This window comes from Saccharomonospora xinjiangensis XJ-54 (assembly GCF_000258175.1).
GTDB classification, from domain to species: domain Bacteria; phylum Actinomycetota; class Actinomycetes; order Mycobacteriales; family Pseudonocardiaceae; genus Saccharomonospora; species Saccharomonospora xinjiangensis.
This window is the reverse complement of sequence record NZ_JH636049.1, coordinates 1,990,549-2,213,379: the sequence shown is the minus strand read 5'-3', so window position 1 is coordinate 2,213,379 and position 222,831 is coordinate 1,990,549. Positions and strand designations below refer to the sequence as shown.

The window sequence follows — 222,831 nt, the reverse complement described above, 5'->3', positions numbered from 1 at the left end:
GGCAGCCTGGCGGATCCGGCCCGCCCGGCCAGCGTCACGACAGGGACGACGGCAGGGACGGAAGCCACCCTTCCGGCACCAAGGACCAGCGAAACGACCAGCGGGAAGGCGAGCGGAAAGACCCGAAGGCGAACCGCGATGCGGCGGCACCCGCCGTCCGCCCGAACGAGTGAGCCCCGGGCGCGAGAGCTGCGGCCGCCCACCCCGGGCGTCTTGCGGACTTCCCGCGACCGCGACGATCACGGTAACGTTGCGGTGACGATCTGCACGGACCGGGCTAGCGGAGGAAGCGATGAACCGGCTTGTCCAGGGATCCGACGGCCGGGAATGGGTCATCCGTGCGCAGATGGAGTGGCGCAAGCCGGCCACGGCCGACGATTTCGAGCACGACGTCGCCGCCAATCAGACTCCCGGCATCGTGATGATGGCCCTCGCTCTGGGGCTCGGCGTCATCCTGCTCGTGTGGATGCCGGAGGACGTCGTGGTGCCGCAGTGGGTTCCCCTCGCGTTGTTGCTGCTGGCGTTGTTCTTCCCGTTGCGCTGGGTATTGCGCAGGCCATGGACTGTGGTGGCCGAGACGGAGGGTGACGCCACGGGCGAGAAGCCGTCGGAGCGGTGGGTCGGCACCGTCATCGGCATGTTCAACGTCAGGGGCGAGGTCATGCGCATCGCCAAGTCCATCCACAAGCACGATCTGCCCGACTTCGACGGGCCCCTCCATCCTGTCGAGTAGCCATGCCCGAGTTGCCCGAGGTCGAAGCGCTCGCGTTCTTCCTGAGGGAGAACGCGGTCGGCCGTGTGGTGACGAGAATCGACGTCGCGTCGCTGACGGTGTTGAAGACCGTTGACCCGCCCCCGACGCAGCTGCACGGCCGGGCGCTGACGGGCGCCGGCCGCCATGGCAAGTACCTCGATCTCGACTGTGAGGGGCTCCACCTCGTTGTCCATCTGGCGAGGGCGGGGTGGTTGCGCTGGTCCGACGCGCTGCCGTCGGCGCCGCCGAGGCCGGGACGCGGTCCCGTCGCACTGAGGGTTCGCCTCTCGGAGACCGCTGCCGATGACACCGCCGCAGACGCTGCCGGTGGAGGAGTAGTCAGGGGCCCGGGGTTCGACCTGACCGAGGCGGGCACGAAGAAGGGCCTCGCGGTGTGGATCGTCCGCGATCCCCCAGAGGTGCCCGGCATAGCGAAACTCGGCCCCGACGCGCTGGACGTCGATCGCGAAGGCTGGGCCCGCATCCTGCACGGCAGCAGCGCGCGGTTGAAGACGGCGCTGGTGGACCAGTCGGTGGTCGCGGGGATCGGCAACGCCTACTCCGACGAGATCCTGCACACCGCGCGGCTCTCGCCGTACGCGACCGCGGGCAAGCTCTCCGGCGAGGCGCTGGACCGGCTCGCCGACGCCGTCAACGATGTCCTCACCAGCGCGGTTGAGCGATCGGTGGGGCAGAAGGCGGCGCGGCTGAAGGGCGAGAAACGTTCCGGACTCCGGGTGCACGGAAGGGCAGGACTGCCGTGTCCCGTTTGCGGTGACACGGTGCGCGAGGTGTCGTTCGCCGACAGGGCGTTCCAGTACTGCCCGACCTGTCAGACGGGCGGGAAGACACTCGCCGACCGGCGGCTCTCCCGGTTGCTGAAGTGATTGCAGCACGTACGTCTACGTCGTGGACGTGCGGTTTCGGGTCTGTTCGATAGCAACGGATAGCTGATCGAATACGTGAGGTGAGGGCTCAGATCTTGCACGTGACGGTGTGAACCCAGAGCATGGACGCTGTGTCAAGTGTGTTGACCACGCATACCGTCGTGGCCTTCGGACTGGGGGCTTGCCTCGTCGGGCTGGTCGCCCTCGGAGTCGTCCTCATCAGACGCCGGAATCCGGGCGGTGCCGTCGATCACGCCGTCCTGGAGGCGGTGCGACTCATGTCGGACTCGCCGCTCGAGTTCCGGCGAGGTCTCGACCAGGACGCTGCCGACCGGATCACGTCCCGGCTGCTGAGGCTGCTGCGGTGTGTCGCGATCGGAATCACCGATCGCGACGGGACGTTGCTGTCGTGGGACGGGGAAGCCAACGACCACTACGTCGATCTCGTCGATCCCGTCGGCACCGCGATCAGGAAGAAGCGGCACGAGGTCGTCTCGCACAACAAGGTGCCGTGCAACCACAGGGGAACCTGCCGGATGCGCACGGCCGTCATCGTCCCGATTCTCATCGAGGACAACACCGAAGCCGTGCTCATCGTCGTGGGCCGCACACGGGGCAGACGCATTGTGCAGATGGCCGAGGCGGTGTCCAAATTCGTCAGGACCCAACTCGAGGCGGCGCGCCTGGAGGAGGCACGGCACGAACTCCAGCAGGCGGAGATCAAGGCTCTGCGGGCGCAGATCTCCCCGCACTTCGTCTACAACGCACTCAACACCATCTCATCGCTGATCCGCACGGACCCTGAGGAAGCGCGGGAGTTGTTGCAGGACTTCGCCGATTTCACGCGGTACTGCTTCAGGGCGGAGGGGACCTACACCACTCTCTCCGACGAGCTGCGCAACATCGATCGCTACCTGACCATCGAGGGCGCCCGCTACGGCAGCAGGCTCAACGTCAGGCTCAAGATCGCGCCGGAGGTGCAGTCTGTTGTGGTGCCGTTCCTGCTGATCCAGCCGCTCGTCGAGAACGCCGTGAAACACGGGATCTCCAAGAAGCCGGGTGGCGGCACGATCACCGTGGTCGCGCAGGACATCGGTACGGAGGCCGAGATCAGCGTCGAGGACGACGGTGTCGGCATGGACCCGGCGCTGTTGGAGGGCATGCGCAATTCACGGAGCAGCGCGCACATCGGCCTCGCGGGCATCAACCATCGAATGCACCAGGTGTACCGCGACCGGTACTCGCTGATGGTGGAGACGGCGGTGGGCGCCGGTATGAAGGTCACCATGCGGGTGCCGAAGTTCGTCAGGGCGGTGCGCCCCGACATGCCGGGCTACGCGGGTGGAGAGCCCGCGGCCCTTCGCAGGGGTCCCGCACAGGCCCGGCCGAGCGCCGCACTCGGTTCCTGATCATCGCTTGGGGCCGCTTCTGCCTGGCGTCGCTTCCGCTCGGCGCTCCCGAGGCACGTTCCGGCAGCCTTTTCCGGCCCGCACTCGCGACCGGTGCATGATCGTCGAACGCCCTCCGCCCCTCGCAACGTCAGTACGCTGGTCTCATGAGCCGCAAGGACACCCTGGTTTCCCGGATTCCCAAGCTCGGCGAGCGGGTCGAGCGCAAGGACGTCGTCTCCGTCGTCAAGCTCCACGGCGTGATCACGCCGCAGGCGTCGCCGCTGGCCGCACGCGGCGTCATCAACCTCGCCACGGTGGAGTCGGCGTTGAAGCGGGCGTTCGCCCCCGAGCGGCTGAAGGCGGTCGCACTCCAGATCAACTCGCCGGGCGGTGCGCCCACCCAGTCCGGCCTTGTCGCGGAGCGCATCCGGCGGCTGGCCGACTCCAAGGGCGTCCCCGTGATCGCGTTCGCCGAGGACGTGGCGGCATCCGGCGGTTACTGGCTGGCGTGCGCGGCCGACGAGATCTACGCACACCGCACGTCGATGGTGGGCTCCATCGGTGTCGTCTCGGGCTCGTTCGGTTTCGCGGGCTTGCTCGAACGTTTCGGCGTCGAGCGCAGGCTCTACACGGCGGGGGAGAACAAGGCGAGGCTCGACCCGTTCAGCCCGGAGAAGCCCGAGGACGTCGAGTGGCTGCGTAAGCTTCATTCCCAGCTGCACGACCTGTTCGTGGAGTGGGTCACGCAGCGCAGGGGTGACCGGCTCCAGGACTCGGAGGACCTGTTCTCGGGAGACGTGTGGCTCGGCGCGAAGGCGCTGGAGCTCGGCCTCGTCGATGGCCTCGGCAATCTCCGGGACGTGATCGAGACGCGGTATCCGGACGCCGAGATCGTGGTGGCCGAACCGAAGAAGCCGCTGCTGGCGAGGCTCGGTGTCGGTTCACCCGCCGCGGCGGTGCTCGACGCGGTGCAACACCGTACGATGTGGTCCCGCTTCGGACTGTGATCGACGCCCTCTACTCTGAGATGAAACGGGTGGCGTTCGATTCGCCCGGCAGCGTAGTGGACATCGACCCTTGCAAGCGGCAGGATGCGTTTCACTGTGAGTGCTCCCCACGACACACCGAAGCTGCTCGTTCTGGCCGTTGACGACGAGCCGCACGGACTTGATCAGCTGAAGCACTGTCTCGAGGCCAACGCCCACGTCGGGCGGGTGCTTCCGGCTGTCGATGCCTCCGAGGCGCTACGGCTCCTCGGCTCCGACGACGACCTCATCAGGGCCCGCAAGCAACGAGGAATGCCGCCCGTGGACGCGGTGTTCGCCGACATCAACATGCCGGGGCTCTCCGGTATGGAGATGTCGCGGGTGTTCGCGTCGCTGAATCCGGCTCCCGTGCTGGTCTTCGTCACGGGACACTCCACGGAGGCCGTCGAGGCGTTCGACCTCGGTGCCGTCGATTACGTGCTCAAGCCAGCGCGGCAGGAACGTATCGACAAGGCCGTGTCGCGGGTCGTGGAGAAGATCGAGGCGGCTTCGGGGCACAGCAGGAAGCCGGAGCCCGACCGAGGGCGCGACGACGAGGTGATCCCCGTCGAACTGGCGGGCACCACCAAACTCATCCCGCGCTCGACGGTGCGGTGGGTGGAGGCGCAGGGCGACTACGCGAGGTTGTTCACCACCGACGGCAGCCACCTCGTGCGCATCCCGCTCGCTCAGCTCGAGGAGCGCTGGGCCAAGGCCGGGTTCGTGCGCATCCACCGGTCGTTCCTCGTCGCGCTGCCGCTCATCACGGAACTGCGCATGGGCCAGGGTGGCTACCAGGTCGTGATCGGCAACGAGGAGAAGGTCCTTCCAGTGAGCCGCAGGCACACCAGGGAGTTGAAGGACAAGCTGGTCGGCTCGTCCAGGCTGGGCTAGCCGGTCATGGCTGACGACGAGGTCTACCGCAGCGTTAGTGGCATCAGGGAGCCGGATCCGACGCTGGGCAAGAAGCCGCGCCCTCTGGAGGTGGAGCGGCCTGCCGTGGCGCTGTCGGCAGGCCCGCCAGCCAACGCCGAGGGCGCCGAGGGCAATGCCAAGCCCCGCAGGAAGAAGGTCGTCCTCGCCGAACCTCGGCGGTCGTCGAGTTCGTCCATGCGGGCGCGGGTGGAGCTCGCCGAGCAGACGAGCTGGGAAAAGCTGCTGGTCAAAGACCTGGTCAAGGTGCAGTTGCGGGCCGGTCTGCTGCTCTTCGGCGTCGTCGTGGTGGCGCTGGGCGCGCTGCCGCTGCTGTTCCACCACCTTCCGCAGCTCGCGACGTGGCGAGTGATCGGGCTACCCGTGCCCTGGATCTTGCTGGGTGTGCTGCCCTTCCCCCTGCTCTTCGGTGTCGGCCTGTGGTACAACCGGCTGGCGGAGCGACACGAACGGGACTTCGTCGCGATGATCGAGAATTGACGCCGTCGGCACGATGTAGCGGGGGAACAGTCCGTGCAGCCGAACCCATGGGCCCTCGCCGCCGTCGTGCTGGTCCTGACGGCGACGTCGTACCTCGGTCATCGACTGTCGCAGTACGCGCGGCCCACCGACGACTTCCTTGTCGCGCGCCGCACGGTGCGGTCGAGGCGGAACGCCTCGGCGATCTCCGGCGAGTACCTTTGCGCCGCTTCCTTCCTCGGCGTTTCGGGATTGGTGCTGAAGGAGGGTGCGGACGCGCTGTGGTATCCCATCGGGTTCACCGTGGGGTTCCTCGCTCTCGGCATCTTCGTGGCCGCTCCGCTTCGCCGCTCGGGCGCGTACACGATCCCCGACTTCCTTGAGGCACGGCTCGGTTCCACCGGCCTTCGGGTGGTCTCGACGGTGTTCGTCGCGGTGCTGGGGCTGGTCTATCTCGTGCCGCAGTTGCAGGGAGCGAGTCTCGCGCTGACGTCGATCGCGCCGGAGGCGGAGACGTGGTGGGGGCCGGCGCTGGTGGCCGCGTTCGTCACGGCCAACGTGTTGTTACGCGGAATGCGGTCGGCGACTCTGGTGCAGGCGTTCTCGCACTGGGTGAAGCTGTTCGCGCTGGCGATTCCCGCATTCGTGCTCAGCATTGTCTTCCTCGGTAGCGGAGGCACGGGAGCCTCGGGCGGGCTCGGTGAGGAGGCGCCGCCGGAGTTCACCGAGGAGACCATGGTCACCGTGGGCACGGACGTCGTCCTGAGGGTCGATGAACCCACGATGGTGCACGAACTGGACGAGGACCCGCCCGGCCCCAGGATGTGGGTTCCCGGCATCGACTATCCGGCGCGCGACGGTGAACGGCTGCTGTTCCCGGCTTCCTCCGCCGTTCCGGTCGTGGTGGACGCCGAGTCGGACAACGCGAGCTGGCTCCAGCCAGCCGAGGACGGCGACGACGTCTGGTGGACCTACTCCGTGATCGTGGCGACTTTCTTCGGCACGATGGGGCTGCCACATGTGCTCGCCCGCTTCTACACCAATCCCGACGGCAGGGCCGCACGCCGCACCACCGTGCAGGTGTTGCTGCTGCTCGGGGTGTTCTACCTCTTTCCCGTGCTGCTCGGGGCGCTGTCGCGGATGTACGTGCCGGAGCTGCTGGTGACGGGGGAGAACGACGCCGCTGTGCTGCGGGTGCCGTCGGCGATGCTGCCGGGTGTGGTGGGCCAGCTCGTGGTCGCGGTGCTCGCGGCTGGCGCGTTCGCCGCGTTCGTGTCCACCTCGTCCGGGCTGGTGGTGAGCGTGTCCGGCATGATCACCAGCGACTTGATGTGGGGTAAGCAGCGGGACTTCATCATCGCGATGGTGGGCCTGTCGGGAGCGGCGGTCGCGGTCGCCGTGGCGTTGCCGCTCGACGACCTCGTCCACACCGTGGGGCTGGCTTTCGCGCTGGCCGCTTCGACGTTCTGCCCGCTGCTGCTGCTCGGCATCTGGTGGCGGCGCCTCACGTGGGTCGGGGCACTGCTCGGCATGCTGGTCGGCGGGATTGGGGCGCTGAGCGCGCTGGCCGGGTACGTGGTGGCCAGAGTGCACGGTGAGGAACCGTCGTGGTTCCTCGCCCAGCCCGCGCTCCTGACCGTGCCTGCCGCGCTGCTCACCACGGTGGTGGTGAGCCTTGCGACGGCCCGCCGTGTCCCCGAGGACGTCGATGTGGTGATGCTCCAGTTGCACGCACCCGACCGGCTCGGGTTCATGCGCGACCCGAGTGGCGCCGACCTGGGTGAGGACGGTGGGCTCGACGGTTTCGCGGGCCGCCACCGAAGGCCGTGACGGCTCACCGGCATCGCACGGCAGCGCATGCGACGATGGAGACGTGAACCACTCCGGCGACATACCCACGATCTCGATCGATGCCCTTCCCTCGGAGGACTACGTGCTGCTCGACGTGAGGGAGCCCGACGAGTGGGCGGCAGGGCACGCGCCTTCGGCCGTTCACATCCCGCTCGGCGAGTTACCTGCGCGGGCAGGCGAGCTGAGTGAACTCGCCGCCGACCGCCCCGTGCATGTCGTCTGCCGCACAGGTGGTCGTTCCGCACGCGCCACGGCCTGGCTGAACGCCGCAGGCGTCGTCGATGCCGTGAACGTGGAGGGTGGCATGAAGACGTGGGAGGCCATGGGGCGTCCGATGGTCTCCGATCGCGCCGACGTGCCTGCCGAGGTGCTGTGAGCCGCGTGTCCGGGAGGTTGGTCGCGTGAATCAGGCGGCACCCGGCTGGGGCCCTGTACCGGGGAACCGGAACGGGCAGCCCCCGCGCGTGCCGGTGCGGTGGGTCGCTTCAGTGCCGGGCAACGCGCTGCCCGGCACTGGTTCGAGGCCGCGCATCCCGTATCAGGGGCCCCCCGCCTACGACGTCCCTCCGCGCTGGGGGTTCCCGCACGTGGTGTGGCGGTGGCCGACGGCCGTGCAGGGCACGAGCGCCGCCGTTCCCGTGCCGTCGCAGCGGCTGCGGCTCATCGCCCGCAACGCGGTGGCGGTGTTGTGGACATTGGTGGCGCTCGCGGCTGTGGCGTCGGGCGCCGAACTCTGGCGCTACGTGCTGCTCGTACTGAGCCGGGACAGCGCGTTGTCGTCCGCCGTCGTGGGCGCGTCCGACGCGCTGGTGCTGACGTTCTCCCTGCTGACGTTCGTGGTGGCGGTGTTCGCGTTCGTCGTGTCCGTGTGGTGGCTTCTCGTCGCGAGGAAAGCCGCGGCCGACGAGGCGGGACAGCATCCGCCCCGTCCGACGTGGCAGGTGCTCGTCGGGCTGCTGGTGCCCGGACTGAATCTGGCGATGGCGGGTTCGATCCTCGCCGAACTCGAACACGCCGCCATCCGCAGGCCCGCCAATCAGCGCCCGAAACCGTCACGGCTCGTGCTGGCGTGGTGGGGAACGTGGATCGCCAACGCGCTGCTGTTGACACTCACTGTGCTGTGGCGTACTCGCGACGGGGTGCAGGCGCAGGTGGACGCCGTGGTGCTCACCGCGTTCTCCGACCTTTCCGCCGTGCTGCTCGCGCTCGCCACCGTGCTCGTCGTCCGCCGCTTCACGCGGCTGCTGGCGCCGATGGACGAGCAGCTCGTCCGCCCGCTGCGGGTGTTGCGGGTTCAGGACGCGCCGGAGCTGCCGCGCAGGGCACGGCCGAGGACAGCGGCGCGCTGAGGAGCGCGGGTCACGCCGTCACGGGCAGCACGCTGAACCCCCGGATCACGAACTCGCCCCTGCGGACGGGCGCGTCCGCCTCCCGGAGTCCGGGAAGGCGCCGGGCGAGCGCGGTGAGCGCCGCCGCGATCTCGATGCGCGCGAGCGGAGCCCCGAGGCAGTAGTGCACGCCCCCACCGAAGCCGAGGTGCGGGTTGGGTGTGCGACCGATGTCGAGGACGTCGGGGTCGGCGAAAACCTCCGGGTCCCTCGCCGCCGCACCGAGCAGCGCGGCGATCTTGTCTCCCTCGGCGATGCGATGCCCGGCGATCTCGACGTCGGTGGTCGCGGTCCGTTCGAACAGTTGCAGCGGCGAGTCGTATCGGATGAGTTCCTCTGTCGCCGTCGGTGCGAGAGCCGGGTCGGCCACCAGCCTGTCCCACTGAGCGCGGTGGGTCAGCAGCGCGTGGACGCCGTTGCCGATCACGTTCACCGTGGCCTCGTGCCCCGCCATGAGCAGCAGCACCGCCGTGGCCACGACCTCGTCGCCCGTGAGGTCGCTCGCGATGAGGTGACTGAGCAGGTCGTCGCCGGGGCGGTCGGCCCTGTGGGCGGCCAGCGCGCGGAGGTAGTCGGCGAACTCGGTCGCCGAGGCCTCCGCCTCCCGCCGCTGCGGTTCGGGCAGCCCGTACTCGTACATTTTGACGATGGCGTTGCTCCAGCCGACCAGCATCGGACCGTCCCGTTCGGGAACACCGAGCAACTCGGTGATCACGGCGACCGGCAGTGGCTGGGCGAGGTGTTCGAGCAGGTCGGCCTGACCTTCGGCGGCGATGTGGTCGGCCAGTTCGGCCACCATGCGGTCGGCGAGCGCCTCCACCGAGGGACGCAAGCGCTCGACGTGTCCCCTGGCGAAAGCGGCCGAGACGAGCCTGCGCAACCGTGTGTGTGCGGGCGGTTCGTTCTCCAGCAGCGAGTTGCGGTGCAGCATGTTGAACGACGCGAACTGCTCCGCCGGTGTGGCGTCCTGCCAGAGCCTGCCCAGCCTGCGATCGCGCAGCACCGCGGAAGCGGCGGCGTGCGAGACGGCGATCGAAAGCCCGAGCCCTTCGTGGTGGTGAACCGCTCCGCGCGAGCGAAGCTCGGCGAATGCCGGGTAAGGGTCGGCGAGGAACTGCGAATCGCGCGGGTCGAACACGAGCCAGAGCCTAGCCCGCGCCACGGCTCATGCCTCGCGAGCCAGCAAGTGGGCTCCTGCCGGACCTGCCTATGTCACCGATGTCCGGGGCTGCGCGGTTGCGCGGATTGCCGATCCCGATCACGGTGGCGATTCGCGGAACTACTCGGGAGAGGTGCCCGTACATGACAACCGAGCACGAGTGGCATAAGCATGCGCGCGAACTCGCCGGCACGATCGTGGCTGACGGGGTGCTCACCGATCCGGCTTGGCGTGCTGCACTGGAGGCGGTACCTCGTCACGTGTTCGTGCCCCGGTTCTCCGTGCAGCGTGCTGACGGTGTGTGGGTGGAGACAACCACCGCCGACGCGGGCTGGTTGCACACGGTCTACAGCGACACGCCACTCGTGACGGCGCTCGCGGAACTGGAGGACGGCCGTCGAGTGCCCCTGTCGTCGTCAACGAAGCCCGGCCTCATGGTGCGCATGCTCGAGGCACTCGATGTGCATGACGGTCACCGGGTGCTCGAGATCGGCACCGGCACGGGCTACAACGCGGGCCTGCTGTCCCATCGTCTCGGCGCTGCTCACGTATTCTCCGTCGAGATCGAGGCCGACCTCGTCGGTCTCGCGCGTGAGCGGCTTGCCGGTCTCGGCCACACACCGACGCTCGTCGCAGGGGACGGGGCCGCCGGATTGCCGAACGCCGCGCCGTACGACCGGATCATCGCGACGTGCTCGGTCTCGATGGTGCCCTCCGCGTGGGCAGCTCAGGTACGCGACGGCGGGCTCGTGCTTGTGGACGTAAAACGCGGTGTGCACGCAGGAAACCTGGTGCTCCTGCGGCGCATCGGTAATCGGCTCGAAGGTCGGTTCCTGCCGAAGTGGGCAGGCTTCATGGCGATGCGCGACGCCACCGGCACGTCATTCGCAGCACCCTCGCTCAGGGTGGACCTCGAATGCGGCAGACGGTCGGTGACCCGGCTCGACCCACGGCCGTGGACGGCTTCGGTTCCGTGGTTTCTGGCTCAGCTGCGGCTTCCCCGGAATATCACGTTCGGCTATCGCGGGGCCGGACCCGAGTGGGCGACCTTCACGGGCGAGGACGGCTCGTGGTGTGCTGTGTCACTCGCGGCCGACGACGAGGGCTTGCGGGAGGTCCGGCAGGGCGGGCCCGTTGCCATCTGGGATCACGTCGAAAGCGTTCACGAGCTCTGGCAGAGATTCGGCAGGCCGGGTTGGGACAGACTCGGCCTCACCGTCCACGACGATGGCCGCCACCGCGTGTGGCTCGACGACCCGGACAGCTCGCAGCAGTGGGTACTGCCTCCGCTGCGCTGACGACTTCGCATCATGCCTCGCGAGCCGTGCGCCACTCCGGGGCGAGCATCGAGTACAGCACCGAATCCCGCCAGGCGCCGTTGGTGTGCACGTGGTCGCGCAGCACGCCTTCCCTGGTGAACCCGACACGCTCGACGAGGGCGAGTCCCGCCCTGTTGTCGGGGCCGACCGCTGCGGTCACCCGGTGCAGCCCGAGCTGCCCGAACGCGAAGTCGAGCACCGTCCGCACCGCGTCCCGCGCGTAGCCTCGGCCCTGGTAGGCGTGGGCGATCGCGTAGACGAGCCTTCCCGAGTGCGGATGGGTCCGCTGCAATCTGGTGATGCCCACGACCTTGTCGCTGCCGGTGGGGTCCACCTGCTCCTGTGGCGTGACGGCGAGGTAGTACTCGGTGCGGGGGCGTCGTCTCGCTTCCTCGACGATCGTGCGGAGGAGTTCCCGCGACTGCTCTTCGCTGCGTGCGGTGAACGAGAGGAAGTGGGTGACGCGGTCGTCCCCGACCAGGCCCCGCACTCCGTCGAGGTCGGCGAGGGTGAACTCGCGCAGCAGGACCGAACGGCCGCTCAGTGCGACCGGTCCCTCAATGTGCCGAGTCGTCACTCACTCAGGCTAAACCGGCGAGCCCGGTGCCGGAAGCCGCCTGCCGGGTCCGCGACGAAGGATCGGCGAGTCGCCGGTGCGCGACCGTGCCGCAGGCCGCGCACCCGACCACCGCCTGTCACCCGGGCGGGATGCACCCGTCACCCCTAGTCTTGATCCGGGTCGAGTAGCGTCGAGCCAACCGAACATCCAGGAGGGCGGCAATGGGCAAGGGCGCACGCAGGAAGGGGCCGGGCAAGGCCGGTAAGCGGAAGGTTCGCGACGTTTTCGTGGCGCGCCCTTTCGAGGGGCTCGCGGCCGAGCCGGAGCTGATCGCGCTGCGCGAATTCGTCCCATCCGCCACGGCGCCGCTGCCCGTGAAGGAGGCCGGCGACCGCACCGTGACACTGGCCTCCGTGCTGCCGGTGGCCGCGGCGGCGATGGTGCGGGGCGAGACCGGCGAGATCCTCATCGGCATGCAGGTGCAGACGCGGTCGTCGGACATCAGCCGCGACCTCGGCCGCGCGCTGCGCTGGGCACTGGACGCCGAGCCGGGTCAGGTGCTCTCGGTGCCCGACACCACCAGCGAACCGCAGCCTGGCGAGAGGTTGCAGGACCTGCTCGACCCGGACGCCGAGTTGGAGGTCGAACTGCACTCCGACTTCGGCTGGTGGCTCGCCGACGACACGCAGGCCACCGGTGAGGTCGCGATGTCGCTCGAACGCGCCAACGCCGCGATCATGCCCACCGAGCGGGTGCGGCAGGGCGCCTACTGGACGCTGGCCGGGTCGAAGGCGCACCTGCGCTGGGTGTGGCCGACCGACGAGAACCGGCTGCTCCAGGCACTCGCCAGGTTGTCGGCGGCCGGTGAACTCTCGCTCGGCGAGGGCTCGCGCTACGCGGGTTCGTTCCGCGCGCACGGACTGCTCGTTCCCGTGTGGGATCTCGACGCCGAGGCTCACGCGCGGGAGTGGGCCGAACCCGCCGAGCAACTCGCGACTCGCCTGGAATCGGCGCTCGCGTCCCTGGACGACAAGCCGCTCGACGCTGCGGAACGCAGGGCCCGCGACGGGCTGATCGGGCGGCAGCTCACCCTGCGCTGACGCCGATGATCCTGCACTTCTGCCCTGCCCGTGACTGGGAGGCGGTGCCGGACGGTGGCTCGTATCGCGCCGCTTCCCTCGACGAGGTGGGGTTCATCCACTGCTCGGACCCCGGCACCGTGCACCTGCCTGCGAACACGCTTGCCTCGGGCAGGAAAGATCTCCTGCTGCTGAGGATCGACCCGGAACTCCTCACCGTGCCCGTCAGGTGGGAGCCCGGCGAGCCCGGCGACGACAACGGTGTGTGGTTCCCCCACGTCTACGGGCCGATCCCCGTATCGGCCGTTGTGGCGGTGGAGCCCTACCTCCCCGGTCCGGACGGTCGGTTCCGTCCTCCGCCCGCGATGCCGGGCGGGTGACGGAGCCCTCCACGGGCAACCTGGTGACTCCCTCGCGCGTGACCACCTCAGGCCGAACACTTGAGGCGTTCACAGCTCTGCGTGAGGGAGGGATTACGGTGACTGCGTTCGTATCCGCAGTGCCCGCGCCTCCTCACGAAAGGGGCGTGGCGGGCATCGTCGGCCACAGGAAGGACACGGTCGTGTCTGGCGACCTCACGGACTTCTCCGAGTTCGTGCAGTCCAGCCTGCCCGGACTCCTGCGTTACGGGCACGCGCTGACAGGCAACCCGCACGACGCGGCCGACCTCGTGCAATCGGTGCTTGAGAAGATCGGGTCGCGCTGGAGTTCGGTGTTGCGCAAGACCGGCGACCCACTCGCCTACGTCCGCAGGTCGATGACCAACGCCCATATCAGCAGGTGGCGGCGCTTCCGGCGGGAGAGTCTCGTTGCCGAGGTTCCCGAGTCGGGCCCTGTGGTCCACACCGATCCCTTCGAGCACGAACCGCTGTGGCGGGCACTACGCGAGCTGCCCCCGAGGCAACGCGCGGTGATCGTGCTGCGGTACTACGAGGGACTCAGCGAGGCCGAGATCGCCGCTGCTCTCGGCGTCAGCCAGGGAACCGTGAAGAGCCAGGCGAGCAAGGCACTCGCCTCACTCCGAGGCAAGTTGCGCCGAGACGAGGGCAGCGAAGGGAGGGAAGTGGTGTGAACACCTCCGGTTCGAAGTCTGAGGGCGGCGACCCCGATGACCACGGCGACCGCGCCGATCTCGGCGACCACGCCAGCCTTGGCAACTCTGGTGACTCCGGCGAGCGCGACGACATGACCACTCGCCACGGCAGCGGCGATATCGATGACCTCGGCGGCATCGATGACATCGACGCGCGCTTGCAGGAGCTGTTCGCCGATTCAAGGCTCGACGTGGCACCCGCGCCCCGCGCCGAGGAGCTGATCGTGGCAGGGGCGCGGCGGCTGCGCAGGCGAAGGGCCGTGCTGGCAGGCGGCGGCACCACGATGGCCGTCGTGGCCGTCACCGCAGCGGCCATCGTGGTCTCCGGCTCTCCACCGTCCGACGAGCCCGGTGAGATCCGGGTCGCTGCCTCACCTGGCTCCCGGCCCGCGTCCGTCTCCGTGTTCGAAACCCCGCAACTGGATCTGCCGACCTACTCCGCGGTCATGGAGAACCCGTCCCCGCCGAGAGCCACCACGCCGCCGGGGCGAATGGAAACCGTGCCCCCCGGCAGCCTCACCTCGCCGAGCACGCCGGCCCACAACGGCAACGTGGTGATCGCCGATGCCGTCCTCCAACCCGACGGCTACCGGGCGCTCAAGCTCGGCATGCCGTACGGCGATGCGGTGGCGACGGACATGCTCATGGTCTCGGGCGAGACCCCGCCGCCCCCGGTGTGCGCCGACTACGAGCTCGTCGAGGGTGACGCCGCGGTGAAGGCGGTGACGATCTCCCGGCAGTACGGGGTCGTCGGCTTCGCCGCCCGCAACGCGGTCACGCCGGAGGGAGCAGGGCCTGGTACACCTGTGGACAGGCTGAAGACGCTCTACCCGAACGGCAAGGCAGAGGACGGAAGCTATGTCGTTGACAACGGCCACGGTCTCTACGAGTTCTCGACGACGGACGGCGCCGTCGTCGCCGTCACGTTGAGGTCGCACACGTCCGACTGCTGAGCCGGCTTCGATGCGGGGAATCCGTGCCGGTGGGCGGCCAGCACGGCGATGAACACCGGCACGAGCAGAACCGCGACACCCAGCGGAAGTTCGGAGGCGTCGAGGAAGCCGAGCAGCACCCCGCCCGCGGCACCTCCTGCGGCCATGGCCCCGTTCCAGACGGTCACCAGCGCGGCTTGAGCCGTGTCCGCGTAAACGCCACCGGCTTTGCCGACGGCGGTCTGGAGCAGCGTCGGCACACCACCCCAGCCGAGGCCCCACAACGCCAGCGCGATGTAGGTGGTCACCACGTCGCCCGATACCAGCGCGAGCGCGGTCGAGGCCACAGCCACCATGATCACGCTCGCGATGGACAGCAGCCGCAGTCGGCGGTCGATGTGGACGCCGACGATCCAGATGCTCACCATCGATGCGATTCCGAACACGAGTAGTGCGACGTCGATGTGCCCCGACATGCCCGCACCCGAGAGGAACGCGGCCACGTAGGTGTAGCCGATGGTGTGCGCGAGCACGAAGACGGTGGTGACCACGAGAACGACCGCGACACCCGGCGTGGCGAGGGTTCGAGCCATCGGGAGCCTGCCGTGTGCGCGGGTCCCCGGCCGGTCGGGCACCACGGCCATGATCCAGGCGATGAGCACGACGGCCACCACGGTGATCGCGCCGAAGGTCAAGCGCCAGCCGAACGCCTCACCGAGGAAGGTCCCCGCCGGAACGCCGAGTGAGAGGGCAGCCGGGATACCGGCCATCACGACGGCGATGGCCCGGCCTTCCTGGCCTTCCGGGGCCAGCCTCCGCGCGTAACCGGCGAGCAGCGCCCACACCAGCCCCGCGGCGATTCCTGCCACGAACCGTGCGCCCATGAGCAGGGGAACGTTGCCCGCTATCGCCGTGACGGTGTTCGCCACAGCGAACCCGGCCGCGCCGATCAGCAGTACCCGCTTGCGCGGCCACCCGGCTGTCAGCGAGCTGAGCGGGATGGCTGACAGTGCGGTGCCGATCGCGTAGACGGTGACGGTCTGGCCTGCCGCCGACTCGGAGATACCGAGATCGCGGCTGATTCCGGGAAGTACACCGGCGGGAAGGGCCTCGGTGAGTACGGTGATGAAGGCTGCCGTCGTCAGCGCGAGAAGAGCGCCGATCGGCAGCCGGTCGGAACGGGGATCGCTTCGCATGGCCGTATGCTGAAACCCTCACATCGATGTGAAGGTCAAGCGCGAGGTCTGTGAAGGCGAGCACATGCGGATCGGGGAACTGGCGGAGCGCACGGGCACACCGCCGAGGCTGCTGCGGTACTACGAGGAGCAGGGTCTGATCAGGGCTTGTCGCCGCCCGAACGGATACCGCGACTACGACGAGGACACCGTCGATCGGGTCGCGCAGATCCGCGGACTGCTGGAAGCCGGACTTCCCACTCGCTTGATCAAAAAAATTCTTCCGTGTCTCGACCAGCCGAGGAATATCTACTTTCCCCGCGCGACACCGGAAACGCTCGCGGAGCTCGAGGGTGAGCGGGAGCGGATGGACAGGCGCATCGAATGCCTCACCAGGAATCGCGACGCTATCTCCGCATACCTTGATCAGGTACGGCGGTGTCGCGACTGAGGTGAGAGCGCCTCGACGGCGGCTGGCGCGCCGTCGAGGCGTCTCGGGGTCACAGCTTCCCGCCCGCGACCGGCGGCATCGTGGAGTCGGTGTCCTCGCCGACCGACTCGCGGAAGAGGAACTGCTCGACGTCGAAGACGTTGCCCTTGGCCATGTCCACCACGTTGAGCAACCGGTTCATCGAGGCGATCTCCTCAACCTGCTCCTTGAGGAACCACTGCACGAACTGCTCGCCCGTGAAGTCGTCCTCGTCCCTCGCTGCCTTCGCGAGCTGCCTGAAGTCGGCCTCGACCCCGCGCTCCTGTTCCAGCGCGAGGACGATCGGCTCCCGGATGTCGGAGAAGTCGTTGCGGACCTCGGGGACGTCCGGGATCTCGACGTGGTGGCCGGTGTCGAGGAGGTACTGCACCAGTGCCATGGCGTGATTCCGCTCTTCCAGCGACTGCTGGTAGAAGTGCTTGGCGAGCTGGGGCAGGTCCTTACCGTCGAACCACACGGCCACCGCGACGTACTGCTGTGCCGCATGGAATTCGTTCCTGATCTGCGCCTGGAGCAGTTCGTAGAACTTCGACCGGGGATTCTTCTTGAGGCTGACCATGCCTCCACCATACGCGGAAAAACCATTCTAGATCCACTCGGTAATGGTGAGGTCAGTCCCATCGGATGCCATCTTGTGAACCAAGGTTTCGCTAATTCAAGAAAGCCTTCGCTTATTGAGACGAGGCTTGCCTAACCATTCGAGGGAACGGTATCCCGCGCGATCGGGCACGACATGCAGCGGGGCCCACCACGGCCGGAACCCAGCTCGGAGCCCGCGATCCGCACCACCTCGATGCCGGCCTCCTCAAGACGTTCGTTCGTCTCGATGTTGCGTTCGTAGCCGATGACGACGCCGGGAGCGAGGGCCAGCGTGTTGTTGCCGTCGTCCCACTGCTCCCGCTCGGCGGTCACCGGATCGAGGCCCGTGTCGATGACGTGCAGCCGGTCGATGCCCATCGCCTCCGCGGCCGCATCGAGGAACGGGGCAGGCCCTCCGACGCGCACGCCCTTCTCGTCGTCGGGGGTGAGCGTGTAGGCGATGAGGGAATCCCTCGCCAGCGGATACATCACCACCGCGTCAGGGCCGACCATCGTGCACACGGTGTCGAGGTGCATGGTGGCGCGGTCCTGGGCGATGGGCACGGCGAGCACCGTGTGCGCGAGGTTGTCGGCGAACACCGACCTCGCGAGCGACTCCGCCCCAGCCGGAGTGGTGCGCTCGCCGACTCCCACCGCGAGGACACCCGGCGCGAGCAGCAGCACGTCACCACCCTCGACAGGGGCGGAGTGCGCGCCGTAAGCGCGGACCGCTCCCCGGAAGCGGGGGTGATAGGCGTACACGAGGTCAACGAGGGCCGTCTCCCGCTTCCGTGCGGGCATCGCCAGCGAGGAGATGGCGACGCGGTCACCGATCCACACCGACGAGTCGCGGGTGAAGAGCAGATTCGGCAGTGGGTCAACCGCGAAGTCGTGCGGGTGGTGCATGCGCCTCACCAGCGACCCGCCTTCGGACACGGGCAACTCCTCGAACGTCATGCCCGACATGAGCACTTCCGCGAGTTCCGCAGGGGTCGAGCCCGAGAGGTGTGACCGCAGCACGTCCGCGAGTTCGGCGCCCAGCCTCCTGCCATCGACGGCCGTGTGGACACCAGCGGCGTGTGCTCTCGGGTCTTCGAGCGCGGACCGCAGCACATCGGCGAGGAGCAGCACCTCCACGCCCCGGCTGCGGAGCACTGTGGCGAAGGCGTCGTGTTCCTCCTGCGCCCGGTCCACCCACGGGATTGAGTCGAAGAGCAGTTGATCGTTGTTGCGCGGCGTGAGCCGCCGGAGTTCGTTGCCGGGGCGGTGTACCAGCACGGTCCGCAGCGGCCCTACCTCGCTCTCGACGCGGGCGATCGGGCGCTCGGACAGGCCGCTGGAGCTGGGTGAAGTCGATTCGGTCACACGGCGAGACTAATCATCCGCATGCCCCTTCGCGGGACACGAAACGACGCGGCGCGGCGTGGTAGTGCCTTCGCGCAGGGACACCGTTCCCCCGCAACGAAGAGAGCGTCCCGAGCGCGGTTCGTTGCGCCACCGGCCGCCGTGCATGGGCAGCGGCAGCAGGCGTCAAGGGCGAGCACGAACGCCTCAGCGCCGTGCCATGGCCCGTCATGTCCCGGTCAGTGGTGTGCGTCAGGTCGGCACCGTCAGCACGGCGGCAGGAGCCATCACGGGGGCTCGGCCGGTCACGCGGCGTCGGGCCGCAGCAGCCTCTCGTCCGTGCCTGCCGGGTGCCCCGGCCCACCGACGGCGGACACGACGTGAGGACGCGGGTTGCGGTCATCGGTGTCCGGCACCGTTGTGAAGATCCAGTTCTGAACACCGCCGCCCATGATCTCGGCATACCGCTCGGCCGCGTCGCGGTTGGCGAAACGGATCTGCTGGTCGTGCACGCGGTGAGTGATCTTGCAAGCCATGGTCCCCTCCTGACCTCGCCTTACGTCTGCTTCGGGCCGGTCTCGCTCTACGGGCCCGGCCACACCATTAGAACATGTGTTCGAACGCTGGGCAACGTCACGGGAGCCACCCGATGTGGTCACGCAGGGCGGCATAGCCGACGAACGCCACCACGTCGAGCAGCAGGTGCGCCGCCACCAGCGGCCACAACCGGCCGGTGCGTTGCCACACCCTGCCGAAGACGACGCCCATCACGACGTTGCCGACGAAGCCGCCGAGCCCCTGATAGAGGTGGTACGACCCGCGCAGCACCGACGACACCAGCAGCGAGACGTTCTCGGAGAGCCCGAGCTGACGAAGGCGGGTGAGCAGGTAGCCGACGACGAGCACCTCCTCCGCGAAGGAGTTGCCGAAGGCCGAAAGGGTCAGCACGAGAGGGCGCCACCACGTCTGGTCCAAAGTGGATGGCTGAACCGCGAGGTTGAACCCGAGTTTCCATGCCGCGAGGTAGAAGGCCAGTCCGGGAATCCCGATCATCGCGGCGAGCGCGAGGGACCACAGTGTGTCGCTGCGGGGCTTCCACCTGTCGAGCCCGATGCGGGAGAGTCCCACTCCCGCCCTCCACAAGAGATAGATGCCGAGCGCGCCCCAGCCGACGAGTTGAACGACACCGAGCAGTTGCTTGAGTAGATCGATGAGCCCGAGCGTCGCCCGGGAGACGTTGATGGCGACGCTCTGCTGCGCGAGCGGTTCCGGACGGAGCAGAGCGTCCAGTAGCGACAACAGACTGCGCACGCCTGAAAGGCCGAGCGTGATGGAGAAGACGAGCACGACCTCCACCACGACCATGCGGCGCTCGCGGGGATCGCCGATGGGCTCGAAGGAAGCCGGAGGAGGCTGCGGGCTGATCCAATCACGCGCACGAGTGGCCACTGTGGCACGTTACATCAATTCGAATTCGCGCAGGTCAAAGGTGGTGTATGGCCGCTGTTTCGTGGTCAGGACCGCCGGTTTCGGCCAATTCGAGACGTCTGGCCACTAGGGTCTTACGGTCCGAAAATCCCCGAAGAAGGAGGCAAGCCTCGTGACGGCGACGTCCGATACTGAGGCCCGCGTGCCGCCTGGTTCGCGACGACCGTGGTACTCCACGATGGCGCCGCGGGTCTTCTGGCCATCGGCAGTGATCATTCTTGCGTTCGTGTCGGCCACCGTCATCGCGCCAGATGCGATGGGCGACGCGATCAGCGGGATACAGGAAGCGGTCATCGGCGCGTTCAGCTGGTACTACATGCTGATCGTCTCGGTGTTCGTGCTCTTCTCGCTGTGGATCGGGTTGAGCCACTACGGCGACATCAAACTCGGCCCCGACGAGGAGGAAGCCGAATTCGGCCTGAAGTCGTGGTTCGCCATGCTCTTCGCCGCGGGCATGGGCATCGGCCTCGTCTTCTGGGGTGTCGCGGAACCGCTCAACCACTTCGCCGGTCTTCCCAACCGCGCGACGGGGATCACCCAGGACGAGGACGGCGCGCAGGGTGCGATGGTGCAGACGTTCCTGCACTGGGGCCTGCACCCGTGGGCGATCTACGTGGTTGTCGGTGTGGCGATCGCCTACGCCGTGCACCGCAAGAAGCGTCCCGTGTCCATTCGCCACGCGCTGGAACCGCTGATCGGCAAGCGGGTCAACGGCTGGCTCGGAGACGTCATCGACATCGCCGCGATCGTCGGAACACTGTTCGGTGTCGCGACGTCCCTCGGCCTCGGGGTCATCCAGATCGGCGCGGGACTCGACTTCCTCGGTGTGGTGTCCGATCCGGGCAACCTGACCTACGTCGTGCTGATCGGCGGCATCACAGCGCTGGCGATCTTCTCGGTCGTCACAGGGGTGAAGCGGGGCATCAAGTGGCTTTCCACCATCAACATGGGGTTGGCCGCCATCCTGCTGCTCGCCGTGCTGGTACTCGGCCCGACGCTGTTCATCTTCAGGGACCTCGTGCAGTCGATCGGTGACTATCTGCAGAACCTCCTGCGGATGAGCTTCAACACCACCGCTTACGAGGGCGCCGACGGCAACGAGTGGCAGGGCTGGTGGACGGCGTTCTACTGGGGCTGGTGGATTTCGTGGGCGCCCTTCGTCGGCGTGTTCATCGCGCGGATCTCGCGGGGTCGCACGGTGCGCGAGTTCGTCGCGGGTGTGCTGCTGGTGCCCACGGCGGTCACGATGCTGTGGTTCACCGTGTTCGGCGGCACCGCGTTGCACAGGGAACTCTTCGGCGACGGCGGGCTAGTCGGCACCGACGAGGCGGGCGCGGCCACCGTTGACACGGAGTCGTCGCTGTTCGGCATGCTCGACGGAATGCCTGCCGGAACGTTGCTCGCGGTGGGCGCCCTCATCCTCATCGTGCTGTTCTTCGTGACGTCGTCGGACTCCGGCTCGCTGGTGGTGGACATGCTGGCCTCCGGGGGTAATCCGGAGCCGCCGAGGTGGAGCCGGGTGTTCTGGGGTCTGCTGGAAGGTGCGGTCGCCATCGCGCTGCTCCTCGCAGGCGGGCTCGACGTGTTGAAGATCGTGGCGATCCTCATCGCGTTGCCGTTCAGCGTCGTGATGATCGGGATGTGCGTGTCGCTCTGGCGGGACTTCCGCGTGGAGCGGAAGGCGATGCTGCGGGCCCAGCGAAGGCTGCAACGTGATCAGCTCACCGAGCACGTGACCAACAGCCTGATCGACGACGGGCTCGTCGAACCGAACGGCAGGACCGACGCCACGAAGGAGAAGAGAGCCACCACGTCGTGACGATCTCCGGCTGAAGAGCCGTGGCGCCTTTCCGGTGACTTTCCGGGGGCGCCACGGCTCTTCTTCGTGGATCTACGATGCGCCGTCCGTGCCGGGTGCCTGCCGTGGCGCGTGGTGGAACGGGCAGCCCGCGAGCTTGCGGAGTTCGACGGCGAGCTGCGGCGGGTTCTCCACCGCACGGGAGAACGCCAGCCGCACGTCGTGGTCGTCACCTTCACCCTCGACGCGCAGGCGCAGGCCGTGACGGTCGAGGCCGAGCGGACGGATCCGACCGTCCCGCAACTCGGTCGGCAGCAGCCGGGAAAGGCGGGAGACGAGGTCGGAGTGCTCGTGTTCGAGGTGGCGCAGCCAGCGGTCCTCGTAGTCGTGCAGGGGGTCGGGAACGGCGGCGTCGAAGGTGACAGGCGAGAGCGAGTGGGTGCCCTCGCTGTCGGCGAGTGTCACCGAGACCGGGGTGAACCGCAGCAGCGAAAGTCCGTGTCCGACGTCGAGCAGCCGCTCGGGTTCGGCGGCGGTCTCCGCCATGGCCACCGCCCGTGCGCGGGTGGCGCGGTGATCGAGTCCGCGAAGCCATCCGGTGAGCCACAGCAGTCCCCTGACACGCTGGCGCAGGGGGAGCGGGGACTCGTCGGTGATCTCCAGCGTGACCGCGAGTTCGGCCGTGGCTTCCCCGTGCAGGCCCGAGGCGAGCGGTGAGCCGGTCGGCAGCACGATGCTGACGTCGTCGCCCGCGTGCAGGTGCCAGAGCAAGGGCGACGTCCGTTCGTCCCTCGCGTCGTGTCCGACGGCGGGGAGCAGGTGCGCGGGACCACCTCGGACGGCGATGGTCTTGGCCCGTTCTGCGGGGCGGGGTGCCGGTGGGCGGCGGGGGACGGGTTGACTCAACGATTCACCTCCTTGGAGCTCCTGACACGTCGGCCTTCGATCGACAGGCGACGTGGCTGTGCTCTTAGGTAAGGCTAACCTTTCGATCTTGTGAGTGGAACGTGGTGTGCGGCACCCGGCTCGATGTGTCCGGGAATCGAACAGTTTTGTTCGTATTCCGTGCGCTACTAGCGTGGGGGACGTGACAAGCGCTGTGGAACTCCCGCCCCCAGGCCCCCGAGGAATCCCACCCCTGCTCGCCCGGCTTGTCGATGACTCGGCGCTGTTCCCTCCCAGTGAGACGACCATGCCCGATGCGCTGGCCGGTTACCTCGATCACAGGTCCGGGGAGCACGCCGGGGTGCAGGGAGTTTTCCTGTGCCCCGCGTCCCGGCTGCCGGAGATGATCACCGAGTTGATCAAAATTCGGCCGAAGGAGCCGCTGCCGCTTTCGCTGATCATCGATACCGGGCTCGGCGGTGTGCCGAAGGCGATCTCCATCGTCGAATCCCGCGAGGAACTGCTGTCGCTGCGCATGGTCGAGATGCCTGCTCCGTCGGACGTCGATGAGGTCTGGCTCGAACGGGTGTCGGAATTCGTTCCCGAGGACGTCATCAGGGTCGTCGAGCCGCGAAGGGGCGTCGGCTGGCTCGACGGGGTCGGCAACGTCATCGAGCACGGGAGCTGGCCGAAGATCCGGTGTGGTGGGCTGTCCAGCGAGAACTTCCCCAGCATCGACGAGGTGGCCGACTTCCTGGCCGTGGTCAGCGGCGCACCGGGAGCGGCGTTCAAAGCCACCAACAGTCTTCACCGCGCCGTCCGGCACACCGACGCCGAAACGGGCTTCGAACACCACGGGTTCCTCAACCTGCTGGTCGCGTCGGGGCGCAGCCTTGCGGGCGGCAACGTGCGTGAGGCGCTGGCGAGCACGGACGGCGAGGCACTCGCCGCCGAGGCGGCGGGACTCAGTGACGAGGCCGCCAAGGCGGTGCGCTCACTGTTCGCCTGCTACGCCTCCGCGACGTTCCACGAGTCGGTGACCGACCTGTCGGGGCTTGGACTGCTGTGACCAGGGAGAGCTCGCAGACACTCGATCGCGGGCTCGCGCTGTTGCAGGCCGTGGCCGACGCCGAGGGCGCCTCGGCCACGGTGACCGACCTCGCCAAGGTCGTCGGCACGAGCAGGGCGGCCGTGTACCGCCTGCTGGTGCCACTGACCGAGCGGGGACTCGTCTGGCGGGAGGGCAGCCGCGTTCGCCTCGGCGCAGGTGTGCTGCGCCTTGGCGAGCAGATGCTGCCCCAGCTTCGGGCCTCGGCACGTCCGGCGCTGCGCACGCTCGCCGACCGCATCGGCGCAACGGCCCACCTCTCGGTGGCCGAGGGTGACCAGGTGCATGTCGTGGCTGTCGCGGAGCCGACGGCGACGACGTTCCATGTCGCGTACCGCCTCGGCAGCAGGCATCCGGTGTCGCGAGGCGCCGTCGGCAAGGCGCTGAGCCTGCGGCCGAAGGGCAGGGGATGGGCTGCCGCGACCGGCGACCCTCAGCCTGGTATTCACGGTGTCGCGGCTCCCGTGCGGGGCATCGCGGGCGTCAGGGCCGCGTTGGGCGTGGTGTCACTGGTGTCGTTGGACAACGCGACGGTCGGCGCGCAGCTTGTCGAGGCCGCGAGTGAACTTGCCGAGGCGTTGCGGGACTGAGCGGGCTCTAACCGAAGATCGCGGTGCCGAAGGCGATCAACGAGAAGGCCGCGAAGATGAAACCGGCGATCCGTTGCAGGAGCCGGGGCCGTAGTTTCGTGCGGATCTTGCGGCCGAGCAGGACAGCGAGCCCCGCCACGGTGACGAGCGCGGCGAAGGAGCCGAGGCCGACGGCGAGCGGCTGCGCGGAGCGGGCGACGAGGCCGGCTGTCGCGAGCTGGGACGCATCACCCCACTCGGCGGCGAACAGGACGCAGAACGACGTCAGCGCGGCGCGCCGGAAACTCACCTCGCCCGCACCGCCGCGCGCGGCGTCGTGGGAGTCGTGGGAGTCGTCGTCTCCTGTGCGGAAGCCCTCACGAAGGAGCATGGCCGCGCCCGCGCCGAAGAGCATGCCGACGATCACGGAGACGAGCTGGTCGGGAAGGAAGGTCAGAACACTGCCGAAACCGACGGCGATCAGTGCCTGCACGGCGAAGGCGGCGGAGACCCCGGAGAGAACGGCTTTCGGACGGAACCGAGTGGTCAGAACGAGGGTGGCGACGAACGTCTTGTCGGGCAGTTCCACGGCCATGACCAGCGCGAATGTGGTCACGAACGCGATGAGTGCGGCAGACACGGCGGTTTTCCACCCCTTTCGTCTTCAACGATAAAGGGTGAACGGTCGAATACCTAGGGAATCGATTTGTCGAATCGCTTCTTTAGGGATGGTGAGAAATTGTTCGCGCCTGGCCTCACAATTTTCTTCGGGCCGCCGTAACCGGAGCACCGTGAGGGCGACCACGGCGAGCGAAGGGCTGCGGAGGCTACGGCCGCTGTCGGCAGGACGTTGGTCCCGACCTCTCCAGGACCACGGGACCTGACGCAAAAGGGCTGGAAGAGCGCAGAGTCGATCTCGTGGAAGTCCTAGACCTCGCGCGTTGGCAGTTCGGTATCACCACCGTCTACCACTTCTTGATGGTGCCGCTCACCATCGGTCTTTCCGTCCTCGTCGCCGGTATGCAGACGGCGTGGGTGCGCACCGGTGACGAGCGTTACTACCGGATGACCCGGTTCTGGGGGAAGCTCCTGCTCGTCAACTTCGCCATGGGCGTGGTGACGGGCATCGTCCAGGAATTTCAGTTCGGGATGAACTGGAGTGCGTACTCGCGCTTCGTCGGTGACGTCTTCGGGGCGCCGCTGGCGATGGAGGGGCTCGTCGCGTTCTTCGTCGAGTCCACGTTCCTCGGGTTGTGGATCTTCGGCTGGGACCGGTTGCCCAAGCGAGTGCACCTCGCGTGTGCGTGGGCGTTCTCGCTGGCCACCGTCGCGTCGGCCTACTTCATCCTCGCGGCCAACTCGTGGATGCAGCACCCTGTCGGCGCCGAGTTCGTTGACGGCAAGCCGACGATGACGTCGATCTGGGCGGTGCTGACGAACTCCACCGCGCTGGCCGCCATCCCGCACACGATCGCGGGCGCGTTCGCGGTCGCCGCGTCGTTCCTCGTCGGCATCGCGTGCTGGCACCTGTGGCGGAAGCGGCGCACGGAAGACGCGGATCGCCCTGTGTGGCGTTCGTCGGTGAAGCTCGGAGCGTGGACGGGCGCCGTGGCGTTCGTCGTGCTCGCCATCACCGGTGACGTCCAAGGCAAGCTGATGTTCGAGCAGCAGCCGATGAAGATGGCGGCAGCGGAGGCGCTGTGCCACACCGAGCAGCCCGCCAGCTTCTCGATCCTGGCCGTGGGCGATGTGGCCGACGCCGACTGCGAGAACGTGAAGACGTTCAACGTTCCCGCCCTGCTGTCGTTCCTGGCGCACGGTGACTTCAGCACCGAGGTGAAGGGCATCGAGCAGTTGGTGGGCGAGTACCAGGAGCGCTACGGCACCAACTACCCCGACGACCCCGCGCTCGGCGAACTCGCGGGCAAGCCCGTCGATTACGTGCCGAGCCTGCCGGTGACGTACTGGGGTTTCCGGATCATGATCGGCTTCGGCGCGTTGAGTGCCGCGATCGGTCTGGCGGCATTGTGGCTGACCAGGGGCGATCGCATCCCGGATTCCCGGTGGTTCCCACGGCTCGCGCTGGCCGGTATCGCGTTGCCGTTCATCGCCAACAGCGCGGGCTGGATCTTCACGGAGATGGGAAGGCAGCCGTTCGTGGTGGTGCCCAACCCGACGGGCGTCGATGGCGTGTGGATGTACACGGCGACGGCGGTGTCGGAGCTGACCACCGGTGAGGTGTGGACGTCGCTGATCGCGCTCACCTCGGTCTATGCGGTGCTCGCCGCCGTCGAGGTGTTCCTGATCGTGCGCTACGTGCGCGGAGGAGTGGAGGCCGCGTTGCCTCCTGGTGACGGCCCCCGTGGTCCTGGCGGTCCTGACGACCCTGACGGCCCTGACGGCAAGCGCGGTTCGGGCGACGCACTCGCCTTCGCGTACTGAGGTGGAAGGGACAGCAGGCATGACACCCGCCCAAGATCAAGTTTTCCACGGCCGACAATGCCGCCGACCTGGGATTTGTGGACAACTTCTCTGGCTGTCCACAGGCTGTGGATCAATTGTTTCACGTGAAATGCTGATCTTCAGGGAAGAGGTTCTCTGATGGACCTGCCCACGCTCTGGTTCTGCATCATCGCCCTGTTCTGGCTTGGCTACCTCTTCCTCGAAGGCTTCGACTTCGGAGTCGGGATGCTGCTGCCGGTTCTCGGCCGTGACGACACCGAACGCCGAGTCATGATCAACACGATCGGGCCGGTCTGGGACGGCAACGAGGTGTGGCTGATCGTCGCGGGTGGCGCCACCTTCGCGGCGTTCCCCGCCTGGTACGCGAGCCTCTTCTCCGCCGCCTACCTGCCGTTGCTCCTCCTGTTGCTCGCGCTGATCGGCAGGGGCGTGGCCTTCGAGTACCGGGGCAAGGTGGACTCGCGTCGCTGGCGCGCTGTCTGGGACACCGTGATCGTGATCGGCTCATGGATTCCGCCGCTGGGCGTCGGGCTCGTCCTGACCACGACGGTGCTGGGGCTGCCGCTCGACGCAGACGGCAACAGGGTCGGTTCGGTGTTGGAGGCCGTCAGCTGGGAAACGGTGCTCGGCGGGGTGGCTGTCGCGGCGTTCTCGCTGGTCCACGGTGCGGTGTTCCTTTCGCTGAAGACCGAGGGCGAACTGCGTCATCGTGCCCGCGCGTTCGCCGTCCGGTTCGCGCCGCTGGCGTTGCTTCCCGTGCTCGCGCTCCTGTTGCTGGTGCAGTGGGAGGAGGGCCTCACGTGGACGTTGGTCCCGATGCTGGTCGTTCCCGTCGCGGGTGTGGTGGCGTTGTGGCGGCTGCTGCTCGGAAGGGAGGGGCAGGCGTTCGCCGCGCTGGGAGTCGTGATCACGGCGGCGGTGGTGGCGCTGTTCGGCTCGCTTTACCCCGACGTTCTGCCGTCCACACTGGACGCGGCGAACTCGCTCACCGTCGAGAACGCCTCGTCGAGCCCGTACACGTTGAAGATCATGAGCTGGGTCGGTCTTTTCGGCGCGCCCGCCGTGCTGGTCTACCAGGGCTGGACGTACTGGGTGTTCCGCAAGCGCATCGGCATCCACCACATCCCGAAGGCACACGCACCCCGATGAACGCGCTCACCCACGGTCCCCTTACCGCCACGGTGTCCTCGACAGGGCAGTCCGAAGAGGACACCGCGTGGGTGAGCCGTGGCCCGCTCGGCGCGCTGCCCGCCCTTTCGTCGGCGGCGCGCCGAGCGCTGGCCTTCTCGGCAGTGCTGGCGCTGCTCAACGCCGCAGCGCTCGTGGCGCAGGCATTCCTGCTCGCGTCGGTCCTCGCCGACCTCGTGGCAGGCGAGGTCACCGGACACGAGAAAGTCGTGGCCGCTCTCGCTGGGTCGGTGGTCCTGCGGGCTGTGCTCGGCTGGGCGATGCGGGTCGTGGCGGCCCGTGCGGCGGCGGGAGCCAAGGAGGAACTGCGGGCCAGGGTTGTGGACCATGCGCTGCGGCTGGGGCCGGAGTGGATCGAGAAGCGAGGCGCGGGCGAACTCACCTCGCTCACCACGAAGGGCCTCGACGCCCTCGACGCCTACTTCACGGAGTACCTTCCCGCGCTGGTCACGGCCGCCGTCGTGCCGTTCGCGGCAGGACTCGCCGTGCTGGTGGCCGACTGGCCCTCCGCCGTGCTCATCGTGGTGACGCTGCCGTTGCTCCCCCTGTTCGCCGTGTTGATCGGCAAGCAGACGGCCGAGCGCGTCGAGCAGGCCACGGACGCTGTTCACCGCATGTCAGGCCACCTGCTTGAACTGGTGCGCGCGCTGCCTGTGCTCACCGCCTTCCGCAGGGCGGAGGCGCAGGCCGACGCCGTGCGCAGGGTGAGTGACGGCCACCGCAGGACCACGCTCGCGACGTTGCGGCTGGCGTTCGCGTCGGCGTTCGCGCTGGAGCTCGCGGCCACGCTGTCGGTGGCGCTGGTGGCCGTGGTGATCGGCGTGCGGCTCGTGTCGGGAGACCTCTCGCTCGCCGTCGGCCTCGGCGTTCTGATTCTCGCGCCGGAGTGTTACCAGCCGTTGCGGTCGGTCGGCTCGGCCTTCCACGCCAGTCAGGACGGGGTCGAAGCGGTCCGCAAGGTGGCAGGCGTGTTGTCCGTCGAGCCTCCGCGACACGGTGTGCGAGAGCCGGGGCAAGGCGCCGTCCGGGTTGACGCGCTGCGAGTGCGGCGCCGGGGCGGCTTCGCGCCGGACGGTGAGACGTTCACGGTGCGGCCCGGAGAGCGGGTGCGGCTGGCAGGGCGCAGCGGCACGGGTAAGACCACGACGCTATCGGTGTTGCTCGGGTTCGTGACGCCCGACTCGGGGTCGGTGACGGTGGATGGGGTGCCACTGAGCGAACTCGATATGTCGATGTGGCGAGATGTCGTCGCGTGGGTTCCGCAGTCACCGGCGTTCGCCGGGGGCACCGTGCGGGCCGAATTGGCGTTGACCGGCGCCGACGCCCCCGAGATCGACGCGATGCTGGCGCGGCTGGACCTCACGGGGCTGGCCGAACGGCCGGTGCACAGGTTGTCGGTGGGGCAGCGCCAGCGCGTCGCCGTGGCGAGGGCACTTCTGCGGCTCTGGCACGGCGCGTGGCTGCTGCTGCTCGACGAGCCGACCGCGCACCTCGACAGGGCCAGCGCCGAGTTGGTGTGGCTGGCCGTGCGCGAGGCACAGGACGCCGGTGCGGCCGTGGTGATCGCAGCGCATGCCAGGGGCGGCATCGAGGCACCGAGCAGGAACGCGGCCGAGGAACGGAGTGTCGGCACGAAGGCCCGCCCAGCGGCTCGGACGGCTGCCCGGCCGGTTCCGCTGCGGGAGCTTGGGGACCGCAGGCTCGTTCGCGGCGTGGCTCTCGGCGCGGCGGCGTTGCTGGCAGGCATCGCGCTCACGGCGACGTCGGGCTGGCTCATCGCCAAGGCGTCGCAGCAACCGCCGATTCTCACGCTGACCGTGGCCGTCGTCGGTGTGCGCACGTTCGGCCTCGCCCGCGCGGCACTCCGCTATGTCGAGCGCCTCGTGACCCACGACGGAGCCTTCCGGGTCGCCGCGCGGCTCCGGGAGAGATTGTGGCGGTCGCTCGTGCGCCTCGGCCCCGCGCGGGTGCGGTCGCGGCACGGCGAGGACCTCGCCAAGCTCGTCGATGACGTGGACACGGTGCGAGATCTGCTGCCGAGGGCGGTGACGCCTCCGGTCGTCGCCGGGCTGGTGGTCGCAGGGGCGATCGCGGTGCAGACGGCCGTCCTGCCTTCGGCGGGGCTGGCGCTGGCCGGTGCCGTCGTGGTGGCTGCCGTGGTCGCCCCCGCCCTGGCTGTGTTGCTCGACAGGCGTGCCACGGCCACGTTGTCGGAAGGGCGGCGGGACGTCGCCGCGCGCGTGCTGTCGTTGTTCGACGGTGCCGCCGAACTCATCGCCTTCGGCGCGCACGTCGAGCGCAGGGCCCGGCTGGCGGAGCGCGACGCGCAGCTCGCCGCGCTCGCGCGGCGGCAGGCGTGGGGTGCGGGCGCGGCCGACGCGGTGGTCACCGCGGCGACGGGACTCGCCGCCGTGACCGGTGTGGTGTTCGCCGCTCGCGCGATCGCGGAGGGGACGCTCGACCCCGTGCTCGCGCCGGTGCTCGCGCTCGTGCCGCTCGCGCTGGCCGAGGCACTGTCGATGCTGCCGCCCGCCGCTCAGCACTGGGCCGCCCTTCGCAGGGCGAGGATGCGGCTTTCGGCCATGCTCGACACGGCACAGGACCAGCCGCGACAGCTGGGAACCGTGACCCGGGTGAAGGACGGTGCCGTTCGACTGTCCGCAGTGGACGTCCGCTGGCCGGGTGGTTCCGGACCCGCCCTGCGAGGGGCGGATCTCGACATACCGGCCGGTGCGCGGGTGGCCGTCGTCGGCCCTTCGGGCGCGGGCAAGTCGTCGCTGCTGGCGACCGTGCTGGGGTTTCTCCGCCCTGAACGCGGTGCCGCCGTGCTCCCCGACCGGGTGGCGTGGGCGCCGCAGGAGCCGCAACTCGTGTCCACGACCGTCGCGGAGAACCTGCGCCTCGCCGACCCGCACGCCTCCGACGCGCGACTGCGGGAGGTTCTGCGCATCGCGTGCCTCGCCGACCTGCCTCTCGACGTCGTGCTCGGTGACGCCGGACGCGGGCTGTCCGGCGGGCAGGCGCACAGGGTGGCGCTCGCCCGCGCGGTACTGGCAGCGCAGGACGCGGACGTGGTGCTGCTCGACGAGCCCACCGCGCACCTCGACGAGGCCACAGCCGATGCGGTGCTGGCCAATCTGCGCACCGCGCTGGACGGCCGGACGGTGTTCCACGTGACTCACCGGCCCGAGGAGGCCGCCGACGCCGATATCGTGGTGGAGGTCACCGGCGGCAGGGTGGAAGTCGTGCGGGGCACATTCGCCGGTGCCCGCACCGCGATGAGGGCGGGTGAGCGGAGATAAACTGGGCACTGCTCATGGAACCGACCCTGGCAGCGCGCGCACTCGCCGCGGCGACCGAGATCACGGCGTCGGCGTTGTCCGACGTCGATCCGGAAACGGTGCTGGCCACGGTCGTGCGGCATGCCGTCGAACTCACCGACGCCGACCTCGGGCTCGTGATGGTGCGCTCCGACGACGGCAGCGTCACCGTCGAAGCCGCACACGGTGCGGACCGTCAGGACGTGCTCGGACTCGTGCTGCCTGCCGAGTCGGCGGCTGGCAGGGTGGCGGCAGGTGGCGAGACCGTGGTGACCGACGACGTCACGAGTGACCCCCGCACCTCGCGTTTCGTGCCGGAGGTCTTGCAGTCGTTCGGGCCGTTCGCCGCCGCGTCGTTCGGCCAGGGCGGCCGGTTACTCGGCTCGCTCACCGTCTACCGCGACAAGGGTTCGCTGGGGTTCTCGCCGGGGACGGTGGAGCTGTTGACGGCGTTCGCGGGGCAGGCCGGGGTGGTGCTCGCGCTCGCCGAAGGTGCCAACGCCCGCCACCGGCTTTCGCTGTACGAGGAGCGCGAACGCATCGCGCGTGAGCTGCACGACGTCATCGTGCAGCGCCTCTACGCGGCGGGCATGCAGCTCGACCGGGTGCGCAGGAGGATGCGGTGGCGGTTCGCGCAGGCGGACGGTGCCCGCCTCGGCGAGGCGATCGATCAGCTCGACGCCACCATCGAGGAGATCAGGGGCACGGTGAGGGAACTGCGCACCACCGAGCTGGAGCCGAGCGAACCCGCCGTCGCCGAGACCGACCTCGCGGAGTCGGCGAGGGGCGAGGTGCGCATCGCGGGCGAGTTGCTCGGCTACCCGCCGATTCTCGAACTGTCCGGTGAGCTGGCGGACATCCCGGCCGAGCGTGCCGACCACATCCGTGCGGCCCTGCGCGAAGCTCTGTCCAATGTGGTCCGCCATTCCGGGGCGAGCGAGACGCGCGTCACGCTACATCGCGACGACGGTGGTGTGCGGCTGAGGGTCAGGGACAACGGCTGCGGGGTCCCGCGTGACGTCGCCAAACGCGGGCTGAGGCACCTGGCCGAAAGGGCCGAGGCGGCGGGAGGCACGTTCACGATCAATTCGTCGCCCAGCATGGGCACGCTGGTCGCGTTCGACCTCCCCTTGAAGTCTGAAGAGGACTGACGTCAGTCCTTCCTGCCTCCGTACCTCGCGACCCACGCGGCGGCCTGCGTCCTGCGTTGCATGCCGAGCTTGGCCAGCAGCGAGGTGACGTAGTTCTTCACGGTCTTCTCCGCGAGGAAGAGCCGCTCGGCGATCTCCCTGTTGGAGAGGCCCTGGCCGATGAGTTCGAGCACGCTGCGCTCGCGGTCGCTGAGTTTCGCGAGTGGGTCTGGTCGCGCGGGGTTGCGCATTTTGTCGAGCAGCCGGGCGGTGGTGAGCGGGTCGAGCAGCGACCGCCCCGCCGCGACCTCGCGCACCGCGTTGACGACGTCCTGCCCGCGTACTTGCTTGAGCAGGTAGCCCGACGCGCCTGCCATGATGGCGCCGACCATGGCTTCCTCGTCGTCGAAGGCGGTGAGCACGAGGCAGCGGGGAGCGCCGGGCCGTGACCGCAGCTCGCGGCACAGCTCGATGCCGTCGGTCTCCCTCTCGCCGAGCCGCACGTCCACGACGGCGACGTCGGGCTCGACGTGCATGGCGACGGCCAAAGCCTCGTCGGCACTGCCTGCCTCGGCGACCACCTCGATGTCGGGCTCGTCGCTCAGCAGTTCCTTCAGCCCGCGACGAACGACCTCGTGGTCATCGACGAGGAGCACCTCGATCGCCATGACGTCGAGCCTAGCCGTGCGATGCGAGGCCGGAATAACCACACGGCTCGCACTCGTTGTTGTGATCGTGGACACATATGGGGATCTCAAAGCTCGGAATCGTGGACGGATCGAACGGGGTGCCAAACGTGTGCGCGCCGTGTTCGCCGGCGAGGTGGTGGCTGACACGACACGGCCACTGCTCGTGTGGGAGGTGCCGTACTTCCCGACCTACTACCTCCCTCGGGAGGACGTCAGAACGGACCTTTTCGTGCCGACGGGCCGGACACGGAGGTCGCGGCAGCGGGGCGTCGGCACGGTCTCGCACCTGCGGGTCGGGGACAAGGAGGCCGTCGATGCCGTCACCGAGTATCCGGACTCGGAGGTCGAGATCCTGCGCGACCACGTCCGGCTCGCCTGGAGCGCCATGGACACGTGGTTCGAGGAGGACGAGGAGGTCTACACGCACCCGAGGGACCCGTATGTGCGGGTCGATGTGCTGGCCAGCTCCCGGCATGTCCGGGTGGTCGTGGACGGCGTCACGGTGGCCGAAACGCGCTCGCCGCGGCTGCTGTTCGAGACGAACCTCCCGGTGCGCTACTACCTGCCCAAGATCGATGTGCGGCTCGACCTGCTCGAACCGAGCGACACGATCACCCACTGCCCCTACAAGGGACAGGCGGAGTACTGGTCGGTGAGGGTGAACGGCAAGCTCGTCGAGGACCTGGTGTGGACCTACCGCGCACCGCTGCGGGAGAGCGAACCCATCGCGGGCTACGTCGCCTTCCCGCAGGAACGCGCGGAGGTGTACGTGGACGGCGTGCTGGACCGAGGGTGACTGCTCGTCTCCAGTGGCAACCTCACCCAGCCAGGAGTTTCCGAGAACGTCGAGGCAGGACTGCTCGTACGAGGTGGTGCCGCGCCCCAGAAGGTGGCGGAGCATCTCGACAAACTCCGGGCGGCCGGGTCGGCAACCGTCCGCCCGGAGGAGCGCTTCCAAGAGGCCGAGGCGAAGCGTCCGGGTGTGCTCACCTGCCAGTGGATTCCGGCGGACCGAACGCTGTGGCGGGTGAACCGTTATCTTGACGTTCTCGCGGCCCGCCGCGAACTGCTCGCGGAGGCTGCGCAGTCGTTCCCGGACGATCTCCGGTCCGGTTCCTCGGCAGGTGCGGCAGCAGCGCTGCGGCCGTTCACCGTTGAGTCGGAGGAGGCCGACGACGCCCGCGCCGTTCTGGTGAAGGAGCTCGCGAGGGTCTCCTCCACCACCGTGACCATGACACCGCGCTCGACAGCCGAGGCGAGCGCGGAACGGATGCCGACATGGGGCCGGGCGGAGTACGTCATCAACGTCAGTTCCCTGTCTGCTTCCGCGATCACCTCGTGCGCCACGACTCCCCACTCATCGTGGGGCATTCATCGTGAGGCTCCCGCCCGGTGCTCCCCCCCCCCCGGGGTGTGGGCTGATGTCGGGGGCAACGGACCGGCCCCTGACGATCTCGGGCATCGGGCCAGCGTGCCCGCAGGGGTACTCGCTGACCGTGTGGCGATCAGGGGCCGTTTTCGTGAAGTAGTTGCTGCTCGAAGTAGTCCGCCCAGCTCAGCCACTTGTGGTGTTCAAATAGCGGCTTACTGATCTGCACTTCACAAATTGAGTACTCGGAATACTTGTATCCCGGGGTTATGGGCGTTACTGTGGGCACACACGGTCAGCGACCGTTACTGGTGGGAGTTCGCGGGAGCCGATCCGCGCTGGGGAATTCGTCGCGGCTCTCGGCGAGCAAAGCAATGCCCCGGGCGGCATGCCGAAGCAGAGGCTGTCCCGGGGCGTACACGGACAGGCTAGCACATCTGGTGTGCGCGCCTGAAGCACGTGAATGGGGGACATCATGGACGAGATGCCGGACTGGGTTCACGACTTCGTGTCGCCGCCCAGATTCAAGCCTTACCTCAAGGCCGCGAGTGGTGATGTGGCTACGGCAGTTCGGCTGTACTGGTGGAACATCGAGGTCTCGAGCGCCTTCTACCCGTCCTTGCATTTCCTGGAGGTGGCTCTGCGCAACGCCATGCACCGGCAGTTGGCCGGCACCTTCGCGCGGGATGACTGGTGGGAGACGGCGTCCTTGCTCAAGGTCAGCCTGAGCAAGGTCTACGCTGCTCGCGCGAAGCTGACCGAACGTGGCCGACCGCCGAAGCCGCTGACGGCCGACGACGTGATGGCTCAGCTGTCTCTCGGCTTCTGGACTTCGCTCACCAGCAAGCGGCATGACCAAATTCTGTGGGTGCCCTGCCTGCACCGGGCGTTTCCTCACTACCGAGGCGCGCGGGAGCGACTGCATCGTGAACTCGACACGGTGCGGTTGTTCCGTAACCGGATCATGCACCACGAGCCGATCTTCCATCGTGACCTCGGCGCCGACCGCCGGACCATCCTGCGTCTGTTGGGCTACCTTTCGCCCCGCCTGCTGGAGCAGTTGACGCCGTACGACAGGGTCGAGGCGGTGCTGGAGCAACGTCCGGTGTTCCGGCCGGACCCGGGGGAGGGAGATCGGTGACCGAGGAAGCCCACTGGGTGTCGCTCAAAGACATCGCAGGTCGTGCCGGCGTCAGCGCCAGCGCCGTCAGCAACTGGCGCGCCCGGAACCGTGATTTCCCGGCATCGCACATCGTTGCTGGTCAGGAGACGTTCGACGCACGCGAGGTCGCCCGGTGGTTGAGCAAGCGGCGGATTCCGAAAAACCGGCTCGAACCCGTGGAGGCGCCGGGCACCAGCTACGGTGACCGTTTCCTGCGCGCCGCCGCTCCGGCGGCCACGCAGGAGGCCCCCGCGTGGCCCCGGGATGAGCCACAGGAGCCTTGGGAGAAGAAGCTGTGGGAGGCGGCGGCGGTTCTGCGAGGCGCTTATGACCACGCCACGTCGCTGGAGCTGCTGCTCGCCCTCGTCTACATCAAGGCCGTCAAAAAGGACGTGTGGCGGTCGATGCTCGCAGCCCGGGATTCGCGAGGTGTCAGCGATGTGCTGTCCGACGTGAAGTTGGCCGAGAACGGTGACAGGCTGCCGCTTCCGATCCTTCGCGCAGCAGACCACACGTCTGATTCTCTGCTGGTCAGGGTGGTGAAACTCGTTGACGAGATAGACCTGGGAGAATCTGTGGGCCCGGAGTCGGTCGCCGCGAAGGTCTGTGACAGCCTTCTTGACCACCTCGGCCGTGCCATGGGCAGGAGGGGTGGCCGATTCACGCCACCGGAGGTCACCCGGCTCCTCGCTGAGGTGCTTCGTCCACAGCCATCGGACACGGTCTACGATCCGTTTTGCGGATCAGGTGAGTTGTTGACTGCCGCAGCGGCTCGCTCCAACCCCCGGATCTTTGGGCAGACCCTGCACAAATGGTCCCACGGGATCACCGCGATCAACCTGAGCCTCCACGGGGTTGAGGCCGATCTCAACTTCGGTAACGCACTTCAGGCGGACAAGTACGAGCACCGCCGGTTCGGTCGTATCGTGGCGAATCCGCCGTTCAATCTCAGTGATTACCTTGCTCCTGGAGACTCTCGAAGCTGGTTGTTCGGTGAGCCTCCTGAAAACAATGCCAACTTCGCGTGGCTCCAGTACGCGGTGGCCAAACTGGAGCCCGGCGGTCGGGCGGTGATGATCATGCCTGTTGGTACGGCGTCCAGTCAGAATCAGCGGGAGTCCACCATCCGCAAGCGGATGGTGGAAGCGGGAGTCGTCGAGTGCGTCATCGCATTGCCGCCGCAGCTGTTCCGGTTCACCAAGATCCCGACGATGGTGTGGGTACTGGGGGACGTCGAACCCGCCCGAGGTCCGGCGGAGATACTGTTCATCGACGCGAGGGACGCGGGTCAGGTGATCGAGCGGTCCAGGCGGCAGCTCACCCCGGACGATGTCGAGCGCATCGTGACCGAGTACCAAACCTGGCGGGACCGGCGAGGACTCGGACAGTACAAGGGAGTGGACGGATTCTCCCGCGCCGTTTCTCCTGGGGAGATCAAGGAGAACAAGTATGTCCTCACGCCCGCCCGCTATGTGCGTTCGTCCGCCAAGCAGCCGAACGCTGCGAGGACAGCCGAAAGACTCGCAGTCCTGCGTGGAGAGCTGGACAAGCTCAACGCGCAAGCCGTGCAGGTGCGGGCCGCGCTGAGCGCACGGCTGGCCCACCTCGAAAGCGGGCAGCGGCCGAGCGGCGAGGGGCGAGAAGCCTTGCTGGGCGAGGTGTGTGACGTGCTGCTCGGGCCCGGCACCGTGCGCAGGAGGGGCGACGAGTCGTCCGGGACGCCGTTGGTCTTGCCACGCAACCTCCGGGATAACCGGATCACGTCCGACAACTTGGACGTCGTGCCGCCGGACACGGCGAAGGAGCTGTTCCGGTACCGACTTCGCGTGGGCGACGTCGTCAGCGTGCGTGCCGGAACGCTCGGCAAGTACGGGCGAGTCGGCGAGAAGCAGGCCGACTGGTTGCTCGGACCCGGTTGTGCGCGGTTCCGGCCGGACCCGGAGGTAGTGGACCCCGACTACCTGGTCCACTACCTGAGCAGCGCGCAAGCCCGCCGCTGGATCGCGGAGAACGCGACAGGCTCGGCGATCAAGCACGTCAACTCGGCGACGTTGCGGAGGATGCCGGTCTGGCTGCCTCCCCTGCCGGTGCAGCGCGAGATCGCCGAGGCCCTGCGGCCGTTCGAGGAGGCGGAAACCGTTCACGGCCGGATCAGCGCCACGGCCAAGGAACTCCGGGAACTACTGGTACCGGGGCTGATTTTTCCCGGCGACACTCGGTGAGCTCGGTTCGTCACCAGCCATCGCAGAGGCGGTGCGCAAGGCCACCGTTGTTCCTTCGCCAGGTAAGAGCCTGGCGAGCTGCCCGTATGAACCAGCGGTCATACGTTGTGGCCGTCGTCACCAGGGCCTGCTGTGACGAGGCGTCGCGGTGCCCGGCAAACGCACCCGGGTCGCCCGCGACGCCTTGGTCTCAGCGCGACGGTTTCGCTTCGTCAGCCTCACTCACGGTTGCCCAGCGTTCGCCGGATGACTTCGGAGCCACGTTCGACGAAGTCGGTGATCGGTGCGGCCAGCGGGCCGGGGAGAACGTCGGTGTGCCAGACGAACCTTGTCCGGCCGTCCTCGGTCCGCACCGCCTGCATCCAGGCGTTGTGGTGGGACGGGTGGAGGTCGCCGCCGACGACCGTGTACGCGATCCGCCTGTGCTCGGCGTCCAGATCGACGAGACGTTCGGCGACCACGGTGCCGTCGGCGAACGTCACCGTGCGGGTGTCCGCGCACAGCCGCGTGTCGGTGACGAAGCCGGGGGCGAGTCGCCGGTGCACCGCGCCGAAGTCCCGCAGCACCTCCCAGACCACCTCGGGGTCGGCGTCGAGGACGAATTCCTTGTGAATGGAGGCCATGGCGTGCTCCTGTTCAGGCCTTGGCGATGCAGAACGGGTGGCCTTCCGGGTCGAGGAGAACAGTCCACTCCTCCTGGCCCGGCTGGAACGGGGGTTTGGTCGCCCCGAGCGAGAGCAGCCGTTCGGTCGCGGCATCGACGTCGGCGACCGCGAGGTCGAGGTGCGCGTGCGCGCGGTCTTCGGGCCACCGAAGGCTCTCGTAGCCGTCGATCCGCTGGAAGGCGAGCTGGATCGGGCCGTCTCCCACACCGGCGGAGTCGGCGTCGCTGTGGGTGATCTCCCAGCCGGTGAGGTCACGGTAGAACTGGGCCAGCACCTTCGGGGCTGCGCAGTCGATGGTGATCGTTGTGAGTCGTGCGTGGACGGTCATGTCGTTGTCTCCCAGCACTGAATTGCTTACCCTGCAAGCTTTCCTCGCGGGAGCCTTCCGGTCTTGAAGATTCTTGCGGGCCGTTTTCGTCGGACGTGCCGCGTAGGGTCACATGCGTGCTGACCACCAAGACGCTCGCCGCGCGGGAGGGATTCGCCGTCACCTCGGCTGCCTGTGGTGGCGGCCGTGCCAGGTGGTCCGAGGTGGAAGCGCACGGCGAGTATCGCCTCGTGCTGGTCCGGCGAGGCAGGTTCCGGCGAAGCGCAGCAGGCACGGAGGCCGATCTCGATCCCACGCTGGGCTACCTGGCCGCGCCGGGAGAGGAGGAACGGTTCGCACACCCGGCCGGCGGCGATGTCTGCACGTCGGTGACGTTCTTACCTTCGCTCTGGGAGGCGCGCCCCCGCGCGCGAGTGGTGTACGTCGATGCCCGGGTCGATCTGGCACATCGCAGGGTGCTGGCCTCGGCAGCCGGTGGCGACCTCGACTACGCCGTGACGGAGGAGTTGCTGACCCTCGTCGCGGTGGCCGCCGAGCAACAGGCGCTACCGAGGCGCGCCGCTGACCGGGCGCTCGTCGCGGCGGCAAGGGAAGCGATCATGGAAGGCGCGCGGGAGGCGGAGTCGCTGTGCACGCTCGCGACTCTGCTCAAGGTCTCCCCGTACCGCTTGAGCAGGTCGTTCTCCCGGCAGATGGGGCTCTCACTGACCCGCTACCGGAACCGGGTCCGGGTCGCCGGTGCCATGGACCGGCTCGCCGACGGCGAGGTCAGCCTCGCGGCGCTAGCCGCAGACCTCGGCTTCTCCGACCAGGCACACCTCACCCGTACGGTCCGCGAACACCTCGGACACACCCCGACTGCGCTGCGGCGGTTGCTCGTCACTTCCCGCTGAGCCGTCGAACGCCTTGAGAGCCGTCCGACCAGCTGTTTTTCCCCCGGTACAGGGGTATCGCTCCCCACCGGCGACGTGCCTCGCCGCCACTTCACGCACCCGGATGCAGGTCGTAACCCGCAGGGATTACTCAAAGCGCTGGTCAGGCCCACCCTTGGTTTACTCGGCCTTGACCGAAAGGGGTGGCATGACCGAGTGGCGTCAGCAGGCCGCCGGCGCGGTCGAGGCCGAGCTCGAACACGCGCGGCAGGCCGACGAGTGGAGCGTGCTGGGCCCGTTGCGGCGCACTGAGGACGGCGACCTCGTCGTCGATCTTCGGGGACGCCGGGTCCGGCCGCTGATCGATGTCAGGGTGTCCGGGTGTCAGAACCCGAGGCACGGAACGGCGGTGCCGGTGAGCACCGAGTTCGCCCGAGGCGTCCTGTGGTTGCACGATGTCGGGCCGCTGCCGTCCGAGTGTGATCGGGTGTGGGCGCGTGAGGTCACGCAAGGCAGGGTGCTCGCGCGGCTGGCGCACGGGCTGCGGGAGCTGGGCGACGCGCCGCTGGCCGATCGGCTCGCCGAAGGCAGGCTCGACGCCGCGGGTGAGGACGCCTACTCCACGTGCTTCGTTCCGGGACTGCACCTGGTCTGGGGGCCACCGGGCAGCGGGAAGACACAGCTCGCCGCGAAGGCCGCGGCCGAGCTGGCACGGAAGGGAAAGCGCGTCCTTCTCATCACCGACGAAGCCACCGCGGCGCGAGCGTCGATCCACGCCGTCGGCGACGGCGAGCGGCTGGCCCTTCAACGTGACCTCGCAGACCTTTCCGAAGTGGAGTGCGAACTCGAACGGCTCGACGCCGAGCTTCGCGACTACGACCACGACGCGTTTCTCGCGGCAGAGCGCAGAGTCGAGAACGCCCAGCGCGCCGCCGCGTTGCGCGACGACTTCGACGTCCTGCGCGAACGGCACTGGGAGCTGGTCAGGGACGCGGCGGAGGCCGAGGAGGCGGCGCGGCTGGCTCGGCGTTGTCACGACAGGGTGGCGGGTGAGCACGCGCGCAGGGTCGAGGCTCGTGTGCTGACCAACCGGCTCGCCAAGGTGGAGGAGCAGCTCGGCGAGCTGCGGGAGCGAATGCGCAACCGGAGCCTGCTCTATCGAGGCAGGAAGAACGACCGGAACGAACTGCGGGTCGTGGAGGAGGAACGCCGCAGGCTCGTTTCGCGCATCGAGGAATGCAGGCAGCGCGTCAACACGGTTTCCGACGACGTGCGGAAGCTCGAATCCGATCTCGACCGGATGCGGGCGAAGGCCCGTGAGCTGGAGCGCGAGGAGTCGGACACGCGGACACAGCTCGAACTGGTCCGTGACGAGCTCATGCGACTGACGGCCGCTGGGCTGGGCGACGAGGCCGATCACCGCTTCTACGCCGACTGTCTCAACCGCGAACTGCCCCGGCTGCACGCCGAGCGGGAGGCGCTGCGGGAACGCGCCAGGCACAGGGCGGCGCTGCGGGGCCGGTTCCAGGAACGCCTGTGGTGGATCGGCGAGCGCGGGCACGAGCTGCGGCTGGAGGACGAGGCGTGGTGGTGGGAGTCCGAACCCGTCGTCGTCACCACCATGACCGGCATCCCGCATACCGAAGGCGCCTTCGACGTGGTGCTGGTGGATGACGCGGGCTCGGCCCGCCTCTGCGACGTGCTGCTCGCCGTGGCGCAGGCCCGCGAGACGGCAGTCGTTTTCGGTGATCTCGCGCAGCCGTGGCCGCAGGTGTCGCCGGTGGAGCTGGAGCGCCTTCCCGAGGTTCAGAGGTGGGTTCTGGCCACACCCTTCGCGCACTGCGGCATCCTCACGCCCTCCGACGCGCACGCCCATCCGGGTTGCGCCGTGCTGAACCGGCAGTACCGCGTCGGGCCCTCCGTCCAGGCGATCGCCGAGAACATCGGGTACAAAGCGCTGGTCGCGGCGGAGGGCAGGCACACGGAGGTCGTGCTCCTCGACACGGCAGGCGAGCCGGTGGAGCGAGCCGCGCTGGTGGGGCTGATCCCCGAGGACGGCGGGGCCATCCTCGTCCCGACGCCTGACCAGGTGGAGCCGTGGCGAGAGGTGCTGCGCGACACTCTCACGGTGGATGTGGGCACCGTGGGCACCGTGACCGGCCACGAGTTCGGCACGGTGGTGCTCGATCTGACCATCGACGGCTGGTACGACAGGGTGCGTTCCTTCATCTCCGGTATCGCCCGTGCCCGTGACCGGCTGTTTCTGCTGGCGGATCTGAACGCTGTGCGGTGCGCGCCGAAGGGGACACCACTCGGTGCCGTGAACGCACTGCACCACCAGGGCGGTCTGCTGGTGAGACGCCTCGGTGAGGTGCTGATTCCTCGCCAGCGGCAACAGTCCGCCACGGAGTGGACCGTGACCGTGACCGACCGGACAGCGGCGGATGGCACGATAGCCGGGTGACCCGCCGACCGGAGCTGCGCGCGTTCCTTCTGACGTTGGATACCGAGACGCTGGTCCACATCCTGTGCGAGCAGGCCGATCGGGACGAGGAGCTACGGCAGCGGTTGATCGAGCTCCGGGGTTCCCGCAGGCTCGGGAGCGCGGAAGGAACCTCCTCGTCCGGAGTGGAGGACGCAGCCGCCGGCGCGAGACCCGCCGACGATGCTCCCGGCACCGCCCGATCCGCACGGTCGGACACGGTGCAGCTGGACTCGGTGCTCGACACGGTGCAGCGGCTCCTCGACGCGGGAACATCGGCCGACGTCACACCGCTGGCCAGAAGAACCGCCGACCGCCTCGTCGCGGCAGCGCGTGAGAGCGGCGATCCCTCGGCACGGTTGCTCGAACAGCTCGGCAGGGCGGTTTCGCTGTATTCGAGGGCGTGCGCGGCTCACCCGCAGCCGAGCCGTGAACTCGCCGAGTGGATCATCCAGCTCGTGTTCGACAGCCCGGTCCGGTCCGCCGTGCGGCTCGCGGATTTCGCAGAGGCACTCGGCGACGACGGACTGGCATGGGTGCGGTCGGCCGTGGACGCGGTGCTCGCCGACGGCGGCGACAGTGACCGCGTGCGTGCGGCGCGGGCGGTGCGGCTGGAGATCGCGGAGATCACCTCGGACGTGGACACGGTGGTGGGTCTGCTGTCGGAGGAACTGCCCAGGCTCGATGTGAGTCTGCGCATCGTGCGCGTGTTGAGGGCGGCGGGACGGCACTCCGAGGCCATCGCCCACGCCGCGAAGGCGCTGGGCAACGGTCCGGTGGGGCACGACGGTGGCTCGGCGCCTGTGGTGGAGGCGCTCGAACGGGTTCGCACCCGGCAGCCGCCCTCCGACACCTCCGACGTCGAACAGCTGCTGGGCGCGGACCGCTACGACGAGGCGTGGAAAGTCGCGGCAGACCACGATCCCTCCGACGTCATCCCGCTTTACCGCCAGTGCGTCGAGCAGCTCATCGACTCCCGTAACGCGCAGAACTACGAGCTTGCCGCCGTGCAACTGCGACGACTTCGGCTGCTCTACCGTCGCGCTGGCATCTCACAGGAGTTCTCCACCTACCTGGCTGGCCTGCTCGGCCGCCACCGCCGCAAGACCCGGTTGCTGGACGAGCTGCGCAAGGCGCGGGTGGCCTTGCCGAAGGTTCTCGCGGGATGAGTCACCGGGCAGGTGTGTCGGAGCGTTCGGCCCTTCGCGAGCCTCGCTTGTCGCCGTAGTCGAGGGCGACGGCTCCGAAAGCCATCGCGAACAGCACCGCGATGCCCAGCACCGCGCCCACCCAGGTCAGAATGTCCGCAAGCATCGTGGCCGCCTTCCGAGCCGATGGTCATTTCTCCTCCAGGGTCACCGGCGGAAGATCACGCTGGTATCGGCCAAGTGGTTAGAGCTCCCGTCGGGACTCACCCGATCGACTGACGCTGGGCGATGCGGATGAGCGGAGCCGAAGGTGGCCCCGAGTGATATCGCGGCGGCTCGTGCCGTCCTGACCAGCACCAGAGTCTCCGACGTGCTGCGTTCCTCCTGGTCACGGACCAGCGCCTCCGCTGTGCCTTTCCCGCTCGCGGAGGCCACACAGTGCACGGCGACGTCCACGCACGCTCGGAGCTGCCTCGGCGCCCGCATGCGAAGCCAGTCGTCGAGCGTGAGCTGGAGCAGCTTGGCGGCCTCCGGCACGCGGCCGAGCGCGAGCAGTGTCCCGGCCAGCGCGGTGCCTGCCGAGGCTGTGATCCAGTCGGCCCCCGCGGCTCTCGCCTTGATGCGTGCTCTCGCGAGGTGGGTCGCACCCGCGACGGGATCGGTCAGGGCGGTGGCGGTCGCGTCCGCGTACGCGGCGAGTGCGCGGAGACAGGCCGAACCGGACTCGCGGGCGAGCCGGGTGGCCAGTTCGGCGCGCCGTGTCGCCTCGTGCCGGTGCCCGCCGCGAGCGGCGACAAGTGACAGGAAGGCGTGGGCTTCGGCCTCGTACCCGTCGGGCAGGTCGGGCAGCGCGAGCAATTCGTGGCAGGTGGTGGCCGTCCTGTCGTCGTCGCCGAGATCGTGGTAGGCACAGACCAGCGCCCGCACGGCCGACCAGCGGTGTTCGGGCGCCGAGGCGAGTTCCGCGGCTCTCGCGGCGAGCCGCAGCCCCTCCTCGGGAAGCCCGCAGCGCAGCGCCGCCGTCGCGCCCGATACCGCCGCGAGCACGTGCCGGGACAGCCGGGCGTCGGGATGGCGTGCCACGGCGAGCCGCCACGGCGACAGCTTCGGCAGGCAACGGTAGGTGGTGAGCGAGCCGATCAGCCCCGTCAGCTCCGCCGCGACGGCAGGCTCCTCCGAGGTGGCCCAGCGCAGCGCGGAACACACGTCGTCCTGCACCCCGCGAAGTGACTCGAAACCGGCCACGTCCTCGGCCGTGGTCGCCGCCTCGGTGACCACGTCAACACACCACAGCGCATGCCGTTGCCTGGCCTTGTGCTCGCCGTCCGTGCCCGCGAACCACCGCGCGGCATGCCTGCGAACGAGGTCCGGCAAGCGGTGGTGACCGGTTTCCGTGGTCCCGAGCAGCCCCGTTCTCGTGAGCTGGGTCAGTGCCTCGGCCACGACGCCGCCGGTGGAGGCGACCCGCTCTGCCGCGCCGAGGGACACGTCACCGGCGAAGACCGTCAGCGCACCGAGTAGGTCGCGCCTGGCGGCGGAGAGCTGGGAGAACGCCCACTCGACGAGGTCGGTCGGCAGTTCGGGGGGCATCGGGCGGTGGCTGTCCTCCCCGCGGGCTGTGTCGAGGTCAGTGGGGGCGGCGGGACTGGTGCCGCTGTTGCTGTTGGCATCAGCGATGTTCTCCGGCGTGCCGGCAGGTATGGCATGGTCGGTCGTGCCGTTGCCGCCTGCGTCGTCATCGGTGCGCGTGGCAGGGGTGCTGGTGCCGCCGTTCTCCGTGGCTCCAGTGCTCTCGGTGCTCTCGGTGCCCTCGGTAGGCGCGGCGGCTCCGGCCTTCCCGGACTCACCTGCACTGTGGGCTGCGACGATCTCCACGGCCAGCGGCAGGCAGTCCACCCGCCGCAACATCGCCCTGCCTGCCTCGGCTTCGACGTCGTCGCGAGGGTAGCCGGGGTCGATCCTGCGAGCGCGGTCGCGGAACAACGTTCCGGCGCGGGAGGCCAGCGGGTCGCGAACACCGTCGCGGGCCAGCGGTCCCAGCGGCAGCACCTGCTCGCCCACGAGCCCCAGCCGCACGCGGCTCGTCGCGACGACGGTGAGATCCGCACACCGTGAGGCGAGCTTCCTGACGAGGGTTCGCACGGCCGTCAACTGGAGTTCGCAGCCGTCGAGCACGAGCACGTGCCTGCGACCGCACAGGTACTCGGCGAGCATGGTGGGAAATTCGGCCGCCGCATCGTCACGGCCCCGGTAATGCACTCCCAGCTCGGTTGCCACAGCACCGTACAGATCGCCCGCGTCGCACGTGGACAGCGGGAGGACGGTGGCTGGTATGTCCGTAATGGACAGTACTTCGAGTACGAGCCTGGTCTTGCCGCTTCCCGGAGCGCCCGTCACGGTGACCAGCCGGTCGCGGTGCAGCATTGTGGACAGTCGCGCGAGTTCGTGGCCTCGGCCGGTGAACGTCGTGCCGAAACGAGGAGTCCCGGCGCGGGCCACCGCCGACGTGGTCCCCGTGACGGCTCGATACGTCTCACGCAGTTCGCTGCCGACTCCCTCACCAAGCTCGTCCTCCAGCCGCTCGACGAGCTGGTCGTAACAGGCGACGGCGTCGCCTGTCATACCGAGTCTGTGCAGCGCCCACATCGCGTAGCCGCAGGCGCGCTCCCTCAACGGCTCCGACGAGAGCAGGGCCAGCAACCTTCCCGCAGCGTCCTCGACGGAACCGATGTCGAGCTCACATGCGGCAAGGTCCTCGACGGCTCGGGCGCGCAGTTGCCGGAGGCGCACCGCCTCGGGGTGCTCGACGCCGTCCCGCCGCAGATCAGGAAAGGGCTCCCCCCGCCACATCGCGAGCGCGCGTTCCAGCGTGGAGATCGCATCCCTCGGCGTACACCAGCGGGCGGCCTCGGCCATGCGTTCGAAACACACCGCATCGACCCGCTCGGCATCGACGGAGAGCACACACCCGCCTGCCGTCCACACCAGCTCCGCCGCAGGCGCCAGCAGCGTGCGCAGCCGCGTGATCCGGGTCTCCAGCGCGTCGAGCGGGTTCGCGGGCCGTTCGTGCGGTGCCCACGCCAGTTCGACGAGAGTGTCGGCAGGCACGCCGCGATTGAGGTCGGCGACCAGCGCGGACAGTACGACGCGCATGGCCCTGTCCGTGACCGGTTGCTCGGCCCCACGCCTGGTGATGCGCAGTGGACCGAGAACGCCGACGAGCGGGTGAGGTGGGCTCTTGCTCACACGGGCCATGGTCGAGCCCTACCCGGGTGCCGACCACTCGGAGGTCACCGGATGAGGTGATTTCCTACAGTTTGCGCAGGCGCACCCGGTTGATCGAGTGGTCGAAGTCCTTTCGCAACACCAGAGTCGCGCGGGGACGGGTCGGCCGGATGTTCTCGACGAGGTTCGGCTCGTTGATCGTCTTCCACAGGTGCAGTGCCTCGGACCTCGCCTCGCTGTCGGGAAGACCTGCGAAGTGGTGGAAGTGCGACGCGGGGTCGGCGAACGCGGTGTGCCGCAGTTCGAGGAACCGCTCGACGTACCAGCGCTCGATGTCGGCGGTGTGGGCGTCTACGTAGATGGAGAAGTCGAAAAGGTCGGAGACCGTGAGCCTGGGCCCCGGTTGCAGGACGTTGAGCCCTTCGACGATCAGGATGTCGGGCCTGCGCACCACCTGTTCCTCGCCGGGGAGGATGTCGTAGGCGAGGTGGGAGTAGACGGGGGCTCTGACCTCCTCGGCGCCCGACTTCACCTCGGTGACGAATCGCAGCAGTGCACGGCGGTCGTAGCTCTCGGGGAAGCCCTTGCGGTGCATGAGGCCACGGCGAATCAACTCCGCGCGCGGGTAGAGGAAGCCGTCGGTGGTGACCAGATCGACCCTCGGATGGTCGGGCCAGCGCGCCAGCAGCGTCCGCAGGATGCGTGCGGTGGTCGATTTGCCGACCGCCACGCTACCCGCGACACCGATGACGAAAGGGACCTTGGTGGCGTGCGCGTCCTCGCCGAGGAAGGTGGTCGTGGCCTCGTAGAGGCGTTGGCGGGCCGCCACCTGGAGGTTGATCAAGCGGGACAGCGGAAGGTACACCTCCGCGACCTCTCTGAGGTCGATCTGCTCTCCGAGGCCGCGCAGCCGCGCCAGCTCGTCGGCCGTCAGCGGCAACGGGGTGGAGCGACGCAGCTCGCGCCACTGGTCCCGCTGGAGTTCGACGTAGGGACTGCGCTCACGGACCCGTGGTGGCATTCGCTCACTCCTCGCCCTTCGATGGGCCTGGCGCGTACATCTGCTCTTAACGCGCATTCAACGGTAGGTCTTCTGAATGCGTGGCGGACTGTGACGTTCTACACCTGTCACCGTGACCCGAACGGGTGCAAGTCCGTTAATCTCTGCCACCGGTTCTCTCAGCAAGGGGGTTTCACCGTGAGCACACCCGATCGGCCGTCCGATCCCATGGCCTTTGCCAACGACCTGACCGAATGGGCGAAGAACCTGGAGCGGAAGGCGGCGCGGTATTCGGAGCTCAAGGGCCGTCTCGTCGGGATGTCGGTGACCGCACAGTCACCGGACGGTATGGCGAGGGTCACCGTGGACTCCAACGGTGTCCCGACGGAGTTGACGATTACCGAACGGGGCAGGGGAGCCGACCCCGCGCAGCTCTCACACGCGTTGACGCAGACGATGCGGCAGGCACAGGCGAAACTGCGGGACCAGGTGGCCCAGCTCACCGAGGCGACCGTCGGCGACGACGCGGCAGGAAGGGACATCGTCCAGAACTACCGCGAGCGATTCACCGAACCGGTCATGGACGAACCACCTGCTTCGGGGCCGCGCACCCTGAACCTCGGCGCGCCTGCCGAGGAACCCGCACCGTCGCGGCCGTCGGAACCGCGACCCTCACGTCCGCGTCCCAGCTCAGACGGTGACGACGGTTCCGACGGCGACGACTACTTCGGCGGTTCGGTACTGCGGCGCTGAGCAGCGTCGAACGAGCTCTGTGACGAGGAGGACGAACATGGGTGCGCCCGGGTACCAGGTCGATCCACAGAAGTTGCGCGACCACGCCGGAACCATCGCGACGATCAAGGCGGAGGTGGCCGAGGCGGGGCAGGCGGGGCATTACGTGTCCGGCCTCGACGACGCCTACGGGGCCATTCTGCGGATGATGTACCTGCCCACCGCGCTGAAGGACGCGCAGGAACGGGTCGCGGGTCTCATCGATTCCGTCGGCACACAGCTGGAAGGACTCTCCGACAAGCTCTCCACCGCTGCCGAGAAGTACGAGACAGGCGAGAAGGAAAGCCAGGAGCGGCTCAAGCGGCCGAAGGACGACATCGACCGCACCGACATCATCGCGGTCTGACGGAGGCGACGAGTATGGGAATCCTGGACGACAAGCCGAGCAAGGAAGTCGCCGACAGCGGGTTGATCGCCGAGGGGACAACGGCGCGCGACACCTACGACTCGCTCCAGAGTCCGGCCAAGGCCGCCGCCGGTGGCGCGTTGATGCTGGGTCTCGCGAATCCCGCGTTACTGCCCGTCGGCATCGCGGCAGGGGCCATGGGCGGCCAGTTCGACAACATGGGCTCGGCCTACGAACTCACGGCGGGAACGTCCATCGGGACGGCGTGGGACGCCTACAACCAGATCAGCAGCGGCGACTACGCGGCGGGTATCCCCAATGCGCTCATCGTGGGAGCCGACGTGGTTGGCGCCATCGGCGACCCGATCGCCGCCGTGGCAGGCCAGCTCGTCGGCTGGATGATGGAGCACCTCGAACCGCTGAGGATGGTGCTGCACGGGCTGACCGGTGAGCCAGCCATCGTGCAGGGCTACGCGGATTCGTGGGGCAACATCGCCGACCGCCTCGAAAGCCAGTACGCGGCGATCGGCGAGGCCGTGAACGGCCAGGAGCACTGGAAGGGCGACGCCTCCGACGCCTACCGCAAGGCGGCGGCCAACACCCAGGGCGCCATGTCGGGCGCGTACGCGGGCGCGATGGCCGTCAAGGACGCGGCCCTCAAGATGAAGGACGTCGTCGCGTCGGTGCGCAACATGGTGCGCGACATCCTCGCCGACCTCGCGGGCGGCCTCGTCAGCCTGGCCGTGAAGTGCCTGATCCCGCCGCTGGCCGTGACGGCGATCCCCGCCGCCATCTCCACGATCGCCAAGGCGGCGATGGACATCGCGGGCAAGGTGTCCCGCCTCGCCCTCGTGGTCACCCGCTTGATCGCCGTGCTCCTCGACCTCGGCGAGGCGTTGAACCAGATCGAGCAGTCGAACGGGCAGAACCCGGGTTCGGCGAAACCCAAGGGCGAGGCCGTCACGACGTGAGGTGTTCGGCGCTCGCTGTCAGCGGGCGCCGAACACCTCGTCCCAGGCCGCGGCGATCTGCCGCGCGCACGTCTTCGGGGACACCCCGGCGACTCCCGTGCCGAGGCCCGGCATGGCGATGGTCTCGACGACGTCGCGGAAGCGTGTGCCGTGTTCGAACTGGCCGTCGCGCCACAGCAGGAACACGGCCCGCGCGGCGAGGTAGGGATGCACGGTGTCGTCGGGGAGTCGTTCACCTGGCTCGCGCACGGTCGGGGCGCTGATCAACCACTCGGGCAGCGCCTCACCGGTGGGGACGACGACAGCCTCGCCGATGGGCAGCTCGCCGCCGTGATAGGCGAGGATCGTGCTCCTCACCTGCTGCTCGATGCCGGGGAACGCCTGTGCGTAGACGGCATCGACACCGCCGCGCATCCAGCCGTGGCCGTTACCGGGGCTCACCACCGCCTGCGCCCGGATGTCGAGTACCGAACCTCGATGCACTCGCACGAACCCGCTCGCGGCTTCGGCGACGCTGTGCCAGGCTGTCGCGAGAGAGTCGTCGAGTGCGCACAACACCAGCTCCGGAGCCCTTGTCGTCGCGCCTGTGCCGTTCCACGTGTGCGTGCCTGATTCGGCGGTCACATCTGACAGCATGGCAAAAATCCCGTTCCGGGGTAACCACGTATCCATATGGCTGGACGCGAGTGCCGGGTGAGGATCGTCTCACTCTCGACCCCGCGTAGCCTCTGACGCATGTCGCGCATCGCCTATTTCGGCCCTGCTGGGACGTTCACGGAGCAGGCCGCCCGCAGCCTCGCCGACGGCAGGGAGCTCGTGCCGGTGGAGACGATCCCCGCCGCGATGGCCGCCGTGCGCGGGGGCGAGGCCGAGCTGGCGTGCGTTCCTGTGGAGAACTCCGTCGAGGGGCCCGTGACCGCCACGCTCGACGGCCTCGCCGAGGATTCGCCGCTCGTGGCGGTGGCCGAGGCACTGCTGCCGGTGCACTTCACGGTGCTGACGAGGCCGGGCACGGAAACCGTGCGCACGGTCGCGAGTCATCCTCATGCACTCGCGCAGGTCAGGCACTGGCTGGAGCTCAACCTTCCCGAGGCGACCACCGTCGCGGCGTCCTCGACGGCCGCGGCAGCCGTTGCCGTGTGCGAGGGCGAGTACGACGCGGCCGTCACCGCTCCCGTTGCCGCGCGGACCTATCCTCTTCGCGTGCTGGCGGAGGGCGTGGCCGACGTGCCCGACGCGCGAACGCGGTTCCTGCTGCTGGCCACGCCGGGGACATTGCCTGCCCCGACGGGCGCCGACAGGACGTCGATCGTCGCCTCGACGGCCAACCGCACCGGAGCGCTCGCCGAACTACTCACCGAACTGGCCTCTCGCGGCATCAACCTCACCCGTATCGACGCCCGCCCGATCAAGGGCAACTTCGGGTTCTACCGCTTCTTCCTCGATATCGAGGGCCATGTCGCCGAGGCCAGGATCGGTGACGCGCTCGCCGCACTGAAACGGCGGTGCGACGTGCGTTTCCTCGGTTCGCACCCGAGGGCAGATGGGGTGCGCGCCACGGTTGGCGAGATGGCGACCGACGAGGACTTCGCCGAGGCGGCGACGTGGGTCGAGGCGGTCAGGAGCGGTCGGCAGGCATGAGGCCGTCGGTGCGTACCGTGCCGAGAGCCACCAGCGCCACCACAAGCAGTCCGGCTCCCGAGAGCACGAACGTCGCGCTCGGCGAGCCGAGCCAGCGGGTGGTGACTCCGCCGAGCAGAGCGCCGACGGGCAGAGCGCCCCACGCCACCGTGCGCCAGACCCCGATCACCCTGCCGAGCAACTCACCGGGAACGAGCATGTGCCGCGCTGTCGCGAGCATGACGTTCACGACCACGATGGCTGAGGCGAAAAGACCGAAGAGCATGCTCGACGCGACGGGGTTCGAGCTGAGACCCATCGCGAGGAACGCGGCCCCGCTTGCCACGACCCCGCTCACGAGCGTGACCGTGCCGCCGAAACGGCCGAGCAGCTTCGACGCGACGGCAGCTCCGAGCAGCCCGCCGATGCCGCCCGCGAAGGCGAACGCGCCGAAGGCGGCCTCGCTGAGGTGAAGGTCCTCAAGCGCGTAGAGCACGAGCTGGGCCTGCGCCATCTCGCTGACGAGGCTGACCAGGCAGACGACGAGAACGAGCCGCCGCACCAGCCGGTGGCCGCGTACCCAGCGGATGCCCTGGACGATATCCGCGCGAACGCCGGCGGCCGTGGAGGAAGCCCCGCCGTCGCCGCGTTGTGGCCGGTAGCTTCCCGGCAGCGCGGCCAGCAGGACGGCCCCCAGCACGAAGGCCACCGAGTCGATGAGGAAGGGGAAGGCGGCGAACAGCGCGAACGTCAGACTGCCCACGGGGCCGCCGAGGAAGGTCTGGCCCACGATCTCCGTGGCCTGGAGCTTGCTGTTGGCGCTCGCGAGACCGCTGCGCTCCACAACGGACGGAATCAACACGTTCGTCGCGCTGTCCGCGACGGTCTCGGCGAGCCCCACGAGCAAGGCCGCCGCGTAGATCAGCCAGATGTTCGCGGCATCGAGGTGGACGAGCAGACCGAGGAGCCCGACCACCACGGCGCGCACGGTGTTGGCCACGACGACGGCTCTGCGACGGTCGATGCGATCGAGCAGCGCACCCGCCAGCACGCCGAACAGCAGCCACGGCAGGAACTGTGCGGCGGAAAGACCCGCGATGAGCACCGGATCGCGGGTCGCGGTGGCCGCGAGCAGTGGAAAGGCCACCTTCGCGATGCCGTCGCCGAGGTTGGCGAACGCACTGGAACCCAGTAGCCGGTTGAGCCGTTTGTGGGCGCCTTCCGGGGTGACGAGGCCTTCACTCATGGCAGGACCTGCGAGGTGCCCGGTGCGCAGAGGACGACGTCAGGACCCGGAATGAGGCCCATGCCTGTTACCCCCAGCCGAGTTCGTGTAGGCGGGCGTCGTCGATGCCGAAGTGGTGCGCCACCTCGTGGACGACGGTGATCAGCACTTCCTCGACGACATCCTCCTCCGTCTCGCAGATCGCCAGGATCGGTTCACGATAAATCGAGATCCGGTCGGGCAGCACGCCTCCGTAGTCGTGGCCGCGTTCGGTGAGTGCGACGCCGTGGTAGAGCCCGAGCAGATCGCGCTCCTCAGCGTTGCGGTCCTCGACGAGGATCACGACGTTGTCCATCGCGGAGGCGAACTCCGGTGGTAATTGGTCGAGGGCGTCGGCGACGAGTTCCTCGAACCGCATCCTGCTCATCCGGACCGGCATGGCTCACCCACCGGTTCCCTGGTCACCAGCCGCCCCGGTCTGTTCGGCCGACCCGCCGTCCCGCGGTTGCTCGGCGTCCCCGGTCGTACCAGGCGTCCCGGACGTTCCGTCGTCCTCAGTGTCGTTGCCGCTCTCCTCACCGCCGTCCTTGCCGTCCTTGCCGCTGTCGTCCTTGCCGCTGCCGTCGGTCTTGCCGTCCTTGCTGTTCTTGTCGTCGCTGCCTTCCTTGACGCTTCCGCGAACTGGGGCGAGCCCACTCCGGTCTTCGAGCGTCGCGCCGACCTTGCAGTTGACGAGGGTGGAACCCGCCTCCCAGCTCTCCTCCGAGCGCGTGTCCCAGCTCAGGATCAGCCCGTCCTCGGCCAGCGCCTCGACGTCCTTTCCTCCGGTGTACTCCTCCACCAGTTCGGCGCACGTCGGCTCGAGCCACTCCTTCTGCTCGTCCTCATCGGGATAGGAGTCGAACTCGTCGGCGAGATCCACCATCGCGACGATCTCGTAGGAGTGCTGTGTGTCACAGGTGACCGGGTCGCCGACGCTCTTATCGACGAGAGCGAGGCAGGTGCCCGGCTCCCAGACGTTGGACTGGTCGATCTCCTTCGCGGACTCCGTCAGCACCTGAAGGCCGCCGCCGGGGCCGACCCATTGGAGCCCGCAGTGCAATGCGCGGTCGCCGTCCGCCCACTGGTTCTCGTCCGGCCGCAGCACGCCGATGGTGAGCTTGCCCTCGGGGTCGAGTGGGCCGTCGAGATAGTCCTCGACGAGCTGTCCGCAGTGTTCCTCCGTGAGTTCCCGCCAGGTCTCGTCGTCCGGCATGGCGGCCTCCGGGCCGTGCTCGGGAGCGAGGTCGGCCAGCCCGACGACCTCGAAGAGGTGCTCCTCGTCACACGACACCTTCTGCACGTCTCCCGCGTCCGCGGACGTCCAGTTCAAGCAGCTACCCGGCGGCGAGCGGAAAGCCCGCTCGCGCGCCTTCGCCACCTGCTCGGACTTCTCCTGCTCCTGCTGCTGCTGCGACGTCACCTGCGGACTTTCGGGAACCCACGAGAGCGTCCAGCTGAGGGTCATGGCGACGAGGGCGCCGAGGAAGGCACCCCCCATCAACACGCGGGTACGCAGCGCCGGATTGGTCGGCTGGCGGTCAGGCTGGTCGGACATCGGCTCCATCATGCCTGTTCCGCCGCTCCCTACTCGACTGCCAGCGTCTCAGGAGCTCTAAGGTGACATACCGCATGGTCCGCGGTCTTGGAGTGCGCGATGACGGATGAGAAGAACAAGGATGAACGACGGCGCGGCTCTATGCGCTTTCAGGATTCCGAGACCACCACCCCCCGGGAACCGACGCTCGCCGAGAAACGTGCGCGGTTGAAGGCCGAGGAGGAGAACCGGCGTCGCGCCGAGGAAGAGGAGAAGGCACTCCAGGAAGCCGAGGCGAAGTCCCGTTCGCGGCGCAAGGTGCTGGCAGGCGGCGGTGTGACCGTCGGTCTCGTCGGTCTCGTCGCGGCCTGGTACGTCGTGGCCGCGCCGGAGGACGTCACCGCGGTCTGCACGACGGCGGACGGCACGGTCGTTGACGACGACTACTGCGACGACGACTACGTGAACTCCCACCACGGCTACCACAGCGGCGGCTGGATCTTTCTTCCTTCGCCCGGCGGCGGCTACCAGCAGTACCGCTACAACTACGGGGGCTCCGGTGCCGTCGGCCAGCGGGTGAACGGCGGAACGTACACGCGCCCCGCCAACGCGTCCATCTCGACGAAGTCGGGCACCACGGTCCAGCGCGGCGGTTTCGGGATCAGCGGAGGCGGTTTCGGCAAGGGCGGGGGCTCGTAACGTGCGCAGGGAACAGGGGAAACCACGCGCCGAGTGGGAGAGGATCGTCGCCGAGCAGGGGCTCGTGTTCGGCACCCCGGCGCGGTACGCGTCGGGGCAGCCTCGCCCTTACTGGGACGAATCCGTGCACTACGTCCTCGACATGTCGGAAGTCCTCTCGGTCGAGGCCGACGTGGAATTACTGCACTCGATGTGTCTCGAAGCCGTCGATCACGTCGTCACGGCGGAGCGGTACGCGGAGTTCGGCCTGCCCGAGTGGGTGTGGCCGCACGTCGCGGAGTCGTGGCGTCGCTCCGATCCGCATCTCTACGGCCGGTTCGACCTGCGCTACGACGGCAGTGGGCCCGCGAAGCTGCTCGAGTACAACGCGGACACGCCGACCTCGCTGCTGGAGGCGGCCATCGTGCAGTGGTACTGGAAGACCGACGTCCATCCCGACGACGACCAGTGGAACTCCCTGCACGAGCAGCTCGTGGAGCGCTGGCAGACCGTCGGCGGCGCGCTCCCGTCCTCGGAGGTTCATTTCACCTGGTCCAGCGCCGACCCGACAGGTGAGGACCACCTGACAGTCACCTATCTTCAGGAGACGGCGGCAGAGGCCGGGCTCGACACGGTCGGCCTCGCCATCGAGGAGATCGGCTGGGACCCGCTGCTGAAGCGCTTCGTCGATCTGGAGGAAGCGCCCATGAACACCGTGGTGAAGCTGTACCCGTGGGAATGGGTGGTCGATGAGGAGTTCGGCCGCCACGCCGTCGAGTCGCTGCCACAGACACTGTGGATAGAGCCGCTGTGGAAGATGCTGCTGTCCAACAAAGCCATCCTCGGCATCCTGTGGGAGAACTACCCAGGACATCCCAACCTGCTTCCGGCCTTCAACGACCAGCCCGGCGTGCTCACGGAGTACGTGCGCAAACCGAAGCTCGGAAGGGAAGGCGCGAACGTGAAGATCGTCGCGCCGGGGTACGAGACCGAGACCGGTGGCGTCTACGGGTCCGAGGGCTACGTCTACCAGGCTTTCGAGCCGCTCCCCGAGTTCGACGGCTACCGCCCTGTGCTGGGGGCGTGGATCGTCGGTGACAACGCGGCCGGACTCGGGATCAGGGAGACGTCCGGGCTTGTGACCGACGACGGCGCTGCCTTCGTCCCCCACCGCATCCCGCAGTCGTGATAGGACTCGCCCGCAACCCGCTCACTCGATCTGGGAGACCCTTGTGCTCGTAGCACTGTCCGACACCTTCGGTACCGACCTTGCCAGGGGCATCGGGGCGATCATGCTCTACGCGATCGTCGGCCTCATCCTCATGCTGCTCGGTTTCCACGCCATCGACCTCACCACCCCCGGCAAGCTCTCCGAGCTGGTGCGCAGGGGCCTGCCGAACGCCGTGGTGATCACCGCGTCCGGGTTGCTCTCGATGGCGTTCATCGTGGTGGTGGCCATCTGGACGTCGTCGAGCGATCTCGTCGAGGGGCTCATCACCTCACTCGTGTACGGCCTTGTCGGCATTGTCGCCCAGGTGCTCGCCGTGCGGCTTCTGGAATGGGCCACCCGAATCGACGTTCGCTCCACCATCGAGAGCGACAGGTACACGCCCGCGAGTTTCATCGTGGCCGCGGCGCACCTCGCGCTCGGGCTCGTCGTCGCGGTCGCCATCTCCTGACGAATCGGCCCCCGGGCCCTCGCTTTCGGGGGCCCGCGGGGTGAACGGGTCCATATCGCCTTGATTCCGGCCACCCGCCGCGGCGTCGTCCTGCACTAGCGTGTGGCGCGTGCGGATACTGCGGACACCCGAGGACCGGTTCGACGACCTGCCAGACTTCGACTTCCCCGCGCTGTACGCGGACGTGGACCACCCGTTGCACGGCATCGTGAGAATCGGGTACGTCGAGGCAGGGCCGCCCGACGGGCCCACCGTGCTGCTGCTGCACGGCGAGCCGAGCTGGTCGTACCTCTACCGGACGATGCTCGGTGTACTCGCCGAAGCGGGTATCAGGGCCGTCGCACCCGACCTCGTCGGTTTCGGCAGGTCCGACAAACCCGCCGAGGTCGCCGATCACACGTACGCACGGCACGTCGAGTGGATGCGTGCTTTCGCCTTCGACGCGCTGGATCTGCGTGATGTCGTCCTGGTCGGCCAGGACTGGGGCGGGTTGATCGGCCTTCGTCTCGTTGCGGAAAACCTCGACCGGTTCGCAGGGGTCGTCGCCGCGAACACCGGACTGCCAACGGGGGACACGGACATGCCCTCGGCGTGGTGGAGGTTCCACGACGCCGTGCGCGACGCACCGGTTCTCGACATCGCCAGGTTCGTGCAGGCGGGTTGCCGCCGCGGGCTGACCGACGCGGAGCGGGCCGCCTACGAAGCGCCGTTTCCCAACGAGACGTACAAAGCGGGTCCGCGTGCGCTGCCATCCCTGGTGCCGACCCGCCCCGACGACGAAGCCTCCGAGCCCAACAGGGCGGCGTGGAACACGCTTTCCGCCTCGTCGTTGCCGTTCCTGTGCGCGTTCTCCGACGGAGATCCGATCACCGCGGCCATGGAGCCGATCCTGCGCGAGACGATGCCGGGCGCGCGGGGCAGGGAACATCCGACCATCGAGGGCGCTGGTCACTTCCTCCAGGAGGACGCGGGAGAGGAGCTGGCGCGCGTGGTGGCAGCGTTCGTGCACGGGCTGAGCTGAGGGCACCGGCAACGAGCGACCGAAGTTCACCGGCGAGCCCGGCCCGGTCTAGGCTGGCTAACCGTGATTGACCTGAGGACCCTGCGCGAGGAACCGGACGTCGTGCGCGCTTCGCAGCGCGCCCGAGGTGAGGATGTCGGTGTCGTGGACAGGCTGCTGTCCCTCGACGCCCAGCGCAGGTCCGCCATCGCGAAGGCCGACAACCTCCGCGCCGAGCAGAAGCAGCTCGGCAAGCGCATCGGCAAGGCGTCCGGCGACGAGCGGCAGGAACTCCTCGCGCGTGGCAAGGAACTCGCGGCCGAGGTCAAGGAGGCCGAAGCGGAGCAGAGCCGCGCCAGCGAGGAGTTCGAGCAGCTCCACCGCGTCGTGCCGAACGTCGTGCACCCCGAGGTACCGGAGGGTGGTGAGGAGGACTTCGCCGTCCTGCGGCACGTCGGCACGCCGAGGGAGTTCGACTTCACGCCGAAGGACCATCTCGAACTTGGTGAGGCGCTCGGCGCCATCGACATGGAACGCGGCGCCAAGGTGTCGGGCGCGCGGTTCTACTTCCTCACCGGAATCGGTGCCCGGTTGCAGCTCGCGCTGCTCACCATGGCGGCGGCACAGGCCACGGAGAACGGCTTTCAGCTCATGATCCCGCCGGTGCTGGTCCGGCCGGAGATCATGGCGGGCACCGGGTTCCTCGGTGCGCACTCGTCGGAGGTGTACCACCTCGCCGACGACGACCTCTACCTCGTCGGCACGTCGGAGGTGCCGCTCGCCGGCTACCACGCCGACGAGATCCTCGACCTGACCGGCGGGCCGCTGCGCTACGCGGGCTGGTCGTCGTGCTTCCGCCGCGAAGCGGGTTCCTACGGCAAGGACACCAGGGGCATCATCCGCGTCCACCAGTTCGACAAGGTGGAGATGTTCGTCTTCTGCGACCCGTCCGACGCCGAGGCCGAGCACGAGAGGCTGCTCGCCTGGGAGGAGGAGATGCTCGCGAAGATCGAGGTGCCCTACCGGGTGATCGACACCGCGGCAGGCGATCTCGGTACCAGCGCGGCGCGCAAGTACGACTGCGAGGCATGGGTTCCCACGCAGCAGGCGTACCGCGAGCTGACCTCGACGTCGAACTGCACGACCTACCAGGCGCGCAGGCTCTCAGTGCGTTACCGCGACGCCGAAGGCCGTCCGCAGACGGCGGCGACCCTCAACGGCACGCTCGCCACCACCCGGTGGATCGTCGCGATCCTGGAGAACCACCAGCAGCCCGACGGTTCTGTGCGTGTGCCGGAGGCGCTTCGCCCGTTCCTCGGTGGACTGTCGGTGCTCGAACCCCGATCCTGAGCACGCCACACCGCCACACCGCCGAGCCGTCGTCGGCCGCTACTCTGTCGGCGTCGGCTCGGACGGCGACCCGGGAGGTCACTGTGCGCGGGAGAGCTCTCGTCGTTCTCGGGTGCGCGTTGCTGATGGCGGGGTGCGCCACCACGGTGGGCGGCACCGCGTCCCCTGCCTCGCCGCCGAGCGAGGCGAAGGACATCGCGGCGGGGGAGCCCTGCGAGCTGCTGACACCGGAGCAGGCCGCCGCCCTCTACTACGAGGAGAAGGGCCAGTTCACTCCGGGGAAACCTGGTCAACTGGTGCCTGCGGCGTGCTCGTTCACGCCCGCCTACAGCGACCAGAGCATGGACCTGCTGGACATCTACTTCTCCGTGGACATCCCGCTCGGCGACTACGTGGCGGGCGTCGAGCCGGAATGGGAGAAGGAGATCGGAGGACTGACGTGGGCCCGCTATCCCGACCCTTTCGGTGGCGAGTCGATGTGCACGATCGCCACAGAGCTGTCCCCTTCGTCGTTCGTGGCCATCATGAGCAGCAACTTCTCGGACGAGTCGAAATCCTGCGAGCAGGCTGAGGCCGCGGCGCCGTTCGTGTCGTCCCACCTGCCGGGCGGGGCACCGGCGACGGTGGAGCCGAGAAAGCCGAGCCCGCTGGAATCGGTGAACCCGTGCTCGCTGCTCACCCCGGAACATGCGGAGAAACTCGGCAGGCGCGGGCACGGCGAGTACCTTGAGCCGGGCGATCTGCTACCCGCACGCTGCAACTGGATCAACGCCGACGGCGACGACCGCAACACCACCATCGTGGGCGTCGAGACGAAACGACCGGCGCCGGACCCGGAAACACGCGCGGAAGGCGAACCGAAGAAGGTCGAGGCCGACGGCCGCGAGTGGGTGGTGTACGGGGCGAGCATTCCCGGTATGTGCGTCGCCGATCTCGCTGTCACCGACAGGTCGTACGTGAGCATCACCGTCACGGACGGCGTCGCCGAGACGGACGAGGTGTGCGCCAAGGTCGAGGACGCGATCCCGCTCGTGACGAAGAACCTGCCGAAGGAATAGCCCGTCAGCCGGTCGCGGTGACGCGGTCGGCGACGTACGCGGCGATCTCCAGTGCGCTCGTCGCAGCGGGTGACGGCGCGTTGAGCACATGAATCTGGTCGCGGGCCTCTTCGATGACGAAGTCGTCGGCGAGCCTTCCGTCCGGCAGCAGGGCCTGCGCGCGCACGCCGGAGCCGTGGCGCACGATGTCCTCCCTCCGGATGGCCGGAACGAGGCGGGCGAGGCTCGCGGCGAAGCGGCGTTTCGACAGCGACCGGGTCACCTCGTTCCAGCCCGCGGGGAAGGCGTGGCGCCGCGCGAGCCGCCACGTGCCGGGAAAGGCCAGCACCTCGGCGAGGTCGCGCACGGAGACGTCCCTTCCGCGGTAACCCTCCCGCCGCGACGCGAGCACGGCGTTGGGTCCCGCGTGGACACTGCCGTCGAGCATGCGAGTGAGGTGGACACCCAAAAACGGCAGTGTCGGGTCGGGAACCGGGTAGATCAGACCACGCACGAGATGGCGCCGCCCCGGCCGCAGTTCGTAGTACTCGCCCCTGAAGGGCACGATCCTGGTTTCCGGTGTGAGCCCCGCGAGCCTGGCCACGCGGTCGGAATGCAGCCCCGCACAGTTGACGAGGGTGTCCGCCTTCACGACGTCGTGCGGTGTGGCCACCTCGACACCGCCGTTGCTCCCCGCGCGGACGGCGAGCGCGGGCGTGCCCAGCCGCAGGTCGGCCCCGGCTTCACGCAGCAGCGACACGAGAACTCGGCACACGGCAGGGAAGTCGATCACAGCGGTGGAGTGCACCCGCAGCGCGCGCACGCACGACACCTCGGGCTCGTACTCCCTGGCCTGCGCGGCGTCGAGCAGTGTGGCGCCGACACCGCAGGCTCGCGCCCGCTCGGCGAGCAGGCCGAGGGCGGGCAACTCGGCGACGGAGGTGGCCACCACCAGCTTGCCGCACACGTCGTAGGGCACGCCGTGCTCGCGGGCGAAGGCGATCATCGAGCGGTTGCCAGCCACCGAGAGCCGCGCTTTGAGCGAACCCGGCCGGTAGTACAGCCCCGCGTGGACGACGCCCGAGTTGTGGCCGGACTGGTGCGCGGCCCAGTGGTTCTCCTTCTCCAGCACGGTGACGTGGCAGCCGCGCGCGGTGAGTTCCCTCGCGACGGCGAGACCGATGATCCCGCCACCGATGACGGTCACGTGACGCACGGTGTGGCAGCTTACGCCTCGCGAGTCCTCAAGAACGCGGAGCCGAGAACCGCGAGGTGGAAAGGCGAAACGCGGTCCGCGTTCGGTCGCGCGAGGGTGGAAAGCGGGTAGCTTGCCCACCGAGGGGTGGAGATCGGGTCGAGTGGGGTGTGGTGTTGACAGCGGTCACGGTCGGTGCGTGGCTCGTGCTGGCGGCGTTCGTGGTCACCTGGTGGCCGCGGATCAACGCCCGCCGGTCGTGGCGGTACGCCGCGCTGGGACTCACACTGCTGCTGTCGCTGTTCCACCAGCTTCTCTACTCGACCGTCGCCGGTGACGCCTACGTCACCTTCCGCTACGCGCGCAACGTCGCCGAGGGTTACGGGCCCGTCTACAACACCGGCGAGTACGTCGAGGGCTACGCCAACTTCCTGTGGATGATCCTCGTGGCACTGCCCGGCGCCGTGTTCGGCGACTCCGACGTCATCGTCGTGACCGCCGTCCTGCTGGGGATCGCGGCCACTCTCGGCAGTGTGCTGCTGGCCTACCGGCTCACGAACCGGATCGTGCGCATCGCCACCCCCGACGGTCCTGCTCTGCCCGGCCTCGGGGTGCTCGCGGCAGCGCTGACCGCCGCCGCGAGCACGCCTGCCGCGTACGGTGCTTCGGGCCTCGAAGCGCCACTGTTCGTGCTCCTCACGCTCACCTTCTGCCTCGCGATCACCTCGGGCAGGGCGGTGGTCGCGGGAGTCACGGTCGCACTGGCGGTCATGACCAGGCCGGAAGGGCTCGTGATGAGCGTGATCGGACTGGCGTGGTTCGTGGTGGAGGCGGCGCGCCGCAGACGCACGGCGTCGGCGGCCGTCGCGTACCTGGCGGGGGCGGCCGTGCTGCTCGTGCCGTGGACCGTGTGGCGGCTCACCGTCTACGACCACCTGCTGCCCAACCTCGTCCTGTCGCGCTGGAGAGGAAGCTGGTCAGGCCGTCTCGCGGCAGGCGGGGACTACGTCGCCGAGTTCACGCTCGCCTACCAGGCGTTCGTGGCGCTCGCCGTGGCCGCGATCGCTCTGCTGCTGACGCGTCGAAGGGTGTCGGCCGCCGTCGCGCGCGCCCGTTCCGTGGTGTGGTTGCTCGTCGTGCTCGCGGTGGGACACGTCCTCGCCGTCCTCGTGGCAGGCGGTGGCTGGATGCCCGTGTGGCGGCTGCTCGCTCCGGTGCCGGTGCTGCTCGCGGTCGTGGGTACGGCGGCGTACGGGCTCTTCGTCGTGACCAGCCCCGCGAACGACGCGGCCACAGCGGATCGGGGTGTTCCGCTCGTGCGCGGTCGCACCGTGCCCGTGGTCGCCACGGCACTCTGCGGCTTGTCACTGGTGGTGACCATGGTCCACCCAGGTGCCCTTCCCGCGATGCACGACCTGCGCACGGCGGCGGGCCAGCGCGCCGAGATCGGGAGATGGCTCGACGAGTCGCTTCCGGCGGGGACGGTGATCAGTACCCACAACACGGGTTCGATGGCGTACGAGGCGGGACCGTCCATCGTCGTGATCGACGTCTTCGGGCGAACGGACGAACACATCGCCAGGGAAGGCGAGCCGATGCGGGTCGAGGACAGCGGCGTGTACGCGGCAAGAGACTTCGACTACGTGGTCAACGAACGCGCACCCGCCGTCGCGGTCGAGGAATCGAGCTACACCAGGGTGCGGGAATGCGGCATCAACCCGGCCTACGCGGGGCTCTACGAGGTGGCGAGTTTCCGGCGCGCCGGAACGCCGTACTGGGTCTCGGTGTACGTGAGGCGGGTGCGCGCCGCCCACCTCATCGAACTTCTCGACGCGCACCCGGACTTCACGTACGTCTCTTGCCCGTGACGCCGGAGGTCAGAACCAGCGCTCCAGCACCTGCGCCACACCGTGTTCGGCGTTGGACGCGGTGATCTCGTCGGCTGCGTCGAGCACCCTCGGGTGGGCGTTGGCGACGGCGACACCGTGTCCTGCCCAGGTGAGCATCGGCAGGTCGTTGGGCATGTCGCCGAACGAGATCGTCTCGTCGGCGCCTGCGCCGAACCGCTGCGCGACGTCGGCGAGGCCGGTCGCCTTCGTGACTCCGGGTGAGGCGATCTCGATGAGCCCACCGGTGGAGGAGAACGTGATGTGGACGCTGTCACCCAGCACGCTGTGTGCTGCGGCCGCCATCTCGTCCGAGGTCATCTTCCGGTGGCTGACCAGCAGTTTCACCGCGGGATGGCCGAGCACCTCCGCGCGTGGGACCACGAAACCCTCACCGTCGCCCCACGGGTTGTGGTAGTCGGTTTCGATCACGAAGTTGTGCAGATCGTGCTCCACGGCCTTCGTACCGATGCGTTCGGCGGCCAGCCTGCATCCCGGCAGGGCGTGGTCAAGTGCCTGCGCCACGTCCATGAGCCGCAGTGGATCGAGCAGGCCGTGCACGTCCACGACGCGGTCGGCGCCGATGTCGTACAGCACGGCGCCGTTCGCGCACACGGCGTATCCGGTGAGTCCGGTGGTCTCGGCGACGGGCGGGATCCAGCGCGGCGGGCGTCCCGTCACGAGCACGACGGGCACGCCGTCGGCGACGGCGCGATTCACCACGTCGGCAGTGCGGGGCGCCACCTGCTCAAGCGGGGTGAGCAGGGTGCCGTCCACATCCGAGGCGATCAGGCGGGGCTTCTCCACGCCAACCAGTTTCCCAGATCATGCCCGCGCTGCGGGGTGTCGTCGTTCACCGCTAGCGTCGGGGCGTGCGCGTAGGCATTGTGATCCTTCCCGAGGACAGGTGGTGGGCCGCCGAGCCGAAGTGGCGGGCCGCCGAGGAGTACGGATTCGACCACGCCTGGACGTACGACCATCTCGGTTGGCGTTCGCTGGTCGATGGGCCGTGGTTCGGCGCGGTTCCCACGCTCGCCGCCGCGGCCATGGTGACCTCGACCATCAGACTGGGCACGTTCGTCGCCTCGCCGAACTTCCGGCACCCTGTTCCGTTCGCGAGAGAGGTCATCACGCTCGACGACCTCGCCGACGGCCGCCTCGTGCTCGGTGTCGGCGCGGGCGGGCAGGGCTACGACGCCTCGGTGCTCGGCGGGCCGGAGCTGTCGCCTGCGCAGCGGGCCGACCGCTACATCGAGTTCGTCGAGACGCTCGACGGGTTGCTGCGCACCGACAACTTCGACCGTTCCGGCACCTACTACTCGGCCAAGGGGGCGCGCAACCTTCCCGGTTGTGTGCAGAAACCGCGATCGCCCCTGCTGCTCGCGGCCGACGGCCCGAGGACCATGGCCTTCGCCGCCCGTGCGGGCGACGGCTGGATCACCACGGGCCGCCCCGAGGACGGCCAGACGCAGGACGACTGGTGGAACCGGGTCGGGGAGTTGTCCGGCCGGTTCGACGACGCTCTCGCCGAGGCGGGCCGCGAGCGGGTGGTGCGCTGCTTGAGCCTGGATTCCGCGCCGGTGTTCTCCCTGTCGAGCACGGAGGCGTTCGCGGACGCCGTCGGCAGGGCGGGGGAGCTGGGCTTCACGGACGTCGTGGTGCACTGGCCGCGCAGTGGCACGCCCTATCAGGGCAGGGAATCGGTGCTGGAGGAGGTCGCCGCGGATCTCCTGCCGACGATTCAGGGCCGGGACCAGACCACCTGATTCGTTCGAACGGGTGAATCACGCTCCGTGAGGAACCAGCGGGACCTGGGGGTGGTCCGATGCGGCGACAAGCGAACCCGGACAACCGGCGCCTGCCCGGGGGAACCGGGCACGGCAGGGGCACACCGGGCCTCGTGCGACGGGGTGTGAGCGGCGTGGAGCAGACCCACTTAACGGGGTTTTCATAACCACGGCCTCACCGCACGAGGGCCCGTGCGCGTCGGTAGCCTTTCGCTCGTGAGCGCGGACACGAACACCACAGACATCACAGACGGCGCATACACCGGTTTCGATTTGGTCGTCGTCGGCTCCGGCTTCTTCGGCCTCACCGTGGCCGAGCGCGCCGCGAGCCAGCTCGACAAGCGCGTGCTGGTCCTCGAGCGGCGCGACCACATCGGTGGCAACGCGTACTCGGAGGCCGAGCCCGAGACCGGCATCGAGGTGCACCGCTACGGCGCCCACCTCTTCCACACGTCGAACAAGCGGGTCTGGGACTACGTCAACCAGTTCACCGACTTCACCGGCTACCAGCACCGGGTGTTCGCGAAGTACCAGGGTCAGGTCTACACGTTCCCGATGAACCTGCACCTGATCAACCAGTTCTTCGGCAAGTCGCACTCGCCGGACGAGGCCCGTGAGCTGATCGCGGACCAGGCGAGCGAGATCGACACCAAGGATGCGAAGAACCTTGAGGAGAAGGCCGTCTCCCTCATCGGGCGCCCGCTGTACGAGGCGTTCGTGAAGGGTTACACGGCCAAGCAGTGGCAGACCGACCCGAAGGAGCTCTCGCCTTCGATCATCACGCGGCTGCCGGTGCGCTACAACTTCAACAACCGGTACTTCAACGACACCTACGAGGGTCTTCCCGTCGATGGCTACACCGCGTGGCTGGAGCGGATGGCCGACCACCCGAACATCGAGGTGCGCACGGGTGTCGATTACTTCGAGGTGCGCGACGAGATCCCGGAGGGGACGCCGACGGTCTACACCGGGCCGCTCGACCGGTACTTCGGCTACTCCGAGGGCAGGCTCGGCTGGCGCACGCTGGACTTCGAGCAGGAGGTCGTGCCGACCGGTGACTACCAGGGCACGGCTGTCATGAACTACAACGACGCCGACGTTCCGTACACCCGGATCCACGAGTTCCGGCACTTCCACCCGGAGCGGGAGTACCCGACCGACAAGACGGTCATCGTGCGGGAGTACTCGCGGTTCGCCGAGGACGACGACGAGCCGTACTACCCGATCAACACGCCCGAGAACAGGGACAAGCTGGAGCGCTACCGCGAGCTGGCGAAGAAGGAAGCCGCCGAGCGCAACGTCCTCTTCGGCGGTCGTCTCGGTACCTACAAGTACCTCGACATGCACATGGCCATCGGGTCGGCGCTCTCGGCGTTCGACAACAAGATCGCGCCGCATCTGACGGAGGGCGCTCCGCTCGACGGGTCGATCGATGCTTGAGAAGAGACCCGTCGAGAGGGCCGTGGAGGAGCAGCTTCCACGGCCCTCCGGGGAGCTGGCCGTTCTCGCCGGTGTGCAGCGGGCCATCGCACGCCCCGCGGTCGTGAAGGCGGCGCGCGGGCTCTCGCACTTCGGCGAGCACAGCGCGGGCTGGTTCGCGCTGGGGCTCGTCGGTGCGGCCGTGGACTCGCGGCGGCGCAGGGAGTGGCTCACAGCGGCGGCTGGAGCCGTCGGAGCGCATGCGGCGTCGATCGCGGTCAAGCGCGTGGTGCGGCGGCGCAGGCCGGAGCACCCGGCGATCACGGTGGGTGTCGGTACCCCCAGCAGGCTGAGCTTTCCGTCGTCGCATGCCACGTCCACCACGGCAGCCGCCGTGCTGTACTCGGGGCTGTTCGGGCGTAACCTCGTGCCCGCACTGGTGCCGCCGATGCTCGTCTCGCGTCTCGTGCTCGGTGTGCACTACCCGACCGACGTACTCGCAGGCGCTGCCCTCGGTGGTGCCGTCGGCGGCGTCGTGCGCCGCAGGATGACCTCACGGAAGCGGACCTGACGATGAGTGAGACGACCGAGCATGCCGACGTCGAGGGCGGTGCCTCCACCCGGAAGGGACCGATCCCGACCCTCTTCGGCGTGGTCCGGACAGCCCGGCCACGCCAGTGGGTGAAGAACGTTCTCGTCTTCGCGGCGCCGTTCACCGCAGGACAGATCACCAACGTGGACGTCCTCGTGGACGCCGCGGTGGCGTTCGTGGCGTTCTCGCTCGTCGCAAGCTCGGTCTATCTCGTCAACGACGCGGTGGACGTCGAGGCGGATCGCGCGCACCCGACCAAGCGCAACCGGCCGATCGCCGCCGGGATCGTGCCGATCCCCCTCGCGTACGCCGCCGCCGTGTTGTTCTTCGGCGCCGGTGTCGGCGTGAGCTTCCTCGCCGACTGGCGGCTGCTCATCGTGCTCGTCGTGTACGAGGCGGTGCAGCTCGGCTACTGCTTCGGGATGAAGCACCAGCCGGTGATCGACCTGGTCATCGTCGGGTCTGGTTTCCTCATGCGCCTCATCGCGGGCGGTGTGGCGACCGGTATCAGCCTTTCGCAGTGGTTCCTGCTGGTCACCGCGTTCGGCTCCCTGTTCATGGTGGCGGGGAAGCGGTACGCCGAGGTGATGCTCTTCGAGCGCACCGGGGCGAAGATCCGGTCGTCGCTCAAGAAGTACTCGGCCAGCTACCTGCGGTTCGTCTGGGCCACCTCAGCGGCGATACTGATCATGACGTATTGCCTGTGGGCCTTCGAACAGCAGCAGCGGGTTCCCGGCACCGTGTGGAGCGTCATCTCCATCGTGCCGTTCGTGGTGGCCGTGCTGCGGTACGCCGTTGACGTGGACGGCGGCAACGCGGGCGAACCGGAGGAGATCGCCCTGCGCGACCGCGTGCTCCAGGTGCTCGGCGCGAGCTGGGTCGTCACGCTGGCCTGCTCGTACTACCTCTGAAACGGTCACCTCGGTAGGCTTTCGAGCGGCGGTGCCACGTAGTCGAAGCGGAACACGCTGATCGGTTCCCTGAGCTTGTCGCCTCTGAGGTAGGTGGGCACGGCAACCAGCTCCGCGACGTCCAGCAGCGGCGCGTAGGGCCCGCCTGACTCGGGGGCGTAGGACATGCCGGTGAGCCACCGGCTGTCAGGGCCCGTAGCGAAGAGGTGCGTCACCGGCTGCGTCACGCCGTGTGCGACGGCGGCCGGTTGCCTGCACGGCAGGAAGAACGCGTTGACCCAGTCGAGCGCGACGGGTCGCGAGGCGGGAACGTACTCGGTGACCGGAACGACCTTCGGCAGCCGGGGCAGTCCCACCGCGAGCCAGCCGTCCCCTTCCCTTCGGTCCACGGCCACCACCCGCACTCGCTCGGCATCTCGTGGATCGAGCCTCGCTTCCCGCCAGGTCCCCTCGCCGACCCGGAGGCGCACCTCGCGGGAGACGGTGTCGCCACCGTCGCCGCCGCCGTCACGGGAGAACTGGACGGTCGCCGACACCGCACCGCGCCCCACGACGGGCACGACCAGCGGCGGCGAGCCGGGTGCACCCGCCCCGGCAGGCAGTGGAAACCACGGGCTCGTCCACGACGCCGCGTCCCCGCCGCTGCCCCACACCGGCGCGTCGTCCGTTCCGTAAGGGGCAGGGGGAGGCGTGTCGCCGGGGTAGCCCGCGTTGCGCTTGAAGCCGTGTCCCGAGCCCTCACCCTGCTCGGCAGGCAGGAGGCCCGCGCGGACATCGGGTTCCACGTCGAGCCAATCCTCGATACCGCAGCTTCCCGAGAACGACGCCAGTGTGGAACGCGCGACGCTGTAGGTGCCGGCTCTGGAATGCAGCGGGTAGGCCATCGACACCAGTTCGAGCACCACGGTGCCCACCGCGAGTGCGGGAAGGAGCCAGGCGGGGGACGGCAGCCGCCGCCACGCGCCGAGCAGTCCCGCGACGGCCAGCGCCAGCCCGCCGACGAGCACGACGCCGGCGAGGTCGATGCCGCCGACGTCCGGCTGCTCCCGCGACCACGGCACGCCGAGGTCGGCGACGAACCACCACCGCAGTGGCGCGTTCAGTGCGTAGGCCGCTGTCGCGGCGACGGCGACGACGAACAGCGAACGTTCCACGGGCCGCCGCAGCGCGCCCGACCGGACCGTGTGCACGACGGCGGCGAACAACACCGCAGCGATACCGCCGATGGCGCCGAAGTGATGGGTGTACTTGGTCGGGGTGAAGGCCAGCGCGACGAAGAACAGCAGCGCCACCAGCAGCGCCCGCAGCGTGGGCCTTCGCGCGAGCCCGGCTGCGCGGCGAGTGAGCAGCAGCAGCGCCAGGACGAGCATCGACAGCCACAGCAGCACGAGCGGCATCCGGCGGTTGAGCCCACCCTGCACGGGGCTGAGGAGGTCGGCGTAGCGCATCGGCTCGTCGGAAACCCCGAACGCGGGCCCGATCGCGGTCCGTACCTCCGTCGAGTACGCCACGGCGGCGAGCGATTGGTCGGCGAACATCACCAGCAACGGGGTCGCGCACGCGCCGAGTGCGACGGGCACCAGCACAGGTCCGTGCCGCCGCAGCAGCCGCCACAACCCGCCGGAGGCGGCGACGAACGGTGCGAGCGCCAGCACGCCGGTCGGCGTGACGGCGACGGTGAGCCCCGCCGCGAGGACGGCCACGGCGAGCGCGGTGAGGCTCCGCAGCGCGACGGCGCGTTCCACCAGGAGAAACACCACGACGGTCCCGATCATCACCCACGGCTCGGGGCGCAGGCCGACGCCGAACTGGACGTACCACAGCGCGAAGGCTCCTGCCGCGCCGAACCGCACCAGGGCGCCCGGACGCCGGGCCAGCCGGGGAAGCAGCAGGCGATCCACGAGCAGCCACCCGAGTAGTCCGAGAAGGACCGAGGGAAGGCGCAACCACCACACGGCGTCGCTTGCGTCGGCGAAACCCCGGTACAGCTCGTAGAACCAGCTGAACGGTGCCTCGGGAGCGTTGAACCAGCGGAAGTAGTTGCCGATGAAACCGCTGTCGCCCTCGGCTTTCAGCATGGTGACGATGTAGCCGTCGTCCACCGTCGGCGCACCGACGACGAGCCAGCCTGCCAGCGCACCGGCCACCACGGCGTCCGGCCACCTCGGCCGCCACCACCCCTGCGGCAGCAGCCGCACCCGCCGCGCGCGGGTGGATCGGTTTCGCGCCAGCAGGACGAACATCGCCGCCGCCGACACCAGCGCCACAGCGGCGAGCACACCCCGGATCGGGCCAGGAGTGCTTTCGAACCGCGTGTCCGGCACCACTGTCACGCGCAGATCGGTTTGGCTCGCCGCCTCGGTGAACATCCCCGACACCACAGGAGTGGTACCGGTGCGAGCCACCGGGTCGCCGTCAAGGGAGACGACAGTGCCGTGCGGACCGGAGGAGATGGACCACTCGCAGTCGCGGCCGACATCGGAGGTGAGGACCCGCTGACCTCCCACATCGACCGTGACGGCTCCGCTTTCGACGTGCACGGCGAGCCCGGCGCCCATGCGGTTCCCAACAGGCGTTTCACGGGTGGACGTGGTAGACAGCAGCAGGCCATCACTGATCGTGTTCGCATCACTACAACCGAAGGTGACGTCCAGCCGGTGGGGTTCGTACGGGAGGAGCGGCAGCACGCGCGAAACACCGTCGGTTACCCCCGCGTGCGGCCACTCGTACCTCGACGGCTGCGCGTCCACGGGTGCGAGCACGAACAGCCCGGCTGACACCGTGGCCAGCAGGGCACAGATCGTGATCAACCAAGTACGGAAGGTCACCGTTGGAGCGTAAAGAACGGATCATCGACCCCGCCCGGCGGGCCACCTGGGTGTTCGTGGCCGTGTCGGCGGTACTCGCGGCAGGCGTGTTCGTCACCGTCAAGGACAGCCTCATCGACGACGCCTACATCACGTTGTCCTACGCCAAGAACCTCGCCGTGAACGGTGAGTGGGGGCTCGTGCCAGGCATGCGGGCGAACTCGGCCACGTCGCCGTTGAACGTACTGCTGCTCGGCGCGCTGACCCTGCTGACGCGGGTGTCGGGTGCCGCCCACCCCGTCGTCGCGCTGGGCGCGCTGACCGTGCTGGCGACGGCCATGCTCGCGTGGGGCTGGGCGCGGCTCGCGAGGGCGTACCGGTTTCCGTGGCCGGTGGCGTTCCTCGGTGTCCTCGTCGTGCTGGCCAACCCGTTCGTGCTTTCCGCCATCGGCCTCGAGGTGCTGCTCATCCCCGCGGTCCTCGTGCTGCTCACCGTGTTCGCCGTCGAGGGACGTCCCGTTGCCTTCGGCGTCGCCGCCGCGCTCGCCGTGCTCACCCGCCTCGATCTGATCGTGTTCGTGCTGGCGGTGGCGTTGTGCTCGACCGCGATCCGGCAGCGCATCGGCAAGGCCGCGCTCACCGCCGCCGTTGTGGCCGCTCCCTGGTACGTGTTCAGCTGGGTGGTCCTCGGCTCCGCCGTGCCCGACACACTGGTCATCAAGCAGGAGCAGGAAGGACTCTTCGGCAAGTGGACCTACGCGACCGGCCCGGTGATGTACTACTTCGGCGAGGAGTTCGCCGTGCTGATGGCGTTCGCCCCCGCCGTCGTCGGGCTCGTCACCTGGTTCGCGCTGGTCGGGTTGCGGCTGGCCAGGCGCTGGACGCGGTTCCCCTCCGTCTCCGCGCTCGTCGGGCTCGGCGGCGGCGCCATCGCCTACTACCTGGTCTACACGGCGTTGGGCGTGGGTCCGTACCACTGGTACTACGTCGCGCCAACCACGGCGCTCGGCATGTTCGCGGTGGCGGCGCTGGGAGTGTGGCTGGTGAGGGCGAAGGAGGCCGCGACGCTGGTCGAGCGGACTCCGGTGGCCGCGCTCGGCCTCGTGGCGGTGTTCGTGGCCGGTGCCGTGGCCGTGGACACGACGAGGGGCGTTCCGTGGCGCTCGCCGGTGATTTTCGGTAACTGGGCGAGCGCGTCCGACTACGCACACGTGGGGCGGCAGCTCGGCGAGCGAGTGGGTGAGGCGACGGTTCTGTCACCCGGCGAGATCGGAACCCTCGCCTACCACTGCGAGTGCAGGATCGTGGACGTGTTCTCCGATCGGGGAAGGGCGGCGGAACTCGTCAGGGAACGCATCGCCGAAGCTGGGCCGGTCTCCTCCGCGCTGTTGCGGCTGAACTACCTCTTCTTCGACGAGAACGCCGAACCGGTGAAGACCGATCACAAGCTGCGTTACCGGAGGGGAGAAGGCAGCGGCGAGAACACCTGGCAGGTGTACTCCGACGCGCTGGGAGTGGGGCACTTCAAGCTCAGCGAGGCTCAGGAGAGTGCGCCGCTCACCCACAGTGCCACGCGGTGATCCGACGGTCCGGTGCGGGCAGCGACGCGCACTGCGCCTCCGCTCTCTCCCTCGCTCTGCGCACCTTCATCACGGCGTGGACGTCGCGCGTGTACAGCACGGAACCGTCGGTGAACCGGAACGCGATCACGGAGCGAGGGGGGACGCTGCGGCCGAGGAACGGCGCGTCGAGCGCGGCGAGCCTGCAAGCCTCCATCTCCTCGAACGTGGTCAGTACCTCCTGGCCGGGGGCGCCTGCGAGACAGTTCGCCGGGTACACGACCGCGATCCTGCGGTCGGTGACCACGACCCGAGCCTCGCCGTGGCTCACGGCGAGGTGGTCGGCCAGCTGTACGGCGATCCGGCCGTCGTGGTCCGCGACGGCCCAGTGCCCGAGCGTCGGGTCGTCGGTCCAGTCCTCGCCGGGCAGATCAGCCATCGGCAGCGGCCACCGGGGCGGCCCCAATCGGACCACGGGGAGCTGCTGCCTGCCTGGCACGTGAGGCGCGCGGCGGCGGCCACCGACGAGCGACCCGACGTGCGCACGCACCGGAGGGCAGCCGAGGAGCAGCCGTTCACCTTCGGCGAGCCAGTGCCTCGCCAGTTCGGTTTCGACGATCTCGTCGATCTGCGCCGCCTTCCTGGGGTCCTCCTCCATCAACGGCCTCCTCCGCTCAACGCGAGCATCCACTCGAAAACACCGACGTCATCGATGCCGAGCAACAGGTCGATCCCCGAGCTGTCCATGAACGAGAGGCGCAGACACGGCCGTGTCCGCATGCGGAGTCTGCGCCGCGACACGGTGATGTCGTCGATGTGACGGCGATCGACGGACGCGACGACCTCCATTGGGGGGCACGTGACGGGGACGTCGGAGACGTTGCCGCCGTACTTCCGTATGCGGTCGGTGACGAGATCGACGATGTCCCTGCCGAACTCGATGCTCCTGCGCAGCAGTGACCCCTGCCCGGCACAGTCGCGCTCCTTGACGTCGAGGACCAGCAGCCTCGACGAGGTCAGCGCCCAGGTGCGCCCCCTGCCTCGTCCCGTGGGAGGAACGTCGCGCAATGCCGTGCGGGCGAGGCCGTCCGCGCCGCCGAACACGACCACGTCCGGATTCCCGGCCTCGTCGTCCTCGACGTCAGCGGTCATCCTCTCCGCCACTGACACCGCGCCTCGGTCGAACGCGCCGCTCACCCGGAGTCCTGCCATCGCCGTGACCGGGCTCTGCTCGCCCGCATCGGCCGCGTCGTAGACGAACCGGTCGCCGCTCGCGGCCCAGAGAACCGTCTCGTCGGCCGAGATCACCTGCCGCGCTCGCGTGGCAGGACCGGGTGCATCGGAGAAGGCCATCAGACGGATTCCTCGCTGCCCACGACGCTCCTCTCGTGGTGCGTGCCTACTCTGCCTGCTCGGACGTGCGCGGTGAGTAATTGGTTCCGGGCGGGTGAGTGACTCTCGCCCCAGGTACATCAGGGGCCGCTGCGCTGGGTAGCTTACGAAGCGAAGCCCGACGAGACAGGCGGCCATGACTGCGGAGACGGACAGAGAGACCACCGAACACCGAGCAGGCGACGACGAACCCGGTGCCGACTCGGGGGTCAGAACCTCCACCGGCTCCGCGTCGCCGAAGCCGTCGCCACAGAGCGACAGTGTCGGGCGCGCACCCATACGCGACGAGCGAGGTGCCTGGCTCGTCGGAGCGCTCGCGCTGGTACTCGGCGGGGTGTTCGTCGCGGTGGACCTCGCGTTCAACCAGGGCAAGCTGATCGCGCCGATCGACGACGCCTACATCCACCTGCACTACGCAGCCCAGTTGGGTTCGGGGCATCCGTTCGAGTACAACACCGGCGATCCCGTCTCGACGGGCGCGAGCAGCCTCCTGTACGCCTTTGTGCTCGCCGTTGCCCACGCCGCCGGGCTCACCGGCACGGCTCTGCTGGCGTTCGCTGTGGCGTTCGGCGTCGGCTGCTTCGCTCTCACTGCCGTGCTCGTCGTCAAGCTGGGCGCCGCTCTCACAGGGCGGGTCGTCGGCGTCTGGGCCGGTGTGCTCACGGCCGTGAGCGGGCCGCTGCTGTGGGGTGCGGCCAGCGGCATGGAGGTCGGGCTCACCGCGGTGCTGGTCACCGGCTCCGTGCTGGCGTTCGTGCGTGAGTGGGGGGCGGCGTCGTTCAGGTGGACGCCCGCGCTCGCCGCGCTACTCGCCCTCGTCCGCCCCGAAGGTTTGTTCTTCGCCGCCATGCTGAGCGTGGCGATGGTGTGGACCGTCCGGCGCGTGCACGGCGTGCGGCTCGGCAGCATGGCACTGTCCTGCCTGCCGCTGCTGATCGGCGTGGTGCAGTACACCTTCTACCGGCTCGCCACGGGAACGTTCAGCGCCAACGGTGTGCAGTCGAAGTCCCACCTCTACGACCGGCCGATCTTCTACGCCGGTGAGTTCCTCGACAGGACCTTCGCCAACATCAGGGGCGTCGTCGATCACTTCAACGGTCTCAACAACACCGACTTCGTCTTCCCGCTCGCGCTGCTGTTCTTCCTCGGCGGCATCGGCTACCTGCTGGTGACCCGCCCGGAGTGGCGGGCACTGTGCGTCGCCGTCGTCGCGGGCTACGCGCTGGTCGTGCTGTCCGCCTCGACGCTGAGCACGGCGCTCGTCCACGAGTTGCGGTATTTCCAGCCGTTCCTGCCCCTGTTCCTGGTGTTCGCGGCCACCGGCGGCTACGCACTCACCCGCCTGGTTCCCCGCGAGCGCGAGCGCAGGGCGACCCTGCACGCGGTGCTGCTGGTGATGGTGCTGTTCACCGTGGTGGCCACTCCGACGTGGGCGGTCCGCCTCGGACGGCAGGCGGCCACCATCCGCGACACCGACGTGTCGGTTGGCGCGTGGATCAGCGGCAATCTCCCTCCCCGCGCCGTCGTGGGGGTCAAGGACGTCGGAGCCATCGCCTACTTCGGGAAGCGTCGGGTGGTGGACACCATCGGCCTCGCCACCAACGGGCTCGCCGAGGCCAGCAACAACGGCACCGGCAGCCTCTACGAGGCCATGAGGGCGTTGCCGGAAGGGCAGCGGCCCACCCACTTCGCCGTGTACGAACCGTGGCCGGGCACGGCCATGCAACCGTTCGTGGACACGGGCGTGTTCGCCTCACCGCCCATGATCACTTTCCCTGTGCGGACGCCACCCGACCTGAACAATCAGCGCATCGTGCCGTTCACCGACCAGCGCGTGTACCGCGCGGATTGGACCCTCGCAGGCAGCGGTGACAGCGCGCCGGTCGAGGGCACCGTCAGGGACTACCTCAACGTGGGCTCGCTGCACAGCGAGCAGCGGCACGCCTACGAGGTGAACTCCCCGCAGCCGGGTTGGCAGCCGTACACGGTGCTGCGGCGGCAGGGCGATGTCCTCGACAGCGGGCGCACCGTCATCGGAGGGGAGAGCTTCACGGCGGGTGGTCTCACACCGGGACAGCCGGTGCGGATCGCGACGCGGGTGCTGTCGGCCGAGGAGAACCGCGAGGTGCGAGTGCGGATCGACGGCAGGGACGCGGGGGTGTGGCGGCTGCCCGCCTCTCCCGGTGTGTGGGAGACCGCCGAGTTCACCGTGCCCGCCGACCTCGTGTCGTCTCCGGACGTCACCGTGGAGTTGGAGCCGACGAGGCCGCTGCTGTCGCCGTATCCGGAGTACACGTCGTTCGGGTACTGGTTCGTGCAGTGACACCCGCGCCGCCGACACGGAGTGTCCGCACTTCCTGCACCCGTGTCCGCAGTTCTCGTACGGGTGTCTGCACTTCCTGCACGGGTGTCCCCAGTCTGAGGGCTTGGGGTCCGGTCAGATCGGCAGCTTGCGGAAGATCGGTCGCGGCACGTGGCGCAACACCGACATGACAAGCCGGAAAGCGCCCGGCGCCCACACCAGGTCCTTGCCTTCGCCGACGGCCTTCACGGCGATGTCGGCCACCTGCTGGGCGGTCTGCTCCAGCGGAGCCTTGCCGAGGCCCTCGGTCATCTTCGTGCGGACCTGACCGGGCCGGACCACCGTCACCGTCACGCCGTGCGGTCGCAGCGCCTCACCGAGTCCGAGGTAGAAGCCGTCGAACCCGGCCTTGGTGGAGCCGTAGACGAAGTTCGAGCGGCGAACGCGCTCACCGGCCACGGACGACAACGCGATCACCTTGCCGTGCCCCTGCACGCGCAGCCTGGCCGCCAGCGGCACGCCGACCGACACGGCGGCGGTGTAGTTCACCGTGGCCAGGCGCACGGCGGTGGTGTGGTCCTGCCACGCCTGCTCCGGGTCGCCGAGCAGCCCGAACGCCACCACGGTCACGTCGATGTCGCCGTCGGCGAACGCCTGGTCGAGCACGGCGGGGTGCGAGTCGGTGTCGGCGGCGTCGAAGTCGATGCTCGTGACGTCGGCCCCCGCGGCCTTGAGCCGCTCGGCGGCCTCGTCACGTCGCTGTGACGGCCGGGCCGCCAGCACGACCCGCAGCGGGCGGGCGGACAGGTACTTCTCCGCGATCGCGAGTGCGATGTCCGACGTGCCGCCGAGCAGCAGCAGCGACTGGGGGTTGCCCACGGCGTCGATCACAGTTCGAGCCTCCTGGCCATGTCGGAGATGAAGATGCGGTCGGGGTCAACGGCGTCCCGGATCTTGCGCCACTCCTCCAGCCGCGGGTACATGCGGTGGAAGGTCTCGGCCGTGGTGCGGGAGTCCTTGGCCGTGTAGAGGCGGCCACCCGCGGCCAGCACCTCGACGTCGAGCTGGTCGCAGAACTCGGCGAGGCCCCGCTTCACCGGAAAGTCCACGCTCAGCATCCACCCCGGCGACGGCCACGACAGCGGGGCGGGGTTCGCCTCACCCATCCGTTTGACGACGTTGAGGAAGGAGTAGTGCCCCGACTGCGCGATGCGGCGGCACAGGTCCCTCAGCGCGTCCTCGCGCCCGAACGGCACCGAGAACTGGTACTGGAGGAAACCACGGGTTCCGTAGGCGCGGTTCCACTCACCCAGCATGTCGAGCGGGTGGTAGAACTGCGTCAGGTTCTGGATCTTTCCCCGTGCGCCCTTCTTAGGCACCGTTCGTTGCCACAACGCGTTGATGGCCCCGAACGTCAGCTTGTTGCCGAGCCCGTTCGGGAAGAGGTCGGGCAGCGTCATCAGCACGGGCGCGTCGAACTTCAGCGGGTCGGCCTTCAGCTTCTCGGGAAGCTGGTCCACGGTGGCCAGTGAGCCACGCGAGAACGTCGCCCTGCCCAGCTTGCCGTCCCGTGAGATCAGGTCGGGCACGGCCATCGAGTAGTCGTAGTCGAGGTCGGAGCCGTTGGTGAACAGCTCCAGCGTCTCGTCGAGGTCCGCCGTGCGGTCGGCGTCCACCACGAAGTACGCCGTCTCGGTCTTCTTCATGCGGATGATGGCCCTGACCACGATGCCGGTGAGCCCGATGCCGCCGACGGTGGCCCAGAACAGGTCCTGCTCCGGGCCCTCCGGGGTCAGCGTGCGCACCGAACCGTCGGCCGTGAGCAGGTCCATCGACACGACGTGGTTGCCGAAGCTGCCCGCGCTGTGGTGGTTCTTGCCGTGGATGTCGTTGGCGATCGCACCGCCGATCGTCACCTGGCGGGTGCCAGGCAGCACCGGCACCCACAACCCGTACGGCAAGGCGGCGCGCATCAGCGCGTCGAGACTCACACCCGCGTCCACCTCGACGAGTGCGGTGTTCGGATCGATCGAGTGGATGCGGCCGAGAGCCGTCATGTCGATCACGAGGCCACCCGCGTTCTGAGCCGGGTCGCCGTAGGAGCGGCCGAGACCTCTGGCGATCACGCCGCGCTCTCCAGCCTCGCTGACGGCGCGGGCGATGACGTCCACATCGGGCGTGCTCAGGACATCGGCCGTGGTCGGCGCCGTGCGGCCCCATCCGGTCAGTGTTCGCCGTTCGGTGCTCACCCGGACCAGAGTAGCGCCGCCGTGATGCCTAGACTCGGACGGGACGACTCAGGTCGCGCGGACACGAAGCTTTCGCGAAGAACCCCGGCTGCCCGCCGCGACCTCACACTGCCGACGAGGTAATGCATGGTGGCAACGAGTTCGCAGGATTCGCAGGCGAGCGGGACGCAGAACGGCGCGCCGAGGGCGGCATCGCCGGGCCTGCTGGCCCAGATCTCGCGATTCGTGCTCATCGGCGGCTTCTGCGCTCTCGTGGACTTCGGCCTCTACTGGCTGTTGCTCCAGGCAGGACTGTGGGTGCACCTTGCCAAGGCGTTGAGTTTCGTCGCAGGCACCACCACGGCGTATTTCCTTAACAGACGCTTTACGTTTACCGCGGCACAAAAGGGTGGAGCCGGGCAGCTCGGCGGATTCATGCTGCTCTACACAGTGACGTTCTTCGTCAATGTGGGTACGAACGCACTGGCCCTGCACCTGTTGCCGGACCTGCGGTGGCAGGTGGCGATCGCGTGGATCGTCGCGCAGGGCACCGCGACCACCATCAATTTCATCATGCTCAAGTGGGTTGTCTTCAGGGAACCGCGTGCGTGACGGGCAGGCGTCGGGATCATTCGATCGGCCTGTACCTTACTTGGCGACTCCCGCGTGATTGCTTTTATTTGGAGGACTGAGGTCTCATGCCCGGTAAAGCGGCACCGGCCACCGCACCAGAGCAGGCCAAAACCGGCAAAACCGCCGCGAGCAAGGCCACGAGCACAGAGAAGGCCCTGTTCTCCGAGCACGCAGGCAGCGGCACACTGCTCGCGCAGCGGGGCCTGTTCGCCGGTCCGTCCGAGGTGGTGAGCAAGGACCTCTACTCGGAGATCGTCGAAGGCGTTGCCACGCGGCAGCGGCACAGTGTCTCTCTCGAACCGTCGGCGCGGGTCTCCGGCAACACGTACTTCGGCCGGTTCCCCGCCAGCTACTGGCAGCGCTGGACCACGGCGAAGAACGTCTCCGTCGAGGCCGACGTGACCGGGTCGGGCAGGCTCGCGGTTCGAGCCTCCGACATGGAGGGTGAGTCGAGGACGATCGCCGTTCGCGAGGTGAGCGGCGCGGACAATGAGCACGTGGTGCTCGAAGCCCCGCTGGACAAGTTCCTCGACGGCGGCGCACTGTGGCTGGACCTGGAAAGCGAGGGGCAGCAGCTCACGGTGTCGGACGTGCGCTGGACCGTGGATTCGCCTGAGAAGATCCGGCCCACCGCGGTCACCATCTGCACGATGAACCGCGCGGACGACTGCCTGAAGAACTTGTACGCGCTGGCCGACTCGCTGCCCGCGCTCGACACCCTCGACGCCATCTACGTCGCCGACCAGGGCACCGACACCGTCGATTCTCGTGAGGGCTTCGCAGAGGTCGCCGAGCGTCTCGGCGACAAACTGCACTACATCAAGCAGCCGAACCTCGGCGGCGCGGGCGGTTTCACCCGTGGTCTGTACGAGGTGGCGGGTCACACCGAGACCGAGCACGCGAACGTGCTGTTCATGGACGACGACGTGCTCCTCGAACCGGACCTGATCATCCGGTTGACGGCGTTCTCCAACAGGGCGGCCAGCCCGATGATCGTCGGTGGGCAGATGCTCAACCTGCTGCACCCCAACCAGCTCCACGTCGGCGCCGAGTACGCCCGCCTCAACACGCTGGAGCCGGGTCAGCCGGTGCCGCACAGCCTCACGACGGCCGACCTGCTCGACGTCGATCCCGAAAGCGGCAAGCCGAACCGCCAGGAGCGCAGGCTCGACGCGGGCTACAACGGCTGGTGGTCCTGTCTGATCCCGTACGAGGTGGTCAAGGCCATCGGCTATCCGCTGCCGTTCTTCTTCCAGTGGGACGACGCCGAGTACAGCTACCGGGCCAGGGCGCACGGCTTCCCGACCGTGACGCTGCCCGGCGCGGGTGTGTGGCACGCGGACTTCCACTGGAAGGACTGGGACGAGTGGCACCGGTACTTCAACCTGCGTAACTCGATCATCACGGCCGCGCTGCACAGCCCGTTCGACCTGAACCTGCTCTCGCGTGTCCTGATGGCGCAGCTCGTGCGCTACCTGCTGGGTATGCAGTACGGCCTTTCCGCGACCCTGATCACCGCGGTGGAGGACTTCCTGAAGGGGCCGGAGGTGCTGCACGACGGTGGTGTGGCCGCGATGAAGCGCATCAGGGAGATCCGGGCGCAGTACCCGGAGACCAAGCGTTACGCGCCCACCGAGGTGCCCGGCATCGCGTCGAACGACATCGGCATCATCAACACAGCGCCGAGGCCGAGCATGCAGCGGTTGGTGCTGCTCAAGAGGATCATCTACCGGCTCCTCGGCAAGCACCGTTTCGAGCTCGGTGCCATCCCGAGCGATGAGGCGCACTGGTGGCACGTGTCGCAGTTCGAGACGGCGATCGTCACCGACGCCTCGCAGGAGGGTGTGCGCGTGCGCCGCTACGACCGGCAGCGCATGTTCGAACTCGCCAAGCAGGGCGTGCAGGTGATCAACCGCCTGCGTAAGGAAGGCAAGCTCGTGCAGGAGGAGTACAAGCGCGCCATGCCGAGGCTCACCAGCAGGGAGAACTGGAAGCGCCTCTACCGGCTCTGATACGCGACCGTCGGCGGGGCCGTGGGTGGAGACACCCCCGGCCCCGTCGGCGTGTCCGGTCAGTGTTTGTTGAAGACGGCGGTGACGCGGTGTGTGGCACCGCCGCCCCGGCGCGTCAGCGCAGCCCGAAGACTTTGCCCTGACGTTGCAGGTCGTCGATGTAGGCGGCGGCCACGTGTGCGAAGTTGACGATCACGGCTCTGTCCTCTGCGGTGTGGACGGTCTCGACGGCGCCGTGTTCCAGGTGCAGGTGAAGCTGTGTGCGCAACTCGGGCACGTCGTCGGCGCGCAGGGTGAAGACGAGCGGGTCGCCGCCGCTCACGAGGTGGAGGACGAGCGCGGGTTTCTGTTCGGCCATGCGTCAAGACCAGCAGTTCAGGGCGGTGGCCGCAATGGGGTTCGCTGAGGGCGAGACAAACACCGCTACCCATTTGGGTGAACGTCTGAGGTGGGGGCGGCTGACTGCTACCGTGCCTGTGCGGTACGTCTTTTTCAGTGGGGGAGCTGAGAATGGTGCAGTCGTTCTCGTTGTCGTTGGCCGCGGTTGACATTCTTTTCGAGCAGTTGAACCTGGGGCACGCGCCGTTTCCGTTCGAGGTGCCGCATCTGGGCACCACACACACGGAGCGCGCGCAGATCAGGGACGCGGTGTTCCGCGACCTCGAAGGACGTGGCCTGAGGAGAAGGGACAGGCTCGATCCGGATGTGGAAGCGGCGCTGGTGACGATCGCGCGTGGGCGGGTGGCCCTGACGGCGGCGGCGAAGCTGGGCGGTGGGGAGAAGCTGTTCGCCCGCTCAGCGTGTGACGGGCAGTTCGCGGTGCTCGCGAAGCGGGACAGCAACCACCTCGTGTTCACGATCCTGCGCGTCGAGGGGCTCGTCCCCGAGATCGTCAATCTCATCCCGGCGGCCCGCCCCGCGCCGGGAACGTCGGTCACCGTGGCGAAGCCGAAGCCGAGGGACCCACGTAGGAGGGAACCCGACTCCTACGATCCTTTCGCCGACGTGTCGGCGCCCGCGTCGCGGTTGTCCGTGCAGGAGCGTGCGGTGCAGCGCATGTTCGAGAGGCCGACGGGGCGAATGGGCCAGTTCACGGCGTTCGCGCAAAGCCGAAGAGGCGGGCACCGTCATCTCGACCCCGTGGTGTGGTTCGACACCGAGGACGGTCGCATCTTCAGCACCAGTCGCAAAGCCGAGGACGGCCAGACGTGGCTGACGTACGCGCCCGCGGACAACGCGCGCATCGCACAGCAGCTCTCGGCGCAGATCCAGCCCTTCCTCCAGTAGCCGCCGACGCTCGCGGAGCCGAGGAATGGGTAGAACTGCCTGTCTTGGGTGAAACGGCCGTAAGGCACGATGGGTGACCGCTAGACTGCGCGCGGTCGTTGTTACGAAGGGGGTAACGGGATGCCGGTCTGGGAGGACGAGCCCGCGAAGAGCGGCAGCGTGGGTGGCGCTGCCGCCGCGATGGCCGCCAGCTTCAACACGAAGGACGTCAGCGCGATGGCGTCCGGAGCCAAGGAAATGCTCAAGTCGGCGAAGTCCGGCGGCTTCCGGGTGAGCGAGGAAGCGGCGAAGCCGATCCGAGAGGTACTCCAAAAGCACGTCGAAGAGGTCGAGCGAATGGCGCACGACTTCTCTCTCTTGGCGTTGGCACCACCTGCTCTGGGCCATCACGACTATGGCAAGCGAGTGGCTGAATTCCAACTACGTGCCACTGCGGTTGACCCTAACTCGCCAGCCGAGGTGCTCAAGAAGTTGCGGCAAGTCCTGGTCGATGCGGACAAAGCCCTCGAGATCGCAGTCCAGAAGTATCAGGAAGCGGAAGATGCCGCAGCTTCGTCGGTCAAGTCTAGGCAGGTTTGAGCATGAGGACGTGTAGGTGTGGACGGTCGAGGGTGCTACTCACTCTCGCGCTGGCCGCAGCGACTGTGGCGGGATGCGAACAAGCGGAAGTCGGCACCGCCTATCCCGAGACAGAAAATTCCCACTCTGCGCAGTTGAGTGAGCAGATTTCGTCGAGTAGCGCACCACCGATCTCGGTAGAGCCCTGTTCGTTGCTTGCCGAAAGCCAAATTGATCAATACGGTGAATTCAGCGGACCGGAAAAGCGATCGTATCAAGGATACTCTGTATGTTCTTGGGCTGTTCAAAAAGACTCCGCTTCCGATGTCGAGGCGCCGCTCGTTGATCTAGTCTTTCGTCATGATCTCGGGCTAGAAGAAGTTATCGATCTTGGCGATGGTCTGCAGGCTGGCCAAACGGACGATTCTGGTCGCGAACTGATAAAAACATCAGGTATAGAACCGGTCACCAATACTCGAAGTTGCCTCATCGCAATGAAGATATCTGATGATTCGCGTCTCGACGTGACTGTGGGGCGAACCGAGGATTCCTGTGAGCTTGCTGGGAAGGTTGTTGAAATGGTTGATTCGAAGCTTCCTCGGAGTTGAGAACCGCCTGTTTTGGACGGAACGGCCTGACAGCATCATGTTCGGACGTTAGCCTGCGCGCGGTCGTTGTTACGAAGGGGGTAACGGGATGCCAGTCTGGGAAGACGAGCCCACGAAGAGCGGCAGCGTGGGTGGCGCTGCCGCCGCGATAGCCGCGAGCTTCAACACGAAGGACGTCAGCGCGATGGCGTCCGGAGCCAAGGAAATGCTCAAGTCGGCGAAGTCCGGTGGCTTTCGGGTGAGCGAGGAAGCGGCGAAGCCGATTCGGGAGGTGCTCAAGGATTACGTCGAATAAGTCGAAGCCATGGCACAGAGGTTTCGGCAACTCGCCCAGAGGGACCTGGCTTTAGGGGAGCACGATTATGGGAGACGAATGGCCGCATTCCAGCGGCGTTCCGCCACGATGGATCCCAACTCTCCAGCTGAAGTCCTCGCGAAATTGCTCGACGTATTGATCAATGCCGACAAAGCTTTGGGGATAGCAGTTCAAAAGTATCGTGAGCGGAACATTCTGCAGTTTCTTCGATCGAATCCGGGCAGGTCTGATTATGAGGGCTGATGGTTTCAGGCTACCTTGTGTGGTGTTCAGCTCGGTCCTCGCTGCGGTGATTGTGGCAGGATGCAGCCCAACAGAGACTGGTTCTACTGGTGCCACAACCGGGGGCAGTAAGTCGATACCGACTTCTCGGAGCGACTCCAGTATCGTTCGTGACGAGCTTGATGTCCCCGTCGATCCCTGCTCTTTACTCAACGAAGAACAAATCTCAAAGTATGGAGAGTTTATCGGGCCGAAGGATAGCTTCCTGAAGGGCGATCCTGTTTGTTCCTGGAGGGTTCCGAAGGAAACTGCGTCTGATTCGGATGCGCCACTGGTCGATCTAATATATCTGGACGACTTGGGAACCGGTGATGTCGTAGATCTAGGTGACGGGTTGACGTCGGGGACGACCGAGGCTACTGGACGTGAGCTGGTGAAGACATCTGGTGTCAACCCGGTAACGGGAACACCGGATTGCCTTGTTTCGATGAGAGTAAGCGACAGAGCACGGCTTGACGTAATGGTCGGTTTCACCTCAGATCCTTGTGAGCTTGCTGGGAAGATCGTTGAAATGGTTGATTCAAAGCTTCCTCGGAGTTGAGTAGAACTGCCTGTTTTGGGCGAAACGGATTGGCGGCTCGGTGGGTGGCCGTTAGACTGTGATCGGTTGTTGTAACGAGGGGGGGCGGGATGCCGGTCTGCGACGAAGAGTCTCCGGGAAGCGGCGGCGCGGACAGGCTTGAGCGATGGAAACTCTTGCATCCCTCCAGATGAAAGCGGCCATCTCGGTGACTTTCAGTGTGATCGCGTTGGCTGGATGTGGTCACGCGGAGACTGGTTCCGCTACTGCCACCCCTGAGAGCGTGTCCTCTCCGCATTCGGTTGAAGAAAACTCGGCCGAGAAAGATGTTCCGGTTGACTCAATGGACATTTGCGCGTTGTTGGATAAAAATGAGATTTCCCGGTACGGTAAGTTTGAGGGGCCTGAAGAGAGGTCTTTGAAGGGAAATTTTGTTTGTTCCTGGACGGTTCCGGTGGGATCGGTCAACGATACCGAGGCGCCACAGGTAGATTTGGTGCTACTGGGCGACAAGGGTACTGGGGACGTTGTTGATCTCGGTGATGGTGTTACCTCGGGGCGGACAGAGGCTACTGGTCGGACGGTGACCAAAACCTCTGGCGTCAACCCTGTGATGGGAACACCTGAGTGTCTGATTGCAATGAAAATTAGCGAACGTTCTCGGATCGACGTTTTGGTGGGTCGGACTGCGGACCCTTGTGAACTCGCCGGGAGAATTGTTGAAATTGTTGACTCGAAGCTTCCTCGGGGGTGATTAAGGTGTCCGATTATCGGCCGCCAAATTCGGAAGAGTTCCTCAGTATGCCCGCTCAGGAGATACGTGATTATCTCGCTGAAGGGAAGATTCCCCCGGCTCTCAGTGAAGAGCAGATGGCTCAGCTTCCGCCCGGGACAGAATATTCCTATGCGCAGGCGCGGGCCTCGGTGGGCGACCCAACTTGGATTGGGCGCATTAATTCATGGGCCGCAGGAACAGCGATCGCAGTGGGGGCAGAAAAGGAGCGTGAAAGGCAGCTCGCGGCTTATGAGGTCGAGTATCGCGACGGTGTGCCTGCTTCCGACTCCAATTATTGGGGGTACGACCACGGTGCCTTGAAAGCCTATGTGGAACCCATTCGAGCTGAGGACATCACGGTCTATTCGGATTCCTATCACGACCTCCACAACCTTTTTCAACGCTTGTCGGACGGGATGCGGGAGGCCGTCGGTAAGTCCAAGGCTGAGTGGGAGGGCGGCGCTGCTGACAGCGCGCATGGCTATTTTACGACTCTCTCGGACTGGTCGGACGGCAACTCACAAAACGCGCGCATGGCTTCCGACATCATCGCCGCCGAGAGCGAGGCCGCCGTTCGGGCGAAGAACAGTATGCCCGAGCCGATCCCGTTCAACATGGACCAGGAGATGGCGAACTGGGGCAGCGACCCGTTCTCCTTTCACGAGCAGGTCGAGCGGACCATCGTGAAGCAGCAGGAGAGCCAGGCCGCGCACGACGAGGCCGTGCGGGTCATGACACAGTACGACTTCGATCTGCAGGAGAGCGGCAACAAGCAGCCCGTCTTCGCCGAGCCGCCGCAGTTCGGTGGTTCCGGTGGCTCCGGAGACGGCGGCGCGAGCGGCGTCATCCGGTTCGACGAGAGCACCAGCGCGTCCGGGTTCGCGGGTGGTCCCGCAGGGATCGCCGGAGGTGGCGCCTCGTCCGTTCCGTCGGGCACCGGTTCGGTGGGCGTGCTGCCGGGCGGTGGCTCGGGCACCGGACTCTCCGGTGGTGGCTCGGGCACGGGACCATCGGGTGGGTCCTTCACGCCGATCGCGCCAGGTCCGACCACCGGATCGGGCGTGAGGCCGGGGACGACGCGGCCTTCGGGTCTCCAACCGGCCGGGTGGCGTCCACCCGCGCTCGGTGGCCGCAACAACACCTCCGGCCCCAACGCCTTCGGGCCGGGCGGTAACCCCGGGATCGGCCCGATGCCCATGGGGCCGGGATTCGGTCCTGGCGGCGGCCCTGGCGGCGGTGCCAGTGGAGGCAGCTACAGCGGGCGGCTTCCTGGCGGGGGTTTCGGCCCCGGCGGTGGTGCCGGTGCGGGGCCGGGCGCGGGCGCGGGCGCGGGAGCGGCTACCGGGGCCAAGCCGATGGGCGGTCCCGGCGCTGCTGCGGGGCCCGGCGCGGCAGCACCGGGGGCGGCCTCAGCCGCGCGTGGCGGCATGGGCGGCGCACCGATGGGCGGCGGCGCAGGAGCGGGCAAGGGCCAGGGCGGCGAGGACAGCGACCACCAGCGTCCCACCTATCTCGTGGAGGCCGACCCCGACGACGTGTTCGGCACCAACGAGCGCACCGCACCCCCGGTGATCGGCGCCTGACTCAGCGGGCAGCGGACACGCACACTCGCGGTGTGTGTCCGCTGCCCCGCGTCAGCGGCCTTCGACAGGTCATCCATGGCGAACCGCCGACGCGACGATTGCTTCGTTTCTCGTCTCCGGCGCGCAGGTCACCGATCACTCTTCAACTCCACCCTTGCCGCTCCGGCCGGTCCAGGATGCTCTGAAGGCCAGCAATCTCTCCTCACTGTCGGCCGACTCGTCGATGATCTTTTGCTGTTCCAGGGAAGTTGGCCTGCGCAGCTGTATGTCGATGGAGGTGGCCGTCGTGCTGGATCGTGAGCACGCCCTTACCGCCCCGGCCCTGCGCTCGACGGCGGCACGGCATCGACCGGTGTGAGGTTCTGATCCTTCGTCGGCTCGCGTCGTGCGACAACTACCGGGAGCCGAAGTGGAGAAGCTGGAACTGGCCGGTCTCATCGCCACGAAGTTGCGCTGAAAGCACACGGTGGCGTGGTCACGAGTTACGACCACGCCACCGTCGAATGCTTACCTCAGTACCGGAAGAAGCGCTCCCTGCGGCCTTGCCGCACAAGCCTGAGCCACTGCGCGAACGCCTTCGGGTCGCGCTTGACGCCCATGAAATACAGGCCGAACCGGATGAGTTCCAGCGCCCCGATCTTGCGCATGCCCGGCTGCGACAACAGGTAACCCCGGTTGCGGTAGGTGTAGTACCGCTTGACCTCGTTCTCCGGGTCCTGGGCGTGGAACCGGCCGCCGAGCATGGGCTTGAACTCGTCGGAGCCGTTCGGGTGCAGGTACGCCGTTCGCAGCGAGGTGCCGAACGGCAGACCGGAACGCACCAGCCTGCGGTGCATCTCCACCTCGTCGCCCCTGACGAACAACCTCAGGTCGGGGACGCCCGTCACTTCGAGCGTCGAGGCGCGGAACAGCGCGCCGTTCATCAGCGACGCGATACCGGGCAGGAAGTCGGTGCCGAGTTCGGATGCCGACCGCTTCCAGGTGAGACCCCGGCGGAGCGGGAACGCGAGCTTTCCCGGCGCGTCGATGCTCGCCACTACAGGAGACACCTCGGCGAGATTGCGCCGGTCCGCCTCTTCGAGCAGCACCTTGAGCACGTTCTCGTCGGCAGGCCTTCCGTCGTCGTCGGCCAGCCACACCCAGTCGGCGCCCATCGCGAGCGCGTGCAGCATTCCCAGCGCGAACCCGCCTGCCCCGCCGAGGTTGTGGTGGGAGGGCAGGTAGGTCGAAGGCACTCCGCAGTCGGACACCACGTCGCGTGCGGGCTGGTCGGGGCCGTTGTCCACCACGACGAGGTGATCCACCGGCCTGCTCTGCGCGGCGATGATCTTCAGCGATTCCGCGAGCAGGTCACGACGGTGCCTGGTGACCACGACGGCCACCACCGCACCCTCCGGCAAGCGCTTCGCCTCCACGTCAGGCACCACTCGGGGCCGAGGACTGCTGGAGCCGGTCGAGTGTCTCCTGGCTGACGTTCTCGAAAGGGTCCCTGCCCTTGTAGGCGGTGAGGACCTCCCGGAGCGAACCCTGCATCTTCATGGTCCCCTCGTCCATCCAGATGGCGGACGTGCACAGTTCCAGCAGCAGGTCGTCCTGGTGGGACGCGAACACCAGAAGACCGGAGCGGTTCACGAGGTCCACGAGCCGGTCGCGGGCCTTGTTGAGGAACGCGGCGTCCACCGCGCCGATGCCCTCGTCCAGTAGCAGGATCTCCGGGTCGATGGAGGTCACGACGCCGAGCGCGAGCCGCACCCGCATACCCGTTGAGTAGGTGCGCAGCGGCATCGAAAGGTAGTCGCCGAGTTCGGTGAAGTCGGCGATGTCGTCGATGCGCTTCTCCATCTCCTTGCGCGACATGCCCAGGTAGAGGCCGCGGATCAGGATGTTCTCGTAGCCGGAGATCTCCTGGTCCATACCGACGCCGAGGTCGAAGACGGGCGCGACCCTTCCCCGCACCTTCGCCGAACCCCGCGTGGGTTCGTAGATGCCGGACAGCAGTCGCAGCAGCGTCGATTTGCCCGCGCCGTTGTGGCCGACGAGCGCGACCCGGTCACCGCTTTTCAGTGAAAGGTTGATGTCGTGCAGCGCCTCGATGATGGGCACGCGGCTCTCGGTGCCGATCTTGCCGCCGACCTTGCCGAGGACCCGTTTCTTCAGTGACCGCGTCTTGGCGTCGAAGATCGGGAAATCGACGTAGGCGTTCCGAACGTCAATGCTGATCATGAATTGTCACACCCAATACGAGACGCGGGCACGGTAGTTGCGCATGACCACGAGAGCGAGTGCCCAGCCGACGACCGTGATGCCGCCGACGACGGCGTAGTGGTGCCAGCTCACCGCGTTGCCGATGAGAGGCGCCCTCACCACCTGGATGAAGTGGTAGAGCGGGTTCAACTCGGCGACGTAGTCCCTCCAGTCGGCGGTTCCGCCGAACTTGTCCTTCAGGATGTCCGTGGTCCACACGATCGGCGTCATGAAGAACAGCAGGTTGATCAGGCTGGACACGACCTGGGGGATGTCGCGGAAACGGGTGGAGGCGATGCCGAACAGCACCACAACCCAGCCCGCGTTGATGGCCAGCAGAGCGAAGCCGGGAATGGCGAGCAGAACGTCCCAGTTCAGGCCGGGGTGCGTCATGCCGCCTTCGGTCATCGTGTAGTTCGGTGTCGTGACGTCGTTCCAGAAGATCACGATCACGATCAGGTAGATGACCATGTTGTGGGCGAACATGATGCACTGTCGCCACACCGTGCGCAGCGCGTACACCGACAACGGCGCGGGCAGATGCTTGATCAGGCCCTCGTTGGCGATGAACGTGTCCGTGCCGTCGGTGAGGCAGCCGAGGATGAAGTTCCAGACGATGAAGCCCGTGGTGATGTACGGCAGGAAGGTGCCCACGGCGGCACCGAAGAGTTGCGAGTACAGCAGCCCGAGCCCCAGCGCGGTGATCCCCATGCTGATGGTGATCCACAGCGGCCCCAGTACGGAACGCCGGTAGCGTTGCTTGATGTCCTGCCAGGCCAGATGGCCCCAGAGCTCGGGTTGCTTGAAGCCGTTTCTGATATCTGACAGCGCGCGGCCGAAGGTCCGGCTGTCCGAGGAGGGCGGTGCCGACGTCATCGTTGTCGTCTCTGTGGAATCGACGGTGCTTGTGGCGTGCACGGCATATGAGGGTACTTGCGTCCGCGGAACGCGATCGCGCGGTCTGCCCGAAGGCCGCGTCGGACCGTTTCCGCTCGCGTTGTCGCAGGCAGATCGCCTGCGGCCAGGGCTGCCGTTGCGACGTGAGATCGGCGTGAGGTGCGTGGCGCCGGGTGTGGCGGGCTTCGGGTAACCACGCTGTGTCGATCCTGGGTATACGTGCCGCACACGGGTGACGATCCTGATAACTTCCGCCGCATGACTTCTGGTGTCCTCACGTCCAGCCTGATGGTGAATCTGCTTCAGGTGTACGCGGACCGCCCGCGGCCACGATCCGTGGCCGTCGTGGGGAACCAGCCGCTCGCTCCGGACGCCGACCGCGCCAAGGCCATCGACTCGTGCGACCTGGTGATCCGGGTCAACGGGTTCGTGTGCGACGAGCCTGGTGCGCCGCCGACCGTGGGGACGAGGACCCACGTCGTGGTCTTCAACCGCGCGCTGCGTGCGACGAAGTGGGTCTTCGCGGACTACCGGTCGAAGCTCTACCTGATGGTGGAGCCGGGCAGGCTGCACTGGGAGCCTGAGAACATCCCCGGGTGGTGGCCTGCCGACCTCGGTTTCGTTCCGGTGTCGAACCGCGAGGTGACGCTGCCGCTCTCGGAGGCGATGGGTCTCGCCAGCCGTGAGGAGGCGGCCTGGGCGACGACGGGCACGATGGCCGCGTGGATCGCGAGGTCGTCGTTCCCCGGCGCCGACCTCGTGCTGTCCGGCTTCTCCTTCGTGGACGACCCGCACCAGACCTCGTGGCAGCACGCGGCAGGTGACGCGTGCATCGTCGGTCCCGAACACCGTATCGCGCTGGAGGGAAGGCTTCTCCAGTCGTGGATCGACGCGGGCTCGGCCCGGCTGCTCCGCTGAACCCCCACGCTGAACCCCCACCTCACGCACCGAAGGAACCTTTCGCCCATGATTTCGACGAACCCGCTCGCCATGCTCCGTGCCCGCCTCGGCGACAGACTCGCCCGCCTCGTGGACTACCGCGTCGGGGAACTCACCCGAGGCCGGCTGGACGAGCACGCCGAGCGCATCACCGAGCAGGAGCACTGCACCGTCGATCACCGTCGGAGGCTGGACGCGCTGGAGTCCGGGCTCGACAAGGTGCGTGGTGACCTGCTGTGGACGACGGGAGAGGTGCAGCGCCTCATCCCGCACGTCGCCGCGCAGGAGGCGCAGTTGGAGGACCTCCGTGAGCGGATCGCGCTGACCCCGCCGGGCGACGACAAGCAGGCGGCCGAGGCACGGACGTTGATCGAGGAGATCCAGCGGCAGCACGCGCAGATCCGCGTGCGGTTGTCCGGGATCGCGCGGTACGAGGACAGACTGAGGGCGCTGGAGGAGCGGGCGGCGGAGACGGCGCGTGACTGAACGGGTGCCCTCGCTGCTGGGGCGCCTGCGGCTCGCGGGGGAGCGGGACGCCGATGCGTTGCTGGCCTGGCGCAACGACCCCGAGACCCGGCGCTGGTCGCGGAACGCCGGTGAAATCGCGCTCGCCGATCACCTCGCATGGCTGCGTGGCGTGCTGGCTTCCGACGACAGGCTGCTGCTGGTGGGGGAGAGCGAGGAGACCGAGCGGGTCGGCATGGTCCGGTTCGACCGGATCGGCGCGGAGGAGTGGGAGGTCAGTATCGCGGTCGCCCCCGAGCACAGGGGACGCGGGCTGGCAGGCCCCCTGCTCGCCGAGGGTGAACGGCAGCTCTGCCTCCGCCGGTCACCGGGTACGGTGCTGGCGACCGTGCACCGCGACAACACGGCGTCGGTGTCGCTCTTCCGCTCGGCCGGGTACCAGCAGGACGGCACGACCCCGGCCGACGGCACCGGGTTCCTCCGGTTCGTCAAGGCAGTCTCGTGGGGAGATGAGTGATGGCACCGACGACACCGATCCGCATCGGCGCCCGCGAGATCGGGCCGGACCACCCGCCCTTCGTGATCGCGGAGGTGTCCGGCAACCACAACGGCAGCCTCGATCGGGCGTTCGCCATCGTGGACGCCGTGGCGGAAGCCGGTGCGCACGCCGTGAAGTTCCAGACCTACCGGCCCGACACGATCACCATCGACGTGGACACCCCCGCGTTCCGGCTGAGTGACGACCACGAGCTGTGGAGCGGCGAGAACCTCTACCGGCTCTACGAGCGCGCGCACACGCCGTGGGAGTGGCACGGCAAGCTCTTCGCCCGCGCCCGCGAACTGGGCCTTGCGGTCTTCTCCAGCCCGTTCGACCCGACGGCCGTGGAGTTGCTGGAGTCGCTGGACGCACCCGCCTACAAGATCGCGTCGTCGGAGATCGTGGACCTGCCGCTCATCGAGTTGTGCGCGCGGACGGGCAAACCGCTGGTGATCTCCACCGGCATGGCGAGTGTCGGCGAGATCGACGCGGCCGTGCGCACGGCTCGCGAGGCCGGTAACGAGCAGGTGCTGCTGCTGGGCTGCACGGCGTCGTACCCCGCGCCGCCGAGCGACAGCAACCTGCGGTCGCTGCCCGTGCTGGCACAGACCTTCGGCACGCCTGTCGGGTTGTCCGACCACACGATGGGCATCGGTGCGCCCGTCGCGGCCGTGGCGCTGGGTGCGTGCGCCGTCGAGAAGCATGTCACGCTGGCCCGTGACGACGGCGGGGTGGACTCTGCGTTCTCGCTGGAGCCGCACGAACTGGCGGCTCTGGTCACCGAGACGCGGCGTGCGTGGGAGGCGCTGGGGACGGCGTCGATCGGGCCGACGACCAGCGAGCGGGAGGGGCTGCGCCTGCGCCGTTCGCTGTACGTGGTGGAGGACGTCGAGGCGGGCGAACCCGTGACGGCGCGTAATGTGCGCTCGATCCGGCCTGCGGGCGGACTGCCGCCCTCGGAGATCACCACGGTGCTCGGCCGCACGTTCAGGGCCGATGCGGCGAAGGGCACGCCGCTGACTTGGGACTTGATCTAGGTCAGCGCCGTGCGTCCTCAGACGCCGAAGAACGACCGCACGGCGTCGATCACCCTGTCCGCGTCGGAGTCGGTGAGATCGGCGAAAAGCGGCAGCGACAGCTCCTGTGAGTAGTACGTCTCGGCGTTGGGGCACAGCCCTCGCCGGTAGCCGAGGTCGGCGAAGACGGGGTGCCAGTAGGCCGGAATATAGTTGACCTGCACACCGATGCCCTGTCCTCGCAGGTGGTCGTAGAGCGCCTTCCGCCTGCCGCCGAGCACGCGAAGCGGGTAGAGGTGCCACATCGGGTCGGCCTCGGCCCTGCGCATAGGTGTGAGCACGTCGGCGACGTCCTTGAGGCCCGCGTCGTACCTGGCGTGCAGTTCGGCCCTGCGCCGCTTGAACGCGGAGAGCCTGCGAAGCTGGCTCGACCCCAGCGCGCACAGCACGTCGGGAAGGCGGTAGTTGAGCCCGAAGGCGTGCACTTCCTGGTGCCAGCCGCCCTCGTCGGGGTGGCGCTGGCTGTCGCGGTCGCGCACGAGCCCGTGGTTGCGGAACGCCCTCGCGCGGTCGAGGAGGCGCGCGGAGGGGCTGACCACGGCGCCGCCCTCGGCTGTGGTGAGGTTCTTCGTGGCGAAGAACGAGAACGTCGTCAGGTCGGCCAGCGTCCCGACGGGCTTTCCCCGCCACGTGCTGCCGATGGAGTGGGCCGCGTCTTCGAGGAGCAGCGCGCCGGCCTCGTCGGCCACGTCACGCAGGGCGTCGAGTTCGGCAGGGTGTCCCGCGTAGTCCACGGCCGCGACCACCCTGGTGCGCTTGGTGACGGCGGCTCGCGCCGCGGCCGGATCGAGGTTGCCGGTGTCGGGTTCGGTATCGGCGAAGACGATCTTCGCGCCGTGCAGTGCCGCCGCCGCAGCCGTGGCCACGAACGTCAGCGGGCTGGTGACCACCTCGTCGCCGTTACCGACGCCCGCGGCGGCGTAGGCGACGTGCAGTGCGGCCGTCCCCGAGGTGACAGCCACGGCGGGAACACCGCCGGTGTGCTCGGCGAGGTCGCTCTCGAACCGGGTCACGGCTGGCCCCGTGGTCAGCCAGTCGCCGCGCAGCACCTCGGTGACGGCGGCGATGTCCTCGTCACTGACGGACTGGCGGCCGTAGGGCAGGAACTCACTCATGGTCGGCGATCAGCTTCTTGATGTCCTCGGTTGACAGCCACAGGTCGTTGGTGTCGGACCGGTAGGCGAAGCCGTCGGGTACCGGAACGCCGTCCTCCGGCGGTTCGTAGCCCCAGCCCGCGATGTGGGGCTGCACGACGTAGCGGTCGCCGACGCGCACGGTGCGGCGTGAGTCGTCGGGGGCGATCATCTCCTCGTGCAGCTTCTCGCCGGGGCGGACGCCGACCTCGTGCATGGGGCTGCCCGGTGCGATCGCCTGAGCCAGATCGACGAGCCGCATGCTCGGGATACGCGGCACGTAGAGTTCACCGCCGCGCATGAGGTCGAAGGAATCGACCACGAACTTCACCGCCTGCGGCAGCGTGATCCAGAACCGCGTCATGTCCTTGTGTGTGATGGGCAGCGACTCGCCCCGCTCGGCGAGCGAACGGAAGAACGGGATCACGCTGCCCCTCGACGCCATCACGTTGCCGTAGCGGACGACGGCGAACCTGGCGGGATGCGCGGCGGCGTAGTGGTTGGCGCTGATGAACATGCGGTCGGCGCACAGCTTCGTGGCGCCGTAGAGGTTGATGGGGCTCGACGCCTTGTCGGTTGACAGGGCGACGACCTTCTTCACACCCGTGTCGATGGCCGCCTCGATGACGTTCTGCGAACCCATCACGTTGGTCTGCACGAATTCGAACGGGTTGTACTCGCCGGTGTCCACCTGCTTCAGCGCGGCGGCGTGGACCACGTAGTCCACTCCGCGCATGGCGCGTTCGAGCCTGCGCCGGTCGCGAACGTCACCGATGAACCACCGCAGCCGCGGGTCGTCGCCGAACCGCTGTCGCACCTCGTACTGCTTCAGCTCGTCCCGCGAGAGCACCACGAGCCTGCGCGGGTTCAGTTCGGCGAGCGCGTACTCGATGAACGCCTTCCCGAACGAGCCCGTCCCCCCGGTGAGCAGAATGCTTGACCCGTCGAGCTCGGTCATCCCTACCTCCGCGGTCTTCGCGTTGTTGCCGACCGACATCATGTCACTCATGCCGTCTTCGCCGACCGTGAACGTCGTGATTCAGGCTCGGGCCTCGTCGGCCCGGCTGCCGGGGAAGGTGTTGCGCAGACTGGGCGATCGGTCCGTGCTCGGGTGGGTGGTGCGTGCTGCGCTGCGGACCCCAGGGGTGGACGGGGTGGTGGTGGCCACCTCGGACGCCGGGGACGACGACGCCGTGGCAGAGGAGGCACGCCGCCACGGCGCCGAGGTGGTGCGCGGTCCCCTCGACGACGTTCTCGCGCGGTTCCTCGTGGCGTGCGAGACGTATCCGGCCGATGCCGTGCTGCGGCTGACGGCCGACTGCCCGCTGCACGACCCGGCGTTGCTCGCGCAGGTGGTCGCGTTGTGGCGGGCGCAGCCTGAACTCGACTACGTCAGCACCACGCTGGTGCGCACCCTGCCGAGGGGGTTCGACGCTGAGCTGGTGCGGGTGCCCGTGCTCGAAGAGCAGGCGCGGCGCCCTGGCGGTCCTCACCGCGAGCACGTCACTTACGGTGTGGTCTGCGATCCCGGCAGTTACGCCTGCGCCGGTGTCGTCGTGGCGCCACGCGCCGACGATCTGCGCGTGACGCTGGACACGGAGGACGACTGGGCGTTGCTCGACGCCCTCGTGCGCGAGCTTCGCGTCCGGCACGATGAAGGGCCGTTCGCGTGGCGCGACGTGGTGGCGCTGCTGCGGGAACGCGATGATCTCGTGGCCATGAACGCACACGTCGAGCAGAAGAAGGTCACCGGATGACACACCTGTTGCTGCGCGCGGACGCCTCGCCGACCATCGGTGTCGGTCATGTCTCCCGGATGGTGGCCTTCGCCGAACAGGCATCCTCACGCGGCTGGTCCGTGACCTTCTCCGGCACGCTGACCTCGGCGGGCTGGTTCGCCGCGCAGCTGGATGAACTCGGCGTCGGCGTGGTGCCCCCGACCGATCCCGGTGACGCCTCCGCGCTGCCCCGGCTCGCCTCGGCCGTCGAAGCGGACGTGGTCCTCGTCGATCACTACGGGATCGGTGAGCAGCGTGCCGCCGTCAATGCGGAAGGCGCGGTGCTGGTGTCGCTGGAGAGCCGGGAGTTCGGCCGCAGGCAGGCCGACGTCGTCGTCGAGTCGGAGTTGCACGACCTTCCCAGACCCGAGGACGGCTCCCCTGTGGTGTTGCGCGGCCCCCGCTACGCCCCGCTGCGCGAGCAGGTGCGAAGGGCGCGGCGAAGGAGGGCGCGGCGGCGTTCGGAGGCCGCCGGCAGCGGTTCGGCGCCGAAGGTCGTCGTGGTGCTCGGCGGCGGTGCGGTGTGGCGCGAGGAGGTCACGCGGACGATGTGCGCCCTGCGGGACACCGGCATGGCCTTCGACGCGGAGGTCGTCGCCCACGGCGACCCCGAGGTGCCAGAGACGGTTCCGGGACAGCGTTTCACCGTGTCGGCGCCGGACACGCGCCTCCCCGAGCGGCTCGCCGACGCGGACCTCGCCGTGAGCGCGGCGGGGGTGACCCTGCTGGAGGCGTGCTGCATCGGGGTTCCCACCGCGCTGCTGCTGCTGGTCGATAACCAGGAGGCCGGATACACCGCGGCCGTCGATGCCGGACTCGCCGCAGGGCTCGGGTGGGCGAGCGACCTCGCCTCGCCCCATGCTCTCGACGGTGCGGCGAAGGCGCTGCGCGCACTGCTCGCCGAGCCGGGAAGGCGCGGCAGGATGGCGTCGTCGGCGGCCTCCGCCGTGGACGGGCTCGGCGCGGCAAGGGTGCTCGACGTGGCGGTGGAGGCGAAGGCGGCTGCCCCGTGACCGCACCGGAGCGGGCCCGCACCGGCCGCAGGAGGGTGGTCGCACAGGCCGCGCTGATTCTCGGCCTCGTCGCGGTGTTTCTCGTCGGCACCTGGGCGGCGATCGAGTTCACCGTGGACAACGCCTACATCACCTTCCGGTACAGCGAGAACCTCGCAGACGGCCACGGCCCGGTGTGGAACGTGGGTGAGGACCCGGTCGAGGGGTTCACCAACTTCGGCTGGATGCTGCTGCTCTCCGTTTTCGCGGCGCTCGACTGGAACCTCGACGACGTGGCGAAACTGCTGTCGGCGTTGATCGGTCTCGCCACGGGGGGAATGCTGGTGCGCCACGGACACCGGCTCGGCTCGTGGCCCGCCGCGCTGATCGCCGGCACGACTTTCGTGGTGTTCCTCCCCACCTATTTCCACGTCGCCGCGGGACTGGAGACGGTGGCGTTCGCGGCGGTCGTGTTGCGCGCCACGCTGGTCGGCCTCGACGCGCTGGCTGGGCGGACGGTGAGGGTGTGGGAGCCGCCGCTGCTCGTGCTGGTCGCCGGGATGCTGCGTCCCGAGGGCGCGTTCGTGGCCGCGTTACCGCTGGCGGTGTGGTTGTGGCAGCGTCGCCGTGACCGCGTCGCGTGGTTCTGGACCGGCCTGACCGCTGCCGTCGGTCTCGGCTACTTCGCCTGGCGCTGGTCGTTCTACGGGTATCCGCTGCCGAACACGTTCTCCGTGCAGTTCGGCAAGCTCGACTCCGGACTGCGCTGGGTCGAGGACACGGCCGTGGTGTTCGGCCCCCTGGTGTTGCTCACCGGCGTACTGCTCGTTCCTCGCGCGACACGGCGTGCCGCAACGCTGCTGCTCGCGGTGGTCGGAGCCACCTACCTCACGTACGCGCTCTCGGGCCCGAGCATGGACTACCTGCACCGATTCGCCTACCACGCCTTCCCCGTGCTGTGCCTGGGAGCGGGCCTCGGGGTGAGTGCGATCGCGACGAGGCTGGGCGGTCGAGCGTCGCTCCAGCGTGCCCTCGCGGCGGCGACCGGCGCGCTCACGGTGGCGTGGGCGGGGTTGTGGGGCGTGCTGTCCGGCGAGTTGCCGCTGATCGCCAACTACGGCGTCGATCTGGAACGCACGCACGTCGCCATCGGCAAGGCACTCGCCGACACGGATGTGCCGCAGCGGGCTCGCAGCCTCGCCGTCCACGACCCGGGCGCGATCCCGTACTTCAGCGGGTGGAGGACCGTCGATTACCTCGGCCTCAACGACGAGGCGGTGGCGCACGGCGCCGACCCGACGGCGGTGGTGCGCGAGGCGGAGCCGACGGTCATCGTGGTGACAGCGTCAGGTCCGTACGTGCCGGGGACTGTCCACGGATTGCGGGTCGTCGAAGCGACCTCGGGCTACGAATACGTGGGCAAGGTGCAGATGCGGGACGGCTACTGGCTCAACCTGTTCGTGCTGCCGGAATGGGCGGAGCCGGTGGCCACCTCGGTGGAGCGCCACGCCACCTACGCGCAGGCGACCTACGACCCCGGCCGCTACGACCTCACCCTCGACCGCTGGTTCGACAGGCTCGCCGAGCGCCTCGGCATGCGGTGAGCACTCGGTGAGCACTCGGTGAGGAGAGGTCCGGCTCGCGGAGCGCCCTCCTTACCGATCGGCTCTACAGGTACTGGCCGGTGCTGCCGAGGCCGTGTCCCTGCTGCTCACCACCGCCGTGGGTGCCCTGCGGGAGACCCCTGCGCATGTGTTCCAACTGCACGCGCGCGGCCATCTGCTGCGCGAACAGTGCGGTCTGGATGCCGTGGAACAGCCCTTCGAGCCAGCCGACGAGCTGAGCCTGAGCGATCCGCAGTTCGGCGTCGGACGGCGTGCGCTCCGTGGTGAACGGCGAGACGAGCCGTTCCAGCTCCGCCTGGAGTTCCGGCGCGAGCGCCTGCTCCAGCTCCTTGATCGACGTCTCGTGGATCTCGCGGAGCCGGTCGCGACTGGCGTCGTCGAGGGGCGCGGCCCGCACCTCCTCCAGCAGTTGCTTGATCATGGTGCCGATGCGCATGACCTTGGCGGGTTCCTCCACCATGTCGCCGACCGACTCCGCCCTGTCCTGGTCGGGGTCGATGCGCGCGGCCCCCACGGGGGATCCGTCCGGCCCGACCACGACGACGTGTTGCGACCCGTCCAGCTGAGTGCTGTCTGTTGCCTTCGGCTCCGTCATGGGCTCCATCCTGGTAGTTGCGCGACGACTCGCTCCGGAAGCCAAGGGTAGTGCGCCTCACCTGAGAGACAGCCCGGTGAGGCCAACCCCGGACGCGCTGCGAAATTACTGGTCCGTACGGTGTCGGCATGGCGTTCGACGTCGCTCGCATACGTGGGTTGTTTCCCGCCCTGGGTGACGGCTGGATCCACTTCGACGGTTCGGCCGGCATGCTGGTGCCGGAGCAGGTGGCCTCGGTGGTGGCGACGGCGATGCGAGCGCCAGTCTCGGGACCCGGTGGGGTGTTCCCCGCCTCCCAGCGCGCCGAGACGATCGTGGCAGCCGCCCGGCGAGCCGTGGCCGACCTCGCGGGAGCGGAACCGGACGCTGTGGTGCTCGGTCCCAACGCGACGGTGTTGCTCGACCGGCTCGTTGACGCGCTGTCGGAGACGTGGACGCTCGGTGACGAGGTCGTGCTGTCGCGGCTCGACGAGCAGGCCAACATCGCACCATGGAGCAGGGCGATGAAGCGCGTCGGCGGGAAGGTCCGCTGGGGCGAGATCGACATCGAGACCTGCGAGCTTCCCGCCTGGCAGTACGACGACCTTGTCGGGTCACGCACGAGGGCCGTCTCGATCACCTACGCCTCCGGTTCCGTCGGCACGCGGCCGGACGTGGCGACCGTGGTGGAGATCGCGAAGAAGGCCGGGGCGCTGGTGGTCGTCGATGCCACCTACGCGGCGCCGTTCGTTCCTCTCGACATCGCAGACCTCGGTGCCGACGTCATGGTGGTGTCGGCGCAGGCGTGGGGCGGTCCTTCCGTCGGTGCGCTCGTCTTCCGCGACCGGAAGCTGCTCGACCGCATTCCCTCCGTGGCTCTCGACCCGTTCGCCGCGGGGCCTGAGCGGCTGGAACTCGGCCCGCATGCGTACCCGCTCCTGGCAGGCGTCGTGGCGTCGGTGGACTACCTCGCCGGGCTGGACGACGCCGCGTCGGGCTCCCGCAGGGAACGCCTGCTCACATCGCTCGGCTCGGCGAAGTCCTACCACACCGGGTTACTCGCCCAGCTCTCGACGGAGCTGTGCGCGCTGCCCCGCGTCACGGTGATCGGGGACGCCACGCGGCGTATCCCTGTCGTCGCGTTCACGGTGGCCGGTCGCAAGGCAGCCGACGTGGTCAGGCAGCTCGCGGCACAAAACATCTGCGCGTTCGCCGACGAGGGCACGGCAGGCGTGTTCGCCGCACTCGGCGTGGGTGAGGTGGGCGGAGCCGTGCGGATCGGCCTCGCCCACTATTCGAACGTCTTCGAGGTCAACCAGCTCGTGCGCGTTCTGGAAGAACTCGGCTAGCGCGCCGTCAGCAGGATCTTGCCGAAGATCCCGCCCTCCTCGAGAGCGCGGTGCGCGTCGCCTGCGCGGGAGAGCGGGAACGCCTCTCCGATCACCGGCTGCACGATGCCCTGCTCCACGAGCGGCCACAGGTTCTCGCGAACCTCGGCCACGATCGCGGCCTTCTCGGCGAGGGGCCGGGCGCGCAGTGTGGTGGCTGTGACGCTGGCTCGCTTGGCGATCAGTTTGCCGAGGTCCAGCTCGCCCTTCCTGCCGCCCTGCATGCCGATGACCACGAGCCGTCCGCCTGTGGCCAGTGCGTCGAGATTGCGGTCGAGGTAGACGGCGCCCATGTTGTCGAGGATCACGTCGGCCCCGTCGGTCTCGGCGCGCACGATCTCGACGAAGTCCTGCTCCCGGTAGTTGATCGCGATGTCGGCGCCGAGCTGCCTGCATCGCTCGGCGCGGTCATCCGAGCCGACGGTGACGATCACGGTGGCGCCCAGTGCCTTGCCGAGAAGGATCGCGTGGGTGCCGATGCCGCCTGCTCCGCCGTGCACGAGCAGCGTCTCCCCTTCGGTGAGGCGCGCGGTCATGACGACGTTCGACCAGACGGTGCAGGCCACCTCGGGTAGCGCGGCCGCCGCGACGAGTTCCACCTCGCCAGGCACGGGAAGGAGCTGCCCTGCCGGAACGGCGACCTTCTGCGCGTAGCCGCCACCGGCGAGCAGTGCGCACACGTGGTCACCGACCTGCCAGCCCTCCACGCCGTCACCCACCTCGGCGACAGTGCCCGAACATTCGAGACCGAGGATGTCGCTCGCGCCGGGAGGCGGCGGGTACTTGCCCTGCCGCTGCAACAGATCCGCCCTGTTCACGGCGCTCGCCGCGATATCGATGACGACCTCACCGGGGCCAGCGCTGGGGTCATCGACCTCGGTCCACTCCAGATTGTCTGGATCGCCCGGTTCGTGGAGCATGATCGCGCGCATGCGCCGACTGTATGTCAACGTACGAGGGCCGGACCAACACGTCCTACTAACGATGCTTGATTTCCCGGTCAAAACGAACAAAAGTGACCCGGCACCTGTGACGAAGGGGAATTGCACATGTCATCTCTGCGAAAAAGGTTGACACCGGCTGTTGCTGTCGCGGCGTGCGCGAGCCTCGCGCTGGCCGGTGCGGGAACGGCTGTCGCCGATCCGGTGGCCAACCCCAACCTGCCCGACCGGCTGACCAAGCAGGTCGATATCAGGAAGATGGACCGCCACCTCGTCGCGTTGCAGCGGATCGCCGACACGCACGACGGGAACAGGGCTGCGAGCACGGAAGGCTACAACGCCTCGGCCGAATACGTCGCGACCAAGCTGGAGAAGGCGGGCTTCGACGTTACCCGCCAGGAGTTCCCGTTCGTCTACTCGGAGACGCTGGCCGAGAAGCTCGTTGCCGGTGGGACCGAGATCCCCGTGACCATCATGAGCTACAGCCCGTCCACTGAGGAGGGTGGCGTCACGGCGCCACTCGCGGCGATCACTCCTGACGAGACCCCGGGCTGCGAGGCAGCCGACTACGGCGACGTGACCGGCAAGATCGCGCTGGTGCAGCGCGGCGCGTGCGCGTTCGCGGAGAAGAGCCTCGCGGCAGGAGAAGCCGGGGCTGTCGCCGTCCTCGTCTACAACAACGCCGATGGGCCTGTGAACGGCACGCTCGGTGAGGTGAACGAGAACTACGTCCCCGCAGGCGGCATCACGCGCGCCGACGGCGAGGCACTGGCCGCGATGGACGGCCAGGAGATCACTCTCGAACTGCGTGCGCTGATGGAGGAGCGCACCACCTACAACGTGATCGCCGAGACGCGGACCGGCCGCAAGGACAACGTCGTGATGGCGGGTGCGCACCTCGACAGTGCCACGGAAGGCCCCGGCATCAACGACAACGGCACCGGTTCGGTGGCGTTGCTGGAGACGGCGCTGTCGATGGGCTCGAAGCCGAAAGTCAGCAACGCGGTGCGGTTCGCGTGGTGGGGTGCCGAGGAGTTCGGCCTCGTCGGCTCGACCCACTACGTCAACTCGCTGAGCTTCGAGCAGCAGCTCGACATCGCGCTGTACCTCAACTTCGACATGATCGGCTCGCCGAATGCGGGCTACTTCGTCTACGACGGTGACGACTCCGCAGGTGAGGGTGCAGGCCCCGGCCCCTACGGTTCGGCCCAGATCGAGCAGGCCTTCACGGACTACTTCGAGGGCAGCATCGGCATCCCGACCGGCGAGAAGGACTTCGACGGCCGTTCCGACTACGGCGAGTTCATCGCCGTCGGCATCCCGGCCGGTGGCCTTTTCACCGGCGCCGAGGGGATCAAGACCGAGGAGGAGGCCGCGCAGTGGGGCGGAACGGCCGGTGAAGCGTACGACTCCTGCTACCACCAGACGTGTGACGACCTCGGCAACGTGGACCGCCTCGCACTCGACCGCAACGCGGACGCGATGGCGTACGTGACCGGCAAGTACGCGCTGAGCACCGAGGACGTCAACGGGGTCGCCCCGGCGAGCCCGAAGGACAAGGCCGAGGTCGCGAAGCACCGCAAGGGCCACTCGGCGCTGTCCGCTTCCTCGAAGCACGGTGACAGGGTGACCGCCTGATCGTCGCGAACGTAGACCCGGGTGCGGGAAGGCACGTTGACGCCGTTGCGCGTCGTGTGCCGCCCGCACCCGGGCTGCTTACCGAGGTTTCGTGCGGATGCGGTTGAACCGCGAGGGGCCGACATCCACCCGGAGCCGGAGGCGGAACCGGTTGAGATGTCGTCAGCGCGAAGACGAGCACTTCTCGCGCCCCGGACTGCCCTTCTTCACGACCGGCCGGATCGAGCCACCTCGGTCGTGGGGATACAGTTCCCGCCGCGTGGCGGGGCGGTCAACCGCGTGGAATCGTTCGTCACCACATCACCTGACCTTTCCCGGGGGCGCATCGAGCCGGGGCTCCGGGCGGAAAGCCCCGTCACCCGGATGCGGCCCGCGTGCCCTCCGGCATTCCCGGTTCAAGGCGTGTTCACACCGGTGTAACTCGACGTTTTTCTGCGAGTTCGCGCCGGGGACGCCGTGCTGACGGTGTGATCCGGAGTGTCTACTCTGCGTGTTCATGAGTGACGAGTCCGGCGAGGTGCGCTGGCTGACCGACGCGGAAATGCTCGTCTGGCGGTCCTACATCGTTTCGACGTTGATGCTGCGGCAGCGGCTGCACAGGGAACTCGCCGAGCGGCAGGACGTTTCGCTGATCGACTACGAGGTCCTGGTGTGTCTGTCCGCAGCCGAGGGTGGCGCGATGCGCATGAGCGAACTCGCCACGATGCTCGGATCGACGAAGAGCAGGCTGTCCCACCAGGTCGCGCGCATGGAGGCCGCGGGCTACGTCAAGAGGGTGCCTCTCGCCGGCGACAGGAGAGGGGTGGCCGCGGAGTTGACCGAGCAGGGCGCGGCGTTGCTGCGCCGCTCCGCGCCGATTCACGTCGAAGGCGTTCGCGCCCACTTCGTGGACCTGCTGACCGAGCAGGAGCAGCAGATCATGGGCCGCGCGTTCTCGCGCATCCTCACACACCTGTCGGAGCTGGCGGACTGAGACGTTAAGCTAGGGCCCACAGGGAAGCGTGGCAGAGCGGCCGAATGCACTCGCCTTGAAAGCGAGCGACGGGCAACCGTCCGGGGGTTCAAATCCCTCCGCTTCCGCCAGTGTTGACCAGCGACGACGCCGGGTGGCCCGCATGAGGCTCCCGGCGTCGTTTCTGTTGCCGCGCCGGAAGTGTCACGAGGTGCGCGGCAGCGTGAGTCAGTGGTCCCAGGAGATGTCGCGACCCAGATAGCGGGGCTGCTGGAAGGGCTGGACGAAGTCGTCAGGTAACCAGCTCATCAGGGCTTCGAGACTGCTGCCGATCGGCGAGACCACCGCATGAGAATCGGCGCGGGCCCGGTGAGCGGCTGCCGGAGGAAACGCGGGAGCGGGTGTTACCGCGCCGGTCGCGCGCGTCAGTCGTCGGCGGGCGATACACCGAGCGCGCGGGCCAGCACGGCCCTGATGTGCTCCGGGTCCGGATCGGCGTATTCCAGCAGGATCGCCGCGCAGAGCCCGTCCGCCGCGGCGACCAGCGCCTCGACGTGCATCGGGTCGGACGTGTACCGCAGGCCGATATCGTTGACCGCCTCCCGCCAGTAGCGGGCCTTCGGCCGCAGCGCGGGACGGCGGGCGGCCAATGTGGACAGTTCGCGTTCCGCGACGGCGCGGCAGCGGCCTGTGGTGCCCGTGCTGGCGATGAGTTCGGCGAACCCGGTCAGCGGGTCGGCGCTCGCGGCGATCTCTTCCAGCTGTGCCACGTACTCGTCGGCCACGGCGGACAGCGCCGCGACGAGTAGTTCTTCGAGGCTGGCGAAGTAATACGTGAGCAGGCCGGGGGGGACATCGGCTTCGCGGGCGACACTGCGGTGGGTCACGCCGTCCGCGCCGTCACGCTCGACGACCCGCAGCGTGGCGTCGATGATCTCGGCCTTGCGCCGCTCGCCCCGGGCACGCCTGCCATCGGTGCCCGGGGGACTCTCCCGCTTCGCCGCCTGCTGACCCACGCCAACACCATATCCGTCGGTCCGCGGCCGACCGGCTCTATCCGTGCCTCGCGTCGAGCGGTGCGTCCGCGTTGTCGGGTTCCTCTGCGGGGGAGTGACGGAGCGTGGTGGCCGCGAGGACGGCCACGGCCACGGTGATGACGCAGGCGACGACAGCGGTCGCGTTGAGCCCGGACGTGAACGCGAGTTTCGCCTGAGCCAGCAGTTGTTCGGGAAGCGAGATCGCGGTGGCCTCGGCGAGGCTTTCCCGGACGGCCGCCTCGGCCGCGTTCGGCAGGTCCGCGGGCAGGTGGTCGGCGACCTGGCCTCGGTAGACGGCCGTGGTGAGCGTGCCGAGGAAGGCGACCCCAACGGCGATACCGAGTTCCTGGACGGTCTCCGACAGCGCGGCGGCCGATCCCGCCTTGCCCTGTGGCGCCGCGCCGACCACGAGGTCGGTGCCGAGCGCGGCGATGGCACCGAGCCCGAGGTAGACGAGCCCGAAACCGGACACGGCGAGCAACGTCCGGCCGGGGCCGTCCACCTGGGTCAGCAGGATGTGGCCGATCGCGGAAAGGCCAAGTGCCCCCGCGACGACGTGGCCGGGAGCGAAGCGGCGCGCGACCAGTGGCGCGACGATCGCGGCCACGAACATCATCAGGGCCGGTGGGCCGAGCCAGGCTCCTGCCGCGAAGGGGCTCAGCCCGTCAACGAGCTGGAGGTACTGCGTCACCACGTACATCACGCCGCCGACGGTGACGAGCCCGAGCAGCAGCACGGTGAGTGCCGAGGCCAGCGCCCTGTTCCTGAGCAGGCCGAGATCGAGCAGCGGCTCGGCGAGTTTCCGTTGCCGCCTCGTGAACAGGACGGCGCAGAGCAGGCCGCCCGCGAGAAGCGCCAGTGTCAGCGGCTGAACACCGTCGGCCGCCAGGTGCTTCACCGTGTAGACCAGCGGAAGCATCGCGCCGAGGGAGAGCGCCACGCTGACCAGGTCGATGCGGCCCTCGTGAGGCGTGCGGTGCTCCGGCAGCAGGATCGGGGCGAGCAGGACCACGACTCCGACGACGGGGAGCGCGACGAGGAAGGCCGAGCCCCACCAGAAGTGTTCGAGGAGCGCTCCTCCCACGACGGGCCCTGCCGCCATGCCCAGCGCGAACATCGTCGCCCAGATTCCGATCGCCACTCCTCGCTGGCGTGGATCGGTGAACATGGTTCGCACCAGCGCGAGTGTGGACGGCATCAGGGTCGCGCCCGCGATGCCGAGCGCGGCTCTCGCGGCGATGAGCATGCCCGCGTTGACCGAGAACGCCGCGACGACGGACATCGCGCCGAAGGCCAGGGTTCCGACGATCAGCATCCGGCGATGCCCGAAACGGTCCGCCAGCGATCCCATGGTGATCAGGAAGCCCGCGATCAGCAGACCGTAGGCGTCCATGATCCACAGCGTCTGGGTTCCGCTGGGACGCAGATCCACGGCCAGGACGGGCACCGCCTGGTAGAGCAGGGTGACGTCAAGGCCGAGCAGCACGGTCGGCAGGGCTAGGACGCCGAGACCGGCCCATTCCCTGCGGCCCGCTCTTCCGGCGGTTCCCGGTGTCATTCCATGCCTCCCGCGATGATGTTTGGACGTTCGTACAATTAGTACGTTAGTACAAACTCCATGATGGTGTCGAGATGTTCCCCGGGTGTGGCTCGGTTGTGTGACGAGGACCTGCCGCATGCGGTGGGGAAGCCGGGAGTTCAGCGACGGCACCGCGCGATGCGTGGGCGGCGCGGACCTGTGAAAACATGCGCGGGTGCCACATGATGCCGCCCGAGAGGTCACCGCCAGTCTCCTCGCCACCGTCGAGGCTCCGCTGGAACCCGGCTCGGCGGACGCTCCGCAGGTACTGCACGGGCCGGGGGGCAGGGTGCTGGTGCAACGCGGGGATACCGAGCTGGTGGTGCGTGAACTCGACGGTGAGGGACGGCAGACCCGCTTCCCCGCGCCGTGGCCTCGCCGCTACGGCTCGGTCGCGGTCGCCCCCGGAGGAGATCTCGCCGTGTTCGCCGGCGTCCACGCGCTCAGGGCCGTGGACGCCGGCGAGCCGACCGGCGCCGTGCGGTGGGAGATCCGGCACGGTTGCTGGTCCGCCGCCGTGTGCACGGAGGCTCACTCCTCGTTCTCCGAGTACGCAGAGGACCCCGATCACGACTCCGCCGACAGAGGGTCGGCGGCCTTCTCCCCGGACGGCTCGTTGCTGTGGGCTCACGTCCGCTCGGCAGCACGGGAGGAGACGGAGGAGGAGTGGCTCGTTCTCGACTCCACGAACGGCACGGTGCTGGGCAGGGCCGCGACGGACACCGTGGGTTCGGGCTCCATCCACTTCCCTCATCCGGACTCCGCGTCCATGGGCCTGACCATCCTCGGAGGGGAGGAGAACTCGCCGGTGCTGTGGGGACACTGGGACGGTGCGACGGTGACGATCCGCCGGTTCGACGAAGAGGTCCTCCTCGACGTGAGCCCCTCGGGGGAGTATTTCGTGACCACGGACCCCGGTCAGTGGTCGCTCTACCTGCACCCGGTTGCCGAGGACGGCGGCGGATCGCGGAGTCTGGGCGCCGAGCAGGTCGTGTCCGGTTCGGACGGTGGAGCCGCCGACCGCGAACGCTGGGAATACGAGGCGGCGTTTCCCTACGACGACACGGTTGTGGCCGGTTTCGAAGGGAAGAACGCGCGCCACTGGCTCGTCGAGCCACGCACGATGAGTGTGCGTGGCAGGCTCGGCTACCCGTTTCCCGTGCAGGGAGCGCCCCACTCGGCCGGGCCGGGAGCGTGGTACACGGTTTCGGAGGACGGGGCGAGCGTCCACCTGTGGACGCTGCCGCGCGAGCAGTGAGCGTGATCGGCACGCCGTTCGGGCCGCACGTGTCCGATCATTCGTCGAGCAGCCCGAGTTCCCTCGCCCTGCGGACGGCGGCGTAGCGCCGGTTGACCCCGAGCTTGCGGAGGATGCCACGCACGTGCGTGCGGACGGTGTTGACGGACACCACCATGGCTTCGGCGATCTCCTCGGTGGTGAGCAGGTCGGTGAGGTGGCCCAGCACCTCGCGTTCCCTGGCCGTGAGGGCTTCCACAGGGCCTGCCCCGTTCGCCTCGCCCGTACCGCCGAGCCAGCGCCGATGGCGCAGGGAGTCATTGGCGAGCAGGTGGCGCACATCGGGCTCCGCCTGCCGGAACGGCAACCGGAGCCGTTCCGGTTCGGCGAGCCGCAGTGAGGCGTCCAGTGCGGTCGCCGCGCGCGACGGCGAGTGATGACGCAGGCGTCGCTCCGCCTCGACCAGCAGGGCCTCCACGCGGGGACGCAGGGGCGAGTAGCTCTCGGTCACGTCGGCAAGGGCGCGCTGTGCGCGGCTGTCCTCGTCGCGCCGGGTGAAGGCGGCGGCCCGCACCGCCGCGGCTTCGGGATGGGCGCCGGAGCGGGGGCCGTCGAGGGGGCCGAGTTCGTTGAGCGCGAGGCCGGGGTTCCCTTCGAGTAAGGCGAGGCGCGCGATCTCGACACGCAGGTGGCCTGCCGCCCATGGGTCGGTCACCGTGGCCTGCGCGAGCACGGCGTGGAGGCGGCTCGCGGCAGCAGTGGGATGTCCTTCCGCCGCCTCCACTCCCGCGATGACCTGCTGGGCGAGGTAGCGGGTGAGCGGCTCCCGTGCGGATCCTGCCGCCATGGCATGCCTGTGTGCGGCTTCCGGGTCGCAGCGGTCGAGCGCCACGAGGCCGAGCGCGACCCGCGCAGCCGCGTGCGCGCCGAACGGGGATGGCGGTGCGCTCAGCGCGAGCGCCTCGGTGGCCGCCTGCTCCGCTCTCGCGAGGTAGCCCTCCAGCGCGTCCGTCAACGCGAGATGCGCGAGGCGGTCGGCGTGCACGACGGCGAGGTGACGCGTGCCGAGTGGTGGCGCGGGTTCCTCGAACACGGCGCGGGCGAGGTCGAACGACCCGTGCCGCAGCAGCGCGACTCCTCGCGCGAGGTGGACGAGCGCCGGTAGCGATCGCGCGGAGTGGACCGTCGTGCTCTCGCCGAGCACTCGCCACGCCGCTTCGGCCGAGACGAGTGCGCTGTCCGCGTCGTCAGCCAGCCGCGCCCGCACTGCGTCGAGGGCGGCCACGCAACTCCGCAACGCGGGATCGCCTGCCGTCACGCCTGCCGTCACGTCGGTCAGCGCGTCGGCGCAGCCTGCCACGTCACCGTCCGTGAGCCGGAGTGCGGCCTTCACCACCGGCCCCGCCCTGCTCTCGGTGGGAGGGAGGGTCGCGCAGAGCGCATGCAGTTCGCCGCACTGCCCTTCCTGAAGCAGCCGTGCGACGAGCTGCTCCTCGATCAGCAGTGCCGACGCCTCCTCCCAGGCACCGGCCTTCGCGAACTGCCGTAGTGCCTCGACGGGCTCGCCGTGGCGGTGAAGCCAGCGCCCCGCTGTCGTCCGCACGTTCTTCCGCAACGAGGCGTCGGAGTGGGCGAGTTGCCTGCGCAGAGCGTCGCGGAACACGCCGGGGTAGCGGTGCCCGTCCCCTGCGGGAAGCGCGAAGGCCCATGTCTCGGCGAGGCGCACGAGGTCCTCCGCTTCCACACCCGCGAGGTCGAGCGCCAGTTCCGCGTCGAACCGCTCGGTCACGCAGGTGCCGAGCAGGAACCGGCGTGCCTGCGCGGGCAGTGGATCGAGCACTTCGCGGCGCACGTAGTCGTCGATGTCACCGAGGTCCCCGGCCGCATCCTGCGCGGTGCCCTCACCGGTGGTGCCGCCACGCGAAGGCAGGCCCGACAGCACGAGACCGGCCGCCCAACCGCCGTGATAGTCGTTCACCTCGCCGACCATGGCGTGGCGCGGCGGCTCACCGGGCTCGCTCAGCAGGGCCGCCGCTTCGCGGTCGTCGAAGGCAAGCTCGCGGAAGCCGAGTTCGACCACCGTGCCTGCCAGCCGGTACTGGTACAGGGGCAGCGCGGGGGCTCCCCTGCCGCAGAACACCAGCCGGAGGCTGCCGTTCGCCAGGCGCAGCAGCAGGCCGACGTCCTCGGCGACGTCCGCAGCGATGAGGTGATGGTTGTCGAGCACGACCGTCAGCCGCCGTCCCGCGCAGGTCACCGCCGAGGCCAGAGCTGATAACCACCCCGGCGTGCTGCTTTCCGGTGCCGGGACCGCCACGCCGAGCTCCGTCAGGCAGCGAACAAGGCAGGCCCAGAACACGTCGGGCCCGCGCGAGTCGGTCGCCCTCGCCTCGAACGTGACCCAGGCGGCGTCGCCTGCCCGCCCCTCGGCTTTCACCCATTCCGCGACCAGCGTGGTCTTCCCCGTGCCCGCAGGCCCGCCCACCACAACGAGCGGAACCTGGTCCGCCTCGGCGAGCAGGTGCAGCGCCCGCGTGCGGGGCACGTGGTTGCGGGGCAGGTCGGGGACGTCGAACCGGCACGCCGCCATCGCGTCCGCCGTCCCGGCGGGGAACGTGTCGAGTGGCGTGGTGGGCTTCACCCTTGACCTTTCCTGAGGAACCTCGCAGGGCAGGTGCTTGCCGAGGCCGTCCAACCGAACGTAACGACGCGGGGCTTCCGGCCACCACGGACCAAAGACCCACCTCGGCGAGTAGGTGGCCCCGAAGTTCATCCGCTGTGCATGATGTGCGACCCGCATCGTCCGGCTCACCGTGGAGAGGACAAACGTGTCGTCGGCGGGAGGAAGCATGAGCGAGACGTCACAGGCGCGGTCCAGGGCACAGGAAGCGACCGGAACCGAACGGGTACCGCCTCAGCGTGCCGGAGCGGAGCCCGAGTATCGGCAGAGGGCCGACGAGTACACGCAGCCGTACGGCCAGGTCCCTGGCGGCACGGTGTTCGCGTCAACCGTGCTGGTCCTTGCCGGTGCGTTCCACATCATCGTGGGACTGACCGCGATCTTCAACAGCGATTTCTACGTCGTGACCGAGTCCGGTCTCGCCCTCAACGTCGATTTCGCGGCGTGGGGCTGGGTGCACTTCGGTCTCGGCATCGTGGCCGTGGCCGCGGGGCTCGGCCTGCTCACGGGACAGATGTGGGCTCGTGTCACGGGTATCGCCATGGCGGCGGTGAGCGCGGTCGTGAGCCTCGCGTTTATCCCGGCGTACCCGCTGTGGGCGCTGGTGGTGATCGCACTCGACATCGTGGTGATCTACGCGATCGCCGTGCACGGCAGCAGGGCAGGCGCGACACGGTGATGCTGGGCCACGCCGGGCGGTCTTCGACGGCCGCCCGGTTCCGGCTGTCGCGAGCCGCACCGTCGGCCACGAGCGCGTTGCTTCAAGCCGCTCGCGAACCGCCCAATCGTCGTTGCTACACAGGCTCGGCCTTCGCACGCTCTGGCGTGGTCGGTCTCCCGGCCGACCGGCCAGGTCGTCGGCTGAATCCGGCTGAATCCGGCCCGAACCCAGCGGGCCGCCCTGGCTGCCGCACTTCCCGGCCGCCTCAGGCTCTTGCGGCCACGGGCTGCGGACCGCGCTCCCGCGAGCGAAGGGCGATGCGGCGAGCCCCTGTGACGTTCATGCGCCACCTGGCCATTCGCTCGCTGATCCGGAAGTAGCGCGCGACGCTCGCGTCGGTCCAGCCCCTGAACGCAGCCGTGCGCGCGGCATCGGACGGGAGCAGCAGCTCGCCCGACAACTCCGCGGCCTCCTGCTCCACGCAGGCGTGCGCGGTGCCGATGCCGGATCGGCACGCCCTCCCGTTGGTGACCAGCACACCGAACTCGTGCTCCAAGATCACGTGGGCCATCTCGTGCGCCACGGTCGAGCGCCGCCGGTTCCGCTCGTGCGCATGGTTCTCGACGATCACGCACCCTGTGCCGATGCGGATCAGGGCACCGGAGAACGACTCGGCTGCCGGGCCGGTGAAGTGGGCGGCGGCGCGGGCGGGCAGCCAGGGTTCGTCGAGGGTGAACACCTCGACGCCGTAGAGGCGGGCGAGCGCGTACGGGTCGAGGGGCTGGAAGGTGCGGATGCCGAGCTCCTCGCGCACCTCGGCGGCGAGCCGCCGTGCTTCCGCCTTGAAGCCGTGCCGCAGCGCCACGTCACCTGTCCCTTCGGTCCGCCTTGATGTGCCGCATTGTGGCGTTCACGATGTCGAGAAGGTAGTTCCTGTCGGCCTCACTCAGGTCGTCCCTCGCGCGCAGCAGCAGCGCGAGCTGCGTCTCCAGCGAGGGCTGCCTGTCTGACCGCGCGGTGCCGTCCGGCCACACCATGAACTCCTCGGCAGGCGCTCCGAGCCACTGCACGAGGGCGATGAAGCCGTCCAGGTCAGGCCGCTGGCCGTTGCCCATCCTGCTGAGCAGCGAGGGGCTCACCCCGGCCTGTTCGGCGAGCTGCCTCCACGAGAGGTCGCGTGCCCGCCGACCCGCGTCGAGCGCCTCGTAGAGACGCCTCGCGTCCATCCGGCCTTCCATGTCGTCGCCCTCCACGCCCACTGCTGTCCGTGCGTCCCCTTTCACTATCACAGGGGTGTGTCACACGTGCCACAGCGTTGCTCTGGCGATAGCGTATTCCTCAACTGCAACAGTCGAGGGGGTTCGCTCGTGTGCACGTCCTACTCCGTGGTCTTCCGGTTCTCGCCCGACTCGCTGACCTGGTTGGTGAGCAGGGAAGGGATCGTGCTGTCGCGGTTCTGCCGCAAGCGGGACGCCGTCCGCGAGGCGGCGCGACTCGCGCGCGGGTCAGGCGGCGAGGGGCCGACCGTGGTCACGGTCGAACGCATGGATGGAACCGTTCAGTGCGTGCGCCGGTACGGGCGGACAGCGGTCCTGCCGGGCGATGAGCGAGCGGGGGAGGACGGCGATAGCGTGACGGGGTGATGAAGCGAACGGTGCTCGCGGCGATGTGTGTCGCCGCTATGGCCGCGGCGGCGTGCGGCGGCGACCAGGAGGGCGGCGACAACGCGGGCAACACGCGTGACACCGCCACTCCGAGGCAGACGGGCACGGCACAGGGCTCGCCCGAGCCGTCACCCTCGGCCACGCAGCCGGGCGGGGAATGCGCGGGGGTGATCGAGCGACTTTCGCCCCGGCAACGCGCGGCGCAACTCCTCGTCGTGGGCGTGGACCCGAGCGATCCGGCCGCCGCCGTCGCTGTCGTCCGCGACGACCAGGTCGGCGGGATCTTCATCGGCGGCAACGACACCGCCCTGTTCACGGGAGGCGCATTGGAACAGATCCAGGAGGCGGCCGACCTCCCCGTGTCCGTGGCCGTGGACGACGAGGGCGGGCGCGTCCAGCGCATCGACGACCTGGTCGGGTCCATCCCGAGTGCCAGGGAAATGGCGGCCATGATGACACCGGATCAAGTGCGGGAACTCGCCGCCGAACGCGGCAGGCAGTTGCGGGAACTGGGCGTCACGGTGGACTACGCGCCGGTGGTTGACCTCACCGACGGCCCCGCAGGCGGGGTGATCGGCGACCGTTCGTACAGCGCCGACCCGCAGGTCGCCACCGAGTACGCCGCCGCGTTCGCCCACGGCCTTTCGGAATCCGGCGTCCATCCCGTGATCAAACACTTCCCCGGGCACGGCCGGGCCAGCGGTGACTCCCATCAGGGGCTGGTGCGGACGCCGCCGCTGGACGACCTCCGCGAGTCCGACCTCGTTCCCTACGACGACCTCGGTGTCTACCCGGACGACACCGAGGTCATGGTGGGTCACCTCGACGTTCCCGGCCTCACCGAGGGTCAGCCGGCCTCGCTGTCTCCCTCGGCGTATCGCCTGCTGCGGGAGGACTACGGCTACGAAGGCGCGGTGCTCACCGACGACCTGGGGGCGATGAAGGCCATCTCGGACACCTACACCCTCGACGAGGCGGTGCTACTCGCATTGAAGGCGGGTGCTGACCAGCCGCTGTGGTCGGACGGCGGCGACGTCGGCCCCGTGCTCGACCGGCTCGAGGCAGCCATGAACGACGGTGAGTTGCCGCAGGAGCGGGTCACCGAGGCACTCACCAGGGTGCTCAAGGCCAAGGGCGCCTGCGGCTAAGGGCTCGTCGTTCAGGGACGCGCGGTGGTCAGGTTGGTGATCACCGCGTCGATGTCCATCCACCTCGACTCGTACCCGAGCGGTACCCGCGACAGCGTGGCGTCGAGGAAGGACGTCACGTCGCTCCTCGCGATCTCCACGGCCGCGTAGCCGTCCGGCGACTCCAGCTCGATGACGAGCAGATCGACGTCGGACGGCGAAAGGTCGGGCCGGATGCGGATGTCGCCGATTCCCGCTGGCGCGTGGAGGCCGGTGATGAGCAGGTCGCGGGCGAACTCCCACTCGACCCACTCGCCGGGCTCCACCCTGAAGGCGAGCGCGACGGTGAACGGCGCGCTCGGCGCGTAGGTCAGCCTGGACAACACGGCTGTCTCGCATCCGCTGAGATACACGAACTGGGTTTGATGTACGGCGTTGTTGTCAGCGTTGTTGTCCACGGCACGCTCCCGTCCATCCGTGCCGCCCGCGTGGCGCGTGCGGTCCTTCCCTTGAAGAAGACGTCCATCTGCCACCAAAGTGATGCGCCATTCGGGCGAATCTTGATGATCGAGACGGACAGTAGAGCAAACTGGTCCGAGGCTGTGGGGGCGGGTGCCCTTTGTGGGCCGAGCGGGGGTTCGCCGGTAGGCCGAATGTACCGAGAGTGTCACACGATCGAGTCGTCTTGGAGCGAGACGGTGCTCGGCTGATGACACGACACCGCCCGGCGCGGTAGACACCAGTGAGATCGATCTTGCTGTGGGTGATCGCGCTGAGGGACCGTTGATGGAGGGACGACGCTGATGGCCCCCGACGTCCTGCGCCGCACGCCGCACGATGCCGGAGTACTCGACCGCACGGGGATCGTTTCCGCGAGCGCGCCGCTCACGTTCGACGACGGCTTGGCGGATGACAGCGGCGACGTTCCACCGGACGCCTTCCAGTTCCGGCCCTTCCGGTCCCAGTTCGCCGCGATGGTGGCGGTCGGGCTGATGGTGGCGGCCGCCGTGACGGGTACCCAGGAGCGGGAAGGCAATCCGGTCGAGGTCGCGCGAGGTTCCGCTGACGACTCCCCTGCGGCAGGGCACATCCCTGCCGCGCCGAACCCCCGGCAGGCGGAGCCCGCGCCGCGCGAAGGCGAACAGGGTGTGCCCCTGCGTACTCCGCCGTCCGCGTCCGGGGTGCCCGAAACGAGCTCCGTGGTCACGTCCGTGGAACCGACCCTGCGAACCGTGGTGCCTTCGGTCGTCCCACCGGCTCCAGGCAAGGAGGAGGGACGGGACGAGGTGCCCGTTTCGGTCGAGATCCCAAGCGAGCCGGATGTCCCCGGCGAGATCGTGGAGTTGCCGATGACGGCGGTCGTCGGCTCGCTGCGCCCGCCGGACGCGGAGCGACTGAGGGCGCGCGACGACGAGTGGCACGGGGAGTGCCGCGACAGCGACGAGGACCAGTGGCGCGGGGGCCAGCGGGCCGGGGACTGCGGCAGCCCCCGGTAGCGACGGCCGCGGCAACCCCGGTAACGACGGGAGCGACGCGCCGGCATCACCACCACCACCCGCCTGCGCGTCAGCTTCGCGTCTTCACCACGACGTCGCCGTCGTCCACTTCGGAGAAGCGCAGCAGGCGCCCGCCCTCGTCCTCAAGGTCGCGTATGTCCGCGCGGGTCAGTGGCCGGAACGGTTCGATCTCCAGCGTGGCGTGCTTCTTGTCGCGGATCAATTTCCAGCGGCCTGCCGCGAAACCGTCCACGAGGAAGAGGCCGGGTTGGATCGCGTTGCGGGTTCGGATGCGCAGCCGGTCGTCATCGCTGATGATCCTGGTGCGGTCGGCGTGGGAGACCAGCAGGTTGTCGAAGTCGGGGAGGAAACGCGCGGGCGCGGGGACGTCGGGGTCGGGACGCGGTGCGCCCGGCAGGTCGAACAGCTCCCGGCCCGCTTCGTCGCGGAAGGTCGCGAGCACCGGCCGCAGGCGGTCGATCACTGTCGCGAGCCGGGTGAGCCCGCACCAGGTCTGGAGGTCGCGCACCGTGGCAGGGCCGAACGCGCCGAGGTAGCGGAGGACGATCTCCTCCACGTCCGGGTGCTCGACCGGCGTGCGGTCCAGGTAGTCGTGCGCGACGGCGTAGGTGGGAAGTCCGCTGCGGCCCCACACCGCCCTCGGCGGAACCTGGACGAGCGGCTGGGTGTTCCGCGCCGCGAACACCAGGCTGGCCGGTTCGACGCCGGGCCACCGCTGCGCGAGCCTTCGGCCGAGTCTCCGGTAGTCGAGCGGACCTTCGGCGAGCACGTCGCCGACCAATGCGGTGAGCTCACCGAGGTCCACCCCGGCGAGTCTCGGGGTGTGGGTCGTGTTGCCCCGCAGGTCGGCGTCCATCACCGGTTGCGTGAAGGCCCTTAGCGCGAGTGCGTCGTCGGCCGTGACGAGGTGCACGGTGCCGCGAAGGCAGACGAGCCGCGCCACGGCGCGGTCGAGCAGCAGGTTCGACAATTCCTCTTGCCGGAAGTCCGCGAGCCGGGTCCACAGGCCGTAGTACGGCGAGAACGGAGCCTGTGCCTGCATGCCGACGAGGTGCCGCACCGCGTCGAGTGCGGGTATCTCCGCCCGTTCGAGCAGGAACTGGCGGGCGAGCAGGGCGCGGTTGAGGGCGCGGGTGCCGAGGACGGTCATGTCCGAAGTTCTATCCCCTAATTAGGTAAGTTTCGTTCCGCAATCACCCAACTGGAGCTGGTCGCTGAGACAACAATCACATGTAAATCTCTTACCCTTTGGTAGCCCATAGAAGTTGAGACGGGCCGTTTCACCCCTCGTTGTTCCCGTCGCGGCCCGTGGAGGAATGCAGGTGTCCACACAGGACACGCGAGGTGCGGCTGTGCTGGCCGGCCTCGGTGGCTGGCTGCCGCCTCGTGTTGTCGATAACGACGAACTCAGCCGACGTCTCGACACGTCGGACTCGTGGATTCGCACCAGGACGGGAATCGCCGCTCGCCACGTCGTCACACCCGGGACGTCCACGGTTGACATGGCTGTGGAAGCCGGCAGGAGGGCGCTGGACTCCGCAGGCCGGTACGGCGAGGAGATCGACGCCGTCGTCCTCGCGACGAGCACGCCCGACCACGTGTGCCCTGCGAGCGCCCCGCAGGTCGCGGCCAGGCTCGGACTTTCCGGCGCCGCCGCGTTCGATGTCAACGCGGTGTGCAGCGGCTTCGTCTATGCGCTGGCGACGGCGTGCGGGTTCATCGCCGGCGGTATGGCCAAGCGAATACTGCTCGTCGGTGCCGACGCTTTCACGACACTGCTCGATCCCGAAGACCGCACCACCGTTCCTATCTTCGGCGACGGCGCGGGCGCCGTGGTGCTCCGCGAGGGCGATCGGGACGAACTCGGCGCGGTCGGCCCCTTCGACCTGCACAGCGAGGGTGAGCTCGCCGACCTGCTCATCGTGCCCGCAGGTGGGTCGCGCCAGAAGACGTCGGACAATCCGGGCGACTACTTCCTGAAGATGCAGGGGCCGACCGTGTTCCGGCACGCGACGGCCAGGATGGCGGCCTCGTCGGAGGCCGTGCTCCAGCGTGCGGGGTGGACGACCTCGGACGTCGATCGGTTCGTCGGGCACCAGGCCAACATCCGCATTCTCACGGCAACGGCCAAGAAGCTCGGGCTTCCCGCCGACAGCCTCGTCGTCAACATCGGGCACACGGGCAACACGAGCGCCGCGTCGATCCCGCTCGCCATGGTGGACGGTGCTGTCGATGGAACGCTGCGCGGCGGCGACCGCGTCCTGGTGACCGCGTTCGGTGCGGGTTTGACGTGGGGTTCGACGGTGCTTCGCTGGCCCGAGCTGGAGTGTGCGCCGCTGTAGGCGGTGTCAGGGACCACCGCGCGCAGTCCGGGCGCCGGACGGGCGAAGCGGGGCTTTCAGGCGGTCCAGGACGTCGTTGGTGCGGGCCTGCCACGCAGGTGGATGTCCGCGTGCTCCGTCCAGTGGTCCCGTTCGGATCGCACGGCCGCCTCGATGGTGAGCCCGCTCGCGAGCACCCTGCCAGGGACACCTTTGGCGTGCTCGGTGAGCCGGGCGGCTTCGTTCACGGCGTCGCCGATCACGGTGTATTCCAGCCTGCTCCGTGAACCGAGCTGGCCTGCGAAGACCTGCCCGGTGGCTACCCCGATGCCGAGATCCAGCTCGCCGCGCTCGCGGACGGCGTCGCGGATGGCTCTGGCGGTGCGCAGGGCCGACGTCGCGGGATCGGCGTGGCGGGCAGGCGCGCCGAACACGCAGAGCGCGGCGTCGCCCTGGAACTTGTTGACAAGCCCGCCGTTGCTGTTGGTGGCGGCGACGACCACTTCGAACAACCGGTTGAGCCTGCGCACCACCTCGTCCGGTGGCAGCTCGGAGGCCAGCGCGGTCGAGTCGGCCACGTCCACGAACAGCGCGCACACCTCGCGCATGTCGCCGGACAGCGAGACGCCGTGTTCGAGCGCGTGCCGGACGACGTCGTCGCCGACGTGGCGCCCGAAGAGGTCGCGCAACCGCTCCTGCTCCCGCAGCCCGGTGGCGAGGTCGTTGACCGAGGTCTGGAGCATGCCGATCTCGCCTGCGTCGTCGATGGGTACGGCGACGTCACGGCGGCCTGCGCGAATGTCGTCGAGCACCGCCCTCAACCGCTGGAGCGGCGCGGCCACCGCTCGCGCGAACAACGCCGTCGCCAGCGCGCCGAGCACCAACCCGATCAGCGAAAGCACCAGAAGACTCGACGTGGGATCGGTGTCGCCGATGTTGGGCGGCAGCACGAGAAACAGCACGCCGACGAGTGGGACGCCGCTGGACAGCCCCCAGGTCACCACAAGCCGGGTGAGCACGGTGGTCGGGCCGCGCGGACCGGCCACGGTGAGTGATGCCGACAGCAGCGGCCGGGCGACCCGTTCGGCCGCGAGGTAGGTCAGGCCGACTGTCGCCAGACCGCCGAGCACGATCGTCAGAACCACGGCAAGCGCATCGATCCAGGTGCCGAACACCGCGGTGAGCACGCCGAAGAACACAGCACCGCCCGCCCACAGGGTGCCGCTGACCACGGCGAGGTCAACGGGGATGCGCAGGGCCCTCGTCGCCTCCTGAGGGGTCGGGCCGCGTCCGGCGAGAAACCACACCACGGTTCGCCGCTGGAGGTAAGCGGCCCACACCGCGCCGACGAGGAACGCGAGCAGCACGTAGCCGATCGCGCACACGAGAATGATCCAGCGGCCCTGCCCGAGCCCTTCGGGAAGGCCCTGCAACCACAACAGCAGCAACACCAGCCCCGCGCCGCAGAAGCTGGTACCCAGGCCGATCGTGGCGAACCCGAGGCTGGCACGGAGCACGGTACGCACCCGTGTGGAGACTCGCCCTGTTGCCACCTCAGGATCGTAGGGGCCCACGTGCGGGGACGGTATGTCCGGACGCGAGATCGCTCGCCTCACCTCACGAGGCGCGACGCCGCTCCTGCCTCCTGCTCGCGGCCCTGACCGCCTTCTCCAGCTCGGCTCGGTTCATCTTCGAACGGCCCTTGACGTCGAGATCGCGGGCCATCCGGTCGAGTTCGCTCTTGGTGAGGTCCGAAAGGTCGGGGCCGGCCGCGCCTTTCGACTTCGGTGCCTCGCCCTCGGCCTTCTTGTCCGAGGCGCGGCCACGGCGGGGTTTCTCCCGCTCCGCTTCGCCTGCGCGCTCGCGCGGTTTCCCCGGTTTCTCCGCACCGCGTTTGCGGCCCTCGACGCTGCGGGAGAGTGCTTCGAACAGGTCAACCACCTTCGTGGCCTCGCGCGGCTCCTCGGCGGGAGTGACGGTGCGGCCTGCCCGCTTGTCCTCGATGAGCTGCATGACCCGCTCCGTGTAGGTGTCGCGGTACTCGTCGGGCTGCCAGTCCTCCGCCATCGACTCGATGAGGCTGACGGCCATATCGACCTCCTTCTCCCTGGCCTGGCCGACCTCGGGGAGTTTGGAGATCTCCTTCCTCGGTTCCCTGATGTCCTCGGGGAACAGCAGCGTGTTGAGCACCAGGACGCCGTCGCCCGCCCGCACCGCCGCGATGTATTCCTTGCCGCGCATCACGAACCTGGCCAGCCCCGCCCTGTTGGTCTTCGCCATGGCCTCGATGAGCAGTGAGTAGGCCCTGCCGAACTCCTCCTTGGCGGGAGCGAGCCAGTAGGTCTTCTGGAAGTAGATCGGATCGATCTCCTCGAGGTCCACGAAGGCGTCGATGTCGATGGTCCTCGAGCGGCCTGGCGCGATCTCGTCCAGTTCCTCGGGTTCGATGATCACGTACTCGTCGCCGCCGAGGTCGTAGCCCTTGACGATCTCGTCGTACGGCACTTCCTCACCCGTGCGCTCGTTGACCCTGCGGTACCGGATGCGGTCGGACGTTCCGCGCTGGAACTGCCTGAAGTGGATCGTGTGGTCCTGGGTGGCGCTGTACAGCTCGACGGGCACCGTCACAAGGCCGAAGTTGAGGGCTCCGCTCCAGATCGCTCGTGCCACAGCTCCTCCTGCCACCCACCTCAGGCCACGGTCCACGGCTCGTCGGCGACCGTGGCCGCCGAACGTGGCCCCGGAACGCGGTCGCCACCGGTCGCTTTCGTGACGAGCAGCCACTGTTCGTGGTCGGGGCTGCGGTGGGCGCGGACCAGGACGAACACCCCGTCGAGCCGTCCGCCGCGCAGGTGGAGCGAGAGCCGTCCCTCGGCGAGCGCGGGTTCCCACGGGCGGTCACCGAGATTGCCCACCGTGCCCGTGTCCCAGACCTGGGACTCCTCGCCCCGGCGTGCCTTGGAGTCCGGGATGCGGATGGCGAGCAGCTTGCCGCCGGGAGCGGGCGAAGGAGGTTCGGGAATCACCCAGCACGACGTCACGTCGCCGAGCCGCAACCGGAGTTCGTAGTGAGGGCCACCCTCCTGGCGCTCGACTACGTACAGTGACTGCTGTGGCCGTGACTCGGTCAACCCACGAGTTTCTGCCGACTGCCGTGGGCTGGGTGTCGCGGGCATGTCGCCACGCGCGTCCCGGTCCGCCATGCACGCGAACATACCCGCTTGTGAACTGCGAAAACACGGCACCCCTCCGGTGTTGTGCGGATGAACCGCGAGTGCGCCCCCACCGGGGTACACCCACCGCCCGTCGAGAGACAGCGGCCTGTCGTGGAAATTCGCCGTTCAGTGCATCAAGAAGAGAGCGTGTCACGATATGTGACAACTCGGGCGGGTGACGGCGCGCCGAAACCCCCGGCTACGCCGTTCGGGTGGGTCAGCAGCGGAAGCCGAACCGGCGCGGCCAGGGACCACCTGACCGCCCGGATCGCTCAACCGTCGCTCAACCGATGTTGTCCTCTTCGACGAGTCCCTCGCGCAGCTTCTTCAGCGTGCGGGCGAGGAGCCGGGAGACGTGCATCTGCGAGATCCCGACCCGTTCCGCGATCTGGGTCTGGGTCATGTTGTGCACGAACCGCAACGCCAGGATGGTCCGTTCCCGCTCGGGAAGCTGCCTGACCAGCGGCTGGAGGGTTTCGTGGTTCTCGACGCCAGCGAGAGCCGCGTCTTCCTCGCCGAGCGTGTCGCCGAGCGCGAGGTTCTCGGTGTCCGCGGAGAGGACCTCGTCCAGCGACATCGAGTGGTAGGCGTTGCCGGCCTCGAGCCCCTCGTAGACCTCTTCGGGGGTGAGCCCGAGGTGCTCGGCGATCTCACTGGGAGTAGGTGCCCTCCCGAGCCGCTGGGAGAGCTGGGTGCTGGCGTTGTTGATCGAGAGGTGCAGTTCCTTCAGCCGCCGGGGCACCCGGATGACCCACCCGGTGTCCCTGAAGTGCCTTCGCACCTCTCCCATCACCGTGGGAACGGCGAACGAGAGGAAATCCGACCCGCGCGCGGGGTCGAAGCGGTCAACCGCGTTGATCAGACCTACCCGCGCCACCTGCACGAGGTCTTCCTTCGCGACACCTCTGCCGGAGAACCGTTGCGCGATGTGCTCGGCGAGCGGGAGGTGTCCCGTCACCAGCTTGTCCCGCAGCTCACCTCGGCGAGGGTCGTCCTCGGGGAGGGAGGCGAACTCCTTGAAGAGCGGCGTCAGGTGCTGGTAGTCGTCCGACGCGGCCCGCGATCCTTGTGTGGTCGATTCGGTCACGTAAAAGCCGGCTTCCGTTTCGCGAGCTCGATGTGGATCCAGGTCCCCTGCCCGTCCTCGGTGTTCTCCTCCGCCCAAGCCGAGGCCGAGTCCGCCAGCGTGGTGAGCACCTTCCAGCCGAACGACGTGGTGCTGGGGGCTTCCGCCTCGCCCGAGGTGACGGCGCCCCGGAACAGCAATTGGTTCTCGTCGATCGTGAAGCGGCAGACCATCGTGCTGCCCGGGACGGCGCGGGTGATGAGCGTCGAGCACGCCTCGTCAACCGCGAGCCGCAGATCGGCGATGGAATCCAGGTCGAAATCCACTCGCATCGCGATGCTCGCGGCGACCGACCGGATGATGGGTAGGTGCACCAGGCTCGCGCCGAGCCGGAGTTCGATGTCGTCCTGCGCGCCGATGCTGCTCGTCGGCGGCTTGGTCTCGGTCACTGTCACCTCGGTGTTCTGCCGACCGTTCAAAGTTCCCCGCTCACATTAGCGATCGTCGTAGTCATTCCTGCTTCTTCTTCCGTGTGCCGTGTGCCGTGTGCCGTGTGCCGTGTGCCGTGTGTCTAGTCGTGTCGCAGGATGGCGCCGAATCCGTCGGCGAGTGTCGCGCTGCCGCCAACCGACACCACGTCGGCGCTGACGGTCGCCGCCGCCACCACGAGGGCCTCGTCGGCGCGTGCCCGCCCGACCTCGGCGACCCCGTGTTCCTGCCTGAGCTCTTCCTCCTGCACGGCGACGAGTGAGGGATCGGGGCCTGTGAGGACCTCCGCGTCCCCTGGGTCGCCGACGAGAAGGGTCTCGACGTTGCGTTCCCGCAGCGCCGAGGTGACGGCCTCCAAGCCCTGCACTGCCAGTCCCTGCGGCATGGAGTAGGCCGACTCGAACCGCTCGGTCACCTCGTCCCTGCGTCGGCGAGTGGCCTCGGCGACAAGGTCGTCGATACGTGATTCGAGTTCGTGGTGACCAACGCTCTCCCTGCGCGCGCCGGGCCCGACCTCCTCGGCATGATGCCGCACCGTGGGCGGCAGCGCATCGAGGAGCGCCTTGCGAGCAGGCGCCTGACCCGCGATGACGACGAGCGTGGCGCCGATGCGGCGGGCGATCGACCCGACGTGCTCGGCGGCTTTCTCGATGTTGCGCCTGATGACTTCCTCGACGTGCGCCTGGATGTTGCGGTGCGCCCATGCACCGCCCGGCACCTTGTGGACCTGGGTGTCGTCCCCCTCCACCGTACGCGCATCGACGACGGTGCCGTGCTCGTCAACGGCTGTGACGTCGGCCCCCACGTGGTCCACGACCACGACCACGTGCGGGGGAGGGTGCTCACCGTGTTCGGCGAGGGGAAGCAGGTACGGCAGCTCCGAGACCCTGGCCACGGGGCGGGCGGGAGGTTCGGTGAGCTGCTGTTCGAGGAGGACCTTCCCCTCGGCGGCCACGACCGCGCGCCCACCGGGGCCCACGGGCGGAGCGCTGCCGAAGACGGCGCCCTCCATCGCGTCGAGCAACCGCTCACCCGCGCCCTGCTCCGCGAGGTCGTCGCGCAGCTCCCGCCAGATCAGCTCACGCTGTTTGGCCGCGTCTTCGGTGTTGTGGGTGTCGTCGAAGTAGACCGAGGCGAACGGGCCATCGGCCGTGATCAGCTCGCGCAACCTCGTGGTCTTCACTCGTGCCTCCTCGGTGCCCACGACTGCCCGGCCGACGGGGCCGACCGACTGGCCGGTGACTACCCGAATGGGGGTGAGGTGAAACGTGGTTGGAGATCCACAACGCCGACCTGTGCGGTGACTCCGCCCACGCTTTCCATGCCTGGAAGAGCCTTTTCCCTCCGGGTTGCCTATCGTCTGCCCGCGTGGGTGCAGCATGATCTGGTGGCATGCCGTCGTGATCACCGTGGCCGGTGTGTGGGCGGGAATGATCAATGCGGTTGTCGGCTCGGGAACGCTCGTGACGTTCCCCGTACTGGTGGCGCTCGGCTACCCGCCGGTGACGGCCACGACGTCGAACGCGATCGGGCTCGCCCCGGGCAGCATCAGCGGTGCCGTCGGCTACCGGCACGAGTTGCGCGGACAGCGGACGCGGCTGCTGCGCTTCACACCCGCGTCACTGATCGGCGCGCTCTGCGGGGCTGTCCTGCTGCTGTCGTTGCCGGCCGATGCCTTCGAGACCGTGGTGCCCGCGCTCGTCGGTCTCGCCGTGGTGCTCGTCATCGTGCAGCCGAAGGTGTCGAGCTGGGTCCTCCGCAGGCGTGAGGAGCGCGAGCAGTCGGGTGCGGCGGAGGCAGCCTACGGCGGATGGCTCGTGCTCGGCCTGATCTTCCTGATCGGCGTGTACGGCGGCTACTTCACCGCAGCCCAGGGCGTCATGTTGATGGCTGTGATGGGCATGCTGCTCAACGAGACGCTCCAGCGGCTCAACGCCGTGAAGAACGTGCTGTCGGCCGTGGTCAACGTCGTGGCAGGCACCGTCTACGCCTTCGTGGCGCCCGTGAACTGGATCGTCGTCGCGCTGCTGGCCGTCGGCTCCGTCGCGGGAGGGCTGCTCGGCGCCAAGGTCGGACGCAGGCTCTCGCCCACCGCGCTTCGGGCCGTCATCGTGATCGTCGGTCTTGCCGCGATGGTGCAGCTCGTCGTCAGACAGCTGTGAATCGTCAGACAGCTGTGAAAGGGCGGCGGCCGGAGTCCTCGCCCGCCGCCCCGGCCGCCGGGGAAGCGACTCACGCCAGGTAGGCGCGCGCGGCTTCCAGGAAGACGTCGTTCTCCTCGGCCGTGCCGATGGTGACCCGCACTCCCTCGCCCGCGAACGGGCGCACCACGATCTTGTGGTCGAGGGCGTGCTCGGCGAACTCGGCCGTGCGCTCGCGAAGCGGCAGCCACACGAAGTTCGCCATCGTCTCGGGAACCTCGTATCCCATGCCGAGAAGCGCGTCGCGCACGCGCGTGCGTTCGCCGACGATCTCGGCGCACCTGGCGAGCAGCTCGTCCTTCGCGTCGAGGGAGGCGAGCGCGGCCGACTGGGCGAGCGCGTTGACGCTGAACGCCACGTACACCTTGCGGAGCGCCTCGATCACCGGCTCCGACGCCACCGCGTACCCGACCCGCAGACCGGCCAGCCCGTACGCCTTCGAGAACGTGCGCAGCGCAGCCACGTTGGGCCTGGTGCGGGCGAACTCCATGCCGTCAGGCACGTCGGGGTCGGTGACGAATTCGCGATACGCCTCGTCGAGCACCACGAGAACATCGGAGGGAACGGCGTCGAGGAAGCGCGTCAGCTCCTCGGTGCGCACCGCCGTGCCCGTGGGGTTGTTCGGGTTGCACACGAACACGAGCCGGGTCTTCGGCGTGATGGCCGCGAGCATGGCGTCGAGGTCGTGGGTGTGCGACGGCGTCAGTGGAACGCGCACCGGTGTGGCGTTACCGACCTGCGTGACGATCGGGTACGCCTCGAAGGAACGCCACGCGAACAGCACCTCGTCGCCAGGGGCGCACAGTGCCTGCACGAACTGCTGGCACAGCGACACCGAGCCACAGCCGACGGCCACCTGGGAGGTCGGCACGTCGAACTCGCTCGCAAGGCGCTCGACGAGAGCCCATGCGCCCATGTCGGGGTAACGGTTGATCTCCCTGCTCGCCCTGGTGATGGCCTCGGCCACGCTCGGCAGTGGCCCGCCGGGGACCTCGTTGCTGGCGAGTTTGATGGCCCCGGGGACGGTCCGTCCCGGAACGTAGGCGGGAAGGGCGGCGAGGTCGGCGCGTGTCGGGATCGCGGACATGACGGCTCCTCGGCATCGAGAACGGGTCGCGACAAACCTACCCTGCTCGCCGCCGGTATCTGCCAGCTCACGTTGACCTGGGGTGTACCCACGGTGGTTGAGTAGGCACATGACGCAGACGCACACGCACACGCAGGACTACGAGCGAGAAGACGGGCGCGCGCTGAGGTTGACCTATGCAGAACCGGACGGCGCCGTGCGTGGCGGGCTTGTTGTCCTTCACGAGGTGGGCGGCGTGACCGATGCCGCGCGGCTGCTGGTCGCCTCGCTCGCGGCCGAGGGCTGGCTCGCGGCAGCGCCGCACATCGACGGTGACGGCCCCGACGGCGTCCTCGGCGCGTCCCTGCTCGCCGCCACGGACACCACACTGGCGTGGTTGGTCGATCGAGGTGTGCGTGGTGATCAGGTGGGCGTCGTCGGTTTCGACCTCGGTGGCACGGCGGCGTTGGTGGTGGCAGCGAATCGCGAGCTCGGTGCCGCCGTGAGCGTCGGTGGCCGGGGCATCAGCTCGCCCGCCACCACGGGGCTGCCGGCACTCGTGGACATCGCGGGCTCGCTCGTCAGCCCGTGGCTCGGCCTCTACGGCGACAACGGCGACGAGGCGGGGCAGGCGGAGCTGAACACGTTGAAGGAGGAGGCCGGGAAGTCGAAGGTCGCCACCAACGTCGTGTGCTACGCGGGCGCGAGCCACCGTTTCGACACCGATCCCGAGGCGGCGGCCGAGGCGTGGCAGCGGACGCTGTCCTGGTTCGACGCGCACCTGCGCTGAACCGAAAGTGCAGCGGACGCGCCCCGCGAACGGCGCTCTCGGGTGCCCACGACACCGTGTCCGGGACACATCTCAGCCGGGGCGAATGTGTGCCGAACAGACGACGCGATCAGTGCCTGACCTGACCTAGTCTGCGGCCATGAGTGCTGACGACGCTGACGTTGCCGAGGGCCTCTCCGGCGTTCCCGAGGTTCTGTGGCGGCCTGCACCTGAGCAGGTCGAGGGCAGTCGCATCGCGGACTTCCGGCGCTGGCTCGGCGAAACGCGCGGGGTGAGCGTCGCCGACTACGGCGAGTTGTGGTCGTACTCGGTGGACTCGCTGCCCGGATTCTGGTCGGCGGTGGCGGAGTACTTCGGTGTGCGGTGGCACGACGCCCCCGGCGAGGTGCTGAAGGACCAGCGCATGCCGGGCGCGCGCTGGTTTCCCGGCGGCACACTCAACTACGCCGAGCACGCGCTGCGCGGGCTCGCGGGCGCGGAGAAGGGCGACGACGAACTCGCTGTCGTCTTTCGGCGTGAGGACGGCGTCGAACGGCTGATCACCTACGGCAGGTTGCGCGCCGAGGTGGCCTCGGCGAGAGCCGCGCTGCGCGAACTCGGTGTCGGCAAGGGCGATCGGGTGGTCGCGCTGGCGCCGAACTGCCCGCAGACGCTGGTGGCGTTCCTCGCCGCCGCGAGCCTCGGCGCCACGTGGTCCTCGTGCTCGCCCGACTTCGGGGTACGCGCGGTTACCGACCGCTTCGCGCAGATCGCACCGAAGGTGCTGATCGCCGTCAACGGCTACGTCTACAACGGGCGGTCGTTCGACGTTCGGCCCACCATCGAACGGCTGCGGTCGCAGCTACCCGGCCTCGAAGCCACGGTCGTCGTGGACTACGAAGGCGGTGGGCGTGTGCAGGGCGCCCTCGACTGGAACACGCTGCTCGCCCGGCACGTCGGCGCGGAGCTGGAGTTCGACCCTGTCGAGTTCGATCACCCGCTGTGGGTGCTGTATTCGTCCGGCACGACCGGCTTGCCGAAGGGCATCGTGCAGGGGCACGGCGGCATCACGGTCGAGCACTTGAAGACGCTGGCCCTGCACTGCGACCTCGGTGAAGGCGAGCGGTTCTTCTGGTTCACGACAACGGGCTGGATGATGTGGAACTTCCTCGTCTCCGGCCTGCTCGTCGGTTCGACCGTCGTCCTCTACGACGGCAGCCCCGCTCACCCGGATCCACGGACACTGTGGCGGCTGGCCGAGCAGCACCGGATCACCTACTTCGGCACGTCGGCGCCGTTCGTGCAGACCTGCCTCAAGGAGCGGCTGCGCCCTGCCGAGGAGTTCGACCTTTCCTCGATGCGCGCACTCGGCTCGACGGGCGCGCCGCTGACAGTGGAAGGATTCCGCTGGATCGCCGACGAGGTGGGGCGCGACGTGCAGATCTGCTCGGTCTCCGGTGGCACGGACGTGTGCACGGCGTTCCTGGGTGCGGCGCCCGACGTGCCGGTGTGGCTGGGCGAGCTGTCGTGCCGGATGCTCGGCGCCGCGGTGGAGGCGTACGACGAGGCGGGCCGCCCCGTCGTGGACGAGGTCGGCGAGCTGGTGCTCACCAAGCCGATGCCGTCGATGCCGGTGTTCTTCTGGAACGACCCTGACGGCAAGAAGCTGCGCGAGGCGTACTTCGACGACTTCCCAGGCGTGTGGCGGCACGGAGACTGGGTCAAGGTCACCGAAAGGGGCTCGGCGATCATCTACGGTCGCAGCGACTCGACGCTCAACCGAGGTGGCGTCCGCATGGGCACCGCCGAGTTCTACCGGGTCGTCGAGGGCTTCGACGAGGTACTCGACTCGCTGGTGATCGACACGTCGGCAGGGGAGGAAGGGGAGCTGCTGTGCTTCCTCGTCCTGGCCGAAGGGGCGTCGCTCCGCGTCCTGGAGCCGCGGTTGCGCGGCGAGCTGCGCAAGGCACTGTCACCGCGCCACGTGCCCGACCGATTCGTGCCCGTGGACGCCGTGCCGAGAACACTGAACGGCAAGAAGTGCGAGGTACCGGTGAAGAAGATCCTCAAAGGCGTCGATCCTGACCGCGCCGTGAGCCGGGACGCACTCGCGAACCCCGAGGCGTTGCGGCCGTTCGTGGCGTACGCGAGCCGCGAATGACCAGGTCATCCCCAAGAAGGGGGTGGGTGAAACGGTGGTCGCGGGGGTGTGTAACCTATGTACGCAGTGGTCGCGACCTGGGAGGCTTCGCCTAGTCTGGTCTATGGCGCCGCACTGCTAATGCGGTTGGGGGTAACCCCCCCTCCCGGGTTCAAATCCCGGAGCCTCCGCCGGGGCTCGGCACCCGCCGAGCACCACCCCGACCTCGGTCGGGTATAACTGAAGATGATGCGCCCGTAGCTCAACGGATAGAGCATCTGACTACGGATCAGAAGGTTAGGGGTTCGAATCCCTTCGGGCGCGCCACAGTCCCAGGTCATACGGCCTGGGATTTTTGTTTTGGTGCCCCGTTGCCAACGATCAGTTCGCCGTGGAACGAACACCGAGTCGAGGTCGGACGGCACTGGGGTTGGGATGCGGGCCCGTCGTCTTCGTCGTCACCGGTGGGTGTGAGTGACCCGCCACGTCGGCGACCGGCTCCGTGCCGTCCCCGCCGACCACGGCCACGATCGGAGGCGCGGCCACGACAGCAGGCGACCCGTTCCAGGTCTTGGTCTACGCCACCGAACTCGACGCCGACACCACGAATGCCGTCGAGGAGGTATTCCGGAAAGCGGAAATCGAAGCGGTCACCAAGGTCACTGCTTGACATAGTAACTGAGATCCTGGCGGGATTCCCGGAGATTTTCGCGACGAACACGATACAAGACGTGAATCGTGGAACTCATTGACTTTTTTGCTCTTTGGTGTGGCATGGTAAAGATGGTGCAGTTTTGCTGTTGGATACCGATTGGCGGGGCTGGTGCTCGACGACTCAACGGACATCGTGACTGCTCTTCTCTCGCCTTCTCGCGTCTTCTCTCGCGACGAGGTGCTCGGGCGGCCGAGTGCTGTGCCGAAAGTCCCCGGGGTGTACGCCTGGTACTTCGACGAGGTGCCCCCTGGCGTACCGACCGGCGGATGCCACAGTGGTCCTGCGGGCGTGCTGCTGTACATCGGCATTGCCCCGAGCGAGCCGCCCCGCAACGGCAAGGCTCCGAGCCGACAGACGGTCCGGCATCGTCTTCGCTACCACTACCGCGGTAATGCCTACGGCTCGACCCTACGGCTGACGCTCGGTTGTCTCCTTGCTGATCAGATCGGTCTCAGGCTGCGACGCGTTGGAAGCGGTACGCGGTTGACGTTCACCTCCGAAGGGGAACAGAAGCTGAGTGACTGGATGGCCTCGCACGCTCGGGTGACGTGGACTGAGCACCACCGGCCTTGGGAACCAGAGTCCGAAGCGATCCAACGGTTGAACCTACCGCTGAACCTTCAGGGAAACAGCCACAACGCGCATTACTCGACGCTGAAGGCATTGAGAGCCGAGCACCGGGCTATGGCGAGGGCTTTGCCTGTCGCGTAGATGCACGTTGCCGGCGAGTCGCCAGAAATTGACGGTGGACGACGGCGATACGCGAGGCAGGTCGGCACCGTATCAGCGCAGATGGCAAGACATATCGGCGAACAACGGAAAGCGTCGATGTTCATGGAGACTGCTTTTCGATGGCCGAGCTTCTCACATAATTTCCTACCCCAGGAGGAGGGCGACGAGGCTGACGATCATGCCGCCACCGAACAGGACGAGGAAGCCGCCCGCGAGTCTGGTGAGCCACGGCAGAACACGGCCCATCCTGGCGAGAGCGCGCCTGGAACCGAGCACGACAGCGACGAAAACGTCCCAGACGAGCACGACCGTGAACATCCACGTGCCGTAGAACACCAGTGCCGGAGGTGAGGCAGTGGAGACGGCCGCGGCGAGGCTGACATAGAACAGCGCGTTCTTCGGGTTCAGCAGCCCGGAGGCGATACCGAGCCCGAAGTTCCTCAACCACGTGGTGCGCTCGGCGCTGGGGTCTTGTTCGAGGTCGATGGATGCTTTCGAGCTGAGGAACGCGACTCCGACGAAGACGAGGAAGCTCCCGCCCGCCAGTTGGATCGCGTTCAGCAGCACCGGGTGGGAGACCAGCGCGACGCCGGAGAACGCCGCGATGATGAAGATCCCGTTCGACGTGGCGATGCCGAGGCATGCGCCGGTGGCGTTGCGCCAGCCACTGGTCATCGCGGTGCGGGCGATGAGAAAGAAGTCAACACCAGGAATCAGCAGGGCCAAAAAGTGCGCGATGGCGACGGCGAGGAACTGCTCCATCTCTCCCCTCGATGCTCGACGACGAACCTGTCGAGCATCGAGGCAGGCGCTGTCGGGGTCTTGTACGTTCTTGCGGTCAGCTCCGGTAGACGCCCGGCGAGGCGGCGACGTGCGCCCGGAAGACGCGGTGGAAATGGCTCTGGTCGGTGAATCCCAGCGCGTGAGCGGTCTCCGCGATGGGCCTGCCCTCGCGGAGCAGGTGCCGTGCCCGGATGATGCGGGCGTTCTGCCGCCAGGCCAAAGGGGCGAGCCCCGTCGCTCGCCTCATCGCGCGCACGAGCTGGTACTTCGTCATGCCGACCGACTCGGCCAGCTCGCTCAGCGCGGGATTGGACTCGTCATGGCGGAGCCGGTGCAGGACCGGCCGCAGCAGGGTGAGAAGTTCGGGGTCGGCATCGCTCGTCACCACATGCGTGGGGGAGGCGGTGCCGAGCGCCTCGAACAGCGCAGCGAACCCCGCTTCGAGCGGGTCGCGGCCCTCGCCGGCGAAGATCGCGTCGTTCAGAGCAATGATTCGCTCATGCAGGTCGCGGCGGCGCAGCACACGGATTCCGGCGAACAGGTGGCAGGCATCCCGGCGTGGCGCGAGTGAGGCGACCCAGCCTTGGTCCACGTGGATCATCTGGTAGAGCCATTTGCCTGCGTCGGGATTGCAGGCGTGAACCTGTCCCGAGGGGATGACGACGACGTCGCCTGCCGCCAGACGGACAGGCCCTTCGAGCGGGCCGGTGAGCACTGAGGTCCCCGCGTCGATCAGGCCGATCGAGAACGCGTCATGGGTGTGCGGCCGATAGCAGGAGTTCTTCTGGCACGACCGCCGTGTCTCCAGGTGAGGTAGTGCGGCACTACGCCGGAATTCCGCCACGCAGCCTCCCACGACACCTCTCGCCACGCGCACCTGACGCCGGCTACTCGCCGCGGATTGTGCCACGGGCACGGACGACCAACTGCCGTGGACGTTCCCCTGCGCTGACACCGCACGAACTCCGTCGCGGCGGCGGGAGCCGATCGCAGGCCGCAGGCCGGAACGAGACGAAAGCGGGCATCGGCGCAGTACTCCGGACTGCGCCGACAGCAGTGGACGGCGACGAGGCGGTGAAGAGCAGCGGGCGCTACTAGGGTGCTCGGCGTGATCGATGGTCGCGTTTTCGATGGACTCACCGCTCAAGCCGCGAACGACGGGGTGGGGCAACTCGTCGTCGGGGCCGTCGTGCGGGCCGGCGGCAAGATCTTGCTGCTCAAGCGGCCGGCGGATGACTTCATGGGCGGAATCTACGAGTTGCCGAGCGGCAAGGTGGAAGGGGAGGAGACGCTCGACGCCGCGCTGGTCCGGGAGGTCGCCGAGGAGACCGGCCTGACCGTGACCGGCATCGTCGCCTACCTCGGCAGTTTCGACTACACCTCGGGTAGCGGGAAGAAGAGCCGCCAGTTCACCTTCGCCGCCCATGTGGAGAAGTCCGAGCCGGTTCGCCTGACCGAACACGACTCGTATCTGTGGGCCCCGCTCGACGAACAGCCCCCGGTGACGGACGCGGTCAAGGAGATCCTCCACGCCTACCGGGGGCTGCACCAGGTGTGACCGGCTGTCGCGATCGCTTCTCCGGTCCGCCTACCGAACGGGAGATCGGGGGCTAACCGACGACCGACTCCGGCCACTTGCCTCCCGGCAGAGCGCTGTTGTCGCTCGTAATACTGTCGATCTTTCGTTCGTCGGACACCGCTGCCATGAACCTGGACGCGACGTCGGTCAACAGGTCCACCATGTCGGCAAAGAGCTGAGCGACCATATCTGCCGCATCGCCGATAGCCTCGGCAATGCCGATCAGCGTGCCCGCAGCAGCCGCTGCGCCCACATATTGGCCGAGTATCACCCCGAGCTTATCGACGAATTCGAGCATGTAATCGACGTTGCGTTCCGCGATGTCCATCAGCCATGCGCTGATTTTGTCCGCGTTCTGCCAGGCGTCGTCGATCGCGGCTCTCTGCTGGCCGGTCTTCTCGATCAGGTAAGCCCTGCCCGCGCCGCCCTTCCAACTGGACAAGTTCTGGTCGCGCCAGATGGTGACCTTCGGGGAAAGATCAGATATCGGGCTCTTGACACTGTCGAGCCAGGCGAAGCTCTGCCTCATCAACGAGATCACCGGCAATTGATGAGCTTCGGCTTCGTTGTACATGGCAACGAGATCGTCCTTGATCTCCCCCAGCTTCTTGACGCCTTCCTTCACAGCGGAAGAGAGGGTTTCGACGACCACGCTCGTGGCGTCGTCGATCTGCCTGAAATAGTCTTCGATGTCACCGACGGCGTCTTTGGCTTCGGAGAACAAGTCGTTCCACGACGTCTCCAGTTCCTCAAGGGTGGGCGGCACGGCTGACTCCTCGGTCAGTTGATTCGGTCATGCTGGGTGGCGGTCGTATTTGTCGCCTGCGGAAGCGCCGACGGCTCGGCGCGATAGTCAAGAAGCTCGAACGAGCGGAACCTACCTCGGCCCCTTCGCGGGCTTGTGGTAGTCGTTTTCTATGTTCCAGATCTCGTTGAGGTCGAATTCGACCTCTTCTTCTGCCTCGTCGTACTTGTTGGCTGCTTTGACCAAGGCGTCACCGATTTGCGGGAATTCCCTTTCCGCCCCCTGGAGGACGGATTCCATGTAGGCGCGGACCTTCTCGTACGCCCGCTGATGGGTCTCCGGGGCGAGGTTGATCTCGATGCCCGCCGTGGGGGTCAGAACGAAGAAGGCGGACGTGTCCAGTGTGGCGCCCTGGATGAATGTCAGGGTCGATTTCACCACGTCGGTGAACTCGTCCCATTTCGGTGCTTCGGCGCGCACCGCTGAGCTGATGACCTCATACCCAGGCATGATGGCTCCTTTCCAAGTTCTCGTTGTTTCTTGGTCGGCAGGGTCTGTCAGAGTTCGGCGGCCAGGTTCGCCGCGCGAAATGCTGTCATCGCATCCTCACGGAGCAAATCGGTGCTCGCGGACCGCAACGCGGGAGCCGCCGCTGTCACGCCGACCAGAACGCCACGTTGCACCTGGAAGGTGAGATATCCGTTCGGGCCGCGAACCTCTCGGTCGAGCAAGCCGCCCCTGGCTTCGGCGGCATATTCCTTGATGGCCTTCCGGCGCTGCCTGATGCGATCGAGTTTCGCGCGGACGCCGGTGTACCAGTCCGCGTGGGCGTCATCGTCGTCGTAGTCGCGCAGAATTTTCGCTATGGCCTGGTTCGCCGGTCGCCCGGAGTCTCCGGGCGTGACCGCTGCCGAGACCGCCGTTTCGAACGCCTCCCGATACGCGCCGAGTAGCGCATCGGCGAACTGGTCCGGCGCCAGCTTCTTGCGCCAGCCCTCGGTGATACTCACGCTGAGCACGAGTGCCCGCCGGTTCACCGCGATATGAATGGAACCCGTGGCGTCGGCGGCCTCGTAACGACTCGCCGAGCCAACCATCTGGTTCATCACTCCGTCACCTGCTTCCCTAGTTCCCCACGCCCGGGCCGACACGCCGCGTCGCTTCACCGTTGCCGTGCTGCCGCGACGGCGTGTGTTCCGCCATCGCTCGGCGTTGTCGTCGCCGTCGGCCGATCACCCTGCGCCCGCTCCTCGGTGTGGTCACGGTCCGCCGCTCACGCTGCTGCTCCCCGCACTGCCGGACAAGGCCACAGGGGCGGCCAAGAGTGGCCGGTGCCTGTGAGCAGCGGCAAGGTTGTCGTGCTGCCAGGAATGGCCGGTGCCCGTCAACGGCGAGAACCCACTTGTCAGCGGGGAGGCACGCACTCGCCACGAGGTGTGCGGAAGAGGGACCGAGGCGGCCCACACAGCCGGTAGGCGGGACGCGGAGAATGCGGTGTCAGCTTGCCAGCACGTCGAGGAAGAACCCGACGAGGAACAGCAGGAACGCGAGTTTGCGCAGCGGTCGGCCGGGTGAGGGGTGGTCCAGTAGTCGCACCACGCCCGCGAGCGCGATGGAGACGATCCGCCACCCGCCCGCGGCGAACAGGATCGGCAGCGCCGAGGGCGACATCGCAGCGAACGTCCGCGAGAGGAAGCTTCGGAAGGCTCCGTGGGTCTCGCTGTAGCCGTATGACGAGGCGATGCCGCTCAGCATGATCAGCATCATGATCCCAGTCGAGAGGAGCATGCCGAGCAGTTGGGCATCCAGCAGTTCCCAGAAGAGCAGGGCGGGAGCCATGGACAACAGCGTGCTGGAGAAGACGAACGAGAACAGCCGGAACGTGGACTGGTCGAGCATGCGGCGGGCCACTCTCTCGTCGGGGCTGAGGTCCCGGTGCAGGAAGTCCTCCACGTGCGTGTGGAACGCGAGTGCCCCGTGTTCGCAGTCCCACAGCCGTTTCCTTCCACCCCCGGCGGCCGTGTACGGGGATGTGGCCACCACGTTCTCGACGCACGTGCCGCAGAGGGACTTCCCGCCGTAGGCGTGGTGCAGCTTCGCCAGGAGCTCGGCGTAGCGGGGGTGCCGCGCGAACGAGTGCTCGAACGGGCCGAGTTTGACCTCGCCATCGCCGGGTGGGGGATCGTCGTGTGCGGCCTCGCCGAGATCGTGGTGGAGCGCGGTCCTGAGATGCTCCTCGCGGTGATACACCCGCCGACCGATCCGAGCCAGCCGGATCATCTTCCTGGCATTGCGTGCACGTTTCGCGGTGCGGTTCGCCAGCCGCGCCAGGCGTTCGGGTCCGTAGATGTCCAGCAGAGCCGCCAGCCCGGCCGCGAACTGGAGGAACTTCCCGATCCTGCCCCACCACAGCATCGGGAGTCCCCAGAGCGTTTCCTGCCCGGCTGCCTCGCCCCGCCGCCACCAGTGCACGATGCTGTCCCAGAGCCCGTGGCGGAACCCGACGACGAGCGCGGCCACGGCGACAAGCCCGGCGAGCCACCTCGCGAATTTCCTGCGGTTCCGGGGATTCTTCCAACCCCTGCGTGTGTCGGGAGGGAGACCGAGCGCGGCAAGCCCCCGCTCGTTGAACGCGGAGATCACATACCGCACGTAGTCCTCGTCGGTGGACATCGCCCTGGCGATCTCCGGCACCGGCAATCCCCGCGAGGAGTACAGAACGATCGCCACTCGCTTCGTGCTGAAGAGCTCCTGCCGAACCCTGCGGAGCGAACCTCCTCCTCGCGGTTGGTACTCCCGCATGCGACGTCGCTCGTAGTCGGTCAATCGCCGTACCCGGGCCGACTCGGCCATCAGCACTCCCCAGTACCCGCGAACGTCGGCACTTCCCGTCCCCGGCGCCGTTCTCACCGGATGGAGTCCGCGTGCCTTCCGCTCGAATTCCCGCACGCTAGCAGGAACATCGCGGCCGACGGCTACAGCGCGAGCATCGCCGACGCCACCTCGTCAGCCGCCGCGTCGGGGATCGCGGTCGCGGCCTGTTCGAGCACGAGCAGTCGCGCGCCGGGGATCTCACGCGCCAGCGCTTCGCCGTTGCCGACAGGGAAGAACGGGTCGCGACGACCGTGCACCACGAGCGTCGGCATCGCGAGCTCGGGCAGGCGCTCACGCCAGCGTGGTGCGCAGTCGAGTCTGGCGAACACCATGCCCAACTGATTGGCCAGGTGTACTTCGGGCTCGGTTCCCTGCGTCCGGTCGTAGACACGTCCGGCGGTTCGGCGCGCCGCATCGGGGTCGTCGCCGAGGATTGCCGCTCTGGCCGCGGCGAATTCCGTCACCGCGGCGCGGTCGGACCAGCCGGGCATCGGGAGCGCGAACAACCGGCCTATCGTGCCGGGGTCGTGGTCGGGAAGATCCTCGTCGATCGGACCCGGTGCGACGGGGCGTGTCCCGGCGAGGGTGAGTGCCGAGAACGCGTCCGGACGGTCGAGCACGGCGACCTGGGCGACCATCCCGCTGACGCCGATGCCTGCCAGGTGTGCGGGCCAGTGGCCGAGTGCTCGCGCGAGCGCGGCGGCGTCGGCGGCGAGATCTCGCAACGTGTAGCTCGGCGCGCCGGGGTCCACCGTGGTCGATGCGCCGGAGTCACGAAGGTCGTATCGAACGACGTGGCGTCCCCCGCGAGCGAGTGCTTCGCAGAGGGCGTCGGGCCACGAGAACATGGTCGGTCCGCCTGCGAGGAGCACGAGAGGTGCTGCCACAGCACCGAAATGCTCGACCCCGAGCGTGACGCCGCAGGGCAGGCGGACCGAGTCGATCTCCGAATGCATCGTCGGCCTCCAGTGCGGTAGCGTGCCGGAAGCCACGCTACGCGCGAACCCCTGCCTGCCGCACGGAGTTGCCTTCCTCGTCCTGCACCGGCCCGACAGAACTCACAGCACAAGCAGGTTGTGCGAAACGATCATCCAGACGAACGCCGCTCCACCGGCGAGCAGCAATGCTGTGCACACGAAGCCGACGCGCCGGGCGGTCGCGGCCGCGACGCCCTTGTCGAGGGCATAGCGGCGGGCGCTGAGAAGCAGGCACATCCCCATGGTGACGAACCACGGCTCGTAGAAGAACAGCTCCCACCAGGACATTGTGGACGAGTCGAGATTCAGCCACGCATCCGCGGGAATCGGGATTTCGGCGAAACCGAGCACCGAGAGCAGATTCGCGCCGAAACCACCGAGCCCGTGGATCACGGCGTACACGCCGCCGACCAGCACGGGCACTCCACACAGGGTGGCCATGAGCGCGGTCGGCAGCTCACGCCCGCCGAGCACCGGCACCCACGCAGGGACACGGCGCAGCGCGGGCCTGGTGAGCATCAGGCAGGCGACTCCGCCGAGGAGAATGATGAGGCCAGCGACGAACGACGCGAACTGGAAGGTGGGCAGATCGCGGGGCACCAGACCGCCCATGCCGATCGTTCCACCTGCCGCGTGGTAGAAGCGCACGAAAATCGCGTAGAAAACGGCGAGGGCGAACCCCAGCACACCGACAGCGGCGGGCGTGTTTGCTTCGCGAGTGGTCATGCGCTCCAGCCTCGCGGCAGGAGCGCATGACTCTCCTCCCGCTACGAGGGGGAACTCCTCCCACGGAGGTGGGAAAGGCGGCGCGAGTCACGCCTCCGAGTGCGTGGTCACGGCCGTTGTGAGGAGTACGACGGCGTCCTCGACGGCTTCGAGATCGTGTTGCTGTGCGGGAAGAACGAGGTACTCGCCTTCGGTGCCCTCCCACACGCCGTCGTCGGTCGAGAGCACTACCTTGCCACGCAACACCTGGAGGGTGGCCTCACCGGGGCTTTCGTGCTTGCCCGTCCGCTTCCCCGCCGCGAAGGCGAGGAGTGTCTGCCGGAGCGCGTGGTCGCGTCCTCCGTGGAGGGTTTTCGCGCTGCGTCCGGTGTGAGCGGCGCGCGCGTCGGCGAGCAATTCGTCAGCGAGCGAAACCAGTGAGTGCGACAGCATGGCTGTGCCATCCTTTCCGATCGGTCAGAGCATCAGGAGCAGAACGCCGGTTGTGATGAGGGCGATGGTCTTGACCCCTTCGAGCGCGACGTAGACGTAGTGGCTTCGCGACCTCGGGACATCCTCGCCCGCGAGTACCCGGTCGGAACGGCGGGTCAACCTCGGGCGCACGGCGACGAGTTGCACGGCGAGTGCCGCGAGCGCCACGGAGCCCGCCACCAGGACGGACGACTCCGGCGGGTGGACCGCCGAAGCGATCACGGCTGTGATCGCGAGAACGGCCTCGGAGATGTTGAGCGCGCGGAAGACGAGCCTGCCGATACCGAGCCCGATGGGGATCGTCACACCGGGGGCCCTGAACTTCAACGGCGCTTCGAGGAACGAGATCGCCAGCACCATGCCCAGCCATACGAACACTGCCGCTGTCGCCACCGCGAGCCCGGGAGCCATGGACGTTCCTTCCGCTGGGGAATCCGTCGCTTGCGAGTTTAGCCGAAGCCGATCGTCACAAATCTCGGCCCTCTGAACTGCGCAGGTCGGATGAGTCGGACGACGCGACGTCGATAGCACGATGGCGTTGGGGTTTACGATTGAGCGCATGCACCGGAAGCCGCTGATCGACTCCGCGTCTGGCCCCGCGCTCGGAGAGAGCAGAGCGCGGGTGCTGGAGTTGCTGCGCGTGGCAGGGGCTCCGCTCGGGGTGCGGGAGGTGGCCGAGCGGGCCGGTCTGCACCTCAACACCGCCCGGTTTCACCTCGACGGCCTCGTGGAGGCTGGGCTTGCCGAGCGCCGCGCGGAGGACCGGCAGCGGCCCGGCCGCCCCAGGGTGGTGTACGCGGCGGTGGCCACGGAACAGGCCGGTCCGCGCAGCTACCGGCTTCTCGCCGCCATGCTCAGTACCCTGGTCGATCACGTGGTGCCCGACCCGCGAGAGGCCGCACTCGCGGCGGGAGAGCAGTGGGGGCGTTACCTGGCGGAGCGTCCTGCCCCGTTCGAGCGGATCGACGCGGAGGCGGCGATCCGGCGCCTGACGACTGTGCTCGCCGATCTGGGTTTCACAACGGGCGAGGTGGACGAGCATCTCCCCCGGACGTTGCCGCTGCGGCACTGCCCGTTCCGGGAGATCGCCGAGTCACACACCGACGTGGTGTGCTCACTGCACCTCGGCTTGATGCGGGGCGTGCTGTCCGAAGTCGGCGCGCCCGTCACGGCGGAACGTCTCGAACCCTTCGTGGAGCCGTCGCTGTGTGTGGCTCACCTGGCAGCCCGCGACTCCTCGGATGCCGCAGGACCCGGCTGAGTGGTCGTCCTCCTCCGAGCGAGAACCTCGAAAGGGACTCCTGGTGCGGTTCCTTGTCGTCCGAGTGGACACAGTGGACGCGGTGGACACTGTGGACGCGGTGGACACTGTGGACGCCTCCGCGTGGGTGTCGCCTGATGCGGTAACCGCACGGCAGGAAGCGGATTCGCTGATTAGCGTTCGACATCGCAGGCTCAGTGCACTGCGAAAGACGACCAAGGAGGCACCATGATTCGTACTCGGCGTGTGCTGGCGAGCGCATTCCTTGCCGCTGCGGCGCTGTCGGTGGGTTCGGGCGTCGCATTGGCGGCCCCGCCGGAGACCGCGGCCACTCCCGGCCAGATGCCCCAGGCCGAGCTGGTTCCGCAGCAGGCGGAGGCGGTCACGCCGGCCGAGCAGCAGAGCGAGGGCGCGGCGCAGGAGGCTCAGCCCGCCGACCAGCAGGCTCAGCAGGCTCAGCCCGCGCAGGAGTCGCTCCCGCAGTTCTCCCTTTCGGCCGACATGCTGCCGATGGGTTCCTTCGACATGCTCTTCGGCTCGGACCTGCTCGGAGGCACCATGAACCTCGGCGAGGAGGCGACGCCGACGGCCTGATCCCCGACGCGAGGCACCGCGAGCCGGTGCCGGCCTGCTCGATCCCGCGCGCGTGCGCGTGATGCGAACGCCCCGTCCGGACCAACCCGGGCGGGGCGTTCGTCGTCGCGGAGTTCCGCTGACCCTCGGAGGGAAGACGTCACCAGCCCGCGAAGCGGCCGACGAGATGTGCGGGATCGACGCCCGTGAGTTCCCTCTGGAACAGGCGGTAGTACGCGAGTTCCTCCCTCGACCGCAGTGGCGGGTCGAGCACATCGCGTTCGGCCTCGAACTCCTCGTCCCGCACCGTCCCCGCGTAGTACTCGCCGAGGACGTCTCTGGCGCCGGTGCCCTGGCCGAACTGCTGTTTCGGCCGCCACAGCACGTTCTCGGGCAGCCAGCCCTCGAACGCCTTGCGCAGCAACCATTTCTCGGCTCGGTCGTCGCTGAGTTTCCAGCGGGCAGGCAGGCTGAGGCCGAGTCGCACGACGTCGAGGTCGAGGAACGGGGTTCTGGGTTCGAGCCCCGTCGCACCGGCGACGCGATCGACCCTTTGCAGACCACCGATGTGAAGGCCGTGGATGGTGGAGAGCAACTCCTCGTGCAGTTCGGTGTCGCTCTCGATCTCGCTGTAGTAGCCGTAGCCCGCGAAGAGTTCGTCGGCACCCTCGCCGATGAGCACCACCTTCACCGTGCGCGCCGCGAGCTTGGACACCAGCAGGTTGGGCACGGAACTGTGCACCAGCGAGGGGTCGAACGACTCGATCACCCTGATCACCTCGGGCACCCAGTCGATGAGCTCGTCGTCGGTGTAGACCCGTTCGTGATGGTCGGTGCCGAGTTCCTCGGCGACCTGGCGTGCGGCGGCGAGGTCGGCGCTGCCTGCGAGACCGACGGAGAAAGTGGGGAAACGCCGTCCCGCGCGGTGGGCGTGCCTTGCCGCGATGGCGGTGACGATGCTGGAGTCGAGACCACCGGAGAGCAGGGCGCCCACCGGCACGTCGGCGACGAGGAGCCGCTCGACCGCCCTGATCAGGGTGTCCCGGATGTCGGCGAGGACCTCTTCCGGCGGATCGGCTTCGTGCTGCGCGGCGGCACCGGGTGCTGCGGCGTCGGTGAGCACGTCGAACGGCCTCAGCCCGTCCTCCGGGGTCCAGACGTGGCCGGGAGGGAAGGGCTCGACGTCGGGGCGGCGGTTCGGGTCGAATGCCTTGAGTTCGCTCGCGAAGACCGCCGTGTCGTGGTGGCGGGCCCAGTACAGCGGCGCGATGCCCAGCGTGTCGCGGGCGGCGAAGAACCGCCCGTCCAGCGCGGCGCCCGCGAGCGCGAACATGCCCCACAGCCGCGACAGCGCCGTGAGTCCGTCCGCTTCGATGAGGTGAAGGGCGCTTTCCTGGTCGGTGCGTGTGCGGAAGACGTGGCCCTTGTCCTCGAGTTCCGTGCGCAGCCGCTCGTGGTTGTAGATCTCGCCGTCGCCGACGAGCCAGTACCTGCCCGCCGGGTCGCGCAGCGGCTGCGCGCCGCCTTCCAGGTCAACGACGGCGAGCCTGCGATGGCCGAGCCAGGCGTCGTCGAGCGCGTGGCTGCCCTGCCCGTCGGGGCCGCGATGGGCCAGCCGGTCGAGCATGCGCATGCCTTCGAGCGGATCGAAGGGGCCGTGTGCGGCGACGATGCCGGAGATGGTTCCCACCTGCCCTCGTAGCCTGGTGCTATCGCCGAGTCTAGGAGCACACGGCATCGCCCGCCGGGCTTCGTCACGCGCTGCAGAGCACGCGGTCGGAGTCACCCGCCGAGGGCCGGACCGTGACGCAACCCGGTGAGCGCGATGTCGAGGCAGCGGGAAATGGTGGGGAGGTCGAGTTCGACGAGCCTGCCGAGAGCGGCGAGCAGGCCGAGGACGTCCTCGGCTGTGACGCCTTCCCTGAGCGCTTTCTCGGCGTGTGCGGCGGCGACGAGCTCGGCCACGAGGGGGCGCAGCGACCTCTGGCACACGGAGAGCCCCGCCGCGTCGGTCGTCGCCGAGGCCAGGTTCTCCAGCAGCGCCCGGTCGCGCCGCTGGTAGGTGAGGGCTTCGGAGACGAAGCCCTCCAGTGCCTCCCATGCTGTGGGGCGTTCCCGTGCCGAGCGTCGCGCTTCCTCGACCCAGCGCGCGTAGCTGTCGGCGAGCAGTGTCTCGATGAGGGCGTCCTTGGAGGGGAAATGCCGGTACAGCGTGCCCATGCCGACCCCGGCGCAGCGGGCGATCTCCCTGACGTCCACAGCTCGGCCACGCTCGGAGAACACGGCAGCAGCCGCCGAGAGGATCGCCTCTCGATTGCCGAGGGCATCCCGACGTCTCGGCTGTGTTCCGCGCCTCCCGAGCTGCTGAGTCATGGCTCTCATCGTAGGTGCTTACCGGAGCGGGTGCTCCGGTTGCCGGTACAGTGGAGCGGAGCACTTGCTCCGCATCGTCGTGCCGAAGGGATGCCCCGTGACCGTCAACTACTCGATCCTGGATCTCGCCACGTTCGGCAGGAACGAGACGCCGAGGCAGGCATTGGAGGCGAGCGTTGCGCTGGCCCGGCGCGCCGAGGAGACCGGGTACCGCAGGGTCTGGTACGCCGAGCACCACAACTTCCCCTCCATCGCGTCCTCGGCCACCAGCGTGGTCATCGCCCACGTCGCCGCGCACACGAGCAGCATCCGCCTCGGCGCGGGTGGCGTCATGCTGCCCAACCACTCGCCGCTCACGATCGCCGAGCAGTTCGGCACACTGGAGGCGCTGCATCCGGGGCGCATCGACCTCGGACTCGGCCGCGCGCCCGGCACCGATCAGAAGACCCTGCGCGCGCTCCGCCGTGACCCGATGTCGGCGGACGCCTTCCCGCAGGACGTGCGGGAACTCGCGGGGTACCTGCGTGGCGAGTCGCTCATTCCCGGCGTTGACGCGATCCCCGGCAAGGGCACGAACGTGCCGCTCTACATCCTCGGGTCGTCGCTCTTCGGCGCACAGCTCGCCGCCGCGCTCGGTCTTCCATACTCCTTCGCGTCGCACTTCGCGCCGGACGCTCTGCGGCAGGCCGTGGCCGTGTACCGGGAGCAGTTCCAGCCGTCGGAGCAGCTCGCCGAGCCCTACGTCATCGCGGGGGTCAACGTGATCGCGGCCGACGACGAGGAGTCGGCGCAGGAGCAGTTCCTCACCATGAAGCGCCAGCGGGTGAGCCTGCTGCTGGGCAGGGGTCGCACGTTCACCGACGAGGAGGCGGACATGGTGCTCGCCTCGCCACAGGGTGCGCAGCTGCTCAACATGGTGAAGTACACGGCCGTGGGTGTGCCCGACCAGGTCAGGGCATTCCTTGAGGACTTCGCTTTGCACGCGGACGCCGACGAGTTGATCACGGCACACCAGTCGCCTTCCGTCACCCAGCGGCTTCGCTCGGTGGAACTCCTCGCCAAGGCGGTGGGGCTCACGTCGTGATCCGGTAACGGTCCTCGCCCATCCCGGCCCCGAAGGCGGTCCTCGTGTGCTGAGGTGCTGGGTGGGATGAGCGAACGACGCGACGAACAGGATGACGACATGGCGACACACGAGGAGACGTTGGCTCAGCTCTACCTGGGTGTGGAGAACTGTACGAACATCCACAACGCTATCCAGCATGCGCTGTCGATGGCGTCGGGGCTGTCCGAGCTGCTTCAGAACAGCCTTGGTGGCACGGGAGCGTACGACGAGGTCGGCGGCTACAGCGAGAGTGTGCGGACGCAGTTGGAGCTGTCGGCGCAGACGGTGGAGCAGACCAAGCACGCCATCGAGACTCTGATGGTGCGGTTCGACGTCGTGTACTGAAACCGGGGCCGATGTGTGCCGCCTGCTCGCGCGGCTCCGGCTTTCTCGTCAACGGTGTCAACGGGAATCGTTTTCATCTAGAGTGGGTCATGACACACCGGTTCGGGGTTGTCCCGTCTCACTGAATTGGTAATGATTTTCATGTGCTGAGAACGGCGTCCCGGATCGGGGCCTCCTCGTCGCCCTGGCCGGAACCCGGCCTGCGCGCCGACTTCCATCGATACCTCGCGGCGAGAGTCGTCACGGTGGCCGGTGGTCTGATCTGTGTTGTCGTGCTCCCCGTTCTCACCTACCGGCTGACCGGATCGGCAGGCTGGACCTCGGCGGTCGCCGCTGCCGAGGCGCTGCCGTACTTGGTTTTCGGACTCGCTGCGGGAGCCGTCGCCGACAGAATTCCCAGGCGCGCGGTGCTCATCGCCGCCGATCTGCTCGCCGCCGCGTTGCTCGCGAGTCTGGCCATCGCCTGGTGGGCGGACGTGCTGACGGCTGCGCACGTGCTGGCCGTGGGATTCGCCGTGCAGTCGTTGTTCGTGTTCGCCGACGCCGCCGGTTTCGCAGCACTGACCACTTTGGTGGGTCGAGAACGGCTGACAGACGCCTACTCCACCGTGTTCTCGGCAACGGCGATCACCGAGATAGCTGTGCCACCGCTGGTGGGACTCGCCGTCGCTGTGGTGGCACCCGCACCTCTGCTTGCATTGAACGCCCTGCTCGCGGTGGCGTCCGCGCTGCTGTTGAGAGCTGTTGTCCGGCCGCTTTCCGTGAAGCGCGCGGGTGAACGTTCTTCGCATGCGCCGCGACAGGGCGGCCGGGTGGGGACCTCGGCCGGTGCCGTGGTCGCCGACGTCCGCGCCGGACTCGCGTTCGTCGCGCGGCATCCGGTCGTGCGCGTACTGACCCTTACCGGGGCCACGCATGCGGCAGCGGGCGGGGCCTGGGTGGCGCTGCTTGTGCCGTTCGCCGATCACGCGCTCGGCATCGCGCCGTCGGGCGATGTCCGGCTGGCGGTACTGCTCACGTGCTGGGGCGTCGGTGGTGTGCTCGCGGGCAAGGTGACCCCGAGGCTGGTCACGCGGTTCGGCCACGCGCGACTCGCGCTGGCGGGACTGCCGTGTTCGCTGACGTTCGCGCTGGCCACGGCGCTGTCCCCGCACTGGATCGTGGCCGCGGTGTCGGTGGCCTGCTGGGGGCTCTCCCACAGCGTGGTGGTCGTCGGCGCCGTCACCTATCGGGCGCTGCTCAGCCCCGACGACATGCAGGCCAGGGTCAACACCACAGGACGCATGCTCGCGTGGGGAGTGGGCCACCCCGCCGGAGCCGCACTCGCCGGAGCCGTCGCGGTCACGGGCGCCGGAGTGCGCGGCGGGCTGCTCGCCGCCTGCGCGCTGCTCGCCGCCGGTGTCGTCATCGCGTGGTCGAGTTCCTCACTGAGGTCCAGGACCGCCTCGCCATCCCACCACTGACTGTCCCACCCACCGTTGAAAGGACGCCCCGTGCCTGGACGTAGCGCCATCGCCGTGCTGGCCGCACTCGCCGTCACCTCGTGCATCGCCTGCTCGCCGACCTCGTCGGACTCCCGCGAGCGCGGTGAGAACCACCTGCCCGGCATCGAACGCGAGGCGGCGCCGCTCGATGCCTCGCTGACCGTCACCGACCCGCAGGGCGACACGGTGACGCTGGACGCGCCGCCGGAACGCATCGTGTGTCTCAGCGGACTCTGCGACGACCTCGTCGTCGCCCTGGGCATGACCCCTGTCGGCACGAGCAACCCTGACGTGCTCACCAATCCCGCGTTGCTCGGTGAGGACGGCGAGAAGGTGCCCGTGATCGCGGGAACGTTCGGCAACGAGGACGTCGAGAGCATCGCCGCACTGGAGCCGGACCTCGTCATCGGACTGTCCGGTGTGCACGACGGTCTCGCGCCGACCGTGGAGCGGTTCGCGCCGCTGTGGCTCACCGAACCCGCCACCTGGCAGGAGTCGGTCGGCTACCTGCGTGCGCTCGGCGCGCTCACCGGCAGGGTGGAGGAGGCCGTCGCGGAGGAGGAGCGATTCCGCGCGAAGCTCGCCGACGCCGCCGCGACGACGCGCCGCGACGGCCGCTCCGAACGCACGGCCGTACTCGTGTACGGCAGCGTTGACGCCATCGGCGTTGACACGACCGCGTCACTCAAGGGCGACCTCTTGCGCCACCTCTTCCGCTACCCGTTCCCGGCACGGGGTTCCGATGCGGAAACGGCATCGAACTACAGCGTCGAGGAGTTGCTCGCCAAGGAGCCCGACGTCGTGTTCGTGTACTCGTTGCTGTTCTCCGACGCGGACCGCCCGTTGTCGGAGCAGCTCGCAGGCAACCCGGTGTGGTCGCGCATCCCTGCGGTCGAGAAGGACGCCGTCCACGAGATGGACCCGGCGCTGTGGGGCAAGGCCAGGGGCACGCGCGGACTCGCGGCGGTGGTGGAGCAGGCGCTCGGCGCGGTGCCTGCCGCGTGAGGAGACGGCGCTCGTGGTCGCTGGCGGCCGTCGTCATGCTCGGCGTGCTGACGGCCGCCGTGTGCCTCGGTGAACCGGTCGTCGCGCCTGCCCGGTTGCTCGACGTGCTCACGGGTGCCGACTCGCTGGAACGGGTCGTGGTGCTGGAGCTGCGCCTGCCTCGGCTGGTGCTCGGGTTGTTCGCGGGCGCCGTGCTGGGCGCGGCGGGACTGCTGCTTCAGGAGTCGCTGCGGAATCCGCTCGCTGTGCCCGAATTCCTCGGGGTGTCCAGCGGCGCGGCGGCGTGTGTCGCGTTGACCGTCGTGTTCGCGCTCTCCGTTCCGGGCGCTCCGCTGGTGCCCGCGCTCGCGGGCGCGCTGGCGGGCGGCGGTCTCACGCTGCTCGCCGCTCGCGGCGTCGCGGGGCCTGCCGCCGTGCTCCTCGTGGGCGCGGCCGTCAGTGCCGCGCTCACGGCCGTGCTGCTGTCCGGAGTCGCCCTGTCGGATTCGCGCGAGCAGGGCGTCCTCGTGCGTTACCTGCTCGGCTCGTTGACCGGCACGACCTGGGACACCGTGGCCGCCGCGCTGCCCGGAGCCGTGCTGGCGCTGCTGCTGGCCGTGCCCGCGTTACCCGCGCTCGCTGTGCTGCGGCTCGGGGACGACACCGCCACGGCTCTGGGGCTGTCGGCGGGACGGGCGCGTCTGGCTGTGCTCGCGGTGGCGTGTGCGCTGGTGGCGACCGTGGTGGGGCCCTGCGGCCCTGTGGCGTGGGTGGGTTTCCTCGCGCCGCACATCGCTCGCGGGCTGCGTCCCACCGCGGACCCGAAGGTGTGGTTCGGCTGGTCGATGGTCGTCGGCGCACTCGTGGTGGTGGTGGCCGACCTCGTTGCGAGGACTCTTTTGTATCCCGTGGAACTTCCGGTGGGCGGTATCACCGCGCTGGTCGGGGTGGCAGGCGGAGCGGTGCTGGCCGCACGACGCCGTGCGGCGCGGAGGGCGGTGGCATGAAGGCCCGGTCGTTGGTGGTCTTCGGCGTTCTGGCAGGTCTGCTGCCGGTTGCGGCGATGGTGCAGCTCGCGACGGGAACCTCCGGCGCCGACAGCCTCGCCGTACTCGCGGGTGGTGGCGACGACCTGATGCGCGGGATAGTGCTGGAACTTCGCCTTCCCAGGGTGCTGGTGGCCATCGGCGCTGGTGCGTGCCTCGGGGTGGCGGGGTGTGTGCTCCAGGCCGTCCTGCGCAATCCGCTCGCCTCACCCGAGGTCACCGGCATCGGCTCCGGCGCGGTACTCGGTGCCGTCGCGGCCACCGTGTTCGGAGCAGGTGGCGAGCACGGGCCGTCGGCACTCCTGGTGTGGGCGATCGCGGGCGGCATCGCCGGTGGCGGGCTGTTGTGGCTGGTCACCGCACACAGCGCGCGGGACGAGGGACGGCTCGTGGTCGTGGGCGTGCTGGTGTCGGCCGTGTTGTCGGGGGCGGCGCTCGTGCTGCTCACCGCGCGGCCACAGCTCGCCGGAGCCATCACCCAGTGGTTGATCGGGTCGCTGACCGGCAGGGGCTGGGAGCACTGGCACCTGCTGTGGCCGTGGGTGATCGGCGTGCTTGTCGCGGCCGTGGCGATCGCGGGAGTGCTCGACATCCTCTCGGTGGGGGCGGAGCACGCCACCGTGGTGGGTGTTGCCGTGCGCCCTTGGCAGGGCGTGGCGGTGCTCGTGGCGGTGGTGTCCGCCTCGGTGGCCATCGCCACCGTCGGAGCGCTCGCCTTCGTCGGGCTCCTCGCCCCGCACGGTGCGAGGTACCTCGTCGGCACCTCGCATCGCACCACCATCCCGGCGAGCGCACTGCTGGGCGCCATCACGGTGTCGGCCGCGGACACCGTGGCCACCCGCGTCACGGCATGGGTGGCCGGCTCGGAACGGCAGTTCGGCCTTCCGGCTGGGGCGATCACCGCGGTGTTGGGCGCGGTGGTGCTGATCCGCGTCGCCCGCAGAGTCACGACGTCGAAAGGACAGTGAGGACAGTGATTTCGCCGAACCCGCCAGGGTCTCCGGGGTCTCCGGAGTCACCGAGTCCACCGACGTCTCCGGAGTCGTTGGGGTCGCCGAAGGTGCGGAAATCACCGGAATCGTCCGGGCCGCCGACCTCGCTGGGGTCGCCGAAGCCTCCGGAGTCACCGAAGCCTCCGGAGTCACCGGGGCAGCCGACGGAACCGCTCGGTGCTCGCGGCCTGTGCCACGCCTTCGGCGACCGCACCGTGCTCCGGGGCATCGACCTCGACGTGCGGCGAGGGGAATGGCTCGCGCTGGTCGGCCGCAACGGTTGCGGTAAGTCCACGCTGCTCCGGATGTTCGCGGGCCTGCAACGGCCGGACACCGGTTCGGTGACGTTGCGGGGCAGACCACTGCCGTCCTACTCGCGAAGGCAGATCGCTCGCGAGCTGGCGATGCTGCCGCAATCCACGGCCACGGTGCCGTCGCTCACGGTGCGGCAGCTCGTGCGCCAGGGCCGCTACGCGACGCGCGGCCCGCTCGGGATGCTCGCCGAGGGCGACGACGACCACGTCCTGCTTGCGATGGCCGACACCGGTGTCGAGCCACTCGCGGACACCCCTGTTGACCGGCTCTCCGGCGGCGAACGTCAACGGGCCCGGCTCGCGCTCGCGCTGGCTCAGGACGCGCCGTTGTTGCTGCTCGACGAGCCGACCACCTACCTCGACGTCCGGCACCAGATCGAAGTGCTCGACCTCGTGGCCCGCCTGCGCGCCGAACGCGGGCTCACCGTGGTGACCGTGCTGCACGACCTCGCGCAGGCCGCCCGCTACGCCGACCGCGTCGTTGCGTTGAAGGACGGCGGGGTGTACGCCGAAGGGCCCGCTGAGGAGGTCGTCGATGCGGACCTGCTGTATGCGGTGTTCGGGGTCCGTGGCCGGGTGTGGCACGACGATGTGACAGGACGCCCCCTGTGTTCCTACGATGCCCTGGCCTGACCTGACGCCGTGTCCGCACTTCCCGCACGCGTGTCGGCACTTCCTGCACGCGTGTTCGCACTTCCCGTACGGGTGTCGGCACGTCTCGGCTCGCTGCGTCACGACGGCAGCAACCGCGCGGTGTAGCCGGCGTCCACGAGACGTCGGAAGGCGGCATCGACCTCGGGTGGCATGTCCTGAGCGACCGTGAACCCACGCTTGGCGTAGGCGGTGACGCGCTGGGTCTCGCCGACGAGCATGTGCACGACCTGTTCAGGATCGCCGATCGCAGCAAGGTAGTCGTCCAGCTCGGTATGCGATGCCGAGCAGCGAACATCAAGCTCCGGCCACAGCCTGAGGCACGTGGCGTAGGCCCTGCGTTGCTGGTACGGCTTGCACACCAGGGTCGCCGTCAGCGCGGCGACATCCTGGTCGGCGAGCAACGCGCGCGTGAGCGTGATGTTGTCACCGGTGTTGCGAGCGTGCGGCTCCACCAGCACGGCGTCGGCAGGCACACCCAGCGCGAGCGCGCGTTCCCGGTAGTGCACGGCCTCCCCGCGTGGGAAGCGACCGACCGTTGTCGGGGTGGCCGCGCCCGTGAACACCACCAGCGGGAACCAGCCGTCCAGGTAGAGGGCCGCCGTGTGATCGGCCACCCCGAGGTCGTGGCTGCCGAGGCCGATACCGACGTCGGTATGGCGCGGGGGGTGGTCGAGAACGTGGTAGCGCCACAACGTGTCGGCGTCGGCGCGCACGGCGGCGGGCAGGGCGGTGGATTGTCGTGCCATGCCACAGGGGTACCGCGAAAAGCGGATGCGTCACGAGGAGGGCCGCGCGACGATGCGGTGATGCTGGTCGAACACTTCCCCGTGCTCGGACTCTGGCTTCGGACATCGAGGCTGGAGCTGCGCGTGCCCGACGACGCCGACCTGGCCGCGCTCGTCGAAGTGGCGTTGCGGGGGGGCGTCCGCCCGAGGTAATGCCATTCCTTCACGCCTGGACCGACCAGGAGCCGGGCGCGCTCGCTCTCGACCTGCTCCAGCACCAGTGGCGGACGCTGGCGGAGTGGAGTCCCGACGATTGGTGCCTCAACCTCTGTGTCGTGCGCGGCGGAACCGTGGTGGGGATGCAGTCGCTGCGCGCACGGCAGTTCGTTGTGACACGGGAGGTCGGCACCGGGTCGTGGCTCGGTCTCGCACACCAGGGGCAGGGCATCGGCACCGAGATGAGGGCGGCGGTGCTGCATCTCGCCTTCGCCTGCCTCGGCGCGGAAGACGCTGTGTCCGGAGCCTCAGAGCCCCCAACGCATTGGTCTGTTCGGCTCGCGGCGCCCGGGCGGCGCCTCACTGCGTTGGAAGACCGCCCACGTACTTCCAGTACGCGGACGCCCCTCCGCCTTGCGATCCATCCACCTGGCCGCCGCTCCCTGATCGAACGCCAATGCGTTAGAGGCTCTCAGAGCACAACACCGCGTCGCTGACCGTGTCACGCAGAGTCGGCTACCGGCCCGACGGCGTGTTTCGCAGGGTGGTGCGGTCAGCGCCGGTGGTCGAGCAGCGGATGCGGCTGAGCCGGGCGGAGTGGGCGAGCCGCCAGGCGGTGGACGTCGCGGTCGAGGGGATCACGCCTGCTCTGCCCTTGTTCGGCGTCGAGGGTCACGCGCGAGACGTCGCGAGCGTCTCCAGCGCAGAGCGCACCTCGGAAAGGTGAGTGGGCCAGGCGTCCTTCACCGACTGCCACGCGGCGCGCAGCGACACGTTCTCGGCGAGCACGTACACCGGTCCCTCGCCCCAATGGCTGGCCACCACGTTGCCGACGCGGTCGGCCTCGTCGGGCAGCGGCGCCCCTCCCGGAAGGAAATCCACGGTGAGCGACGTGCGTGAGTCCGCACCCGTGACGTCGTCGGTGACACCTCGCATGGCGGCGCGGTAGCCGCGCAGCACACCTCGCTTGTGGCGGTCTGCCGGGAAAGGGCTGGCGGGATGGGCGGCGTTGTAAGCCTCCACGGACTCGAACATCTCAGGTGTCACAGAGGTGAATCCTACCCTGACGTTAGGGCAGGTTTGCGTGCACTCCTCGGGCCCGCCGGTGGACTTTCAGTCCGTTGTGGACTGTCGGCGCTCAAGATCGAGAAGGAGTACGGTGATCATGTCACCGGCCGAGGAAGTGAGGGTTCATCACGTGGATGAGCACATGCGCATCGGTGAAGTGTCCGCGAGGACGGGCCTCTCGCTGCGCACCATCCGCTACTACGAGGAAGTCGGACTGGTGGCCCCCAGCGCACGCAGCCAGGGAGGGTTCCGGCTCTACACGGAGCCGGACGTTGCCCGCCTGCAACTCGTCCGCAGGATGAAGCCCCTGGGTTTTCAGCTCGACGAGATGAGGGAGTTGCTCGATCTGCTCCATCCCGCGCCACGGGGCGGTGGCGGCACGGCGACGCTCGACGAGGGCGAGCTGCGCCGGTTGCGTGAGTTCACCGAGCGAGCCGAGCGCCGCTGTGCGGAACTCGCGGCCACCCTCGACACGGCGGAGGACTTCGCCGCCATGCTCAGGGAGAGTCTCGCGCGCCACCTGGAACGAGCCCGCCGCCCCTGACGCCGTGTCCGCACCTCCTGCACGCGTGTCCGCACTTCCCGTACGCGGGTCCGCGCCGTGAGATGCAAACACCCGTGCACAGACTGCGGACACGACACCCTGCGTCTCGTGTCCGCACTTCACGTACGCGTGTCCGCACTTCCCGCGCGGCCAAGCGTTGCGTCACCCCGAGGTTGGTGACGGTTCGACACCGAGCCGCGACGGGTGTCGCGGGCTCACGTGCGATCACGCCAGGTGTTCGGCATAGAGGTGGAGCTGCTTCGCGGCTTCGAGCCTGCTGACGGCCGGGGTCGGCAGCGCGGCGTACCCGCTGTGGGCGCCGGCGAGCGCGCCCGCCATGGCCGCCACGGTGTCGGTGTCCCCGCCCGCGCGGATGGCGAACCTGATGGCGGCGTCCGGCCTTCGCGGGTGGCGTAGGAACGACAGCAGAGCGAGCGGTACCGATCCCGGAGCGGACACGTCGTTGCCCAGTGCCGCCGAGGCCTCCGCCGGGTCGGTGTCCCGTTCGGCCAGCTCGGCGACGATGTCGAACTTCTTCGCCCACAGTGTCGAGGGGACCGCGTCGCGGACGGTCTCGACGAAGGCACCTGCACTGAGTGGCTGAGCGGGGTCGAGCTGGATGGCAAGGTGGGCCGCCACCGCCTGACACACAGCGCCGTGCAGCGCGTCGTCGTGTGCGTGGGTGACCTCCGCGCTGCGGCGCGCCAGCTCCGTGACCTCCCGCACACCCGCGCCGACGAGCGCGACCGGCGCCACACGCATCGCGCCACCGTTTCCGAAGGAGCCGTCGGGGAACACGGCGCGGATCGCGTTGCGCCAGTGGGTGCCAGCCACGATGAGCCCGAAGGACTTCGTGACGCCGCCGCCATATCCTCGCCACGGTTCGGCCTGCCATGCCTCGGCGAACTCCCGCGCCAGCACGTCGGCGTCGATGCAGCCGTCCACCTTCCTCGGCCTGCCACCGAGCCGGTGTGCGAGGTGCCGGGCCAGCACGAGCGCCAGCGCGGTGTCGTCGGTGTGCCGTAGCGCGCCGGTGCCGTTCTGCGCCGCGACGATGTCGGAGTCGGTGACGCCCTCCTTGCCCTCGAACGGGGCGCCGAGGCAGTCACCGAGGGCGAGGCCGAACAGCAGGCCGCGCGCCTTGTCGATGCGGGACGTGTGATCCATCTCTGGGCATCCTCGCTGTCTCGCCGACACACCCCGGCAGGGCGCCGGTACCCTGGTCCGGGTATGTGCACTTCCGATCAGGACAGCTTGGCATGAGTTCTCGTGCGGGCGCAGCCGCTTCTTCGGGCAATGACGTCGTGGCGCAGGCGCGCCGACGGCGATCTTTTGCCGTCATCAGTCACCCGGATGCGGGCAAATCGACGCTGACGGAGGCACTCGCGCTGCACGCGCGGGTGATCTCCGAGGCAGGCGCCGTGCACGGCAAGGCGGGCAGGCAGGGTGTCGTCTCCGACTGGATGGAGATGGAGCGCGCCCGCGGCATCTCCATCACCTCGGCGGCGTTGCAGTTCGCCTACCGCGACGCGGTGGTGAACCTGCTGGACACGCCGGGTCACGCGGACTTCTCGGAGGACACCTACCGCGTGCTGTCCGCGGTCGATTCCGCGGTGATGCTGCTCGACGCCGCGAAGGGTCTTGAGCCGCAGACGCTGAAGCTGTTCGACGTGTGCCGCCATCGCGGCATCCCGGTGATCACGTTCATCAACAAGTGGGACCGCCCCGGCAGGGAGGCGCTCGAACTCTGTGACGAGCTGACCGAGCGGATCGGGCTGGCGCCGATGCCGTTGACGTGGCCGGTCGGTGAGGCGGGCCGGTTCAGGGGCGTCCTCGACGTCACGGACGGCTCGTTCGTCGCGTTCGAGCGGACGGCCGGAGGCGCGACGGTGGCTGAGGAGACCCGGCTTGCCGCCGACCGCGCCGAGGCGGAGCTGGGGGAGGACTTCTCCCGCGCGAAGGAGGAGTGGGAGCTCGTCGCCGCGTCGGGAGGGGAGTTCGACCTCGCCGCGTACCTGAGTGGGACGGCGACCCCGGTGCTGTTCGGTTCCGCTGTCCTGAACTTCGGTGTGCGCCACCTGCTGGACTTGCTCGTCGATCTCGCTCCGAGGCCGGAGCCGAGGACTGACGTTGACGGCAACGACCGCAGCCTCGACGACGAGTTCTCCGCGTTCGTGTTCAAGGTGCAGACGGGCATGGATCCGGCCCACCGCGACCAGGTGGCGTTCGCTCGGGTGTGTTCCGGCGTGTTCGAGCGGGGCATGGTGGTCACCAACGCCACCACGAAGCGGCCGTTCGCCACCAAGTACGCACACCAGGTCTTCGGGCAGCAACGATCCACTGTGGACGTCGCGTATCCCGGGGATGTCGTCGGCCTCGTCAACGCCTCCGCGCTGAGGGTCGGCGACACGCTCTACGCGGGCAAGCCTGCCGTGCGCTTTCCTGGGTTGCCGAGTTTCGCGCCCGCCCACTTCGCGGTGGCGCGGCCCGCGGACCTCAGCAAGGCCAAGCAGTTCCGCAAGGGTGTCGAGCAGTTGTCGTCCGAAGGCGTCGTGCAGTTGCTGACCTCCGAGACGCGGGGCGACGCCGCGCCGGTGTTCGCGGCTGTGGGGCCGATGCAGTTCGAGGTCGCCGCACACCGGATGGAACACGAGTTCAACTCGCCGGTGAAGCTCGACCGGCTGCCGTACTCGACGGTGCGCAGGCTGGCCGATCCGGCGCAGCGCGCACTCGTTGACGCCGGCCGCAACAGTGAGGTCCTGACCCGCAGCGATGGCACCGATCTCGCGCTGTTCGCCGACGACATGAGCATGCGCCTGCTCGTGCGAAGGCACCCGGAACTCCGCCTGGAGAACCTGGTCGCGACGGGCGGCTGACCGTTCGTCCCGCCGCAGTCGCCTCCACCGTGCGGGCGGTGAACGTGGACGGCGTCGTGTCGGGGAGGTCACGCTCATGGTGGAGCGGTTTCCCACGTTGCCCGACGCCACCTGCGACGTCGAGGCGCTCGCTGCGGGTTACCCGGTGCGTGGCGCCGTTTCAGCCAGGCAGCGCCGTGCAGAGGTAGCAGCCTGCCGTGGCACTGCGCACGTGGATGTAGTCCACCTCGGGAAGTGCGAGGAGTTCGCCGAGTGCGTCCTCGGCGTCGGCGTGGTCGATGCGCCGTGCCCGCACGAGTTGCCGTCCCTCGCGGTAGCAGTTGAGCAGCAGCCCGCTCCTGCCGAGCCTCGCGGGATAGGTGCCTGAACCGGTGTAGGGCTCGCAGTGTCGTTCGTGGACGAAGACAGGGCCGGGCAGGGATGGGTCCCCGGTGAGCTGGAACGGGTCGTAGGTGAACCCGATCAGCGCTTCCCTGCCCGGCTGGATGGCGTCGAGGCAGACGCGGCACGGCGCAGCCTCCTCTGGGATCTCGCGCCACGCGGGATGCCCGTAGCCTGGCGCTCGTAGCGTGGTACGAACCTCGTCGGCAACGGCGGTGGCCATCGGTACGATCCGAAAGTTCATGTGCCGAATCTGCCGCGCGCGCGGGGTGGTCACCGGCGGTTTTCGGACGCGGACCTGACGTTGTCGATGGCCCAGCGGCCCGGCCCGAACACCGCGAGCAGCAGGAAGATCCAACTGTACAGCGCGGCGGGCTCACCGAGGTTCTCCAATGGAAACAGTGCTTCCGGCTGGTGCACGACGAAGTAGGCATAAGCCATCGTGCCCGAGCACACCAGCGCCGCGAGCCTGGTGAAGAGACCGGCGAACACCAGGACGCTGCCCGCCACCTCGATCAGGCTCGCCCACCAGCCGGGCCACGAGCCGAGCGGCACAGCCGTGCCTGCGCCGTCGATCCCGCCGAACGCACCGAACCCTTGGAGCCCGTGGCACAGGAAGAGGAAGGCCACGACGAACCGGAAGAGCGCGAGAACGGTGTCCTCCGCGCGAGTCCGCCGAACCCGCTTCGTCTCGGTGTGGGTCGCGAGGTCAACCATGGGTCTGCTCCCTTGCCGTTTCTTGCGTTGCCGTCACTCTGGCGTCGAACGGCGCAGGCGGGATTCGACAGGCTTCGACATCGGCGAGTGGAGTTTTTCTCCCGAAGCCGGGGTGCGCTTTCAGATCCAGCCTCGTTCGCGGGCGATCTTGGCGGCGTCGGTGCGGTTGCGGGCGTGCAGTTTGGCCATGGCCGTGGACAGGTAGTTGCGGACGGTTCCCTCCGCGAGGTGCAGCCGCCGCGCGATGTCGCGGTTGGACGCTCCTTCGGCGACCTCGCGCAGCAGTTGCCTTTCGCGGTCGGTGAGCTGGTCGTCCGTGTGGTCCCACGCCGCGAGGGCGAGTTCCTTCGAGATGACCTTCTCCCCTGCCCTGACCTTGCGCAGCGCGTCGGCCAGCTCGCTGATCGGCGAGTCCTTCAGCAGGTATCCGGATACGCCTGCGTTCAGCGCGCGCCGCAGGTAGCCGCTTCGCGCGAACGTCGTGACGATGAGAACGCCGGTCCGGCTGCCCCTGCGGTGCAGCTCGGCTGCGACGTCGAGGCCGCTCGTTCCCGGCATCTCGATGTCGGTGACGAGGACGTCGGGGTCGTGTTCGGTCACGGAGGTCAGCGCGTCGGGACCGTTCGTGGCGGTGGCGAGCACCGTGATGTCGGGTTGAAGCCCGAGCAGTTCGGCGAACGCCTCGAGAACCATCGTCTGGTCCTCCGCGAGCACCACCGTGATCTCGTCGCGGTCGCCGGACGTCATGTCGCCACCTTGAGGGGCACCGCGATCGTGAGTGTCGTTCCTGCCGAGCCGGAGTACTCCACGCGCCCGCCGAGTACGCTGATCCGCTCCCTCGTGCCCGTGAGCCCGTTGCCTGGCCGGTGCCACCCGCCGATCCCGTCGTCGGCGACGACCATTCGCAGCTCACCGTCCTTCGCCGAGAGATCGACCCGGCAGGTGCTCGCCCGTGCGTGCCGCGCGACGTTGGTGACCGCCTCACGCAGGGCCAGTGCGAGTTCGTGTTCTGTGGAGCCGACCAGCCGCAGTTCCGGGTCGCGCCGCGTGAACAGCTCCACTCCCGCGCTGGACAGCGTTTCCCTCGCCGACTCCAGTTCGGTGTCGAGGTTCGCCTGCCGGAGACCGCTGACGGCGGCGCGGACCTCGGAAAGTGCGGCACGCGCGGTCTTCTCGGCCTTGGCAGCGGCATCCCTTGCTCGATCGGGGTCCGAATCGACGAGGTGGTGACACAACTGCGCGTGCATGATCACCGAGGTGAGCGAGTGGCCGAGCAGGTCGTGCAGTTCCCTCGCGATGCGTTCCCGTTCGGACACGACGGCGAGGTGCTCGACCCTCGCGTTGCGCAGCCGCAGCTCGGCAGCCTGGTGATCACGTTCGGCCTGCTCGATCTGGGTGAGCCCGATGATCCACGTGAACACCAGTGACGGTCCGATGCCCCACAGTCGCCACGGCAGGGGAACGGGGGAGAGCAACAGCAGCAGGCACATCAGCACCGTGAGCCCGACGAACCAGCGCAGCGCGTTGCGGCGGGACTCCCGCACCCCCGCCGCGGCCGCGGCGTAGACGAACAGCACCGCAGCGCCGGAGTTCAACGGGGTCGTGACGACGGCGAGCGCCGTCATGGGCACGATCGAGCCCCAGCGGGCCAGTTCGGGGCGCCTCCACGAGAGTACGTAGAGGGGGAGGAACACCACGACGAGGCCGACGACCAGAACCCAGTCCCACAGCCCCGAAGCCGGGTCGTTGATCGGCTGGAAGAACGGGAAGACGAGGTAGACGAGGTGGATCCAGCCGATCTCCGACCACGGCGAGGAGCCGACTGCCGGCGCGGTCGGCTCCTCACGGCGGGCTGTTCCGGTCGTACTCATAACCGGGCACGACGATAGGACAGCCCTGCCACGGCAGCCATGACGACCGTCCATCCGGCCAGCGCAGCGACGTGCCCCGCGACCTGGCCCCCGTCCAGCTGGGCCACTGCCAGCTCACCGAGGTGGTAGGTCGGCAGGAAATGTGCGATCGAGCCGAAGAAGCCGGGCAGGATCTCCAGCGGCATCCACAGGCCGGAGACCACGGCGGCGGGCATCAGAATCGCGTTCAGCACCGCCGTCGTCGCGTTCGGCCTTGCCTGGCAGCCCACAGCCAGTCCGAGCAGCGCGAAGGGCACCGCGCCAAGCAGCAGGACGCCGTAGAGGCGCAGCAGGTCGAGGGCCGACGTGTGCAGGTTGCCGGTCACCGCGGCGGTCGCGGTCATCGCGAGCAGCACGCCCATCGCGTAGGGCAGGGTGGCGATCACCTTCGCCACGAGCGTCACCGGTAACGGCACCGCCTGCACACGCTTCACCCGCAACCAGCCGATCTCCCTGTCCTGCGCCACGCTGATGCCCGGGTTCATCAAGGTCACGGCAAGGACACCGAAGGTGCCGAAGGTGCCGATCATGCGGGTGCCCGCCGTCAGATCCCCGGAGTTGTAGCCGCCGAACATCGAGACGAACAGGGCGAAGAAACCCACGGGCATCACGATGGAGAAGAACAGCGCAGTGGGTTCCCGCACGATCGTCCGCAACTCGTCCAGCAGCTCGATGCCGAGCAGTCGCGCGGTCACCGGAGCACCTCCTCGCCTGTGTCCTCCGGATGTCCGGTCAACGTCATGACCGCCTCGGCGAGGCTCGCGCCCTCCACGAGGAGACCGCTCAGCTCGGGGTCCTCGGCGAATAGCCGCCGCAACAGGGCCTCAGGGGAGCGGGTGCCGATGCGCACACCTTCGTCGTCCCGTGAGAACGACGCCACCTCGGGCAGCCGCCTGATCAGGTCGTCGTCGAGGTTCGTCTGCGCGAGGACCGTGCGGTCGGGCAACCGGGAGACCAGCTCTGCCGGTGTTCCGGCGGCCACCATCCTGCCCCTGTCGAGCACCACGACCCGGTCGGCCACCGTGGCCGCCTCGTCGGTGAGGTGCGTGGTCAACAGAATGCCCGCACCCTTCGCCCTGCGTTCCGCCAGTATCTGCCAGAACCGCTTTCGCGTGGCCACGTCGAGCCCGACGGTCGGTTCGTCGAGCACCAGCAGCGCCGGGTCGTTGACCAGCGCCATGGCGAGCCGGACACGTTGCTTCTGGCCTCCTGACAGCTTCGCGGCGCGGCGGCCTGCCAAATCGGTCAGCTCCAGCTCCGCGAGGACGGGCCCCGCGCTCGATCGCGAACGTCCTCCTCGGACGGCCGCGCCGGTGACCAGCTCGCCGACCTTCAGGGTCGCGGGGTGGTCCAGTTCCTGCTGCACGACTCCCAGTCGCCGCCTGGTCGCCGCGTTCCTCGGATCGCCGCCCGCCAGCCGGACCTCGCCCCGCTGGGGCCGCAGCAGCCCGACGACCAGGTTCACCAGCGTGGTCTTGCCCGCGCCGTTGGGGCCGAGCAGCGCCACACACTCGCCAGCCTCGACGGTGAGATCGACACCGTCGAGGGCGGTGGTCGTGCCGTAGCGGTGCCCGAGCCCCTTCGCACTCAGTACTTCTCGCACTGTCCCTCCACTGTTGCCTTCGGAGGAAACGGTGCCCTTCGCGGTAGGGGGCCGGGTAGTGGAGTCGGCCATGTCGCGACGGTGACGAATGTCAGCCGAGGGTGGTCATCGACCGTCCAGCGCCGACGCCGCACACCACGCTGCCGCCGCGACGAGGCCCGCGGCGAGCGCAGCCGGCCACCATTCCGATGTGGAGAACGCGAGAAATGCGTGAACGGCCGCCGTCGTCGCGAACGTCAGCGCGAGTGCGAACAGAATGCCGCGGGCACTCGCCCACGGTCTCGTGACACGTCTCGGCATCGACACCGGCCTCCTCGGTGCGGGACATGCGAGGTATCGCCGTGCCCGCACCGGGAGTTACTCCGAAGCTTCGGAGATCACACGTGCCGGTCAGAAGTCGCTGCACGAGGCGGTGTTGTAGGCGCCGCTCGCGGTGGCCGTCTTGGCTTCCTTGCCATCGACGATCACGGTGCACTCCACGGTGCCACCGTCGGCGCCGAGCGTGACGCTGAGCGAGCCACCCTTGAGAAGACCACTTGTCTCCGTGGTCTTCTCCCACGGCAGCTCCGTGACGTCCTCGGTCGCGGAACTCACGCTGTCGCCGTAGGTGGTGTAGGAGATGGATGCCTCGGGCGCGTCGCCGGTCACCTGGTAGGTGATCTTCACTGCGCGGTTGGCCTCCTCGGTGACCTCCCTCGCCGCGCTGTCGTAGACGAGGTACATCACCACGCTGATCACGACGCCGATGACCGAGAGCACGAGACCGGCGATCGACAGTCCCTTGTTGGTGGCCTTCCTCGCCTTCACCCTCGCGATGCCGACGGCGGAGAAGATCACGCCCAGTGCCACCAGCGGCCAGGCCAGGATGCCGATGAAGGGCAGCGGCGACAGGACCAGTCCGATGAGCCCGACGACGAATCCCGCGGTGCCGAGCCCGTTGCGGGCCTCAGTCGGAGCCGCCGTGTTCGTGTCCAGTTGTGTTGCCATGTCGAGTCCTCCCTGCTCGGGCAGTCCGTTCGGTGCAGATCGACATGGAACTGCCTGAGGTGCCTCCCTCGCGTCGCCCGAGGGTCGGTGATCTTGTACGACTAAAGTCGTCCCCTGCGGCTCGCCCCGCAGCCGATCCGTTGATCACCCGACGTGCGATGCCGCCGTACTCTCAGCCAATGCGCGAGTCCGTCTCACGAGCCAGGTCCGTGCTCGGCGTTCTGGTCACGGCGCTTGCTGTCGGCACGAGTCTGCTGAGCAGCCTCTACGTCTTCGCGGCTGAGAGCTACGTCCCGAACTCGGAGGAACTCGACGTCACGTGGCGGCCCGCGCTCGGGTTTGTCGCCGCACTCGCCGCTGCCGTCCTGCTGTGCTGGCGGCACACCCAACCCGTCGTGGTGACGGGAGTGTCCGTCGCCGGGCCTCTTGTGTTCGTCACCGACGCGCTGGCCGCGCTGATCTCCCTCGCCGCGCTGACCGCGCACCGGCGTGACCGCGTCGGCTGGCTCGGGGCCGCGGCGGTGTTCGCCGCCACCACCGCAGGAGTCGCTCACGACGCGCACCGGCACGCCGACGTCTCCATCATCAAGATCCTCTTCGGCGCGGACGGGGTTCCGTTCGTGGTGGTCGTCCTCATCGCGGCACTGCTGACGGCCGTGCCTGCCGGCATCGGTGTATACCGGGGCACCAAGCGCGAACTGGCCAGGCACACGAACGCGGAAAGGGCGTTGCAGGCGGAGATGGCCCGCAAGGACGAGCGTTCGCGCATCGCGAGGGAGATGCACGACGTCCTCGGACATCGGCTGTCGCTGCTGTCGCTGCATGCCGGAGCCCTCGAAGTCACAGCACAGCAGGAGTCCGGCCGCGCGGCGGAGGTGGCGCGCACGGTCCGCACAACCGCGCGTCAGTCGCTGGAGGATCTGCGGCAGGTGATCGGCGTGCTCAGGGACGGCAGGGGATTCGTGTCCCTCGGCCACGAGCGGTCAAGTCGGCCGGGGCCTCCCGGGCTGACAGACCTGCCGACGTTGATCGGCAACACCAGGGATGCCGGTCTGCCCGTCAACGTCACCGTGCTCGTGGACGACACGGCCGCAGCGCCGGAACCGCTGGCCACGACCACCTACCGCGTCGTGCAGGAATCGCTGACCAACGTCCTCAAACACGCCCCTTCGACGACCGTTGACGTGACGGTGCGCGGCGGCCCGGGCGTGGGACTCACGGTGGAGATCCGCAACCCGCTGCCTGCCTCCGCCCCCGCCGAGACGCCGATCGGCTCGGGCAGCGGACTGGCCGGACTCGCCGAGCGGGTGACGCGATTGGAAGGAACCATCAGCTACGGCCCCACCGAGCAGGGCCATTTCGCCGTCAAGGCATGGCTTCCGTGGGAGCATGGTGAGGCTCGGTCGGTGTAAGGGCCCTGTGAAAGGCGGCCTAGCATGATCGGGTGCCGCTGCGTGTTGTGCTCGTCGATGACGATCCGCTGGTCCGTACCGGACTCGCGATGATCCTCGACAGCACGCCCGAGATCGAGGTCGTCGGGCAGGCGAGTGACGGTGACGAGGCCGTCCCTCTGGTCAACCGGCACGCACCCGACGTCGTTGTCATGGACATCCGGATGAGCCGCATGGACGGGCTCGCGGCGACCGCGGCCGTCCGAGCGCTCGCCCGGCCCCCGAAAGTGCTTGTTCTCACCACTTTCGACCTCGACGAGTACGTGTTCGACGCGCTCACGGCGGGCGCGAACGGTTTTCTGCTCAAGGAAAGCTCACCGCAAGAGATCATCGACGCGGTGCGGGTTGTCGCACGCGGTGAGTCGATGTTGTCGCCCCGCAGCACTACGCAATTGATCGGTCACTTCGTGTCGTTGAAGGCCAACCCCCGGCGAAGGGAGGCGGCGGTGAAGCTGAGCACACTCACCGACCGCGAGCGCGAGGTCGTCACCGCCGTTGCGCAGGGGAAATCCAACGCGGGCATCGCCGAGGAGCTGTACATGAGCGAGGCCACAGTGAAGACCCACATCACACGCACCTTTGCCAAACTCGACGTCACAAATAGAGTCCAGCTGACAATTTTCGCCTACGAGGCGGGTCTCGTGACTCCGTGATCGGCGCGTCCGGCGCGATCCGGCGGGCACACGTCATATTGACTCACGCGAACGCGACTGCTTAACCTCGCGCTAAGCGACGGCTTAGCGTGGCCGGAGTCTCTCGTGAAGTCCGTCGCGCGGGTTGGGGGCCCAAGGAAATACGTGTCGCTGGAAGGGCCTTGAGCGCGTTGTTGAACAAGAGTGCCGCCCCACGCCGTGGGCGTTCGACCATTCGCACCCGAGTGCTCGCCATCGCCTTCATCCCGAGCCTGGTGTTCCTGCTGACCGGTGTCGCGGTCGCGAGCTACCTCGTCTTCGACGCGGTGAAGGTCCGGTCCTTCAGCACCGACGTCCACGAGGCGGCCAAACCTGCCGGCGTGCTCTTCGCGAACGTGCGCGAGGAACGAAGGCTGACGTTGCAGGAGATCGCCACCACCCGGTCGCTGCGGGTGGAACTGGCCGAGCAGCGCACGCGGACCGACTCCGCGGCGGGGGCCATGGCGGGTGCGCTCGACACCGTCGCCGAGGACGCCCCTGACAACGTGCGGCGCGCTGTCCAGGTCGCGGCGGAGCGGACCGCGCAGCTCGGCGAGTTCCGCGAGCGCGTTGACTCGGGCGACGTGTCGCTCCAGGAGGCGTACGACTTCTACAACGGGATCATCGACGCCTACGTGGTCGGTCTCAACGGTGTCGCGCAGGAGACCCCGAACGCCGAGACGGCGTACCTGCGCATGGTGGCGATGCCGCTGTTCGTCAGCGCGGACGGCATGTCCCGTGGCGACGCGCTCGCCGCGGCGGGACTCGACGGGGGCGGGCTGACCGAGCAGGAGTTCCGCACCTACATCGGTCAGGTCGGTGCGTACCACTCCACGCTGCAACAAGCGGTGCCGGACATGATCCCGTCGGTGCGCGAGAAGTACGAGGCGCTCACCTCCGGTGAGGCGTGGCAGACGTTGACCAGCGTCGAGAACGCCTTCCTTCGCGGCAACACCACCGAGCTCCCCGTGGCGGAGCCCGCCTGGCGGGCTGCGGCGACCCAGGTCGGTGCCACTCTGTGGGCGCTCTACGTCGAGCAGAGCACAGCGGCCACCGAAGTGGCGCTCGACGAGGCGGACTCGACGCTCTACACCTCCATCGCGGCAGGCGCGGCCGTCATCGTCATCGCGCTCGCCGTGTTCCTGCTGGCCTGGCGGTTGTCCGACCGGCTCGTCAAACGGCTCGTGTCACTGCGCGAGGCCACCCTCGACGTCGCCGAGGAGCGCATGCCCCGGATCGTCGAACGACTCCGCAAGGGCGAGCAGGTCGATCTCGCCACCGAGGTCTCCTACCTCGACCACGGCGACGACGAGATCGGTCAGGTCGCCGAGGCGTTCAACCAGGCTCAGCGCACCGCTATCGCAGCGGCCGTGGACGAGGCCAAGACCAGGGAAGGTACCCAGAAGGTCTTCCTCAACATCGCCCACCGCAGCCAGGTGATCGTCCACCGGCAGCTTTCGGCGCTGGATGCCGCGGAGCGCAAACAGGAGGACCCCGACCAGCTCGACCTGCTGTTTAAGCTCGACCACCTGTCAACCCGCGCGAGGCGCAACGCCGAGAACCTGATCATCCTGGGTGGCGAGCAGCCGGGACGGCAGTTCCGCAACCCGGTGCCTGTCGGCGACATCGTGCGTGGCGCGATCGCCGAGACCGAGGACTACAAGCGCGTCAGCATGGGCAGGTTACCTGCCTCGGCCGTGGCAGGCCCTGCCGTGAGCGACCTGGTGCACCTGCTGGCCGAGCTGATCGACAACGCGACATCGTTCTCACCGCCGCAGTCGCGTGTCGAGGTACGCGGCGAGCTGGTGGGCCGTGGCGTGGTCATCGAGATCGAGGATCAGGGCATCGGCATGGAGCCGGAGGAGCTCGACCGGCTCAACGAGATGCTCAAGAACCCACCGGACTTCAGCTTCATGGCGCTGTCCGAGGAACCGAGACTCGGCCTGTTCGTGGTCGCGAGACTCTCGGCGAAGCACGGATTCACCGTCACCCTGCGGGACTCGGCCTACGGTGGCACGAGGGCGATCGTGCTGGTCAGGGCCGATCTGCTGAGCGAAGTGCGTGACGATGCCAAGGACGGCCCCTCGGGTGCCGCCACAGCCCAGCGCGTGACCGCGCGGGGCAGCGAGGGCGGTATGGCCGGGGGCAGTGAGGTCGGCGGGGTCGGCGAAGTCGGCGAGGAAGGCGCTGCGACCGCTGCCGTGAGCCGCAGGCCGAGGGCCCTTCCGCAGCGAAACGGCAGCGACAAGGTCAACGGCACGACTACGGTGGCAATGACGACCACGTTCGAACCGTCAGCCTCGCAGAATTCGGCGGCCGAGACCGTGCGCCGCGCGCCCGTGTCGCCGCAAGGTGAACGCCCTCAGTTGCCTCCCGGCGAAGGTGACCGGCCCGAACTGCCCCGTCGTTCCGGCCGCGACAACCAGCCGCGAAGCCAGGAACAGGGCAGGGCGGAGAGCACGGTCGAGGGCGTGCAGGGCGAACTTCCGGGGGACGCTGTGCTGGAGTGGACGCAGGATCTTGACCGCAACGGTCGGGGAAGGCATGCACAGGCCGGGGCGGATTCCGAGCCGACGCAGTACGTGCCCAAGCTGCCGAGGGAGCTGCCGAGGGGGAGCAAGCCGGCCGTGGAGCCGGGGGAGCGCAGGGACTCCCGTGCGCGGCATCAGGCAGGTCCGGCGCAGGATCGGCATGGCGGTACGCGAGCCGACACCCGGCCGCCGTCCGCGCAGAACGGGCTCGACGGCGGCAGGCCACCTCTCCCGCGCCGTCGCCGTCAGGAGAGCCTCGCGCCCCAGCTCAGGGACGACACGCGCACCCTCGGCGTCGTGGGTGGCGGTGATTCCGAAGGCAGGGGTGACGACTACGACACCACGCCCGAACAGGCGCGCAGCAGGCTCTCGGCGTTCCAGCAGGGCACCCGCCGCGCACGTAAGCACGAACCAGGCCCCGACGATTCCGGAAACTGAGGAACACCATGGCGAACTCGGTAGTCAACGAACTCGACTGGCTGCTCGACGATTTGGTGAGCCAGGTCGCGGGAGCAGACCGTGCTGTCGTCCTCTCCGCCGACGGCCTGCTGATCGGCCGATCGAGCAACTTGTCCGAAGAGGACGGTGAGCATCTCTCGGCCGTCGCGTCCGCGTTCCAGAGCCTCGCGAGGGGCACAGGACGGCACTTCGGCGGGGGGCAGGTGAGGCAGACGGTGGTCGAGATGGACCACGCGTTCCTGTTCGTCACGGCGGCAGGGCGCGGCGCGTGCCTCGCGCTGCTCACGTCGGAGGACGCGGACATGGGCATGGTGGCGTACTCGATGAACATGATGGTCAAGCGTGTCGGTGCGGTGCTGAGCGCCGCGCCCCGCGTGGAGCCCCACACCACACCATGAGCGCCGACGAGGAGATGTGGTCCGACGAGGATGCGGGCCTTGTGCGCTCATACGTCGTGACGGGCGGCCGGACCCGTTCCGACAACTACGGCCTCGACATGATGACGCTGGTGGTGGCGCTGTGCACCCCTGCCGAGGCCACGCATCTCCCCGAGGAGTACGCGAAGATCGTCCGGCTGTGCCAGCATCCGATGTCCGTGGCGGAGGTCGGAGGTCACATCGACCTACCCCTGCCCGTCGTGAAGGTTCTACTCAGTGATTTGATCGAGCAGAACTACGTGATCTTCCGTAAGGCCGCGCCCCCGAGCGAAGCACCCAACAAGCACGTATTGCAGGCGGTTCTCGATGGTATCCGCAAACTCTGACGACCGGCGCCTGCGGGCGACGGCGGTGAAACTGCTGATCGCCGGTGGTTTCGGTGTCGGTAAGACGACGATGGTGGGCTCGGTGAGCGAGGTACCGCCGCTGCGCACCGAGGAGATGCTCACCTCGGCGTCGGAAGGCGTCGATGATCTGTCCGGTGTGGAGACCAAGACCACCACCACCGTGGCACTCGACTTCGGACGTATCACGATCAGCCCCGAACTCATCCTGTACCTGTTCGGCACGCCGGGGCAGGACCGGTTCTGGTTCATGTGGGACGAACTGGCGCAGGGTGCGCTGGGGGCTGTGGTCCTCGCCGACACGCGCAGGCTGGAGTCGTGTTTCCCCGCCGTTGACTTCTTCGAACGGCGCGGGCTGCCGTTCGTCGTCGGCGTGAACTGCTTCGACAACGCCTACCGGTACGGCACCGAGGAGGTGCGCGCGGCCCTCGACGTGGGGCCGGGCGTGCCAGTGCTGCTGTGTGACGCGCGCGACCGCGAGTCCACGAAGCAGGTCCTCGTCACGCTGATCCAGCATGTGATGGCGTCGGCGAACATGGTCCCGGCCTCCCGCTGACCTGGTCTGGTAGCGCCAAGGCTGTACGGCTGCCCGCAGTTCCTGCACCCGTGTCCGCAGTTCCTGCACGGGTGTCTGCACTTCCTGCACCCGTGTCCGCACTTCCTGCACGGGTGTCCGCAGTACGTCGTGCCGGTGTCCGCAGGCTACGTGCGTGAATCGGCAGGCGGCGCCATGATGGTCAGCCGGTTGGGCGCGCGGTCACCTGGATCATGGGGCTGGCCGGAACCCATCGGGGTATCTCGGAGAACTCCTCCACCTCGTCGATCTCGAACTCGCCGCGACGACGGAGGGTGGAGAGGGTGTCCCGATTGGGGTGACAGCCCGCGCCGAAGAACTTCCACACGGGCGTGATCCGATCCTGCACACGGGCGAGGCGCCCTTCGCCCCTGACGTGTTCGAGAAGCACCAACTTCCCGTCGTCGCGCAACACGCGCCGGGCCTCGCTCAGCGCCGCGTCAGGGTCGGCGACGGTGCAGAGAACCAGTGTGAACACCACCGCGTCGAAGGAGTCGTCGGCGAACGGCAGCGCCTCGGCCGACGCATCGGAGACCTCGACCGGGACGGCTGCCGCCGCAGCGCGAGGAGCGAGACGGGCACGCATGGCAGGGTCCGGCTCAACGGCCACGATCCGTTCGGCGGAGCGAAGGTGGGGCAGATTTGCTCCGGTACCGGCGCCGACGTCGAGAACCGACCCTGTCAGGTCGTGCAGCAACGCCTCCCGCCGACGTCCGAGAAAGCTCCGCTCGGCGGCACCGTTCATCCGGTCGTAGCACGCGGCGAAGATTCGATGAGCTCGCACGCGTCCAGGCTAGCCCGGTGAGGCGGGCTGGTCTCCCTTCGCGCGCCGATTTCAGGCAGGAAGGCCGGGTTCGTGTCCGCACCTGAGGGACAGGCGCCTGCATTTCTGGTACGTGTCCGCGCCGGAGGCTGCGGACACGGGTGCGGGAAGTGCGGACACGGGTGCGGGAAGTGCGGACACGGGTGCGGGAAGTGCGGACACGGGTGCGGGAAGTGCGGACACGGGTGCGGGAAGTGCGGACACGGGTGCGGGTGGGTGACGGCTGGTCCCAGCTCCGCTTACCCTGCTACATCCGTTTACCCCTCGGTTCCGTTGATCGACCGGTCCAGCAGTTGGACGGGGTGCAGCAGCGGGATGGCGTCGCCGAGGTACCGGCGGATCTGCAACAGGCAGCCGGGGTTAGCCGTCACCAGCAGGTCGGGCGCGACGGCGCGGACGTTGCCTGCCTTACGTTCACCGAGTTCGGCGGCTGCGTCCGGCTGGACGAGGTTGTAGATGCCTGCTGAACCGCAGCACAGTTCGGCATCCGGCAGATCCACCACCTCTACCCCGGGAATGGTGCGCAGCACCGCCCTCGGCTGCTCGCGCACGCCCTGTGCGTGGCCGAGGTGGCAGGCGTCGTGGTAGGCGACTCTGGCCTCCATTCGCCGCCTCGGCGCGCGCGGTTCCAGCTCAGCGAGCAGCTCGCTGACGTCGCGCACCTTGGCGCTGAACTCCCGTGCGCGGTCGCCCCACTCGGGGTCGTCGGCAAGCAGGTGTGCGTACTCCTTCATCGACGACCCGCACCCGGCCACATTGACGACGATCGCGTCCACCGGCAGTTTCTCGAACGTGGCGATGGTGCGCTTCGCACGGTCAACGGCATGTTCCTCGCGGCCCGCGTGCAGCCCCAGCGCGCCGCAGCAGCCCTGCTGCCTCGGCGTGAGAACCTCGCATCCCTCGGCCGCGAGCACGCGTTGCGTGGCGGCGTTGACCTCGTGGAAGAACACGTCCTGCACGCAACCGGTGAGCATGGCGACCCGGCGCCGCGCCGGTTCTTTCGGCTTGACCCGCCGGGGCAGGGTGGCGAACGCCGAACGCAGCCGCACGGGGGGGAGCAGTGCCTGTGCCGCCCGCAACCGGGGCGGGAGGAGGTGTTCGACGAGTTTCGGCAAACCCGACCTCTGGTATGCCAGCCCGAACACCGCCGCGGCGCGCAGCCTGCGCCGGTAGGGGAACAGCGCGAAGATCGCGTCGCGGAACAGCCGGTCGGAAGTCCGGCGCTCGACGTTGCGCTCGATCTGCGGCCGCGTGGCCTCCAACAGCCGGTCGTACTGCACGCCGGACGGGCACGCCGTCACGCAGGCCATGCAGCCGAGGCACGCGTCGATGTGCTGGGTGAACGAACCTTCCAGTCCGATCTCGCCGCGTTCCGCGAGGTCCATCAGGTAGATCCGGCCGCGAGGAGAGTCCATCTCCTCGCCCCACAGCTGGTAGGTGGGACACGTCGGCAGGCAGAACCCGCAGTGCACGCAGTCGTCGAGCAGCTCACGCGACGGCGGGTCGTGCGAGTCGAAACTCGACTGTCCGAAAAGCTCGGTCATGCTGTCGCCTCCCCGTCCAACCACGACCCGAGGCGGCCGGGACACAGTCGGCCGCTCGGATCGAGTTCGTCCTTCACAGCTCGCAGCACCCGCACGGCGGAGGGAATCTGGCCCCAGGCGCGCACGCCGGGGGCCACGGCGCGCCGAACCACGGATGTTCCGCCGACCGCCGTCACGGCGTCGTGCACCGCCTCGATTCCCGAGCCGGGAACGGACAGCGTCGCCACTCCCGTGCCGAGTCCGACGGCCGCTCCGGCGCCCTCGGGACCGGGCGTGCCGCATGCTTCGAGCACGGCGGGAAGCCTGCTCGGCCGCACCCCGATCCGGACGTTCGCCGCCCGCACCGACTCGTCGTGGCGCTTCCACAGTGCAGCGGCGGTGTCCTCGTCGAGCACCGTCCCCTTCAGGTCGTTCGCGAGCTGACGCGCTCGTGCGCCCGTGCCCTCTGGTGTGCCTTCCACTCGCACGAGCAACATCCCGTCCAGCCATTCCAGCGCCACCGGCTCGCTGTGCCCGCGCAGCAACGACACGACGTGCCCTGCCGCGTCCCGCAGCGGGGCATCGACGCGCACGGTGCGGGTGGTCGCGGGTATCGGATGCAGTCGAAGCACCACCTCGGCGATCAGACCGAACACCCCGTAGGAGCCGTGAACGAGTTTCGCCAGGTCGTAGCCCGCGACGTTCTTGATGACGTGACCTCCCGTGCGGGCCACCGTGCCGTCGGCGAGCACGAGCGTCGCGCCGATCACGAGGTCGCGAAGGGAACCGTAGGCGAGGGACAGCGGTCCGGAGTCGGCCGTCGCGACGAGGCCGCCCACCGTGGCACCGCGCCGCACCCTTGCCGCGTCGAACGCGACGCGTTGCCCGTGGGCGGCGAGTTCGTCGGCGAGGTCACGCAGCGGCGTTCCCGCCCTCACCGACACGGTCATGTCGGCCGGGTTGTAGGCGAGGATCCCCGTCATCCGCGTCGTGTCGAGGACGGTGGCGACGGGGCGCGGGGCGTCGGCCCAGCCCGACGCCGTCGCCGCTCCCCGGATGTCGATCTCACCCCGCGCCTCGGCGAGTGCCGCGTGTGCTTCGCCGAGGTCGGTGGGTGCGAGGACGGTCGGTGCGGTCGGGGTCATAGCCGTTCGATCACTCCAGCCTGCTCCAGCGGGTGTGGGCGGTAGGGGCCGGGGGCCTCGCCGCACAGCCTCGGCGTCGGCAGCAGTTTGCCCGGGTTGCACAGCCGTCGCGGGTCGAATGCGGAACGCACCCTGTCCATCGTGGTCAGGTCGTCGGTGCCGAACATGCGCGGCATCGAACATGCCTTGTCGGTGCCGATGCCGTGTTCGCCCGACAGCGAGCCGCCCAACTCGACGCAGAGTTCCGCGATCCGCTTGGACAACTCCTCGGCCCTGTCCTGCTCACCTTCCTCGGCGTTGTAGAGGACGAGCGGATGCAGGTTCCCGTCGCCTGCGTGGAAGACGTTGGCCACCCGCAGCCCTTCCGCGCGGCCCATGTCCTCGATGCGGCCGAGCACCTCGGCGAGGCGCGTGCGGGGCACGACGCCGTCCTGCACGAAGTAGTCGGGGCTGATGCGGCCCATCGCGGCGAAGGCCGCTTTGCGGCCCTTCCAGATTCTGGCGCGCTCGGCTGTGTTGCCCGCGATGTGCAGCCGAGTGCAGTTGTGCCGCTCGCAGATCTGCCGCACCTGCTCGAACTGCGCGGCACACTCGCCGGCCGGTCCGTCCAGTTCCACGACGAGTGCCGCAGCGGTGCTCAGCGTGTATCCCGCGTTGACGGCCCGTTCCGCGGCCTGGATGGCGAGGTTGTCCATCATCTCCACTGCGGCGGGCACGATGCCCGCGGCCACGATGTCGCTGACCACCTCACCGGCCTCGCGGACGGAGTCGAAGTCGGCGAGCAGCGTACGCACGGTCTCCGGCACTGGAAGCAGCCGCACCGTGACCTCGCAGACGATGCCGAGCGTGCCTTCGGAGCCGATGAACACGCCGCGCAGGTCGGGTCCGAGTTGTTCGTTCGTGTCGCCGCCGAGGGTGACCACCTCGCCGTCGGGCAGCACGATGGTCATCGAGAGTACGTGGTTGGTGGTGAAGCCGTACTTGAGGCAGTGTGCGCCACCGGAGTTCTCGGCCACGTTGCCGCCGATCGTGCAGACCTGCTGGCTCGAAGGGTCCGGCGCGAAGTACAGCCCGTGCGGTGCCGCGGCCTTGGTGATGTCGAGGTTTGTCACGCCTGGTTGCAGGGTGGCGCGCCGGTCGATCGGGTCGATCTCCACCACGTCGCGCAGCCGTTGGAGGGAGATCACCACGCCGTCGGCGACGGGAAGAGCGCCACCGGACAGTCCCGTTCCCGCTCCTCGTGCCACGAACGGAACACCGTGCTCGTGGCACGCCCGCACGGCTGCGGCCACCCCTGCGGTATCGACGGGAAGCACGACAAGGTCGGGGACCACGCGGAAGCCGGTGAGCCCGTCACACTCGTAACTGCGCAGACCCACCGGGTCGGAGATCACGTTGCTCTCGCCGACCGCGGCGGCCAGAGCTGAACGCAACGTCGCGTTGCCCATGCAGCGCCACCTGCTTTCCGCGTTACGGAACGTCGTTGTCGCTCTAAGGAAACGTTACCGTTCGGTCGGCTGTGGTCAAGAAGGCTCGACCGCGCCAAGTCCGTATCCCCGGCCTCGTTGTGGGCGTGTCGCCCGCGATGGCGCGACGGCCGAGTGGTACCAAAGGCGGCATGAGGTGCATGAGCTGCCGGACGGGTCTCGACCACTGCCACGGCACGGTGGTGCTGCACATCGACGCGGAGTGCACCGACGCGGAGTGCACCGACGCGGAGTGCACCGACGTGCAGCTCCTGCGGCACACCCTGATCATCCGGTGCGACGATGTCGAAGGTGGCTGCGGCTGCCAGGCCGAGCGCTACGAGGAACTTGGGCGAGCCTCGTGAGCGGTGACGGCGAACCGCAGCGCGAAGTTGTCCAGGGTCGCCGGTAAACGGTCGTGCGCGTGCGTGCGCGAACGGAGTGTCCTCGGCGCGAGTAGCGTGAAGTCGCCCGCACCGAGTAGTTCCGCCAGCAGCGTGCTCGTGACCAGCAGCACCAGGTTCTCGCCAGGGCACCGGCCAGGGCCGTCGCTGAACGGGATCAATGCTGGGACGTTCGTCGCACGTCCGTCGAGCCACGCCTCGGGCGCGAACCTGTCCGCGAACGCGACACGGTCAGGATCGCGATGGAAGAAGGGCGCGAACACCACGAACAGTGTGTTGGGCGCAAGCTGAGTGCCGTCCCAGGACGTGGCCGTGGTGCTTTCGCGCAGCACGATCGGCGTTGTCGGCCACAGTCGCACGGTGTCCAGCACGCACGCCCTGAGGAACGGCAGGGTGGGATCGCCGCTCGCGATGTCGTCGCGCGCCGCTTCCGCCCGCTCGGGGTGGATCGCCAGCAGCGCGAGCGTTCGAAGTGTCACCATGCCGGCCGCGTCGAACGCGAACAGCCAATGCGGAACCTGGCCGTGTGGATCGATCTCCTCGTCCGAGGGCAGCCGCGAGATCACGGCCGCGAGGCTGCCCGGCTCGGCCCTGGTGAGGTGAGCGTCGAGACGTTCACGGAAACGGTCGCTGCGCCGCTGGGCCTTGGGCAGGAGGAAAGCCCAGTTGCCTCGAAGGCGAAGGGCCGCGAGTGTGTCGGTGAGTTCGGTGTCGTCCCTGGCGCCGTCGCCGAGCACGATCCTTCGCACTACGCGCCACCACGACTGCTCGAACCGGCTCCAGCCGAGCTCGCGGAGATCACCGAGCAGGTCCGCTGCCTCCTCTTTGACGACGGCGCGGATGTGCGTGGCAAGGGAATGCTCCTCGCGGGAGGTCTCCAGGACCGTTTCGTTGTATCGGCGACGCGGCTTTCGTAGCGGCATCGGCGTCGCGAGCACGGCGTGGGGCTGAAAGTGCCCGAGGGCCATGCGTTTCTCCCACGCGGCGGGACTGAACGGAGAGGGAGTGCCGGAGAGAACGCGGGCCACCTGGCCCTCTTCGAGCAACACAGCCACCCTGCGTCCCGGCAACCGCAGAAGAACGGGCCCGGAGCCGTACCGGGCCCGCAGCCGCCGCAGCGCGCTCACCGCCACCTTGTCGAGTTGGAGGCGGTCGATGAGCGCCATGATCTTCGGCCTGCGCTTGAGCACGCCGCCCGCGAGTGTGGGTCCCACCACCTCACCGGCGAACCTGGCCGTGTCGAGAACGCCGGCGCGGCGGGTCATCGAGTGCGCTGGGTGGGGACCGACCGGCCCTCCTCGGGCGCCAGCCCGAGTGCGTCGAGCAGTTCGGCGCAGTCCTCGGCGTCGAGAGCAGCCGAGGCGACCGCGCGGACGGCTCGGCGGCGTTGCTCCGGGTCGGGCTCCTCGGTGTACGGCAGCACGGGCCGCGGATTCTGGCTGGGAGCCGTCGAATGAGTCGTTTTCACGGAATTCTCCTGATTCGTCTTCGGGCTCTCGTCCTCAGTGGCCGGCGGGGTCGGGTGGGGCCTTCGGGTGGCGGCTTTCGCGCCGTGGGCGAGGCATACCCGCTGGGTGGCGGCGTTACACGTTTGGTTTCCCGCAGCAGGTGACTGGGTACGAGCGGTGAGGTGACTCGCCGGTCACGGAAAGGAGGCTGACGTGGGTACCGACGCTTACCTCGCGTTCATCGGCCTGGGTCTGATCATGATCGTGTCGGACGGTCAGGTGCTCTACCGCAGTGGAAAGCGCTATCTGTCCGATGTGGATTCAGAGGGTGACTCGGTCCACTCGATGGCCAAACTCGTCACCGTTCTGTTCCACCTCGTCATGTTCGGTTTCCTGGCTCTGCTCTCGGTGTTGAACTTCGATTTCGGTGGGCACAACCTTCGCGCGATCGTCGGCAACCTCGGCATCCTGTTGTTGCTGCTGGCTCTCGTGCATGCGGTGACGATGGCTGTCATGTCCCAGATGCACGACGCCCGTGCCACCGAGGAACGCTTCGCGCGTCCGAGGCCGAGTCCGGCCACCACCACCAGCACGAACATCCAACTGCAGCGCGGCCCTGTCGTGACGCCCGTTCCGGGCCAGCAGGGCAGGGACCCCAGGCTGAGTCCGAGCATCGAGGATCAGCTCAACTGATCGCCGCAGAACAGCCACGGCGTCGGGCTGTTGCCGGGTTCTCCCGGGAACAGCCGACTCCGGAAAGGCGCAGGTCGCGACGTCGGTGAAGCCCACAGGGCCATGCTGCCCGCTGTGAGCGGGTGGTCGCGAATCGGATACGAGCGGACGGGCGACACGGGTCCGTCGATCGGGTTACCCGCGGCCCGCCCGCGAGATCGCGGTCCGGTTCGCGAGGGTCAGCAAGGTGGCGAGCAGGGCGAAGTCCACGACGAACACCAGGCGTTGGAGCGCAGCCTCCGGCAGCGAGCCGATCAGTGCGGGCAACGACGACAACGACGACGCTGCGAGCGCCATCTTGCCTGCGAGGTAGCTCGCCCCGAAGAGGATGAGCAGGCCGATCGCCGCCGATGTGAACCACACCAGCACGCGCCGCGTGCCACGCGACGATTCATCGGTGTCGCGAAGCTGGTCGAGTACGCACAGCGCGACACCGGGAACGGCGAGGAAGGCGACCAGGCTCGCGTACTGGTGGATCAGGCCGCTGACCGGGGCGATGTCCGAGGTGAACGTTGCGGGAAAGAGCGCGGCAGCGGCCAGCCCCAGTGCTGCGGCGAAGAAGAGAATCGTCGCGGTGCGGCCGAGTCGCAGCCCCGAGGCGAGGAGCGCGCCGCGCACCGCGACGACACCCACGGCGAAGGACAGCAGGCTGGCCTCCAACATCCCCTTGCCGCTGTCGGTGAAGGCGTAGCGGCTGACCGGGTCGGTGATCGGGTCGAACGAGCTGACGAGGTGCAGGACGGTCAACGTGAAGAGCGCCCACCCCAGCGCGGCGGTGGCCGCGAAGGTCCACGTACGTACCCGAGCGGAGTTGAATTCGACGGTTCCCGCTGGAACCGTGTCCGGTATCCCCTTTGCGCCCAGTCGCCCCATAACAGCGAGTTTTCTCGCCGCTCGGGGCGTTGTCCTCAGGGATCGTCCCTGATTGTCCCCTGGTCGTCGCTGAAGTCGATCAGGACGAGTGCCTGATCGTCGTGTCGTTTCGAACGCGGCCAGCGGCGGCATTCGGAGTCTTCTGCCTCCGCCCTCCTTACCGCGTCGAGTACCGCTTCAGCGCCCTCGGTGCGGCTGAGCCGCAGCAAGGACGGCCAATCGAGCACGCCATAGGTGTCAACACCGACCGAAACGCCATCCGTGGCGAGCACCGCCGCTTCGACGGTGTCGCGGGGCCAGCGGCGGCGCAGAGCCCGCGAAGCCGCCTCCGGCACGGCTTCGGCCACCCAGAAGCCTCCCTCGCTGTTGCGTAGCCGGTCCACCTCGCTCCGCGAGCGCAGCGCGCCCGCTGCGCGGAGCTTGTCGAGCCTGTCGTCGTGCACCACATCCGGTCCCTCCTCCGTGAAGGCGACGACAGGGCTGTCGGCGAGCACGAGCGCCTCGACGTGGTCGGCGTTCCAGCGCAGCATCGCCACCGTGCTCGACGGCGCGTGGCGCGGGGTGAGGCCCTGTTCGCCCGCGACACCGCTGATCGACTCGGCCAGCAGCACGCCGAGGTCTTCCGAAGGATCAGTCCGTAGCCGATCCTCGATCTTCTCGGCGAGCAGGCGCGAGTACCAGCCTCCGCTCGGTAGTCCTCGGCGGAGTTCAGTGGCGCCGTCCAGAACGACCGCCGTGTCGGCGGTGATGACGATCCGGTCCTCGGTCGGGCGAGGCAGGCCGTCGATGCCGACGCCGGGTCGCTCTGCGAGGTCGATGCGGGGCACGAGTTGACGGTAGCCGACGTCAACTCTAGTTGACACAATCCGCGTGTCAACCTATGTTGACAGCATGGTCGAGGCAACAGAACTCGCCGCGCGAGCGGGCGATCGTGACCCGAAGACCGGGCTCCGTGCCGTGGCGGCGCTGCGGCGCCTGCTCGAGCAACTCGAAGCGATCCAGGTGCGCAGCGCGCGGGCACAGGGATGGTCCTGGCAGGAGATCGCCGACGCGTTGGGTGTGAGCAAGCAAGCGGTCCACAAGAAGCATGGGAGGCGCTGATGTTCGAAAGGTTCGACCGGGCGGTGAAGGCCGTTGTCGTGGGATCGCAGGCCATCGCCGTGGAGAAGAGCTGCACACACGTCGATTCGAGCCACCTGACTTCTGCGCTCCTGCGGCAGCCCGTCGGCGCGTTGAATCGCGTGCTCGCCGAGAACGGGGTGGAACCCGATGAGGTCGAGGCGGAACTCGACACGATGCGCAGGCGAGGAGGCGTCAGCGATGCAGAGGTCGAGGCGCTGGCCGCCATAGGAATCGATGTTGAGGACATGCTTGACCGGCTGAGCAAGGACAGCGGCGAGTCCTCAGGGTCCCGTCGTCGAGGCTTCTTCGGCGGCCACCTGCCTTTTTCCGACGCGGCGCGGCGTGTGCTGCTTCGCTCACTGGAGGAGGCGAAGGAACTCGGCGAGAAGCGGATCACCGTGGACCACGTTCTGCTGGCCGTGCTGGGGGTTCAGGGTCCGGTGGCAGACGTGCTCGCGGACGCGGGCGTTACCCGCAGCGCCGTTCGCAGGCACCTGGGAGCCACCTGACGGCGATCCTCACGCACGCTTCGGCGACCACGTGACATACGGCAGGAACAGCTGTGTCAGCGGGCCGATGGCCAGCGCGAACAGCACTGTGCCCACGCCGACGGTGCCGCCGAGCAGCCATCCCACCGCGAGCACCACGACCTCGATGGCCGTGCGCACCAGCCGCACAGACCAGTTCGTGCGTGCCGACAGCCCGGTCATGAGCCCGTCCCGTGGTCCCGGCCCGAGGCGCGCCCCGACATAGACGGCCGTCGCGAAGCCGTTCAGCACGATGCCACCGAGCAGCAACCCCACCTGCCACGCCAGGTGATGCGCGTCGGGAAGCACCCATCTCACCAGGTCCACGACCACGGCGATGACGGCGACGTTCGCCACGGTGCCGACGCCCGGCCTCTGCCGCAGGGGAATCCACAGCGCCAGCACGGCAACCGCCGTCAGTGCGGTGACGGTACCGAAACTGAGGGCGGTGCGGTCGGCCACGCCCTCATGCAACACGTCCCACGGATTCAACCCCAGTCCCGAGCGGGTCATCATCGCCATGCTGGTGCCGAAGCACACCAAACCGACGAAGAGCTGGGTCAGTCGCAGAGCGGGAGCCGTCGTGACAGGCACGGGGCTGAGTTCGACGGAGGTCTTCACCGAAGCCACCCCGCCACTATGACGAGCGAGCCCTCCCGCTGGACAGAGCCAATTCACCGGTCCATTGGGCGGCACGGGCGTGGGGTGCGACACAAGGAGGAGCCGGTGCGCCGGATGCCAGGCATAGCCGTCACTCCAGGGAAAAGGACGGTGTGCATCCGGCGCACCAGCTCGTCACCGTGCCCTGGGTAGGGCACGGGCGCCGAAGGTCTTTCCCGGCATCGCCCCTCGCCATGCCGGGAAGACCCATCGGCTCAGGTGCGTATCGGTGCGGGGCTTCCGCCCGGCGCGGTGGGTGGAAGCCGCCGACACACACCCGGTGGGCCTCATCACCACTGGGGCACTGTGGGATCGAGGCCATGACCCGTCACGGCCAGGCGCGGTCGGCCGGGCGGGAAGAGTGGAATACACGAGACAACCTCTCGGTAAACGACAGTCGAGGGACATGACCGTCGCCGGTGGGACCCGCGCATGCGGGGACCGGCTACCGGGGAGGTGTCGTCAGTCAGGAGATGTCGTCGGTAACGCGGCGGCTCTGCCCGCGCCCACGACGTCGTGATCGCGACTGTTACCGAGCAGGCGGAGTTGCGTCACCGTGGGGACGTCACTGAGGATTCCGTGCTCGCCCCGATGCGGGTGGTGCGAGTTGTCCTGTGAGGAAGCCCCGGCGCTGGACGGAGTCGCGAAGGAAGCCGGAGCCGACGGCGACGGCGCGACCGGTCCGAACGGACGTGACGAACCGCGGCCCTTCGCCTCGGTGTCGTTGTCGATGTCCTGGGTCGTCCAGCCGGAACCGTGGGAGGTGTCCCACACCGGTTCGGTCTCGCCCGCGGCGAGGAGGGCGGTGTGCTCTTCTTTCGGCTTCCGCGTTTCCGACGTCTCCGACGTCTCCGGCGACGTCCCCGGCGAGGCGACAGGCCCGACTCGGGCATCGCCATCCGGCAGCGCGGGACGCTCGCCGGGGTTCACCGGAAGAAGCTCACCGATTCCGATGGGAAGCCGGGGGATGGTGATGCCGGGAAGCAGGTCCAGCGGCGAGTCATCGCCGGGAAGAGTGCCGGGCGCATCGACGACGTCCTCGATCGTGTCGCCGATCGGGCCGGTGACCTCGGGCAGCGCATCGAACAGCAGCCCGGTGAGGCTGCGTGTGTTGTCGAGGAGGCCGGACGTGGTGGACAGCAGCCTGTTCGTGGTCGCATCGAGCAGCGGCTCGACGGGTTCGAGCAGACCCGCTTCCGGTGCTGCCACCGGCTTCTCGGGAGCTGTGGCGGCGTCCTCGCCGGGCACGTCGGAGGTCCGGTCGGTGCTGCCGGTGTCCCCTGTGCCGTCCGTTGGCTCCGTGCCACCGGTGTTGCTGACGCTGTCGGTGCTGTCGGTGCTGTCGGTACTGCCGTCCCGGTTGCTCCCCGAACCCCTGGAGCACTCGGTGTTCTCGGCGTCGTGGGAGTCGGTGGGGTCGGTGGGGTCGGCGGAGTCGGTGCCGGAATCCGGGACAGGGCCTTCGGAGTCCTCGTGCTCGGTCGGAACGGTGTGCTCCGGCGAACCCGCGTGCTCCGGCGAGCTGGTGGTCTGCGACTCACCGGTGCCGTGCGGGCTCGCGCCGGATGACGTCGGGCAGAAGCCGGGGCCGGGCGCCGCGTGCGATTTCCCAAGCATCGGCCGCTCGCTGCCGACGGCGCCGCTCGCTTCGGAGCAGTCCCACATCTCGCGCGCGTTCTCGACAGCGGGTGGTTCCTCGTCTGCGGTCGCGGTTCCGGCGATGAGCGCTGAGAAGAGCCAGCCACCGAACGCGAGAGCGACGACGAGCAGGACGCGGTGGAGTGGCGAGATCCGCTCGGCCGCGAGGCGGGCGTACGCAGAGGAGGTCGCCGGAGAGCCCGTAGCTCCCACCTCTACCACCACCTGCCATGCCTCGTTCGTTGCCGTTTCAGTGCCGCCGGATCGTCGAGTGAGCGGGGCCCGGCTACCCCTGTGCGTGCCATTCTTAGCATTGCGGCCGTCTGTTTCACCCCGTCGGTGTGCGATCTGCCCCGGACGGCGCAACCCATCACAAGGTACGCAACCGCTCAATCGCTTCGTCGAGCACCTCCTCGCGTTTACAGAAAGCAAAACGGAGCAGGTGTTGCCACTCTTCCGGGTGGTCGGTGAACACACTGACGGGTACTGCCGCGACCCCAATCGCCTCTGGTAGACGCCAGGCGAGTTCCTCCGCATTGGTGAATCCCAGCGGCCGAACGTCGGCACACACGAAATACGTTCCCGCGCCAGGCCTTACGGCGAAGCCGGCGTCGGCCAGTCCCGCACACAGCCGATCGCGCCTCGCCTGGAGTGACTGCCTGAGCGATTCCACCCAGGGCAGTTCGTGCCGCAATGCGTGGGCGACGGCGGGCTGAAATGGCCCCCCTGAGACGAACGTGAGGAACTGTTTCGCCGCACGCACCGCGGAGGTGAGTTGCCTCTCCGCGCAAACCCAGCCGATCTTCCACCCCGTGCAGTTGAACGTCTTGCCAGCACTCGAGATGGACACAGTGCGCTCCGGCATACCGGGAAATGCGGCGAGTGGGAGGTGCTGGACGCCGTCGAAGACCAGATGTTCGTAGACCTCGTCGGTGATGGCGAGCAAATCGTGCTCGACGCACAACTCGGCGAGCGCGGCGAGTTCGGTCTTCGTGAACACCGTGCCCGTGGGATTGTGCGGGGAGTTCACCAGAATCACCCTGGTTTTCGGGGTGACGGCGGCGCGAACGGCCTCGAGATCGAGAGCGAAACGGTCACCGTCCGGTACCAGCGACACCACTCGCCGAGTGGCGCCAGACATCGCCACCGCCGCCGCGTAGGAGTCGTAGTACGGCTCGATGACGATCACTTCGTCGCCGGGGCCCGTGAGCGCGAGCAGGCTCGCCGCGATGGCTTCGGTGGCTCCCGTCGTGACGAGGATCTCGCCGTCGGGGTCGTACTCGGTGCCGTAGCGCAGCCGGTGCTCGGAGATCGCTTCGCGCAGCTCGGGCGTTCCCGGGCCAGGCGGGTACTGGTTGGCGCCGCCGAACAGTGCGTTCCGCGCAGCCTGGAGCATGCCGTCGGGGCCGTCGGTGTCGGGGAAGCCCTGGCCGAGGTTGACAGCCGAGGCCCGGTTGGCGAGCGCGGTCATCTCGGCGAAGATCGTGGAAGCGAACGGCCTCAGGCGTTCGACGAGTACAGGTTCACGCACGATGGCCCATCCTCACGGACAATCGCGGTATGGAGCAACCAAGGTCCACCGCCGTTCCGATCGGCCCGCCCGGCGCGCTGGAGCGGGAGGAGAGTAAACGGCGGGGCCTTCGCAGGATGAAGCTCGTCGCACTGAGCTTTCTGCTTGGCGCGACGGTGATCTTCCTGCTGACCAGTTGGGCGCAGGCGGAGGGCTGGCCAGCCTGGGTCGGCTACGTCAGGGCGGCGGCGGAGGCAGGCATGGTGGGTGCGCTCGCCGACTGGTTCGCGGTGACGGCGTTGTTCCGGTATCCGCTCGGCCTGAAGATCCCGCACACCGCGATCATCCCGAACAAGAAGGACGTGCTCGGCGGCAGCCTCGGCGACTTCGTGGGCACGAACTTCCTCTCCGAGCCCGTGGTGCGCGACAAGCTCCGCAGGGTGGAGACGTCGAGGCGGGCCGGCGAATGGCTGTCCACGCGGGATAACGCGGACAGGGTGACGGCCGAACTGGCCACCGTCGTGCGCGGTGTCGTGACGGTGCTCCGCGACGAGGACGTGCAGGCCGTCATGGAACAGGCCGTCGTCAAACGGGTTCTCGACCGCCAGTGGGGTCCGCCGCTCGGTAAGTTGCTACGGCAGGTGCTCGCCGACGGCGCGCACTACCGGCTGGTTGACCTGGTGGTGGATCGGGTCTATGAGTGGGTTCGCGACAACCACGACACGGTGTTGAGGGTGGTTTCGGACCGCGCGCCGTCGTGGTCGCCGAGGTTCGTTGACACGATGCTCGCCGACCGGGTCTACGGCGAGGTGCTGTCCTTCACCTGGGCGGTGAAGACGGATGTCAATCATCCGATGCGGCTCGCGCTGGACCGCTTCCTCGTGGAGTTCGCGGGGGATCTGGAGAAGGACCCGGACACGATGGCACGGGCGGAGGCCGTCAAGCAGCAACTGGTGGAGCACCCTGAGGTGCGCAAGGTGATCGACTCGGCGTGGACGACGGCGAAGGAGATGCTGCTGACCGCGGCCGAAGACCCTTCGAGCGAACTCCGCAGGCGGGTGTCCACCGGCCTGGCGTCGCTGGGCGAGCGACTCCAGTCGGACGCCGCGCTGGCGGCGAAGGTGGATGGCTGGGTGGAGGGCACGGCGGCGTACGTCGTGACGCATTACTCCGAGGAGATCACCACGATCATCACCGACACGGTCGAGCGCTGGGACGCCGACGAGACGTCGCGCAAGATCGAGCTTCAGGTCGGGCGGGATCTCCAGTTCATCCGGATCAACGGCACGGTGGTCGGCGCGCTGGCTGGACTGGCGATCTACTCGGTGGCGCAAGCGTTGTTCTGACGGTCGCGGAAACTCCTTGCGCCCTGGCCCTCGCCGTCGTGCTGACCGGGTGAACGCGCAAGTTATCCACAGATTCGCGAGTTATCCACCGGGTTATCCACAGGATTGCTCCGTTCGAGTGGTGGATTGTGTGGAGCGCTGCCGGAACGAGCGAGCTTTCTGCCGGTTGCCGCACACCCGCATCGAGCACCACGTGCGCGACCGGTTGCGGGACCGATCGTGGAACGCCCAGCGGCAGTCGTCGGCGGGGCAGATCTTGATGCGGTCCCATTCTCCGAGCAGAGTGAGCCGCGCGGCGGCGGTGAAAACGGCCGCCACGGCGGTGGTCGCTTTGAGCGCGACGCCGTCCGCGGAGGATTCCGCTGCCACGGGCGCGCGGAAGCGGGATGCGTGAGCATCGTGATCACCGGCCGCGGCGCGCAGCGCATCGCGGGCCCGCACGGCGTCGGACAGCGGATCAGCCGCAAGACCCCGTGCGATGGCCCAGCCCCACCAGCCCTCCTCGGTGTCGAGCACGTCCGCACCCGCCTCGACGTCCAGGGTGTTGAGGAAGTCGAGCACCAGCACAACGTCGGCGGTCACGTCGCCAGTCTAGGGTCCTTGCCTGCTCATTGCATAACCCTCATACTGCTTTAGCCGGTTACTAGGAGGTTGTGATGAGCCCGTCGATCAGGTTGAGCTGTGTGGTGCTGGACTGTCCGGATCCGGCCGTGCTGGCTCGCTTCTACGGTGAGCTGCTCGGCTGGCAGGCGGACGAGCCCAGGGATGAGGGCCGGTGGGTGACGCTCCGGAATCCGGAGGGTGGTGTGCATCTCGCATTCCAGCGCGATCCCGATTTCCAGCCGCCGACGTGGCCGTCCCGTGAACGGCCGCAGATGCTGCACCTCGACCTCGACGTGACGGACGTCGAGACCTACCACCGCAGGGCGCTGGAACTCGGCGCCACGTTGTTGCAGGACCCGCCGAGGGACTTCGCGGTCTACGCCGACCCGGCCGGTCACCCGTTCTGCCTGTGCCGGATCGACGGCTAGGTCCGGCTAGGTCCGGCTAGGTGGTGGAGTGGCTCGCGTGTCCGCAGCCTGTGCGCAGGTGCCCGCACTTCTCGTGTGCGGGAAGTGCCAATTCACGTGCGAGAAGTGCGGACACGCGTGCGGGAAGTGCGGACACGAGACGCAGGGTGTCGTGTCCGCAGTCTGTGCACGGGTGTTTGCACCTCGCGGTGCGGACACGGGTGCGGGAGGTGCCAACACTCGTGCGGGAAGTGCGGACACGGGTTTGCCGCTGCGGAGCGGTTTGTGCGTAGGCTGTGATCCGTGAATTGTCCCAAGTGCCAGAACGTGATGACGACGTTGGACAAGAACGGCATCCACATCGAGCAGTGCAGTGGCTGCCGGGGCATTTTCCTGGATCGGGGTGAACTCGAACAGATCGTGCGCGCGGAGACCTCGTTCTACGGGTCCGCCCCGCCGCCGCCCTACACTCCCGCGTCGCAGCCCCCGCCCCCGCCAGTGGCCCACACGCCGCCGCCGACGCAGCACTACGGCGCTCACGGCGCTCACGGCGCTCACGGCGCTCACTATGGCGACTCGCCCCGCCCGTATCACGGCGGCCACCCCGGCCACTACGCGGATTCGCCGCGTCCGTACCACGGTGGCGGATACCACGACTCGCCCCGCCCCTACGGACATCGGCGCAGGAAGAGCTTCCTGGAAAGCCTGTTTGACTGACGCCGGGCGTGCTGGATCTCAAGATCTGCCCCGGCTGTGGTGACAGGGCGGAACTACCCGTCGTCGAGGGGGAGCGGCTGGTGTGCGCGGTGTGCGGACACCGCGCCGCCTTCCACCGGCTGCCCCTGCTCGCGCTCACCGGCCCGAGCGGGGCAGGCAAGTCCACGGTGGGGCCCGAGCTCGCGCGTCGGCTTCAGGGCGAGGTCGTGGTGCTGGAGCAGGACGTCCTGTGGACGGGGGCGTTGCGCGACGACGTGGACGGCCATCCCGCCTTCCGTTCGACGTGGCTGCGAATGGCGGCCATGATCCATCAGAGTGGTAGGCCGGTTGTGCTCTGCGGGACCGTCGTGCCCGCCGAGTTCGAGCCGTTGCCTGAGCGGGTCTTCTTCTCCGGAATCCACTACCTCGCGCTCGTCGCGGACTCCGGCGTACTGGCCCGGCGGCTGCGGGGCCGTCCCGCGTGGCGCGGCTGGGACGAGCCGAGGATCGCGGAGATGCTGGCGTTCAACGAGTGGCTGCGCCGCGAGGGGCGGTCGATGTCGCCGCCGGTCGAGCTGTACGACACCACCACCGTGTCGCTCGCCGACTCCGTCGAGCATGCGGTGCGGTGGGTGCGGCGTGTGCTCAGCCGCGAAATCGCCCGATCGAGTGCGAGCTGACTGCTTGCAACAGTTAGCACCTCGGCGTACCGTCGAACCCGGAGGTGTGGGGACGTCATGACACAGACGTCGGAGCGAGACGACCACGCGGGCGGCCCGATGGACAGGGTCGCCGATCTGGGCAAGGACATCGGCTCCTACATCCGTCAGCAGCGCAACAACGCCAAGATCTCGTTGCGGCAGCTCTCCAAGCTGGCCGGGGTGTCGAATCCGTATCTGAGCCAGATCGAGCGGGGGCTGAGAAAGCCGAGCGCGGAGATCCTGCAACAGATCGCGAAGGGTCTGCGCATCTCCGCCGAGGCGCTGTACGTGCAGGCGGGGATTCTCGACCACCCCGTCGGCGGCCCCGTTGTCGAGGCGGTCCGTGCCGACACCTCACTGACCGAGCGGCAGAAGCAGGTGCTGCTCGACGTGTACGAGTCGTTCCGCAGGGAGAACCGGGGAACGCATCTCGCAGGTGATTCGAGCGCAAGCCGAGACCACAAGGAGTGAGCATGGCCACCACACGCACCGAGGACGTTCGCAAGGTGATGAACACGGCGATGGAGCAGGTGAGGACGTCGTTGCTCGCCGCGCTCGGCGCGGGCAGCCTCGCGAGCCAGGCCGTCGCCGACGCGGTGTCGAAGGCGCGTACGCGCGTCAGCGCCAGCAGCGACGCGGCCAAGAAGAACATCGAGGAGCTGCCGTCGGAGTTCGAACAGATCAAGGATCGGCTCGACCCAGCGGAGCTGCGCAAACTGCTCGACGACTACACCGAGGCCGCGACGAAGCTCTACCAGAAGCTGGTCTCCTCGGGGGAGCAGACCTGGGAGCAGGCGGTGGAGCCGCAGGTCAAGCGCGGGATCGAGCAGTTCGAGGAGGCGTTGCGCGCCGCGCAGGAGCGGGTTGACGTCGTCACCACCGACGCGCGCGAGCGGGTTGACGAGATGGTGGCGCTGCTGACCCGCAGGGCGCGCGAGGCGGAGCAGAAGGTGGACGAGGTGGCGACCGGCGAGGTGTCGGAGGACAAGCCCGGCCCTGTGAAGGCCGCCTCGACGAGGGTTCCCGCGAAGACCACCGCCGAGCGTTCGCCTGCCCGTGGCGCGAAGACCGGCGAGAGCAAGCAGGCCGCCTCGGGGACGGCGACCGATCAGGCCGCCAAGGCCGCCTCGGCGCGGAAGAAGGCCATGAAGCCGGATACTCGTGCGGCGAAGGGGCGCGCCACGACCAAGCGGCAGAGCGCCAACGGTTCCAAGCAGTCGTGACCGTCGTGGCGGTCGGCAGGCACCGCTGTGCCGTGCCGCCGCATGTGGTCGTCGGAACCTCGGCTCAGTTGGTCGCCTGACGTAGGCTGGTGTCGTGCCGCCTCTCGCCTTCTACATCGTCATGGTCATCGACTGGGCCGGGGTGCTCGTTGGCCTCGTCGCGTTCGCCCACGCCGTGATGCAGCGCTCGGACGCCTACACGGCCGCCGACCGGCTGACGAAGCCCGCGTGGCTCGCCATCACGGGTGGCGCGACGGTCGCGATGCTGCTGTTCCAGTTCTACGGCCCCGGCATGATCTTCTGGCTGGCCGCGCTCGTCGCCAGCCTGGTCTACATCGTGGACGTTAGACCGAAGCTGATCGAGGTGCAGCGCGGTGGGTCGAGTTGGTGAGCCCCGCCTAGGCTGGTGGCGTGAGTAGCTGGACCATTGCCGGAACGCTCACGCCCGTTCCGGCCGCCGACCATCCCGACCTCGTGGCCGAGCCCGTCGCGAAGGCCCTGTCGTCGCTCGAAGGTCCCGTCGGTCTCGTCGAGATCGACCCGAACCTCGCCGACACCGCGGAGTTCTGCGAGGCGTACTCGTCGCCGCTGGCCGCGTCCGCCAACTGTGTCGTCGTGTCGGGCAAGCGGGCAGGCGAGGTGCGCTACGCCGCGGCGCTCGTGCTGGCCACCACGCGAGCGGACGTCAACAACGTCATCCGCCGCAGGCTCGACGTGCGTAAGGCGTCGTTCGCTCCCATGGACGAGGCCGTGGCACTCACCGGCATGGCCTACGGCGGCATCACGCCTGTGGGGCTCCCCTCCGACTGGCCCATCCTGATCGACAGCGCCGTCGCCGCTTCACCGGAACTGATCATCGGCAGCGGTATCCGGGGGAGCAAGCTTCTGGTCACCGGATCGGCGCTGGCGGCGCTGCCCGGCGCGGAAGTGATCGACGGGCTCGCAAGGTGAGCGGACACCACCGGGAAAGGCAGGTTTCATGGGCAGGGTCACGGCCACCGCACAGCGCACGATCGACGCGCAGGCCGAGACGGTGATCGAGCGGCTCGCCGACTACCGCCACGTGCGGCCCCGCATCCTCACCGAGCACTACCGCGACTACGAGGTGGTCGAGGGAGGAACCGGCGAGGACACGGTGGTGCGCTTCATGTTGCAGGCGACGCGGAAGCGGGTGCGTGACGTGCTGGCCACCGTGAGCAGGCCGGAGCCGGGCACGCTCGTGGAAACCGATGCGAATTCGAGCATGGTCACCACGTGGGCGGTGCGGCAGGACGGCGACCGGAGCGTGGTGCGGGTGGAGACCACGTGGCAGGGCGCGAGCGGCGTCGGTGGTTTCTTCGAGAGAACGTTCGCGCCGAAGGGGCTGCGGCGGATCTACGACGGTGTGCTGGCGAAGCTCGCGGAGGAGGTGCGAGCCCGGTGACGGCGGCGGAGACAGCGAAGGAGGTGCGGCTCGCGTCGCGTCCCGAGGGGACGCCGACGCTCGACAACTTCGCGGTGGCCGAGGTCGAGGTGCCGAAGCCGGGCGCCGGGCAGATCCTCGTGCGCAACACGTGGCTGTCGGTGGACCCCTACATGCGGGGCCGGATGAGTTCCGCCAGGTCGTACGTCGCCCCGTTCGAGGTCGGCAAGGTGATGGACGGCGGCGCGATCGGCGAGGTCGTCGAGTCGAACGCGGACGGTGTGGCGGTCGGTGATGTGGTGCTGCACGGCCTCGGCTGGCGGACGCACGCCGTGCTCGACCCCTCCAGGGTGCGGGTTCTCGACCCGGAGGCCGCGCCGGTGCAAGCACACCTGAGTGTGCTCGGCATGCCGGGTCTCACGGCGTACGCGGGGTTGTTCGACGTGGCAGGCATGCGCGAGGGCGACACGGTGTTCGTCTCGGGGGCCGCCGGTGCGGTCGGGTCGATCGTGGGGCAGCTCGCCAGACTGCGCGGCGCGGGGAGGGTCATCGGCAGTGCCGGTTCGGCTGAGAAGGTGCGCTGGCTGCGGGACGATCTCGGCTTCGACGTCGCGTTCAACTACAAGGACGGCCCCGTGCGCGACCAGCTCCGTGAAGCGGCGCCCGACGGGGTGGACGTGTACTTCGACAATGTCGGCGGCGACCACCTCGAAGCCGCGATCAGCGCGCTGAACGTGCACGGCCGCATCGCGGTCTGCGGCATGATCTCGCAGTACAACGCCACCGAACCGGCACCGGCTCCCCGTAACCTCGCGCAGATCATCGCGAAGCGGTTCACGATGCGCGGTTTCCTCGTCGGCGACCACGAGCACCTGCGTCAGGAGTTCCTCGACGAGGTGGGCCCGCTGGTGCGGGACGGCGGGATCGCCTACACCGAGACGGTGGTGCGGGGCATCGAACGCGCACCGCACGCCTTCCTCGACCTGCTCTCCGGTGGCAACACCGGCAAGATGCTCGTCCGGCTGTGACCGCGTCGCGGCTACCTCAGCCGGTGGGATACCGGGTGAGGTAGCCGCCCATCGCGCGGAAGTACTCCGTCGCATCGTGTTCGGCACCATCGTCGGTGCGCAGGCGTTCGATGGCGAGGCCGGGATTGCGGCCGTACCGGGCGTCGGCCCCAGCGACGATCACCACGCCGTTGCCCTCGCGGATGAAGACCCTGCCCGGCGTGCCGCCGTACGCCCTCTCGGTCACGAACGACTTCGTGATCCGCAGTCGCTCTCCCCTGTAGTACGTGAAGGCGTTGGGGTAGGGGTCTGATTGGGCGCGGACGAGCCGTTCGATGTCGGAGGCAGGCCACGTCCAGTCGATGCGACGGTCCTCGATGGACCGCTTGTGGAAGAAGCTCGCCAGCTTCCTTTCCTGTGGACGGAGAAGGGCACGGCCTGACGAGATGGCGTCGAGTGATTCGGTGACCAGCGGTTCGATGAGTTCCACGGTCTTGTGGAAGAGGTCGGTCGCGGTGTCGTGGGGGCCGACCTCGACCGCCTTCTGCGCCAGGATCGGGCCCGCGTCCAGTTCGGAGTCCATCAGGTGTGCGGTGACCCCGACCTCCTTCTCCCCGTTCAGCAGCGCCCAGATCAGGGGCGAGAACCCGGCGTAGGCGGGGAGCAGCGAGTCGTGGACGTTGAGCGTGCCGTGTTCCGGCAGCTCGAAGATCTCGGGAGGCAGCCAGGTGCGCCAGTTGTTGGCGACGATGAGGTCGGGCGCGACGTCGGCCAGCCGTGCGGCGAGTTCGGAGTCGGGCCTCTCCCGCACCTCGACGGGGATTCCCGCTTCGGTGGCGAGGTCCGCGACGGAGTCCGCCCAGATGCGCTCGTAGGCGTGGTCGGACGGCGGGTGGGTCACGGCGAGCACCACTTCGTGTCCGGATCGGATCAGCGCGCGCAGGGTTCGATGGCCCCACGTCTGGTATCCGAACATCGCGATCCGCATCGATTCTCCAGGCGTTCGACGGCAAACGGGGCACAGTTAAGCAAGGCTTGCCTAACTCGCGCAAGCCCTCGGCCGGGGGACGTGAATCACCCACGAATGGGCTAACTAAGGCAGGGCTAACTTAGGTTAGGGTTGCCTACGTTCTGAGCTGTCGATCGATGGGGCGCGTGAATGTCCGAGGTGCAGCGAGGCGAGCGAGAGATCCTTGACCTGCTCGGAGTCGGGTTCGGTCCGTCCAATCTGGCGCTCGCGATCGCCGTGTCCGAACGCAACTCCTCGGTGCCGGCGCGGTCGCGACTTCGCGCCCGGTTTCTCGAGCGGCAGGAGTCCTTCGGCTGGCACAGGGGAATGCTGATCGACGACGCGACCATGCAGGTCTCGTTCCTCAAAGACCTGGTGACCCTTCGCGACCCGGCCAGCGACTTCAGCTTCCTGTCCTACCTGCACGCGAAGGGCCGTCTTGTGGATTTCGTCAACCACAAGACCTTGTTCCCGCTACGCGTGGAGTTCCACGACTACTTCGGCTGGGCCGCCGAGCGCGTCGGTGACCTCGTCGAGTACGGCACGGAGGTCACGGCGGTGCGGCCCGTTGCCGAGGGCCGTGAGATCACGCGGTTCGACGTGCTCACCGGTGACGGCGAGGTGTACTCCGCGCGCAACGTCGTGATCGCCACGGGCCTTGTGCCGTCGCTTCCGGAAGGGCTGCGCGCGTCGGACAGGGTGTGGCACAACGCCGAACTGCTGGACAAACTCGACGGTTTGGACGATTCGGCGCGGTTCGTCGTCATCGGTGCGGGGCAGAGCGCGGCGGAGACGACGGCGCTGCTGCACGAGCGCTTCACCGGAGCACAGGTGTGTGCCGTCTTCTCCCGGTACGGGTACAGCCCTTCTGACGACAGCCCTTTCGCCAACCGGGTCTTCGACCCTTTGGCCGTCGATGAGTTCCACGGCGCGCCGCAGGACGTGCGCGACCGCCTGCTGGCCTATCACGCGAACACGAACTACTCGGTCGTCGATCTCGATCTCATCGAGGACCTCTACCGCAGGTACTACCGCGAGAAGGTGCTCGGAGAGCGACGGTTGCGCGTGTTCAACGCATCGAGGGTGACCGGCGTGGTGGAGGACGGCGACGGCGTGCGCGTCACCGTGGAGTCGCTGACGACGGGGCGACGCACGGTGCTCGACGCCGACGCCGTCGTCTGCGCCACCGGCTACCGCCACGGCGACGTGACGGCCCTCCTCGGCGACACCGCATCGATGCTGCGCCGGGACGAGGCGGGAAGGCCGCTCGTGGCACGGGACTACCGCCTGCTCACCGAGCCCGCCTGCGGTGCGGCTCTCTACGTCCAGGGTGGCGCGACCGAACACAGCCACGGCATTACGTCGTCGCTGCTGTCGAACAACGCCGTGCGGTCCAAGGAGATCCTCGACTCGATCGCCGCGAGCGCATCGTCCACATCGAACAGAAAGGACCACATCGATGTCACCCACTCGCACTGCGGGAACGCGGAGACGCGGCCGGTTGCCGGCATGGGTGCCGGTCTGGGTGCTGGCGCTCGTGGTGGTAGGATGCGGCGCTCCGGCTGACGACGCGCGCGGAGCCGAAACGCCCCCCGTACCGGCGGCGGAACCAGGCGCTTTTCCCGTCACCATCGAGCACAAGTACGGCAGCACCGAGATCACCGAGGCGCCGAAGAGGGTCGTCACACTCGGCCTCTCCGACCAGGACGCCGCACTCGCGCTCGGGGTCAGGCCGGTGGGAGTCATCGACTGGTTCGGCGAACGCCCCTACGGCGCGTGGCCGTGGACCGAGAAGCGGTGGGGTTCCTACCAGCCCACGATCGTCGGCGAGCGCGACGAGTACGCCATGGAGCGGATCGCCGAGCTGGAGCCGGACCTCATCGTCGCGCAGTACTCCGGCATGAGCAGGCAGCAGTACGACTCGCTGTCCCGGATCGCTGACGTGGTGGCCCAACCGGGTCGCTACCCCGACTACGCCGCCCCGTGGCAGGAGATGACCAGGCGCATCGGCACCGCGCTGGGCTTTCCCGCCCGCACGGAGCGGCTGATCGAAGAGACCGAGGAGCAGTTCGCCGAGGTGCGCGAGGAACATCCCGAGTTCGCGCAGCAGACGGTGGCGGTGGCCGACAGCTTCGAACCCGGCAAGTACTCGGCGTTCACCAGCAGCGATCCCAAGGCGATCTTCTTCGAGGAGCTGGGTTTCAAACTGCACGACCGCATCGACGACATCGCCGAGGACGGAGCGAACGTCGCCGAGCTGAGTGCGGAGCGACTCGACGTGCTCGACGTGGACCGGCTGATCTGGGTGACCTCCAGCGAGGAGGCGAACGAGCGCATCAGGGCGGAGCCGATGTACCAGCGGCTCGCCGTGCACACGGCAGGCAGGGACGTGTTCGTGCCGTACGAGGACCCGGACATCGGCGCGGCGTTCTCGTTCAACACGGTGCTGTCCATTCCGTACGCCATCGACGAGATGGTGCCGAGGTTGGTGGCGGGTAACCCATGAGCTTTCCCCTGACCCGCGCGCAGTCCGGGATCTGGACGGCGCAGCAGCTCTCGCCGGACGATCCCGTGTACAACATCGCCTGGTACCTGGACCTTCGCGCGGACGTGGACACGAAGCGGCTGCGGTCGGCGATCGCCGACACGGTGAGCGAGGCGGAGTGCCTGCACGTCCGGTTCCGGATCGACGGCGGCGGAGTCAGGCAGTGGCGTCTGCCGGCGAAAGTGCGCGTCGATGAGGTGGACGTCAGCGCGGAGCCGGACCCGGAGGCGGCGGCGATTCGCTGGATGGACGCCGATCGCGCCCGGGTCGGCGACCTCGCGAGTGAGCCGCCGTATCGGCAGGCACTGTTGCGGCTGGCAGCCGACCGCGTGTGGTGGTACCAGCGCTATCACCACCTCGTGCTCGACGCCTACGGCTGCCAGCTGCTGACGCGCAGGGCGGGGCAGCGGTATGCGGGCCGCGACGGCGCGGGCTTCGGGCCTTTTGAGGCGTTGACGAGGGCCGATGTGGAGTATCGCGGCGGCGAGCGGTACGAGGCCGACCGCGAGTACTGGCTCGCGCGGCTCGCCGACCGGCCACAGGCTGTGCGGCTCGTGCGAAGGCGGACGGGCACCCGGAACCGGCGGGCCGTGCTGCTCGACCGGCACCGGTCGTCGGCGCTGCGGGAGTTCGCCGACGGTACCGGACAGCGGGTCTCCGGTGCGGTGCTCGCCGCCGTCGCCGCCTACACCCACCGGGCGACCGGCGCCACGGATGTGCTGCTCAGCGTTCCGATCACCGCTCGTGACGCCGCGGTCAGGGACGTGCCGGGCATGGCGTCGAACGTGCTGCCGCTGCGGGTCACGGTGCGGCCGTGGACGAGTGCCGGGGAACTGGCGGCCGAGGTCGGTGGCGCGGTGGCGGAGCTGCTGCGCCACGGGCGCTACCGGGGCGAGGACCTCGCGCGCGACCTCGGATACGCCGATGGGCTCGCCGGTCTCGCGGGGCCTGCGGTGAACGTGCTCGGATTCCTGCGGTCGCTGCGGTTCGGCGACCTGCCGCCCGAGGTAGTGGAGTTGCGTGACCTCGCACTCGGGCCCGTTCCGGACCTGTCGGTGGCCGTGTACGAGCGGGCGGGCGATGAGCGACTCCTCGTGCAACTCGACGCCGCGTGCGCCGCCGACGAGTTGGAGGAGCACGAGGGGCGACTGCTCACCGTGTTCGACACGCTGACCGAGCACCCGAGCAGGCCGCTCGGCGCGATCGACCTGCTGCGGGCCAGCGAACGGCGGCGCTTGCTGACCGACTTCGCCGGGGCGACACGCGACGTGGCCGAACGCGGCTGGCCGCAGGCGTTCGAGGCGCGGGTCGCGTGCGCACCCGACGCCGTGGCCGTGGTGTGCGAGGACGAAAGGCTCACCTACGCCGAACTCAACGCTGCGGCGAACCGCTTCGCGCGGTGGCTGCGCGCCGACGGAGTCCGAGCCGGTGACGTGGTGGGCGTCGCGGTGCCCCGCTCGGCCGACCTCGTGGTGGCGTTGCTCGGGGTGCTCAAGGCTGGCGCCGCCTACCTGCCGCTCGACCCGGGTTTGCCTGCCGAGCGGCTGGACTTCCTCGTCACCGACTCGCGCGCGCGGACCGTCGTCGAGGCGGTGGATCACCGGAAGCTCGCCGCGTATGACGCGGGCGACCTCGACGTCGAGATACCGCTCTCCTCCGCCGCGTACGTGATCTACACGTCGGGCTCGACGGGCGTGCCGAAAGGTGTCGTGGTGTCGCACGAGGGCATCGGCAGCCTCGTCGCCACCGCCGTCGATCGTCTCGGCGTCAACGCGGACAGCAGGGTGGCGCAGTTCGCGTCGGTGGGCTTCGACGTCGCCGTGTGGGACCTGACCATGTCGTTGTGCGTCGGCGGGTGCGCCGTCGTCGTGCCGGAGTGGCGCCGCGTTCCGGGAAGGGAACTCACCGGCTACCTCACCGAGCACGGCGTGACGCACATGATCCTGCCGCCGTCACTGGTGGTGGCGTTGCCTGACGACGCGGAGCTGCCCGAGGGAGCGGTGCTTGTGGTGGGCACCGAGACGGTGCCGCCGGAGCTGGTCGCGCGCTGGTCGAAGCGGCTGCGGGTCGTGGCGGCCTACGGGCTCACCGAGGCCACCGTGAACTCGACGCTCTGGCACGCGGAACCGGGCTGGAGTGAGCCGGTGCCCATCGGCAGGCCGGACCCGAACACTCGCGTGTACGTGCTCGACACCGCGTTGCGGCCGGTCGGCATCGGGGAGGCCGGCGAGCTCTACGTGGGGGGACGTGGCCTCGCGCTCGGCTATCTGGGCCGGTCCGCGCTCACGGCGCAGCGGTTCGTCGCCGACCCGTTCGGTGTGGCGGGGGCACGCATGTACCGCACCGGCGACCGCGTGCGCTGGCGCGCGGACGGGGTCCTCGACTTCCTCGGCAGGACGGATGACCAGGTGAAGATCCGGGGACACCGGGTCGAACCGGCCGAGGTGGAGCGCGCACTGCTCGCGCATCCCGAGGTGCGGCAGGCCGTCGTGGTGGCCCGCGAGGACCAGCGCGGCGTGCGCAGGCTTGTCGCGTACACGGTCGGTGAGGCGAAACCCCGTGCGGTGCGTGACTTCGTGGCAGAGCGGCTTCCTGCTCACCTTGTGCCGGGCGTGGTGCTGCCGGTGGAGGTCCTGCCGCTGACGGCCAACGGCAAGGTGGACCGGCGCGCCCTTCCCGACCCGGACTGGACGGCGCTCGCCTCGTCGGGCCAACCCACGACGCCGCGGCAGCGGGAACTCGCCGCGCTCATGGCCGAGGTGCTCGGCCTGCCCGAGGTGGGGGTGGACGACGACTTCTTCGCGCTCGGCGGCGACAGCCTCGTGGCCGTCCGGTTCGTGCGGCGCGCGAGAGAGCTGGGCACGGAACTGAGTCCCCGCGACGTCTTCGAGCGGCCCACGGTGGCCGGGCTGGCGAGCGTCGCACGTCCGGTTCGATCCGGGTCCATTGTGGACGCAGGAGCTGTGCGCTCGGGTGCTTCGGGTGCCGTGGACTCGGGCACTGTGTACTCGGGCACTGTGGGCGTCGCCGGCGTGAGCGCCGTGGAACTCGGGGCCAGGCGCATCGACACCACCGGCCTCGGCGGCGAGTTGCCGGTGTCGCCGTTGCAGGAGGGCTTCTTCTTCCACGCAGCCTTCCGTGCCGAAGGGGAGGACGACCCCTACGTGGTCCGGGTGGTGGCCGAGCTGGCCGAGGGCACGTCACCGGAGCTGGTCAGGGCGCGGCTGGCGCGCCTGCTCGACCGGCATCCACTGCTGCGCGCGGGATTCCGGCAGTCGGGCGAGGGACGCGTGACCCAACACATCCCCGAGCACGTGGAGCTTCCGTGGCGGGAGGTGGCCGATCTTTCCGGGGACGGAGGCACAGCCGCGCCCACGTCGGTACCGGACAACACGCCCACGATCGGGAACCCGGCCATCGCCGCCGCTGCGGCTGAGGCCGCCGCCCTTGACGCCGTCGAGGCCGTCGCAGCCGATCCCGCTGACGCCGCCGTCGCCGAAGGTGCTGATGCCGCTGCCGCCGATGACGGCGACTTCGACCTGTCGCAGCCGCCGTTGCTGCGCGCGACCCTGGTGGGTTCCTCGACACTCGTGCTGAGGTTGCACCACCTCGTGGTGGATGGCTGGTCGCTGGCCCTGCTACTGCGTGAACTCGGTGAGCCCGACCTCGCGCTCCCGCCACCGCCGGACGTCCGGCCCTACCTCGCATGGCTCGCGCGGCTGGACACCACCGAGGCCGCGTCGGTGTGGCGCACCGCGCTGGCCGGGGCCGAGCCGACGAGGGTGTTCACCGGCCGGTTCGGGGCGACCAACGGGCTCGGGACCCACCTTCGGGCCGGTGAGGAGAACCTTGGCCAGGTCGGCGACCTCGACGTCCGGATCGACGCCGGGCTGACCCACCGGCTCACCATGCTGGCCCGCGAGCGGGGGCTTACCCTCGGCACGCTCGTGCACGGCGTGTGGGGGTTGCTACTCACCGAGCTGACAGGGCGTACCGACGTGGTGTTCGGCAGCACCGTCGCGGGCCGTCACGTGCTGGTGGACGGCATCGAGGCCATGGCCGGATTGTTCGCCAACACGGTGCCTGCCCGGTTCCGGGTTCGTGGCGAGGACACCCTGTGTTCGGCGCTCACCCGCTGGCAGCGCGAGCAGTCGGCGTTGCTCGACCACCAGCAGGTGCGGCTCACCGACCTGCACAGGGACGCCGGGGAGCTGTTCGACACGCTCGTCGTCGTCGAGAACCAGCCCCGGACCGGCGACTCGTTTCTATTGGCCGCCGTGGCGGTCCACGACACCGTGCATTACCCGCTGGCGCTGGTGGCGTACCCGGCGCCGCGGCTGCTGCTGCGGTTCAAGTACCGCATCGGAGAGTCCGCGACGCGCCGGATCGCCGACCGCTACGTGGCGATCCTGCGTGCGCTGGCCGACGACCCGGACACCGGGATCGCCGCACTGCGTCCGGCATCCACAAAGGACTCCGAAGGGCACGCCACGGCCGAGCGCCGGATTCGCGCGAGGACGCTGGTGCGGGCCTTCGCCGATCAGGTCGCGGACACGCCTGATGCCGTCGCGGTGAGCGCGTGGGACGGTCACCTCACCTATGCCGCGCTCGATCGCGAGTCCCGTGGACTCGCCGAGGTGCTGCGGGCGCGCGGCGCGGGCCCGGGGCAGGTGGTGGCCGTGGCGGTCGCGAGGTCCGCCGACCTACTGGTGGCGTTGCTCGCCGTGTTGCGCACGGGTGCCGCGTACCTGCCGCTCGACCCGGACCACCCTCGGCAGCGCCGTGACTACCTGCTCTCCGACTCGGGCGCGCGGCTCGTCGTCACCGACGGCAGTGCGGCGGTGGCCTGCGATGCGGCGTGCGACCTGGAGTACGTCGCGGTGGGCGAGCGGGGCGAGCCCTGCGGAGTCCCGCTTCCGGAACCGGCGCTCGACGACCCCGCCTACGTCATCCACACCTCCGGTTCGACGGGCCTGCCGAAGGGCGTCGTGGTGACGCATCGGGCCGTTGACAACCGGCTGGAGTGGATGCGGTGCCACTACGGATTCGACAGCGACGACCGGGTGCTTCAGAAGACCCCGATCAGCTTCGACGTGTCGGTGTGGGAGTTGTTCCTGCCACTGCGTGTCGGCGCGCGGGTGGTGATGGCCCGGCCCGGTGGCCATCGCGACCCCGCGTACCTCGCCGACGTCGTGCGCGCCGAAGGTGTCACGACACTGCATTTCGTGCCGTCGATGCTGGCGGCGTTCGTGACAGCCGTGCGGGAAGGAGGCTGGGCGGCGAGCCTGCGCAGGGCCTTCGCCAGCGGTGAGGCGTTGCCGGGGGACGTGGCGCGCCGGTGGCGGGAGCTCACGGGTGTGCCGCTGCACAACCTGTACGGGCCGACGGAGGCGGCGATCGACGTCACCTGGCACCGCGCGCCGGTAGTGCCGCTCTCGGGGAACCGGGTCGCCGACGACGAGGCGACCGTGCCCATCGGCAAGCCGGTGTGGAACACACGGACATACGTCCTCGACCCGCTGCTGCGGCCGGTCGCCGACGGCGTCGCGGGTGAGCTGTACCTCGCCGGGGTGCAACTCGCGCTCGGCTACCACGGGCGTTCCGGGTTGACGGCCGAGCGGTTCGTGGCGAATCCGTTCGGCCAGCCCGGTTCCGTCATGTACCGCACCGGCGATCTGGTGCTGCGAAGGCCGGACGGCGTACTCGTCTACCTCGGTCGCACCGACCGGCAGGTGAAGGTGCGGGGCAACCGGGTCGAGCCCGGTGAGGTGGAGGCCGCGCTGACGCGGGTGGCCGGTGTGTCGAGGGCCGCGGTGGCCGTCGCGGACGGAACGCTGGTCGGCTACGTCGTGCCGTCCGCGCCGGGGTTGTCGCAGGGTGTGGTGCGGGACGCGGTGGCGCGGATGCTCCCGCAGGCACTCGTGCCCGGCGCGATCGTGCTGCTCGATGACCTGCCGCTGACGCCGAGCGGGAAGCTCGACCTCGCGGCGCTGCCCGCCCCTGAGGCGGCCACCTCGCCGGATGAGCCCCGCACCGAGCGGGAGCGCGTGCTGTGCGAGGCGATGGCCGACGTTCTCGGGCTGCGGGCGGTCGGCCCTGACGACGACTTCTTCGTCGTCGGCGGCGACAGTCTCACCGCCATCGCCGTGTCGAGCCGCGCTCGCGAGTCCGGGTTGTTGATCGGGCCTCGGGAGGTCTTCGAGCTGCGCACCCCGTCCGCGCTGGCGGCGAGGGCGAGCGAACTCGGCGCACTCGACACGGCGGATCGCACACCCGCGCCGGTGGCGGTCGAGCTGACCGAGGCTCAGCTCGCCCACCTCACCGCGCTGGCGGGGCACCCGATCAGCGACGTATGGCCGCTGTCGCCGTTGCAGGAAGGGCTGTACTTCCACGCCACCTACGACGCGGCGGAACTCGACGTCTACGTGTCGCAGGAGCGTCTCGACCTCGACCGTCGTATCGAGCTGCCCCGGCTGCGGGCGGCGTGCGCGGCGCTGCTCGACCGGCATCCCGTCCTGCGCGCCGGGTTCACCGGGGACGGGGCGGCACGTCCCGTGCAGTACCTGGCCGACGGCGTGGAGGTGCCGATCATCGAGCACGTCGTGGACGGCGAGGACGAGGCTTCGGAAACCCTCGCGCTCGACCGCAGGCGGCGGTTCGATCTCACCCAACCTCCGCTGTTCCGGCTGCTCGTGCTGCGGATGCCGGACGGGCGCGACCGGCTGGTGGTGACCCACCACCTCGTGCTCTGGGACGGCTGGTCGGCCTGGTTGGTGCTTGAGGACTTGCTGTCGCTCTACGAGGGGCAGCGCGATCTGCCGAGGCCGGGGTCGTACCGCGATTACCTCGCCTGGCTCGCCACCCAGGACGACGGCGCCGCGCTCGACGCCTGGCGCGCGACGCTGGCGGGTCTCACCGAACCGACGCTGCTCGGGGGCGAGAATGCGAGGCCGAGCATCCCCGCCGACGTGCATGCCACGTTGTCGCGCCAGGACAGTGACCTGATTCGGGTGTGGGCGCGTGAGCGCGGCCTGACCCTCGGCACCGTGCTGAGCACCGCGTGGGCACTTCTGCTCTGCACGGTCACGGGTCGCGACGACGTCGTGTTCGGGGCGGTGGTGTCGGGCCGCCCCGCCGAGGTACCCGGCGCGGACACGGCAGTGGGGATGTTCCTCAACACCGTGCCGCAGCGGGTGCGGCTCGACCCCGACGAGCGGGTGGGGGCGCTGCTGCGCCGAGTGCAGGCAGAACGCGCCGCGACTCTGCCGTATTCGCATGCTGGGCTCGCGGACATCCAGCGCGCGGTGGGCACCCGCACGTTGTTCGACACGTTGTTCGTGCTGCGCGCCGACGACGGCGAGCGCAGGACCGAGCGGCTCAGGACGCGGCACGGGGTCCTCGGCATATCCAATGTGGACGGCACGCATTACGCGGCGAGCCTCATCGTGACGCCGGGGCAGCGGCTGCGGGTCACGCTCGCCGTCCGGCCCGACGCGCTGGACACCGAGGCCGCGAACCGCCTCCTCGACAGGTTCGTCACCGTGGTACGGCGGCTGGCGGACGGCGAGGACGTGCGGGTTGGCGCGCTCGACCTGCTGACGCGAGACGAGCAGGCCGCCGTCGTGGAGAGCTGGCGGGGGCCCTGCGCCGACGTCGGAACCGAGACCGTGGCCGATCTGCTGGCGCACACCGCGGCGAGGAATCCGGGAGCGACGGCGCTCGTGTGCGGCGACGACACGGTGACCTACGCCGAACTCGACGGGCGCGTCAACCGCATGGCCCGGCTGCTGCTCGCCCGAGGTGCCGCGCCGGAACGGATCGTGGCACTGGCGTTGCCGAGGTCCGTGGACCTGGTCGTGGCGTTGTTCGCCGTGCTGCGCACAGGTGCCGCGTACCTGCCGCTCGATCTCGACCACCCGGCCGAACGACTGGCCTGGATGGTCGGGGAATGCGACCCGGTGTGTGTGCTCACCTCCTCGCACGGACCCGCCGTGCCGAAACTTTCCGGTCGCACCGTGGACCTCGCCGACGACGCCGTGTCGGCTGAGCTGGCCGGATTCTCCGAGGGCCCGATCCACGACGACGAGTGCCCCGCCTTCGCGGCCGATCGGCCCGGCAGGCTCGGCCACCCCGCCTACGTCATCCACACTTCAGGTTCGACCGGCAGACCCAAGGGCGTGGTCACGCCCTACCTGGGGCTGACGAACATGGTGATCAACCACAGGGAGCGCATCTTCGCTCCCGTCGTCGCGTCGGCGGGAGGGCGAAGACTGCGCGTCGCACACACCGTGTCGTTCGCGTTCGACATGTCGTGGGAGGAACTGCTGTGGCTCGTCGAGGGCCACGAGGTGCACATCTGCGACGAGGATCTGCGCCGGGACGCCGAAGCGCTCGTGGCCTACTGCGAGAAGCACCGCGTTGACGTCGTCAACGTGACGCCGACGTATGCCGAACTGCTCATCGAGGCCGGGCTGCTGGACGGCCACGTGCCACCGCTGGTGTTGCTGGGCGGCGAGGCGGTGCCGGATTCGCTGTGGCGCACGCTGAACACCACCGAGGGCACCGAGGGCTACAACCTCTACGGGCCGACCGAGTACACCATCAACACGCTCGGCGCATCGACGCGCGACAGCACCACGCCCACCGTGGGAACGCCGATTCTCAATACACGCGCGTACGTGCTCGACACGCACCTGCGGCCGGTGCCGGACGGCACACCCGGTGAGTTGTACATCGCGGGTGCCGGGCTCGCCCGCGGCTACCACCGGCGTCCCGCGTTGACGGCGGAGAGGTTCGTCGCCGACCCGTTCGGCCCTCCGGGAGGCCGTATGTACCGCACCGGTGATCTGGTGCGCAGGCGATCGAACGGGATGCTCGACTTCCTCGGCCGCACCGACGACCAGGTGAAAATCAGGGGCCACCGTGTCGAGCCGGGCGAGGTGGCCTGTGTGTTGCGCGAGCACGCGGACGTCGCACATGCCGCCGTGGTGGCGCGCGACGGCCGCCTCGTCGGCTACGTCGTGCGGCGAGGCAGGGAAGGCAGGGAAGGTGCGCGAGGCACCGGCAACGGCGAAGTCACCGAAGACATCGGACTGTCGTTGCGGGCCTGGTTGCGGACCCGGCTGCCCGAGTACCTCGTGCCGGGCGCCGTCGTCGAGGTCGGCGCGCTGCCACTCACCGTCAACGGCAAACTCGACGTCGCCGCCCTGCCGCTCCCGGAGCGCGACCCTGCGAGCGGGAGCAGAGCAAGCCGCGCGCCGAGCACCCACGAGCAACGTGTGCTGTGTGAACTGTTCGCCGAGTTGCTCGACGCGCCCGGGGTCGGCATCGACGACGATTTCTTCGACCTCGGCGGGCATTCGCTGGTGGCGACGAGGCTCATCGGCAGGGCGAGGGCCGCGCTGAGCGCGGAGCTGTCCTTGCGCGATCTCTTCGAGGCACCGACGGTCGCCGCGCTCGCCGGGCGGCTCCGTGAGCGCGTGCGTCCCCCGCTCGTCCCGCTGAGTGCGGAGCCGGAAGCCCGGCAGGAGTGGCCCGCCTCTCCCGCGCAGCGGCGGTTGTGGCTGCTCCACACCGGTTACGGGGCAGGGGCCGCCTACCACTTCCCGCTCGTGCTGCGGCTTGCCGGCACCTTCGACGTCGCGGCATGGCGGGAGGCGGTCGCGGACGTCGTGGGCAGGCACGAGGCGTTGCGCACCGTGTTCGCCGAACGGGACGGCGAACCGGTGCAGCGGGTGCTCACCTCGGTGAGTCTCGACGTGGAGTTCACCGAGGTGGCCGACGGAGCCGACCTCGCCGCGCGCGTGCGGCACGCGGTCGCACGGCCGTTCGACCTGACGCGGGAGCTGCCGATCCGCTGTTCGGTGCTGCGGGTCTCGGAGCGGGAGCACGTCGTCGCGCTGGTGCTGCACCACATCACCACCGACGAATGGTCCGACCGGCCGCTGCTGCGCGACCTCGCCACCGCCTACGCGGCTCGCCACAGCGGTGAGCTGCCGGACTGGCCGCCGCTGCCCGTTCGCTACGTCGATTACACGCTCTGGCAGAGGCGGCTGCTCGACGCCGTGGAGGAACGGCAGCTGCGGTACTGGCAGGACACGCTCGCCTCGGCACCCGAGGAGATCGACCTGCCCTACGACCGGCCACGTCCGGCGCGGCCCACCTTCCGAGGCGCAGCCGTGGAGTTCGACCTCGACCCGGCGGCGTGCGCGCGGTTGCGGGAACTCGGCCGCGACAGCGGGGCCACGATGTTCATGGTGCTCCACGCCGCCGTGGCCACCCTCCTCACGCGACTCGGCGCCGGTACCGACCTCCCGCTGGGCACACCCGTCGCCGGCCGCGACGAGGCCGCACTCGACGAGGTCGTCGGCTTCTTCGTCAACACACTCGTGCTGCGCACCGACACCGGAGGCGATCCGACGTTCACCGAGCTGGTGCGGCGGGTGGTCGAGACCGACCTCGCCGCGTTCGCCAACGCCGACGTGCCGTTCGAGGCCGTCGTCCGGCGGCTGCGGCCGTCCCGCTCGCTCGCGCGCAACCCGCTGTTCGACGTGATGATCGGCTACCACGACCGGGTCGGCGCCGATTTCGCGCTCGAAGGGCTCGACGCGGAGTTCGTGCGGCACGAGGGAGGCACGGCGAAGTTCGACCTCGTGTTCGCCTTCACCGAATGGGACAGCCGGGTGTCGTGCCGCATCGAGTACAGCACCGACCTCTTCGACGCCGCGACGGTGTCCGCGCTCGCGGGCCGCCTCGGCCGTGTCGTCGTGGAGGCCGCGCGACGCCCCGACGTGCCGATCGGTGACCTCGACGTGATGTCCGGCAGCGAACGCGCACTGGTGTGCGGGCAGTTCGCGACAGCGCCGCGCGACGTCGTGGAGCTGTCGCTTCCCGCGCTGTTCGTGCGGGCGGCCGAGGAAAGGGCCGGCGCCGTGGCCGTCGTGGACGGCGATCGCGTGCTGACGTACGCGGAGCTCGACGCCCGCGTCAACCGCATCGCCCGGCAGCTCGCCGATCTCGGTGTCGGCGTGGGCAGTGTGGTGGGAGTCGCGGTGCCGAGGTCGGCCGAGACCGTCGCCGCGGTGCTGGCGACGGCGAAGCTCGGGGCCGCGTTCCTGCCGATCGACGTCGCCCACCCTCGGGACCGCCTCGCATACGTGATCTCCGACGCGGGAGCCGACGTGGTGGTGGCCACCGACGAGGCGCGCCACCGGCTGCCGTCGGGGATTTCCGTCGTGGCCCCGGCCGCGCTGTCCGAGGCAGGACAGGACGACCGGCCCGTCGAGGTCGCGGTGTCGTCGCTCGACCAAGCCGCCTACGTGATCTACACGTCCGGTTCGACGGGCAGGCCCAAGGGCGTCGTGCTCACCCACGACGGCATCGCCAGCCTGCTGGCCACCGCGATCGACCGCATGGACCTCACCCAGGAATCCCGGGTGTTGCAGTTCGCCTCGATCGGCTTCGACGTGTTCGTGTTCGAACTCGTCATGGCGTTGTGCCACGGCGGGCGCCTCGTCATCGCGCCCGACCACACGAGAGCACCCGAAGCCGCGCTCACCGAATTCCTGACCGCGCAGGGCATCACGCACGCGATCCTGCCGCCGTCACTGCTGTCGGCGCTGCCGGACGACTGCCGCCTGCCGCGCGGCTGCACCGTCCTCGTTGGAACCGAGACGGTGTCTCCCGAACTGGTGCGCAGGCGGGCAGGCGAGGTGAACCTCATCGCCGCGTACGGGCTGACCGAGGCCACGGTGAACTCGACACTGTGGCAGGCGAAGCAGGACCTGCGCGGGCCGGTGCCCATCGGAAGGCCGGACCCCGGCACCGAGTGTTTCGTGCTCGACACCCGGCTTCGGCCGGTGCCTGTCGGTGTGGTCGGCGAGCTGTACGTCGCGGGGCGCGGGCTGGCGCGCGGCTACCTCGGCAAGCCGGGGCTGACGGCGGAAAGGTTCGTCGCCAACCCGTTCGGAGCCGGCGGAGCGCGCATGTACCGCACGGGAGATCGCGTGCGGTGGCGCGCCGACGGCACTCTCGACTTCCTCGGGCGCGGCGACGACCAGGTGAAGATCCGAGGTTTCCGCGTCGAGCCCGGCGAGGTCGAGGCCGCGCTCGCCGAGCACGCGTCCGTGCGGCAGGCCGCCGTCGTGCCGCACCGGGACGGCGACGTGGTGCGGCTCGTCGGCTACGTCGTCACCGAAGGGAGCACTCCCGACCTCGACTGGCGTGAGCACCTGCGGTCGCGGCTGCCCGACTACCTGATTCCCGCCACGGTGGTGCGGCTCGAAGGACCGCTGCCGCTGACTCCCAACGGCAAGCTCGACCGCACGGCACTGCCGCTGCCCGACTGGAACGCGCTCACCGGCGACGACCGGCCCCGCGACGAGCGCGAACGCGTGCTCGCCGCGCTGTTCGCCCAGGTGCTCGGGCTGGACGACGTCGGAGTGCGCGACGACTTCTTCCGGCTCGGCGGGCACTCGCTGGCGGTGATGCGGCTGCTCGGGCGGCTGCGTGCGGCCTTCGCCGTCGAGATCACGGTGGCGGACTTCTTCGACTCTCCGACCGTGGCGGGGCTCGCCGAACTGCTCCGCAACAGGGCAGGTGACCGCGTGCGACACCAGGTGCCGGTCCGCCGTCGCGGCCACGACACCGCGCTCGCGCCGCCACAGCGCTGGCAGTGGGCACAGTACCGGCGCCACGGCGGCTTCGACCACGCGCTGGCGTTGCGCTCGAACGCGCGGTTCGACGTCGAGGCGATGGAGCGCGCACTCGCCGACGTCGCCCAGCGGCACGAGCCGTTGCGCACCCGGTTCGTGGTGGGGCACAACGGGGTCGAGCGGCACCTCGGGGCGGCGCCCTGCCTCCTTGTCGAGTCCGATGTGGACAAAGTCGGTCCGGTGCTACGGAGGCTCGCGCGTTCCGGCTGCTCGCTCGCCGACGAACCGCCGCTGCGGGCGACGCTGGTGCGAGGAGCGGAGGAGGATGTGCTGCTGCTCGCCATGCACTACCTCGCTGTGGACGAGTGGTCGGTGGTGCCGCTGCTGCGGGACCTGAACACGGCGTACTCGGCACGGCTCTCCGGAACGTCACCGTGCTGGGAGCCGCTGCCCCTCTCCTACGGTGACTACGCCGCCTGGGCCGGGGAGGTCACCGCGAAAGAGGTGACGGACACGAGCCTGGACCACTGGCGCGAGACGTTGGCGGGTGTCGGCGACCTCGCGTTGCCGCAGCGCACCGGCGAAGAAGGCAACGTCGTGCCGTTCACCGTCGGCGCGGACCTCGCGAACGCGCTGGCACGAGTGGCCAGGGCCAACGGCGTGAGCCGGTTCATGATGATGCTGGCCGCGACGGTGAGGGCGCTCGCGGCGCGCGGCGCGGGCGCGGACGTGCCGCTGGCGGCCCTCGTGGCAGGCAGGCCCGAGGAACGGCTCACCGATCTGGTCGGCTGCTTCGCTGATCCCGTCGTCCTGCGCACGGATCTCTCGGATCGGCCGGGCACGGGAGAGTTGCTCGCCAGGGTGCGTGGCGCGACCCTCACCGCGCTCGCGCACGCAGGCGTGCCGTTCGCCGACGTTGTAGAGGCGACGGGCGTGCGGCCGAGGGTGCTGCTCGTCCAGCACGAACAGGCCCACCTCCCCGAACTGGAAGGCGGCCTCGGCGCGCTGGAGGCCGTTCCGACGGCGATGGCGACGTGGGACCTGACGCTGAGCTTCTACGAGCCCCGCCAGAGGGAGGGCGGCGACCTCCACTGCTACCTCGCCCACGCGGGCGGCGTGCTCGACGGGGCGGGGGCGGAGTCGCTCGTGACCGAGTTGACCGCCGCACTGACCGAACTGGCTGAGCCAGCCGAATCGGCCGCACCGGCCGACGACCGGAAGGACGAAAATCGATGACGAATCCGTTCGACGACGCAGAGGGGCGCTTCCTCGTGCTGGTGAACGACGAGGACCAGCACTCGCTGTGGCCGTCGTTCGCCGACGTGCCCGATGGCTGGCGCGTGGTGTTCGGCGAGGACAGTAGGCAAGCCTGCCTCGACTACGTGGAGACCAACTGGACCGACCTGCGCCCGGCCAGCCTGAGGTAACCGAAACCGTCCCGGGCGTGTCCGCACTTCCTGTACGTGTGTCCGCACTTGCTGTACGCCAGTCCGCACTTCCTGTACGTGTGTCCGCACTTCTCGCACGTGTGTTTGCACTTCTCGCACGTGTGCCGCAGGCCGGAACGCCGCTGCCACGTCTCGCGCGGACGAACCCGGAGGCGGTCTTGTGTCACCTCCTCACCCGGCACCGTCCTGCTGACGTCGGGGCCGGTCGCGGGTATGCGCCGTGCGTAGCGGCCCGGCGTCCGACCTGGTCTCGTCCGGTGGCAGGCCCCAGAGCCAACTCACGCCGTCTGTGGTCGCGCGGTGTCTTCGACGTGTTCCGCAGCCTCGTTGATCAACTGTGCCACGACATGCGGCGTGCTGAACGACAGGAGGTGGCCGACCTTGGGCACGATCACCAGTCGTCCGTCCACACAGGCTTCGAGGAACCGCTGCTCATCGACCCTGAAGTGATCACGGCTGCCGTTGACGAGCCACACGGGTCCGGTGAACCGTGCGAGTTCCTCCACGGGGTCGAACGCGAGAAGAGCGTCGAGCACGTCGGAGACCGCGTCGGTGGCGAAGCCGCGCTCGCCGATGGCCGCCGCAGCCGTCCGCCCCGCCGCAGCGGCGAAGATCTGCCGGTTGAGCCAGGCGCCACCGTCGGGAAGAGCGTTGAACAGGCGGCTTGTCAACCGATACGGCACCGTCAACGAGGGGCGGTGTGCCGCCGTGCAGCCCATGGCGACCAGCCCGGCGACACGTTCACCTAGGCGAGAGGCTGCCGCGATACCGATGTAGCCGCCCATCGACAGCCCTGCGACGAGAGCGCGACCACCGAGCGCGTCGATCTCCTCGGCGACCGTTTCGACCGCGGAACGCATCGTGAACCGTTCCCCGCGCCGGTGCCCGTGCCCTGGCATGTCGGGGGCCGACACAGGACGATGCCGACCGACCTCGCGTAGCTGCGGTCGCCACATCGTGCCGCTGACGCGGATGCCGTGCAAGAACACCACGGGGAGTGGAGTGCCGATCATGAGATCTCCTTAAATGCAACGCAACGTTGCGTTGTATTAAACCCTCACAGTGCGACCTAACACAACGCTACGTTGCGTTGTGGCTCGGTGCGTACGCTGCGGGGTGTGGACGACAAACTTCCCGGAAGCCGGCGGGCAGGCCGCGGCCCTCGTCAGGCGCAGGCGATCTACCAAGTCACGCTGGAGCTGCTTGCCGAAGGCGGCTACGACGGGGTCACGATCGAGGGCGTGGCAGCCCGGTCGGGTGTGAACAAGACGACCATCTACCGTTGGTGGGCCGACAAGGATGCGCTGCTTGGTGCGGCGATCATCCAGTCGTCGCTCCTGCGGTTCGAGGTGCCCGACACCGGAAGCCTTCGCGGTGATCTGCGAGTTCTGGTGCGCCGTGTGGTGCGTTTGCTGACCGAAGATTCGACGTCCCGTGTCGTGGCCGCCGCGTTGTCCGCCGTCGCGGGGCGGCCGAGACTGGCGTGGTTGGCGCGGGAGTTCTTCGCCGACCGGCTGTCCGGCGAACGTGCCGTGTTCGGCCGCGCCGCCGAGCGCGGGGAACTGTCCGATTCGGTGGACCCGGCTTTGGTGCTCGACCTCTTGGCTGGCGCGGTGTGGTCACGGGTGATCCTGCGGCAGATGCCGGTGACCGGCGAGTTCGCCGATCAGGTCGTGGACGTCGTTCTGGAGGGGTGTGGCGCGCGGTCGTGACCGCGTGAGGCCGTACATGGCGTGCGGACATTCGTGCGTGAGGTGCGGACACGTGTGCATGAGGTGCCGACGCTTGTTCTAGAAGTGCCAACGCCCGTGCACGAAGTGCCGACGCTTGTGCGTGAGGTGCCAACGCTTGTTCTAGAAGTGCCAACGCCCGTGCACAGGGTGCGGACACGGCGTCAGCGGCCCCACGCCTTCCACAGTTCGGCGTAGCGGCCCTGCCTCGCCAGGAGTTCGGCGTGGGTTCCGGTCTCCACGACCCGACCGGCCTCGACCACGACGACCCGGTCGGCGGCCTCCGCCTGGGTGAGCCGGTGGGCCACCACGATTGCCGTGCGGCCCTCCACCGCCCTGGCCGCCGCGCGCTGGAGGACTCGCGCTCCCGCGCTGCCCGCGTCGGCGCCTGCTTCGTCCAGGATCGCGATGGCGGGGTCGGCGAGCACCAGCCTGGCGAGGGCGAGTTGCTGCGCTTGCGTGACGGTCAGCCGATGCCCACCCTCACCGACCACTGTGGACAGGCCATCAGGCAGTGTGCGCACCCATGGCAGTGCGCCGACCCGGTCCAGGGCCGCGACCAGCTCGTCGTCTCCCGCGCCCGGTTTCGCGAGCCGGAGGTCGTCGGAGAGCGGGCCCGCGAAGACGTGCACCTCCTGACTGATGAGGGCCACCGTGCGGCGCAGCGCCCGGGGAGGGAGGTCCGGCACGGCCACGCCGCCGAGCGTCACGGTGCCGCGAGTCGGCACGTGCACGCCCGCGACCAGTTTCGCCAGTGTCGTCTTGCCCGCCCCGCTGGCGCCGACGAGGGCGACGTGCTCACCGGCGGCGATCTCCAGGTGCACGTCGGCGAGCACATCGTGGCCAGACACGTAGGCGTGGCCGACGTCGGCGAGCTTCACCGAGGAATCCGAGGGTGAATGGCCCCGCGGCGGCACCGGAGGTCCTGGCGACCCTGGCAGCTCCGCCGATTCCGGAGGGAAGGGCGTCCCTGGCGTCCCCGAGTCCGGTAGTGCCGGCAGGCCCGACGTCCCTGTCAGCCTTGTCAGCCCTGGCGGCCCCGGGAGGTCCGACACGCCCACGAGCCGGGCAAGCCCAGCCGCCGCCGACTGCGCGTCGTCCACAAGGGACAACGCGGCGTTCACGGGATTGAAGAGGCTGTGGAAGTAGAGTGCGGCGGCCGTGGCAGTGCCTATCGTCGTCGCACCCCCGGCGACCAGCACGAATCCGGTGCCCAGCACGGCGGACAGTCCCACGAACTCGGCCGCGTTGAGGCGGGAGAAGAACCGCGTCGCGAGGCGGGTGGCCGACAGTGTCGTGCCGACGACCTCCCGCGAGCGCCGGTCGATACGCCCGACGTGATCGTCGCCGAGCCCGAAAGCGCGGACGGTTCGCGCTCCGCCGAGGGTGCCGAGCAGTTGCTGTTGCAGTGCGCCGTCCGCCCTGCGCTGCCGCGCGTACAGCGGCCCTGACCGCCGCACGTACCAGCGGGCCGTGGCGAACTGGATGGGCGCGGCCAGCAGCGCGGCGAGCAGGAATCGCCAGTCGAGCACCGCGAGGCCGCCGAGCGTCAGCACGATCGTCAGCGCCGAGCGGCCCAGTTCGGGTAATGCTTCCCGCACCGAACGGGCGATCATGGTGACGTCGTTGGTGACGCGTGAGGTGAGGTCGCCGGACCCGGCGCGTTCGAGGTGGTCGAGCGGCAGCGCGAGTGCCTTCTCCACGAACCGTTCTCTCACCTCGGCGAGCATGGTCTCGCCAAGCCGGGACACCAGCGCGAGTCCCCATGCCGTCGTCGCTCCTCCGGCGAGCGCCACGCAGGCCAGCAGGAGCACCGGCACGGTGAAGTCGGTGTCGCCCGCGACGACGAGGTCCACCAGCTGGCCGAGCAGCGGCGCCGTCAGCAGCCCGATCGCGGTGCCGGAGGCGAGGACGGCGAACGCGAACACCGCGAGGGGCCACACCCGGCGCAGCAGTTCGCCGACGGCCGCCGCGGTGCGCCGTCCCGAGGCGACGGGCAGCAACTCGTCCCCGCTCACGACAGCACCGTCTCGCGGTAGCCGGCGTCGGTGTCCACGAGGTCGGCGTGCGTCGCGATCTTCTCGACGCGGCCGTCGCGCAGCAGCAGGACGCGGTCGGTGACGGCGAGCAGGGCGGGACTCGTGGTGACGAGGATCGTGGTGCGACCCGCTCGCGCGCCGCGCAGCGCGGCGGCGATGCGTGACTCCGTGACCGCATCGACGGCGGTGGTCGGGTCGTGCAGGACGAGCACGGGACTGTTCCTGGCGAGCGCGCGGGCGAGCGCGATCCGCTGACGTTGCCCTCCGGAGAGCGAGCGGCCCCTTTCGGAGACCGCCGTGTGGGCCCCGTGGGGCAGCGACGAGACGACCTCGTCGGCACACGAGGCGGCCAGTGCCGTGCGGAGCGCGGTGCCAGCACCGCCGATGTTGTCGGCAACGGTGCCCTCGAACAGGTCGGCGTCGTGTGCGGCGGTCAGCACGGTCGCGCGAACGGCACCGGCGTCGAGGTTCCGCAGCGGCACGCCGTCGAGGACGATCTCGCCCGAGGTTGGCTCGACCTCACGGCCGAGGCACAGCACGAGGTCATGCGCCGAGGCCGGGTCGGCGACGACCCCGACGAACTCGCCGGGGGAGACGTCGAGGTCGAGACCATCGAGAGCGCCATGAGTCACGCCGTGAAGGCGCAGTGCTGACCCTGCACCACGGAGCGTCGCACCAGCCGCTCCGCCTCCTGCGGCGGAAGGCACGGCCGCAGGCGCGGCGAGCACGGCTTCGACCCGGCAGGCCGACGCGCGGCCCTGCGCGATCCTGCCGCCTGCCCACGCGAAGATCTGGAACGGCCCGAGAAGGTACTGCGCGAGCCCGACGGCCGACACGAGCTGGCCGATGCTGATCGCGCCCGAGGCGGCGAGCTGCGCTCCCACCAGGGCCACCGCGGCGATGAACACGCCGGTCGCGGCCAGGATCGTGCCGTCGTGGCCAGCGTGAGCGCGGGCGGCTCGCAGCGTCGCCGCGAGCGCCGAACGGCTGATGCGCCGGTAACGCTCCACCGCGGCGGCCTCGGCCCCGATTCCCTTGAGCACCCGCAGGCCCGACACGAGGTCGGCGGCGAGCCCGGAGGCGTCGGCGGCGCGTTCGGCCTCCTGCGCGCTGCGCCGCTCCAGTGGTTTGCCGACGAGGTGCGACAACCACAGCAGCGGTGGCGTGCCGAGCAGCACGAGGAGCCCCAGCGGGATCGAGATCCGCAGCAGTGCGACGCCGCTCACGACGAGTCCGGCCAGCGCGGCCACCGCGAACGGCAGGGCACCGTTCACCGCGCCGACCCGCCGCGTGTCGGAGACGGCGATGGAGACGAGCTCGCCGGGGAGGCGGCCCGCATCGGCCGTGCCACGGGGGTCGAGGACTCGGCGGCTCACGCGCAGCCGCAGTTCGTGGGCGGCCTCCTCGGCGGCCAGCTCCGCGCGGCGGGCCGCGAAGCGGTAGCTCAGCGAAAGGGCGACGAACACGGCGGCGAGTGTGGCGAGCAGACCGGCGAGCGCGGGCCATGATCCCGTCGCGACGGCTTCGTCGATCACGACGCCGACGAGAAGGGGAACGGCGGCCTCGCAGCCTTGGTGTGTGGCGGCGAGAGCCGAGGCCGTGAGGAGGTGACGCCGCTGGCTCGTGATCGCCTGACGCAACACCTTCCCGGACACGAAGGCGAGGCTAACCTACTCTGGACCACTCGTCATCGGTTCGGTTAGCCTCACCTTATGCCGTTGGCCGTGTCCGTCGATCCCGATTCGGAAACCGAACCGGGCGATCACGCCGTTGCGGACCGGCGATGGGCGCACGCGCTTCGCGCAGGGGGCCTCGTCGCCTTCACGGTCGCGCTCGCCTTCGTCGCGCTGCTCAGCATCTGGCTCGGGTCGAGGGACATTCCCTTCATCGAGACCTGGGACGTGCTGGTGAACAGGGCCGCCTTCGCGAATTCGGACACGGCGGTCGTCATCCACGACTATCGCATCCCCAGAACGCTGCTGGGCATCACGGCGGGTGTCGCACTCGGACTGTCCGGTGCGCTGATGCAGGCGCTGACCCGCAATCCGCTCGCCGAACCGGGGCTTCTCGGCGTCAACACCGGCGCGTCGGCTGGCATGGTGGTGGCGATCGCCTTCCTCGGTGTCACGTCGGTGCTCGGCTACGTGTGGTTCGCCCTCGCAGGCGCCGCCGTCGCGTCGCTGGCCGTCTACGTGCTCGGCGCGACGGGGCGGGGGGCCGCGAGCCCGGAACGTCTTGTGCTGGCAGGCGCCGCGATCACCGCCGTGCTCTACGCCTTCAACACGGCCGTGCTCCTCTCGGACCCCGAAGCCTACGACGAGTACCGGTTCTGGATGGTCGGCTCGCTCGCGGGCCGCTACTACGACGTGCTACTGCCGCTGCTGCCGTTCGTCGCGGTGGGGGCGGTGATCGCGCTGCTGTTGATGCGCCCGCTGAACGCACTGTCCATGGGCGACGATCTCGCGGGCGCGCTCGGTGCCAGACCCGGCCTCATCAGGGCGTTCGGGGCGATCGCGGTGACGCTGCTGTGTGGCGCGGCCACCGCGGCCATCGGGCCGATCGGTTTCGTCGGGCTCGCCGTCCCGCACGCGGCGCGCCTTCTCGTCGGTCCGGACCACCGCTGGGTGCTGCCGTACTCGCTGGTGCTCGCACCGCTGCTGCTGGTGGCCGCAGACGTGGTCGGCCGCGTGATCGCGCCGCCGGGCGAGGTGCAGGTCGGCATCGTCACCGCCGCCATCGGGGTGCCCGTGTTCGTAATGCTGTGCAGGCGACGGAGGCTGGCAGGCCTGTGAACGTCGAGACCGTCACCGGAACACGGAGCGCGGACACCGCGGGCCGTCCGGTCACCGGCAAGGTGCTGCGAACCCGCCGAGAGGCGGTCGCGCTGCGGCTGCCCACCCGCACGATCCTCGTCGGCGCCGCACTCGCGCTCGCCGTCCTCGTCACGGCCACGATCACGCTCACCACGGGCGAGTTCGAGCTGTCCATCCCCGAGGTGCTCGCCGTGCTGGTGGGCAACGGCGAGGGAGCCGCCGACTTCATCGTGGGCACGCTTCGCCTTCCCCGCCTGCTCACGGCGCTGTTCGTGGGTGCCGCGCTGGCTGTGAGCGGGGCGGTTCTGCAAAGCCTCATGCGCAACCCGCTCGGCAGCCCGGACTTCGTGGGATTCACCAACGGCGCCTCGACGGGCGCGCTCGTGGTGCTCATCACCATCGGTGGCGGCATGACGCAGGTGGCTCTCGGCGCGCTGGTGGGCGGAATCTCCACGGCGCTGCTCGTCTACCTGCTGTCGTATCGGCGCGGCGTGCAGGGCTACCGGTTCGTGCTGATGGGGGTCGGCATCAACGCGCTGGCGCTGTCGGTCAACTCCTACCTGATCACCCGTGCGAACATCTACGACGCCGTGAGCGCGCAGGCGTGGCTGATCGGTAGCGTCAACAGCAGGGGCTGGGAACACGTCGCCGCGTCAGGACTCGCGCTGGCCGTGTTGCTGCCCGTCGCGGCAAGCCAGGTTCGCGCGCTGTCGATGCTCGAACTCGGTGACCACGCCGCAGGTGCGCTCGGCGTCGGCGTGCAGCGCACCAGAGCCGTCCTGATCACGGTGAGTGTCCTGCTGGCGGGCTTCGCCACGGCCGCGGCGGGGCCGATCTGGTTCGTGGCGCTGGCAGCGCCGCAACTCGCGCGAAGGCTGACGCGAGGAGCGGCTCCCGGGCTGATCACCTCGGCACTGATGGGCGGTCTGCTGCTGACCGTGAGCGACCTGGCGATGGACCGCCTTTTCGCCGCACAGCAACTGCCGGTCGGCACCGCGACGGGCTTGCTCGGTGGTCTGTACCTGATGTGGCTACTGGCGTCCGAGTGGCGCGGGAAAGGCAGGTATGCGTGACGGGATCGACCGTGATCTCCGCTGAGCCCGGCGGTTCGGAGGGGCGGGCGGCGAGCAGGCTGCGCGCCGAGAACCTCACGCTGGCCTACGACGGCACCGTGGTGGCGCGCGAACTCGGTGTCTCGGTGCCCGACGGCTCGTTCACCGTCATCGTCGGGCCGAACGCGTCCGGCAAATCGACGCTGCTGAAGGCGCTCGCCAGGATGCTCGAACCGGACACCGGCGCGGTGTATCTCGACGGGAAGGTGATCACCGAGTACCGCTCGCGCGAGGTGGCGCGGCGGCTCGGCCTGCTGCCGCAGAGTTCCGTCGCACCCAGCGGCATCACGGTCGGCGACCTGGTGGCGCGGGGCCGATACCCGCACCAGCGGCTGCTGCGCCAGTGGTCGTCGCAGGACGAGGCCGTCGTGGTGGACGCGATGCGCCGCACAGGGGTCGCCGAGCTGGCGAGCAGGCTCGTTGACGAGCTGTCGGGAGGGCAGCGGCAGCGGGTGTGGCTCGCGATGGTGCTGGCGCAACAGACGCCGATCCTGCTGCTCGACGAGCCGACGACGTTCCTCGACATCGCCCACCAGACCGAGGTGCTGGAACTCTGCGCCGACCTCAACGCGGAGTCGGGGCACACGCTGGTGGCGGTGCTGCACGACCTCAACCAGGCGTGCCGCTACGCGACCAACCTGATCGTGCTCGCGCCGGGAGGACGCATCGCGGCGCAAGGTGACCCGTGCGAGATCGTCACGGCCGACCTCGTCGGCGAGGTGTTCGGGCTGCCGTGCCGGGTCGTGGACGATCCCGAGTCGGGAACGCCAATGATCGTGCCGAGCGCCCGGCGGCGCAGGCGGCAGGCGCGGTCAGAAGACGACGGTGCGGTTCCCGTGCACGAGCACGCGGCTCTCTAGGTGCCACCGGAGACCGCGCGCGAGAGTGACCTTCTCGATGTCGCGGCCCTTGCGCACCATGTCGGACACGGTGTCGCGGTGGTCCACCCTGATGACGTCCTGCTCGATGATCGGCCCCGCGTCGAGGTCCGCCGTCACGTAGTGGCAGGTGGCGCCCACGAGTTTGACGCCTCTCGCGTATGCCTGGTGGTAGGGGCGCGCGCCGATGAACGACGGCAGGAAGCTGTGGTGGATGTTGATCGCCCTGCCTGCCCATGCCTCGCACAGCTCGGGCGGCAGGATGCGCATGAACCGGGCCAGCACCACGGCGTGCGGGTCGTGCTCGTCCACGAGCTTCGCGATCTCAGCGAACGCGGCGGTGTTGTCTGTGCCCTCCCCGCCGTCGCGGTCGAACGGCACGTGATGGAACGGGATGCCGTGTGCGCGGGTGATGTCGGCCAGCACGTCGTGGTTGCCGATCACGGCCCTGACGTCGGCGTCGAGTTCGCCGGACGCCACCCTGCCCAGCAGGTCGTAAAGGCAGTGGCCGTCCTTGGACACCAGGATCACGACGCGGCGGCGTTCGCCGGTGTCGGCAACGCTCCAGTCGGTCTCCTCGCCGAGCGACCGGGCCACGCCCGCGAACCGGGCACGCAGCTCATCGACGTCGAAAGGGACGGACTCCGCCCTCACCGCCTGCCGGGTGAAGAACCAGCCCGTGTCGGGGTCGGTGTGGTAGGCGGCCTCGACGATCCACCCTCCGATCTCGGCGAGGAAGGACGAGATCCGGGAGACGATGCCCTTGCGGTCGGGGCAACCGAAGGTGATGACGTACTGGCGTTCCTGCACGGGTTGCCATTATCGCTGGTCATGGTGGGGCCGAGCCCGGTGGGCCGGTGATTCGTGACGTGGGAGACGTCGCGGGCCGACAAAACCCGCCGGACGACTTCCGCGACGCCCACCGCGACGAACCCGGTGCCGATCGCGACCAGCATCGCCACGGCGGGGGCCGAGAACGCGGCGCCCGCGACGCTGCCCACGACGACGGCGTAGCAGGCCCACACGGCCGCGCCGACGGCGTCGAGCGCGACGAACCGTCTGAGCGGGAAGCCGACGCTCCCGGTGGCGAGGCCCGCGGCCACGCGGCCTCCGGGAACGTACCGGGCGGCGATGACCACAGCGGTCGCGTGCCGGTGGATCGCGGCTTTCGCCCATTCGTAGCGGCGCCTGCCCTTGTCCCTGCCCAGCACCCGCTGGAGTGTGCGCGGACCCGCGAGCCTCCCGATGCCGTGACCGGCCACGTCCCCTGCGAGTGCGCCACCCGCCGCGACGACGGCGAGCAGCGCCAGCGCGGCCGGGTCGGGGCCGAGTAGCACGGCGACGGCCATCACCGTGCCCTCGCTCGGCATGAACGGCGCCAGCGCGTCGAGCGCGGCGACCGCGAACACGACCACCCACAACCACGGCGAGCCGGTCAGCCCGGCCAGGTTCGTCATGAGGCTGTCGAGCCACTCAAACATCCACGCGCTCCCCGCTCGTCACGGCGCGTTGGGCCTGACAGGCGAGCTCCCGGCGATCACCCACGGGTTCCAGCGCGGGATGGAGGCGCACGCGAAGTGAGAGATCGTCCGCTCTCAGCACGCGCGCCATCGAGCGTGCGAGCGTGTCGTCACCCACGAACGCGGGCACGGTGCTCTCGCGCCCGCATTGGCGGTACGACAGCGAAACCGGCCGGATGGGCGCGCCGGCGTCGAGCGCGGCCTGGAACGCCGCGGGCCGGAATCGCCCTCCCTTGTCCGAACAGAAGGTGGTGGCCTCGGGGAACACGACCACAGAGCGGCCGGAACGGAGCCGGTCTGCCACGGCGGCGACGGCTTCCGGCAGTGTTCGCAGCGCCCAGCGGTCAACGAAAACCGTGCCGTGCCTGCTCGCGATCGAGGACACCCACGGCCAGCTCTCGACCTCGCGTTTGGCGAGGAACGCCACCGGTTCGATCGCGAGCAGGCCCACGATGTCCAGCCACGAACGGTGGTTGGCGACGATCAGGGTGCCGACGGGGCCGGGTTCGCTGAGTGCGGGCGCGGGTGCCGCCCCCGCGACCCCTGTGACGTCGATGGTCACACCGAGGGCCGCGAGCACATCTGCCGCCCGCACCGGCAGGGGGCCTCCGCCGCCGAGCGCGCGCACGAGCGCGGCGACCCTGCGGGCCGTCACCGAAGCCGGAACCGGCGGAACACCGTGCCGCACACAGCCTGCCGGGGTACACGGCGAGTACGCGCGGTAGGGGTTCATCGCCGATCCTCGCCGAGGAAGCGGCGCAGGTAACGGTCGTCGATCCGGTCGAGCGGCAGCAGGACGAAGAAGTCCGCGACATCGAACTCCGGGTCGTGGGCAGGCGGCCCGCACACCCACGCGCCCAGCCGCAGGTAGCCGCGCAGCAGCGGTGGGACGCCGTTGTGGGACACCGGTCCCTCATCGGACACGTGCTCGACCTGCCACGGCCGGTGTGGTCGCACCCGCCACGGTTTGGGGGCGAGGTAGCGCTGCCGCACGAGCCGCCAGGTGTCGGCGGCCGAGGTGCCGCCGTCGCTCAGCGGAACCGAGGCGCACCCCGCGAGGTACCGGTGACCGGACAGCAGCGTGTAGCGCGCGAGCGCCGCCCACATGAGGGTGATGACGGTGCCGTTGCGGTGGTCGGGATGAACGCAGGATCGGCCTGCCTCCACCGTCGCGTCGCGCAGGGGACGCAGTGCCGTGAGATCGAACTCCCCAGCCGAGTACAGCGTGTCGCCCCGCCCAGGTGGCAGGAGCCGGTAGGTCCCGACGGCCTCACCGGTCGAGGTCTCGGTGATGAGCAGGTGGTCGCAGTACCGGTCGAGGTCGTCGGCTTCGAGCCCGGGATCGTGGGCGTCCGAAGAGGACGGCCGGGCCCCGAGTTCGCCGACGAAGACCCGGTGGCGCAGCCGCTGTGCCGCTCGGATCTGGCCGGGGGTGTGGGCTATCGAGGTCGTGTAGGTGCGTGGAGGGGCCGCGCTCGTCGTCGCGCTCGTCGCCGCGCTCGTCGCCGCGCTTGTCATCGCGCTTGTCATCGCGCTTGTCATCGTGCTCATCCCCGCGCTCATGAGGTCTCCTTGTCGTCGGACCTCGCCGAGACTGGCGCGTGCCGGACATCACGGGGAAGGCCGCGAGAGACATTTCCGGGAGAACTCAGGGCTGCCCGCACCGACTTCGCGACGACCCTTACCGGTGCCCCCTACGTCGTCTGGTGGAGTCAGTGCCCCGACACGGCGTGCCACGGCAGCGTCAGCTCACCGAGCCGCCAGCGGTCGCGCCTGCCGAGCACCGGCCACCCCCGCTCGGCGAGCAGCCGCACCGTCTCCGTCCACCTGGCGCGCTGCCCGAAAGCGCCGTAGGGAGCCGCAGCGGCCCAGCAGGAGTCCAGAGCGGACATCAGCACGTGCACGGGTTCGCCCTCGACGTTGCGGTGGATGAGGGCCTTCGGCAGGCGTTGCGCCAAAGTGGACGGACGCTCCAGGCTCGCCGTCCGGCAGGCCAGTGTGAGGGTTCGGGGGCCGTCGTGGGTGAGCGTGACCCACGCGCAGAGCCTGCCGATCTCGTCGCAGGTGCCCTCGACGAGCACACCACCCGGCGCGATGCCCGACAGCATCGCCTCCCACGACGGCACGACGTCCTCCTCGGCGTACTGCCGGAGCACGTTGAAGGCGCGCACCACGGCGGGCCGCGTACCGGCGAGCTCGAACCCTCCCCTGCGGAAATCGAGCAGGGGAGGCTCCGCCACAGCTTTCCCCGCCGCCACCCGGTCAGGGTCGAGTTCCAGTCCCAGCACCCGCACGCCCGGCCGCACGACAGCCAGCCGCCGCGCGAGCTCCACCGTGGTCACGGGCGATGCGCCGTAGCCGAGATCGACGACGAGCGGCTGCTCCCCGGCGGACAGCGCGCCGCGCACCAGCGGCTCCGACACCATCCAGCGGTCGATCCTGCGGAGCCGGTTGGGGTTGGTGGTGCCTCGTGTCGGCGAGCCGACCGGCTTCAGCGCGCCAGCCATTGCTCCGTGGCGCGCGCCTCGGACTCCAGCAGCCGTGTCACCTGGTCCACGACGAAACTCTCGATCTTGCCGCCGACGAAGGGCACCCTGACGGACACCTCGCCGCGCGTGGTCTGGACGGACCCCGCGCCACTCGGCACCAGTTCGACGTCCGCGGTGATCCGGCCGGGGATGTCGGCGACCTCCACCGTGACCGTGCCCGTGAACCGATCGCCCTCCCGGTTCCACACGTGCGTGCGCCGCACGGTGAGATCGCCCGAACGGAGGGTGCGCACGAGAGAGGGCAGCTTGTCGGAGGGGACGGCCTGCAACAGCGTGTACCTGGCGCCGTGTTCGGTCACCTGGTGGTCACGCAGCTCGGCGTGTTCGCCCCCGACCAGCTCAAGCCGTGCCAGCAGCGCCTGCTCCTCGGTCTGCGCGGCGTAGGCATCCTCGGCGCCGCTCGTGAACGTCGCCCGGTGGTCGATACGGGTCGCCATGCCGGGGACAGTACCGTCTGAGGTCGTGAGCACTGTCGAAACGGTCGGCCGGACGTGGCTGCGTGAGCACACCACCCTGCGGCTCGGCGGGCCCGCGCGCCGGTTCGCCGTGGCCGAGACCACCGACGAACTCGTGGCCATCGTGCGGAAGCTCGACGAGGCGGGGGAGCCCGTGCTGCTGGTGGGCGGCGGCTCGAACCTCGTCGTCGGCGACGAGGGCTTCGACGGCACCGTCGTGCGCATCGCCACCGGCGGCTGGAGTGACGACTTCACGACGGTGGCGGCGGGGCAGGACTGGGACGCCTACGTCGGCGCCACCGTCGAGGCGGGGCTCGGCGGGCTGGAGTGCCTCTCCGGCATCCCCGGCCGTGCGGGCGCGACGCCCATCCAGAACGTCGGCGCGTACGGGTGCGAGATCAGCCAGGTGCTCGAATCGATCGAGCTGTACGACAGGGCGGCCCGCGAGGTGAGGACCGTCACGGCGGCCGAACTCGGCTTCGCCTACCGCACGAGCGTGCTCAAGGGCACCGACTCGGGCGTCGTGCTGTCGGTCCGGTTCCGCCTCGCGGGCGACGGCCTCTCCGCGCCCGTCCGCTACGCAGAACTGGCGCGCAGGCTCGGCGCCCACGTCGGCGCGCGGGTACCGGCGAGCGAGGCCCGCGAGGCCGTGCTCGCGCTGCGCAGGGGCAAGGGCATGGTGCTCGACGCCGGGGACCACGACACCTGGAGCGCGGGTTCGTTCTTCACCAACCCGATCGTCGCCGAGCCCGACGTGCCGAACGTGCTCGCCCGGATCACCGACGTGGTCGGCGCCGACGCGGCCGTGCCGACGTATCCGGCCGACGGCGGGGTGAAGCTGTCCGCCGCGTGGCTCATCGAGCGGGCCGGGTTCGCCAAGGGGCACCCCGGCCCGGGAGGCCGGGTCTCGCTGTCCACGAAGCACACGCTGGCGCTCACCAACAGGGGCGGGGCGACCACAGCCGACCTGCTCGCGTTGGCGAGGCAGGTCCGCGACGGCGTGTTCGAGCGGTTCGGAGTCGAACTGCGGCCCGAACCGCTGCTGGTGAACTGCGCGCTCTGAAACCGCAAGGCGACTACTGCCGGTGTACGCGGCTGCCGCTGTACTGCGCCGTCGGCTTGAGGACGATCTGGTCGAGATTGACGTGCGGGGGGCGGGTCGCGGCGAACGCGACAACGTCGGCCACGTCCTCCGCGGTCAGCGGCGTGAGCCCCTCGTAGACCTTGGCCGCGCGCTCGGTGTCGCCGCCGAACCGGTTCACGGAGAAGTCGGTCTCCACCATCCCCGGGATGATCTCGGTGAGCCGCAGCGGATCGCCGAGGTGTTCCGATCGCAGCGTCCTGTGCAGTGCCGACTGGGCGTGTTTCGCGGAGGTGTAGCCCGCGCCGCCGTCGTAGACCTCGTGGCCAGCGATGGAGGTGATGGTGATGATGTGCCCGTCACCCGACGCGAGCAGCTTCGGCAGCAACGCCTTGGTGACCCGCAGCGTGCCGAGCACGTTCGTCTGCCACATCCACCGCCAGTGCTCCTCGTCGGCATCGGCGATCCGGTCGAGCCCCTTGGCGCCACCGGCGTTGTTGACCAGCACGTGGCACTCCGGGACCTGCTCGGCGAAGGAGGCCACCTGCTCGGCGTCGGTGACGTCGAGCAGGTGGGCGGTGCCCGAAAGCTCCTCGGCGAGCGGGCGCAGCCGCTCAAGCCGCCTCGCGCCGAGGACGACGTGGAATCCCGCCGAGGCGAGTGCGCGTGCGGTGGCCTCGCCGATGCCGGCGCTGGCTCCTGTGATGACTGCCGTTCGGGTGTTCATGACGCCTGATGCTGCCAGGTAGTGTTGGCGTGCTCATCGGCGGTTCGCGGTGTGGGAAACGGTTTCTCGCGAAGGGATTTGACGGGGCGGATGGGGTCGGAGGTCGTCGGCGCGTCGGGTGTCCGGATCGGGGTTCGGATCGGCGGTGAGCGGGATCGTCCCGCGCTCGTGTTCGTCCACGGCTGGGCGCAGTCGGCGCGGGTCTGGGACACGCAGTTCGCCGACCCCGCACTCCGCGAGCGATTCCGGCTGATCGCGCCCGATCTGCGGGGACACGGTGAATCCGAGGCGCCGGAGACGGGCTACGACGATCCGGAGACCTGGGCCGCCGACCTCGCGGCCGTGCTCGACCTCGCGGGCGGCGACGCGGTCGTGATCGGCTGGTCCTACGGCGGTCTCGTCATCGCCGACTACCTGCGCGTCCACGGCACGCGAGGGCTGGCAGGCGTCGTCTTCGCGGGCGCCATCACGGAGATCGGCAGGGGCCGCCCCGGCGGGAAGATCGGCCCCGCGATGGTGGGCGCGCTGCCGGCCGCGCTGTCGGACGATCTCGACGTCGCGCTCCCCGCACTCGCCTCGCTTGCCAAGGGGATGGCGCACCGGCCGATCCCCGGCGCGCTGTCGCAGGCACTGCTCGGCGCGAGCCTCGCCGTGCCACCGGCGGTGCGCACGGCGCTGTTCCGCCGCGATGCCGGCAACGCCGACGTGCTCGCCGCCGTCGATGTGCCCGCGCTCGTGATCCACGGCACCGACGACGCCGTCGTGGACGTCACGGCGGGCGAGTACACGGCAGGGAAGATCGCGGGGGCTTCCGCGCGTTGGTTGCGAGGGGTGGGCCATCTCCCGTTCGTCGAGGCCGCCGACGAGTTCGACACCACGCTGCGAGCCTTCGCCGAACAGGCCCTCGAAGAGCGCTGAACGCGCGTCCCGGCCGAGCAGAAAGGTGATTCGGTGACGATCTCCCGGCACCGGGCGGCCCCGTGGCCGCGCCGGATCGCGGTGCTGTCCGTACACACCTCGCCGCTGGAACAACCCGGCACGAACGATGCGGGCGGCATGAACGTCTATATCTTCCACACGGCGGTGGAGATGGCGCGTCGTGGAACGAACGTCGAGGTGTTCACGCGGGCGACGTCGTCCGATCAACCACCGGTGGCGGAACTCGCGCCGGGAGTCCTCGTCCGGCACATCCAGGCAGGGCCTTTCGAGCCGTTGACCCGTGGCGAGTTGCCGTCCCAGCTCTGCGCCTTCACATCGGGTGTATTGCGTACGGAGGCGTTTCAGGAGCCGGGCCACTATGACCTGATTCACTCGCACTACTGGCTGTCCGGCCAGGTCGGCTGGCTGGCCCGCGAACGATGGGGCGTGCCGCTGGTGCACACGGCGCACACGCTCGCGAAGGTGAAGAACGCCGCGCTCGCCGACGGCGACACCCCGGAGCCGCGAACGCGGGTCATCGGCGAGGAACAGGTGGTCGCCGAGGCCGACCGGCTGGTCGTGAACACCGACGTGGAGGCGGATCAGCTCGTGCGCCTCTACGACGCCGATCCCGGCGCCGTTCGCACGGTCTCGCCAGGGGTTGACCTCGACCGGTTCCGCCCCGGCAGCAAGGCCGAGGCCAGGGCCGCGCTCGGATTGCCTGGCGACGCGGTGGTGTTCGCGTTCGCGGGCCGCATCCAGCCGTTGAAGGCCCCCGACGTGCTCCTTCGCGCAGCCGCCGCGCTCGCGCGCCGTGACGCGGAGCTGCGACGGCGGCTCGTGGTGCTCGTGGCCGGCGGTCCTTCCGGCACCGGTCTCGATCAGCCGACGTCGCTGCGGCAGCTCGCGGGCGAACTCGGCATCGGTGATCTCGTCAGGTTCCTGCCGCCGCAGGGCGGCGAGGACCTCGTCAACGTCTACCGTGCCGCCGATGTCGTGGCGGTGCCCAGCCACAACGAGTCGTTCGGGCTGGTGGCGCTCGAAGCGCAGGCCACCGGTACCCCCGTGGTGGCGGCCAGGGTCGGAGGCCTTCCCGTCGCCGTCGCCGACGGCGAGTCAGGGGTGCTGGTGCCCACTCACTCGCCGGACGACTGGGCCGACGCACTCGCCGGAGTCGTGCTGCGCCCCGGAGTGCGGGAAGCCCTGGCGCGCGGCGCTCGCCGCCATGCGGCACGGTTCTCGTGGGAGCGCACGACAGAGGCGCTGCTCGACACCTACGCGGAGGCGACGAGGGCCTTCAGTGCGACGTCGTTGGAGGTGGCGGTGTGAGCATGCTTTCCGAACAAGGCAAGCGGGTCGATGCCCTGGTCAGGGCGACGTTGGACGCGGCAGGTCTCGACTACGACCGGCGGAGGGAAGGCGTGTACTTCGTCACCCTGCCCGGCACGAGGAAGCTACAGACGAACTG

218 protein-coding genes and 3 tRNA genes (2 of these 221 cut by a window edge) are annotated in these 222,831 nt (G+C 68.9%); 125 read left to right on the top strand and 96 right to left on the bottom strand.

Annotation, left to right across the window (positions count from 1 at the left end):
- From SACXIDRAFT_RS09640 to SACXIDRAFT_RS09595, 10 genes are all read left to right on the top strand, one after another.
- Positions 1 to 173, top strand: the 3' end of a protein-coding gene (locus tag SACXIDRAFT_RS09640; protein WP_006238366.1) for a sigma-70 family RNA polymerase sigma factor. The gene continues 1,393 nt to the left of window position 1, outside the view; only the last 173 of its 1,566 coding nucleotides appear in the window; its start codon lies off the left edge, out of view; the stop codon is at positions 171 to 173.
- A 119-nt stretch (positions 174 to 292) separates the two neighbouring features.
- A complete protein-coding gene (locus SACXIDRAFT_RS09635) occupies positions 293 to 733 on the top strand; it encodes a hypothetical protein (RefSeq protein ID WP_006238365.1) in 441 nt (146 codons plus the stop codon).
- Between the two features lie 2 nt (positions 734 to 735).
- On the top strand, positions 736 to 1,641 hold the full coding sequence (locus tag SACXIDRAFT_RS09630; protein ID WP_006238364.1) for an Fpg/Nei family DNA glycosylase: 906 nt from the start codon (positions 736 to 738) through the stop codon (positions 1,639 to 1,641).
- Between the two features lie 122 nt (positions 1,642 to 1,763).
- A complete protein-coding gene (locus tag SACXIDRAFT_RS09625; protein ID WP_006238363.1) occupies positions 1,764 to 3,050 on the top strand; it encodes a GAF domain-containing sensor histidine kinase in 1,287 nt (428 codons plus the stop codon).
- 146 nt (positions 3,051 to 3,196) lie between these two features.
- Positions 3,197 to 4,039: a S49 family peptidase gene (locus SACXIDRAFT_RS09620; RefSeq protein WP_006238362.1), complete on the top strand. Its 843-nt coding sequence runs from the start codon at positions 3,197 to 3,199 to the stop codon at positions 4,037 to 4,039.
- A gap of 84 nt (positions 4,040 to 4,123) precedes the next feature.
- Complete coding sequence (locus tag SACXIDRAFT_RS09615) at positions 4,124 to 4,951, top strand: LytR/AlgR family response regulator transcription factor (protein WP_006238361.1); 828 nt, start codon at positions 4,124 to 4,126, stop codon at positions 4,949 to 4,951.
- A gap of 6 nt (positions 4,952 to 4,957) precedes the next feature.
- The gene (locus SACXIDRAFT_RS09610; protein ID WP_006238360.1) at positions 4,958 to 5,470 is read left to right on the top strand and encodes a hypothetical protein; all 513 of its coding nucleotides are present in this window, start codon (positions 4,958 to 4,960) and stop codon (positions 5,468 to 5,470) included.
- Between the two features lie 33 nt (positions 5,471 to 5,503).
- Positions 5,504 to 7,279: a sodium/solute symporter gene (locus SACXIDRAFT_RS09605; RefSeq protein WP_006238359.1), complete on the top strand. Its 1,776-nt coding sequence runs from the start codon at positions 5,504 to 5,506 to the stop codon at positions 7,277 to 7,279.
- Between the two features lie 43 nt (positions 7,280 to 7,322).
- Positions 7,323 to 7,676 carry a rhodanese-like domain-containing protein gene (locus SACXIDRAFT_RS09600; protein ID WP_006238358.1) on the top strand — a complete coding sequence of 118 codons (354 nt, stop codon included), beginning with the start codon at positions 7,323 to 7,325 and terminating at the stop codon, positions 7,674 to 7,676.
- A gap of 25 nt (positions 7,677 to 7,701) precedes the next feature.
- Positions 7,702 to 8,649, top strand: coding sequence for a DUF4328 domain-containing protein (locus SACXIDRAFT_RS09595; RefSeq protein ID WP_006238357.1), 948 nt, complete (start codon positions 7,702 to 7,704; stop codon positions 8,647 to 8,649).
- Between the two features lie 10 nt (positions 8,650 to 8,659).
- Here the strand turns inward: SACXIDRAFT_RS09595 and SACXIDRAFT_RS09590 are convergent, their stop codons facing one another.
- Positions 8,660 to 9,826, bottom strand: a complete 1,167-nt coding sequence (locus SACXIDRAFT_RS09590) for a cytochrome P450 (RefSeq protein WP_040922108.1) — start codon at positions 9,824 to 9,826, stop codon at positions 8,660 to 8,662.
- A 164-nt stretch (positions 9,827 to 9,990) separates the two neighbouring features.
- On the opposite strand from SACXIDRAFT_RS09590, the gene SACXIDRAFT_RS09585 reads away from it, so the two are divergent.
- Positions 9,991 to 11,145 carry a methyltransferase domain-containing protein gene (locus SACXIDRAFT_RS09585; RefSeq protein WP_006238355.1) on the top strand — a complete coding sequence of 385 codons (1,155 nt, stop codon included), beginning with the start codon at positions 9,991 to 9,993 and terminating at the stop codon, positions 11,143 to 11,145.
- A gap of 10 nt (positions 11,146 to 11,155) precedes the next feature.
- Here the strand turns inward: SACXIDRAFT_RS09585 and SACXIDRAFT_RS09580 are convergent, their stop codons facing one another.
- Positions 11,156 to 11,743: a GNAT family N-acetyltransferase gene (locus SACXIDRAFT_RS09580; protein WP_006238354.1), complete on the bottom strand. Its 588-nt coding sequence runs from the start codon at positions 11,741 to 11,743 to the stop codon at positions 11,156 to 11,158.
- 203 nt (positions 11,744 to 11,946) lie between these two features.
- On the opposite strand from SACXIDRAFT_RS09580, the gene SACXIDRAFT_RS09575 reads away from it, so the two are divergent.
- The 4 genes from SACXIDRAFT_RS09575 to SACXIDRAFT_RS09560 all read left to right on the top strand — a co-directional run bounded on the left by SACXIDRAFT_RS09575 (position 11,947) and on the right by SACXIDRAFT_RS09560 (position 14,850).
- Positions 11,947 to 12,825: a DUF5926 family protein gene (locus SACXIDRAFT_RS09575; protein WP_006238353.1), complete on the top strand. Its 879-nt coding sequence runs from the start codon at positions 11,947 to 11,949 to the stop codon at positions 12,823 to 12,825.
- A gap of 5 nt (positions 12,826 to 12,830) precedes the next feature.
- Entirely contained in the window at positions 12,831 to 13,184 is a 354-nt protein-coding gene (locus tag SACXIDRAFT_RS09570; protein WP_006238352.1) for a DUF952 domain-containing protein, read from the top strand.
- Positions 13,185 to 13,282: 98 nt separating this feature from the next.
- Complete coding sequence (locus SACXIDRAFT_RS09565) at positions 13,283 to 13,876, top strand: SigE family RNA polymerase sigma factor (RefSeq protein WP_006238351.1); 594 nt, start codon at positions 13,283 to 13,285, stop codon at positions 13,874 to 13,876.
- Positions 13,873 to 14,850, top strand: coding sequence for a hypothetical protein (locus SACXIDRAFT_RS09560; protein WP_006238350.1), 978 nt, complete (start codon positions 13,873 to 13,875; stop codon positions 14,848 to 14,850). The genes SACXIDRAFT_RS09565 and SACXIDRAFT_RS09560 overlap by 4 nt, the downstream gene beginning before the upstream one ends.
- Here the strand turns inward: SACXIDRAFT_RS09560 and SACXIDRAFT_RS09555 are convergent.
- The gene (locus SACXIDRAFT_RS09555; protein WP_006238349.1) at positions 14,781 to 16,025 is read right to left on the bottom strand and encodes an MFS transporter; all 1,245 of its coding nucleotides are present in this window, start codon (positions 16,023 to 16,025) and stop codon (positions 14,781 to 14,783) included. The two genes, SACXIDRAFT_RS09560 and SACXIDRAFT_RS09555, sit on opposite strands and share 70 nt — an antisense overlap.
- A 64-nt stretch (positions 16,026 to 16,089) precedes the next feature.
- Between SACXIDRAFT_RS09555 and SACXIDRAFT_RS09550 the strand changes: the two genes are divergently transcribed.
- On the top strand, positions 16,090 to 16,455 hold the full coding sequence (locus SACXIDRAFT_RS09550) for a MerR family transcriptional regulator (RefSeq protein WP_006238347.1): 366 nt from the start codon (positions 16,090 to 16,092) through the stop codon (positions 16,453 to 16,455).
- Between the two features lie 49 nt (positions 16,456 to 16,504).
- Here SACXIDRAFT_RS09550 and SACXIDRAFT_RS09545 read toward each other — a convergent pair whose 3' ends face one another.
- The 4 genes from SACXIDRAFT_RS09545 to SACXIDRAFT_RS09530 all read right to left on the bottom strand — a co-directional run bounded on the left by SACXIDRAFT_RS09545 (position 16,505) and on the right by SACXIDRAFT_RS09530 (position 19,866).
- Positions 16,505 to 17,053 carry a ferritin gene (locus SACXIDRAFT_RS09545; protein WP_006238346.1) on the bottom strand — a complete coding sequence of 183 codons (549 nt, stop codon included), beginning with the start codon at positions 17,051 to 17,053 and terminating at the stop codon, positions 16,505 to 16,507.
- A 131-nt stretch (positions 17,054 to 17,184) separates the two neighbouring features.
- Positions 17,185 to 18,438, bottom strand: a complete 1,254-nt coding sequence (locus SACXIDRAFT_RS09540) for an arginine deiminase (RefSeq protein WP_006238345.1) — start codon at positions 18,436 to 18,438, stop codon at positions 17,185 to 17,187.
- Between the two features lie 284 nt (positions 18,439 to 18,722).
- Positions 18,723 to 18,953, bottom strand: a complete 231-nt coding sequence (locus SACXIDRAFT_RS09535; protein ID WP_006238344.1) for a hypothetical protein — start codon at positions 18,951 to 18,953, stop codon at positions 18,723 to 18,725.
- Positions 18,954 to 19,050: 97 nt separating this feature from the next.
- Positions 19,051 to 19,866: a CPBP family intramembrane glutamic endopeptidase gene (locus SACXIDRAFT_RS09530; RefSeq protein ID WP_083840096.1), complete on the bottom strand. Its 816-nt coding sequence runs from the start codon at positions 19,864 to 19,866 to the stop codon at positions 19,051 to 19,053.
- Positions 19,867 to 20,017: 151 nt separating this feature from the next.
- Here SACXIDRAFT_RS09530 and SACXIDRAFT_RS09525 point away from each other — a divergent pair, with 151 nt between their 5' ends.
- On the top strand, positions 20,018 to 21,724 hold the full coding sequence (locus SACXIDRAFT_RS09525; RefSeq protein ID WP_006238342.1) for a BCCT family transporter: 1,707 nt from the start codon (positions 20,018 to 20,020) through the stop codon (positions 21,722 to 21,724).
- A 72-nt stretch (positions 21,725 to 21,796) separates the two neighbouring features.
- Here SACXIDRAFT_RS09525 and SACXIDRAFT_RS09520 read toward each other — a convergent pair whose 3' ends face one another.
- Entirely contained in the window at positions 21,797 to 22,609 is an 813-nt protein-coding gene (locus SACXIDRAFT_RS09520; protein WP_006238341.1) for a DUF2470 domain-containing protein, read from the bottom strand.
- 193 nt (positions 22,610 to 22,802) lie between these two features.
- On the opposite strand from SACXIDRAFT_RS09520, the gene SACXIDRAFT_RS09515 reads away from it, so the two are divergent.
- Positions 22,803 to 23,657, top strand: coding sequence for a hypothetical protein (locus tag SACXIDRAFT_RS09515; protein ID WP_006238340.1), 855 nt, complete (start codon positions 22,803 to 22,805; stop codon positions 23,655 to 23,657).
- Entirely contained in the window at positions 23,654 to 24,286 is a 633-nt protein-coding gene (locus SACXIDRAFT_RS09510; RefSeq protein ID WP_006238339.1) for an IclR family transcriptional regulator, read from the top strand. Before SACXIDRAFT_RS09515 ends, SACXIDRAFT_RS09510 begins: the two co-directional genes overlap by 4 nt.
- 7 nt (positions 24,287 to 24,293) lie before the next feature.
- Here the strand turns inward: SACXIDRAFT_RS09510 and SACXIDRAFT_RS09505 are convergent, their stop codons facing one another.
- A complete protein-coding gene (locus SACXIDRAFT_RS09505) occupies positions 24,294 to 24,905 on the bottom strand; it encodes a TMEM165/GDT1 family protein (protein WP_006238338.1) in 612 nt (203 codons plus the stop codon).
- A 278-nt stretch (positions 24,906 to 25,183) separates the two neighbouring features.
- Here SACXIDRAFT_RS09505 and SACXIDRAFT_RS09500 point away from each other — a divergent pair, with 278 nt between their 5' ends.
- From SACXIDRAFT_RS09500 to SACXIDRAFT_RS09485, 4 genes are all read left to right on the top strand, one after another.
- The gene (locus SACXIDRAFT_RS09500) at positions 25,184 to 26,707 is read left to right on the top strand and encodes a cytochrome ubiquinol oxidase subunit I (protein ID WP_006238337.1); all 1,524 of its coding nucleotides are present in this window, start codon (positions 25,184 to 25,186) and stop codon (positions 26,705 to 26,707) included.
- Between the two features lie 159 nt (positions 26,708 to 26,866).
- Positions 26,867 to 27,877, top strand: coding sequence for a cytochrome d ubiquinol oxidase subunit II (gene cydB, locus SACXIDRAFT_RS09495; RefSeq protein ID WP_006238336.1), 1,011 nt, complete (start codon positions 26,867 to 26,869; stop codon positions 27,875 to 27,877).
- The gene (gene cydD, locus SACXIDRAFT_RS09490; RefSeq protein WP_006238335.1) at positions 27,874 to 31,218 is read left to right on the top strand and encodes a thiol reductant ABC exporter subunit CydD; all 3,345 of its coding nucleotides are present in this window, start codon (positions 27,874 to 27,876) and stop codon (positions 31,216 to 31,218) included. The genes cydB and cydD overlap by 4 nt, the downstream gene beginning before the upstream one ends.
- 14 nt (positions 31,219 to 31,232) lie before the next feature.
- Positions 31,233 to 32,387 (top strand): GAF domain-containing sensor histidine kinase, encoded by a 1,155-nt coding sequence (locus SACXIDRAFT_RS09485; protein WP_006238334.1) that lies wholly within the window; start codon positions 31,233 to 31,235, stop codon positions 32,385 to 32,387.
- A gap of 2 nt (positions 32,388 to 32,389) precedes the next feature.
- Here the strand turns inward: SACXIDRAFT_RS09485 and SACXIDRAFT_RS09480 are convergent, their stop codons facing one another.
- Positions 32,390 to 33,034: a response regulator gene (locus SACXIDRAFT_RS09480; RefSeq protein ID WP_006238333.1), complete on the bottom strand. Its 645-nt coding sequence runs from the start codon at positions 33,032 to 33,034 to the stop codon at positions 32,390 to 32,392.
- 16 nt (positions 33,035 to 33,050) lie between these two features.
- Between SACXIDRAFT_RS09480 and SACXIDRAFT_RS09475 the strand changes: the two genes are divergently transcribed.
- A complete protein-coding gene (locus tag SACXIDRAFT_RS09475) occupies positions 33,051 to 33,851 on the top strand; it encodes a DUF427 domain-containing protein (protein ID WP_006238332.1) in 801 nt (266 codons plus the stop codon).
- Between the two features lie 239 nt (positions 33,852 to 34,090).
- On the opposite strand, the gene SACXIDRAFT_RS09470 is transcribed toward SACXIDRAFT_RS09475, so the two are convergent.
- Positions 34,091 to 34,426: a hypothetical protein gene (locus SACXIDRAFT_RS09470; protein WP_006238331.1), complete on the bottom strand. Its 336-nt coding sequence runs from the start codon at positions 34,424 to 34,426 to the stop codon at positions 34,091 to 34,093.
- 461 nt (positions 34,427 to 34,887) lie between these two features.
- Between SACXIDRAFT_RS09470 and SACXIDRAFT_RS09465 the strand changes: the two genes are divergently transcribed.
- Together SACXIDRAFT_RS09465 and SACXIDRAFT_RS09460 are read left to right on the top strand one after the other, a co-directional pair.
- A complete protein-coding gene (locus tag SACXIDRAFT_RS09465; RefSeq protein WP_232285281.1) occupies positions 34,888 to 35,565 on the top strand; it encodes a hypothetical protein in 678 nt (225 codons plus the stop codon).
- The gene (locus tag SACXIDRAFT_RS09460) at positions 35,562 to 37,808 is read left to right on the top strand and encodes an N-6 DNA methylase (protein WP_006238329.1); all 2,247 of its coding nucleotides are present in this window, start codon (positions 35,562 to 35,564) and stop codon (positions 37,806 to 37,808) included. The genes SACXIDRAFT_RS09465 and SACXIDRAFT_RS09460 overlap by 4 nt, the downstream gene beginning before the upstream one ends.
- Positions 37,809 to 38,026: 218 nt before the next feature.
- Here the strand turns inward: SACXIDRAFT_RS09460 and SACXIDRAFT_RS09455 are convergent, their stop codons facing one another.
- Positions 38,027 to 38,431 carry an SRPBCC family protein gene (locus tag SACXIDRAFT_RS09455; RefSeq protein ID WP_006238328.1) on the bottom strand — a complete coding sequence of 135 codons (405 nt, stop codon included), beginning with the start codon at positions 38,429 to 38,431 and terminating at the stop codon, positions 38,027 to 38,029.
- Positions 38,432 to 38,444: 13 nt separating this feature from the next.
- Positions 38,445 to 38,801 (bottom strand): VOC family protein, encoded by a 357-nt coding sequence (locus SACXIDRAFT_RS09450; RefSeq protein WP_006238327.1) that lies wholly within the window; start codon positions 38,799 to 38,801, stop codon positions 38,445 to 38,447.
- A 116-nt stretch (positions 38,802 to 38,917) separates the two neighbouring features.
- Here SACXIDRAFT_RS09450 and SACXIDRAFT_RS09445 point away from each other — a divergent pair, with 116 nt between their 5' ends.
- The 3 genes from SACXIDRAFT_RS09445 (at position 38,918) to SACXIDRAFT_RS09435 (ending at position 43,324) form a co-directional block, all read left to right on the top strand.
- Complete coding sequence (locus tag SACXIDRAFT_RS09445) at positions 38,918 to 39,694, top strand: helix-turn-helix domain-containing protein (protein WP_006238326.1); 777 nt, start codon at positions 38,918 to 38,920, stop codon at positions 39,692 to 39,694.
- A gap of 187 nt (positions 39,695 to 39,881) precedes the next feature.
- Positions 39,882 to 42,137, top strand: a complete 2,256-nt coding sequence (locus SACXIDRAFT_RS09440; RefSeq protein ID WP_006238325.1) for an AAA domain-containing protein — start codon at positions 39,882 to 39,884, stop codon at positions 42,135 to 42,137.
- Positions 42,134 to 43,324 carry a hypothetical protein gene (locus tag SACXIDRAFT_RS09435; protein WP_006238324.1) on the top strand — a complete coding sequence of 397 codons (1,191 nt, stop codon included), beginning with the start codon at positions 42,134 to 42,136 and terminating at the stop codon, positions 43,322 to 43,324. The genes SACXIDRAFT_RS09440 and SACXIDRAFT_RS09435 overlap by 4 nt, the downstream gene beginning before the upstream one ends.
- 1 nt (position 43,325) lies before the next feature.
- On the opposite strand, the gene SACXIDRAFT_RS23290 is transcribed toward SACXIDRAFT_RS09435, so the two are convergent.
- Genes SACXIDRAFT_RS23290 through coaA form a run of 3 tightly spaced genes read right to left on the bottom strand, consistent with a single transcriptional unit; the run spans position 43,326 to position 47,549 of the window.
- Positions 43,326 to 43,469: a hypothetical protein gene (locus SACXIDRAFT_RS23290; RefSeq protein ID WP_006238323.1), complete on the bottom strand. Its 144-nt coding sequence runs from the start codon at positions 43,467 to 43,469 to the stop codon at positions 43,326 to 43,328.
- Between the two features lie 41 nt (positions 43,470 to 43,510).
- Positions 43,511 to 46,558, bottom strand: a complete 3,048-nt coding sequence (locus SACXIDRAFT_RS23560; protein WP_006238322.1) for an AfsR/SARP family transcriptional regulator — start codon at positions 46,556 to 46,558, stop codon at positions 43,511 to 43,513.
- A 55-nt stretch (positions 46,559 to 46,613) separates the two neighbouring features.
- Entirely contained in the window at positions 46,614 to 47,549 is a 936-nt protein-coding gene (gene coaA / locus SACXIDRAFT_RS09425) for a type I pantothenate kinase (RefSeq protein WP_006238321.1), read from the bottom strand.
- Positions 47,550 to 47,726: 177 nt separating this feature from the next.
- Here coaA and SACXIDRAFT_RS09420 point away from each other — a divergent pair, with 177 nt between their 5' ends.
- From SACXIDRAFT_RS09420 to SACXIDRAFT_RS09410, 3 genes are read left to right on the top strand one after another with little or no spacing between them, the layout of a single operon-like run.
- Positions 47,727 to 48,281, top strand: coding sequence for a YbaB/EbfC family nucleoid-associated protein (locus SACXIDRAFT_RS09420; RefSeq protein ID WP_006238320.1), 555 nt, complete (start codon positions 47,727 to 47,729; stop codon positions 48,279 to 48,281).
- A gap of 37 nt (positions 48,282 to 48,318) precedes the next feature.
- Complete coding sequence (locus SACXIDRAFT_RS09415) at positions 48,319 to 48,666, top strand: type VII secretion target (protein ID WP_006238319.1); 348 nt, start codon at positions 48,319 to 48,321, stop codon at positions 48,664 to 48,666.
- A gap of 14 nt (positions 48,667 to 48,680) precedes the next feature.
- On the top strand, positions 48,681 to 49,637 hold the full coding sequence (locus SACXIDRAFT_RS09410; protein WP_006238318.1) for a hypothetical protein: 957 nt from the start codon (positions 48,681 to 48,683) through the stop codon (positions 49,635 to 49,637).
- An 18-nt stretch (positions 49,638 to 49,655) separates the two neighbouring features.
- On the opposite strand, the gene SACXIDRAFT_RS09405 is transcribed toward SACXIDRAFT_RS09410, so the two are convergent.
- The gene (locus SACXIDRAFT_RS09405) at positions 49,656 to 50,261 is read right to left on the bottom strand and encodes a macro domain-containing protein (RefSeq protein WP_040922564.1); all 606 of its coding nucleotides are present in this window, start codon (positions 50,259 to 50,261) and stop codon (positions 49,656 to 49,658) included.
- A gap of 111 nt (positions 50,262 to 50,372) precedes the next feature.
- Here SACXIDRAFT_RS09405 and pheA point away from each other — a divergent pair, with 111 nt between their 5' ends.
- Positions 50,373 to 51,278 (top strand): prephenate dehydratase, encoded by a 906-nt coding sequence (pheA, locus tag SACXIDRAFT_RS09400; RefSeq protein ID WP_006238316.1) that lies wholly within the window; start codon positions 50,373 to 50,375, stop codon positions 51,276 to 51,278.
- On the opposite strand, the gene SACXIDRAFT_RS09395 is transcribed toward pheA, so the two are convergent.
- The 3 genes from SACXIDRAFT_RS09395 to SACXIDRAFT_RS09385 form a co-directional block, all read right to left on the bottom strand.
- Complete coding sequence (locus tag SACXIDRAFT_RS09395; RefSeq protein WP_006238315.1) at positions 51,256 to 52,503, bottom strand: MFS transporter; 1,248 nt, start codon at positions 52,501 to 52,503, stop codon at positions 51,256 to 51,258. The two genes, pheA and SACXIDRAFT_RS09395, sit on opposite strands and share 23 nt — an antisense overlap.
- 67 nt (positions 52,504 to 52,570) lie before the next feature.
- Positions 52,571 to 52,921 (bottom strand): metallopeptidase family protein, encoded by a 351-nt coding sequence (locus tag SACXIDRAFT_RS09390; protein ID WP_006238314.1) that lies wholly within the window; start codon positions 52,919 to 52,921, stop codon positions 52,571 to 52,573.
- Positions 52,922 to 52,924: 3 nt separating this feature from the next.
- Positions 52,925 to 54,091, bottom strand: coding sequence for a septum formation family protein (locus tag SACXIDRAFT_RS09385; RefSeq protein ID WP_006238313.1), 1,167 nt, complete (start codon positions 54,089 to 54,091; stop codon positions 52,925 to 52,927).
- A gap of 87 nt (positions 54,092 to 54,178) precedes the next feature.
- Here SACXIDRAFT_RS09385 and SACXIDRAFT_RS09380 point away from each other — a divergent pair, with 87 nt between their 5' ends.
- The 6 genes from SACXIDRAFT_RS09380 (at position 54,179) to SACXIDRAFT_RS09355 (ending at position 59,823) form a co-directional block, all read left to right on the top strand.
- A complete protein-coding gene (locus SACXIDRAFT_RS09380; RefSeq protein ID WP_006238312.1) occupies positions 54,179 to 54,757 on the top strand; it encodes a hypothetical protein in 579 nt (192 codons plus the stop codon).
- 1 nt (position 54,758) lies between these two features.
- Positions 54,759 to 55,925, top strand: a complete 1,167-nt coding sequence (locus tag SACXIDRAFT_RS09375) for a glutathionylspermidine synthase family protein (RefSeq protein ID WP_006238311.1) — start codon at positions 54,759 to 54,761, stop codon at positions 55,923 to 55,925.
- A gap of 43 nt (positions 55,926 to 55,968) precedes the next feature.
- On the top strand, positions 55,969 to 56,415 hold the full coding sequence (locus SACXIDRAFT_RS09370) for a DUF350 domain-containing protein (protein WP_006238310.1): 447 nt from the start codon (positions 55,969 to 55,971) through the stop codon (positions 56,413 to 56,415).
- A gap of 109 nt (positions 56,416 to 56,524) precedes the next feature.
- Entirely contained in the window at positions 56,525 to 57,436 is a 912-nt protein-coding gene (locus tag SACXIDRAFT_RS09365) for a haloalkane dehalogenase (protein WP_040922563.1), read from the top strand.
- A gap of 63 nt (positions 57,437 to 57,499) precedes the next feature.
- A complete protein-coding gene (gene serS, locus SACXIDRAFT_RS09360; protein WP_006238308.1) occupies positions 57,500 to 58,765 on the top strand; it encodes a serine--tRNA ligase in 1,266 nt (421 codons plus the stop codon).
- 83 nt (positions 58,766 to 58,848) lie between these two features.
- Positions 58,849 to 59,823 carry a DUF3558 family protein gene (locus tag SACXIDRAFT_RS09355; protein ID WP_006238307.1) on the top strand — a complete coding sequence of 325 codons (975 nt, stop codon included), beginning with the start codon at positions 58,849 to 58,851 and terminating at the stop codon, positions 59,821 to 59,823.
- A gap of 4 nt (positions 59,824 to 59,827) precedes the next feature.
- On the opposite strand, the gene lhgD is transcribed toward SACXIDRAFT_RS09355, so the two are convergent.
- On the bottom strand, positions 59,828 to 61,138 hold the full coding sequence (gene lhgD / locus SACXIDRAFT_RS09350; RefSeq protein ID WP_332306768.1) for an L-2-hydroxyglutarate dehydrogenase: 1,311 nt from the start codon (positions 61,136 to 61,138) through the stop codon (positions 59,828 to 59,830).
- A 29-nt stretch (positions 61,139 to 61,167) separates the two neighbouring features.
- On the opposite strand from lhgD, the gene SACXIDRAFT_RS09345 reads away from it, so the two are divergent.
- Entirely contained in the window at positions 61,168 to 62,865 is a 1,698-nt protein-coding gene (locus tag SACXIDRAFT_RS09345; protein ID WP_006238305.1) for a DUF8728 domain-containing protein, read from the top strand.
- Between the two features lie 9 nt (positions 62,866 to 62,874).
- Here SACXIDRAFT_RS09345 and SACXIDRAFT_RS09340 read toward each other — a convergent pair whose 3' ends face one another.
- A complete protein-coding gene (locus tag SACXIDRAFT_RS09340; protein ID WP_006238304.1) occupies positions 62,875 to 63,690 on the bottom strand; it encodes a Cof-type HAD-IIB family hydrolase in 816 nt (271 codons plus the stop codon).
- A gap of 80 nt (positions 63,691 to 63,770) precedes the next feature.
- On the opposite strand from SACXIDRAFT_RS09340, the gene SACXIDRAFT_RS09335 reads away from it, so the two are divergent.
- The 4 genes from SACXIDRAFT_RS09335 to SACXIDRAFT_RS09320 all read left to right on the top strand — a co-directional run bounded on the left by SACXIDRAFT_RS09335 (position 63,771) and on the right by SACXIDRAFT_RS09320 (position 67,592).
- Complete coding sequence (locus tag SACXIDRAFT_RS09335; protein WP_006238303.1) at positions 63,771 to 64,649, top strand: LLM class flavin-dependent oxidoreductase; 879 nt, start codon at positions 63,771 to 63,773, stop codon at positions 64,647 to 64,649.
- Between the two features lie 237 nt (positions 64,650 to 64,886).
- Complete coding sequence (glf, locus tag SACXIDRAFT_RS09330; protein WP_198284310.1) at positions 64,887 to 66,110, top strand: UDP-galactopyranose mutase; 1,224 nt, start codon at positions 64,887 to 64,889, stop codon at positions 66,108 to 66,110.
- Positions 66,103 to 66,660, top strand: coding sequence for a phosphatase PAP2 family protein (locus tag SACXIDRAFT_RS09325; protein ID WP_006238301.1), 558 nt, complete (start codon positions 66,103 to 66,105; stop codon positions 66,658 to 66,660). Before glf ends, SACXIDRAFT_RS09325 begins: the two co-directional genes overlap by 8 nt.
- A gap of 2 nt (positions 66,661 to 66,662) precedes the next feature.
- The gene (locus tag SACXIDRAFT_RS09320) at positions 66,663 to 67,592 is read left to right on the top strand and encodes a decaprenyl-phosphate phosphoribosyltransferase (RefSeq protein WP_006238300.1); all 930 of its coding nucleotides are present in this window, start codon (positions 66,663 to 66,665) and stop codon (positions 67,590 to 67,592) included.
- 5 nt (positions 67,593 to 67,597) lie between these two features.
- Here SACXIDRAFT_RS09320 and SACXIDRAFT_RS09315 read toward each other — a convergent pair whose 3' ends face one another.
- Positions 67,598 to 70,420 (bottom strand): arabinosyltransferase domain-containing protein, encoded by a 2,823-nt coding sequence (locus SACXIDRAFT_RS09315; protein ID WP_006238299.1) that lies wholly within the window; start codon positions 70,418 to 70,420, stop codon positions 67,598 to 67,600.
- A 2-nt stretch (positions 70,421 to 70,422) separates the two neighbouring features.
- Here SACXIDRAFT_RS09315 and SACXIDRAFT_RS09310 point away from each other — a divergent pair, with 2 nt between their 5' ends.
- Positions 70,423 to 71,979 carry a glycosyltransferase family protein gene (locus SACXIDRAFT_RS09310; RefSeq protein ID WP_006238298.1) on the top strand — a complete coding sequence of 519 codons (1,557 nt, stop codon included), beginning with the start codon at positions 70,423 to 70,425 and terminating at the stop codon, positions 71,977 to 71,979.
- Here SACXIDRAFT_RS09310 and SACXIDRAFT_RS09305 read toward each other — a convergent pair.
- Both SACXIDRAFT_RS09305 and SACXIDRAFT_RS09300 read right to left on the bottom strand, forming a co-directional pair.
- The gene (locus tag SACXIDRAFT_RS09305) at positions 71,957 to 72,616 is read right to left on the bottom strand and encodes a hypothetical protein (protein WP_006238297.1); all 660 of its coding nucleotides are present in this window, start codon (positions 72,614 to 72,616) and stop codon (positions 71,957 to 71,959) included. The genes SACXIDRAFT_RS09310 and SACXIDRAFT_RS09305 overlap by 23 nt on opposite strands.
- Complete coding sequence (locus SACXIDRAFT_RS09300) at positions 72,616 to 73,311, bottom strand: hypothetical protein (protein WP_006238296.1); 696 nt, start codon at positions 73,309 to 73,311, stop codon at positions 72,616 to 72,618. Before SACXIDRAFT_RS09300 ends, SACXIDRAFT_RS09305 begins: the two co-directional genes overlap by 1 nt.
- Positions 73,312 to 73,486: 175 nt before the next feature.
- Here SACXIDRAFT_RS09300 and SACXIDRAFT_RS09295 point away from each other — a divergent pair, with 175 nt between their 5' ends.
- Positions 73,487 to 75,673: a DUF8728 domain-containing protein gene (locus SACXIDRAFT_RS09295; RefSeq protein ID WP_006238295.1), complete on the top strand. Its 2,187-nt coding sequence runs from the start codon at positions 73,487 to 73,489 to the stop codon at positions 75,671 to 75,673.
- A gap of 114 nt (positions 75,674 to 75,787) precedes the next feature.
- Here the strand turns inward: SACXIDRAFT_RS09295 and dprE2 are convergent, their stop codons facing one another.
- Together dprE2 and dprE1 are read right to left on the bottom strand one after the other, a co-directional pair.
- Positions 75,788 to 76,543 (bottom strand): decaprenylphospho-beta-D-erythro-pentofuranosid-2-ulose 2-reductase, encoded by a 756-nt coding sequence (dprE2, locus tag SACXIDRAFT_RS09290; RefSeq protein ID WP_006238294.1) that lies wholly within the window; start codon positions 76,541 to 76,543, stop codon positions 75,788 to 75,790.
- Positions 76,540 to 77,901 (bottom strand): decaprenylphosphoryl-beta-D-ribose oxidase, encoded by a 1,362-nt coding sequence (dprE1, locus tag SACXIDRAFT_RS09285; RefSeq protein ID WP_006238293.1) that lies wholly within the window; start codon positions 77,899 to 77,901, stop codon positions 76,540 to 76,542. Before dprE1 ends, dprE2 begins: the two co-directional genes overlap by 4 nt.
- Positions 77,902 to 78,027: 126 nt before the next feature.
- On the opposite strand from dprE1, the gene SACXIDRAFT_RS09280 reads away from it, so the two are divergent.
- Together SACXIDRAFT_RS09280 and SACXIDRAFT_RS09275 are read left to right on the top strand one after the other, a co-directional pair.
- Positions 78,028 to 78,492 (top strand): GtrA family protein, encoded by a 465-nt coding sequence (locus SACXIDRAFT_RS09280; protein WP_006238292.1) that lies wholly within the window; start codon positions 78,028 to 78,030, stop codon positions 78,490 to 78,492.
- Between the two features lie 86 nt (positions 78,493 to 78,578).
- A complete protein-coding gene (locus SACXIDRAFT_RS09275; protein ID WP_006238291.1) occupies positions 78,579 to 80,525 on the top strand; it encodes a glycosyltransferase in 1,947 nt (648 codons plus the stop codon).
- A gap of 115 nt (positions 80,526 to 80,640) precedes the next feature.
- Here SACXIDRAFT_RS09275 and SACXIDRAFT_RS09270 read toward each other — a convergent pair whose 3' ends face one another.
- Complete coding sequence (locus tag SACXIDRAFT_RS09270; RefSeq protein WP_006238290.1) at positions 80,641 to 80,883, bottom strand: hypothetical protein; 243 nt, start codon at positions 80,881 to 80,883, stop codon at positions 80,641 to 80,643.
- A 152-nt stretch (positions 80,884 to 81,035) separates the two neighbouring features.
- On the opposite strand from SACXIDRAFT_RS09270, the gene SACXIDRAFT_RS09265 reads away from it, so the two are divergent.
- The 7 genes from SACXIDRAFT_RS09265 to SACXIDRAFT_RS09250 all read left to right on the top strand — a co-directional run bounded on the left by SACXIDRAFT_RS09265 (position 81,036) and on the right by SACXIDRAFT_RS09250 (position 86,454).
- Positions 81,036 to 81,812, top strand: a complete 777-nt coding sequence (locus SACXIDRAFT_RS09265; RefSeq protein ID WP_006238289.1) for an ESX secretion-associated protein EspG — start codon at positions 81,036 to 81,038, stop codon at positions 81,810 to 81,812.
- A gap of 120 nt (positions 81,813 to 81,932) precedes the next feature.
- The gene (locus SACXIDRAFT_RS09260; protein ID WP_006238288.1) at positions 81,933 to 82,391 is read left to right on the top strand and encodes a hypothetical protein; all 459 of its coding nucleotides are present in this window, start codon (positions 81,933 to 81,935) and stop codon (positions 82,389 to 82,391) included.
- Positions 82,392 to 82,393: 2 nt separating this feature from the next.
- Positions 82,394 to 82,978: a DUF3558 family protein gene (locus SACXIDRAFT_RS22375; RefSeq protein WP_083840092.1), complete on the top strand. Its 585-nt coding sequence runs from the start codon at positions 82,394 to 82,396 to the stop codon at positions 82,976 to 82,978.
- Between the two features lie 88 nt (positions 82,979 to 83,066).
- Positions 83,067 to 83,273, top strand: coding sequence for a hypothetical protein (locus SACXIDRAFT_RS23555; protein ID WP_232285280.1), 207 nt, complete (start codon positions 83,067 to 83,069; stop codon positions 83,271 to 83,273).
- A 202-nt stretch (positions 83,274 to 83,475) separates the two neighbouring features.
- A complete protein-coding gene (locus SACXIDRAFT_RS22370; protein WP_232285279.1) occupies positions 83,476 to 84,117 on the top strand; it encodes a DUF3558 family protein in 642 nt (213 codons plus the stop codon).
- A gap of 145 nt (positions 84,118 to 84,262) precedes the next feature.
- A complete protein-coding gene (locus tag SACXIDRAFT_RS22365; protein ID WP_083840088.1) occupies positions 84,263 to 84,850 on the top strand; it encodes a DUF3558 family protein in 588 nt (195 codons plus the stop codon).
- Between the two features lie 554 nt (positions 84,851 to 85,404).
- Positions 85,405 to 86,454 (top strand): hypothetical protein, encoded by a 1,050-nt coding sequence (locus SACXIDRAFT_RS09250; protein ID WP_157599653.1) that lies wholly within the window; start codon positions 85,405 to 85,407, stop codon positions 86,452 to 86,454.
- A 512-nt stretch (positions 86,455 to 86,966) separates the two neighbouring features.
- On the opposite strand, the gene glfT1 is transcribed toward SACXIDRAFT_RS09250, so the two are convergent.
- Genes glfT1 through wzm form a run of 3 tightly spaced genes read right to left on the bottom strand, consistent with a single transcriptional unit; the run spans position 86,967 to position 89,574 of the window.
- Positions 86,967 to 87,878 (bottom strand): galactofuranosyltransferase GlfT1, encoded by a 912-nt coding sequence (glfT1, locus tag SACXIDRAFT_RS09245; RefSeq protein ID WP_040922560.1) that lies wholly within the window; start codon positions 87,876 to 87,878, stop codon positions 86,967 to 86,969.
- The gene (gene wzt, locus SACXIDRAFT_RS09240) at positions 87,871 to 88,677 is read right to left on the bottom strand and encodes a galactan export ABC transporter ATP-binding subunit Wzt/RfbE (protein WP_006238284.1); all 807 of its coding nucleotides are present in this window, start codon (positions 88,675 to 88,677) and stop codon (positions 87,871 to 87,873) included. The genes glfT1 and wzt overlap by 8 nt, the downstream gene beginning before the upstream one ends.
- Positions 88,678 to 88,683: 6 nt before the next feature.
- Positions 88,684 to 89,574, bottom strand: coding sequence for a galactan export ABC transporter permease subunit Wzm/RfbD (gene wzm, locus SACXIDRAFT_RS09235; RefSeq protein ID WP_040922103.1), 891 nt, complete (start codon positions 89,572 to 89,574; stop codon positions 88,684 to 88,686).
- Between the two features lie 309 nt (positions 89,575 to 89,883).
- On the opposite strand from wzm, the gene SACXIDRAFT_RS09230 reads away from it, so the two are divergent.
- The 4 genes from SACXIDRAFT_RS09230 to pseI are packed head-to-tail and all read left to right on the top strand — an operon-like array spanning position 89,884 to position 92,574.
- A complete protein-coding gene (locus SACXIDRAFT_RS09230; RefSeq protein ID WP_006238282.1) occupies positions 89,884 to 90,513 on the top strand; it encodes a glycosyltransferase family 29 protein in 630 nt (209 codons plus the stop codon).
- A gap of 48 nt (positions 90,514 to 90,561) precedes the next feature.
- The gene (locus SACXIDRAFT_RS09225; RefSeq protein WP_006238281.1) at positions 90,562 to 91,020 is read left to right on the top strand and encodes a hypothetical protein; all 459 of its coding nucleotides are present in this window, start codon (positions 90,562 to 90,564) and stop codon (positions 91,018 to 91,020) included.
- Positions 91,013 to 91,516, top strand: a complete 504-nt coding sequence (locus SACXIDRAFT_RS09220; RefSeq protein ID WP_006238280.1) for a GNAT family N-acetyltransferase — start codon at positions 91,013 to 91,015, stop codon at positions 91,514 to 91,516. Before SACXIDRAFT_RS09225 ends, SACXIDRAFT_RS09220 begins: the two co-directional genes overlap by 8 nt.
- Entirely contained in the window at positions 91,516 to 92,574 is a 1,059-nt protein-coding gene (gene pseI / locus SACXIDRAFT_RS09215) for a pseudaminic acid synthase (RefSeq protein ID WP_006238279.1), read from the top strand. The genes SACXIDRAFT_RS09220 and pseI overlap by 1 nt, the downstream gene beginning before the upstream one ends.
- Before the next feature lie 17 nt (positions 92,575 to 92,591).
- On the opposite strand, the gene SACXIDRAFT_RS09210 is transcribed toward pseI, so the two are convergent.
- Complete coding sequence (locus SACXIDRAFT_RS09210; RefSeq protein ID WP_006238278.1) at positions 92,592 to 93,728, bottom strand: DegT/DnrJ/EryC1/StrS family aminotransferase; 1,137 nt, start codon at positions 93,726 to 93,728, stop codon at positions 92,592 to 92,594.
- Positions 93,721 to 94,704: a UDP-N-acetylglucosamine 4,6-dehydratase (inverting) gene (gene pseB, locus SACXIDRAFT_RS09205; RefSeq protein ID WP_040922559.1), complete on the bottom strand. Its 984-nt coding sequence runs from the start codon at positions 94,702 to 94,704 to the stop codon at positions 93,721 to 93,723. The genes SACXIDRAFT_RS09210 and pseB overlap by 8 nt, the downstream gene beginning before the upstream one ends.
- A gap of 40 nt (positions 94,705 to 94,744) precedes the next feature.
- Between pseB and SACXIDRAFT_RS09200 the strand changes: the two genes are divergently transcribed.
- The 3 genes from SACXIDRAFT_RS09200 to SACXIDRAFT_RS09190 are packed head-to-tail and all read left to right on the top strand — an operon-like array spanning position 94,745 to position 98,120.
- Complete coding sequence (locus SACXIDRAFT_RS09200; RefSeq protein WP_006238276.1) at positions 94,745 to 95,503, top strand: cytidylyltransferase domain-containing protein; 759 nt, start codon at positions 94,745 to 94,747, stop codon at positions 95,501 to 95,503.
- Complete coding sequence (locus SACXIDRAFT_RS09195) at positions 95,500 to 96,537, top strand: hypothetical protein (protein ID WP_006238275.1); 1,038 nt, start codon at positions 95,500 to 95,502, stop codon at positions 96,535 to 96,537. Before SACXIDRAFT_RS09200 ends, SACXIDRAFT_RS09195 begins: the two co-directional genes overlap by 4 nt.
- Positions 96,534 to 98,120, top strand: coding sequence for a DUF8728 domain-containing protein (locus tag SACXIDRAFT_RS09190; RefSeq protein WP_006238274.1), 1,587 nt, complete (start codon positions 96,534 to 96,536; stop codon positions 98,118 to 98,120). Before SACXIDRAFT_RS09195 ends, SACXIDRAFT_RS09190 begins: the two co-directional genes overlap by 4 nt.
- Before the next feature lie 64 nt (positions 98,121 to 98,184).
- Here the strand turns inward: SACXIDRAFT_RS09190 and SACXIDRAFT_RS09185 are convergent, their stop codons facing one another.
- Positions 98,185 to 98,736 carry a bacterial proteasome activator family protein gene (locus tag SACXIDRAFT_RS09185; protein ID WP_006238273.1) on the bottom strand — a complete coding sequence of 184 codons (552 nt, stop codon included), beginning with the start codon at positions 98,734 to 98,736 and terminating at the stop codon, positions 98,185 to 98,187.
- Between the two features lie 128 nt (positions 98,737 to 98,864).
- Here SACXIDRAFT_RS09185 and SACXIDRAFT_RS09180 point away from each other — a divergent pair, with 128 nt between their 5' ends.
- Positions 98,865 to 100,064 carry a cysteine desulfurase-like protein gene (locus tag SACXIDRAFT_RS09180; RefSeq protein ID WP_006238272.1) on the top strand — a complete coding sequence of 400 codons (1,200 nt, stop codon included), beginning with the start codon at positions 98,865 to 98,867 and terminating at the stop codon, positions 100,062 to 100,064.
- Here SACXIDRAFT_RS09180 and SACXIDRAFT_RS09175 read toward each other — a convergent pair.
- Positions 100,061 to 101,035, bottom strand: coding sequence for an NAD(P)H-quinone oxidoreductase (locus SACXIDRAFT_RS09175; protein WP_006238271.1), 975 nt, complete (start codon positions 101,033 to 101,035; stop codon positions 100,061 to 100,063). The genes SACXIDRAFT_RS09180 and SACXIDRAFT_RS09175 overlap by 4 nt on opposite strands.
- A gap of 117 nt (positions 101,036 to 101,152) precedes the next feature.
- On the opposite strand from SACXIDRAFT_RS09175, the gene SACXIDRAFT_RS09170 reads away from it, so the two are divergent.
- The 3 genes from SACXIDRAFT_RS09170 (at position 101,153) to SACXIDRAFT_RS09160 (ending at position 103,765) form a co-directional block, all read left to right on the top strand.
- The gene (locus SACXIDRAFT_RS09170; protein WP_006238270.1) at positions 101,153 to 102,682 is read left to right on the top strand and encodes a M28 family metallopeptidase; all 1,530 of its coding nucleotides are present in this window, start codon (positions 101,153 to 101,155) and stop codon (positions 102,680 to 102,682) included.
- Between the two features lie 496 nt (positions 102,683 to 103,178).
- Positions 103,179 to 103,655 carry a MarR family winged helix-turn-helix transcriptional regulator gene (locus SACXIDRAFT_RS09165; protein WP_006238269.1) on the top strand — a complete coding sequence of 159 codons (477 nt, stop codon included), beginning with the start codon at positions 103,179 to 103,181 and terminating at the stop codon, positions 103,653 to 103,655.
- A gap of 22 nt (positions 103,656 to 103,677) precedes the next feature.
- A tRNA-Ser gene (locus tag SACXIDRAFT_RS09160) sits at positions 103,678 to 103,765 on the top strand.
- Positions 103,766 to 104,059: 294 nt separating this feature from the next.
- On the opposite strand, the gene SACXIDRAFT_RS09155 is transcribed toward SACXIDRAFT_RS09160, so the two are convergent.
- Together SACXIDRAFT_RS09155 and SACXIDRAFT_RS09150 are read right to left on the bottom strand one after the other, a co-directional pair.
- Complete coding sequence (locus tag SACXIDRAFT_RS09155; protein ID WP_006238268.1) at positions 104,060 to 104,650, bottom strand: TetR/AcrR family transcriptional regulator; 591 nt, start codon at positions 104,648 to 104,650, stop codon at positions 104,060 to 104,062.
- Between the two features lie 37 nt (positions 104,651 to 104,687).
- Complete coding sequence (locus tag SACXIDRAFT_RS09150) at positions 104,688 to 106,229, bottom strand: MFS transporter (RefSeq protein ID WP_006238267.1); 1,542 nt, start codon at positions 106,227 to 106,229, stop codon at positions 104,688 to 104,690.
- A gap of 196 nt (positions 106,230 to 106,425) precedes the next feature.
- Between SACXIDRAFT_RS09150 and SACXIDRAFT_RS09145 the strand changes: the two genes are divergently transcribed.
- On the top strand, positions 106,426 to 107,508 hold the full coding sequence (locus SACXIDRAFT_RS09145; protein WP_006238266.1) for a hypothetical protein: 1,083 nt from the start codon (positions 106,426 to 106,428) through the stop codon (positions 107,506 to 107,508).
- Between the two features lie 37 nt (positions 107,509 to 107,545).
- On the opposite strand, the gene SACXIDRAFT_RS09140 is transcribed toward SACXIDRAFT_RS09145, so the two are convergent.
- Positions 107,546 to 110,128 (bottom strand): LuxR C-terminal-related transcriptional regulator, encoded by a 2,583-nt coding sequence (locus tag SACXIDRAFT_RS09140; RefSeq protein WP_006238265.1) that lies wholly within the window; start codon positions 110,126 to 110,128, stop codon positions 107,546 to 107,548.
- A gap of 208 nt (positions 110,129 to 110,336) precedes the next feature.
- On the opposite strand from SACXIDRAFT_RS09140, the gene SACXIDRAFT_RS09135 reads away from it, so the two are divergent.
- Positions 110,337 to 110,846, top strand: coding sequence for a DUF7144 family membrane protein (locus SACXIDRAFT_RS09135; RefSeq protein WP_006238264.1), 510 nt, complete (start codon positions 110,337 to 110,339; stop codon positions 110,844 to 110,846).
- A 247-nt stretch (positions 110,847 to 111,093) separates the two neighbouring features.
- On the opposite strand, the gene SACXIDRAFT_RS09130 is transcribed toward SACXIDRAFT_RS09135, so the two are convergent.
- Together SACXIDRAFT_RS09130 and SACXIDRAFT_RS09125 are read right to left on the bottom strand one after the other, a co-directional pair.
- On the bottom strand, positions 111,094 to 111,693 hold the full coding sequence (locus SACXIDRAFT_RS09130; protein ID WP_006238263.1) for an ImmA/IrrE family metallo-endopeptidase: 600 nt from the start codon (positions 111,691 to 111,693) through the stop codon (positions 111,094 to 111,096).
- Position 111,694: 1 nt separating this feature from the next.
- A complete protein-coding gene (locus SACXIDRAFT_RS09125) occupies positions 111,695 to 112,066 on the bottom strand; it encodes a helix-turn-helix domain-containing protein (protein ID WP_006238262.1) in 372 nt (123 codons plus the stop codon).
- A 129-nt stretch (positions 112,067 to 112,195) separates the two neighbouring features.
- Here SACXIDRAFT_RS09125 and SACXIDRAFT_RS09120 point away from each other — a divergent pair, with 129 nt between their 5' ends.
- Positions 112,196 to 112,471, top strand: coding sequence for a DUF2188 domain-containing protein (locus SACXIDRAFT_RS09120; protein WP_006238261.1), 276 nt, complete (start codon positions 112,196 to 112,198; stop codon positions 112,469 to 112,471).
- Positions 112,471 to 113,640 (top strand): glycoside hydrolase family 3 N-terminal domain-containing protein, encoded by a 1,170-nt coding sequence (locus SACXIDRAFT_RS09115; RefSeq protein ID WP_006238260.1) that lies wholly within the window; start codon positions 112,471 to 112,473, stop codon positions 113,638 to 113,640. Before SACXIDRAFT_RS09120 ends, SACXIDRAFT_RS09115 begins: the two co-directional genes overlap by 1 nt.
- A gap of 11 nt (positions 113,641 to 113,651) precedes the next feature.
- On the opposite strand, the gene SACXIDRAFT_RS09110 is transcribed toward SACXIDRAFT_RS09115, so the two are convergent.
- The gene (locus tag SACXIDRAFT_RS09110) at positions 113,652 to 114,077 is read right to left on the bottom strand and encodes an SsgA family sporulation/cell division regulator (RefSeq protein ID WP_006238259.1); all 426 of its coding nucleotides are present in this window, start codon (positions 114,075 to 114,077) and stop codon (positions 113,652 to 113,654) included.
- Positions 114,078 to 114,422: 345 nt separating this feature from the next.
- Here SACXIDRAFT_RS09110 and SACXIDRAFT_RS09105 point away from each other — a divergent pair, with 345 nt between their 5' ends.
- A complete protein-coding gene (locus SACXIDRAFT_RS09105) occupies positions 114,423 to 115,115 on the top strand; it encodes a hypothetical protein (protein ID WP_006238258.1) in 693 nt (230 codons plus the stop codon).
- Positions 115,116 to 115,185: 70 nt separating this feature from the next.
- Here the strand turns inward: SACXIDRAFT_RS09105 and SACXIDRAFT_RS09100 are convergent, their stop codons facing one another.
- Positions 115,186 to 116,286, bottom strand: coding sequence for a winged helix DNA-binding domain-containing protein (locus SACXIDRAFT_RS09100; protein WP_006238257.1), 1,101 nt, complete (start codon positions 116,284 to 116,286; stop codon positions 115,186 to 115,188).
- A 172-nt stretch (positions 116,287 to 116,458) separates the two neighbouring features.
- On the opposite strand from SACXIDRAFT_RS09100, the gene SACXIDRAFT_RS09095 reads away from it, so the two are divergent.
- Positions 116,459 to 117,478 carry a beta-ketoacyl-ACP synthase III gene (locus tag SACXIDRAFT_RS09095; protein WP_006238256.1) on the top strand — a complete coding sequence of 340 codons (1,020 nt, stop codon included), beginning with the start codon at positions 116,459 to 116,461 and terminating at the stop codon, positions 117,476 to 117,478.
- A 56-nt stretch (positions 117,479 to 117,534) separates the two neighbouring features.
- Here the strand turns inward: SACXIDRAFT_RS09095 and SACXIDRAFT_RS09090 are convergent, their stop codons facing one another.
- The 6 genes from SACXIDRAFT_RS09090 to SACXIDRAFT_RS09065 form a co-directional block, all read right to left on the bottom strand.
- Positions 117,535 to 119,010, bottom strand: a complete 1,476-nt coding sequence (locus SACXIDRAFT_RS09090) for an adenylate/guanylate cyclase domain-containing protein (protein WP_408640377.1) — start codon at positions 119,008 to 119,010, stop codon at positions 117,535 to 117,537.
- Positions 119,011 to 119,074: 64 nt separating this feature from the next.
- Entirely contained in the window at positions 119,075 to 120,127 is a 1,053-nt protein-coding gene (ku, locus tag SACXIDRAFT_RS09085; RefSeq protein WP_006238254.1) for a non-homologous end joining protein Ku, read from the bottom strand.
- A 20-nt stretch (positions 120,128 to 120,147) separates the two neighbouring features.
- Complete coding sequence (locus tag SACXIDRAFT_RS09080) at positions 120,148 to 120,588, bottom strand: DNA polymerase ligase N-terminal domain-containing protein (protein WP_198284308.1); 441 nt, start codon at positions 120,586 to 120,588, stop codon at positions 120,148 to 120,150.
- Between the two features lie 367 nt (positions 120,589 to 120,955).
- Positions 120,956 to 121,759, bottom strand: coding sequence for a SigB/SigF/SigG family RNA polymerase sigma factor (locus SACXIDRAFT_RS09075; RefSeq protein ID WP_006238252.1), 804 nt, complete (start codon positions 121,757 to 121,759; stop codon positions 120,956 to 120,958).
- The gene (locus tag SACXIDRAFT_RS09070; protein WP_006238251.1) at positions 121,756 to 122,187 is read right to left on the bottom strand and encodes an ATP-binding protein; all 432 of its coding nucleotides are present in this window, start codon (positions 122,185 to 122,187) and stop codon (positions 121,756 to 121,758) included. The genes SACXIDRAFT_RS09075 and SACXIDRAFT_RS09070 overlap by 4 nt, the downstream gene beginning before the upstream one ends.
- Positions 122,188 to 122,309: 122 nt before the next feature.
- Positions 122,310 to 123,410: an Rv2629 family ribosome hibernation factor gene (locus SACXIDRAFT_RS09065; RefSeq protein ID WP_006238250.1), complete on the bottom strand. Its 1,101-nt coding sequence runs from the start codon at positions 123,408 to 123,410 to the stop codon at positions 122,310 to 122,312.
- Between the two features lie 196 nt (positions 123,411 to 123,606).
- Between SACXIDRAFT_RS09065 and SACXIDRAFT_RS09060 the strand changes: the two genes are divergently transcribed.
- Complete coding sequence (locus SACXIDRAFT_RS09060) at positions 123,607 to 124,389, top strand: sulfite exporter TauE/SafE family protein (RefSeq protein WP_006238249.1); 783 nt, start codon at positions 123,607 to 123,609, stop codon at positions 124,387 to 124,389.
- Positions 124,390 to 124,459: 70 nt separating this feature from the next.
- On the opposite strand, the gene hisC is transcribed toward SACXIDRAFT_RS09060, so the two are convergent.
- Entirely contained in the window at positions 124,460 to 125,515 is a 1,056-nt protein-coding gene (gene hisC, locus SACXIDRAFT_RS09055; protein ID WP_006238248.1) for a histidinol-phosphate transaminase, read from the bottom strand.
- 109 nt (positions 125,516 to 125,624) lie between these two features.
- Here hisC and SACXIDRAFT_RS09050 point away from each other — a divergent pair, with 109 nt between their 5' ends.
- From SACXIDRAFT_RS09050 to SACXIDRAFT_RS23755, 6 genes are all read left to right on the top strand, one after another.
- A complete protein-coding gene (locus tag SACXIDRAFT_RS09050) occupies positions 125,625 to 126,284 on the top strand; it encodes a dienelactone hydrolase family protein (RefSeq protein WP_006238247.1) in 660 nt (219 codons plus the stop codon).
- A 139-nt stretch (positions 126,285 to 126,423) separates the two neighbouring features.
- Complete coding sequence (locus SACXIDRAFT_RS09045; protein ID WP_006238246.1) at positions 126,424 to 128,424, top strand: acetoacetate--CoA ligase; 2,001 nt, start codon at positions 126,424 to 126,426, stop codon at positions 128,422 to 128,424.
- An 80-nt stretch (positions 128,425 to 128,504) separates the two neighbouring features.
- Positions 128,505 to 128,594, top strand: a tRNA-Ser gene (locus tag SACXIDRAFT_RS09040).
- Between the two features lie 60 nt (positions 128,595 to 128,654).
- Positions 128,655 to 128,730, top strand: a tRNA-Arg gene (locus SACXIDRAFT_RS09035).
- Positions 128,731 to 128,905: 175 nt separating this feature from the next.
- On the top strand, positions 128,906 to 129,073 hold the full coding sequence (locus SACXIDRAFT_RS23035; protein WP_006238245.1) for a hypothetical protein: 168 nt from the start codon (positions 128,906 to 128,908) through the stop codon (positions 129,071 to 129,073).
- 153 nt (positions 129,074 to 129,226) lie between these two features.
- Positions 129,227 to 129,829: a GIY-YIG nuclease family protein gene (locus tag SACXIDRAFT_RS23755; protein ID WP_006238244.1), complete on the top strand. Its 603-nt coding sequence runs from the start codon at positions 129,227 to 129,229 to the stop codon at positions 129,827 to 129,829.
- A 165-nt stretch (positions 129,830 to 129,994) separates the two neighbouring features.
- Here SACXIDRAFT_RS23755 and SACXIDRAFT_RS09030 read toward each other — a convergent pair whose 3' ends face one another.
- Positions 129,995 to 130,612 carry a LysE family translocator gene (locus SACXIDRAFT_RS09030; RefSeq protein WP_006238243.1) on the bottom strand — a complete coding sequence of 206 codons (618 nt, stop codon included), beginning with the start codon at positions 130,610 to 130,612 and terminating at the stop codon, positions 129,995 to 129,997.
- A gap of 76 nt (positions 130,613 to 130,688) precedes the next feature.
- Positions 130,689 to 131,477, bottom strand: a complete 789-nt coding sequence (locus SACXIDRAFT_RS09025) for a helix-turn-helix transcriptional regulator (RefSeq protein ID WP_006238242.1) — start codon at positions 131,475 to 131,477, stop codon at positions 130,689 to 130,691.
- 264 nt (positions 131,478 to 131,741) lie between these two features.
- Here SACXIDRAFT_RS09025 and SACXIDRAFT_RS09020 point away from each other — a divergent pair, with 264 nt between their 5' ends.
- Positions 131,742 to 132,191, top strand: a complete 450-nt coding sequence (locus SACXIDRAFT_RS09020) for an NUDIX hydrolase (RefSeq protein WP_006238241.1) — start codon at positions 131,742 to 131,744, stop codon at positions 132,189 to 132,191.
- A 52-nt stretch (positions 132,192 to 132,243) separates the two neighbouring features.
- On the opposite strand, the gene SACXIDRAFT_RS09015 is transcribed toward SACXIDRAFT_RS09020, so the two are convergent.
- From SACXIDRAFT_RS09015 to SACXIDRAFT_RS08980, 8 genes are all read right to left on the bottom strand, one after another.
- Positions 132,244 to 132,978: a hypothetical protein gene (locus SACXIDRAFT_RS09015; protein WP_006238240.1), complete on the bottom strand. Its 735-nt coding sequence runs from the start codon at positions 132,976 to 132,978 to the stop codon at positions 132,244 to 132,246.
- Positions 132,979 to 133,089: 111 nt separating this feature from the next.
- Positions 133,090 to 133,467, bottom strand: coding sequence for a hypothetical protein (locus SACXIDRAFT_RS09010; protein ID WP_006238239.1), 378 nt, complete (start codon positions 133,465 to 133,467; stop codon positions 133,090 to 133,092).
- A 47-nt stretch (positions 133,468 to 133,514) separates the two neighbouring features.
- Positions 133,515 to 134,063: a hypothetical protein gene (locus SACXIDRAFT_RS09005; protein ID WP_006238238.1), complete on the bottom strand. Its 549-nt coding sequence runs from the start codon at positions 134,061 to 134,063 to the stop codon at positions 133,515 to 133,517.
- A gap of 391 nt (positions 134,064 to 134,454) precedes the next feature.
- Entirely contained in the window at positions 134,455 to 135,810 is a 1,356-nt protein-coding gene (locus tag SACXIDRAFT_RS23285; protein WP_006238237.1) for a helix-turn-helix domain-containing protein, read from the bottom strand.
- Positions 135,811 to 135,932: 122 nt separating this feature from the next.
- Positions 135,933 to 136,787 (bottom strand): alpha/beta fold hydrolase, encoded by an 855-nt coding sequence (locus SACXIDRAFT_RS08995; RefSeq protein ID WP_006238236.1) that lies wholly within the window; start codon positions 136,785 to 136,787, stop codon positions 135,933 to 135,935.
- A 102-nt stretch (positions 136,788 to 136,889) separates the two neighbouring features.
- Positions 136,890 to 137,534: a hypothetical protein gene (locus SACXIDRAFT_RS08990; RefSeq protein ID WP_006238235.1), complete on the bottom strand. Its 645-nt coding sequence runs from the start codon at positions 137,532 to 137,534 to the stop codon at positions 136,890 to 136,892.
- Positions 137,535 to 137,621: 87 nt separating this feature from the next.
- Positions 137,622 to 137,966: a cupin domain-containing protein gene (locus SACXIDRAFT_RS08985; protein WP_006238234.1), complete on the bottom strand. Its 345-nt coding sequence runs from the start codon at positions 137,964 to 137,966 to the stop codon at positions 137,622 to 137,624.
- Positions 137,967 to 137,990: 24 nt separating this feature from the next.
- Positions 137,991 to 138,416, bottom strand: coding sequence for a hypothetical protein (locus tag SACXIDRAFT_RS08980; protein ID WP_006238233.1), 426 nt, complete (start codon positions 138,414 to 138,416; stop codon positions 137,991 to 137,993).
- A 148-nt stretch (positions 138,417 to 138,564) separates the two neighbouring features.
- On the opposite strand from SACXIDRAFT_RS08980, the gene SACXIDRAFT_RS08975 reads away from it, so the two are divergent.
- Entirely contained in the window at positions 138,565 to 139,266 is a 702-nt protein-coding gene (locus SACXIDRAFT_RS08975) for a helix-turn-helix transcriptional regulator (protein WP_050986920.1), read from the top strand.
- Between the two features lie 228 nt (positions 139,267 to 139,494).
- A complete protein-coding gene (locus tag SACXIDRAFT_RS08970; protein WP_006238230.1) occupies positions 139,495 to 139,860 on the top strand; it encodes a hypothetical protein in 366 nt (121 codons plus the stop codon).
- 139 nt (positions 139,861 to 139,999) lie between these two features.
- On the opposite strand, the gene asnB is transcribed toward SACXIDRAFT_RS08970, so the two are convergent.
- Both asnB and SACXIDRAFT_RS08960 read right to left on the bottom strand, forming a co-directional pair.
- Positions 140,000 to 141,529 (bottom strand): asparagine synthase (glutamine-hydrolyzing), encoded by a 1,530-nt coding sequence (asnB, locus tag SACXIDRAFT_RS08965; protein ID WP_006238229.1) that lies wholly within the window; start codon positions 141,527 to 141,529, stop codon positions 140,000 to 140,002.
- Positions 141,530 to 141,621: 92 nt separating this feature from the next.
- Positions 141,622 to 142,212 (bottom strand): TetR/AcrR family transcriptional regulator, encoded by a 591-nt coding sequence (locus SACXIDRAFT_RS08960; protein ID WP_006238228.1) that lies wholly within the window; start codon positions 142,210 to 142,212, stop codon positions 141,622 to 141,624.
- Between the two features lie 97 nt (positions 142,213 to 142,309).
- Between SACXIDRAFT_RS08960 and SACXIDRAFT_RS08955 the strand changes: the two genes are divergently transcribed.
- The 6 genes from SACXIDRAFT_RS08955 (at position 142,310) to SACXIDRAFT_RS08930 (ending at position 148,144) form a co-directional block, all read left to right on the top strand.
- Positions 142,310 to 143,296, top strand: a complete 987-nt coding sequence (locus tag SACXIDRAFT_RS08955; RefSeq protein WP_040922553.1) for an LLM class flavin-dependent oxidoreductase — start codon at positions 142,310 to 142,312, stop codon at positions 143,294 to 143,296.
- A 99-nt stretch (positions 143,297 to 143,395) separates the two neighbouring features.
- Positions 143,396 to 143,662 carry a hypothetical protein gene (locus SACXIDRAFT_RS08950; protein WP_006238226.1) on the top strand — a complete coding sequence of 89 codons (267 nt, stop codon included), beginning with the start codon at positions 143,396 to 143,398 and terminating at the stop codon, positions 143,660 to 143,662.
- Between the two features lie 143 nt (positions 143,663 to 143,805).
- Positions 143,806 to 145,125 carry an MFS transporter gene (locus tag SACXIDRAFT_RS08945; protein WP_006238225.1) on the top strand — a complete coding sequence of 440 codons (1,320 nt, stop codon included), beginning with the start codon at positions 143,806 to 143,808 and terminating at the stop codon, positions 145,123 to 145,125.
- A 30-nt stretch (positions 145,126 to 145,155) separates the two neighbouring features.
- A complete protein-coding gene (locus tag SACXIDRAFT_RS08940; RefSeq protein WP_006238224.1) occupies positions 145,156 to 146,151 on the top strand; it encodes an ABC transporter substrate-binding protein in 996 nt (331 codons plus the stop codon).
- Entirely contained in the window at positions 146,148 to 147,137 is a 990-nt protein-coding gene (locus SACXIDRAFT_RS08935) for a FecCD family ABC transporter permease (RefSeq protein WP_232285278.1), read from the top strand. Before SACXIDRAFT_RS08940 ends, SACXIDRAFT_RS08935 begins: the two co-directional genes overlap by 4 nt.
- Positions 147,134 to 148,144: a FecCD family ABC transporter permease gene (locus SACXIDRAFT_RS08930; RefSeq protein ID WP_006238222.1), complete on the top strand. Its 1,011-nt coding sequence runs from the start codon at positions 147,134 to 147,136 to the stop codon at positions 148,142 to 148,144. The genes SACXIDRAFT_RS08935 and SACXIDRAFT_RS08930 overlap by 4 nt, the downstream gene beginning before the upstream one ends.
- Here SACXIDRAFT_RS08930 and SACXIDRAFT_RS23550 read toward each other — a convergent pair.
- Entirely contained in the window at positions 148,122 to 148,397 is a 276-nt protein-coding gene (locus SACXIDRAFT_RS23550) for a hypothetical protein (protein ID WP_232285277.1), read from the bottom strand. The two genes, SACXIDRAFT_RS08930 and SACXIDRAFT_RS23550, sit on opposite strands and share 23 nt — an antisense overlap.
- Here SACXIDRAFT_RS23550 and SACXIDRAFT_RS08925 point away from each other — a divergent pair.
- Complete coding sequence (locus SACXIDRAFT_RS08925) at positions 148,384 to 149,115, top strand: ABC transporter ATP-binding protein (RefSeq protein WP_232285276.1); 732 nt, start codon at positions 148,384 to 148,386, stop codon at positions 149,113 to 149,115. The genes SACXIDRAFT_RS23550 and SACXIDRAFT_RS08925 overlap by 14 nt on opposite strands.
- Before the next feature lie 98 nt (positions 149,116 to 149,213).
- Here SACXIDRAFT_RS08925 and SACXIDRAFT_RS08920 read toward each other — a convergent pair whose 3' ends face one another.
- Complete coding sequence (locus SACXIDRAFT_RS08920) at positions 149,214 to 149,882, bottom strand: YdcF family protein (RefSeq protein ID WP_006238220.1); 669 nt, start codon at positions 149,880 to 149,882, stop codon at positions 149,214 to 149,216.
- A 60-nt stretch (positions 149,883 to 149,942) separates the two neighbouring features.
- On the opposite strand from SACXIDRAFT_RS08920, the gene SACXIDRAFT_RS23695 reads away from it, so the two are divergent.
- A complete protein-coding gene (locus SACXIDRAFT_RS23695) occupies positions 149,943 to 150,074 on the top strand; it encodes a hypothetical protein (protein WP_269730633.1) in 132 nt (43 codons plus the stop codon).
- On the top strand, positions 150,074 to 150,574 hold the full coding sequence (locus tag SACXIDRAFT_RS21770; protein WP_050986918.1) for a GNAT family N-acetyltransferase: 501 nt from the start codon (positions 150,074 to 150,076) through the stop codon (positions 150,572 to 150,574). Before SACXIDRAFT_RS23695 ends, SACXIDRAFT_RS21770 begins: the two co-directional genes overlap by 1 nt.
- Positions 150,575 to 150,749: 175 nt before the next feature.
- On the opposite strand, the gene SACXIDRAFT_RS08910 is transcribed toward SACXIDRAFT_RS21770, so the two are convergent.
- The gene (locus SACXIDRAFT_RS08910; RefSeq protein ID WP_006238219.1) at positions 150,750 to 151,124 is read right to left on the bottom strand and encodes a hypothetical protein; all 375 of its coding nucleotides are present in this window, start codon (positions 151,122 to 151,124) and stop codon (positions 150,750 to 150,752) included.
- Between the two features lie 118 nt (positions 151,125 to 151,242).
- Between SACXIDRAFT_RS08910 and SACXIDRAFT_RS08905 the strand changes: the two genes are divergently transcribed.
- Positions 151,243 to 151,689 carry a MerR family transcriptional regulator gene (locus tag SACXIDRAFT_RS08905; RefSeq protein ID WP_006238218.1) on the top strand — a complete coding sequence of 149 codons (447 nt, stop codon included), beginning with the start codon at positions 151,243 to 151,245 and terminating at the stop codon, positions 151,687 to 151,689.
- A gap of 225 nt (positions 151,690 to 151,914) precedes the next feature.
- Here the strand turns inward: SACXIDRAFT_RS08905 and SACXIDRAFT_RS08900 are convergent, their stop codons facing one another.
- Complete coding sequence (locus SACXIDRAFT_RS08900) at positions 151,915 to 152,856, bottom strand: ADP-ribosylglycohydrolase family protein (RefSeq protein ID WP_006238217.1); 942 nt, start codon at positions 152,854 to 152,856, stop codon at positions 151,915 to 151,917.
- A gap of 92 nt (positions 152,857 to 152,948) precedes the next feature.
- Between SACXIDRAFT_RS08900 and SACXIDRAFT_RS08895 the strand changes: the two genes are divergently transcribed.
- Positions 152,949 to 154,565, top strand: a complete 1,617-nt coding sequence (locus tag SACXIDRAFT_RS08895; RefSeq protein WP_006238216.1) for a peptide chain release factor 3 — start codon at positions 152,949 to 152,951, stop codon at positions 154,563 to 154,565.
- 160 nt (positions 154,566 to 154,725) lie between these two features.
- On the opposite strand, the gene SACXIDRAFT_RS08890 is transcribed toward SACXIDRAFT_RS08895, so the two are convergent.
- From SACXIDRAFT_RS08890 to SACXIDRAFT_RS08855, 8 genes are all read right to left on the bottom strand, one after another.
- Entirely contained in the window at positions 154,726 to 155,190 is a 465-nt protein-coding gene (locus SACXIDRAFT_RS08890) for a DUF1203 domain-containing protein (RefSeq protein ID WP_040922550.1), read from the bottom strand.
- Positions 155,191 to 155,219: 29 nt separating this feature from the next.
- Positions 155,220 to 155,663, bottom strand: coding sequence for a DoxX family protein (locus SACXIDRAFT_RS08885; RefSeq protein ID WP_006238214.1), 444 nt, complete (start codon positions 155,661 to 155,663; stop codon positions 155,220 to 155,222).
- 120 nt (positions 155,664 to 155,783) lie between these two features.
- The gene (locus SACXIDRAFT_RS08880; protein WP_006238213.1) at positions 155,784 to 156,410 is read right to left on the bottom strand and encodes a response regulator transcription factor; all 627 of its coding nucleotides are present in this window, start codon (positions 156,408 to 156,410) and stop codon (positions 155,784 to 155,786) included.
- A complete protein-coding gene (locus tag SACXIDRAFT_RS08875) occupies positions 156,407 to 157,534 on the bottom strand; it encodes a sensor histidine kinase (protein WP_006238212.1) in 1,128 nt (375 codons plus the stop codon). Before SACXIDRAFT_RS08875 ends, SACXIDRAFT_RS08880 begins: the two co-directional genes overlap by 4 nt.
- Positions 157,531 to 158,268, bottom strand: coding sequence for an ABC transporter permease (locus SACXIDRAFT_RS08870; RefSeq protein ID WP_006238211.1), 738 nt, complete (start codon positions 158,266 to 158,268; stop codon positions 157,531 to 157,533). The genes SACXIDRAFT_RS08875 and SACXIDRAFT_RS08870 overlap by 4 nt, the downstream gene beginning before the upstream one ends.
- Positions 158,265 to 159,176: an ABC transporter ATP-binding protein gene (locus SACXIDRAFT_RS08865; protein ID WP_006238210.1), complete on the bottom strand. Its 912-nt coding sequence runs from the start codon at positions 159,174 to 159,176 to the stop codon at positions 158,265 to 158,267. Before SACXIDRAFT_RS08865 ends, SACXIDRAFT_RS08870 begins: the two co-directional genes overlap by 4 nt.
- 105 nt (positions 159,177 to 159,281) lie before the next feature.
- Positions 159,282 to 159,476 carry a hypothetical protein gene (locus SACXIDRAFT_RS08860; RefSeq protein WP_006238209.1) on the bottom strand — a complete coding sequence of 65 codons (195 nt, stop codon included), beginning with the start codon at positions 159,474 to 159,476 and terminating at the stop codon, positions 159,282 to 159,284.
- Positions 159,477 to 159,566: 90 nt separating this feature from the next.
- The gene (locus SACXIDRAFT_RS08855; RefSeq protein WP_006238208.1) at positions 159,567 to 160,163 is read right to left on the bottom strand and encodes a DUF4190 domain-containing protein; all 597 of its coding nucleotides are present in this window, start codon (positions 160,161 to 160,163) and stop codon (positions 159,567 to 159,569) included.
- Positions 160,164 to 160,342: 179 nt separating this feature from the next.
- On the opposite strand from SACXIDRAFT_RS08855, the gene SACXIDRAFT_RS08850 reads away from it, so the two are divergent.
- The 6 genes from SACXIDRAFT_RS08850 (at position 160,343) to SACXIDRAFT_RS08825 (ending at position 166,612) form a co-directional block, all read left to right on the top strand.
- The gene (locus SACXIDRAFT_RS08850; RefSeq protein ID WP_232285275.1) at positions 160,343 to 161,575 is read left to right on the top strand and encodes a sensor histidine kinase; all 1,233 of its coding nucleotides are present in this window, start codon (positions 160,343 to 160,345) and stop codon (positions 161,573 to 161,575) included.
- Between the two features lie 32 nt (positions 161,576 to 161,607).
- Entirely contained in the window at positions 161,608 to 162,267 is a 660-nt protein-coding gene (locus tag SACXIDRAFT_RS08845) for a response regulator transcription factor (protein ID WP_006238206.1), read from the top strand.
- 161 nt (positions 162,268 to 162,428) lie between these two features.
- Positions 162,429 to 165,254 (top strand): sensor histidine kinase, encoded by a 2,826-nt coding sequence (locus SACXIDRAFT_RS08840; RefSeq protein WP_006238205.1) that lies wholly within the window; start codon positions 162,429 to 162,431, stop codon positions 165,252 to 165,254.
- Between the two features lie 8 nt (positions 165,255 to 165,262).
- Complete coding sequence (locus SACXIDRAFT_RS08835) at positions 165,263 to 165,673, top strand: roadblock/LC7 domain-containing protein (protein ID WP_006238204.1); 411 nt, start codon at positions 165,263 to 165,265, stop codon at positions 165,671 to 165,673.
- Positions 165,670 to 166,038, top strand: coding sequence for a DUF742 domain-containing protein (locus tag SACXIDRAFT_RS08830; protein ID WP_006238203.1), 369 nt, complete (start codon positions 165,670 to 165,672; stop codon positions 166,036 to 166,038). The genes SACXIDRAFT_RS08835 and SACXIDRAFT_RS08830 overlap by 4 nt, the downstream gene beginning before the upstream one ends.
- Positions 166,019 to 166,612: a GTP-binding protein gene (locus SACXIDRAFT_RS08825; protein WP_006238202.1), complete on the top strand. Its 594-nt coding sequence runs from the start codon at positions 166,019 to 166,021 to the stop codon at positions 166,610 to 166,612. Before SACXIDRAFT_RS08830 ends, SACXIDRAFT_RS08825 begins: the two co-directional genes overlap by 20 nt.
- Before the next feature lie 181 nt (positions 166,613 to 166,793).
- Here the strand turns inward: SACXIDRAFT_RS08825 and SACXIDRAFT_RS08820 are convergent, their stop codons facing one another.
- The 4 genes from SACXIDRAFT_RS08820 to SACXIDRAFT_RS08805 form a co-directional block, all read right to left on the bottom strand.
- On the bottom strand, positions 166,794 to 167,414 hold the full coding sequence (locus tag SACXIDRAFT_RS08820; RefSeq protein ID WP_006238201.1) for a class I SAM-dependent methyltransferase: 621 nt from the start codon (positions 167,412 to 167,414) through the stop codon (positions 166,794 to 166,796).
- Between the two features lie 296 nt (positions 167,415 to 167,710).
- Positions 167,711 to 168,997 (bottom strand): glycolate oxidase subunit GlcF, encoded by a 1,287-nt coding sequence (glcF, locus tag SACXIDRAFT_RS08815; RefSeq protein ID WP_006238200.1) that lies wholly within the window; start codon positions 168,995 to 168,997, stop codon positions 167,711 to 167,713.
- Positions 168,994 to 170,121, bottom strand: a complete 1,128-nt coding sequence (locus SACXIDRAFT_RS08810) for an FAD-binding oxidoreductase (RefSeq protein WP_006238199.1) — start codon at positions 170,119 to 170,121, stop codon at positions 168,994 to 168,996. The genes glcF and SACXIDRAFT_RS08810 overlap by 4 nt, the downstream gene beginning before the upstream one ends.
- Entirely contained in the window at positions 170,118 to 171,569 is a 1,452-nt protein-coding gene (locus SACXIDRAFT_RS08805) for an FAD-linked oxidase C-terminal domain-containing protein (protein ID WP_006238198.1), read from the bottom strand. The genes SACXIDRAFT_RS08810 and SACXIDRAFT_RS08805 overlap by 4 nt, the downstream gene beginning before the upstream one ends.
- A 170-nt stretch (positions 171,570 to 171,739) precedes the next feature.
- Between SACXIDRAFT_RS08805 and SACXIDRAFT_RS08800 the strand changes: the two genes are divergently transcribed.
- Complete coding sequence (locus tag SACXIDRAFT_RS08800; protein ID WP_040922098.1) at positions 171,740 to 171,952, top strand: hypothetical protein; 213 nt, start codon at positions 171,740 to 171,742, stop codon at positions 171,950 to 171,952.
- Here the strand turns inward: SACXIDRAFT_RS08800 and SACXIDRAFT_RS08795 are convergent.
- Positions 171,925 to 173,256: a cytochrome P450 gene (locus SACXIDRAFT_RS08795; RefSeq protein WP_006238196.1), complete on the bottom strand. Its 1,332-nt coding sequence runs from the start codon at positions 173,254 to 173,256 to the stop codon at positions 171,925 to 171,927. The genes SACXIDRAFT_RS08800 and SACXIDRAFT_RS08795 overlap by 28 nt on opposite strands.
- A complete protein-coding gene (locus tag SACXIDRAFT_RS08790; protein WP_006238195.1) occupies positions 173,253 to 173,459 on the bottom strand; it encodes a hypothetical protein in 207 nt (68 codons plus the stop codon). Before SACXIDRAFT_RS08790 ends, SACXIDRAFT_RS08795 begins: the two co-directional genes overlap by 4 nt.
- A gap of 193 nt (positions 173,460 to 173,652) precedes the next feature.
- On the opposite strand from SACXIDRAFT_RS08790, the gene SACXIDRAFT_RS08785 reads away from it, so the two are divergent.
- Complete coding sequence (locus SACXIDRAFT_RS08785; protein ID WP_006238194.1) at positions 173,653 to 174,132, top strand: hypothetical protein; 480 nt, start codon at positions 173,653 to 173,655, stop codon at positions 174,130 to 174,132.
- A gap of 174 nt (positions 174,133 to 174,306) precedes the next feature.
- On the opposite strand, the gene SACXIDRAFT_RS08780 is transcribed toward SACXIDRAFT_RS08785, so the two are convergent.
- Positions 174,307 to 175,044, bottom strand: a complete 738-nt coding sequence (locus tag SACXIDRAFT_RS08780) for a DUF998 domain-containing protein (protein ID WP_006238193.1) — start codon at positions 175,042 to 175,044, stop codon at positions 174,307 to 174,309.
- 35 nt (positions 175,045 to 175,079) lie between these two features.
- A complete protein-coding gene (locus tag SACXIDRAFT_RS08775; protein ID WP_006238192.1) occupies positions 175,080 to 175,871 on the bottom strand; it encodes a hypothetical protein in 792 nt (263 codons plus the stop codon).
- Positions 175,872 to 175,935: 64 nt separating this feature from the next.
- Here SACXIDRAFT_RS08775 and SACXIDRAFT_RS08770 point away from each other — a divergent pair, with 64 nt between their 5' ends.
- Positions 175,936 to 176,145, top strand: a complete 210-nt coding sequence (locus tag SACXIDRAFT_RS08770; RefSeq protein WP_006238191.1) for a helix-turn-helix domain-containing protein — start codon at positions 175,936 to 175,938, stop codon at positions 176,143 to 176,145.
- The gene (locus SACXIDRAFT_RS08765; protein ID WP_006238190.1) at positions 176,145 to 176,675 is read left to right on the top strand and encodes a Clp protease N-terminal domain-containing protein; all 531 of its coding nucleotides are present in this window, start codon (positions 176,145 to 176,147) and stop codon (positions 176,673 to 176,675) included. Before SACXIDRAFT_RS08770 ends, SACXIDRAFT_RS08765 begins: the two co-directional genes overlap by 1 nt.
- A 9-nt stretch (positions 176,676 to 176,684) precedes the next feature.
- Here SACXIDRAFT_RS08765 and yczE read toward each other — a convergent pair whose 3' ends face one another.
- The 3 genes from yczE to SACXIDRAFT_RS08750 all read right to left on the bottom strand — a co-directional run bounded on the left by yczE (position 176,685) and on the right by SACXIDRAFT_RS08750 (position 180,522).
- On the bottom strand, positions 176,685 to 177,314 hold the full coding sequence (gene yczE, locus SACXIDRAFT_RS08760) for a membrane protein YczE (RefSeq protein ID WP_006238189.1): 630 nt from the start codon (positions 177,312 to 177,314) through the stop codon (positions 176,685 to 176,687).
- Between the two features lie 501 nt (positions 177,315 to 177,815).
- Positions 177,816 to 179,216: a hypothetical protein gene (locus SACXIDRAFT_RS08755; RefSeq protein ID WP_157599651.1), complete on the bottom strand. Its 1,401-nt coding sequence runs from the start codon at positions 179,214 to 179,216 to the stop codon at positions 177,816 to 177,818.
- Between the two features lie 145 nt (positions 179,217 to 179,361).
- The gene (locus tag SACXIDRAFT_RS08750; protein ID WP_006238187.1) at positions 179,362 to 180,522 is read right to left on the bottom strand and encodes a pyridoxal phosphate-dependent aminotransferase; all 1,161 of its coding nucleotides are present in this window, start codon (positions 180,520 to 180,522) and stop codon (positions 179,362 to 179,364) included.
- 29 nt (positions 180,523 to 180,551) lie between these two features.
- Between SACXIDRAFT_RS08750 and SACXIDRAFT_RS08745 the strand changes: the two genes are divergently transcribed.
- Positions 180,552 to 181,847 (top strand): DUF445 domain-containing protein, encoded by a 1,296-nt coding sequence (locus SACXIDRAFT_RS08745; protein ID WP_006238186.1) that lies wholly within the window; start codon positions 180,552 to 180,554, stop codon positions 181,845 to 181,847.
- Between the two features lie 93 nt (positions 181,848 to 181,940).
- Here SACXIDRAFT_RS08745 and SACXIDRAFT_RS08740 read toward each other — a convergent pair whose 3' ends face one another.
- Positions 181,941 to 182,429, bottom strand: a complete 489-nt coding sequence (locus SACXIDRAFT_RS08740) for a CGNR zinc finger domain-containing protein (protein WP_006238185.1) — start codon at positions 182,427 to 182,429, stop codon at positions 181,941 to 181,943.
- A gap of 74 nt (positions 182,430 to 182,503) precedes the next feature.
- Between SACXIDRAFT_RS08740 and SACXIDRAFT_RS08735 the strand changes: the two genes are divergently transcribed.
- The 9 genes from SACXIDRAFT_RS08735 (at position 182,504) to SACXIDRAFT_RS08695 (ending at position 187,907) form a co-directional block, all read left to right on the top strand.
- Positions 182,504 to 182,878 (top strand): VOC family protein, encoded by a 375-nt coding sequence (locus tag SACXIDRAFT_RS08735; RefSeq protein ID WP_006238184.1) that lies wholly within the window; start codon positions 182,504 to 182,506, stop codon positions 182,876 to 182,878.
- 282 nt (positions 182,879 to 183,160) lie between these two features.
- Positions 183,161 to 183,574, top strand: coding sequence for a TFIIB-type zinc ribbon-containing protein (locus tag SACXIDRAFT_RS08730; protein ID WP_006238183.1), 414 nt, complete (start codon positions 183,161 to 183,163; stop codon positions 183,572 to 183,574).
- Between the two features lie 8 nt (positions 183,575 to 183,582).
- Complete coding sequence (locus SACXIDRAFT_RS08725) at positions 183,583 to 184,233, top strand: AAA family ATPase (RefSeq protein WP_006238182.1); 651 nt, start codon at positions 183,583 to 183,585, stop codon at positions 184,231 to 184,233.
- Between the two features lie 57 nt (positions 184,234 to 184,290).
- Entirely contained in the window at positions 184,291 to 184,725 is a 435-nt protein-coding gene (locus SACXIDRAFT_RS08720) for a helix-turn-helix domain-containing protein (RefSeq protein WP_006238181.1), read from the top strand.
- 2 nt (positions 184,726 to 184,727) lie between these two features.
- Positions 184,728 to 185,477, top strand: a complete 750-nt coding sequence (locus SACXIDRAFT_RS08715; RefSeq protein ID WP_006238180.1) for a hypothetical protein — start codon at positions 184,728 to 184,730, stop codon at positions 185,475 to 185,477.
- A gap of 94 nt (positions 185,478 to 185,571) precedes the next feature.
- Positions 185,572 to 185,868 (top strand): DUF2516 family protein, encoded by a 297-nt coding sequence (locus SACXIDRAFT_RS08710; RefSeq protein ID WP_006238179.1) that lies wholly within the window; start codon positions 185,572 to 185,574, stop codon positions 185,866 to 185,868.
- 20 nt (positions 185,869 to 185,888) lie between these two features.
- Positions 185,889 to 186,428: a YbaK/EbsC family protein gene (locus tag SACXIDRAFT_RS08705; protein WP_006238178.1), complete on the top strand. Its 540-nt coding sequence runs from the start codon at positions 185,889 to 185,891 to the stop codon at positions 186,426 to 186,428.
- A gap of 28 nt (positions 186,429 to 186,456) precedes the next feature.
- A complete protein-coding gene (locus tag SACXIDRAFT_RS08700) occupies positions 186,457 to 186,900 on the top strand; it encodes an SRPBCC family protein (RefSeq protein WP_006238177.1) in 444 nt (147 codons plus the stop codon).
- Positions 186,897 to 187,907 (top strand): NADP-dependent oxidoreductase, encoded by a 1,011-nt coding sequence (locus SACXIDRAFT_RS08695; RefSeq protein ID WP_006238176.1) that lies wholly within the window; start codon positions 186,897 to 186,899, stop codon positions 187,905 to 187,907. The genes SACXIDRAFT_RS08700 and SACXIDRAFT_RS08695 overlap by 4 nt, the downstream gene beginning before the upstream one ends.
- Before the next feature lie 16 nt (positions 187,908 to 187,923).
- Here the strand turns inward: SACXIDRAFT_RS08695 and SACXIDRAFT_RS08690 are convergent, their stop codons facing one another.
- Entirely contained in the window at positions 187,924 to 188,874 is a 951-nt protein-coding gene (locus tag SACXIDRAFT_RS08690) for a methionyl-tRNA formyltransferase (RefSeq protein WP_006238175.1), read from the bottom strand.
- A 171-nt stretch (positions 188,875 to 189,045) separates the two neighbouring features.
- Between SACXIDRAFT_RS08690 and SACXIDRAFT_RS08685 the strand changes: the two genes are divergently transcribed.
- The 4 genes from SACXIDRAFT_RS08685 to SACXIDRAFT_RS08670 are packed head-to-tail and all read left to right on the top strand — an operon-like array spanning position 189,046 to position 205,520.
- Positions 189,046 to 190,461 carry a lysine N(6)-hydroxylase/L-ornithine N(5)-oxygenase family protein gene (locus SACXIDRAFT_RS08685; protein WP_006238174.1) on the top strand — a complete coding sequence of 472 codons (1,416 nt, stop codon included), beginning with the start codon at positions 189,046 to 189,048 and terminating at the stop codon, positions 190,459 to 190,461.
- Positions 190,433 to 191,401 carry an iron-siderophore ABC transporter substrate-binding protein gene (locus SACXIDRAFT_RS08680; RefSeq protein WP_232285274.1) on the top strand — a complete coding sequence of 323 codons (969 nt, stop codon included), beginning with the start codon at positions 190,433 to 190,435 and terminating at the stop codon, positions 191,399 to 191,401. Before SACXIDRAFT_RS08685 ends, SACXIDRAFT_RS08680 begins: the two co-directional genes overlap by 29 nt.
- Positions 191,398 to 205,329 carry a non-ribosomal peptide synthetase gene (locus SACXIDRAFT_RS08675; RefSeq protein ID WP_006238172.1) on the top strand — a complete coding sequence of 4,644 codons (13,932 nt, stop codon included), beginning with the start codon at positions 191,398 to 191,400 and terminating at the stop codon, positions 205,327 to 205,329. The genes SACXIDRAFT_RS08680 and SACXIDRAFT_RS08675 overlap by 4 nt, the downstream gene beginning before the upstream one ends.
- Complete coding sequence (locus SACXIDRAFT_RS08670; RefSeq protein ID WP_006238171.1) at positions 205,326 to 205,520, top strand: MbtH family protein; 195 nt, start codon at positions 205,326 to 205,328, stop codon at positions 205,518 to 205,520. Before SACXIDRAFT_RS08675 ends, SACXIDRAFT_RS08670 begins: the two co-directional genes overlap by 4 nt.
- Positions 205,521 to 205,819: 299 nt before the next feature.
- Here the strand turns inward: SACXIDRAFT_RS08670 and SACXIDRAFT_RS08665 are convergent, their stop codons facing one another.
- A complete protein-coding gene (locus SACXIDRAFT_RS08665; RefSeq protein WP_006238170.1) occupies positions 205,820 to 206,554 on the bottom strand; it encodes an alpha/beta fold hydrolase in 735 nt (244 codons plus the stop codon).
- A gap of 105 nt (positions 206,555 to 206,659) precedes the next feature.
- On the opposite strand from SACXIDRAFT_RS08665, the gene SACXIDRAFT_RS08660 reads away from it, so the two are divergent.
- The gene (locus tag SACXIDRAFT_RS08660; protein WP_040922546.1) at positions 206,660 to 207,253 is read left to right on the top strand and encodes a TetR/AcrR family transcriptional regulator; all 594 of its coding nucleotides are present in this window, start codon (positions 206,660 to 206,662) and stop codon (positions 207,251 to 207,253) included.
- Positions 207,254 to 207,435: 182 nt separating this feature from the next.
- Here the strand turns inward: SACXIDRAFT_RS08660 and SACXIDRAFT_RS08655 are convergent, their stop codons facing one another.
- Together SACXIDRAFT_RS08655 and SACXIDRAFT_RS08650 are read right to left on the bottom strand one after the other, a co-directional pair.
- Positions 207,436 to 209,289: an ABC transporter ATP-binding protein gene (locus SACXIDRAFT_RS08655; RefSeq protein ID WP_006238168.1), complete on the bottom strand. Its 1,854-nt coding sequence runs from the start codon at positions 209,287 to 209,289 to the stop codon at positions 207,436 to 207,438.
- On the bottom strand, positions 209,286 to 210,965 hold the full coding sequence (locus SACXIDRAFT_RS08650) for an ABC transporter ATP-binding protein (protein ID WP_006238167.1): 1,680 nt from the start codon (positions 210,963 to 210,965) through the stop codon (positions 209,286 to 209,288). The genes SACXIDRAFT_RS08655 and SACXIDRAFT_RS08650 overlap by 4 nt, the downstream gene beginning before the upstream one ends.
- Positions 210,966 to 211,022: 57 nt before the next feature.
- On the opposite strand from SACXIDRAFT_RS08650, the gene SACXIDRAFT_RS08645 reads away from it, so the two are divergent.
- The 3 genes from SACXIDRAFT_RS08645 to SACXIDRAFT_RS08635 are packed head-to-tail and all read left to right on the top strand — an operon-like array spanning position 211,023 to position 214,095.
- Positions 211,023 to 212,102 (top strand): FecCD family ABC transporter permease, encoded by a 1,080-nt coding sequence (locus SACXIDRAFT_RS08645; protein ID WP_006238166.1) that lies wholly within the window; start codon positions 211,023 to 211,025, stop codon positions 212,100 to 212,102.
- Positions 212,099 to 213,196 carry a FecCD family ABC transporter permease gene (locus SACXIDRAFT_RS08640; RefSeq protein WP_006238165.1) on the top strand — a complete coding sequence of 366 codons (1,098 nt, stop codon included), beginning with the start codon at positions 212,099 to 212,101 and terminating at the stop codon, positions 213,194 to 213,196. The genes SACXIDRAFT_RS08645 and SACXIDRAFT_RS08640 overlap by 4 nt, the downstream gene beginning before the upstream one ends.
- Positions 213,193 to 214,095 carry an ABC transporter ATP-binding protein gene (locus tag SACXIDRAFT_RS08635; protein ID WP_006238164.1) on the top strand — a complete coding sequence of 301 codons (903 nt, stop codon included), beginning with the start codon at positions 213,193 to 213,195 and terminating at the stop codon, positions 214,093 to 214,095. Before SACXIDRAFT_RS08640 ends, SACXIDRAFT_RS08635 begins: the two co-directional genes overlap by 4 nt.
- Here SACXIDRAFT_RS08635 and purU read toward each other — a convergent pair.
- The 6 genes from purU to SACXIDRAFT_RS08605 all read right to left on the bottom strand — a co-directional run bounded on the left by purU (position 214,048) and on the right by SACXIDRAFT_RS08605 (position 218,619).
- Positions 214,048 to 214,872 carry a formyltetrahydrofolate deformylase gene (purU, locus tag SACXIDRAFT_RS08630; protein ID WP_232285376.1) on the bottom strand — a complete coding sequence of 275 codons (825 nt, stop codon included), beginning with the start codon at positions 214,870 to 214,872 and terminating at the stop codon, positions 214,048 to 214,050. The genes SACXIDRAFT_RS08635 and purU overlap by 48 nt on opposite strands.
- Positions 214,764 to 215,594 (bottom strand): DedA family protein, encoded by an 831-nt coding sequence (locus tag SACXIDRAFT_RS23545; RefSeq protein ID WP_006238162.1) that lies wholly within the window; start codon positions 215,592 to 215,594, stop codon positions 214,764 to 214,766. Before SACXIDRAFT_RS23545 ends, purU begins: the two co-directional genes overlap by 109 nt.
- A complete protein-coding gene (locus SACXIDRAFT_RS08620) occupies positions 215,587 to 216,366 on the bottom strand; it encodes a lysophospholipid acyltransferase family protein (protein WP_006238161.1) in 780 nt (259 codons plus the stop codon). The genes SACXIDRAFT_RS23545 and SACXIDRAFT_RS08620 overlap by 8 nt, the downstream gene beginning before the upstream one ends.
- Entirely contained in the window at positions 216,363 to 217,196 is an 834-nt protein-coding gene (locus SACXIDRAFT_RS08615) for a GNAT family N-acetyltransferase (RefSeq protein ID WP_006238160.1), read from the bottom strand. The genes SACXIDRAFT_RS08620 and SACXIDRAFT_RS08615 overlap by 4 nt, the downstream gene beginning before the upstream one ends.
- Positions 217,197 to 217,345: 149 nt before the next feature.
- Complete coding sequence (locus SACXIDRAFT_RS08610; protein ID WP_006238159.1) at positions 217,346 to 218,140, bottom strand: class I SAM-dependent methyltransferase; 795 nt, start codon at positions 218,138 to 218,140, stop codon at positions 217,346 to 217,348.
- On the bottom strand, positions 218,125 to 218,619 hold the full coding sequence (locus tag SACXIDRAFT_RS08605; RefSeq protein ID WP_006238158.1) for a DUF2505 domain-containing protein: 495 nt from the start codon (positions 218,617 to 218,619) through the stop codon (positions 218,125 to 218,127). Before SACXIDRAFT_RS08605 ends, SACXIDRAFT_RS08610 begins: the two co-directional genes overlap by 16 nt.
- Positions 218,620 to 218,644: 25 nt before the next feature.
- Here SACXIDRAFT_RS08605 and SACXIDRAFT_RS08600 point away from each other — a divergent pair, with 25 nt between their 5' ends.
- Positions 218,645 to 219,700, top strand: coding sequence for a UDP-N-acetylmuramate dehydrogenase (locus SACXIDRAFT_RS08600; RefSeq protein ID WP_006238157.1), 1,056 nt, complete (start codon positions 218,645 to 218,647; stop codon positions 219,698 to 219,700).
- Positions 219,701 to 219,713: 13 nt separating this feature from the next.
- On the opposite strand, the gene SACXIDRAFT_RS08595 is transcribed toward SACXIDRAFT_RS08600, so the two are convergent.
- Positions 219,714 to 220,445: an SDR family NAD(P)-dependent oxidoreductase gene (locus SACXIDRAFT_RS08595; protein ID WP_006238156.1), complete on the bottom strand. Its 732-nt coding sequence runs from the start codon at positions 220,443 to 220,445 to the stop codon at positions 219,714 to 219,716.
- 90 nt (positions 220,446 to 220,535) lie between these two features.
- Here SACXIDRAFT_RS08595 and SACXIDRAFT_RS08590 point away from each other — a divergent pair, with 90 nt between their 5' ends.
- The 3 genes in view from SACXIDRAFT_RS08590 to SACXIDRAFT_RS08580 are tightly spaced (at most 33 nt apart) and all read left to right on the top strand, a layout consistent with a single transcriptional unit that may run on beyond the window.
- On the top strand, positions 220,536 to 221,363 hold the full coding sequence (locus tag SACXIDRAFT_RS08590; RefSeq protein ID WP_006238155.1) for an alpha/beta fold hydrolase: 828 nt from the start codon (positions 220,536 to 220,538) through the stop codon (positions 221,361 to 221,363).
- 33 nt (positions 221,364 to 221,396) lie between these two features.
- On the top strand, positions 221,397 to 222,692 hold the full coding sequence (mshA, locus tag SACXIDRAFT_RS08585) for a D-inositol-3-phosphate glycosyltransferase (protein WP_006238154.1): 1,296 nt from the start codon (positions 221,397 to 221,399) through the stop codon (positions 222,690 to 222,692).
- A gap of 2 nt (positions 222,693 to 222,694) precedes the next feature.
- Positions 222,695 to 222,831, top strand: the 5' end (the start) of a protein-coding gene (locus SACXIDRAFT_RS08580; RefSeq protein ID WP_006238153.1) for a type III secretion system chaperone family protein. Its footprint extends 397 nt past the window's final position; the window shows 137 of its 534 coding nt (coding positions 1-137); the start codon lies at positions 222,695 to 222,697; its stop codon lies off the right edge, out of view.

Coding starts and splice junctions, on each gene's coding strand:
- SACXIDRAFT_RS09635 (WP_006238365.1), top strand. CDS start 293: ATGAACCGGCTTGTCCAGGGATCCGACGGCCGGGAATGGGTCATCCGT.
- SACXIDRAFT_RS09630 (WP_006238364.1), top strand. CDS start 736: ATGCCCGAGTTGCCCGAGGTCGAAGCGCTCGCGTTCTTCCTGAGGGAG.
- SACXIDRAFT_RS09625 (WP_006238363.1), top strand. CDS start 1,764: ATGGACGCTGTGTCAAGTGTGTTGACCACGCATACCGTCGTGGCCTTC.
- SACXIDRAFT_RS09620 (WP_006238362.1), top strand. CDS start 3,197: ATGAGCCGCAAGGACACCCTGGTTTCCCGGATTCCCAAGCTCGGCGAG.
- SACXIDRAFT_RS09615 (WP_006238361.1), top strand. CDS start 4,124: ATGCGTTTCACTGTGAGTGCTCCCCACGACACACCGAAGCTGCTCGTT.
- SACXIDRAFT_RS09610 (WP_006238360.1), top strand. CDS start 4,958: ATGGCTGACGACGAGGTCTACCGCAGCGTTAGTGGCATCAGGGAGCCG.
- SACXIDRAFT_RS09585 (WP_006238355.1), top strand. CDS start 9,991: ATGACAACCGAGCACGAGTGGCATAAGCATGCGCGCGAACTCGCCGGC.
- SACXIDRAFT_RS09575 (WP_006238353.1), top strand. CDS start 11,947: ATGGGCAAGGGCGCACGCAGGAAGGGGCCGGGCAAGGCCGGTAAGCGG.
- SACXIDRAFT_RS09570 (WP_006238352.1), top strand. CDS start 12,831: ATGATCCTGCACTTCTGCCCTGCCCGTGACTGGGAGGCGGTGCCGGAC.
- SACXIDRAFT_RS09555 (WP_006238349.1), bottom strand. CDS start 16,025: ATGCGAAGCGATCCCCGTTCCGACCGGCTGCCGATCGGCGCTCTTCTC.
- SACXIDRAFT_RS09550 (WP_006238347.1), top strand. CDS start 16,090: ATGCGGATCGGGGAACTGGCGGAGCGCACGGGCACACCGCCGAGGCTG.
- SACXIDRAFT_RS09545 (WP_006238346.1), bottom strand. CDS start 17,053: ATGGTCAGCCTCAAGAAGAATCCCCGGTCGAAGTTCTACGAACTGCTC.
- SACXIDRAFT_RS09535 (WP_006238344.1), bottom strand. CDS start 18,953: ATGGCTTGCAAGATCACTCACCGCGTGCACGACCAGCAGATCCGTTTC.
- cydB (WP_006238336.1), top strand. CDS start 26,867: ATGGACCTGCCCACGCTCTGGTTCTGCATCATCGCCCTGTTCTGGCTT.
- cydD (WP_006238335.1), top strand. CDS start 27,874: ATGAACGCGCTCACCCACGGTCCCCTTACCGCCACGGTGTCCTCGACA.
- SACXIDRAFT_RS09485 (WP_006238334.1), top strand. CDS start 31,233: ATGGAACCGACCCTGGCAGCGCGCGCACTCGCCGCGGCGACCGAGATC.
- SACXIDRAFT_RS09480 (WP_006238333.1), bottom strand. CDS start 33,034: ATGGCGATCGAGGTGCTCCTCGTCGATGACCACGAGGTCGTTCGTCGC.
- SACXIDRAFT_RS09470 (WP_006238331.1), bottom strand. CDS start 34,426: ATGCCCCACGATGAGTGGGGAGTCGTGGCGCACGAGGTGATCGCGGAA.
- SACXIDRAFT_RS09465 (WP_232285281.1), top strand. CDS start 34,888: ATGGGGGACATCATGGACGAGATGCCGGACTGGGTTCACGACTTCGTG.
- SACXIDRAFT_RS09455 (WP_006238328.1), bottom strand. CDS start 38,431: ATGGCCTCCATTCACAAGGAATTCGTCCTCGACGCCGACCCCGAGGTG.
- SACXIDRAFT_RS09450 (WP_006238327.1), bottom strand. CDS start 38,801: ATGACCGTCCACGCACGACTCACAACGATCACCATCGACTGCGCAGCC.
- SACXIDRAFT_RS09440 (WP_006238325.1), top strand. CDS start 39,882: ATGACCGAGTGGCGTCAGCAGGCCGCCGGCGCGGTCGAGGCCGAGCTC.
- SACXIDRAFT_RS23290 (WP_006238323.1), bottom strand. CDS start 43,469: ATGCTTGCGGACATTCTGACCTGGGTGGGCGCGGTGCTGGGCATCGCG.
- SACXIDRAFT_RS23560 (WP_006238322.1), bottom strand. CDS start 46,558: ATGGCCCGTGTGAGCAAGAGCCCACCTCACCCGCTCGTCGGCGTTCTC.
- coaA (WP_006238321.1), bottom strand. CDS start 47,549: ATGCCACCACGGGTCCGTGAGCGCAGTCCCTACGTCGAACTCCAGCGG.
- SACXIDRAFT_RS09415 (WP_006238319.1), top strand. CDS start 48,319: ATGGGTGCGCCCGGGTACCAGGTCGATCCACAGAAGTTGCGCGACCAC.
- SACXIDRAFT_RS09410 (WP_006238318.1), top strand. CDS start 48,681: ATGGGAATCCTGGACGACAAGCCGAGCAAGGAAGTCGCCGACAGCGGG.
- pheA (WP_006238316.1), top strand. CDS start 50,373: ATGTCGCGCATCGCCTATTTCGGCCCTGCTGGGACGTTCACGGAGCAG.
- SACXIDRAFT_RS09395 (WP_006238315.1), bottom strand. CDS start 52,503: ATGAGTGAAGGCCTCGTCACCCCGGAAGGCGCCCACAAACGGCTCAAC.
- SACXIDRAFT_RS09390 (WP_006238314.1), bottom strand. CDS start 52,921: ATGCCGGTCCGGATGAGCAGGATGCGGTTCGAGGAACTCGTCGCCGAC.
- SACXIDRAFT_RS09385 (WP_006238313.1), bottom strand. CDS start 54,091: ATGATGGAGCCGATGTCCGACCAGCCTGACCGCCAGCCGACCAATCCG.
- SACXIDRAFT_RS09380 (WP_006238312.1), top strand. CDS start 54,179: ATGACGGATGAGAAGAACAAGGATGAACGACGGCGCGGCTCTATGCGC.
- SACXIDRAFT_RS09325 (WP_006238301.1), top strand. CDS start 66,103: ATGCTTGAGAAGAGACCCGTCGAGAGGGCCGTGGAGGAGCAGCTTCCA.
- SACXIDRAFT_RS09320 (WP_006238300.1), top strand. CDS start 66,663: ATGAGTGAGACGACCGAGCATGCCGACGTCGAGGGCGGTGCCTCCACC.
- SACXIDRAFT_RS09305 (WP_006238297.1), bottom strand. CDS start 72,616: ATGGAGGAGGACCCCAGGAAGGCGGCGCAGATCGACGAGATCGTCGAA.
- SACXIDRAFT_RS09300 (WP_006238296.1), bottom strand. CDS start 73,311: ATGGCCTTCTCCGATGCACCCGGTCCTGCCACGCGAGCGCGGCAGGTG.
- SACXIDRAFT_RS09295 (WP_006238295.1), top strand. CDS start 73,487: ATGACTGCGGAGACGGACAGAGAGACCACCGAACACCGAGCAGGCGAC.
- SACXIDRAFT_RS09280 (WP_006238292.1), top strand. CDS start 78,028: ATGGTGGCAACGAGTTCGCAGGATTCGCAGGCGAGCGGGACGCAGAAC.
- SACXIDRAFT_RS09275 (WP_006238291.1), top strand. CDS start 78,579: ATGCCCGGTAAAGCGGCACCGGCCACCGCACCAGAGCAGGCCAAAACC.
- SACXIDRAFT_RS09270 (WP_006238290.1), bottom strand. CDS start 80,883: ATGGCCGAACAGAAACCCGCGCTCGTCCTCCACCTCGTGAGCGGCGGC.
- SACXIDRAFT_RS09265 (WP_006238289.1), top strand. CDS start 81,036: ATGGTGCAGTCGTTCTCGTTGTCGTTGGCCGCGGTTGACATTCTTTTC.
- SACXIDRAFT_RS09260 (WP_006238288.1), top strand. CDS start 81,933: ATGCCGGTCTGGGAGGACGAGCCCGCGAAGAGCGGCAGCGTGGGTGGC.
- SACXIDRAFT_RS22375 (WP_083840092.1), top strand. CDS start 82,394: ATGAGGACGTGTAGGTGTGGACGGTCGAGGGTGCTACTCACTCTCGCG.
- SACXIDRAFT_RS23555 (WP_232285280.1), top strand. CDS start 83,067: ATGCCAGTCTGGGAAGACGAGCCCACGAAGAGCGGCAGCGTGGGTGGC.
- SACXIDRAFT_RS22365 (WP_083840088.1), top strand. CDS start 84,263: ATGGAAACTCTTGCATCCCTCCAGATGAAAGCGGCCATCTCGGTGACT.
- SACXIDRAFT_RS09250 (WP_157599653.1), top strand. CDS start 85,405: ATGGCTTCCGACATCATCGCCGCCGAGAGCGAGGCCGCCGTTCGGGCG.
- wzt (WP_006238284.1), bottom strand. CDS start 88,677: ATGATCAGCATTGACGTTCGGAACGCCTACGTCGATTTCCCGATCTTC.
- wzm (WP_040922103.1), bottom strand. CDS start 89,574: ATGACGTCGGCACCGCCCTCCTCGGACAGCCGGACCTTCGGCCGCGCG.
- SACXIDRAFT_RS09230 (WP_006238282.1), top strand. CDS start 89,884: ATGGTGAATCTGCTTCAGGTGTACGCGGACCGCCCGCGGCCACGATCC.
- SACXIDRAFT_RS09225 (WP_006238281.1), top strand. CDS start 90,562: ATGATTTCGACGAACCCGCTCGCCATGCTCCGTGCCCGCCTCGGCGAC.
- pseI (WP_006238279.1), top strand. CDS start 91,516: ATGGCACCGACGACACCGATCCGCATCGGCGCCCGCGAGATCGGGCCG.
- SACXIDRAFT_RS09210 (WP_006238278.1), bottom strand. CDS start 93,728: ATGAGTGAGTTCCTGCCCTACGGCCGCCAGTCCGTCAGTGACGAGGAC.
- pseB (WP_040922559.1), bottom strand. CDS start 94,704: ATGACCGAGCTCGACGGGTCAAGCATTCTGCTCACCGGGGGGACGGGC.
- SACXIDRAFT_RS09200 (WP_006238276.1), top strand. CDS start 94,745: ATGTCACTCATGCCGTCTTCGCCGACCGTGAACGTCGTGATTCAGGCT.
- SACXIDRAFT_RS09195 (WP_006238275.1), top strand. CDS start 95,500: ATGACACACCTGTTGCTGCGCGCGGACGCCTCGCCGACCATCGGTGTC.
- SACXIDRAFT_RS09185 (WP_006238273.1), bottom strand. CDS start 98,736: ATGACGGAGCCGAAGGCAACAGACAGCACTCAGCTGGACGGGTCGCAA.
- SACXIDRAFT_RS09180 (WP_006238272.1), top strand. CDS start 98,865: ATGGCGTTCGACGTCGCTCGCATACGTGGGTTGTTTCCCGCCCTGGGT.
- SACXIDRAFT_RS09175 (WP_006238271.1), bottom strand. CDS start 101,035: ATGCGCGCGATCATGCTCCACGAACCGGGCGATCCAGACAATCTGGAG.
- SACXIDRAFT_RS09170 (WP_006238270.1), top strand. CDS start 101,153: ATGTCATCTCTGCGAAAAAGGTTGACACCGGCTGTTGCTGTCGCGGCG.
- SACXIDRAFT_RS09165 (WP_006238269.1), top strand. CDS start 103,179: ATGAGTGACGAGTCCGGCGAGGTGCGCTGGCTGACCGACGCGGAAATG.
- SACXIDRAFT_RS09150 (WP_006238267.1), bottom strand. CDS start 106,229: ATGACACCGGGAACCGCCGGAAGAGCGGGCCGCAGGGAATGGGCCGGT.
- SACXIDRAFT_RS09135 (WP_006238264.1), top strand. CDS start 110,337: ATGAGCGAGACGTCACAGGCGCGGTCCAGGGCACAGGAAGCGACCGGA.
- SACXIDRAFT_RS09125 (WP_006238262.1), bottom strand. CDS start 112,066: ATGGAAGGCCGGATGGACGCGAGGCGTCTCTACGAGGCGCTCGACGCG.
- SACXIDRAFT_RS09115 (WP_006238260.1), top strand. CDS start 112,471: ATGAAGCGAACGGTGCTCGCGGCGATGTGTGTCGCCGCTATGGCCGCG.
- SACXIDRAFT_RS09105 (WP_006238258.1), top strand. CDS start 114,423: ATGGCCCCCGACGTCCTGCGCCGCACGCCGCACGATGCCGGAGTACTC.
- SACXIDRAFT_RS09100 (WP_006238257.1), bottom strand. CDS start 116,286: ATGACCGTCCTCGGCACCCGCGCCCTCAACCGCGCCCTGCTCGCCCGC.
- SACXIDRAFT_RS09060 (WP_006238249.1), top strand. CDS start 123,607: ATGATCTGGTGGCATGCCGTCGTGATCACCGTGGCCGGTGTGTGGGCG.
- hisC (WP_006238248.1), bottom strand. CDS start 125,515: ATGTCCGCGATCCCGACACGCGCCGACCTCGCCGCCCTTCCCGCCTAC.
- SACXIDRAFT_RS09050 (WP_006238247.1), top strand. CDS start 125,625: ATGACGCAGACGCACACGCACACGCAGGACTACGAGCGAGAAGACGGG.
- SACXIDRAFT_RS09045 (WP_006238246.1), top strand. CDS start 126,424: ATGAGTGCTGACGACGCTGACGTTGCCGAGGGCCTCTCCGGCGTTCCC.
- SACXIDRAFT_RS09030 (WP_006238243.1), bottom strand. CDS start 130,612: ATGGAGCAGTTCCTCGCCGTCGCCATCGCGCACTTTTTGGCCCTGCTG.
- SACXIDRAFT_RS09010 (WP_006238239.1), bottom strand. CDS start 133,467: ATGCCTGGGTATGAGGTCATCAGCTCAGCGGTGCGCGCCGAAGCACCG.
- SACXIDRAFT_RS09005 (WP_006238238.1), bottom strand. CDS start 134,063: ATGAACCAGATGGTTGGCTCGGCGAGTCGTTACGAGGCCGCCGACGCC.
- SACXIDRAFT_RS23285 (WP_006238237.1), bottom strand. CDS start 135,810: ATGGCCGAGTCGGCCCGGGTACGGCGATTGACCGACTACGAGCGACGT.
- SACXIDRAFT_RS08995 (WP_006238236.1), bottom strand. CDS start 136,787: ATGCATTCGGAGATCGACTCGGTCCGCCTGCCCTGCGGCGTCACGCTC.
- SACXIDRAFT_RS08990 (WP_006238235.1), bottom strand. CDS start 137,534: ATGACCACTCGCGAAGCAAACACGCCCGCCGCTGTCGGTGTGCTGGGG.
- SACXIDRAFT_RS08985 (WP_006238234.1), bottom strand. CDS start 137,966: ATGCTGTCGCACTCACTGGTTTCGCTCGCTGACGAATTGCTCGCCGAC.
- SACXIDRAFT_RS08980 (WP_006238233.1), bottom strand. CDS start 138,416: ATGGCTCCCGGGCTCGCGGTGGCGACAGCGGCAGTGTTCGTATGGCTG.
- SACXIDRAFT_RS08975 (WP_050986920.1), top strand. CDS start 138,565: ATGCACCGGAAGCCGCTGATCGACTCCGCGTCTGGCCCCGCGCTCGGA.
- SACXIDRAFT_RS08970 (WP_006238230.1), top strand. CDS start 139,495: ATGATTCGTACTCGGCGTGTGCTGGCGAGCGCATTCCTTGCCGCTGCG.
- SACXIDRAFT_RS08960 (WP_006238228.1), bottom strand. CDS start 142,212: ATGACTCAGCAGCTCGGGAGGCGCGGAACACAGCCGAGACGTCGGGAT.
- SACXIDRAFT_RS08950 (WP_006238226.1), top strand. CDS start 143,396: ATGGCGACACACGAGGAGACGTTGGCTCAGCTCTACCTGGGTGTGGAG.
- SACXIDRAFT_RS08930 (WP_006238222.1), top strand. CDS start 147,134: ATGAAGGCCCGGTCGTTGGTGGTCTTCGGCGTTCTGGCAGGTCTGCTG.
- SACXIDRAFT_RS23550 (WP_232285277.1), bottom strand. CDS start 148,397: ATGCCCCGGAGCACGGTGCGGTCGCCGAAGGCGTGGCACAGGCCGCGA.
- SACXIDRAFT_RS08920 (WP_006238220.1), bottom strand. CDS start 149,882: ATGGCACGACAATCCACCGCCCTGCCCGCCGCCGTGCGCGCCGACGCC.
- SACXIDRAFT_RS23695 (WP_269730633.1), top strand. CDS start 149,943: ATGCTGGTCGAACACTTCCCCGTGCTCGGACTCTGGCTTCGGACATCG.
- SACXIDRAFT_RS21770 (WP_050986918.1), top strand. CDS start 150,074: ATGCCATTCCTTCACGCCTGGACCGACCAGGAGCCGGGCGCGCTCGCT.
- SACXIDRAFT_RS08905 (WP_006238218.1), top strand. CDS start 151,243: ATGTCACCGGCCGAGGAAGTGAGGGTTCATCACGTGGATGAGCACATG.
- SACXIDRAFT_RS08900 (WP_006238217.1), bottom strand. CDS start 152,856: ATGGATCACACGTCCCGCATCGACAAGGCGCGCGGCCTGCTGTTCGGC.
- SACXIDRAFT_RS08895 (WP_006238216.1), top strand. CDS start 152,949: ATGAGTTCTCGTGCGGGCGCAGCCGCTTCTTCGGGCAATGACGTCGTG.
- SACXIDRAFT_RS08890 (WP_040922550.1), bottom strand. CDS start 155,190: ATGAACTTTCGGATCGTACCGATGGCCACCGCCGTTGCCGACGAGGTT.
- SACXIDRAFT_RS08885 (WP_006238214.1), bottom strand. CDS start 155,663: ATGGTTGACCTCGCGACCCACACCGAGACGAAGCGGGTTCGGCGGACT.
- SACXIDRAFT_RS08880 (WP_006238213.1), bottom strand. CDS start 156,410: ATGACGTCCGGCGACCGCGACGAGATCACGGTGGTGCTCGCGGAGGAC.
- SACXIDRAFT_RS08875 (WP_006238212.1), bottom strand. CDS start 157,534: ATGAGTACGACCGGAACAGCCCGCCGTGAGGAGCCGACCGCGCCGGCA.
- SACXIDRAFT_RS08860 (WP_006238209.1), bottom strand. CDS start 159,476: ATGCCGAGACGTGTCACGAGACCGTGGGCGAGTGCCCGCGGCATTCTG.
- SACXIDRAFT_RS08855 (WP_006238208.1), bottom strand. CDS start 160,163: ATGGCAACACAACTGGACACGAACACGGCGGCTCCGACTGAGGCCCGC.
- SACXIDRAFT_RS08850 (WP_232285275.1), top strand. CDS start 160,343: ATGCGCGAGTCCGTCTCACGAGCCAGGTCCGTGCTCGGCGTTCTGGTC.
- SACXIDRAFT_RS08835 (WP_006238204.1), top strand. CDS start 165,263: ATGGCGAACTCGGTAGTCAACGAACTCGACTGGCTGCTCGACGATTTG.
- SACXIDRAFT_RS08830 (WP_006238203.1), top strand. CDS start 165,670: ATGAGCGCCGACGAGGAGATGTGGTCCGACGAGGATGCGGGCCTTGTG.
- SACXIDRAFT_RS08825 (WP_006238202.1), top strand. CDS start 166,019: ATGGTATCCGCAAACTCTGACGACCGGCGCCTGCGGGCGACGGCGGTG.
- glcF (WP_006238200.1), bottom strand. CDS start 168,997: ATGACCGAGCTTTTCGGACAGTCGAGTTTCGACTCGCACGACCCGCCG.
- SACXIDRAFT_RS08810 (WP_006238199.1), bottom strand. CDS start 170,121: ATGACCCCGACCGCACCGACCGTCCTCGCACCCACCGACCTCGGCGAA.
- SACXIDRAFT_RS08805 (WP_006238198.1), bottom strand. CDS start 171,569: ATGGGCAACGCGACGTTGCGTTCAGCTCTGGCCGCCGCGGTCGGCGAG.
- SACXIDRAFT_RS08800 (WP_040922098.1), top strand. CDS start 171,740: ATGAGGTGCATGAGCTGCCGGACGGGTCTCGACCACTGCCACGGCACG.
- SACXIDRAFT_RS08795 (WP_006238196.1), bottom strand. CDS start 173,256: ATGACCCGCCGCGCCGGCGTTCTCGACACGGCCAGGTTCGCCGGTGAG.
- SACXIDRAFT_RS08780 (WP_006238193.1), bottom strand. CDS start 175,044: ATGGGGCGACTGGGCGCAAAGGGGATACCGGACACGGTTCCAGCGGGA.
- SACXIDRAFT_RS08770 (WP_006238191.1), top strand. CDS start 175,936: ATGGTCGAGGCAACAGAACTCGCCGCGCGAGCGGGCGATCGTGACCCG.
- SACXIDRAFT_RS08765 (WP_006238190.1), top strand. CDS start 176,145: ATGTTCGAAAGGTTCGACCGGGCGGTGAAGGCCGTTGTCGTGGGATCG.
- SACXIDRAFT_RS08745 (WP_006238186.1), top strand. CDS start 180,552: ATGGAGCAACCAAGGTCCACCGCCGTTCCGATCGGCCCGCCCGGCGCG.
- SACXIDRAFT_RS08735 (WP_006238184.1), top strand. CDS start 182,504: ATGAGCCCGTCGATCAGGTTGAGCTGTGTGGTGCTGGACTGTCCGGAT.
- SACXIDRAFT_RS08720 (WP_006238181.1), top strand. CDS start 184,291: ATGACACAGACGTCGGAGCGAGACGACCACGCGGGCGGCCCGATGGAC.
- SACXIDRAFT_RS08715 (WP_006238180.1), top strand. CDS start 184,728: ATGGCCACCACACGCACCGAGGACGTTCGCAAGGTGATGAACACGGCG.
- SACXIDRAFT_RS08700 (WP_006238177.1), top strand. CDS start 186,457: ATGGGCAGGGTCACGGCCACCGCACAGCGCACGATCGACGCGCAGGCC.
- SACXIDRAFT_RS08690 (WP_006238175.1), bottom strand. CDS start 188,874: ATGCGGATCGCGATGTTCGGATACCAGACGTGGGGCCATCGAACCCTG.
- SACXIDRAFT_RS08685 (WP_006238174.1), top strand. CDS start 189,046: ATGTCCGAGGTGCAGCGAGGCGAGCGAGAGATCCTTGACCTGCTCGGA.
- SACXIDRAFT_RS08675 (WP_006238172.1), top strand. CDS start 191,398: ATGAGCTTTCCCCTGACCCGCGCGCAGTCCGGGATCTGGACGGCGCAG.
- SACXIDRAFT_RS08670 (WP_006238171.1), top strand. CDS start 205,326: ATGACGAATCCGTTCGACGACGCAGAGGGGCGCTTCCTCGTGCTGGTG.
- SACXIDRAFT_RS08665 (WP_006238170.1), bottom strand. CDS start 206,554: ATGATCGGCACTCCACTCCCCGTGGTGTTCTTGCACGGCATCCGCGTC.
- SACXIDRAFT_RS08645 (WP_006238166.1), top strand. CDS start 211,023: ATGCCGTTGGCCGTGTCCGTCGATCCCGATTCGGAAACCGAACCGGGC.
- SACXIDRAFT_RS23545 (WP_006238162.1), bottom strand. CDS start 215,594: ATGTTTGAGTGGCTCGACAGCCTCATGACGAACCTGGCCGGGCTGACC.
- SACXIDRAFT_RS08620 (WP_006238161.1), bottom strand. CDS start 216,366: ATGAACCCCTACCGCGCGTACTCGCCGTGTACCCCGGCAGGCTGTGTG.
- SACXIDRAFT_RS08615 (WP_006238160.1), bottom strand. CDS start 217,196: ATGAGCGCGGGGATGAGCACGATGACAAGCGCGATGACAAGCGCGATG.
- SACXIDRAFT_RS08610 (WP_006238159.1), bottom strand. CDS start 218,140: ATGGCTGGCGCGCTGAAGCCGGTCGGCTCGCCGACACGAGGCACCACC.
- SACXIDRAFT_RS08605 (WP_006238158.1), bottom strand. CDS start 218,619: ATGGCGACCCGTATCGACCACCGGGCGACGTTCACGAGCGGCGCCGAG.
- SACXIDRAFT_RS08595 (WP_006238156.1), bottom strand. CDS start 220,445: ATGAACACCCGAACGGCAGTCATCACAGGAGCCAGCGCCGGCATCGGC.
- SACXIDRAFT_RS08590 (WP_006238155.1), top strand. CDS start 220,536: ATGGGGTCGGAGGTCGTCGGCGCGTCGGGTGTCCGGATCGGGGTTCGG.